This window comes from Streptomyces sp. TLI_185 (assembly GCF_003814765.1).
Lineage (GTDB): Bacteria > Actinomycetota > Actinomycetes > Streptomycetales > Streptomycetaceae > Streptomyces.
In genome coordinates this window covers 1-230,686 of sequence record NZ_RKRB01000001.1, presented here as the reverse complement: position 1 = coordinate 230,686, position 230,686 = coordinate 1, and the positions used below count along the sequence as shown (strand labels likewise).

Annotated in this window: 176 protein-coding genes and 18 pseudogenes (1 of these 194 cut by a window edge); 98 read left to right on the top strand and 96 right to left on the bottom strand. The window is 67.9% G+C overall.

The window, feature by feature from the left end; genetic code table 11:
* The 3 genes from ilvC to EDD92_RS00980 all read left to right on the top strand — a co-directional run.
* On the top strand, positions 1-410 hold the 3' end of the coding sequence (ilvC, locus tag EDD92_RS00990; RefSeq protein ID WP_123962418.1) for a ketol-acid reductoisomerase. Its footprint begins 595 nt before the window's first position; only the last 410 of its 1,005 coding nucleotides appear in the window; its start codon lies off the left edge, out of view; the stop codon is at positions 408-410.
* 83 nt (positions 411-493) lie between these two features.
* Positions 494-928: a VOC family protein gene (locus EDD92_RS00985; protein WP_123970211.1), complete on the top strand. Its 435-nt coding sequence runs from the start codon at positions 494-496 to the stop codon at positions 926-928.
* A gap of 329 nt (positions 929-1,257) precedes the next feature.
* The gene (locus EDD92_RS00980) at positions 1,258-2,430 is read left to right on the top strand and encodes an IS256 family transposase (protein WP_399185355.1); all 1,173 of its coding nucleotides are present in this window, start codon (positions 1,258-1,260) and stop codon (positions 2,428-2,430) included.
* Positions 2,431-2,953: 523 nt separating this feature from the next.
* Here EDD92_RS00980 and EDD92_RS49690 read toward each other — a convergent pair.
* From EDD92_RS49690 to EDD92_RS00970, 3 genes and pseudogenes are all read right to left on the bottom strand, one after another.
* Entirely contained in the window at positions 2,954-3,115 is a 162-nt protein-coding gene (locus EDD92_RS49690) for a hypothetical protein (protein ID WP_185123888.1), read from the bottom strand.
* A gap of 287 nt (positions 3,116-3,402) precedes the next feature.
* Positions 3,403-3,678 carry a hypothetical protein gene (locus EDD92_RS00975; RefSeq protein WP_123962416.1) on the bottom strand — a complete coding sequence of 92 codons (276 nt, stop codon included), beginning with the start codon at positions 3,676-3,678 and terminating at the stop codon, positions 3,403-3,405.
* Positions 3,679-3,946: 268 nt separating this feature from the next.
* Positions 3,947-4,252 (bottom strand): annotated as a pseudogene (locus EDD92_RS00970) (transposase); the annotation flags it as partial.
* Positions 4,253-4,792: 540 nt separating this feature from the next.
* On the opposite strand from EDD92_RS00970, the gene rox reads away from it, so the two are divergent.
* Positions 4,793-6,220: a rifampin monooxygenase gene (gene rox / locus EDD92_RS00965; protein ID WP_123962415.1), complete on the top strand. Its 1,428-nt coding sequence runs from the start codon at positions 4,793-4,795 to the stop codon at positions 6,218-6,220.
* 140 nt (positions 6,221-6,360) lie between these two features.
* On the opposite strand, the pseudogene EDD92_RS00960 reads toward rox, so the two are convergent.
* Positions 6,361-6,600: pseudogene (locus tag EDD92_RS00960) on the bottom strand (Tn3 family transposase); the annotation flags it as partial.
* A 105-nt stretch (positions 6,601-6,705) separates the two neighbouring features.
* Here EDD92_RS00960 and EDD92_RS00955 point away from each other — a divergent pair.
* From EDD92_RS00955 to EDD92_RS00940, 4 genes are all read left to right on the top strand, one after another.
* Positions 6,706-7,098: a transposase family protein gene (locus EDD92_RS00955; RefSeq protein WP_311736748.1), complete on the top strand. Its 393-nt coding sequence runs from the start codon at positions 6,706-6,708 to the stop codon at positions 7,096-7,098.
* Positions 7,095-8,369, top strand: a complete 1,275-nt coding sequence (locus tag EDD92_RS00950; RefSeq protein ID WP_123962414.1) for a transposase — start codon at positions 7,095-7,097, stop codon at positions 8,367-8,369. Before EDD92_RS00955 ends, EDD92_RS00950 begins: the two co-directional genes overlap by 4 nt.
* A 210-nt stretch (positions 8,370-8,579) precedes the next feature.
* A complete protein-coding gene (locus EDD92_RS00945) occupies positions 8,580-9,263 on the top strand; it encodes a hypothetical protein (RefSeq protein ID WP_260326260.1) in 684 nt (227 codons plus the stop codon).
* 344 nt (positions 9,264-9,607) lie between these two features.
* Complete coding sequence (locus EDD92_RS00940) at positions 9,608-10,036, top strand: WD40 repeat domain-containing protein (RefSeq protein WP_123962412.1); 429 nt, start codon at positions 9,608-9,610, stop codon at positions 10,034-10,036.
* 87 nt (positions 10,037-10,123) lie between these two features.
* Here the strand turns inward: EDD92_RS00940 and EDD92_RS00935 are convergent, their stop codons facing one another.
* From EDD92_RS00935 to EDD92_RS00915, 5 genes are all read right to left on the bottom strand, one after another.
* Positions 10,124-12,334 (bottom strand): glycoside hydrolase family 3 N-terminal domain-containing protein, encoded by a 2,211-nt coding sequence (locus tag EDD92_RS00935; RefSeq protein WP_260326259.1) that lies wholly within the window; start codon positions 12,332-12,334, stop codon positions 10,124-10,126.
* A gap of 356 nt (positions 12,335-12,690) precedes the next feature.
* Positions 12,691-15,003 carry a glycosyl hydrolase family 65 protein gene (locus EDD92_RS00930; protein ID WP_123962410.1) on the bottom strand — a complete coding sequence of 771 codons (2,313 nt, stop codon included), beginning with the start codon at positions 15,001-15,003 and terminating at the stop codon, positions 12,691-12,693.
* Between the two features lie 107 nt (positions 15,004-15,110).
* Positions 15,111-15,998: a carbohydrate ABC transporter permease gene (locus tag EDD92_RS00925; protein WP_123962409.1), complete on the bottom strand. Its 888-nt coding sequence runs from the start codon at positions 15,996-15,998 to the stop codon at positions 15,111-15,113.
* Positions 15,995-16,954, bottom strand: coding sequence for a carbohydrate ABC transporter permease (locus EDD92_RS00920; RefSeq protein WP_123962408.1), 960 nt, complete (start codon positions 16,952-16,954; stop codon positions 15,995-15,997). Before EDD92_RS00920 ends, EDD92_RS00925 begins: the two co-directional genes overlap by 4 nt.
* Positions 16,954-18,291, bottom strand: a complete 1,338-nt coding sequence (locus EDD92_RS00915; protein WP_221268056.1) for an extracellular solute-binding protein — start codon at positions 18,289-18,291, stop codon at positions 16,954-16,956. Before EDD92_RS00915 ends, EDD92_RS00920 begins: the two co-directional genes overlap by 1 nt.
* A gap of 403 nt (positions 18,292-18,694) precedes the next feature.
* Here EDD92_RS00915 and EDD92_RS00910 point away from each other — a divergent pair, with 403 nt between their 5' ends.
* Positions 18,695-19,819, top strand: coding sequence for a LacI family DNA-binding transcriptional regulator (locus tag EDD92_RS00910; RefSeq protein ID WP_123962407.1), 1,125 nt, complete (start codon positions 18,695-18,697; stop codon positions 19,817-19,819).
* A gap of 621 nt (positions 19,820-20,440) precedes the next feature.
* Here the strand turns inward: EDD92_RS00910 and EDD92_RS00900 are convergent.
* Positions 20,441-21,400: an asparaginase gene (locus EDD92_RS00900; protein WP_123962406.1), complete on the bottom strand. Its 960-nt coding sequence runs from the start codon at positions 21,398-21,400 to the stop codon at positions 20,441-20,443.
* A 213-nt stretch (positions 21,401-21,613) separates the two neighbouring features.
* Here EDD92_RS00900 and EDD92_RS00895 point away from each other — a divergent pair, with 213 nt between their 5' ends.
* The 8 genes from EDD92_RS00895 (at position 21,614) to EDD92_RS50715 (ending at position 30,113) form a co-directional block, all read left to right on the top strand.
* Positions 21,614-22,279 carry a GntR family transcriptional regulator gene (locus EDD92_RS00895; RefSeq protein ID WP_123962405.1) on the top strand — a complete coding sequence of 222 codons (666 nt, stop codon included), beginning with the start codon at positions 21,614-21,616 and terminating at the stop codon, positions 22,277-22,279.
* 124 nt (positions 22,280-22,403) lie between these two features.
* Positions 22,404-23,876: a Na+/H+ antiporter NhaC gene (gene nhaC, locus EDD92_RS00890; RefSeq protein WP_123962404.1), complete on the top strand. Its 1,473-nt coding sequence runs from the start codon at positions 22,404-22,406 to the stop codon at positions 23,874-23,876.
* 323 nt (positions 23,877-24,199) lie between these two features.
* Entirely contained in the window at positions 24,200-25,162 is a 963-nt protein-coding gene (locus tag EDD92_RS00885) for an ABC transporter substrate-binding protein (protein WP_260326258.1), read from the top strand.
* Positions 25,162-26,118 (top strand): amino acid ABC transporter permease, encoded by a 957-nt coding sequence (locus EDD92_RS00880; RefSeq protein WP_123962403.1) that lies wholly within the window; start codon positions 25,162-25,164, stop codon positions 26,116-26,118. The genes EDD92_RS00885 and EDD92_RS00880 overlap by 1 nt, the downstream gene beginning before the upstream one ends.
* The gene (locus tag EDD92_RS00875; protein WP_123962402.1) at positions 26,115-26,879 is read left to right on the top strand and encodes an amino acid ABC transporter ATP-binding protein; all 765 of its coding nucleotides are present in this window, start codon (positions 26,115-26,117) and stop codon (positions 26,877-26,879) included. Before EDD92_RS00880 ends, EDD92_RS00875 begins: the two co-directional genes overlap by 4 nt.
* Positions 26,876-28,090: a M20 family metallopeptidase gene (locus EDD92_RS00870; RefSeq protein WP_123962401.1), complete on the top strand. Its 1,215-nt coding sequence runs from the start codon at positions 26,876-26,878 to the stop codon at positions 28,088-28,090. Before EDD92_RS00875 ends, EDD92_RS00870 begins: the two co-directional genes overlap by 4 nt.
* 176 nt (positions 28,091-28,266) lie before the next feature.
* Positions 28,267-29,139: a MurR/RpiR family transcriptional regulator gene (locus EDD92_RS00865; protein ID WP_123962400.1), complete on the top strand. Its 873-nt coding sequence runs from the start codon at positions 28,267-28,269 to the stop codon at positions 29,137-29,139.
* A 326-nt stretch (positions 29,140-29,465) separates the two neighbouring features.
* Positions 29,466-30,113, top strand: coding sequence for a hypothetical protein (locus EDD92_RS50715; RefSeq protein ID WP_260326257.1), 648 nt, complete (start codon positions 29,466-29,468; stop codon positions 30,111-30,113).
* A gap of 156 nt (positions 30,114-30,269) precedes the next feature.
* Here the strand turns inward: EDD92_RS50715 and EDD92_RS50430 are convergent, their stop codons facing one another.
* From EDD92_RS50430 to EDD92_RS00835, 4 genes are all read right to left on the bottom strand, one after another.
* Positions 30,270-30,464, bottom strand: coding sequence for a ubiquitin-like domain-containing protein (locus EDD92_RS50430; protein WP_221268055.1), 195 nt, complete (start codon positions 30,462-30,464; stop codon positions 30,270-30,272).
* Positions 30,465-31,359: 895 nt separating this feature from the next.
* A complete protein-coding gene (locus EDD92_RS00845) occupies positions 31,360-32,475 on the bottom strand; it encodes an oxygenase MpaB family protein (RefSeq protein WP_399181463.1) in 1,116 nt (371 codons plus the stop codon).
* 858 nt (positions 32,476-33,333) lie between these two features.
* Positions 33,334-33,939 carry a hypothetical protein gene (locus EDD92_RS00840; RefSeq protein WP_123962397.1) on the bottom strand — a complete coding sequence of 202 codons (606 nt, stop codon included), beginning with the start codon at positions 33,937-33,939 and terminating at the stop codon, positions 33,334-33,336.
* Between the two features lie 1,322 nt (positions 33,940-35,261).
* Positions 35,262-36,068: a maleate cis-trans isomerase gene (locus EDD92_RS00835; protein WP_123962396.1), complete on the bottom strand. Its 807-nt coding sequence runs from the start codon at positions 36,066-36,068 to the stop codon at positions 35,262-35,264.
* A 488-nt stretch (positions 36,069-36,556) separates the two neighbouring features.
* Between EDD92_RS00835 and EDD92_RS52310 the strand changes: the two genes are divergently transcribed.
* Positions 36,557-36,898: a ribosomal protein L7/L12 gene (locus EDD92_RS52310; RefSeq protein WP_123962395.1), complete on the top strand. Its 342-nt coding sequence runs from the start codon at positions 36,557-36,559 to the stop codon at positions 36,896-36,898.
* A 74-nt stretch (positions 36,899-36,972) separates the two neighbouring features.
* Here the strand turns inward: EDD92_RS52310 and EDD92_RS50710 are convergent, their stop codons facing one another.
* The gene (locus EDD92_RS50710; RefSeq protein WP_123962394.1) at positions 36,973-38,889 is read right to left on the bottom strand and encodes a site-specific integrase; all 1,917 of its coding nucleotides are present in this window, start codon (positions 38,887-38,889) and stop codon (positions 36,973-36,975) included.
* A 198-nt stretch (positions 38,890-39,087) separates the two neighbouring features.
* On the opposite strand from EDD92_RS50710, the gene EDD92_RS52305 reads away from it, so the two are divergent.
* The 5 genes and pseudogenes from EDD92_RS52305 (at position 39,088) to EDD92_RS00800 (ending at position 42,794) form a co-directional block, all read left to right on the top strand.
* On the top strand, positions 39,088-39,393 hold the full coding sequence (locus EDD92_RS52305; RefSeq protein WP_399181458.1) for a transposase family protein: 306 nt from the start codon (positions 39,088-39,090) through the stop codon (positions 39,391-39,393).
* Positions 39,394-39,580: 187 nt separating this feature from the next.
* Positions 39,581-41,164, top strand: a pseudogene (gene istA / locus EDD92_RS00815) (IS21 family transposase).
* Positions 41,164-41,937, top strand: coding sequence for an IS21-like element helper ATPase IstB (istB, locus tag EDD92_RS00810; RefSeq protein ID WP_123962393.1), 774 nt, complete (start codon positions 41,164-41,166; stop codon positions 41,935-41,937). Before istA ends, istB begins: the two are co-directional and overlap by 1 nt.
* A 303-nt stretch (positions 41,938-42,240) precedes the next feature.
* Positions 42,241-42,537 carry a DUF6247 family protein gene (locus EDD92_RS00805; protein ID WP_123962392.1) on the top strand — a complete coding sequence of 99 codons (297 nt, stop codon included), beginning with the start codon at positions 42,241-42,243 and terminating at the stop codon, positions 42,535-42,537.
* Positions 42,534-42,794: a hypothetical protein gene (locus tag EDD92_RS00800; protein ID WP_123962391.1), complete on the top strand. Its 261-nt coding sequence runs from the start codon at positions 42,534-42,536 to the stop codon at positions 42,792-42,794. Before EDD92_RS00805 ends, EDD92_RS00800 begins: the two co-directional genes overlap by 4 nt.
* A gap of 354 nt (positions 42,795-43,148) precedes the next feature.
* On the opposite strand, the gene EDD92_RS00795 is transcribed toward EDD92_RS00800, so the two are convergent.
* Both EDD92_RS00795 and EDD92_RS00790 read right to left on the bottom strand, forming a co-directional pair.
* Positions 43,149-43,622, bottom strand: a complete 474-nt coding sequence (locus EDD92_RS00795) for a hypothetical protein (RefSeq protein WP_123962390.1) — start codon at positions 43,620-43,622, stop codon at positions 43,149-43,151.
* Positions 43,623-43,748: 126 nt separating this feature from the next.
* Positions 43,749-44,651, bottom strand: coding sequence for a replication-relaxation family protein (locus EDD92_RS00790; RefSeq protein ID WP_123962389.1), 903 nt, complete (start codon positions 44,649-44,651; stop codon positions 43,749-43,751).
* Between the two features lie 500 nt (positions 44,652-45,151).
* Between EDD92_RS00790 and EDD92_RS00785 the strand changes: the two genes are divergently transcribed.
* A complete protein-coding gene (locus EDD92_RS00785) occupies positions 45,152-45,829 on the top strand; it encodes a VOC family protein (protein WP_123962388.1) in 678 nt (225 codons plus the stop codon).
* A gap of 342 nt (positions 45,830-46,171) precedes the next feature.
* Here EDD92_RS00785 and EDD92_RS00780 read toward each other — a convergent pair whose 3' ends face one another.
* Together EDD92_RS00780 and EDD92_RS00775 are read right to left on the bottom strand one after the other, a co-directional pair.
* On the bottom strand, positions 46,172-47,155 hold the full coding sequence (locus EDD92_RS00780; RefSeq protein WP_123962387.1) for a serine hydrolase: 984 nt from the start codon (positions 47,153-47,155) through the stop codon (positions 46,172-46,174).
* 702 nt (positions 47,156-47,857) lie between these two features.
* Positions 47,858-48,343: pseudogene (locus EDD92_RS00775) on the bottom strand (TetR/AcrR family transcriptional regulator); the annotation flags it as partial.
* A 175-nt stretch (positions 48,344-48,518) separates the two neighbouring features.
* Between EDD92_RS00775 and EDD92_RS00770 the strand changes: the two are divergent.
* Together EDD92_RS00770 and EDD92_RS00765 are read left to right on the top strand one after the other, a co-directional pair.
* Positions 48,519-49,967, top strand: coding sequence for an aldehyde dehydrogenase (locus tag EDD92_RS00770; RefSeq protein ID WP_123962386.1), 1,449 nt, complete (start codon positions 48,519-48,521; stop codon positions 49,965-49,967).
* Between the two features lie 141 nt (positions 49,968-50,108).
* Positions 50,109-51,770: an MDR family MFS transporter gene (locus tag EDD92_RS00765; protein ID WP_123962385.1), complete on the top strand. Its 1,662-nt coding sequence runs from the start codon at positions 50,109-50,111 to the stop codon at positions 51,768-51,770.
* 157 nt (positions 51,771-51,927) lie between these two features.
* Here EDD92_RS00765 and EDD92_RS00760 read toward each other — a convergent pair whose 3' ends face one another.
* Positions 51,928-52,899, bottom strand: a complete 972-nt coding sequence (locus EDD92_RS00760; protein ID WP_123962384.1) for an SDR family NAD(P)-dependent oxidoreductase — start codon at positions 52,897-52,899, stop codon at positions 51,928-51,930.
* A 55-nt stretch (positions 52,900-52,954) separates the two neighbouring features.
* Between EDD92_RS00760 and EDD92_RS00755 the strand changes: the two genes are divergently transcribed.
* Positions 52,955-53,377, top strand: coding sequence for a MerR family transcriptional regulator (locus EDD92_RS00755; RefSeq protein ID WP_123962383.1), 423 nt, complete (start codon positions 52,955-52,957; stop codon positions 53,375-53,377).
* A gap of 102 nt (positions 53,378-53,479) precedes the next feature.
* A pseudogene (locus EDD92_RS52030) lies at positions 53,480-53,692 on the top strand (IS982 family transposase); the annotation flags it as partial.
* A gap of 234 nt (positions 53,693-53,926) precedes the next feature.
* Here EDD92_RS52030 and EDD92_RS00745 read toward each other — a convergent pair.
* From EDD92_RS00745 to EDD92_RS00730, 5 genes and pseudogenes are all read right to left on the bottom strand, one after another.
* Positions 53,927-54,340, bottom strand: coding sequence for a hypothetical protein (locus EDD92_RS00745; protein WP_123962382.1), 414 nt, complete (start codon positions 54,338-54,340; stop codon positions 53,927-53,929).
* Positions 54,341-54,450: 110 nt separating this feature from the next.
* Positions 54,451-54,702 (bottom strand): hypothetical protein, encoded by a 252-nt coding sequence (locus EDD92_RS00740; protein ID WP_123962381.1) that lies wholly within the window; start codon positions 54,700-54,702, stop codon positions 54,451-54,453.
* 226 nt (positions 54,703-54,928) lie between these two features.
* Positions 54,929-55,117, bottom strand: a complete 189-nt coding sequence (locus EDD92_RS50705) for a hypothetical protein (RefSeq protein WP_260326256.1) — start codon at positions 55,115-55,117, stop codon at positions 54,929-54,931.
* 200 nt (positions 55,118-55,317) lie between these two features.
* Positions 55,318-55,428: pseudogene (locus tag EDD92_RS50700) on the bottom strand (short-chain dehydrogenase/reductase); the annotation flags it as partial.
* A gap of 276 nt (positions 55,429-55,704) precedes the next feature.
* Complete coding sequence (locus EDD92_RS00730) at positions 55,705-57,711, bottom strand: NACHT domain-containing NTPase (protein WP_185123883.1); 2,007 nt, start codon at positions 57,709-57,711, stop codon at positions 55,705-55,707.
* Between the two features lie 627 nt (positions 57,712-58,338).
* Between EDD92_RS00730 and EDD92_RS00725 the strand changes: the two genes are divergently transcribed.
* The 4 genes from EDD92_RS00725 to EDD92_RS00710 all read left to right on the top strand — a co-directional run bounded on the left by EDD92_RS00725 (position 58,339) and on the right by EDD92_RS00710 (position 62,771).
* Positions 58,339-60,213: a DNA/RNA non-specific endonuclease gene (locus EDD92_RS00725; RefSeq protein ID WP_123962379.1), complete on the top strand. Its 1,875-nt coding sequence runs from the start codon at positions 58,339-58,341 to the stop codon at positions 60,211-60,213.
* A 235-nt stretch (positions 60,214-60,448) separates the two neighbouring features.
* Positions 60,449-61,078: a hypothetical protein gene (locus EDD92_RS00720; RefSeq protein WP_123962378.1), complete on the top strand. Its 630-nt coding sequence runs from the start codon at positions 60,449-60,451 to the stop codon at positions 61,076-61,078.
* Between the two features lie 24 nt (positions 61,079-61,102).
* Entirely contained in the window at positions 61,103-61,972 is an 870-nt protein-coding gene (locus EDD92_RS00715) for a hypothetical protein (protein WP_123962377.1), read from the top strand.
* Between the two features lie 307 nt (positions 61,973-62,279).
* Complete coding sequence (locus EDD92_RS00710) at positions 62,280-62,771, top strand: AbfB domain-containing protein (RefSeq protein WP_123962376.1); 492 nt, start codon at positions 62,280-62,282, stop codon at positions 62,769-62,771.
* Between the two features lie 162 nt (positions 62,772-62,933).
* Here the strand turns inward: EDD92_RS00710 and EDD92_RS00705 are convergent.
* Together EDD92_RS00705 and EDD92_RS00700 are read right to left on the bottom strand one after the other, a co-directional pair.
* Positions 62,934-63,347 (bottom strand): annotated as a pseudogene (locus EDD92_RS00705) (transposase); the annotation flags it as partial.
* 188 nt (positions 63,348-63,535) lie between these two features.
* A complete protein-coding gene (locus EDD92_RS00700) occupies positions 63,536-63,700 on the bottom strand; it encodes a hypothetical protein (protein WP_123962375.1) in 165 nt (54 codons plus the stop codon).
* Positions 63,701-63,864: 164 nt separating this feature from the next.
* On the opposite strand from EDD92_RS00700, the gene EDD92_RS00695 reads away from it, so the two are divergent.
* Entirely contained in the window at positions 63,865-66,378 is a 2,514-nt protein-coding gene (locus tag EDD92_RS00695; RefSeq protein WP_123962374.1) for a DUF6185 family protein, read from the top strand.
* A gap of 341 nt (positions 66,379-66,719) precedes the next feature.
* On the opposite strand, the gene EDD92_RS00685 is transcribed toward EDD92_RS00695, so the two are convergent.
* Positions 66,720-66,890 carry a helix-turn-helix domain-containing protein gene (locus EDD92_RS00685; protein ID WP_123962373.1) on the bottom strand — a complete coding sequence of 57 codons (171 nt, stop codon included), beginning with the start codon at positions 66,888-66,890 and terminating at the stop codon, positions 66,720-66,722.
* A 68-nt stretch (positions 66,891-66,958) separates the two neighbouring features.
* Between EDD92_RS00685 and EDD92_RS00680 the strand changes: the two genes are divergently transcribed.
* Complete coding sequence (locus tag EDD92_RS00680; protein ID WP_123962372.1) at positions 66,959-67,813, top strand: IS5 family transposase; 855 nt, start codon at positions 66,959-66,961, stop codon at positions 67,811-67,813.
* Between the two features lie 187 nt (positions 67,814-68,000).
* Here EDD92_RS00680 and EDD92_RS00675 read toward each other — a convergent pair whose 3' ends face one another.
* On the bottom strand, positions 68,001-70,028 hold the full coding sequence (locus EDD92_RS00675; RefSeq protein WP_123962371.1) for a S8 family serine peptidase: 2,028 nt from the start codon (positions 70,026-70,028) through the stop codon (positions 68,001-68,003).
* A gap of 426 nt (positions 70,029-70,454) precedes the next feature.
* On the opposite strand from EDD92_RS00675, the pseudogene EDD92_RS00670 reads away from it, so the two are divergent.
* Positions 70,455-70,933: pseudogene (locus EDD92_RS00670) on the top strand (transposase); the annotation flags it as partial.
* Positions 70,934-71,473: 540 nt separating this feature from the next.
* Positions 71,474-71,896, top strand: a complete 423-nt coding sequence (locus EDD92_RS00665) for a hypothetical protein (RefSeq protein WP_123962370.1) — start codon at positions 71,474-71,476, stop codon at positions 71,894-71,896.
* Positions 71,897-71,963: 67 nt separating this feature from the next.
* Here EDD92_RS00665 and EDD92_RS00660 read toward each other — a convergent pair whose 3' ends face one another.
* The 5 genes from EDD92_RS00660 to EDD92_RS00640 all read right to left on the bottom strand — a co-directional run bounded on the left by EDD92_RS00660 (position 71,964) and on the right by EDD92_RS00640 (position 76,415).
* The gene (locus EDD92_RS00660; protein ID WP_123962369.1) at positions 71,964-72,293 is read right to left on the bottom strand and encodes an Lsr2 family protein; all 330 of its coding nucleotides are present in this window, start codon (positions 72,291-72,293) and stop codon (positions 71,964-71,966) included.
* 1,085 nt (positions 72,294-73,378) lie between these two features.
* Entirely contained in the window at positions 73,379-74,248 is an 870-nt protein-coding gene (locus EDD92_RS00655; protein ID WP_123962368.1) for a GNAT family N-acetyltransferase, read from the bottom strand.
* An 82-nt stretch (positions 74,249-74,330) separates the two neighbouring features.
* Positions 74,331-74,498, bottom strand: coding sequence for a hypothetical protein (locus EDD92_RS49685; RefSeq protein WP_185123882.1), 168 nt, complete (start codon positions 74,496-74,498; stop codon positions 74,331-74,333).
* Positions 74,495-75,616, bottom strand: a complete 1,122-nt coding sequence (locus EDD92_RS00650) for a radical SAM protein (RefSeq protein WP_123962367.1) — start codon at positions 75,614-75,616, stop codon at positions 74,495-74,497. The genes EDD92_RS49685 and EDD92_RS00650 overlap by 4 nt, the downstream gene beginning before the upstream one ends.
* 439 nt (positions 75,617-76,055) lie before the next feature.
* Positions 76,056-76,415 (bottom strand): hypothetical protein, encoded by a 360-nt coding sequence (locus EDD92_RS00640; RefSeq protein ID WP_260326255.1) that lies wholly within the window; start codon positions 76,413-76,415, stop codon positions 76,056-76,058.
* 190 nt (positions 76,416-76,605) lie between these two features.
* On the opposite strand from EDD92_RS00640, the gene EDD92_RS00635 reads away from it, so the two are divergent.
* The 10 genes and pseudogenes from EDD92_RS00635 to EDD92_RS00590 all read left to right on the top strand — a co-directional run bounded on the left by EDD92_RS00635 (position 76,606) and on the right by EDD92_RS00590 (position 85,115).
* The gene (locus EDD92_RS00635) at positions 76,606-77,025 is read left to right on the top strand and encodes a hypothetical protein (RefSeq protein WP_123962364.1); all 420 of its coding nucleotides are present in this window, start codon (positions 76,606-76,608) and stop codon (positions 77,023-77,025) included.
* Complete coding sequence (locus EDD92_RS00630; RefSeq protein WP_123962363.1) at positions 76,985-77,509, top strand: DUF6879 family protein; 525 nt, start codon at positions 76,985-76,987, stop codon at positions 77,507-77,509. The genes EDD92_RS00635 and EDD92_RS00630 overlap by 41 nt, the downstream gene beginning before the upstream one ends.
* A gap of 7 nt (positions 77,510-77,516) precedes the next feature.
* Positions 77,517-78,371 carry a helix-turn-helix transcriptional regulator gene (locus EDD92_RS00625; protein ID WP_123962362.1) on the top strand — a complete coding sequence of 285 codons (855 nt, stop codon included), beginning with the start codon at positions 77,517-77,519 and terminating at the stop codon, positions 78,369-78,371.
* A 9-nt stretch (positions 78,372-78,380) separates the two neighbouring features.
* Positions 78,381-78,563, top strand: a complete 183-nt coding sequence (locus tag EDD92_RS00620; protein WP_123962361.1) for a DUF397 domain-containing protein — start codon at positions 78,381-78,383, stop codon at positions 78,561-78,563.
* Positions 78,564-78,659: 96 nt separating this feature from the next.
* A complete protein-coding gene (locus EDD92_RS49680) occupies positions 78,660-78,806 on the top strand; it encodes a hypothetical protein (protein WP_185124506.1) in 147 nt (48 codons plus the stop codon).
* A gap of 66 nt (positions 78,807-78,872) precedes the next feature.
* Positions 78,873-79,667, top strand: a complete 795-nt coding sequence (locus tag EDD92_RS00615; protein ID WP_260326254.1) for an aminoglycoside phosphotransferase — start codon at positions 78,873-78,875, stop codon at positions 79,665-79,667.
* Between the two features lie 402 nt (positions 79,668-80,069).
* A pseudogene (locus EDD92_RS00610) lies at positions 80,070-80,228 on the top strand (IS5/IS1182 family transposase); the annotation flags it as partial.
* A gap of 496 nt (positions 80,229-80,724) precedes the next feature.
* A complete protein-coding gene (locus tag EDD92_RS00600; RefSeq protein WP_123962360.1) occupies positions 80,725-81,303 on the top strand; it encodes a dihydrofolate reductase family protein in 579 nt (192 codons plus the stop codon).
* Positions 81,303-82,253, top strand: coding sequence for a GNAT family N-acetyltransferase (locus tag EDD92_RS00595; protein ID WP_123962359.1), 951 nt, complete (start codon positions 81,303-81,305; stop codon positions 82,251-82,253). Before EDD92_RS00600 ends, EDD92_RS00595 begins: the two co-directional genes overlap by 1 nt.
* A 108-nt stretch (positions 82,254-82,361) precedes the next feature.
* Positions 82,362-85,115, top strand: coding sequence for an AAA family ATPase (locus tag EDD92_RS00590; RefSeq protein WP_123962358.1), 2,754 nt, complete (start codon positions 82,362-82,364; stop codon positions 85,113-85,115).
* A gap of 277 nt (positions 85,116-85,392) precedes the next feature.
* Here EDD92_RS00590 and EDD92_RS00585 read toward each other — a convergent pair whose 3' ends face one another.
* A complete protein-coding gene (locus tag EDD92_RS00585; RefSeq protein WP_311736747.1) occupies positions 85,393-86,679 on the bottom strand; it encodes a bacterial transcriptional activator domain-containing protein in 1,287 nt (428 codons plus the stop codon).
* 249 nt (positions 86,680-86,928) lie between these two features.
* On the opposite strand from EDD92_RS00585, the gene EDD92_RS00580 reads away from it, so the two are divergent.
* The 4 genes from EDD92_RS00580 to EDD92_RS50690 all read left to right on the top strand — a co-directional run bounded on the left by EDD92_RS00580 (position 86,929) and on the right by EDD92_RS50690 (position 95,375).
* Entirely contained in the window at positions 86,929-90,216 is a 3,288-nt protein-coding gene (locus EDD92_RS00580) for a restriction endonuclease (protein ID WP_260326253.1), read from the top strand.
* Positions 90,217-91,411: 1,195 nt separating this feature from the next.
* Complete coding sequence (locus EDD92_RS00575; protein ID WP_260326252.1) at positions 91,412-93,436, top strand: CRISPR-associated endonuclease Cas3''; 2,025 nt, start codon at positions 91,412-91,414, stop codon at positions 93,434-93,436.
* Positions 93,433-94,260, top strand: a complete 828-nt coding sequence (locus tag EDD92_RS50695) for a hypothetical protein (RefSeq protein ID WP_260326251.1) — start codon at positions 93,433-93,435, stop codon at positions 94,258-94,260. Before EDD92_RS00575 ends, EDD92_RS50695 begins: the two co-directional genes overlap by 4 nt.
* Positions 94,261-94,826: 566 nt before the next feature.
* Entirely contained in the window at positions 94,827-95,375 is a 549-nt protein-coding gene (locus EDD92_RS50690; RefSeq protein ID WP_260326250.1) for a type I-E CRISPR-associated protein Cse1/CasA, read from the top strand.
* Positions 95,376-95,507: 132 nt separating this feature from the next.
* Here EDD92_RS50690 and EDD92_RS00565 read toward each other — a convergent pair whose 3' ends face one another.
* On the bottom strand, positions 95,508-96,269 hold the full coding sequence (locus tag EDD92_RS00565) for a Dyp-type peroxidase (protein ID WP_123962357.1): 762 nt from the start codon (positions 96,267-96,269) through the stop codon (positions 95,508-95,510).
* Positions 96,270-97,144: 875 nt separating this feature from the next.
* On the opposite strand from EDD92_RS00565, the gene EDD92_RS00555 reads away from it, so the two are divergent.
* Positions 97,145-97,363, top strand: a complete 219-nt coding sequence (locus EDD92_RS00555) for a DUF397 domain-containing protein (RefSeq protein WP_123962356.1) — start codon at positions 97,145-97,147, stop codon at positions 97,361-97,363.
* Between the two features lie 26 nt (positions 97,364-97,389).
* Here the strand turns inward: EDD92_RS00555 and EDD92_RS00550 are convergent, their stop codons facing one another.
* Entirely contained in the window at positions 97,390-97,617 is a 228-nt protein-coding gene (locus EDD92_RS00550) for a hypothetical protein (RefSeq protein WP_123962355.1), read from the bottom strand.
* 674 nt (positions 97,618-98,291) lie between these two features.
* On the bottom strand, positions 98,292-99,161 hold the full coding sequence (locus EDD92_RS00545; RefSeq protein ID WP_260326249.1) for a helix-turn-helix transcriptional regulator: 870 nt from the start codon (positions 99,159-99,161) through the stop codon (positions 98,292-98,294).
* Positions 99,162-99,692: 531 nt separating this feature from the next.
* Here EDD92_RS00545 and EDD92_RS52300 point away from each other — a divergent pair.
* Together EDD92_RS52300 and EDD92_RS52295 are read left to right on the top strand one after the other, a co-directional pair.
* Positions 99,693-100,343 carry a transposase gene (locus EDD92_RS52300; RefSeq protein ID WP_399181426.1) on the top strand — a complete coding sequence of 217 codons (651 nt, stop codon included), beginning with the start codon at positions 99,693-99,695 and terminating at the stop codon, positions 100,341-100,343.
* Positions 100,231-100,548: a transposase gene (locus EDD92_RS52295; protein ID WP_399181423.1), complete on the top strand. Its 318-nt coding sequence runs from the start codon at positions 100,231-100,233 to the stop codon at positions 100,546-100,548. The genes EDD92_RS52300 and EDD92_RS52295 overlap by 113 nt, the downstream gene beginning before the upstream one ends.
* A gap of 49 nt (positions 100,549-100,597) precedes the next feature.
* Here the strand turns inward: EDD92_RS52295 and EDD92_RS00535 are convergent, their stop codons facing one another.
* On the bottom strand, positions 100,598-101,224 hold the full coding sequence (locus tag EDD92_RS00535) for a hypothetical protein (protein ID WP_185123880.1): 627 nt from the start codon (positions 101,222-101,224) through the stop codon (positions 100,598-100,600).
* Between the two features lie 206 nt (positions 101,225-101,430).
* A complete protein-coding gene (locus EDD92_RS00530) occupies positions 101,431-102,462 on the bottom strand; it encodes a hypothetical protein (RefSeq protein ID WP_123962351.1) in 1,032 nt (343 codons plus the stop codon).
* Positions 102,463-102,640: 178 nt separating this feature from the next.
* Here EDD92_RS00530 and EDD92_RS00525 point away from each other — a divergent pair, with 178 nt between their 5' ends.
* The 12 genes and pseudogenes from EDD92_RS00525 to EDD92_RS00475 all read left to right on the top strand — a co-directional run bounded on the left by EDD92_RS00525 (position 102,641) and on the right by EDD92_RS00475 (position 115,701).
* Positions 102,641-102,904 carry a helix-turn-helix transcriptional regulator gene (locus EDD92_RS00525; protein ID WP_123962350.1) on the top strand — a complete coding sequence of 88 codons (264 nt, stop codon included), beginning with the start codon at positions 102,641-102,643 and terminating at the stop codon, positions 102,902-102,904.
* Between the two features lie 170 nt (positions 102,905-103,074).
* Positions 103,075-103,974: a DUF6083 domain-containing protein gene (locus EDD92_RS00520; protein WP_123962349.1), complete on the top strand. Its 900-nt coding sequence runs from the start codon at positions 103,075-103,077 to the stop codon at positions 103,972-103,974.
* Complete coding sequence (locus tag EDD92_RS00515; protein ID WP_123962348.1) at positions 103,944-104,420, top strand: hypothetical protein; 477 nt, start codon at positions 103,944-103,946, stop codon at positions 104,418-104,420. The genes EDD92_RS00520 and EDD92_RS00515 overlap by 31 nt, the downstream gene beginning before the upstream one ends.
* A complete protein-coding gene (locus EDD92_RS00510) occupies positions 104,417-105,886 on the top strand; it encodes a UvrD-helicase domain-containing protein (protein ID WP_123962347.1) in 1,470 nt (489 codons plus the stop codon). Before EDD92_RS00515 ends, EDD92_RS00510 begins: the two co-directional genes overlap by 4 nt.
* A 211-nt stretch (positions 105,887-106,097) precedes the next feature.
* Positions 106,098-106,778 (top strand): HNH endonuclease family protein, encoded by a 681-nt coding sequence (locus tag EDD92_RS00505; protein WP_260326248.1) that lies wholly within the window; start codon positions 106,098-106,100, stop codon positions 106,776-106,778.
* 311 nt (positions 106,779-107,089) lie between these two features.
* Positions 107,090-107,350, top strand: coding sequence for a DUF6207 family protein (locus EDD92_RS49675; RefSeq protein WP_399181416.1), 261 nt, complete (start codon positions 107,090-107,092; stop codon positions 107,348-107,350).
* A 278-nt stretch (positions 107,351-107,628) separates the two neighbouring features.
* Positions 107,629-108,597 (top strand): alpha/beta fold hydrolase, encoded by a 969-nt coding sequence (locus tag EDD92_RS00495; RefSeq protein WP_123962345.1) that lies wholly within the window; start codon positions 107,629-107,631, stop codon positions 108,595-108,597.
* A 23-nt stretch (positions 108,598-108,620) separates the two neighbouring features.
* Entirely contained in the window at positions 108,621-110,663 is a 2,043-nt protein-coding gene (locus EDD92_RS00490) for a hypothetical protein (protein ID WP_148096468.1), read from the top strand.
* Positions 110,663-111,592 (top strand): MoxR family ATPase, encoded by a 930-nt coding sequence (locus EDD92_RS00485; RefSeq protein ID WP_123962343.1) that lies wholly within the window; start codon positions 110,663-110,665, stop codon positions 111,590-111,592. Before EDD92_RS00490 ends, EDD92_RS00485 begins: the two co-directional genes overlap by 1 nt.
* 13 nt (positions 111,593-111,605) lie before the next feature.
* A pseudogene (locus EDD92_RS52290) lies at positions 111,606-112,910 on the top strand (SAV_2336 N-terminal domain-related protein); the annotation flags it as partial.
* 30 nt (positions 112,911-112,940) lie between these two features.
* Complete coding sequence (locus EDD92_RS52285; RefSeq protein ID WP_123970202.1) at positions 112,941-114,812, top strand: ATP-binding SpoIIE family protein phosphatase; 1,872 nt, start codon at positions 112,941-112,943, stop codon at positions 114,810-114,812.
* Positions 114,813-115,185: 373 nt separating this feature from the next.
* Complete coding sequence (locus EDD92_RS00475) at positions 115,186-115,701, top strand: hypothetical protein (RefSeq protein WP_123962342.1); 516 nt, start codon at positions 115,186-115,188, stop codon at positions 115,699-115,701.
* Positions 115,702-116,198: 497 nt separating this feature from the next.
* Here EDD92_RS00475 and EDD92_RS00470 read toward each other — a convergent pair whose 3' ends face one another.
* Entirely contained in the window at positions 116,199-118,226 is a 2,028-nt protein-coding gene (locus EDD92_RS00470; RefSeq protein ID WP_123962341.1) for a helix-turn-helix transcriptional regulator, read from the bottom strand.
* A gap of 155 nt (positions 118,227-118,381) precedes the next feature.
* Here EDD92_RS00470 and EDD92_RS52025 point away from each other — a divergent pair, with 155 nt between their 5' ends.
* The 4 genes from EDD92_RS52025 to EDD92_RS00450 all read left to right on the top strand — a co-directional run bounded on the left by EDD92_RS52025 (position 118,382) and on the right by EDD92_RS00450 (position 122,497).
* Positions 118,382-119,563: a hypothetical protein gene (locus EDD92_RS52025; RefSeq protein ID WP_123962340.1), complete on the top strand. Its 1,182-nt coding sequence runs from the start codon at positions 118,382-118,384 to the stop codon at positions 119,561-119,563.
* Between the two features lie 166 nt (positions 119,564-119,729).
* Positions 119,730-120,650: a hypothetical protein gene (locus EDD92_RS00460; RefSeq protein WP_123962339.1), complete on the top strand. Its 921-nt coding sequence runs from the start codon at positions 119,730-119,732 to the stop codon at positions 120,648-120,650.
* Positions 120,632-121,834 carry a hypothetical protein gene (locus EDD92_RS00455; protein WP_123962338.1) on the top strand — a complete coding sequence of 401 codons (1,203 nt, stop codon included), beginning with the start codon at positions 120,632-120,634 and terminating at the stop codon, positions 121,832-121,834. Before EDD92_RS00460 ends, EDD92_RS00455 begins: the two co-directional genes overlap by 19 nt.
* A 3-nt stretch (positions 121,835-121,837) precedes the next feature.
* A complete protein-coding gene (locus EDD92_RS00450; RefSeq protein WP_185123878.1) occupies positions 121,838-122,497 on the top strand; it encodes a restriction endonuclease in 660 nt (219 codons plus the stop codon).
* A 53-nt stretch (positions 122,498-122,550) separates the two neighbouring features.
* Here the strand turns inward: EDD92_RS00450 and EDD92_RS00445 are convergent, their stop codons facing one another.
* A complete protein-coding gene (locus EDD92_RS00445; protein ID WP_123962337.1) occupies positions 122,551-125,283 on the bottom strand; it encodes a patatin-like protein in 2,733 nt (910 codons plus the stop codon).
* Between the two features lie 247 nt (positions 125,284-125,530).
* Here EDD92_RS00445 and EDD92_RS00440 point away from each other — a divergent pair.
* Positions 125,531-126,302, top strand: a pseudogene (locus tag EDD92_RS00440) (transposase family protein).
* 286 nt (positions 126,303-126,588) lie between these two features.
* Here the strand turns inward: EDD92_RS00440 and EDD92_RS00435 are convergent.
* Positions 126,589-127,761: an IS4 family transposase gene (locus tag EDD92_RS00435; protein ID WP_260326245.1), complete on the bottom strand. Its 1,173-nt coding sequence runs from the start codon at positions 127,759-127,761 to the stop codon at positions 126,589-126,591.
* A gap of 166 nt (positions 127,762-127,927) precedes the next feature.
* Between EDD92_RS00435 and EDD92_RS00430 the strand changes: the two genes are divergently transcribed.
* Positions 127,928-128,263 (top strand): hypothetical protein, encoded by a 336-nt coding sequence (locus EDD92_RS00430; RefSeq protein ID WP_123962335.1) that lies wholly within the window; start codon positions 127,928-127,930, stop codon positions 128,261-128,263.
* Positions 128,264-128,302: 39 nt separating this feature from the next.
* The gene (locus EDD92_RS00425) at positions 128,303-129,070 is read left to right on the top strand and encodes a transposase (protein WP_123962334.1); all 768 of its coding nucleotides are present in this window, start codon (positions 128,303-128,305) and stop codon (positions 129,068-129,070) included.
* 125 nt (positions 129,071-129,195) lie between these two features.
* Here EDD92_RS00425 and EDD92_RS00420 read toward each other — a convergent pair.
* Positions 129,196-129,967: pseudogene (locus EDD92_RS00420) on the bottom strand (transposase family protein).
* A gap of 53 nt (positions 129,968-130,020) precedes the next feature.
* Between EDD92_RS00420 and EDD92_RS00415 the strand changes: the two are divergent.
* The 4 genes and pseudogenes from EDD92_RS00415 to EDD92_RS00400 form a co-directional block, all read left to right on the top strand.
* A pseudogene (locus tag EDD92_RS00415) lies at positions 130,021-131,366 on the top strand (IS630 family transposase).
* Positions 131,367-131,447: 81 nt separating this feature from the next.
* A complete protein-coding gene (locus EDD92_RS00410) occupies positions 131,448-136,427 on the top strand; it encodes an ATP-binding protein (protein ID WP_123962333.1) in 4,980 nt (1,659 codons plus the stop codon).
* 76 nt (positions 136,428-136,503) lie between these two features.
* Positions 136,504-137,172: an HAD family phosphatase gene (locus EDD92_RS00405; protein ID WP_123962332.1), complete on the top strand. Its 669-nt coding sequence runs from the start codon at positions 136,504-136,506 to the stop codon at positions 137,170-137,172.
* Positions 137,173-137,224: 52 nt separating this feature from the next.
* A pseudogene (locus EDD92_RS00400) lies at positions 137,225-137,629 on the top strand (transposase family protein); the annotation flags it as partial.
* Here the strand turns inward: EDD92_RS00400 and EDD92_RS00395 are convergent.
* On the bottom strand, positions 137,620-138,303 hold the full coding sequence (locus tag EDD92_RS00395; RefSeq protein WP_123962331.1) for a hypothetical protein: 684 nt from the start codon (positions 138,301-138,303) through the stop codon (positions 137,620-137,622). The pseudogene EDD92_RS00400 and the gene EDD92_RS00395 sit on opposite strands and share 10 nt — an antisense overlap.
* A gap of 221 nt (positions 138,304-138,524) precedes the next feature.
* On the opposite strand from EDD92_RS00395, the gene EDD92_RS00390 reads away from it, so the two are divergent.
* Together EDD92_RS00390 and EDD92_RS00385 are read left to right on the top strand one after the other, a co-directional pair.
* The gene (locus tag EDD92_RS00390) at positions 138,525-138,980 is read left to right on the top strand and encodes a PH domain-containing protein (RefSeq protein ID WP_260326244.1); all 456 of its coding nucleotides are present in this window, start codon (positions 138,525-138,527) and stop codon (positions 138,978-138,980) included.
* A 1,487-nt stretch (positions 138,981-140,467) separates the two neighbouring features.
* Positions 140,468-140,770 (top strand): hypothetical protein, encoded by a 303-nt coding sequence (locus EDD92_RS00385; RefSeq protein ID WP_123962330.1) that lies wholly within the window; start codon positions 140,468-140,470, stop codon positions 140,768-140,770.
* A 186-nt stretch (positions 140,771-140,956) separates the two neighbouring features.
* Here the strand turns inward: EDD92_RS00385 and EDD92_RS00380 are convergent, their stop codons facing one another.
* Both EDD92_RS00380 and EDD92_RS00375 read right to left on the bottom strand, forming a co-directional pair.
* A complete protein-coding gene (locus EDD92_RS00380) occupies positions 140,957-141,391 on the bottom strand; it encodes a hypothetical protein (RefSeq protein WP_123962329.1) in 435 nt (144 codons plus the stop codon).
* A gap of 98 nt (positions 141,392-141,489) precedes the next feature.
* Positions 141,490-142,696, bottom strand: a pseudogene (locus EDD92_RS00375) (IS110 family transposase).
* 1,526 nt (positions 142,697-144,222) lie between these two features.
* On the opposite strand from EDD92_RS00375, the gene EDD92_RS00365 reads away from it, so the two are divergent.
* The 3 genes and pseudogenes from EDD92_RS00365 to EDD92_RS00355 all read left to right on the top strand — a co-directional run bounded on the left by EDD92_RS00365 (position 144,223) and on the right by EDD92_RS00355 (position 150,476).
* Positions 144,223-148,434 carry an NACHT domain-containing NTPase gene (locus EDD92_RS00365; protein WP_185123877.1) on the top strand — a complete coding sequence of 1,404 codons (4,212 nt, stop codon included), beginning with the start codon at positions 144,223-144,225 and terminating at the stop codon, positions 148,432-148,434.
* 231 nt (positions 148,435-148,665) lie between these two features.
* On the top strand, positions 148,666-149,580 hold the full coding sequence (locus tag EDD92_RS00360; protein ID WP_123962326.1) for a Ku protein: 915 nt from the start codon (positions 148,666-148,668) through the stop codon (positions 149,578-149,580).
* Positions 149,581-149,647: 67 nt separating this feature from the next.
* A pseudogene (locus EDD92_RS00355) lies at positions 149,648-150,476 on the top strand (IS5 family transposase).
* 15 nt (positions 150,477-150,491) lie between these two features.
* Here the strand turns inward: EDD92_RS00355 and EDD92_RS00350 are convergent.
* Positions 150,492-150,830: a DUF6233 domain-containing protein gene (locus EDD92_RS00350; RefSeq protein WP_123962325.1), complete on the bottom strand. Its 339-nt coding sequence runs from the start codon at positions 150,828-150,830 to the stop codon at positions 150,492-150,494.
* A 59-nt stretch (positions 150,831-150,889) separates the two neighbouring features.
* Between EDD92_RS00350 and EDD92_RS00345 the strand changes: the two genes are divergently transcribed.
* Complete coding sequence (locus EDD92_RS00345; RefSeq protein WP_123962324.1) at positions 150,890-151,279, top strand: hypothetical protein; 390 nt, start codon at positions 150,890-150,892, stop codon at positions 151,277-151,279.
* Positions 151,280-151,919: 640 nt separating this feature from the next.
* On the opposite strand, the pseudogene EDD92_RS00335 reads toward EDD92_RS00345, so the two are convergent.
* Positions 151,920-152,039 (bottom strand): annotated as a pseudogene (locus tag EDD92_RS00335) (glycosyltransferase family 2 protein); the annotation flags it as partial.
* Between the two features lie 580 nt (positions 152,040-152,619).
* On the opposite strand from EDD92_RS00335, the gene EDD92_RS00325 reads away from it, so the two are divergent.
* Both EDD92_RS00325 and EDD92_RS00320 read left to right on the top strand, forming a co-directional pair.
* Complete coding sequence (locus EDD92_RS00325) at positions 152,620-153,435, top strand: TRADD-N-associated membrane domain-containing protein (RefSeq protein ID WP_123962323.1); 816 nt, start codon at positions 152,620-152,622, stop codon at positions 153,433-153,435.
* A 1,042-nt stretch (positions 153,436-154,477) separates the two neighbouring features.
* Positions 154,478-155,056 carry a hypothetical protein gene (locus EDD92_RS00320; RefSeq protein ID WP_123962322.1) on the top strand — a complete coding sequence of 193 codons (579 nt, stop codon included), beginning with the start codon at positions 154,478-154,480 and terminating at the stop codon, positions 155,054-155,056.
* A 902-nt stretch (positions 155,057-155,958) separates the two neighbouring features.
* Here EDD92_RS00320 and EDD92_RS00310 read toward each other — a convergent pair.
* A pseudogene (locus EDD92_RS00310) lies at positions 155,959-157,196 on the bottom strand (IS110 family transposase).
* 251 nt (positions 157,197-157,447) lie between these two features.
* Here EDD92_RS00310 and EDD92_RS00305 point away from each other — a divergent pair.
* Positions 157,448-158,395, top strand: coding sequence for an IS481 family transposase (locus EDD92_RS00305; RefSeq protein ID WP_123962321.1), 948 nt, complete (start codon positions 157,448-157,450; stop codon positions 158,393-158,395).
* Between the two features lie 91 nt (positions 158,396-158,486).
* Here EDD92_RS00305 and EDD92_RS00300 read toward each other — a convergent pair whose 3' ends face one another.
* Entirely contained in the window at positions 158,487-159,689 is a 1,203-nt protein-coding gene (locus EDD92_RS00300) for an IS110 family transposase (protein WP_123962320.1), read from the bottom strand.
* 209 nt (positions 159,690-159,898) lie between these two features.
* Between EDD92_RS00300 and EDD92_RS00290 the strand changes: the two genes are divergently transcribed.
* Positions 159,899-160,591 (top strand): transposase family protein, encoded by a 693-nt coding sequence (locus tag EDD92_RS00290; RefSeq protein ID WP_123962319.1) that lies wholly within the window; start codon positions 159,899-159,901, stop codon positions 160,589-160,591.
* Positions 160,592-160,837: 246 nt separating this feature from the next.
* On the opposite strand, the gene EDD92_RS00285 is transcribed toward EDD92_RS00290, so the two are convergent.
* From EDD92_RS00285 to EDD92_RS00270, 4 genes are all read right to left on the bottom strand, one after another.
* Positions 160,838-161,521: a transposase gene (locus EDD92_RS00285; RefSeq protein WP_123962318.1), complete on the bottom strand. Its 684-nt coding sequence runs from the start codon at positions 161,519-161,521 to the stop codon at positions 160,838-160,840.
* Positions 161,522-161,596: 75 nt separating this feature from the next.
* Positions 161,597-165,406, bottom strand: coding sequence for a WD40 repeat domain-containing protein (locus EDD92_RS00280; RefSeq protein WP_123962317.1), 3,810 nt, complete (start codon positions 165,404-165,406; stop codon positions 161,597-161,599).
* 146 nt (positions 165,407-165,552) lie between these two features.
* Positions 165,553-165,966: a hypothetical protein gene (locus EDD92_RS00275; RefSeq protein ID WP_123962316.1), complete on the bottom strand. Its 414-nt coding sequence runs from the start codon at positions 165,964-165,966 to the stop codon at positions 165,553-165,555.
* 411 nt (positions 165,967-166,377) lie between these two features.
* Positions 166,378-166,584 (bottom strand): transcriptional regulator, encoded by a 207-nt coding sequence (locus EDD92_RS00270; RefSeq protein ID WP_260326243.1) that lies wholly within the window; start codon positions 166,582-166,584, stop codon positions 166,378-166,380.
* Positions 166,585-166,660: 76 nt separating this feature from the next.
* Between EDD92_RS00270 and EDD92_RS50665 the strand changes: the two genes are divergently transcribed.
* Positions 166,661-167,788 (top strand): IS630 family transposase, encoded by a 1,128-nt coding sequence (locus EDD92_RS50665; protein ID WP_123962315.1) that lies wholly within the window; start codon positions 166,661-166,663, stop codon positions 167,786-167,788.
* Positions 167,789-167,886: 98 nt separating this feature from the next.
* On the opposite strand, the gene EDD92_RS00260 is transcribed toward EDD92_RS50665, so the two are convergent.
* Complete coding sequence (locus tag EDD92_RS00260) at positions 167,887-168,441, bottom strand: GNAT family N-acetyltransferase (RefSeq protein ID WP_123962314.1); 555 nt, start codon at positions 168,439-168,441, stop codon at positions 167,887-167,889.
* Between the two features lie 10 nt (positions 168,442-168,451).
* Positions 168,452-169,804 (bottom strand): hypothetical protein, encoded by a 1,353-nt coding sequence (locus EDD92_RS00255; RefSeq protein ID WP_260326242.1) that lies wholly within the window; start codon positions 169,802-169,804, stop codon positions 168,452-168,454.
* Between the two features lie 384 nt (positions 169,805-170,188).
* Here EDD92_RS00255 and EDD92_RS00250 point away from each other — a divergent pair, with 384 nt between their 5' ends.
* The 8 genes from EDD92_RS00250 (at position 170,189) to EDD92_RS00215 (ending at position 177,996) form a co-directional block, all read left to right on the top strand.
* A complete protein-coding gene (locus tag EDD92_RS00250) occupies positions 170,189-170,530 on the top strand; it encodes an ATP-binding protein (protein ID WP_185123876.1) in 342 nt (113 codons plus the stop codon).
* Positions 170,527-170,958, top strand: coding sequence for a DUF6415 family natural product biosynthesis protein (locus tag EDD92_RS00245; protein ID WP_123962312.1), 432 nt, complete (start codon positions 170,527-170,529; stop codon positions 170,956-170,958). The genes EDD92_RS00250 and EDD92_RS00245 overlap by 4 nt, the downstream gene beginning before the upstream one ends.
* Positions 170,955-171,665 carry a hypothetical protein gene (locus EDD92_RS00240; RefSeq protein ID WP_123962311.1) on the top strand — a complete coding sequence of 237 codons (711 nt, stop codon included), beginning with the start codon at positions 170,955-170,957 and terminating at the stop codon, positions 171,663-171,665. The genes EDD92_RS00245 and EDD92_RS00240 overlap by 4 nt, the downstream gene beginning before the upstream one ends.
* Positions 171,666-171,779: 114 nt before the next feature.
* Positions 171,780-172,787, top strand: coding sequence for a hypothetical protein (locus tag EDD92_RS00235; RefSeq protein ID WP_123962310.1), 1,008 nt, complete (start codon positions 171,780-171,782; stop codon positions 172,785-172,787).
* A 106-nt stretch (positions 172,788-172,893) separates the two neighbouring features.
* Positions 172,894-174,387, top strand: coding sequence for an amino acid permease (locus EDD92_RS00230; RefSeq protein WP_123962309.1), 1,494 nt, complete (start codon positions 172,894-172,896; stop codon positions 174,385-174,387).
* On the top strand, positions 174,387-175,745 hold the full coding sequence (locus EDD92_RS00225; RefSeq protein WP_123962308.1) for a glutamine synthetase family protein: 1,359 nt from the start codon (positions 174,387-174,389) through the stop codon (positions 175,743-175,745). The genes EDD92_RS00230 and EDD92_RS00225 overlap by 1 nt, the downstream gene beginning before the upstream one ends.
* A gap of 69 nt (positions 175,746-175,814) precedes the next feature.
* Entirely contained in the window at positions 175,815-176,987 is a 1,173-nt protein-coding gene (locus EDD92_RS00220) for a radical SAM protein (RefSeq protein WP_260326241.1), read from the top strand.
* 214 nt (positions 176,988-177,201) lie between these two features.
* Entirely contained in the window at positions 177,202-177,996 is a 795-nt protein-coding gene (locus tag EDD92_RS00215) for an aminoglycoside phosphotransferase (RefSeq protein ID WP_260326240.1), read from the top strand.
* Between the two features lie 79 nt (positions 177,997-178,075).
* On the opposite strand, the gene EDD92_RS00210 is transcribed toward EDD92_RS00215, so the two are convergent.
* The 23 genes from EDD92_RS00210 to EDD92_RS00100 all read right to left on the bottom strand — a co-directional run bounded on the left by EDD92_RS00210 (position 178,076) and on the right by EDD92_RS00100 (position 203,502).
* The gene (locus tag EDD92_RS00210; protein ID WP_123962307.1) at positions 178,076-181,534 is read right to left on the bottom strand and encodes a LysM peptidoglycan-binding domain-containing protein; all 3,459 of its coding nucleotides are present in this window, start codon (positions 181,532-181,534) and stop codon (positions 178,076-178,078) included.
* Positions 181,534-181,980: a TadE/TadG family type IV pilus assembly protein gene (locus EDD92_RS00205; RefSeq protein ID WP_123962306.1), complete on the bottom strand. Its 447-nt coding sequence runs from the start codon at positions 181,978-181,980 to the stop codon at positions 181,534-181,536. The genes EDD92_RS00210 and EDD92_RS00205 overlap by 1 nt, the downstream gene beginning before the upstream one ends.
* Positions 181,980-182,432, bottom strand: coding sequence for a TadE/TadG family type IV pilus assembly protein (locus EDD92_RS00200; protein ID WP_123962305.1), 453 nt, complete (start codon positions 182,430-182,432; stop codon positions 181,980-181,982). Before EDD92_RS00200 ends, EDD92_RS00205 begins: the two co-directional genes overlap by 1 nt.
* A 5-nt stretch (positions 182,433-182,437) precedes the next feature.
* On the bottom strand, positions 182,438-182,863 hold the full coding sequence (locus EDD92_RS00195) for a TadE/TadG family type IV pilus assembly protein (protein WP_185124383.1): 426 nt from the start codon (positions 182,861-182,863) through the stop codon (positions 182,438-182,440).
* Positions 182,863-183,183, bottom strand: a complete 321-nt coding sequence (locus tag EDD92_RS00190) for a hypothetical protein (RefSeq protein ID WP_123962304.1) — start codon at positions 183,181-183,183, stop codon at positions 182,863-182,865. Before EDD92_RS00190 ends, EDD92_RS00195 begins: the two co-directional genes overlap by 1 nt.
* A 41-nt stretch (positions 183,184-183,224) precedes the next feature.
* Entirely contained in the window at positions 183,225-184,109 is an 885-nt protein-coding gene (locus EDD92_RS00185) for a type II secretion system F family protein (RefSeq protein WP_123962303.1), read from the bottom strand.
* The gene (locus EDD92_RS00180) at positions 184,106-185,059 is read right to left on the bottom strand and encodes a type II secretion system F family protein (RefSeq protein ID WP_123962302.1); all 954 of its coding nucleotides are present in this window, start codon (positions 185,057-185,059) and stop codon (positions 184,106-184,108) included. Before EDD92_RS00180 ends, EDD92_RS00185 begins: the two co-directional genes overlap by 4 nt.
* Positions 185,056-186,543 carry a CpaF family protein gene (locus EDD92_RS00175; protein WP_123962301.1) on the bottom strand — a complete coding sequence of 496 codons (1,488 nt, stop codon included), beginning with the start codon at positions 186,541-186,543 and terminating at the stop codon, positions 185,056-185,058. Before EDD92_RS00175 ends, EDD92_RS00180 begins: the two co-directional genes overlap by 4 nt.
* A complete protein-coding gene (locus EDD92_RS00170; RefSeq protein ID WP_123962300.1) occupies positions 186,533-187,360 on the bottom strand; it encodes a hypothetical protein in 828 nt (275 codons plus the stop codon). The genes EDD92_RS00175 and EDD92_RS00170 overlap by 11 nt, the downstream gene beginning before the upstream one ends.
* Positions 187,360-188,064, bottom strand: a complete 705-nt coding sequence (locus EDD92_RS00165) for an SAF domain-containing protein (protein WP_260326239.1) — start codon at positions 188,062-188,064, stop codon at positions 187,360-187,362. Before EDD92_RS00165 ends, EDD92_RS00170 begins: the two co-directional genes overlap by 1 nt.
* A 22-nt stretch (positions 188,065-188,086) precedes the next feature.
* Positions 188,087-188,983: an ATP/GTP-binding protein gene (locus EDD92_RS00160; protein ID WP_260326238.1), complete on the bottom strand. Its 897-nt coding sequence runs from the start codon at positions 188,981-188,983 to the stop codon at positions 188,087-188,089.
* The gene (locus EDD92_RS00155; protein WP_123962299.1) at positions 188,929-189,444 is read right to left on the bottom strand and encodes a hypothetical protein; all 516 of its coding nucleotides are present in this window, start codon (positions 189,442-189,444) and stop codon (positions 188,929-188,931) included. The genes EDD92_RS00160 and EDD92_RS00155 overlap by 55 nt, the downstream gene beginning before the upstream one ends.
* A 691-nt stretch (positions 189,445-190,135) precedes the next feature.
* Entirely contained in the window at positions 190,136-190,360 is a 225-nt protein-coding gene (locus EDD92_RS00150) for a hypothetical protein (protein WP_123962298.1), read from the bottom strand.
* 153 nt (positions 190,361-190,513) lie between these two features.
* The gene (locus tag EDD92_RS00145; protein WP_123962297.1) at positions 190,514-191,428 is read right to left on the bottom strand and encodes a replication-relaxation family protein; all 915 of its coding nucleotides are present in this window, start codon (positions 191,426-191,428) and stop codon (positions 190,514-190,516) included.
* Positions 191,419-194,052: an ATP/GTP-binding protein gene (locus EDD92_RS00140; protein ID WP_123962296.1), complete on the bottom strand. Its 2,634-nt coding sequence runs from the start codon at positions 194,050-194,052 to the stop codon at positions 191,419-191,421. The genes EDD92_RS00145 and EDD92_RS00140 overlap by 10 nt, the downstream gene beginning before the upstream one ends.
* Positions 194,028-194,684, bottom strand: coding sequence for a hypothetical protein (locus EDD92_RS49670; RefSeq protein WP_260326237.1), 657 nt, complete (start codon positions 194,682-194,684; stop codon positions 194,028-194,030). Before EDD92_RS49670 ends, EDD92_RS00140 begins: the two co-directional genes overlap by 25 nt.
* On the bottom strand, positions 194,681-195,793 hold the full coding sequence (locus tag EDD92_RS00130; protein ID WP_260326236.1) for a C40 family peptidase: 1,113 nt from the start codon (positions 195,791-195,793) through the stop codon (positions 194,681-194,683). Before EDD92_RS00130 ends, EDD92_RS49670 begins: the two co-directional genes overlap by 4 nt.
* A 35-nt stretch (positions 195,794-195,828) precedes the next feature.
* Positions 195,829-198,615, bottom strand: a complete 2,787-nt coding sequence (locus tag EDD92_RS00125) for a hypothetical protein (protein ID WP_123962295.1) — start codon at positions 198,613-198,615, stop codon at positions 195,829-195,831.
* 1 nt (position 198,616) lies between these two features.
* Positions 198,617-198,967 (bottom strand): hypothetical protein, encoded by a 351-nt coding sequence (locus EDD92_RS00120; protein WP_123962294.1) that lies wholly within the window; start codon positions 198,965-198,967, stop codon positions 198,617-198,619.
* Positions 198,967-201,657, bottom strand: a complete 2,691-nt coding sequence (locus EDD92_RS00115) for an ATP-binding protein (protein WP_123962293.1) — start codon at positions 201,655-201,657, stop codon at positions 198,967-198,969. Before EDD92_RS00115 ends, EDD92_RS00120 begins: the two co-directional genes overlap by 1 nt.
* A complete protein-coding gene (locus EDD92_RS00110) occupies positions 201,654-202,235 on the bottom strand; it encodes a hypothetical protein (RefSeq protein WP_123962292.1) in 582 nt (193 codons plus the stop codon). Before EDD92_RS00110 ends, EDD92_RS00115 begins: the two co-directional genes overlap by 4 nt.
* Positions 202,232-202,573: a hypothetical protein gene (locus EDD92_RS00105; protein ID WP_123962291.1), complete on the bottom strand. Its 342-nt coding sequence runs from the start codon at positions 202,571-202,573 to the stop codon at positions 202,232-202,234. The genes EDD92_RS00110 and EDD92_RS00105 overlap by 4 nt, the downstream gene beginning before the upstream one ends.
* Positions 202,570-203,502, bottom strand: a complete 933-nt coding sequence (locus EDD92_RS00100; RefSeq protein WP_123962290.1) for a conjugal transfer protein — start codon at positions 203,500-203,502, stop codon at positions 202,570-202,572. Before EDD92_RS00100 ends, EDD92_RS00105 begins: the two co-directional genes overlap by 4 nt.
* Positions 203,503-204,244: 742 nt before the next feature.
* Here EDD92_RS00100 and EDD92_RS00095 point away from each other — a divergent pair.
* Together EDD92_RS00095 and EDD92_RS50660 are read left to right on the top strand one after the other, a co-directional pair.
* Positions 204,245-205,639: a hypothetical protein gene (locus EDD92_RS00095; protein ID WP_399181377.1), complete on the top strand. Its 1,395-nt coding sequence runs from the start codon at positions 204,245-204,247 to the stop codon at positions 205,637-205,639.
* Complete coding sequence (locus EDD92_RS50660; protein ID WP_260326235.1) at positions 205,636-207,087, top strand: hypothetical protein; 1,452 nt, start codon at positions 205,636-205,638, stop codon at positions 207,085-207,087. Before EDD92_RS00095 ends, EDD92_RS50660 begins: the two co-directional genes overlap by 4 nt.
* A gap of 712 nt (positions 207,088-207,799) precedes the next feature.
* On the opposite strand, the gene EDD92_RS00085 is transcribed toward EDD92_RS50660, so the two are convergent.
* The 3 genes from EDD92_RS00085 to EDD92_RS00075 form a co-directional block, all read right to left on the bottom strand.
* Positions 207,800-210,238, bottom strand: coding sequence for an NACHT domain-containing NTPase (locus tag EDD92_RS00085; RefSeq protein ID WP_123962288.1), 2,439 nt, complete (start codon positions 210,236-210,238; stop codon positions 207,800-207,802).
* A gap of 218 nt (positions 210,239-210,456) precedes the next feature.
* On the bottom strand, positions 210,457-210,711 hold the full coding sequence (locus EDD92_RS00080) for a hypothetical protein (RefSeq protein WP_123962287.1): 255 nt from the start codon (positions 210,709-210,711) through the stop codon (positions 210,457-210,459).
* Positions 210,712-210,755: 44 nt separating this feature from the next.
* A complete protein-coding gene (locus EDD92_RS00075) occupies positions 210,756-211,685 on the bottom strand; it encodes a hypothetical protein (RefSeq protein ID WP_123962286.1) in 930 nt (309 codons plus the stop codon).
* 657 nt (positions 211,686-212,342) lie between these two features.
* On the opposite strand from EDD92_RS00075, the gene EDD92_RS00070 reads away from it, so the two are divergent.
* Positions 212,343-214,529, top strand: coding sequence for a glycoside hydrolase domain-containing protein (locus EDD92_RS00070; protein ID WP_185123874.1), 2,187 nt, complete (start codon positions 212,343-212,345; stop codon positions 214,527-214,529).
* Between the two features lie 248 nt (positions 214,530-214,777).
* Here EDD92_RS00070 and EDD92_RS00065 read toward each other — a convergent pair whose 3' ends face one another.
* The 13 genes from EDD92_RS00065 to EDD92_RS00005 all read right to left on the bottom strand — a co-directional run bounded on the left by EDD92_RS00065 (position 214,778) and on the right by EDD92_RS00005 (position 230,021).
* Entirely contained in the window at positions 214,778-216,277 is a 1,500-nt protein-coding gene (locus EDD92_RS00065) for a hypothetical protein (protein WP_123962284.1), read from the bottom strand.
* Between the two features lie 37 nt (positions 216,278-216,314).
* Positions 216,315-216,938 carry a hypothetical protein gene (locus tag EDD92_RS00060; RefSeq protein ID WP_123962283.1) on the bottom strand — a complete coding sequence of 208 codons (624 nt, stop codon included), beginning with the start codon at positions 216,936-216,938 and terminating at the stop codon, positions 216,315-216,317.
* Positions 216,939-217,025: 87 nt separating this feature from the next.
* Entirely contained in the window at positions 217,026-218,573 is a 1,548-nt protein-coding gene (locus tag EDD92_RS00055; RefSeq protein WP_123962282.1) for a ParB/RepB/Spo0J family partition protein, read from the bottom strand.
* 124 nt (positions 218,574-218,697) lie between these two features.
* Positions 218,698-219,156 (bottom strand): hypothetical protein, encoded by a 459-nt coding sequence (locus EDD92_RS00050; RefSeq protein WP_123962281.1) that lies wholly within the window; start codon positions 219,154-219,156, stop codon positions 218,698-218,700.
* A gap of 165 nt (positions 219,157-219,321) precedes the next feature.
* Entirely contained in the window at positions 219,322-220,539 is a 1,218-nt protein-coding gene (locus tag EDD92_RS50405) for a DUF6573 family protein (protein ID WP_221268050.1), read from the bottom strand.
* A gap of 91 nt (positions 220,540-220,630) precedes the next feature.
* Entirely contained in the window at positions 220,631-221,242 is a 612-nt protein-coding gene (locus EDD92_RS00040) for a hypothetical protein (protein WP_123962280.1), read from the bottom strand.
* A gap of 106 nt (positions 221,243-221,348) precedes the next feature.
* Positions 221,349-222,245: a methyltransferase gene (locus EDD92_RS00035; protein WP_185123873.1), complete on the bottom strand. Its 897-nt coding sequence runs from the start codon at positions 222,243-222,245 to the stop codon at positions 221,349-221,351.
* An 81-nt stretch (positions 222,246-222,326) separates the two neighbouring features.
* A complete protein-coding gene (locus EDD92_RS00030) occupies positions 222,327-223,040 on the bottom strand; it encodes a protein phosphatase 2C domain-containing protein (protein ID WP_123962279.1) in 714 nt (237 codons plus the stop codon).
* A gap of 57 nt (positions 223,041-223,097) precedes the next feature.
* Positions 223,098-223,904: an LPD29 domain-containing protein gene (locus EDD92_RS00025; protein WP_123962278.1), complete on the bottom strand. Its 807-nt coding sequence runs from the start codon at positions 223,902-223,904 to the stop codon at positions 223,098-223,100.
* Positions 223,905-224,058: 154 nt separating this feature from the next.
* A complete protein-coding gene (locus tag EDD92_RS00020) occupies positions 224,059-228,213 on the bottom strand; it encodes a DUF3560 domain-containing protein (RefSeq protein WP_123962277.1) in 4,155 nt (1,384 codons plus the stop codon).
* A gap of 124 nt (positions 228,214-228,337) precedes the next feature.
* A complete protein-coding gene (locus tag EDD92_RS00015) occupies positions 228,338-228,982 on the bottom strand; it encodes a hypothetical protein (RefSeq protein ID WP_123962276.1) in 645 nt (214 codons plus the stop codon).
* Between the two features lie 121 nt (positions 228,983-229,103).
* Positions 229,104-229,388, bottom strand: a complete 285-nt coding sequence (locus EDD92_RS00010; RefSeq protein ID WP_123962275.1) for a hypothetical protein — start codon at positions 229,386-229,388, stop codon at positions 229,104-229,106.
* 69 nt (positions 229,389-229,457) lie between these two features.
* On the bottom strand, positions 229,458-230,021 hold the full coding sequence (locus tag EDD92_RS00005; RefSeq protein ID WP_123962274.1) for a hypothetical protein: 564 nt from the start codon (positions 230,019-230,021) through the stop codon (positions 229,458-229,460).
* Positions 230,022-230,686: the final 665 nt, after the last annotated feature.

Sequence of the window (230,686 nt, the reverse complement as noted above, 5' to 3'; positions counted from 1 at the left end):
TCGCCGGAGGTGTCACGGCGTTGGTGAAGGCGGGTTTCGAGACGCTGACCGAGGCGGGCTACCAGCCGGAGATCGCGTACTTCGAGTGCCTGCACGAGCTGAAGCTGATCGTGGACCTGATGTACGAGGGCGGCCTGGAGAAGATGCGCTGGTCGATCTCGAAGACCGCCGAGTGGGGTGACTACGTCACCGGTCCGCGCATCATCACCGACGCCACCAAGGCGGAGATGAAGAAGGTGCTGGCCGAGATCCAGGACGGCTCGTTCGCGCGTGAGTGGATGGCGGAGTACCACGGCGGTCTGCAGAAGTACAACGAGTACAAGAAGCAGGACTCCGAGCTCCTCCTGGAGACCACCGGCAAGGAGCTGCGCAAGCTGATGAGCTGGGTCAACGACGGTGAGTCAGCGTGACCACCGCGCACGGCACCCGGTCTGTGGGCTTGCGATCCTCGGCAGCCGCTGCAAAGGAGGACGACAACGTGAGTGCCGAAGCCATGGAGCTGAGACTGGGTGTGCTTGTTCTCCCCGTCTCGGACGTCGACCGTGCCAAGGCGTTTTATGAGGCGGCAGGGTTTCGACTGGACGCGGACCACGCCGTCGACGATTCCTATCGCGTGGTGCACATGACGCCCCCGGGGTCTGCGTGCTCGATCCTGTTCGGGACCGGAGTCACCACGGCTGTGCCGGGCTCGGTGCAGGGTCTCCACCTCGTCGTGTCCGACATCGAGAGGGCGTGCCGGGAACTTGACGCCAGGGGCGTAGAAACCGGCGGCATCTTTCACGACACGAGCGGCATGTTCCACCGTTGCACCGACGAGAAGCGGGTCAATGGACCCGACCCGCAGCGTCGTGATTACCACTCATACGCTGAGTTCAAAGACCCGGACGGCAATGGATGGGTACTACAGGAAGTGCCGGTACGCGTCTGAGGGCGCTCGTGTGTGGCGGCGCTGTGGCGCGCTGCAGAGGGCGGGCGGCGAGGTCTCCGGCCCAGCCTGTGACCAGATGGCACACTGAACCGCTCCCGGTCTGAGATGGTGCCCCGCCGAGTGGTGTAGTCGGTCTGAGTCCTGGAACGCGCGGGTGTCTGCCCGGGGCGTGCATCTGCTGGCGGTGACTGCCCCCTGAACAAGAGGTGGCCATCGCGCAAGTCTCCCTGGTGAACGGCCAGTTCAACCGGAGGAGGACGCGATGGCCTTGTCCCAGTCTGACCTGATGCGGCTGCTGGAGTCGATACGTACGGCCGACGGACGAGTCGATCAGGGTGCTGTGCGAGCGCATCCTGCAGGAGCTCATCGAGGCCGAAGCGACCGAGGCCATCGGTGCCGCCCCGCGCGAGCACTCGAGCGAGCGCACCACCTGGCGCAACGGACACCGCGACCGGCTCCTGACCTCGCAGGCCGGTGACCTCGACGTGAAGATCCCCAAGCTGCGGACCGGGTCCTTCTTCCCCTCGCTGCTGGAACGCCGGCGCCGCATCGACCGGGCCCTGTTCGCCGTGGTGATGGAGGCATACGTCCACGGAGTGTCCACCCGGTCGGTCGATGAGCTGGTCAAAGCACTGGGTGCCGACAGCGGGATCTCCAAGTCCGAGGTGTCGCGGATCTGCGGCGAACTCGACGAAGAACTGTCCGCGTTCAAGGAAAGGCCGTTGGACCACACCGTGTTCCCCTACGTCTTCCTGGACGCGACCTATTGCAAGGCGCGGGTGAACCACCGGATCGTCTCGCAAGCGGTGGTCATCGCGACCGGCATCGCGGCCAGCGGCCACCGAGAAATCCTCGGCCTGATGGTCGGCAACAGCGAGTCGAAGCCGTTCTGGACGAAGTTCCTGCGATCCTTACGAGCGCGCGGCCTGGAGAACGTCCAGCTGGTGATCTCCGACAGCCACAACGGTCTGGTGGCCGCGATCCGCACCGTCTTCCTCGGCTCCGCCTGGCAAAGGTGCCGCGTTCATTTCGTCCGAGACGTCTTCGGCGTGATCGAAAAGGGCTCGGCTGAGATGGTCGCAGCGACCATCCGCACCGTCTTCGCCCAGACCACCGCCGAGGCCGTCCGCACCCAGCTGGACGTAGTAGCCGACACGCTCGGACGGCAGTTCCCCCAGGTCAAAACCATGCTGCTCGAGGCAGTCGGCGACATCACGGCGTTCGCGAACTTCCCGTCAGCCCACTGGAAGAAGATCTGGAGCACCAACCCGCTGGAGCGGCTCAACCGGGAGATCAAACGCCGGGCCGACGTCGTCCAGGTCTTCCCCAACCCCGCCGCCCTGGACCGACTCGCCGCCGCGGTCCTGGCCGAACTCCACGACGAATGGCAGGTCTTCGACCGTCGCTACCTCTCCGAAGCCTCCATGGCCGAACTCCTCACCACCAAGCCCACACCCCAGCGGCAGATCCCTGCACAAGCGGAACCAAACGAGCTCGACTGACTACACCACTTCGCGGGACACCATCCCGCTGGCGGCGCAGGTGTCGCCGCTCCTCACGGTCGCGGGCCCGGGGCGGCATGCGCACACCGGTAGGGGCGAACGGTACGTCGCAGTTGAGGTGGACGCGGTGGTGGAAGTCCTGTCGGGTACGACCAGGCACGCGGTCGTGACTGTGACGCGAGCGAACTAGCCACGGGTTCTGGGAGCGTGTCTTGGCGTGGAAACGGCTGCATGCAGCCTTGAGCTCGAGGCCCCTCCCAGCCTCGTGGGTTCTGTCCCTTACTTGCTATCACTGCCAGTACCCTCGTCTGCCAGAACTGGCAGACGAGGGGGGCTTGTGGACTCTGTCGCGCTCACTGGTTTGGCGGGCACTCTGGGCGGTGGCCTACTCGGCGTTGCTGGCACTCTCATCACGACAGGAGGAACTCGTGAGGCTGCACGAACCGAGCATGAGAAGTGGCTTCGGGATCGTCGTGTCGATGTATTTAAAGAGGTGAGCCGCCATGGGCAACAGCTTGCGACCTCAGTAGAACTCGGTGAGCCCTTCGCTTCCCTTGCTAAGGACTTTGATCGTCTCGTGCATGAAGTACGTCTCGTAGGGCCGCGTTGGCTTGTAGATTTCGTTGACCTTGTGGCTTTTGAGGCGCATGTGGTGGGCGGGTTGACGCTCGACGTTCCTGAGCATGTTCGCGAGAGTGCGAAGGGCAGGCTTCCCTCGGTGGTGGAAGAGATGGTGGACGCTCTAGGGGACGCCCTTGAGGAGCCGGAGAGGGAGCGGTATCCGCGGAAACCTGTAGGAGGCGCTCGGCCAGAGCTCTCTTGCCGCAGCCGGGCCCAGCCGTGATCAGTAACAGGGGTGAAGAGCCGGTTGACAGCCAGGCTGCGATCTTGCGCATCGCCCAGCCGCGGCCGGTGAAGTCGGCGGAACGCGCGACAATGTCCGATGGCAACAGGCCGCCGTGTCCGACCGGCTCAAGCGTCGGCATCGTCCACGCCGATGATCTCCGCCTGACCGTCCGTGCTCCCGATGTTCTGGTCGACGCTCACATCAGCGTTTCCCGTGCGCCTGGCTCCGAGCACCCGACCCGCATTTAAACGCCGCACTGTCTGATTCACCGTGACACGGCGCGGCCGATCGGATCCCGGTGGCGCGGAGCGCACCCATTCCAGCGCAGCCCAAGCGGCGACCATCGCACCCAGTGCAACGACTAGCGCCAGGTTGACATGGCTGGTGAGGATGTTGGTCACTACACCGACGCCCACGGCGAGAACTACACACGCGGCGGCCTGCGCGCCCCGATGCATCGCGCCTCCTCCCCCCGGTCGCATGTGACCGCGACGCTTCGAAGTCAGCCAGGAGAACTGTCTTTCAGGTGTGGACTCTTCGGCAACTCTTCGGCCATGCCGAGGCTCGGAGGATCGGCAGGCTTTCCTAGAGTGGTTCACATAACCGCCCCAGGGCATGAATCGATCATTTGATCACTTGGCTGAGTACCTGCGCGGTTTGGAGGGTTGGCTGGGTCAGACGACGGGTCATCAGACCGATCGCCGCCCACGTGATGAGGGCCTCACTGTGCTGCGGGAGGCGTTCGTAGTCGCGGACCAGACGGCGGGCGTGCATGATCCAGCCGAGACTGCGCTCCACGACCCAATGTCGTGGGAGGACGACAAACCCGGTCGCGTCTTTCGGCCGGGACACGGTGCGGACGGTGAGGGCCAGGAAGTCCTTCGCCCAGTCGACCAGTCCGCCAGCGTAGGCGGAGTCCGCCCAGACCACGGTGAGTTCCGGGTGCATCAGGCGGAGGCGGAACAGGACCTCGCGGCCAGCGTCCGGAGAACCTCCGCCGCTACTTCAAGCCCTCGGCCGAGGCGATCGCCGAAGTCACCAGCCTGCTCGCACCCGGCGACGCCCGGCGTTGATCCACCCAGTGAGCCGGAACGCCGACCCTCATACACGGTGGGGTATGGGCGAGGATCGCCGCCTTCGGCGACCACACCTCGGCTGCCGACCGCGCGTCGCGGGCCCCGATTCGGGAGGGGCTTGTCCATCCGCAGCGGACGGCAAAAAGCAAAGGCAAGGAGGTTACCTACCCCTTGCCACTCTCAACTTATAGCGCACGGGGGGCCTTGCGGCAAGGCCCGGGTCGTGGCGCAGAATCGTCGGCCGAGGCCAGAACTTGGGGAAATCAGGGATTCGCGAAGTACGTGCGCCTTTATCGACTGTGGGTTCTGCGGGACGTGAAACCGCCGGTGGGACTCGCGGTGTGGTTGCGGACACGCGGCGCGGAGGTCCGGGTGTGCGCGCTGCCGGACTGCGCAGAGCAGCTGGCCGAAATGCAACCTTGTTGAATGGGGGGGGGTCATGATTGATGTGATCGTTGCTGGCGGCGGACCGACCGGTTTGATGCTGGCCAGCGAGTTGCGGCTGCACGGCGTGCACGCGCTCGTGCTGGAGAAGGAGGCGGAGCCGACCAGGATCGTCCGCTCGCTCGGCCTGCACGCGCGCAGCGTCGAGGTGATGGACCAGCGCGGTCTGCTGGAGCGGTTCCTCGCGCTCGGCAAGCAACATGCGGTCGGTGGTTTCTTCGCCGCCATTAACAAGCCAGCGCCGAACCAGCTGGACACCGCGCATCCGTACACCCTCGGCATTCCGCAGACCACCACCGATCGCCTGCTTGCCGAGCACGCCACGGAACTCGGCGTCGAGATCCGGCGCGGCTGCGAACTCGTCGGGCTGAGCCAGGACGAACACGGGGTGACTGCCGAACTTGCCGACGGCACGCGGCTGCGTTCGCGCTACCTCGTCGGTTGTGACGGCGGCCGCAGCACGGTGCGCAAGCTGCTCGGTGTCGGCTTCCCGGGCGAGCCCTCCAGGGTCGAGACGCTGCTGGGCGAGGTGGAGGTGACCGCGCCGCCGGACACGCTGAACGCCGTGATGGCTGAAGTGCGCAAGACCCACAAGCGGTTCGGCGCCATGCCCCTCGGGGACGGGGTGTACCGCCTCGTCGCGCCCGCCGAAGGGGTGGCCGAGGACCGCACGGTCCCGCCGACCCTGGACGAGCTGAAGCGGCAGGTGCGGAAGCTCGCCGGCACCGACTTCGGCGTGCACTCACCGCGCTGGCTCTCCCGCTTCGGCGACGCCACCCGGCTGGCCGAGCGCTACCGGACCGGCCGGGTGCTGCTGGCCGGCGACGCGGCGCACATCCACCCGCCGACCGGCGGGCAGGGGCTCAACCTCGGCATCCAGGACGCGTTCAACCTCGGCTGGAAGCTGGCCGCCGTAGTCAACGGCTGGGCACCGGAGGGACTCCTGGACAGCTACCACACCGAACGGCACCCGGTGGCCGCCGATGTGCTGGACAACACCCGTGCGCAGATGGAGCTGATGTCCATCGAGCCGGGTCCCCAAGCAGTGCGCCGACTGGTGTCGAAACTGATGGACTTCGAGGAGGTGAACCGGTACCTGATGGAGAAGATCACTGCGATCGGGGTCCGCTACGACTTCGGCGAGGGGCATGAACTGCTCGGCCGACGGCTGCGGGACGTGGGGCTGAAGCGGGGTCGCCTCTACGAGCTGATGCACGGCGGCCGCGGGCTGCTACTCGACCAGACCGGCCGCCTCTCGGTGGCAGGCTGGGCAGATCGAGTCGACCACGTCGCCGACATCAGCGAGGAACTGGACGCGCCCGCGGTGCTGCTGCGGCCGGACGGCCACGTGGCGTGGGTCGGTGACGATCAGCAGGATCTGCTCGACCGGCTTCCCCAGTGGTTCGGCGCTGCGGTCAACTGAGCGCGCAACTCGGCGCACGAAAGCCCACCGGGCCTGCCCGGACAGAGGGTACGCAAAGCTGTCACTCGTGAGGAGACGCTGTACCCGCTCCAGGCCACTGACCAGTACTGAGGCGGAGTGGGAGGCGGCTAACAGGCCGGTCACTCGTCCTCGGCGGCATCCGGGTCGCGCAGAGGCCGCATTCCGCCGGGTAGCTCCGGCAGTTGGAAGGAGTAGCGGCCGAGCATGTTGATGTGGTGCCTGACGAACGGTGAGAGGCGGGCGACGTCCTCGTCGCGGACGTCGAATCCGTCCGCGCGCAGCTGGTTGACCGCGGCGTCCATGTACCTGGTGTTGAAGAGGACGAGGGCGTTGAGGACCAGGCCCAGGGCGCCGATCTGTGTCGACGGTCAGACAATTCCCCATGATCTGCATGATCAGCGTCAGGCAATTCGGCTCTGTCGGAGATCTTGTGATGTCACCCTCCTGAGCTGGGCATCTACCGGGTGTGCGGTTCAGGGGGTTTGGGGCGGTCGCTGCCGCGTTTAGCTGATGTGGTGGTCGAGTCGATCGAGCGTGCGGCCGGAACGGTCACGTTCTGCGCTCACTCCGCAGTGCCGACGGCGAGGTGCGCAAGATGCGGGGTGGTGTCGTGGCGTGTGCACGGCCGATATACGCGCCGGCTCGCTGACGCGCCCGTCGGCGGAGCCCCGGCGGTGGTCGAGCTCATGGTGCGCCGGTTCAAGTGCCTCAATCCGCAGTGTCCGGTGGTGACGTTCGCCGAGCAGATCGAAGGGCTGACCAGCCCGCATGCCCGGTACACGCCGCTGCTGCGCACGCTGCTTACCTCGATCGCCGCTGTTCTGGCCGGCCGGGTGCAAGGCTCGCGGCCACGATGAGCATCAGCGTGGCCAAGGACAAGCTCCTTGCACTCCTCCGCGGGTTGCCCGAATTACCACCGTTCAGCGTGCGGGTCCTCGGGGCCGACGACTTCGCGTTACGCAAGGGCGGCTCGTACGCCACGATCCTGGTGGACCTGGAAGACCGGCGCCCGGTCGATGTACTGCCGGGCCGGGACGCCGAGCCGCTGGCCACCTGGCTGCGCGGTCACCCCGAGATCGAGGTGATCTGCCGTGACCGGGCTGGCGCCTACGCCGAAGGTGCCCGGAGCGGGGCTCCGCAGGCCCGGCAAGTGGCCGACGCCTGGCACCTGCTGCGCAACCTCGCCGAAGCTGTGGAGAAGACGGTCGGCGCCCATCACCAATGCATCCGCAAGGCGTTCACGACGCCCCCGGCCGTCCCGGAGTCCGCCACGGCACCCAGGGGGACGGCAGAGCCACCGCCGGAAGGGGTGTCGTTCGTTCCGTCGGACGGCACCCGGGACGTCCTCGGGCGTCCGAGGCGGCTGGTGGCCCGTACCACCGAGCGGTACATGGCGGTGCAGCAGCTGCTGTCCGAGGGTAAATCCCTGGCCGCGATCGGCCGCCAACTGCGGCTGGACCACTCGACCGTACGGCGCTTCACCCGCGCCCAGAGTCTCGACGAACTGCTGGTCAAAGCCACCAACCGGGCATCGACCCTGGACGAACACAAGCCTTACCTGCACAGGCGCTGGCGCGAGGGCTGCCACGACATCCCGCACCTGCACCGCGAACTGCGCGCACGCGGCTTCACCGGCAGCATCCAGTGCCTCCGCCGCTACTTCCGCCCCTTCAAAATGCCACACAGCCCCAACCTGAAGAACCCGCCTGAGCCCGCGCTCGAGCCACGGCCTGCCCCGAATCCTCGGTGCGTCGTCCGCTGGATCATGACCAACCCCGCACACCTCGCCGAGACCGACGCCGCCGAACTCAAAGAGATCCGGACTGCCTGCCCACACCTCGACGCCACCGCACGCCACGTCCGTGCCTTCGCCGACATGATGCGCGATCTGCGGGGTGAGGAACTGCCCGCATGGATGGATCGCGTCCTCGCTGATGACCTGCCCGCCCTGCATTCCCTGGTCAACGGCATGAAGAGGGACCTGGACGCTGTCACCGCCGGCCTGTCCACGCCCTGGAGCTCCGGCCAGGTCGAGGGACACGTGACCAGAGCCAAGCTCCTCAAGCGCATGGGCTTCGGCCGGGCCAACCTCGACCTCCTGCGCAGACGTATCCTTCACATCCCGTGACTCCATCCTCGGGTGATCGAGCGGCTGCAGTAATCGGGATGCTGTCATGTTGATGGCGGGCTGGGGCCCGCCCCGGTAAGTTAGCGATCTTCGGGCGGTGTTAACTCCCGGAGTCCTCGAAGGCGAACGTTCATGATGAACCTCGACCGATCCTGCGCCCGACTTCGCCTCGATGCCGCAGTGGATGGCCTGGCAGTCACCTTCCGTGGGATGACCGCCCATCCCGACGAGCACAACTGCGACTGCCACTGGGGCAGCGCGGAAGATCTTGCCCAGCTCAAGGTGGCGGACACGGAGCTGGACCCCGACCTCCTGCGGCGCACATGGGAGGCCATCGACTGGAGCGATCACGCATCCGTCCTCCGCAGAATTCTGCCCCAGTTCGCCACCTCCCTCGTCAACGGGCTCATCGAGCCCCTCTTCGGCATGGAAACGGTCGGGCGCTCGTTCGCACTCGGCCACTGGCAGCAGTGGCCTGCCGAGCAGGCCGCGGCAGTCGAGGAATTCCTGCACGCCTGGTGGGCGCACACGCTCACCGATCCGGATCCCGCCGTACCCGCGTACGAGGTCCTCGTACTGTGCGCCGAGGCATCGGGCGCGCTGAGCCCGTGGCTCCACACTTGGGAAGCACTGACCGGAGCTGCGGCCGACCAGCACCTGGCCGAAGCGGCGACACAGTGGGAGTACGACCTGCTCGGTGACCAACTGCCCTGGGACGCTTGGGAGAACGGGGAAGAGATGCGCGCCGAGCTGACTGTCTGGCTGGTCCGCCATGCTCCAACCCGGCTACGTGCCATCGGCGTATCCGAAGAACTGCTTCACCGGATACGGCTGCTCGGGGTCACCGGTCTTGACCGCTGGGAGGACCCGCACTGGCCCGGCCACCGCTACTGATCCACCGAACGCGCGATGCCCCCGACTGCGCAGAAGCAGGTGCGCCGAGGCAGGCCGCATCACCAGATCTCCGACAGAGCCTAATGCTGGATTCCTCTTTCGATGGGTATAGCTGCTGATAGCGGGGCGGTTTCGGGTACTCGGGGGCGGGTGCTGGGGCATGGTGCTGAAGGCACGACCGGGCCGTGACGAAGGCGAGCAAGCGGTGGTCCACCGCCTGGCGTCGGCCAGAAAGGCGCCGAAGGATGTGGTGGAGCGGTGCCGGATGGTGGAGCTGAGCTGGGACGGGTGGCTGGTCCCGCAGATCGCGGACGAGCTGAAGGCTCGACGGGCACTCCCTCTTCGTGAAGGGACGCGCGATCCGCCGCTGGGACATCAGCGACCCCCGCCAGCCGCGCAAAGCGGAGAAGCACTTCGCCAACAACCTCACCCCTGCCACTCCCGTGATGTGCGCGGACGGCGTGCTGATCACCGGCCACACCGGCGGGCTGGCCCAGCTCTGGAACGCGCACGAGCAGACAAGGATGGAGGCGCCCCTACGCGGTCATGCATCGGACGTCACCGCCCTGGCTCTTGCGCCCAGCGGGGATGTGCTGGCCACCGGCAGTGACGACGTTCAGCTCTGGAGCGTGAGGACACGGCAGATGATCCACGAGCCTCTCGAGTGCCGGGGCGCCATGGTCACCGAGATGGCCTTCTCTCCGGACGGGCGCATCCTCGTAACCATCAGCGGCGACTGGGTATCGCTCGATCCCGAGGACCCGAACTTCTGACATGGCGGCAGAAACGTGCGCGGCCCCCCATCACAGCGACGAGGCACCGCAGCTCGTTGAGCCGTGGCAGGGTGACGGATGTGATGGTCAGCTGAGGGTGAAGCGGGCGCGAAGCAGGTCGGAGGCGCGTGAGCTGGGGCCGACGAGCAGGTCGAACGCTCCGGGCTCGACGATCCGGCGCCCTTCGGCGTCGACCAGGGAGCATGCCGCGGCGGGGATCGCCAGCCGGACCCGCACGCTCTCACCGGGTGGAACCGTGACCTGCCGCCAGGCCTTGAGTTCCCGCTCCGCCCACGTGACGCTCGTGACCAAGTCCGTGGTGTAGGCCTGCACGGTCTCCAGTACCGGCCGAGTGCCGGTGTTGGAGACGGTGACCTCGGCCCGCACCACGCCGTCCCATGCCACGACTTCTTCGAGGATGGCCAGGTCGGTGTACTCGATGGTGCTGTAGGACAGACCCTCCCCGAAGACGAAGAGGGGTTCCTGAGTCAGGTCGGCGTAACGGTCACCGTGCTGGCCGCGCACCTGGTTGTAGTAGACCGGCTGCTGCCCGACATGGCGTGGCACGGACAGGGGGAGGCGTCCCGACGGCTCGATGAGACCGAGGACGAGCTCGGCCACCGCCTGGCCGCCTCGCATGCCGGGATTGAACGCCTCGATCAGCGCTGCCGCCGACAGCGCGGCGTCGGGGAGTACCGAGGGCTTGCCGTGGACCAGCACCACGACGACGGGTGTGCCGGTGGCGACGAGCGCCTCGAGGAGGGTGACCTGTCCGCCCTGCAGCTCAAGGGTCGCGGTCGAGCAGGTTTCACCGGTCAACGCGACGGTGTCTCCGACGACGGCGACGACGTAATGAGCCGCGCGCGCGAGGCTCACCGCCTCCGCGATCAGAGCCTCGTCGACGGGCGCGGGCGCGAACAGGGGCGGACGTGGCTGCCCGTCGGGGTAGACCGGTCCTTGCGGGTCCGGCACGAGGCGCCCGATGTCGGCGCCGCGGGCGTAGGTGACCGTCCACCCGTCGGGCACAGCTGCGCGGAACCCGTCGAGCACTGTCGTGACGGTCTCGCGCGGGTGCCCGTCCGGCATCCAGTCCACCTGGCCGGATGCGCCGGCCCAGTCGCCGAGCATGGCCTGCGGGTCGTCGCCGTTGGGGCCGATCAGGGCGATCGTGCGAGGGCCCCCGGCAGTGAGGGTGTGGCCCTGGCCGTCTACGGTCAGTCCGCCGTCGAGGGGCAAGGTGCCGTCGTTGCGCAGCAGCACCAGGGACCTTCGGGCGAGTTCGAGGTTGAGGGCGGCGTGCTCGGCGCACCCGATCACGTCGGTCTGGCGTGTCCGGTCCGGCGCGCGGGGGTCCTCGAACAACCCCAGTTCCATTTTCAGTTTCAGGATCCGCCGGACCGCCTCGTCGATCTCCTCTTCTCGCAGCCGCCCCTGCGCGACTGCTTCCTGGGCGCCCTCGAAGAAGTCCGGCGTGGTCATCACCAGGTCGTTTCCGGCCTGCACCGCGACCACTGCAGCTTCCACGGCGTCTGCGCAGACCTGCTGCTCCCACACCATCCGGCCCACGTTGTCCCAGTCGGTCACGAGCGTGCCGGTGAACTCCCATTCGCCCTTGAGGACGTCGTTGAGGAGCCACTTGTTCGCGGTGATCGGGACCCCGTCCATCGCCTGGTAGCCGAGCATGAACGTGCGGCAGCCCTCGCGAGCAGCCCTCTCGAACGGCGGCAGGAACCATGAGCGCAGCTTGCGCCGGCTCAGGTCCGCCTCGCTCGCGTCGCGTCCGCCCTGCGTCTCCGAGTAGCCCGCGAAGTGCTTGGCGCAGGCCAGAACCGCTGTCGGGTCGTCCAGTCCCGCTCCCTGATACCCGCGGACCATCGCCGCGCCCAGCTCCCCGATGAGCACTGGGTCTTCCCCGAAGGTCTCGTTCACACGGCCCCATCGCAGGTCGCGGGTGATGCACAGAACCGGCGAGAAGGTCCAGTGGATACCCGTCGCGGCGACTTCCACCGCGGTGGCCCGGGCCATGCGCTCAATGAGCTCGGTGTCCCAGGTGCAGGCCATCCCCAACTGAGTGGGGAAGATCGTGGCACCCGGCCAGAACGAGTGGCCGTGGATGCAGTCGTCAGCGACGAGCAGCGGGATGCCCAGCCTGGTGGCTGCCGCCAGCTTGACGGCAGCGTGCATGCGTTCGGGCGAGGCGTGCAGGATCGACCCGGCCAGCTTCGTGGCCACGGCGTCCTCCAAGTCGCCCCGGGCGTCCAACTGCAGCATCTGTCCGACCTTTTCCGGCAGCGTCATGCGGGCGAGCAGGTCCTCGAGGCGTTCCTCGAGCGGCCTCGAAGGGTCGCGATAGGCCGGCGAGGTCGTGGTGGCTGTGCCCGCGGGGTGGTCTGGGCGAGAGGAAGCCTCCGCTCCTGCCCCCTGGTACGCGGTTGCCGGGTTCCGGTGTGCTTGTGAACTCATGAGTTCGATCTCCTGGGAAGCTGTCGAGACGGCGCATCCGGGTGTCGTTGCCCTGGGCCTGATGCGCCGCCACTACGACGGCGGTGATGACCGGCTTGCGGCGGGCAGCATCCGCGACGTGGATGGTCAGGCGGTGGCCGGATTGCCTGTCGCGGCGCTGATGGACGCTGAGAAGGACCGCGAGCTTGCGGTCACGCTTTCCTCGACGCGTCGGCGAGGTCACTGGTGGGCAGCAGGTCAGGCCGGCGGGTTGGCAGGATCAGCGGTGCGCCCTGACGCAGTGGGTGTGTCGCGCCCGCGACCTCGACTTTCGTGGGGAGACCTCCGGTCAGCGTGATCGTGGTCTGCTCCGGGTCGATCGCGACATCGAACTCGCGTCCCTGCCAGAGCATCCGGCGCAGGGTGAGGCCGTCCAACTGAGGTGGCAGGGTCGGGTCGAGTCTGAGTCGGTCTGCACGCCAGCGCATCCCGGTGAAGCCGTAGAGGAACACCTGCAGGAAGCCGCCCTGTCCGGTGGTGAAGGTGAACGCGCCTCCGTGACGTTGCTCGGCGAACTGGTTGAACGGTCCGCGTATGAACGGGTCCACGCTGCGCCGCATGAAGTCGTAGGCGGCGGACCCGGGCGTACCCAGTGCGGCGTGGGCGATGGAGTGGATGGAGTCGGTCATGGACGGGCCGTCGGGGTCGGTGCGCGGCACGTAGTAGTCGAGATCGTTCTGCGCTGCCTCGGGGGGCATGGGGTGCTCCCAGGGGTACTGCAGCATCACCACGTCGGCCTGCTTGATGGTTTCGCCGTCGTAGCCGTCGTACTGCGGATGGATGCCCAGGTCCTCGTCGTACGGGACGCGCAGGCCGTCGGCGACCCGGTCCCACTCGGGGTCCGCGGCCACGCCCACGACCGTCGCCGCCCGGGTGGCGATCCGCAGGGTCTTAGCGGCCGCGACGTTGGTGTACACGCTGTTGTCGACCGGGAAGTGGTATTCGTCCGGGCCCATCACCTGCTTGATGTCGTAGCCGCCGTCGTCGTGGGGAACGGCGGAGCTCACCCAGAACTCGGCGGCACCCTTCAGCACCGGCCAGGCCTTCTTGGCGAGCCAGTCGCGATCGCCGGTGGCGAGGTAGTACTGCCAGTGGGCGAGGGCGACGTCAGCGGTGATGTGGTGTTCGAGGTCACCCATTTCCCAGCCGGGTGGGGTCTGTTCGTCCCCGTGCAGCGCGCTCTCCCAGGGGAACCTCGCGCCCGCGAACCCTGTTCGGGCCGCATACTCCTGGGCCGCGGCCAGACGCTGCTGTCGATAGGTGTTCATGCCCGCCGCGATGTCCGGGTGCTGGGCCAGCAGCGCTGGATACATCCAGGTCTCGGTGTCCCAGAAGACGTGTCCGTTGTAACCGTCGCCGGACAGGCCGCACGGGGACAGGCTCCAGTTCACCCCGGCGCGGGTGCTCTGAAGCAGGTAGAACATGCTCGCGCGGACCTGCAGTTGCAGCACCGGATCCCCCAGGACCTCGATGTCGGCCCGCCACAGGTCGGCCCACGCTGCCTCGTGCTCGGCCAGCAGGTCCCCGTACCCGGTGTCCGCCGCGGCCGCCGCGGCGGCGCGAGCAGCCGGCAGCGGGTCTTCGCAGTCCTGGGAACTGGCCACACCGATGTACTTGGTGACCGTGTACGTGCTGCCGGCCTCCGCATCGAAGGTCGCCTGCACACCAGCCGACTGGACCTGGTTGGTCTCGAACTCGGCGATGTGTGCCGCCACCCCTGTGGGCAGTTCCAGTCGCGACGCGAGCGCTGCGGTGATAGCCGTGCCGAGCGTCGTCACCGTCTCGTACGACTCGGCCGCCGTACCGTCGTAGCCCTTGCTCGACTGTTCGGTCAGCCTTGCGCTGGTCCCGTCGAAGACCCCGGACACGCGCGCGCTGCCACTCCAGTGTGGGGTGAAGGTGAGCTGGACCGCGGCCACTCGGTGCCGGGACTGGTGGACCAGTACCTGGTACGTGAGATCGGTGCGGCGGCCCGCCGGTGAGGTCCACGTCGCTTGTGTGGTCAGCAACCCGGCCCGCAGGTCCAGTGTCTGCCGGTAGTCGCTGACCTCTCCCTGCTCCGGGTCATCCTCTTCACCTGCTCGTGCCGCCTGCGGCAGCCGACCGTAGGTGCCCGACTCGTCGGAGAACGCGAGCGTGGACCAGGTCGGGATGTTCGCGTACTTCTCGATCGGGCCGTCCTGGGCGAAGAACCCGGCCAGGTGCGCTTGGGTTTCGATCGGCGTCGTCGCGTATCCCGTCCCCGCCGCGGGGATCCGGCCGCCGAAATAGCCGTTGCCGAGGAAGGTTGGCGCGTAGTCGTCGGCGGTTTCGGTGGTGCTGAGCGTCCACCCGGCGTCGCGCCGGGACGTTTCTGTGGCGGTGGTGGTGTGGTCGTCGTGACCGGGAGGAGCATGCTGGGACCGCGCGGGTGCCGGGTCGTGGGTGGGGTGGTCCTGGTCGGAGAGGTCTCCGTGGGGGGTCATGCGTGCCCTTCTCGAATGGGTGTTGGCGTCGGGTACATGGGCAGGGAGCGCCGGGTGGCCTGGGCATGGCCCGGAGTTCGGCCACCGGCCCTGTGCACGTGCGTGGCTCAGGACTTGGAGCCGGACAGGGCGATGCCTTCGACGATCTGGCGTTGCGCGAACGCGAACACGATCAGCATCGGTGCAGCCAGCAATGTCGTGGCGGCCATCAGCGCGGGCCAGTCAGAGACGTACTGGCCCTTGAACTGGTTGACCAGCAGCGGCAGCGTGAACTTGTCGGAGCTGTTGAGGAAGATCAGCGGGAAGAAGAAGTTGTTCCACTGGGCGAGGAAGGTGAAGATCCCCAACGCCGTGAGGGGGGTGCGCAGCAGCGGCAGGATGATCGTCACGAACGTGCGGACCCGGCCGGCGCCGTCGATCTGGGCGGCTTCCTCCAACTCGCGGGGGATGCCTTTGATGTACTGGCGTAGCAGGAAGACGCCGAAGGCGTTGAACAGTGCGGGCGGCACGATGATTGCGGCATGGGTGTCCACCCAGCCCAGCCAGCCCATGATGATGTACAGCGGGATGATCGTGAGCTGGCCGGGGACCATCATGGTCGCGAGGAAGACCATGAACAGCGGGCGGCGGCCCCAGAAGTCGATCCGCGCGAACGCGTAGGCGGCCATCGCCGAGGTGAGCAGGGAGACCGCGGTGACCGTCAGGGCGATGTAGGTGCTGTTCCAGAACCCGCGGACGAAGTCGGCCCCGCCCAGGGCGGTGCGGTAGCCCTGCTCGGTCCAGTCCTGGGGCAAGAGCTTGGGCGGCTGTATGAAGATCTCGCTCAAGGGTTTGAACGAGGAGAACAGCATCCAGGCGAACGGCAGCGCCATGCCGATGGCGCAGACGAGGAGGACCGCGTGCAGCAGCAGTTTGCGACGGGCGGGCCGGTGGGAGCCGGAAGCGCCCTTGGCGGTCGTGACCGTGCGGCTGATGGGGTTGGAGAAAGTACTCATTCTGTGTAGTGGACCCATCTCTTCTGGGCTGCGAGCTGGCAGCCGGTGACTAGGAGCAGGGCCAGGAACAGGAGGAAGGCGAGCGCGGATGCCTCCCCGAAGTTGAAGTCACCGAAGGCGATCCGGACCACCTCGTAGACGATGGTGCGGGCGGAGTCCGGAGCCCTGTCGTCGAAGAAGACGTAGATGTAGTCGAACACCTGGAAGGAGCCGATGATCGAGGTGATGGAGAGGAACAGGATGGTCGGGGACAGCAGCGGGATGGTGACGTGCCGCAGCTTCTGCCACTCCGAACAGCCGTCCAGTACGGCGGCCTCCAGGAACGAGCGGTCGATGCTCTGCAGCCCGGCCATGAACATGATCAGCTGGTAGCCCAGGCCCTGCCAGATCCCGACGATCGCGAAGGCCGGGATGACGAACCGGGCGTCCTGCAGCCAGTTCGGCGCGGGCAGCCCCATCCCGCGTAGCGCGTTGTTGACCGGGCTGATGTCGGGGTTGAAGAGCCACAGCCAGATGGCCGCGACCGCAACCGAAGAGGTGATCACCGGGGCGAAGAACGCCAGCCGGTACACCGGGGTCAGCTTGCCGGCCCGCTGCATCAGCAGGGCGAAGAACAATCCCGTGAGCATCAGTCCCGGCACCTGCAGCACCGTGAACCAGACGGTGTTGACCGCCGAGCGCTGGATGCGCGGGTCGGACACGACCTCCGTGAAGTTGGACAGTCCGGCGAAGGACCGGGTGCCGAACCCGTCCCAGTGGTAGAACGCCAGCACCAGGGCGAACAGCAGCGGGCCGACCATGAACACCACCAGCCCCAGCAACTGGGGCGCCAGGAACAGGTATCCCGCGGCCGTGTCCCCGCCTCGCCGACGCCGGCTCCGGCGGTCCGGGTGGACGTCCGGGTCCGCGGACGTCAGCCGAGCCCGGGCCTGGGAACCGGCGCTGCTGACGGCCATCAGGCACCCCCGTTGATCAGCTTGACCACCTTGCCGCTGAACGACTTCGGCGTCTCGTTGCCCGCCTTGAGCATCTTGTCCACCAGCACCGGGAGCTCTTGGGCGACCTTCGCGTTGCCGGCGATCGCGCTGGGGACGGCGTAGCCCTTGGCCGCGACGTCGTTGAACAGGCTGCCGTGCGCGGGCACGTGGCCCTCGGTGACGATGTCGTCCAGGCCCTTGATCGACGGCACCGCGTTGCCGCCGCCAGACAGGCGGAACCGCTGTCCCTCTGCGTTCAGGAAGTTGCCGAGGAACTCCAGCGCTTTGGCCTGGTTCTTGGTCTTGGCGTTGACCGACAGCGCCGCCGTGTTGACCGGTACCGGCATGACGTCCTTACCGGACAGGGAGGGCAAGGGGGCAATGTCGAAGCCGAACTTGACCTTCTTCATGTTCGGCAGGATGACGCGGGGGTAGGTGAGGCAGGCCAGCTGGCTGGCGTAGAACAGCACGTCAGCGCCCTGTCCCTGCGGGAGGGTGCCGGAGTAGGTGATGTTTCCCGACTTCAACTGCTCGAACAGCCACGCCAGCGCCTCCTGGGACTTGGGGTCGGCGTCGAACACCGCCTTACCGGACTCGTCGAAGAGCGTCCCGCCGAAGGTGGACATCCAGCCGAACCAGTCGAACCAGTTGCTGCCATTGAGCACCAGGCCCCTCTTCTTGGTGGAGCGGACCTTGTCGAGCAGGTCGGTCAGCGCGTCCTGGGTCCAGGTGCCCGCCTCGAACTGGGCAGCCGGGTCGGTGCCGACGCCCGCCTCGGCCAGGAGGTCCTTGTTGAACCAGAACACCAGCGGACTGCAGTCCACCGGCAGCCCGAACAGCCCAGGGCTGCCGTCCGCAGGCCTGCACCACCGGTACAGCCCCTCGTGGAAGTCATCGAGCTTGACCGCGGCGTGGCCACTGTCCAGGTAGTCGGTGAGGTCGAGCACCTGCTTGGTCTCGATCAGCTTGGCCATATAAATGTCACCGACGTAGAAGGCGTCGGGAGCAGCGCCGGCCGATAGTTGCGGCAGCAGCTTGGAGAGGTAGTCACCCACAACCTGTTGGTAGGTGACCTTCACGCCCAGTTCCTTGGTCATCTTCTCGGAGAACCGACGGAACACTTCCGACTGGGGCGGCCCGTCCCAACCCGCCCACCTCAGTGCGGGTCCACTCCCCGCGGAGTCGCCGCCGCATGCCGCAAGCGCGGGCGCGGCGGCCAGACCGAGACCGGCGAACATGCCCGCCTTGAGGAGGTTGCGGCGGTCCAAAGCCGTAGTGGCAGCCGCCTCCTTGATCACATTCGTGCGTCTGAACACAGTCGTCCCTTCCGCTGACGGTACGTCGCCGTAGAGCAGCTCTTGATCGTTTCGCCGCGTCACGGCGCCTGGTCGAGCTTGTGGGCGCAGGTTCGCGGGCCTTCGGTGTCGTCGATATAACTTCTGTGTTACCGATAAAACGGGGACCGTAGGGGCGTTTGCCGCAGCAAGTCAAGAGGTCTGCACGCACGAGACGGCGACCGTCGGAGCGCCGCCCGCGCTGGAACGTCATCGGGAGGGGCCCGGCATGCCCGCTGACCCATTACTGATATAGCACCAGGTCACGGGGACCTTTGCAGCGCGAGGCATACCCGCTACACGCCCGGAGGACGCTCGACGACAGCCCGCAGCGATCCTGCGGCCCTGATCGGCTCGGCGATACGGGCAGGCGGATAGAACATCCTTGACCGTCGCGCTTCCCGCCCACCAGAATGGGCGGATGGGTTTTACCGATCAACCGTCGGATCCGAGGCGCGGCCGGAAACCGGCCGCTGAGGGAACGTCCGCGTCGTCAAGGCCGACCATGGCCATGGTGGCGGCGCGGGTGGGAGTCTCCAAGCAGACCGTTCACTACGCCTTGAACTCTCCGGACCGTCTCAGCCCCACAACGTTGCGTCGGGTCCTCAAAGCGGTCGACGAGTTGGGTTACCGGCCCAACCAGGCTGCGCGTTCACTGCGAACGCAGTCTCCGCAGGCCGTGGGCTTTCGGCTGTTGCCGACCACCCAAGGTCAGTCGGGCGGGGTATGGGCGAGCTTTCTCTACGAACTCTCGGTAGCGGCACAACGAGCCGACCACGCGGTCTACTGCCACCCCGCCGCCACCGACGAGGAAGAAATCCAGGTCATCCAGGAGATCTTCAGCACGAATACCGTCGACTGCTTCGTGATCACTGCCACCCAGGACCACGACCCTCGTATCACCTTCCTGCGCGAACGCGGCATTCCCTTCGTCTCCTTCGGGCGCCCCTGGGGTCATCCCATGTCGGACACGTGGTGGGTCGACGTTGACGGCGCCGCCGGTACGGAGCAGGCCGTGGACCATCTCGCCGAACGCGGTCACCGGCGCATTGCCTACCTGGGCTGGGACGGGCCCAGCGGGTACGGGGACGACCGGGAGTCGGGCTGGCGCCGGGCCATGCGTTCACACGGCTTCTCGACCCGTGACCTCGCGGTCGGCGGGCCCGACGAAATCAGCACAGGCCGGGAGCTCGCCGGCCGACTCCTCGACAGGAAGACGCCACCAACAGGCTTCGTGTGCGTCAGCGACACCATCGCGATCGGTGCGCTCCAGGCGTGCCGGGAGCGGGGACTGGCCGCTGGCCGTGACGTCGGCGTCGTGGGATTCGACGACAGCGTCGGCGCACACCTCGTCGACCCGGGGTTGACCAGCCTCGCCCAGCCACTGGAACTGGTCGCACGACACACCATGCGCCTCCTCCTCGACCGGCTCAAGGCTCCAGACGCCAAGGCCGAACAGGTCCTGCTCCGGCCCACCCTCGTAGTCCGGGAAAGCACCGTGCCTCTGTGAGCAACTCACTGGATGCTCCCGTACCTCTCGCAGGACACCGTCCCAACGTCCAAGATCCGTGCCTCGTAGGCGAGGTCTGTCCGCTCCCTTACCGGGCTTGAAGGAACTCTCGCGCTCCACGCAGCCGTGTGCGCACGCGTTTCTGGGTGGCGCCGCTGTCGAGGCGGACGTCCAGGGCCCCGGGCATGGGGGGTGTCGGCTCGCCGCCCGGTTGGCAGCCGGCCGGCTTGCGTCGCGTCGGGCGATGAGAACGCCGAGTTCGTGTCGGCTGAGGGCGTCCGCTCGGGCAGGGTGGAACATCCCGGCCTGGTCGGTCACGGCGAGTTTCCGCGAAGCGGAGGTGGGGCCTTCGACGTTTACCGGGCAGCGGATGTCGTCGGTGAAACAGGACGCCATCGCGGGTGCCGGCAACCAGGGCGTGGACGCTGCGCTCGTGCACGGATCCACCCTGCCCGATGATCAACGAGGTGCGAGCGACCGCCGCGATCGGCGCGAGCAGCCGCACAGCGGTCTCGGCGGTGGCTTTTGCAGCACGAGGCCACTGCAAGGGCACTCTGCGCGCGGGTCGCCTGTTCGAGCATCGGATCGGCCCGCTTGGTCCCAGGCGACGACTGGCGATGACTACCCGTGCAGAATTCGCGCCGGGCGTACCGCGCCGACGGGTTCGCCGTGTCCGAGGACGGGGACGGTGGCGAGTTCGGTGAGGATTTCGTCGGCGTCGGTGTCGACGCCGAGCCGCCGTAGTGCGGCGATCATGACGACCGGGCGAGCCCGATGGGAGCCGTCGGCAATCTTCAAAGAGATCGACGAGCCGTCGGGAAGTGCCATCGCATAGACGCCTTCCGCGCCCTCCTTGGCGACCGATCCGGGCAGTGCGCCCATGAGCCGGGTCACGTCCCGGCCGGTTCCGCCGACGTATGCGGCGTGCGTGTTCATCGCCAGGGCGACCCGCCCTTCCAGCGATCCGGACCGGCTCGTAGCCAGCTTGGCGAACGCCTGGGCCAGGCCCCGGTAGCCGATGGCGAACAGCGGAGCTCCGCAGCCGTCGACGCCGGTCGCGGCCACCTTCTCGTCGGCCAGGTCCTCGATCGTCTCGCGCAACGCGCGCTGCAGCGGGTGGTGCGGGTCCCGGTACGTAGCCGTGTCCCAACCGTTAGCGACACAGGTGGCGAGCATCGCGGCGTGCTTGCCCGAGCAGTTCATCGTCAACGGGGTAGGGCCGCTTCCCTCGGCCAGGTGAGCGCGGAGAGCGGCCTCGCCGATGGGCAGGGCGGCCGTGCACTGCAGTGCCCCGGTGCCGAGCCCGGCGTCTTTGAGGATTCTGCGCACTCCGTCGAGGTGGAAGGCTTCGCCGGAGTGGCTTGCGCAGGCCAGCGCCAGCAGTTCGCCGTCCAGGTCGAGTCCGGCGCGCAGCATGCCGAGCGCCTGAAGGGGCTTGGCGGCCGACCTGGGGTACATGGGGTGGTCCGGCTCACCGACGCTCAGCACGCTCTGCCCGTCTGGCCCGGCGGCGTGGACCGTTCCGTGATGCACCGATTCGAGGAAGTCTCCTCGCCAGACCTCAGCCACCACAGCGTGCATGGCGCGCTCCTTCCTGTTCGGCCGTTACCTGCCGAACCTCTCAAGTGTTAACAGTTATCACCTTGCCACGACCCGCGTCGATGTCGTGTGGGGTATTGACAGACTTCGTTCGGCCGCTGTCCACTGTCAAATGTCAACACTTGGAAGCTGCAGTCGACGGCGCAGAACGCGGCGATTGACCAGCGGACAGCTCTGAACGGACGGACGGCACACATGCCCGACACCCTTGAGCGCGGCCTCGCCGTCCAGCTCGTGGAGACGCTTCGCGAACGCCTCCTCAGCGGTCAGATCACCTCGGGCGCCCGGATCAACGAGGTCGAGATCGCCCGCGAGTTCAGCATCAGCAGGGGACCCCTGCGCGAGGCGATCCGGCAGCTGGTCAGTGAGGGCCTCCTGGTGCACCGCCCCAACAAGGGCGCTGTCGTGTTCGAGGCCCAGCCCGACGAGGTCGAGGCGCTCTTCGAGTTGCGCTCGGCACTGGAGACCGCCGCTGCGCGCCTGGCCGCCGCACGGCGCGACCGCAAGGACATCGCCGCGCTTCGCCGCGCCTGCGAACGGTCGAGGAAAGTCCTCGCCGCGGGACGCGAGTTCGCGCACCGCATGGACCTCGACTTCCATCGCGCGCTGCTCGACGCGGCCCGCAGCCCCCGCATCACCGAGCAGGTGTGGCGGGTGCATCAGCAGATCATCGTGGTGCGCAGCCGGCAGGACGTGGCCGCGTCGCACACCGACGCCTCGCTGACCGACCACGACCAGATCGCGGAGGCCATCGCCGAGGGGCAGGCCGACCGCGCCGCCGAGCTGATGGAGCTGCACCTTGAGCGAGTACGGCTGCAGATGATCACGAGCATGACGGGCAACGACGCCCCCCGCGACTGAAGATCCCCGTCCCGGCGCCACTGCTCTCCCTCACCACTCCCCACCCTTCTTTCCACGCCTCGCTACTTTCCCCTGCCCTCGCACCCGGCTGCCGGCATGTCCGGCTTTGAGGAGCATCGTCCCCATGTCCGAAACCGCTGTCGTCGACGCCGCCAAGGTGTCGCCACGCCGCCGCCCGCGCCGCACACCGACACTGTTCGAGGCGGCCCTGCCCATCGTGCTGATGCTGGTGATCGTCGTTCCCGGCTCGATCTGGCTCAGGCTCAACCCGGTCGTCCTGCTCATCGTCGCCAGCTCGTGTGCGGGGATCATCGCCTGGCGATTGGGGGTGACGTGGGAGGAGATGCTCCACGGCATCCGCGAGAAGATCGACTCGGCGATGCCGGCGCTGCTCATCCTCGTCGCCATCGGCATGCTCATCGGCACCTGGACGCTCTGCGGCACCATCCCGATGATCGTGGACTTCGGACTGCGGGTCATCCAGCCGTCCTGGATCGTCCTGGTGGCGTTCCTGATCACCATGGTGGTCTCCACCATGACCGGTACCTCGTGGGGCTCGGTCGGCACGGTCGGCGTTGCACTCATGGGTGTCGCCGCCGGACTCGGGGCGTCCCTTCCGATGACCGCAGGCGCGATCGTCAGCGGCGCCTACTTCGGCGACAAGATGTCACCGCTGTCCGACACCACCAACCTCGCGCCGGCAGTGGCGGGTGCAACGCTCTTTGAGCACATCCGCCACCTCTTCTACACGACGCTCCCGGCGGCCGGGGTCTCGGCGATCCTCTACTTCGCCCTCGGCCTGACCCAGCACACCGGCGCCCACGCGGCTTCCCGCTCGGATGCCCTGCTGACGGTGCTCAACCACGCTTTCCACTTCAACGTCCTGCTCCTGCTGCCGCCCGTGGTAGTGCTGGTGGGCGCGATGATGAAGAAACCCCCGGTGCCGACGATCGTGCTGTCCTCGGTGGTCGCGGCCGTCCTGGGCATGGGAGTTCAGGGCTTCACGATCCACGACGTCAGCGACGCCGCGTCGAAGGGCTTCAACGTGACGATGCTGGCCGGACACGGCGTCGACCCCGCCCAACTGCCCGCCGCCGCCGAGACCTTGCTCAACCGGGGCGGCATGACCTCCATGGCGCAGACCATCCTCATCGGCCTGGTCGGCTTCGCCCTCGCCGGGATCCTCACCGAGGCGGGCTGCATGGACGTTCTGATGCGCCGCCTGCTGCAGCGGGTGCGGCGCACAGGAGGCATCATCCTGGCCACCGCGGTCTCTTCGCTCGGCACGGCGCTGGCCATGGGCGTGTCTTACCTGGCGATCCTGATCCCCGGCCAGGCGTTCAAGGACGTCTACCGAGAGCGTGGGCTCGCCGCCAAGAACCTCTCGCGGACGCTGGAGGACTCCGGCACGGTGTTCGTCCCGCTGGTGCCGTGGACCGAGGCGGGAATGTACATGTCGACGACGCTGGGCGTGGCTACGGTCGCCTACGCGCCCTATGCCTTCCTCAACTACCTGGGCGTGGTGTTCGCCCTCGTCTGCGGCTTCACCGGATTCGGCATCGCCCGGATCAAGACGCCCGACAACGCCGCGCAGTAGACGTCGAAGGCTCTCGTCCGCCCTGCTCATCGGGCCGATGGACACGCGAGACCGAGCCGTCCCGCCACTTCGCGGCGGACGGGGGCGCCGCCGCCCGCACCCCCTGCAGACCGACGCACCGAGGGTTTCCCGCCGCCGCACGGGTGCGGCCTTCTGCCTGCTGTCTCACGCCTCTCGCCAGCCGTGCGGAAGCGGCGGGCGCCGGGTTACCTCAACGTAACGCTTGATACATATGGGCATCTCATCGAGTCAGATGTAATGTCCGAGTCATTCGCGCGGCCGTCAGTGCCGTCGCCCGCCAGCCCGTCGAGAAGGACCTGACCGTGAAGCTGACGTCCTCGAACCGCCGCACCATCGTGGCGGCCATGTCCTGCGCGACCGCGCTGCTCACGCTGTCCGCCTGCTCCAGCAGCAACGACGACGGCGGCACGCAGGCGGCCGCCGGTGGAAAGTTCACCATCGCCGGCAAGGTCGTCCAGCAGGATGCCGCGCTCCACAAGCTCCTGCCGGACGCCGTCAAGAAGTCGGGCGTCGTCCGTGTGGCGACCGACATCCCCTACCCGCCCTTCGAGATGTACGCCGCTGTCGGCAGCACGAAGATGACGGGCCTGGACTACGACCTCGGGCAGGCGCTCGGCGCCAAGCTCGGCGTTCGCTTCACCTTCTCGGCGCAGAAGTTCGACGGCATCGTGCCGGCCGTGCAGGCGGGGAAATTCGACGTCGCCATGTCCGCGATGACGGACAACAAGGAACGGCAGCAGGTCGTCGACTTCGTCGACTACACCCAGTCCGGGTCCGGCATCCTGGTCGCCGACGGGAACCCGGAGAAGATCACCACGCTGGATGACCTGTGCGGGCGCAAGGTCGCCGTCCAGGCCGCGACCAACCAGCTCAAACTCCTCACCGCCCACCAGGCGGCGTGTGCCACGTCCGGCCAAGGCAAGGCCGACATCCAGACCTTCCCCAAGGACTCCGACGCCCAACTGGCTCTCAGGTCCGGCAAGGTCGTCGCCGACGTGCTGACCAAGCCGGCTGCGGGCTGGACCGCCAGGACCGCCGACGGCGGAAAGGCCTTCGACCTCGTCGAGGACCCCAAGGCCCCCGGCGGCTACAACGCATCGCCCAACGGCATCGCGGTCAGCAAGCGGTTGCCCGAGCTGGCCGATGCGATCCAGAAGGCCCTGCAGGCACTCATCGACGACGGCACGCTCACCAAGATCTGCGACAAGTACGGCGTCGGCTCGATCGCGGTCCACAAGGCCACCCGGAACGCGGCGGTGGACTGATGCAGACCAGCGCCCAGCCGCTGCCGCACGCGGCGGCCGAGCAGCCCGCGGCACGGGATCTCGAGGTCGTCCCCGTGCGCCACTACGGCCGCTGGGTGGCCGCCGTTGCCGCGACCGCGGCCCTGGCCGGACTGATCGGCTCTCTTGCCCAGAACGCCAACGTCCACTGGGACGTGGTGGGCCACTACCTCTTCGCCGGCCTGATCTTCGACGGCCTGGGAACCACCCTGTGGCTGACGGCCGCCGCCATGGTGCTCGGTCTCGGACTGGGCACCCTGATCGCCGTCATGCGTCTGTCGGCCAACCCGGTGCTCTACGGGCTGTCCTCCCTGTTCGTGTGGTTCTTCCGCGGCACCCCGCTGCTCGTGCAGATCATCTTCTGGGGTTACGCCGCAGCCCTCTACAAGTACGTGTTGATCGGCATCCCCTTCACCGACATCACCTTCTTCCGGGCCGAGACCAACTCCCTGCTCACACCCTCGGTCGCAGCCCTGCTCGCCCTGGGACTCAACGAGGCGGCCTACGCCAGTGAGATCGTCCGCGCCGGCATCCAGTCCGTCGACGCCGGACAGGCCGAGGCCGCGCACTCGCTGGGCATGCGGCCGGCCATGACCATGCGCCGCATCGTGCTCCCGCAGGCGATGCGCGTCATCGTCCCGCCGATGGGCAACGAGACCATCAACATGCTCAAGATGACCGCCCTCGTGTCGGTGATCGCCGCCCACGACCTGATGTCCAACATCCAGGACGTCTACGCACAGAACTACCAGGTCATTCCCCTGCTGGTGGTGGCGAGCATCTGGTACCTGGCCCTGGTGAGCGTACTGAGTGTCCCGCAGGCCTGGCTGGAGAGGCGCTACGGCCGCGGTAGCGCCGGTACCGGCCCCACCTCCCCCCTGCAGCGCATGTTCCTGGGGGCCGCCGCGGCCCTCCGCAGGAAGGAGAGGGGCCGATGAGCGCTCCCATGGTTCACGCCGAGGGCGTGCGCAAACACTTCGGCCGGCTGCAGGTGCTCCAGGGCATCGATCTGACCGTGGAGCGCGGACAGGTGTGCTGCCTGCTCGGCCCCTCGGGCTCCGGCAAGTCGACGTTTCTGCGCTGCATCAACCATCTGGAGAAAGTCGACGGCGGACGCCTGTCCGTCGACGGGCAGCTGGTCGGCTACCGCCAGGACGGCAACCGGCTGCATGAACTGCGCGAGCGCGAGGTCGCCGAGCGGCGACGCGACATCGGCATGGTCTTCCAGCGCTTCAACCTCTTCCCCCACATGACGGCACTGGAGAACGTCGTCGAAGCCCCGATCAGAGTGGCGGGCGTCAGCCGCGCCACCGCCCGAGAGGAAGCGGTCGGCCTGCTCGACCGGGTGGGCCTCGGGGACCGGGCCGACCACTATCCGGCCCAGCTGTCGGGCGGCCAGCAGCAACGTGTGGCCATCGCACGCGCCCTGGCGATGAAGCCGAAGCTCATGCTCTTCGACGAACCCACCTCCGCGCTCGACCCGGAACTGGTCGGCGACGTGCTGGGGGTGATGCGACAACTCGCGGACGACGGGATGACCATGGTGGTGGTGACCCACGAGATCGGCTTCGCCCGGGAAGTGGCCGACACGGCCGTCTTCATGGACGGCGGCACCGTGGTGGAGGCGGGCAGGCCCGCCAAGGTACTGGTCGACCCCGAACACGAGCGCACTCGCCTCTTCCTGTCGAAAGTCCTGTGACCGCCGAGGTACGCCGGCGCCCGCGCGCCACCGCCCTGCTGGCGCTGGCGGGAAAGCGGGAACCCGGCTTCGTGAACGACCTGGGCCAACTGGTGGGCATCGACTCCGGCTCCTGCAGTCCCGTCGGGGTCAACAGGGTCGCGGACTGGGTGGATGACCGGCTCACGACTCTGGGCTTCACCGTGGAACGGATCGCGCTGCCCGCGACCGCCGACGGGCAGCGCGTCGGTGACGTGCTTGTGGCCCGCAAGACGGGTGCCCTGACCGCCGCGCAGGGCGGGCGCCGAGTGCTGCTGGCGGCCCACATGGACACCGTCTTCGAGGACGGCATCGTCGCGCAGCGGCCGTTCACCACCCGCGCCGGACTCGCTTACGGTCCCGGGGTCTGCGACGACAAGGGCGGCCTGCTCGCCGGTCTCACCGCGCTCGACGTGCTCGCCGAGGCGGGCGTGGACGCCTACCGGGAGCTGGTGTTCCTGGCCACGCCGGACGAGGAGATCGGATCCCCGGCCAGTCGTCCGGTGACCGAACGGATCGCCCGGGAGAGCGATGTCGCCCTCGCCCTGGAGTGCGCGCGGGAGAACGGAGACCTGGTGAGCGCCCGCAAGGGCGTCGCGGACTTCCGCGTCACCGTCACCGGCCGGGCCGCTCACGCAGGCATCGAACCGGAACGCGGAGCCAACGCCGCCTTGGCCGCGGCCCACCTGGTCGTTGCGCTGCAGGGACTCAACGGCCGCTGGGACGGCGTCACGGTCAACGTGGGGGTGGTGCGTGCAGGCACCCGGCCCAACATCATCTGCCCGGAGGCAGAGCTGCGCGTGGAGGTCCGCTCGGCCACCGCGTCGGGCATCGATGCCGCACGTGACGCCATCGAGACCGCGGCATCACAGCCGGGTGTGGCCGGAACCAGCGCGCACGTCGAGCAGCTGGACCTCTGTCCCCCCATGGAGCACACGCCCGCCGCCCGCCGGCTGCTGGCCACGGCATGCGAGCTGGGAACCGAACTCGGCCTGCCCGTCCGTGCCACCACCACGGGCGGCGTCGGCGACGCGAACATCATCGCGGGCGCGGGCATACCCGTACTCGACGGGCTGGGCCCCCTCGGCGGCGCCGACCACTCCCCCGAGGAGTGGCTCGACCTGGGCTCTGTGCACCGGCGCGTAGCCCTCCTCGCCTCGCTCATCACGGCGGTGGGCGACGGCCGCACCTGACGGCCGGCGCCCGATGCTCCGCAATGCAGCGGCTCGTGTGAGCCGGCGGCGCCGGTGCCCGGGCAGAACGCCGGTGCGCCGACCTCCCTGATCGGCGCACCGGCCACGGGTTAGGCTCGTCCGACGCCGACCGCGCTCCACTCGGTCCGAACGCCGCGGGAAGGAAGACTGACAGGATGGCCACTGGCGTTCTGGCGGACGAGATCCGCAACAAGCTCGGCGAACTCAGTCCGGCCGAACGCAAGGTCGGGCGCGTGCTGCTGGCCGCGTACCCGTCCGCCGGCTTCGAGACGGTGGCCGCCATCGCCGAGCGCGCGCAGGTCAGCGCCCCCACCGTGCTGCGGTTCGTCTCCCGCTTCGGCTTCCGCGGCTTCCCCGACTTCCAGGCGGCGCTGCGGGCGGAACTGCAGGAGCGCAACGCCTCGCCGCTGTCCCTGTACGACGCTCCCGCCTACGGCCGTCCCGTGGAGGAGGGAACCGACCAGGGAAGCCTGCTCGACCGCGCGGGGAGGATCTTTCCGAGCGAGGTGGCCAAGACGCTGGCGGAGCTCCCGCCGCATGACCTCGACCATGCCGTCCGCCTGCTCGCCGACGCCAGACTCCGCGTCACGCTCGCCGGAGGCCGCTTCACACACCTGCTCGCGCAGTACCTCGGACTGCACCTGATGCAGCTGCGGGAGGACGTGCGGTTCCTGCCCGACCGCAGCGTGGAACGCACCGCTGCCCTGGCCTCGCTCGGCCGCCGTGACCTCCTCGTGCTTTTCGACTACCGGCGCTATGAGGCAGACAAAGTCGCGACGGCCGAATTCGCCAGGGAGCGGGGCGCAAAGGTCTTGCTCTTCACGGACACCTGGCTCTCGCCGGTGGCCGGCCGGGCCGACGTCACGCTGCCCTGCCGGGTGACGGCGCCCTCTCCCTACGACAGCCTGGTGCCGACCCTCGCGGTCATCGAGACGGTCGTGGCCGCAGTGGTGGAGGCTCTGGGCGAGGCCGCCCACGACCACTTGCGCCACGCCGAGGACATCGCCCAGAACATCGGCCTGGTATGACCTGAGCCGGTCCGGGCGGTGCGTGCGTCACCTTCTCACGTGCTACCGGGGAGGCATCCATGGAGGAACCCGCTGACGTTGGCGGGGATCGCAGGGGCTTTTTTACACCCGGCCCCGCACAGTGCCCGTCGCCGACGCGGTGGTGAACCTGACCGCGAGCGAGTCTCTGCACTGGGCGGCCTCCCTGCCCGGCGGCCAGCCGCATCTGCGGTTGGTCCGCGAACTGGTCGGCACGCCACCTGCCTCATCGGCCCCGGGGACATGTCCCCGGGGCCGCAGCTTCGGGAGTACCGGGCCTTGTCAGTGGGGCCGTTGAGAATGGCGTGATGACTCACGCCATACCCGTGCCGTTGCCGTCCGCGCTCGTCGATCACCACGCCGTCGACCTGGAACGCAGTTACACCGACGGCTGGGGGATGACGGTCGCGGACGTCGCCACCGCGCCCTCCGGCGAGATGTACGCCCTCTACCGCGTGCACCGCCGCACGTACGGCGTGTCGGACGACGAAGTCGACCCGGGGAAGGCCGACTTCGGCTACGCGCTGGTGACCAGGTACGCCCCCGACGGCAGGCTGGTCGCCACCGCGGTCTCGGGGCAGAGCGACTTGGTGCGCCAGGACAAGACGCTCGGCGGCCCCACGACCGGGCTGGGTGAGGAGCTGTGGTGGGCCAAGGGACTGTGCGTGCTGCCCGACGGGACACTCGCGGTCACCGACATGCCGGGCAAGGTGGCCGACTTCCTCCGGAACGCCGAGCTGGACGACATCGAGCGGGCCGCGCTCGACCAGGGCGTGACCGTACGGCGCGGCCAGGGCTACACCCTGCGCGTCACCGCCGCGCCCTCCGTGCACCGCCAGTTCCTCACCCGCTGCCAGCCGCTCGACGGCGGCCACGGCCTCCCCGCGATCCCGGCCCAGCGCAAGGCCCGCCGCGAGTACGAGAACCGCGTCAGCACCCTCACACCCGAACCATGATCGTTCTCAGCGCCAACCGCTGTACCGATACTCCCGAGGCCAGGACCATGATCACCGGCTTAGCGTTAACCGCTGTACCGATGTTCCCCGAGGCCGGTGTTGCCTTGGCCGTGCCGGACAGTTGCCCCCTTGGTCGGGTGCGGTGCGGTTCGCCGACTATTCGCCGGCCGCCATGATCGCGTTGATGAGGTCGCCGCCGCTCTCTTTCAAGGCCCTGACCGCCTTCGCTCTTGACGCACCAGTCTGCGCCATAACCAATTCGATGTCCTTGGGGTCAACCCCGGTCTCGTCGACGGTCTCGTCGACGGTGTCCTCGTACGGCTCAGGGACGTCTTCGAAATCTTCTGGCATGAAGTCCTCCAAGGAGCGAAGAAGTACCGCTCAGCCCTTCCACTGCTCAGGCACCGTGAAACAGGTGCCCCACGCCGTCACGGGCTGCGTTCGCTGCTGACCATGATCAATCTCAGCGCCAACCGCTGTACCGATGTTCCCCGAGGCCGGAGGGCGCCGGCATGGCCGCACGCAGAACTCGCTGACCTTCCGCCAGGGAGTGGGCGTCGTGCCCAGCGGCGGTGGTGAACCGGGCGGGCGTCCGGATGCCGTTTCGCAGCGGTGTCGCCGGGCCGGCGACACCCCCGGCTCGGCTCACGCCGTCCGGGAGAGGGGCTCGCTCGAGGGACGGACGGCGTAAGGGAGACTGGCCCGGTACCCCGGCGGCGCGGGCTACGTCCGGCCGATGCTGCCCGCCGCCGGGGCTTCATCTCGCATGGTTAGCCGCCTCGCCCAAGGGCGCCCTCGTTCAATAGGTCGCCGCAGAACAGCGAACGGCAGGGGAGCCCGCTTCCCGTGCCGTGAGCAGCTCGTTTTCGTAGGCTGGTTGTAGGGTCTCACCGCCCGTGGCCAACGGCGACGCTGTGGCCTGGTAGTTGTCGCGCTGTCTCACGGCTTGGCCAGCCGTCCAGTCTCACGGCCGTGTCCGAATCCTCGCGACGCTGTAGCCGTCGTTCGTGAGATTCGGTCACGGAATCTGAGATCTCGCATGATCGTGTAGAGCCTCGTCGCTTGTGGAACAGTCGGTGCTCGCTGACCAGCGGTTCTTTCCGCTGTCCCAGACTGATGGCACAACCTCTCAGTCACAGACGTGGCATTTCCTCGCCGTCTCAGCCGATGGTGAATGACACCGGTGCTCCGGCCTACGGGGGATGTGGCCTGCCGCTCGGTGCGTCGACGGCTGTTGCCGTCGGGCTTAGGCCGGGGTCAGACCGGTCGGGACCTGCCACTGATAGCGGCGGCCCTTGTTGGTCAGACGCAGGCCCTGCTTGAAGACGGCCAGCCCCAGTTCGTTGGACGCCCTCGCCAACAGTGGCACGGTGTCACCGGCCTTTGCGTATCCCATGCTCAGCGGGGACTGGGCGGCGAGGACGAGCCGGGTGTGGTCGGCCGGCGGGACTGAGACGAAGTCTGCGGTCCGGTCCCCGGCGAGGTGGCGCACCAGAGTGGGGCCCACGCCGGCGAACAGCGGGGTGGGCAGAATCTCGCGGATGAAGTCCAGGATGCCCTTCGTCAGGACGGTGCCGGCCTCGGAGGGCCGCTGCTGGTGCCGTAGAACGGCGTCCACCAGAGCAGCACCGTCGTCGAAGGAGGAGGGGTTGACCTTCTCCTCGACGCCAAGGACCTGGCCGATGATCCGCCAGATGTGGAAGAAGGCGTCCCTGTCCTTAGAGGGGAGCTCGATGCCGAGCCGGGCCAGCCCGCGGGGGATGATGACGGAGAAGCACATCAGGGTGGCGGCCAGGTCCTCCTGGTTGACGGGCACGCCCCAGGAAGTATCCCAGTCCTCCCTGCGCGACAGGTGGTAGCGCATCGTGGCGTGCAGGAGGCGGATCTTCTGGGCTGTACGCACCCCACGCGCGCCCGGCGCGAGGCTGCCGGTCTCCAGGACATCGACGACGAACTGCGCGGTCTCCATCAGCCGGCGGAAGACACCCTGGGTGAGGCGGGTGGAGTGGTAGAGGACCTGTGCGCCGTCGCCGCAGCTGTAGCACAGGGGCAGGGAGCCGCACAGCAGCGTGCTGGTGATGTGCCCCTGGTAGCGGCCGAGCAGGCCCTGACCGCGTGCCGTCAGCTCCGGGTCGGCCCACTGGGGCAGGACTGCACTGCGGGTGAAGTATTCCTGCAGTTTCGGCGGCAGCCCGTCCGGGACGGGCTCACTGTTGCCCTCCAGGGCGAGGAGGGCCTGGCGGACCTGTTCCTGTCGGCCGAGCGCGTAGACCTCCTCGATCGCGGCGTCGGCCAGGGGATCGCCGGTCTTCCGCAGCGGGGCCAGCAGGTCATCGGTCCACTTCATAGCGGGCACGCGCATCTCCGTTGCCATAGCGCTGTAGGCGGGTGGGGAAGGAAGCAGACAGCCCGCCAGGCCGTGACTTCGTAGCCGGGCGTGCAGACCGCTCGACCTCCGTTCTACTGGCCTTCGTTGAGCACCTGGAGCCCTCATCACCCGAACAGATCAGGCTGAATCGATCCGTCGTCGCTCTGGCGGGGCCTGTTTCACTCAGCGGCGGGACGCGCCGGGTGCGAGCGACTGTGCCCGGCGGGGCCGTGATGCCTGGCTCCCTCTTGGTCACGTCTGAACGACGCACGGGACTTCGCCGCCTGCCGGGCGCGGCGGACACCGGCTTCAGGAAGAGCGAAGTCAGCGACTCTGGCGACCACAAGGAGCAGGCATCTAAGTCGGCGCCGCCTTCTGCGCGGTCACAGGCCAAGGGGCTGCTGCACTCACCGGAATTGGCGAGATGTGCGGGCTCCGCACCGGCGATGCCTGCCCCGAGCATCAGCGGAGCCCTCTACGTCTGGACGAAGACGTGACCAGGAGCCAGTGGAAAGCCGGACGATCCGTGGTGGGGACCGGCCGGAATACGGCGGAAGTGTGCCCCTGAGGCAAGATTTCGCAGGTCAACGCATTGTGACGCCATGCCGGGCTGCTGCGGAAAACCGCATGCTTACCGCGTCAGCGGCTGGGGTAACCCGCGGAAACGGGGCTCCCAGGCAAGCTCAGGTGCGCTGTTGCTGCGGTTTCCTCTTCCGGCCGTATTCCAGTCTGGCCCCCCATGTGGAGCGTCCCGTTCACCGGCCCATATACGGGTCTCGGCAGGATCCCCACCCATAGCTCGGACAACGACGGACCTGTCCACCCGTCACGGCAAGGACCGTTGCAGTACTACTAGCCGCTGTAAGGCGTGTTGTCCGTGTTGACCCGGCAGACAATCATGTTCGTCTCGGGGTTCAGGCACGTGATTTTCAATGCAGAGTCGAGGAGAGCCGAGAGGGGCCCTGCGATGCCATTGAAGGTTTTGACGTCACTCGCCCCCGGCGTGGCGTCTTGTGTCGGGCCCGTGGACCCAACCGCGATCGTCTCACCGGTGGCCTTCTCGATCACCTCGACAGTGACAGGCGCGTGGAGGAGCATCTCCAGATCGTCGCCTGTGGCCTTCTGTAGGACACTGCTGGGCTTGAGGGTGGCGTTCGGCATCTTCAGGGCGATGATCGTGCCGCTATCGGGGGTGCTCGGGGACGTGTCCGCCTCCATCCAGACACCCCGGACCCCCAGGGCAAGTCCGTCCGGACCGGTCTGCGCGATGAGGTGGGTGTCGCCCTTGAATTCGAGCGTGAGGGCACCCATGATGTACAGCTTCAGCGGCACATAGTCGGCCCGCATGAGGGGGATGTCCACCCCCACAGGTGACACGGGGACCTGGGGCAGGGCAGGTGCCGCATGGGCGCTTCCGGACAGCATCGGCCCGGTGCAAATCGCCACGGCCGCGGCCACGGCAACCGCCCTCTTCCTCACGAACCCATGGCGGCCTCGCTCGCACCTGGACATGCCTTGCTGAACCATCCGGCTTCTCCGTTCTCTGCTGCGACAGGACATGCGGCGCCCGACGAAGCCAACGCCTATGCCTGGCGGGCCCGTTCATGACGGCACGGAGTAACAACTAGTGCACATAGGGTAATTGGGCAAAATCTTGCGGCTCGCCCTGTTTCTGCTGCTACATTCACGCGCGCCTGAGCGCCCTTGACGGGTCGGGCCGCACCCCGGTTGGCGACGATGAGGTACTGGCGGTCACCCTTCGACCGCCTGACGTACGACTGCGGTCCCCGTCACGAGGCACGTGACGGGGACCGCGGCGCGTCCGCTACTGGCCGACAGGAGTCCGGGATCAAGCCGATGCCGGCCGCCGCATGGCACGCGCGTCCGGCGTCCTATCGGAGTACCCGATCAACGGTCTTGCGATCATTCACCCTTCCAAGGCCGTGCCGATCTTCCGAGGTGTCGTTGGTTCAGAGTGCTCCAGCTGGTACCGCCGACAACCGACCCAGCGGAAGGAAGCCGACCACGGAGGAGCAAGGTGGCGCCCTTCAAGGAGCGGACGTGCGTGCTACCCGGCCTAGAGTCGCGTCACCCAAACGAGTGAACCCTCCGATCGGTGTCCTGTCGCAGTGCGGTTGGCAGGCGGAGGGCGACTGGCCTGCTGGTCTGCCAGGTCGGTTGAGAACGTTGACCCTCGCTGTTCTCAAGCGGCCTGGTGTTCGAGCAAACCGGAGTCGTGCTGATGGACCGAGTAGTTCCCCACGGTCGCTCGGGTTCCCCGCTCAGCGCGCGACGGGATGAGAATCCGTCGGTACGAAGGAGAACGAGTGGGAATCCGACTGTCTCGACTCATCAGATCTTGCAGAGACAGAGCCGTTGACCTGCGGTGGCAGGTTGAGTTGCGACTCAGGGAAAGCAGCGTGAGGCGGCCTGAAGGGGCTGAGTCCGGCGCCGGGGGCGCGTCTCATCGATCTTGTCGGGTGTCCTGTCGCAACGTAGTTGCCAAACACGAGGCTGCTCACCTGCCTGTTCGCCACGTTAGTTGAGAATGACGGAAACGGAATTCTCAAACGATCTGGCTTTCTAGGAATCCCCTCGCGGAGGAAGAGGGTGGAGCATCGGCGGTTGGCAGTGTCCCAGAAGCCGCGTCGGCAGCGCGTGCGAGGCTCACCGCCGAGCAAGTAGGGTCACAGACGCTGTGGCGGGTCGGTGCGGTAAGCGGAGTGGGCGGAAGTGGGCTTGGGACCACCACCGCTGATTGGCAGGCGCCGCCGCCGCCCTCACCGTGCCGATGCGGCTCGCTCGCGTGGCGGAGGCCCGGCTAGAGCGAACAGCTGACCGTAACCTGTGACATCGTCGGTGGTCGTACCGGCTGCACGCAGCATCGCCCACAGCAGCACTTGGTTCGGCGTCAACACCGGACGCTGCAGGCGTGCCTCCAGCCGCTCGATCACGCCGACCGCGCGAAAGCCGTTGCCGCCCAACACCACGGCATCGGCGCTGTCCGGAACATGTGCGATCACCCAGTCGTACAGCTCGGCAGGCTGGACCAGGGTCTGCCCGCTGGGCAGAGCGCAGGGAGCCGAGAACAGTACCTCGAAGCCCGTTCCCTCGTAGTAGCGTCGACCCAGCGCGTTCAACTCCGTGTCGAACCACGGCGGATCGAACAGCGCCAGCCGTGAGGAGCCGAGGGCGTGCAGAGCGTCCACCATCGCCGCGCAGGTGGCGACTACCGGAACGCCTCCGGCCCGGGTGCACAGGCGCTCCAGCATCGCCTCCTCGGCCGAGGCGCCGATGACGTATGCCGAGCTGGTGAAGGCGAAGCCAATCGCAGCCAACGGTGCGGCGGCCAGTCGCTCGGTGGCCTCGTCCACGTACGGCGGCTCGGCGAATGCCCGCACCGGCTCCAGAGGGATCGCCTCGTCCATCCCGCCGCCCGGCCGCATCGCGCCGAACGGCACCCGGGCGGCGTGGATGCCGACATCGGCGGGAGCCATCGCGCGGAGTTCGGACTCTGGTCCTACGTCCGCGTGCGGGGTGAGCACCCCGAGTCTGACCCGCACATTCCAGCCGTCGTTCTGCCACATCCTGCACGTTTCCTTGCGGGCCTGCCAGCAGTGAGTTCCACATACATGATGTGAGCCTGGCGGTGTGCGGACACGGAATGACACGCCAGCCGACTACATCGGCAAAGTGAGATCAAACCCCACGATCGAGGCAAGGCCTCCGGTCCGGTCACGAGGCTCTGAGAATTCCGACACATCGCGTGAGACCCCGTGAGAATCCGCCAGCTTCAATGCGACAGGACACGGGGCCAGTCTCAGGTTCGTGGCCAATTGGCCACTGGTAGGCCAATCGCCGTGAGATTCGGCCATGAAATTTGAGACCCTACACTGGTGGTGCTCGGGGCTACTGCGGAGGGTTTGCCATGCCCCGAACTATCTGAGCGGTGCCATCTCGTTCGGCCTGGTCACTTCTCTGAACTATTGACGTTGAAGCCTGAGAGCGGGTCCAGGCAGCATGGTCTGATGGGCCGTAGTGGCGGTTTGTCCACCAGACGGTACGGCTGCGTCCGATGGGGGAGATGGTGGAGGAGCCTGATTTCGACGTGCTGCGGTCCTCCAGCGGCGATCGGGGGATCGTCCTCGTCCAAGCGGTTCGCTCATTAACTGGCCTGAGCGCATGGCGAAGCAAGCAGCTACTTGAAGCCACCCCGACTACGGTTGTCGACCGGACATGGTTCGAGGCCGCAACGGAAGCGGTGAGGCGCCTCAACGCAGTGGGCGCCCGAGCTGACTTGCTGTGCAGGTGGTGTGAGCGAGTGATCTCTCTCGAGGACTGCCCGGTGGACGCCGGCCCGTGCTCGTCGCCCTTCATGTCCCCGGACGGGTGCCCCGCAAGCCGACCGAGAGCTTGATTTCTGCCCGTTCGGGACTGCATTCCAGGCCGGCACCCTCAACTTGCGAAGTTCCCGCGGGCTGTGCCGAGAGGCTATCGCTGTGCTGGCATGCCGAGGAGCATAGGCCCGCCTCCGGCTGCCGTGTCAATCTGACTGATTTTGGACTCAGCGCCGGTCAGGCTGATGCGGAGTCCTTCTATCTCGCCCAGCCAGCCCTCCTGCTCTGCCTCAGCAATGCGGTCAACGAGGTTGTCGCGGATCTCCACCAGACGGCCGCGCTGGGAGGGATCGGGGCGAAGAAGGGAGCAGCGGACGCAGGCGTGCTCGTGGACGCAGGCGGTGCCGTAGGCGCGGGCGCAGGTCCCGACGGAGAGCTTGCGGCGTTCGAAGTGGCCGAGAAAATCCTCCCACTCGGCATCGGTAGGGGTGCGGTATTCCTCGGCCGGCCGCAGGGAACGGCGCCGGGCGATGAAGGCGCGATGGGCTTCGATGGTCTCTTCCGGGTAGATCGCGTTGTAGCCCATCGTGGTGTTGATGTTGGCGTGGCCAGCGATGACCTGCGCGATGTGAGGCGGGAGGCCCGAGCGGATGGCATCGGTGATGAACAGGCGGCGGAAGTCGTGCGGCACGAAGACCAGAGGCTGGCCGGTGGAGTCGGTGAGGCCAATGAAGGCGAGGACCTCTCCCAGCGCGCTGCGGATGAACTCGCCCGACATCCGGGATCTCTCGCCGCCGCGGTCCCACTGGAACAGCAGCGGAGACGGAGGGTTCCAGACACGTTCCTCATAGTCGTAGGCGGACAGGAGCGGGATGGCACCGGTCCGCGGGTCGCGGACACGTCGGATGATGGTGGCCAGGACGTCGGCCAGTTCTGGGCTGACGAGCACAACTCGCTCCTGGTCGGTCTTGGACGGAGCGATCTGCAACAGTGGGACGATCTCGCCGGTGGCAGGCAGCCGGTACTGGATCATCGCGTGATGGCTGATCTCCAGCATCTCCTCGATGCGGGCGCCCGTGTGGCGGAGAAATTCCACCGCTGCCCAGGCCCAGAACGCGCGATGTTCGGCCTGACCGAAATGGCGAAGAGTGCCCTGCTCGTCCCTCGCGCCGGCGGTCGTCGCGTTCTTGGTGCGGACGAAGATCGCGTCGCCGATCGTGAAGGGGGCACCAGGTGGGACGGCGAGCAGGGCCTGCAGGCGGGCCGATTGCTGGGCGTGGTGATCGGCCGCAGCACGGACGAAGGTCTCCAGGACGGGCAGCCGCTCGCGCGTTCGCTGGTCCATGCGGGCCTTGCGTCGCTTGACGCGCTTGCGGTTGGAGACTTCGGCTTCCTTGATCGGGCAGGGCGCTGCCCAGGGTCCCCACCGGGTGGGTTCCTCGGCCGCCCAACGCGCGATGTCCAGGTAGAGAGCCCGCACCGCCACGAGCAACTGGTCGTATTCCGCGCGCTCGACGAGCGTCTCTTCCACAGTGCCGTCCGGCCGTTTCCGCCGCTGGATTCTGGTGCGGAACCGCGCCTTCCACGCGGCGGTGACTCCAGGCGGCAAGTCGAGGGAGGCGATGCCTGGATGATGTATCTCCAGGTCAGACCAGAAGTTCCTGGTCAGGTTGCGGGCAAGGTTGTCGAGAGTGCTGTAGTCAAGCCGTGGTCGGCGCTCCTCCAGGTAGTCGATCAGCAGCTCGCGGATCGGCGCGCAGGCCACGCCGTGCCGATCGACCAGTTGCGTGCAGGTGAGCTGACCCGTGACCTTGTTGAGGAAACGCAGGGTCACCGGGGCGTCGGACGGCATGTTCCCCAGGTCTCGCAGCCAGGAGTAGAAGAGGGTGCCGCCGGCCTGGCTACGGACCAACTTCCGTAACTCGGTGTAGTACTCGAAGGCGTCTCCGGCGGTGATGTCCGCCAGGCCTCCTCCCTTGGCGAGCATGATCCGAGCCAACGCCAGGCGGGCGCGGCCGCCTCCGACGGATGCCCACCGCTTCGGGCCGACGATCTCTTGCAGGCGGGTCACCCCTTCAGGGTCCCTGGTGCGCTCGACGAGGGGACGCAGATGCGTAGTGCGGTGGCCGAACTGCCAGGGAATCGAGAGGCGCAGCGCATCGATGCTGGCCAGCTGTGGGCGGTCACGGTTTTGGTTCAGGCCGCGATTCCGTGAATCCCCAGGTCATCGCCCGACTGCGGGAACGTTTCTTGTGGGGATTGCCCTGGGGTGGGGGTCGTGGCGGTCGAGGATGTGCTGTTTCCCGGGATCGATGTGCGAGTCACGGCGGTGCACGTCACCGTGGAGAGAGTCGCCGTCGAGGCCACGTCATGCGGGCGGCCGCCATCCTGTCCGGACTGCGGCTGTCCGGGACGTCGCGTGCACTCTCGATACGTGCGCCAGATAGCTGAACGCCCGGCTGCGGGACGGCCGTTGGTCATCTCGCTTAGGGTGCGCCGCTGGAAGAACTCACCGAGCCCTGACCTGCCAGCGGGCAATACCTCGAACCTGGGGATTCACGGAATCGCGGCCTGAACCACGGTTTTCCCCACCCTCGGGTGGTTTGAGTCTCATGTAATGGCCCATCCCGATTTCACCGAATTCCCCATGGGGATGACGAAGTTGGGCTTGAGGGCCCTGGCCATCACGAACACGCACATGTCCCTCGACCTGCAGCACGAGAGGTCGATGGACACACCTGATGGCAAGGAGATCATTCACCGTGGTCGACATCATCGAGATCTACGTCCACTGGTACGCGGGCCGCTCCAAGAGCGAGCTGGCCACGTCGCTCGGCGTGGACCGCAAGACGGTCAGGAAGTACCTGGCCCCGGCGGAACTGTCCGGGATCACCCCGGGCGGCCCGCCCGTGAGCGAGGACGACTGGGCCAAACTGATCAAGAGTTGGTTCCCGGAGCTCGCCGACCGGCGACTGCGGCAGATCACCTGGGACCAGTTCGACGAACACCGCGACTACATCAGCAGCCTGCTCGGAACCGTCACCGTCACCACGATCCACCAGCGGCTCCGCGACGACCGCGGAGTGCGGGCATCCCGGTCCTCGCTCCACCGCTGGATCGAAGCCACCCTGCCCGGAGAGACGAAGAGATCGCAGGTCACCGTCCTGCGGGATGAGGTCGAGCCCGGCACGGAGGCCCAGATCGACTACGGCTTCCTGGGCCAGTGAACCAACCCACGCACCGGCAAACGGCACCGGGTCTGGGCCTTCGTGATGGTGCTGCCCGCCTCCCGGCACATGTTCATCCGCCCGGTGCTCACCCTGGACCAGCACGCCTGGACCGAAGCCCACGTCGCCGCCTTCACGTTCTTCGGCGGTGTCCCGCGCCGGCTCGTGCCGGACAACCTGCGCACCGGCGTCGACAAGCCCGACCTCTACGACCCCAAAATCAACAAGGCGTATGCCGAACTCGCCTCCCACTACGGCGCGTTGGTCGACCCGGCCCGGGCCGGGAAGCCGAAGGACAAGCCCCGGGTCGAGCGGCCGATGCCCTACATCCGTGACTCGTTCTGGCGCGGACGGGAGTTCGTCTCCGTCGAGCACATGCAGACCGAGGCGATCGGCTGGTGCCGCAAGGTCGCCGGCCGCCGCCAGTGCCGCCCGCTGGGCGGAGCCTCGCCGCTGTCGGTGTTCGAGGCCATCGAGGCGGAGGTGCTGCTGCCGCTGCCGGAGACGCCGTTCGTGCTGGCTCGCTGGTCAACTGCCGTGGTCGGGCCGGACATTCACATCAAAGTCGGCCGCACCCTCTACTCGGTTCCCTGGAAGCTGATCGGCCGCCGGGTCGATGTCCGCTCCACCGCCACCATGGTGCAGGTCTTCCTCGACGGCGAACTGGTCAAGACACACGCGGCACTTGAGCAGGGCAAACGCACCGACAAGACCGACTACCCGCCGGAAAAGATCGCCTTCCAGATGAAGACGCCGATCTGGTGCCGCACGCAGGCCGGCCAGGTCGGTGACGCCTGCCGGGAAGTGGTCGAGTCGCTGCTGGAAGTCGGTGCCCTCTATCGGCTGCGGGCCGCCCAGGGCATCCTCGGCCTGCGCAAGAAGTATGGCGAGTCGCGCCTGGAGGCCGCCTGCGCGAAGGCGATCGCGGTCGGCGACCCCTCCTACCGCACCATCAAGGGCATCCTGATCGCCGGCACCGAGACCGACCCCGAGCCGGAGACCGGGGACGCCGGAGCCGCGGCCTTCCTGCACGGGCCCCAAGGGCTGTTCGCCACCGTCGAGACCCCCCACCCGGCGGACGGCGACCACGACGACCAGGGCCAGGACGGTGTTGCGTGATGAGCGTGATGGACACCGCCCTGCGGGAATCACTCAAGGCCCTGCGGCTGTCCGGGATGCTGGAGACCCTCGACGCCCGCCTCCTCCAAGCCCACGGCGGCGAACTCGGACACCTGGACTTCCTCCAGGTCCTCTGCCAGGACGAGATCACCCGCCGCGAGACCGTTGCTTTCGAACGACGCCTGAAACGCGCGAAGTTCGAGCAGCAGGTCACCCTCGAAGAGTTCGACTTCACCGCCTCCTCGAAACTGCCCGCAGCTCAGATCCGCGACCTGGGAGCCCTGCGCTGGCTCCACGCCGGCGAGTCCGTGATCCTCTTCGGCCCGGTCGGCGTCGGCAAGACCCACATCGCCCAGGCCCTCGGCCACCTCGCCGTCCGCCAGGGCGCAGGCGTCCGCTTCGCCAAGACCAGCCGGATCCTGGCCGAGCTGGCCGGCGGACACGCGGACCGCACCTGGGACCGCCGCATCCGCGAACTGATCCGACCCGACGTGCTCATCCTCGACGACTTCGCCATGCGCCAGCTCTCCGCGGCCCAGGCCGACGACCTCTACGAACTCGTCAGCGAGCGGCAAGGCCGGTCCCTGATCATCACCAGCAACCGGGCGCCCAGCGACTGGTATCCCCTCTTCCCCAACCCGGTCGTCGCCGAATCTCTCCTGGACCGGCTCATCAACACCAGCCACCAGGTCATCATGAACGGCCCCAGCTACCGCCCGAACAAACGCCCCAAGAACCCCACCGTCAAGACCGACAAACCCAAGATCACCTAGAGCTCGACCAAGCCAGGACCTGGCCGATTACGTGAACACGAGGCCGGGGAATATCGCGAACGTTCACACCCTCCCGTGAATCGCGGACGTCCTCTCTGCGCAACATTTGATCTTTGTCCGCGCGGTGCCTCCTCTGCTGCTCCCGTCCCGCGCATTCCGTCACGCCCGGGAGCCCTATTTCGTCGGTTCTCCTGAAAGGCGAGTGGTTGAGGCGGAGCCGTACGTCCTGGAACGCTCCTGATTCCCTGGCGGGCGCTGGATGCCGGCGCGTACTGTGGCAGTGAGAGCCGTCTGGAGGAGCCGATGAGCGCCCAGCCCGAGCACGCGCCCGTCCCGCCGACGCCGGCCGCGGCCGCGCAGCTGCTCGCTCAACTCCGGCTCAGCACCCGGGCCGCGACGTGGGTGCCGGCATTCGAGCAGGACTGGTCGCGGGCGCTGGAGGACTCCCGGCACTCCTACAGCCTCAGCCCGTTGCATGACGTCATCCGCACCTGGCAGGCCCGCCTGGAGGCGCTGCCAGCGGTGACCGAGTTCCTGGCCTCCGGGCGGGACGATGCCGACGGCGTCGACCTGGCCGACGCGCTCGACGGCCGCCGGTGAGCGATACGCCGTGGCCCGCCCGCCTGTCACCGAAGGCGCTGGCCGTCCTGGAGGACCTGCCGGAGCACGCCCGCGCCATGCTGCGCGACGTGATGGACATCGCCGGCCGCGACCCGTGGTCCTTCCCGCCCTTCGACAGCCGCGACATTGAGGGCGAGGACGTCCGCGCGGCCGCGGTCGGACAGCTCACCGCCGTCTACTGGATCAACCGCCCGGCCGGACGCCTGTACGTCATCGACATCGTCTGGCTCGGATAGCCACCGCGCGCCGGGTGCGCCCTGGCCTGCGCAACGGGCAGATGCCGGGTGCGCAGTCGCCTACGTGGCCATTGCGCAGACCCGTTTTGCAGGCCTGTCCGAACAGCACATCGGCAGGGGCAGTGCGCAGGTTGCGCAACCGGTCCGGCCTGCTGACATCGGCCGGTGCGCAATGGCCGGCCCATTGCGCAGGTTTCGGCCGGGCAGCCTGCGCAACGCTGTGACCTGCCGTGGTCGGGCCATGGTCGGGGTCGAGCCGTGGTCGGGGCATTGCGCAGGACCGTGAGCGGCTAGAGCGTGTCTCTTTGAAGAGCTGCTCGCCCGGCGGCATCTTGAAGCGGTCGAGAGATCCGTTCAGCCGATGGTGAAGCGCTGGTTCTGGGCGTTTCGGTCGCAGGGGGCAGTGCGGTAGTAGCCGTTGTCCTGCTGGTAGAGGCAGCGGCCCGTGCCGACGCTTTGGAGCATGATGGCGCTGCGGGCGGCGGGCTGGACGGTGCGCCACTTCTGGTATGAGCCGCCGTTACAGCGCAGGGGGTAGACGTCGCCCCGGTCATTGCTGTCGAGGCAGCGGCCCCAGGTGTAGTTCGTAAGAGTGGTGTTGGTGTTGAGGCGGCCGTTCCAGTGCCACAGGATGCTGCCGCGTCCGGAATTGCAGCGGTCGCCCTTGAGGCCGGTTTCGTCGTTCTCGCGCAGGCAGTCCCCGTAGCGGTAGTTCGCGAAGCGGCTGGTGGCGGTGGCAGCCGTGGCGGGTGTGGGGGTGAGGAGGGGGAGGGCGAGGGCGGCTGCGGCGATGAGGGCGGCGAAGGCTTTCCGGGGCGGGCGGCGCACTGGGGGTCTCCTTGCAGTGGTTTTCAGAGGTACCTCGACATGATCTCCGAACACCGCCGCCTACGCCTGAAAGATGGGAAATCCCCGGATCGATCCGAACTGACCAACCCATCAAAGAGACACGCTCTAGGGGTGGCGCGGGTGTGTCCAGCTGACTGTGTGGTCGGGGTTCTGGTCGGGGTGCCATACGGGTGCTGAGGGTCCGTTGTGGAGTAGGTCGGTCAGCGGGGGCGCGAGGATGGGCACCTGGTGTACGAAGCCGGGTGGGACCAGGTCTCGGGCGGTGGCCCGCAGGGCGCGGATGGGGTTGTCGATGCCGGTCGGGCCGGTGCTGTCCAGGATGAACAGCAGCCGTGGGAAGAGGGGGTAGCGCCGTCGCCAGTTCTCCCGTGCCGGCTCCTGGTGGAAGGTGTTCCGGGGGCGTCCGACGGTCACGGGCGTGTACGCGTACAGGCGGGCGTAGGTGGTGAGCTTCGCGGCGAGGCGTTCGGGGCCCATCGTGGCCCGGTCGACTTCCACGAACGCCCGCAGCATCGACCAGTCGTCATCGCCTTCGCGGCCGCTCCGGTAGAACAGCACGGCGTCCGGGATGACGGCCTCGCTGCTGCCGAGCGGGTGGTAGACCTTCGGGATCCAGTCCAGGGGCCGGCACACCTCGCCGCGGCGGCGTGCGTCCTGCAGGAACGCCAGCCCGGTCTCCGTCACCACCAGGGAATGGCCCTGCCCGCAGTCTGGCGGCCGTGCGGTCCGCCAGCAGCCTGGAGGGCCGCCAGTTGCGCAACTCCGGCCACTGCGCGGCGGCTTCTGCCCCGTACTGGGTGGCGAACCACGCCCGCGTCCGGCCGGCACGCGGCAGGGTGAGCGGTCGACCAGGCCCTCATCGCGCAGCTTGGCCAAGCGGCGCCAGGTCTGCTCGATCCGCACCCCCGGCGCGATGATCAGGTGCATCTGCTCCGTGGTGGCCATCCGGTACTGCGCCAGCACCGCCAGCGCCAGCCGGTCCCCACCACCCGCATCCACATTCCGCACCGCCAACCGCCCTTCCGGTCCATGCGGCGCCAATGCCCGGCGCCGCCCCTACCGGCCACAGCAGCAACTGGCTCCGACCACCCCGGCGACCGCGAAGGCCCGGCCACGGTCACGATGCGACAACACCGCCCCCGACCACGCCGGAACCCCCCGCTTAATGCCCCGCCGACATTCCTGCCGACAACCGTCTGCGTCCCTCGGGCGTCTGACGGTGTATCCGCAGGTCACCATGCCTTCCGGCGGTGGTCGGGGTGCCCGACATCCCCCTCTGCACACCCCCGCGCCACTCCCAGACAGGAAAAGAAGGAAAGGGAAGGGCGGGCGGGGCGGGCGGGCGCGCCTTGGGGGATCGGGGCGCCCTTTCCTTCTGGTTGCGCGTCGGTGGGGTCTTGGCGCTCGAGCGCCGGACGGGGCTGGCGCGGCGAAACGGAGCAGGGTACGGGGCGCTGCAGCGCTGCTTGCTTGACTCTCGGGCGACCCGAGACTCACAGAATGGTCGGGTGCTGAGCATTGGGAGCTTTTCGTTGGTCACCGGTCTGTCGATCACTGCGTTGCGGCATTACGACGACGTCGGACTGCTGGCCCCCGCCTACGTCGACCCCGACACCGGGTATCGACGGTACCGGCCTAACCAGGTTGACGAGGCGCGTCTGTACGCGGCGTTGCGTCGTCTGGAGGTGCCCGTCGATGCCATGCGCGCGGTGCGCGAACACGGCGTCGGCGCTGTGCTTGCCGAGCACCGTGAACGCCTGCAAGCCAGAGCCGACTCGCTGACGAGCCTCATCGAGACCGTCGATCGCTACATGGAGAAGGGGCTACCCGTGAAGACCCGCCGTATCAGCCAGGTCACGATCGTGGCCGAAGACCTGCCCGCCTCGGTCGCGTTCTACCGCGACGCTTTCGACGCCGACTACCACGAGGAGATCAGCTCGTTCCAGTTCGGCACTTACCCTGACGACGACTTCTTCCTCTTGACGGTGGCCAACCCGCAGTCGCACCCGTGGCAAGGGGGGCCGGCCAAATTCGGCCTGGGCGTCGCGGACATCGATGCCGCGCATGCGCGTGCGCTCGCCGCCGGCGCTGTGGAGATCGAAGCACCGGTCGACAGGCCGTGGAAGCCACGGTCGTCGACCGTGCAGGACCCCGGCGGCAACCACATCGACCTGTACGAGGGGTGAGCCCGAGCCCATCGCCGGGTGCCATGCGACAGGTCACCAGGACGACCAACTCGGGTGGATACTGACCCGATGCGCCAAGGATTCGTCCACGACGCAGTTGTGAGCATGAAGCCGGGCGGCGATGTTCGAGCCCCCGGAGCAGCCATCACGGTCGCGCTCTGCGGGCACTGGGAACCGCACGGGACTGATCGTCCTCAATGACAGCATCATCTGCTCGGCCTCACTCCGGCCGCGTTCCCCGGCCTTCCCACTCTCCCACGGCAGGCTTGGTCAACACACCGGCTCTCCGAGGGAATCAGCACGAGCGCTCCCACCGCCAGCCGCAGCGAGCATTGGGAGTGCTCAATCCGGTGCGAGTGCACGGGCGATGGGCCAGGCGCCGGGTGAGGTGTTGGAGAGCACGGTGCGGGTGGTGGCGGTGTGCGGGTCGTGGGTGGACTTGAACGACGCGCCGGCGTCGTAGCCGACCAGGATCGCCGTGTCGGTGCTCTCGTGCAGCCAGAAGCCGAGGCCGTAGCGCCTCGATTTCAGGGGCACGTCCCGGCGCGGCCGTACTACCTCGTCGACGCAATCCACGATGTCGCCGGCGAAGAACGCGCGCCAGAAGGTGGAGATGTCGGCGGCGGTGGTGTGGATGCCGCCATCACCGGTGGCCAGCACCGGCAAGTGGAAGATGTTGGAGCGATCCACCCCGTCCAAGGGCAGGTAGCCCACGGCCGCGTCAGCGGGCAACTCATCGGAGCGGAGGAAGTCGGTTTTGGTCATACCGGCCGGGCGGAGCACCCGTTGTCGGACCAGGTCGTGGTAGCCGACGCCGCTGGCCCTCTCCGCCAGCAGGGCGAGCACCACGAATCCACTGTTGCAGTAGCCGAACCGCTCACCGGCCCCGAACTTGGTGGGATGGCCGTCCAACAGGGGCAGGAAAGCCTCGGTGGTCGTCAGCTCGTGCGCCGCACCGGCGACGAAGTCGGTGATCTTGGTGTCGGCCTCTTCGTCCAGGTAGTCACCGATGCCAGAAGTATGGGTGAGGAGATGCTCCACGGTGACGTCGTCCGCGATCAGCGGTAGATCCTTGCCGAGCAGGGATCGAGCGGTGGTACCCAGCTCCAGCGCGCCGTCACCAATCAGCGAGAGCACGGCCAGGGCAGTGAACCCTTTGCTACCGCTGGCGATGCCGAATCTGGTGTCCAGGGTGTTGGGAACGCGGTACGTGCGGTTGGCCGGACCGTAGGCCTTCGCGAACTCGATCTGGCCCGCCCTGTCGATCCAGACCACACCGGAGAAACCCGTTTCCTCGGCAATCTTGTCAATGTCCCCTTGCGCCATTGCCCCCGCTCCGCCGCACAGACCGGACAGTACCGCTGACACGACAGGCCGCCGAACCCGGACACACCGTCAGACTAAACCCGCCCAAAGATCCAAATCAGGGGTTCAGACACAGGCTCTGACGGCCCGGCCACCCGGACGCCTCGATCGCGACCTGCCCGATGTTGGGGCGTCCGAAGGTCATGGTGAACGGATCGACGTCCCTCACCCGCTCGGCGACGTCGGGCTGCCGCCGCTGCCGTATTTGTGGGTCTTGCGCTGGCAGGTGGCGCAGGGGCCGACCTTGTCGCCGGAGCAGACGAAGGCGCGCAGGTTCCAGGAATCCTGAGCGCCTCGCGTAGGGAACCCGCACACGCGTTCCGGAATGCTAGGGCCTCACGTACGGGTTGGCGCCCGTCGATCATGAGCTGCCGGGTACTTCTGCAAGGACGAGCTCCAGCACCGGGCGTGGACCTCGAACCGCAACTCGACCGCGTCCTGACCGCCTTCCTCCTCGGAGTCGCCGGCTGCCCCTGCGGCATCGGCTGATCATTTCGGCCGTGCTCTGTTCCCCTTCAGGCGCGCGGCCGGTGGGGGGTGGGGACCGTGTCGATCCCTGGTTCAACCCGGGCGAGTGGGTGCGCGTTCCCTCGTCGGTTCCGCCGTCTGGGAGGCCGTCGTGTCCGCACTGTGGATTACGGCGGGGGAGCGTGTGGGGGCGGGGGTCGTGCCGATGCCGTGGAGGAGGGTGTCGACGACGATGTCGGCGGCCTGTCCGGGGGTGAGGTGGGGCAGTTCCCGGGATGCCTGGTGCATGAGCAGGGGGATGAGGGCGGCGGCCCATCCCGGTGGGAGTCCGGGCCGGAACAGGCCCTCGTCGGTGGCGCGCTGGAGGAAGGTGTCGACTTCGTGCACGAAGTGGTCGCGCCGCTCGCGGGAGGGGGGGTCGGTCAGCATGCGGGCGAGGTCGACGGGCCAGGTCCGGTTGACCTCGATGACGCCTTCGACATAGCGGTGCAGGGCGACCTGCACCGGGGCCTCCCGTAGGCGGGCCTCACGGATCACAGCCTCGATGGCGTCGAGCCGGGCCTCGTAGACCGCGGCCAGCAGAGCCTCCCGGGAGGCGAAGCGCCGGTAGACGGTGCGCCGGTCGACGCCCGCTTCCGCGGCGATATCGGCCATGCTCGCCCCCGCGTCGACGGCGAGCATGCGCGCTCCCGCTGTCAGAACGGCTTCCAGGTTGCGTGCTGCGTCAGCTCTCATCCCCCAAAAGTACCCTGTGCGTGTCTCGTAGAGCACATTTGGACACATCGATGAGTCCTATTAGAGCTCAAGTGCTACATTGATGTGGCAGATAGGAAGTGCATCGAAAGGATCGAACGTCATGACGACGACCTACGACCGGCTCTTCATCGGCGGCTCCTGGGTGGAGCCCAGCGATCCGGAGCTGCTCGACATCCGCTCTCCCCACGACCAGTCCGTCGTCGCCCGCGCCGCCCAGGCGCAGCCTGCCGATGTCGACCGCGCCGTGGCCGCCGCCCGTGCCTCGTTCGAGGCCGGCGTGTGGAGCAGCACCCCGCCGCAAGAACGCCTCGCCGTCCTGCGCCGCTACAACGAACTGCGCGAGCAGAACGCGGAGAAGATCGCCGCGCTGATCACTGCCGAGAACGGCTCGGCGGGCTGGTTCACCCTCGCCGGACAGGGCGGCCTGACCCGGCAGGCCAACGCCTACTTCAAGGCCGCCGAGGACTTCGACTGGGAGGCCGTCCTCACCCCGTCCGACCCGGCCAGCCCCTTCCGCAGCATCGTGCGCCGTGAAGCGATCGGCGTCGTCGCGGCCGTCATCCCGTGGAACTCACCGTTCTCCGCCGCCAACGCGAAGATCATCCCGGCGCTGCTCGCCGGCAACAGCGTGGTGCTGAAGGTCTCCCCGGAGAACTCCCTCAGCATGGGCTTCCTCGCCGAGCTGCTGGAGCGGACCGGGCTCCCGCAGGGCGTCATCAGCGTGCTGCCCGCCGACCGGACGACCAGCGAGTACCTGATCTCGCACCCCGGCGTCGACAAGATCGCCTTCACCGGCTCCACCCGCGCCGGACGGACCATCGCGTCCATCGCCGGGCAGCAGCTCAAGCGGGTCAGCCTCGAACTCGGCGGCAAGTCGGCCGCGCTGATCCTCCCCGACGCCGACATCCAGCAGGCCGTCCAAGGGCTGAAGTTCGGCTCGCTCCTCAACAACGGCGAGGCGTGCGTCGCCCAGGTCCGCATCCTCGCGCCCCGCTCCCGCTACGAGGAGGTCGTCACCGCGCTCAAGGAACTGGTGGAGTCGCTGAAGGTCGGCGACCCGCTGGCGCAGGACACCTTCATCGGCCCGATGATCCGCCGCGACCAGCAGCAGCGTGTCCGCGACTACATCCGGCTCGGCATCGAGGAAGGCGCCCGCCTCGTCACCGGCGGCCCCCAGATCCCCGCGGGTCTGGAAGCGGGCAACTACGTCACCCCGACCCTCTTCGCCGACGTCGACAACTCCATGCGCATCGCCCAGGAGGAGATCTTCGGCCCGGTCCTGGTCGTCATCGCCTACGACGACGAGGACGACGCCGTCCGCATCGCCAACGACTCCGAGTACGGCCTCTCCGGCGGTGTCTGGTCCGCCGACACCGAGCACGCCCTCGCCGTCGCCCGGCGCCTGCGCACCGGCACGGTCACCGTCAACGGCGCCCCCATCGGCTTCGACGGCCCCTTCGGCGGCTTCAAGACCAGCGGCATCGGCCGTGAGTACGGCGCCGTCGGCCTCGGCACCTACACCGAGTACAAGACCATCACCACCGTCTGAACCGGCCCGCCCATCGACACCGCCGGCCACCCGACCCCTGCCCCAACCCTGCGCCGCGTACGACCGGAAAGCGGTCGCCCGCGACCCCGACGGCCCGCCCCGGGCCGTGCGCGGCGCGCCCGTCCTCGAAGGACCATCCTCATGTCACACGCACCCGCGTCCGTGCCCGCCGCCCCGAAGACGGCGGCGGCCATGAGCGCCCTGGTCCTGGCCGTCCTGCTCGCCGCGCTCGACCAGACCATCGTCTCCACCGCGCTGCCCCGCATAGCCGAAGACCTCAACGGCTTCGACTCCATCGCCTGGGTCAGCGCCGCCTACCTCCTGGCCTCCACCGCCGCCACCCCGCTGTGGGGCAAGCTCGGCGACATGTTCGGGCGCAAGCGCCTCTACCTCGCCTCCACCAGCCTCTTCCTGCTCTCCTCCGTCGGCTGCGGCCTCGCCCAGAACCTGTCCGAACTCATCGCCGCCCGCGCGGTCCAGGGCATCGGCGGAGGCGGCATGATCGTACTCACCTTCGCCCTCGTCGGCGACGTCGTACCGCCCGCCCAGCGCGGCCGCTACCAGGGCATGTTCGGCTCCGTCTACGGCGTCGCCAGCATCGTCGGACCCCTGCTCGGCGGCATCTTCACCGACCAGCTCTCCTGGCGCTGGGCCTTCCTGGTCAACCTCCCCGTCGGAGCCGTCACCCTCGCCATCGCCGCCCGCGTGCTGCCCGCAGGCACCCGCCGCGCCACCGCCCGCATCGACTACGCGGGCGCCCTGCTGCTCGCCGCGATGGCCACCGGCATCGTCCTCATCACCTCCTTCGGCGAACGCTGGGGATGGACCTCGCCCGGCATCACCGGCCTGGCCGTCGCCACCCTCGCCCTCACCGCGCTGCTGCCCGCCGTCGAACGCCGCGCCGCCGCTCCCGTCCTGCCCGTCACGATGCTCGCCTCCCGCACCGTCGTGACCGGCTCCCTGATCGGCTTCGTCGCCAACGCCGCCATGTTCAGCGTCCTGGTCTACCTGCCCACCTACCTCCAGATCGTCCACGGCGTCTCCGCCACCCTCTCCGGCGTGCACCTGCTGCCCCTGGTCCTCGGGCTCGTCGCCAGCCAGTCCCTCGCCGGACGCTGGGCCGCACACGCCGACCGGCTCCGCGCCATCCTCGTCACCGGACTCCTGCTCAACACGGCCGGCCTGCTCCTGCTCGCCACCCTCAGCGGCACCACCGAGACCCTCGCCCTCAGCGGCTACTTCTTCGTCACCGGTGTCGGCATGGGCATGATTCCGATGGTCGTCCTGACCGCCGTGCAGAACACCGTGCCCGCCGAGGACATCGGCGCCGCCAGCGCCGTCGTCACCTTCGCCCGCTCCATCGGCGCCGCCTTCGGAGTCGCCGTCTACGGCGCCCTCCTCACCTCCGGCTTCACGGGCCGCCTGCACCACCTCACCCTGCCCGCCGCCTTCGCCCCCGACCGGCCCGAAACCGTCCAGGCACTGCCCGCCGCCCTGCGGCCGGCCGTCCTCGACGCCTTCGCCCACGCCACCGGCAGCGGCTTCCTCTGGATCACCCCGCTCGTGGTCATCGGCGCCCTCCTCGCCCTCCTCCTCCGCCCCGGACACGACAACACCCCCACCCCGAGCGCACAGGCCCACCACACCCCCGAAACCAGCACCACCCCCGCATGGCCCCACCCCACACCGTGTGCCCGAACCCCCACGTCCGGGCACACGGCGCGTCATACGCCCAAACGGAGCCACCCGCACGCCTGCCGCCAACCCGGCCACGGCTGGACGGTCGTGACCAAACCCTACTGAGCGCCGGAGCACGGGACGCGCGGCAAGACAGCGCCCGCACCGGCACCGCACCGGGTGCCATGATCCGCAGCGACCGGACGACCGTTGGACCTGCCGACTGTTAGCGACCGCCGACAAGTCCTCAGTACGAGCGGTGGTGCGTTGCGGTGCGGTGACGTCATCGGGTGATCGGGGCGGTGCCGGTCGCGGCGATGGACAGGTCCCACAGCCGTGCGGCCGCATCGGGGTCGATGGCGTAGGCGCGGACGCCGCCGTCGTCCATGGACGCTTTGGGGCCGGAGATGCCGGCGATGTCGCAGTCCTCCAGGTAGAGGCCGCCGCAGTCGGCGAGGAGAGGGGAGGTGGCGGCCCACAGGCCGGTGGCGGCGCCCTGGGAGGGGGTCTTGAAGTCGGTGGCGATCACGTTGCCGTGCTCGTCCACCCACCCGCGGTCGATCTGTTCTTGGAGTGCCATCTCCCGCTGCAGCCCGGTGATGATCTTGCCTGGATGAACTGAGAAGGCCCGGACGCCGTCGCTGCGCCCGAGCGTGTCGAGGTGTACGGCGAAGAGGGCGTTGGCGGTCTTGGCCTGGCCGTAGGCCAGCCACTTGTCGTAGCCGGTGCGGAAGTGCGGGTCGTGCCAGCGGATGTCGGTCAGGGTGTGGCCGGCGGAGCTGTTGACCACGACGCGTGCACCGTCGGCGGCGGCCAGGAGCGGGTAGAGCTCGCAGGCGAGGGCGAAGTGCCCGAAGTGGTTGGCGGCGAGCTGGCCCTCCCAGCCGGGTCCCACGCGCCGTTCGGGAGTGGCCATGACTCCGGCGACGGCCATGAGCAGGTCGAGCCTGGCCAGGGAGTCGCGGATGTGTGCGGCGGCGGCCCGCACGCTGGCGAGGTCGGTCAGGTCCATGGGGATGACCTCGCAGCCCTTCACATTCGCGAGTGCGGCCCGCGCGATGTCAGGCCGGCGCGCCGGAACGATGACGCGGGCTCCGGCGGCCGCGAGGGTACAGGTGGTTTCCAGGCCGAGCCCGGAGTAGCCCCCGGTCACCACGGCGTTCGTGCCGGACAGGTCGAGGCCCGCGGTGACGTCCTGGGCAGTGCTGGTGGGGGAGAAGGGCGAGCCGAGCGGCTGTTGATCAATGCTGGTCATGCCGTCGAAGCTACGATCTAGAGCGAGGTCTAGATCAAGTCCTAGACTGCGACGCATGGCCAGCACCGAGACTCCTGCAACGCCACTGAGCATCGGCGACGTGGCCGAGCAGACCGGACTCAGCGTCCACGCGCTGCGCTTCTACGAGCGCGAGGGACTGCTCGTCGGACCGGTCCAGCGAACCTCCGGAGGCCGGCGACGGTACAGCGCGCTCGACGTCGACTGGCTGCTGATCTGCGTCAAGCTACGGGAATCCGGGATGCCGCTGGCCGACCTCAAGCAGTTCGCCGAGCTGGTGCGGCACGGTCCGGGAAACGAGGCGGAACGCCTGCAGCTTCTCGAAGCCCACCGGCGGCGCGTCGACGCACAGATCCAGGCACTGGAGGAGTGCCAGTCCGTCATCACCTGGAAGGTCGGCGTCTACGCCGACCACCTCGCCCGCGGCAAGGCCGAAGGGCTCTGGGACCCCACGACCTGAAACCTCACCGGCAGCGTCAGCAACCTTCTGCCCCACAACACCTAGACGAGTAGTTCCGATTGTGGGGTTCACGAACGTAGGGAGGGTGTCCAACATCGGGTTGTGACGACCGATTTAGACACCCTCTTGACGGCACTGTACGTGCATGTCGATGACCGTTTGAAGACCCCGCGGTGGCGTGGACGTCCGCCCCGGCTGACCGACGCCGAGCTGATTACCCCGGCCGTCGCCCAGGCCGTGCTGGGGTTCCACTGCGAAGCCCGCTGGCTGCGCTTCGCCCACGCCCACCTGCACAGCCTGTTCCCCTACCTGCCAGCCGAATCAATGACCTCGGGGACCTGGTCGAGTAGTCCCTTCAACGCAAGGGCGGCACCGTGCATGCGATCTGGTCTGCGACGTCCCTTGGCCTGTTACCGGACCAGGCGAGGCCAAGGGACGTCTGCCATCGCCCCGGCCCAACATCGGGAAGCAGGCTGGGGACCTTCCGGACAACGGTGCGCGCGTCCTGCCCGACTCAACGCTCTCGGGGCGGATCAGGTCACCGAGGCGTCAACCGGCGGCGCCAGTGTCTTGGCCAACGCCAGCATCCGGCACCGCACGGCGCAGCGGGCCGAGATCCCCATACAGGGCGGCGTGGAAAGCCGCGGCGAGCTCGCGGGCGCGTTCCTCGCTCGGCACCCCGTGCAGCATGAGGTAGACCGGGCCCGCGAAGGCGTCCGTGCCGGCCTGCCGCTCGTGGACCAGGCGGGCGATGGCGGCCCGCAGGGCGAGGTTCACGGTGTCGTCGATGACGTGGCCCGGGCCGGCGGTCAGCGCATCCGCCTTGACCGTCCAACGCTCACCCTCGCGTTCGATGCCCACGTACACGGCATGCTGCGCCTTGGCGGCCCGGTAGGCGGCATCGAACCGGTCGGTGGCGTCCGGGATCAGATGGCCAGGGCAGGGGATGGGCAGCTGCTGCATGACGGGCATCATGACAGGAATCAGTCTGATTCGTCGCAAGTGTCCCGGAGTGCGGACCAAGGGGGCGCCTCTACCTGTCGGCATCCGGCAACGGTCGCTCTTCCAAGACCTCAAGGACCCTCGACCTTGTCCGAGGGGACGATGTGAGCTGCGGGGATGTAGTGGCTCGTGGTCCACCAGGCGTCCGTATCCACTTCCTCGCCCGCTCGCCCCCACTGCACCATCTCCACCTCCTCCTCGGTCCGGAAGATCCTCAGCGTCCGCTCCAGAGAGTGCGCGTGATGCTCGGCGCGGATGCGGGCCCGGGTCCGCACGAACCAGTCCCGCTCGGCGAAGTCCCCCGGTGAATCGTGCCCGCTCATTCCTCAAGATCTATCCGAGGCACCTACCTTGCACAGCTCGCCACGGCCTCGGCGACGGTGTCCCATACCCCTTTACACCAGATCACCCGAGGGGTCGCCATGTCCCCTTCAGGAAAGGGCACTGACAGAAGAGCGCACATGGGCACACGTTCGCGTCAATGATCAACTCGCGGCGCACGTCTGGGCTGGCGCCACGGCCCACCCCAATCGTCTTACCAGGTCCGGTTCACGCCGGGTTGCCCTGGGACAGGGTGGAGACGTCGGCCCAGTCCTGCCAGGTCTTGAGGCGCTCGGCGTAGACGTGGGGGATCAGGTCCAGTCCAGTGGTGCCGAAGAAGACGCGCAGGGGCGGGGTGCCGGCGTCGACGATCTTCAGAAGTGTCGGTCCGGCCGCGGTGGGGTCGTCGAGCTTCACGTCGCGCCAGCCCTGACCAGTCGGCGGCGAAGCCGCCGGGCTTGATCAGGGTGACCTTGATCCCGGATGCGGCGACTTCCTGGGCGAGGGACTCGGTCAGTCCTTCCAGGGCCCACTTGGAGGCGTGGTAGCCGCCGGAGGTTGGGGAAGGTGGTCACGCCGCCGATGGTGGAGATCTGCACGATGTAGCCGCTGCCCTGTTCGCGCAGCAGGGGCAGCGCGGCCTGGGTCACCCACAGGGCGCCGAAGAAGTTGGTCTCCATCTGGTCGCGGACGTGCTGTTCGGTCAGTTCCTCGACGGTGCCGAACAGGCCGTAGCCGGCGGCGTTGTTGACGACGACCTCCAGGCGGTCGAAGTGCGCGTGCCCGCTGGACGGCCGCGGTTGCGGCGACCTTGTCCGTCACGTCCAGGGTCAGCGGAAGGATCGCCTCGCCGTGGGCAGCGAGCAGATCCTTGAGGGAATCGGAAGGGCTGGTGCCTCCTGCAAGAAGCTCCGCTGCAAGCACCAACCGAATCACCCGATGTGGTGAAGGCCGTCCTCGTCCTTCACCACGCATCAGCGTGAGGTTGGAAGGTGCTCAGTGTCCTACGGGATCGGGTTCCGCGCCAAGTAGTCCTGCAGTCCTCGATGTCGGAATTGGTAGCCTCCGCCAGCCACTCTGATCAGGGCCGCCCCGTAGCACCAGTTCAAGAACCGCCCTAGCCGCCAGGGCAACCACTGGTCATTCCACCGCCGGGTGCACAGCAACAGGGCGACATACCGTGTTCCGGCCAGCCCGCCCGTGATGCCTAGTACGGGACCGCCCCCGATCCCGATCGCAAGTCCGCCCATCAACCAAGCTGTGAGCACACCTGTGAGCAGGCCAGCATGCTCGGTCGTGAGCACTCCCAGGAAAGTGACCGCGCTACCTCCTGTCAGGCCGAACATGACCCCAGAAAAGGCCTTGCCCAACCGTCTGCCCGCCACCCCGCCCAGGAACCCGCCGGCAAGAGCCATCACGATTCCGCCGGTAAGCCCAGCAAGCCCGGCCGTGAGCCCGGCAGCAAGCGCGGCAGCACAGCCGAAGCCAAGGCCGAAAGCGAGGTCGTCGCGCACCATGTCCCTCGGATCCCCCGCTTCGATCCTCCCCGGGGCCGCGAGCCCGGCCGCCAGCCCGGCGGCGAGCGCGGTCACGACCCCGACTGCGACTCCGGAGGAGACACCGGTCACCAACCCGACGCCGATCCCCGCGACGCCCCCTCCGGCGAGTCCGACGGGAAGCCCTGACGACAGGTGGCGCGCTCCGGAGCGCGTCCGTAATCGGTACAGGTCGGCTCGGGTCGGCTCGGGCCACATGTCCTGCCACGCCACGAACGCCGGCCAGAAGGCCGCCAGAGCCCAGATGGACACGGTGACGAGATATACGGAGGTGAAAGACGTAGGCGCATGAGCTGCCATGGCTGCGGCACCCACGCTCCACGCCCCGACAATCATTGCCGCGTGGACCAGGCGGGGGCGGCGTAATCCTGCCAGGGGCCACAGTTCGTGCAGGACCACATCGATGCTCGGCAGCGGTCGCCCCGCCGCACTTCGTCCACTCGCGACGTTGTTATCCAGGTAGCCGGCGAGGACAGCTAGCCAGGTATGGACCCGGTCCGGAGTGTAGGAGGCCCCCTTGGGACGAGGATGTAGGGCGGTGGCAGCCGGGATGAAGAGGCGCAGCAGGTGGTCTCGGATCGCCTCAGAGGCGTTCAGCTCTGGGGCGAGCAGATCGTCGAGGTCGTGCACGTAGGTGCCAGTGCGTGGGTCGCGCTGTTCGTAGACGGTCACCGCCAGCGTGAGCCGCCAGGGTGTGGACAGGCCTTCGGCCAGCAGTCCCGACGCATGGTGATCGAATTCATGGAGTACCTGCCGCCACCGAGTGAGGTCGCTGACCCTGCGGTTGAGGAAATCGCGTGCCTTAACGGCGCTGACCGGGCGGATCTCCACGCGCGCGGCATCCTGCACCCACACACGCATTGTCTCCAGCGCTTGATACTGATCGCTGCGGCAAGTCAGCACCAGTTCTGCCTTGCCTCGTCCGTGCTGATAGGCGTTCAATGCGCGCAGAGCCCGACCGGCACGGGAGGCGTAGACCAGAGCGGGATCGTCGTCCATCTCGTCCAGACCGTCCACCACCGGCAACACCCGGCGATTGGCGACCAATGCTGCGGCCGTGGCGGGCGGCATTCGGTATACCTCGGTCAAGTGCGTCGACAGCCACGCTTCCACCGGTTGATCGGTGTCCCAGGCGGCGGCCGACAGCCGTACAGGCACGGGATCTTCCGGCGCCCGGTCTTCAAGCAGCCCCAGCATCAGTTCCACAGCAAGCACCGTCTTACCCGCCCCTGGCGCTCCAGTGATAACCATTCGACGCGGGCGCAACTGCCGGTAATAAGCCACCACTTCCGCAAGGCGCCCGAATGACTCAGCGCCCAGGGCGTCATGGGCCGCGGCAGGGCGGAAGTCGAACTCCACGTCGATAGTCTTGTCATGGGAGCCGAGCAGCTGGCTCCGTGCGTCCCTCTCCGCGACCAGCACTGCTCTGGCCAACAGTGCCGCAGCAGTGGTCACGTCGGTCTCCTGCCACCGCGGTGCGCGTACCGACAGCCACCCCGCCCAGACGCTGACGACTAACGCCGCCATCCCGATGGTTGCACCAAGCGGGTCGACGTCCCCCACTTTCGCCCTGGGCAACGGCGGGACCGCAAACAGTGCCAGCACAACCGTCAGCGCCCCGATCGTCCCGCACGTGAATGCCGTCCGGCGCCCTCCACTCCTGTGCATGGCTACAGCATGGTGGACAGCACACGGTGGGCGTCGAGAAAGCGACCGGCGGAATCAACGTCTGGTTGCGAACCGGCTCATCGCGCGCCCCGACTGCCTGGGGCCATTCGTGCGGTCGGTGATGACGAGCAGGTTGAGGCGTTCGCCGGTCTGGATCCTCGTGACGGCAGGCCTGCATTGGTTGCCGTGACGGCAGCGGTTTCACCCGCCCTGTATGGAGCGAGCCGATCACCACTGTCCGACGATGCTCCGTGCCCCTGTCGGGTCATCATTACGGGGCATATGCCGCATATCTCTGCTTCGATGAGTGGTGGCCAGCGGACGCTCGCAGGGATACCGCACACCGCTCTGACTTGGTCTGCGGTGCAGTGCGCGAGCCGTTCTCCCTCTTCCGCGAAGGGACGTCTCCCTTTCATGCCCACCAACAACAAGAGCCGAGCTGCGTCGGCGCCCAGGAAGTCGGCATCCTCCCAGGACAAGCTGATCGGCTCTCTCAAGCAGTACATCCGCACGCGAGGTCCGGACCTGCTCGCAGATCCCAACGTTTCGTCTGTCGGGATCGGTCACAAGATCAAGAACGGCACGCGCGGAAAGCAGGTCGTGCTGCAGTTCACGGTCAAGAGCAAGGCAGAGCCGGAAGCACTCGAGGCGCTTGGCACGACGAGGATCCCGGACACCATCACGGTCGACGGAGTGGAGGTGCCGACCGACGTCATCGAACGCAGCTACCAGCCCCATTTCCGCATGGTCGCCGAGGTCGAGAAGCCGGAGCGAAAGACCCGCCTCAACCCCATCACCCCCGGAGCCAGCGTCGGCGGCGTGACCGTCTCAGCCGGCACCATCGGCTGTATCGTGTTCGACAAGACCGACGGCACGCCGTATGTGCTCAGCAACTGGCACGTACTACAGGGCCCGGAAGGTCAGCTGGGTGAGGAAGTCGTGCAGCCCGGTAGGTTTGACGACAACCGCATCTCCCGCAACCGCCTGGGCGTCCTGAGGAGATCCCACCTCGGCCCAGCTGGCGACTGTGCCGTGTCCACCATCGAAGAAGGCCGCTCCTTCGACGCAAAGATCATGGAACTCGCGGTCGCGCCCCAGGAGTTGGGCGAGCCAGACCTGAGCGACAAGGTCATTAAGAGCGGACGCACGACGGGTGTCACCCACGGGATCGTTCGCCGCATCCACACCATGGCCAAGATCGACTACGAGGGAGACGTCGGCGAGAAGACGATCGGCTGCTTCGAGATCGGGCCCGATGACGAGCACCCGGCGGCCGACAAGCAGATCAGCAGCGGCGGCGACTCGGGCGCAGTCTGGCTGTTCAAGCAGAACGGTCGGCCGAGCAAGGTCATCGCCGGACTCCACTTCGGCGGTGAAAGCGAGGGCGACCCCGACGACCATGCGTTGGCCTGCCTGTCGAGCTCCGTCTTCGAGAAGCTCGACATCACCTTGCAGCAGCCGTCTTCCGAAGACGTACAGCCCCTCCAGGGTTACAACCCGGACTTCCTGGGCGTGCAGATCGACGTTCCACAGCTCACCGCGGGGGTCAGCGGCGACGCTGTGAAGCTCGATGGCTCCGAGGTCATCCCATACACGCACTTCTCGCTGACGCTCAGCAAGAAGCGCCACTTCCCCTTCTGGGTGGGCTGGAACGTCGACGGCGGGAGCCTCAAGAAGCTCAGCCGGTCCGGTATCCCCTTCATCAAGGACCCGCGGCTGCCTGCGAACACCCAGGTCGGCAACGAGCTGTATGAGGCCAATCGGCTCGACCGCGGCCACATCGCGCGCCGCGCTGACCTGACGTGGGGCAGCATGCCCGAGGCACAGAAGGCAAACACCGACTCGTTCTTCTACACCAACATCACCCCGCAGATGGACGACTTCAACCAGAGCACCAAGAACGGCCTATGGGGCGAGTTGGAGGACGCCGTCTACGCCGATGTCGACGTGGACCACCTCAAAATCAGCGTCTTCGGCGGGCCGATCTTCCAGGACGACGACCGCGTCTACCGGGACGAGAAAATTGCCCGAGAGTTCTTTAAGGTCATCGCCTTCGTCGAGCGGGGTGAGCTCAAGGCCAAGGCGTTCCTACTGACGCAGAACCTGAACCAACTCGAAGCCCTCGAACTCGACGAGTTCCGGGTTTTCCAGGTCACCCTCGACGAGATCGAGGAGCGAGCACACATCCGCTTCCCCACCGCCCTTCACAAGGGCGACCACCTGCTCGTCCCTGAGGCGGTGGCTGACAGAAAGCCGTTGCAAGACCTGGCCGACATCCACTGGGACTGACCGGAAGGCCCGCTGGTGTGCCCCATCCAGCTTCAGGGGGCGGGGCACACCAGCCCCTCACGGTTTGATTCGGACCAACCATCAAGCGGTCGGGCCTGCGTCGCACCTTGAGCAGCGGGTTGGAACTGATGACGTTCTTGCTGCTCCTCGTGGCGCCAGGTCTCAGCCACTGGATCAGGAGACCCCAGTGCCCAGCAGGACGTACCGCCACCGGGGGCCGGGCAGAGTGCCCTTCGTGCTAGCTCTGCTCTGTGCCGGCGCCACAGTTCTCGTCGGTTGCTCTTCAGTTGACGACCAATCACCTGAGCCGCGCTTTTCGTCGAACGGTACATGGACCCCTACGAGCGATGAGCAGAGGCAAGAGCAAGAGAAACGAAAGCAAGAGGAGAAGGAACGCGAGAAGCACTCAGGGGACTTCAGCCACGCGGGACGCCTATCAGACGGTTTCAGCGGGGTATGGCCGTTCAACTACACCAAGGGCGTGACCAACCCATCGACGAAGCAGTACGTGGGGACGATCAGCGTGGTGGACTGCACTCCTGGAGAGGCAAGCAGGGCTGCCATCCCACCGAGCCAGACCGTCTACGTTCCGCCTCAGCAGACCGTCAAAGCGGAGTTCAGTTTCTCGGACGAAGGTGTGAACTCGACGAGACCGACGCGCCTACTCTGCGTGACCTTGAGTGACGACGGTGGCATCAGAGACAAGATCACCGAGACGATCGATGCCCAGGTCGCACCGCAGCCCGAGCCAGATACGACCGAACCGAACCCGACTCCCACGACAGAGCCGGTGACGCCATCACCTACGGAGGACTCGACACCCCCGCCAGAGCCTGAGCCCGACCCGTCCGACGACGGTAGCTGAGTCCCTCTTCAGGAAGAGGTGAGCATGGCAGACGGCGACCCGGAACCACGGACACCCGTTTGGGGCAACTGGGTCAGCACTCTGGCCACATTTGTTGCGCCAACCACGTTCATCGGGGCCCTACTGCTGTACTTCGGCTTCGCCTACACCGACGCATTTTATGAGTACTTCGGGGTCGATGCCGCGACCCTCGGCTTCTCGACCCAGGACTACGCGCTCCGCAGCGCGGGGGCGCTGTATGTGCCAGCTGGGGCCGCGCTCACCGTCGCGTTGGCAGGTGTCGTGGTGTACTACGTAGCTCGATCTGCTGGGAGCCAACCTGTGCCACCTCTCCGCGGACTTCGGTGGTTTGCCTACGGATTGTCAGCGTGCGGGGGATGCCTCTTCCTCCTCGGTGCGCTGGGCGGCTTCGCCGTATGGCCGGCAGGAGCGATGGGCACACCGCTTCTGCTGGGCGGAGGCCTTGTCCTGGTGGTGTACGGGAGAGCGCTGTTCTTCAAGCTTGAAGGCGCTAACTACCCAGCGGCACGTGAGCGATTGGCGCTCACCCTTGTCGCGGCATTGGTTGCACTATCGTCCTTCTGGGCAACCCATGCGTATGCCAAACAACACGGTTACGACGATGCCAGAGACCTGGCGCACCACCTGTGGCTACGCCCGGGCATGACGATCGACACCCCCGACCGCCTCCACTTTCCCGACCAACAAGTCCACGAAACAGTTTTTCCCGCAGACACGCACCAGCGATTTCGGTTCCGCTACAAGGGCCTACGCCTTCTTGCAGAATCCAACGGTCGGATGTTCATCATCCCGGAGAACTGGGAGCCGATCACCGGAAGCGTCCTCGTCCTCCCGACCAATTCGACCGTGCGGGTCACCTTCAGCCCAGGTTAATATCGGCACCCCATCGGTTAGATGGCCGTCCGGAATTTTGGGCCAATATTCGAACTCCAGTGGCTCCCCCTTCTCGTAGCGATAGTGGCAGGAGCCCGCGGCTGGCTGCTTGCGCACCGTGTAGTGCTTCTGAGGGCCCAGGGCGACCGCATACTACGCCCGCACCCGCAGAGAGGCACTCTCACCGCCACCATCCGCAGGAAAAGGACGATCCGGGTTGGTGGGACCGACCGGACGGAGAGACGCTTTCCTCAGGACGTTGCCCTGATAGGCGATTCCTTCCGACGGCCGCAAGGGAGTGCACACGATGGGTTCCTCGCTCAAGTCCTTCAACATCGACAATCACTTCGTCCGGCACGCGAACTTCCTGGGCGAGCTGTCGGCCGTCGCGAGCGACCTGGACCGCGCCGACGCCACCTTCGACATGGTGAACGGCCTGGCGGACCACAACCTCGTGTCCCTCCGGTCCGTCAACTTCCCACTCCACTTCCTGCGGCACCAGGACTTCCGCGTCAAACTCCACGAAGGCCCGAACCCCCCGCTCGTTCCCCCCGGGTCGACACCCCCGCCCGAGTCCCCGGACATGCAGCTGATGCGGAAGGACGCCACGTTCGCCATGGTCCCCGGACTCGCGAACCCGAACGCGGTGTCGTTCCGGTCCTTCAACTTCCCCAACCGGTTCCTGCGGCACAGGGACTTCCACCTCTTCGTCGAAGAGGTGGACAGCGACCTAGCCCGGAAGGACGCGACGTTCACGGTGGTCCCCGGCCTGTCTCCGGAGCCGCCGGGACCGCACTAGCCTCGATCTTTCATGAGGGTCCGCCGACGGAGTCGGTGGGCCCTTGTCGCTTTCCGGAGTTGATGGCGGGCAGGCCGGCGGCCCGGTTGTCGCGTCGGGTGGGCGCCGGGTTCCTCTGCCCGGGGTGGGTGATGTTGTCGTGAGGACGGTGGACGTCGCTAGTCAGCCGGGGTTTGGCAGGTGCGCGAGCCGTTCGAGTGCGGCGGTGATCTCGCCGGTCCAGGGCCAATGTTGGGCGAGCCGGAGAATCCTGCGGCGGCCGATGGTGACGAGTTGGGCGGCCGCGGAGAGCAGTCGGAAGCGCAGGCGGCGGGGTTCCCAGAGCCGTGCCTTGCCGGTCAGGGCGAGCATGGGCATCCAGGCCAGCAGGTCGAGAGCGATCTGGACGATCTCCAGCCAGATGCTGTTCTGTGCGGTGCCGTGCAAGGGAAGGTTGCGCAGGCCGGTCGAACGTGCGGCCCGGATGCGGTCTTCTGCGCGGGCCCGCAGCCGGTGGCGGAGCTCGAGCTCGGCGATCGGCCGGTCGGGGGTGTTGGTGGCGAAGCAGGTGATCCGCATGCCGTCGGCGTCCGTGATGACCATCGCCACCAGAGCCGTCATGCTGCCGCCGGGCCCCAACCACCGCCACATTGCGCCCCTCCGCCATCGCGAAGGTCCCAAATCGGGACGGCCCACGGGGCCAAGAACAAGACGCTTGATCTTCACCAACCAGCCCAGCACTGGGGGGAGTTGGAGATTCTGACAGTTTTCGCGGCGAGTCGTCTTTAACACGGCTGGCCGGTGTCGTGGACGATCGCCGTCTTCGCTTCGAGTTCGCCCAGCTGGTAGCGCACGGAAGCCCGGCTGCGCATCCCGAGGGCCGCGCCGATCTCCGCGACCGTCGGCGCTTCTCCTTGCTCGGGTGTATGAGTGGTATCGGCCGCACGCATCGACGCATCGCCAGCCGAAGCCCCTACAGCCGACACGGCAGGCCTTAACGATCTCGCGGGAGGGGCAAGAACTCACTCCGGCAGCGTGATCGGGGGGTGTGGTGGGCTTACATCTGCGTTGGCTGAGATGTTGTGCGATCGTCGTAGCACTGCTGGCCGTCCTCGTGGCCCGAGCCGACGCGGCCCATGCGGTCGACGACGCCACCGAATGCCAGGAATCCATGTTCGCCAAGTCCGCGGTGTCCACGAGCCTCCGGCTCAACGAGCATCGTTATGACGATGGAACCGTCACTGTCACCACCGTGATCGAGGTACCTGCGGACTGGCCCCTGCGCGAAGGCCTGCTGCTGTCACCGAAGTCGGCCTTGTACCGCAGGGCGATGCGCTGTCTCCTTGCGGACGGCGCCTCAACGGAAGTCCGGGACAAGGAGGAACGCGACAACTTGCCCGTCGTGGTGACAGCGCGCAAGGAGACGACCGTCACGGACACCGTGTGGGTCGCTCTGAGCGACCGCAGTAGCCACGACGTCGGGCCGTGGCGTCAACAATTGGACACTGAGGGTTACCGCTTGACCCTCAACGCTCCGCCCGCCCTGCGCCGCGCCTCCTGGGACGTGTCCCTGGAACGGGACGGCAACAACCTCCTCGACCCCGTCCCCAAACCGACCCAGCTGACGGACGACGCTGTGTACAAGTGGGAGGACCTGCACGGCGCAGAGGGGCCGGAGCTGAACATCACCATCGACGCACCCTGGCGCATTAGGACAGTCGCGAGGACAGGGCAGTACCCGACGAATGTCCTCATTTGCGCGGCGCAGGCGTTCGCCGTTCTGGCCGTGTTCGTGCCCTTCTTGATCTCGCGGGTCCGTGAGCGAGGGCGGCATCCTGCCGATCCGCGCCTGCGCGTCCTCACCGTAGTCGTCGGGATCCAGCTTTCCATCGCGCTGCTCAACGCGGCGGACTTCGGCCTGTACAACTACTTGACTGCGAAGACGTACATGGATCAGCTGCTTTACGCGGACACGGCCATATCGTCGGCCTATCAGCAGGTGATCGCTGCGGCGTGGATGCTTGTTGCCGCGATGATCTTCCATCTGGGCGTCACACGCCACCTGGCGCGTGCCCGATTCACTCTGGTGCCAGGCGCACTTGTGGCGGGTGCTGCCGGTTGGATGTTCTACCACAGCGACCCGCGGCACGAGGTCCTTCTGTGCCTCAATGGCGTATTGACGCTGATGCTGTACGCCGGGACCGCGGGGATCTGCCTGGACGGGTGGCGGGCCGCCCGGGGCCAGGCCACCCGATGGCGGCACCTGGCGGTGGCGCTGGGGGTCGGCGCCGTCATTACAGCCATGACCCTGGGCAGCTTCCTGAAGAACATCATCGACACCCAGCACAGTCAGCGATGGCTGCTGGAGGACCGGTCCATCGACCTGAGCGTCGATCTGCTCAACTACCCCTCATATCTAGGCGGGGCGCTGGTGTTCACCTGGTGGATCGCCGTGCTGGCGGCCTCTGTGCCCGTCCTGACGAACCTGCCGCGGGGACACATGCGCTCCTCCGTCCGTCTGCTCGTCGTCATACTGGGCGGGATAGCGCTCGAGGACTGGCCCGACTGGTACGCGGGAATACCGGTGTCTCTCGTCCCGGCCACCACCACGGTAGTCCTGCTGACCGGCATCAGGATCAACAAGTCGCATGCGCTGCTCAACAAACATCTGGATCCCGTGCCTCCAGGCGCCACATCGCCTGGCGACACGATCGGCGAACTGCTGTCGCAAAGCTCACAGATGACGCTGAACCGCCTGCGGGCCACAGCGCACGCCTACCACTCACTTGAGCAGGAAGGCCGAAAACTCGACGCCGCCTGGAAGAGCACCAGTGATATGGACGCGGAGAGTTATCGGCAGAAGGGCGAGCGCATCGAAGGAAACCTGGACCGGCTTTCCGACTGGCCCCCGCCGAGTGATGCCCCGGCCGTCGCCGGACCGCGTGGTCGGCGTCGACGACGCCGTGAAGCCACTGTCGTGGGCCGTCTGCCGGACGGCGTCACACCGGTCGATGTCGCTATGAGCCTCGGTCCGTCTGCATCACCGTGGCAGAACGGACTGCGTGCGTCCCTGTACATGACCGTTATGAGCCTGCCAGTGATGTGCTACCTGTACACGGCGGACTACGCGCCCTCCTGGTGGACCGACCAGTTCAGCGAGTGGTTCGGACCGCTGTGGTTGGTGTACTGGGTGTTGATGCCGCTGCTTGGCTGGGCCGCTTGTGGCTTCCTGCTGGGGTTCTTCTGGCAGGAACTGCCTGGCAGACGGGGCCCTGTGAAAATACTGCCGATCGTGCTCGCGTACGTGTCAGCGATGCTGCTAGACAGCTTCGTCCGCTACGCGCTGGACCAGAGCGCGGCGAATTACCAATGGGGGATCACCGGACTGCTGACGATCGCCCTGACCCTGACCAGCATCGCCATGGACGCCAGCACCCTCCGGGCACAACGTGCTTCCTGGGCAACGTCTTGGAGCCCGCTCGCCTCCGTGTACCGTCTTGGTGCGGCCCACACCGGCCTGGCGCTCATCGTCGCCCAAGCGGCAGCCATAGTCAGCCTCTGGCTGCAACTGCGCAGCGGCATGGATGCCAGCGGCGGGCAGGGAGGGCCTTCCTCCGAGGGTAAGTAGGTGGCCCTAGCCCCAACTCTTGGTGGTCGCGGAATGCATCTGTGGTACGGCGCACTTGACGGTCGACTGTTCCGGACGATGCGCGGTGGGCTAGTCCAGGACACCGGCTACGGCGCGGCCCAGCCGGCTTCCGCATCGGCAATTACGTCCGCTACGACCTGGCCGACGTATGAGCCTATGTCACCAGCCGCAAGAACACATGGCAGGGGGATGCGGTCTGCGGCAGGGCGAAGTGCTTGGCCTCGCCGTCGACGACGTGGACTTCGTCCGGCAGGGCCACATCGCGAGGCACCCGCCGACGGCCTCGACCTTGCTGTGGCGGTTACTCGACTGCTCGCCGGTCACCGCCGCCCTGCGACGCGTACGGGTACTTCGGCGAACACCCGCCGCTCCACCAGCCCGTCGCGCTCAAGGTCACGCAGCACACGGGAGAGCATTTCGCCGCTCACCCCAAGGTGCTTCTTGAGGTCGTTGAACCGGGCGGGACCGGCCTCGAGCGTGTAAGAGGGCATCTGATCTAGGTAGTTGGTGATTAGCGATGGTTTTGTGACTACTGACGATGGTGGTCGTTGCTCCGTGAGTGAGTGCTCGTCGTCGTCCGTATCGCAGCGATGTCTCTGATGCCCGCTGGGCCTTGATCGAGCCGGTCTTCACCGCCTGGCGGGCCAGGCGGACCGGCCCCGGAACGGCGGCTCGGGTGCACGATCTGAGAGAGATCGTCAACGCGATCCTCTACGTCAACCGCACCGGCATCCCCTGGGAGTATCTGCCCCACGACTTCCCGCCGTACAAGACCGTCTACGACTACTACGCCAAGTGGGAGGCGGACGGCACCACCGAGCAGATCCATGACCTGTTACGGGACAAGACCCGCCGCGCCCACGGCCGCAGCATCGAGCCAACCGCGGCCGTAGTGGACGCGCAAAGCGTGAAGACCTCGGCAAACGCTGCCGAGTCCACCCAGGGCATCGACGCCGGCAAGAAGATCAAAGGACGCAAGCGGCACCTGATCACGGACACCCTCGGGCTGGTCCTCGCCGTCATTGTCACGGCCGCCTCGGTCCACGACTCCGCCGGCGGCAAGCAGTTGCTGACCGAGCTGGCAACGGCCCATCCGAGCGTCACGAAAGTCTGGGCCGACGGCGGTTACCAGGGTCGAGTGTTCAACCACGGTGCCGCGTTGGGGATCTGGCTGGAGGTCGTCAAGCGGCCCTCGCCCAACGGCTTCCACCCTCTGCCCAAGCGGTGGGTGATCGAGAGGACTTTCGGCTGGCTGATGCAGCACCGGCGCCTGGTGCGGGACTACGAAGCACTGCCTCAACGATCACGGGCAATGATCCACTGGGCGATGGCTAACAAAATGAGCCGCGAACTCACCGGAGAATCCACGCCAACCTGGCGAATTGAAACGGGCAACCCACCCATAACATCCTGAACACTGATCAGATGCCCTCTTAGGCTCTCCGCCGACCTGACTGCCCTTCACCATGACTGAAAGAGGGGGCTGCAGAAGGTGAGGCGTCGATCATACTGTCCGCCACCACGGCGGCGGGTGCTGTCAGGCACGGCCCGTCCAGGCCACTGTCTCGGCGGGAGGGGCCGAAACAGTGGCCGTAGACGAGTCAGAGGATGCGCCAGGCGACGGCGTACGGCTGGGCGAACTCGGTGATCCGAAAGGCGCTGACGATGATTTCGGCCTCCCCGGCGGGGATCTCCGCCCAGTGCACTTGCTCGACGTTGTTGACGCGGTCGAACCCGGGAGCCGTGCCCATGTTGCCGTGGCGTTCCTGACCCCCTGCGCGGACGATCAGGTCGAGGTCGTTCTGCAGGGCCGGGCCAGGGGGGTCCGTCCAGACGAGTGTGACCTTCAGGGTGTGGGGCGCGCCCTCGGGGATCGCGATGGTGAACGCACGCTCTTCTCCCTGGTCGAGCTCCTTGGCGTCGGTGAAGCCCGCCTGGCCCGCATCGGTCGGGAGGACGACGGCACGCTGGAGGTTGACGATGCCGAAGCCCGAGCTGTTGTTGGGGGAGGGGCCCGCCTCGGAGGGGACGTACTGGCCCTTGAGCTCATCCGCACCGTTGATCAGCATGGCCTTGATGAGCGCGGCACTGGGTTTCGGCGTGCCGTTCTTCACCAGGGTCTCCCGCAATACCGCCACACAGCCGGCGACCAGCGGGGTGGCCATGCTGGTGCCGCTGTCAAACATGAACGCGGGATCCGTGGAGAGGCCGAAGTGACCGTGGTCCGGCGCGATCCGCGAGCGCGTCGAAAGGATCGCCGTGCCGGGTGCGACCACGTCGGGCTTGAGCCGCCCCTCCTGGGTCGGGCCGCGACTGCTGAACGCCGCCATCCCGGCGGGGTTGTCCGCCATCCTGTCGCCGCGGATCGGTGGCGCGGGATAGGAGAGCGGCCTCAGGTCGTCATAGGTGTGGGGGATCTGGGGGCGGTCGCCTTCGCTGGCGCCGACGGTGATGATGTTCTTGGCCCCGGTCTCCCCGCTGACGGCCCTCAGGTTGATACGACCATCACCGTCCCGGTCCGTACCGTCGTTGCCCGCGGCGAAGCAGATGACGAAGTCCTTGTTGTCCCAGACGAACTGATCGACCTCGCGTGCGCTCTTGTTGTACGCAAGCCCCGGGGTGATCGGGCCCCACGAATTGGTGTGGATCCGTGCCCCGTCCTCCAGGAAGGGTGGCTCGAACAAGTCACGCAGGTTCCGCGGGATGCCGGACAGCGTGCCGTCGTCGGCCATTGTGGACTGGAGGACCAGTCTCGCCTCGGGTGCCGTACCGGTGATGGCTCCGCCCATCGAAGTCGACGTCCCGTCGCCGAGGACGGAGCCCGCCACGTGCGTGCCGTGCCCATCGGGGTCGTCCGTCCGCGCGGGGCTCGTACGTCCCAGGGCGACCAGGCGCTTGACCCGGCCGGTGAAGGCAGGATGCACATTGGTGGTGGACCCCTTGTCGAACCCGGTGTCAGCGACACACACGATCTGGCCCTCGCCCCGGAACTTCGTGCCGTTGAGGGACACGTGGGCGTGCATCAGGTTCCCGGAGACGGTGTTGTACAGCACCCTCTCCGGGACTTCCTCGATCTCCCTCACCTCGTCGAGCTCGGCGAGCGCGGGCAGGTCCTCCTCACGGACCGTCACGCGTACCTTGTCGCGATCGGGCTCGACGTCGCCGGGGCTGACACCGGCCGCGGCCGCGAGCCGGTCCCGTAGCCTGTCCGAGCTCACCTCGACGTCCTGGTGCAGCACGATGTCGATGGTCCGGGTCCGAGGACCCACCGCCTCCATGGGGTCGGCCAGCACGGCGACCCCCGGGCGCAGCCGCTTCGATCGAAGCGACTGGGCGATCTTGAAGCCCTTGAAGTACACGTCTGCCCAGGTCACGAAGGGCAGGGCGCGCACGGCATCCAGATCTGCAGGTCGGAAGCCACACAGATAGGTGTCGTCCGGAACGTATTCGTGGATCACCACCCCGAGCGTCGTGAGTTCTTCCTTCTCCTCGGCTGTGGGTGGGTGTGTGGTCTGGACGAGTAGGTAGTTGGACGCGGAGGCGTCCTCGGACACCAATGATGCGGTGGCCAGGTCATCGGCCTGGGCTAGCGGGTCCACTGTCACGCCGTTGATGGTGATACTGGACATGCTGAACTCCCGGAGGGGGTGGGGAAGGCGCATGGGCAGCCATGGCGCACCGGCACTGCGCATGCCGTACCCACAGGAAGCTCCCTTCCAGCCCGGTGCGCGGCGAAGGGCGGTCCGGACAGGGGGTGAAGTAGGAAAGCTCGACGCAGAGGGCCCGGCGGTGGCGCCGACGCTCACCTGGCGGTCGCCCTTCTGGGCTGCAACTCCATGCAAACACTGGTAGAGCTGTGTTGCCACTCGGAAGGCCGACAGCCCATATCTGACGACTCGTCAAGCGCCAGAATTCTTACCAGGCCGGCGTATAGCCCCCTCTGCCGCTCTGCGTGGCCACGACAAACACGTCCCCGCGGGCCAGCTGCTTCACCGATCTACCCGCGCAACGATCCGGGCCAGGCCATCGTCCTGCACAACAACCTGATCGGTGGACTGGACGGCTGGTCCAAGAGCATGCGACAGATCGTCCGATAGGAACGACCCCATCCTGGCGTCCAGTTGAGGCTTGCGGACGCGGACGGCCTGCGGATCACGTGCTTCGCGACCAACACCCCTGACCGGCCGATCGCCGAGCTCGAGCTCCGTCGTCGGCTGCTGCCCGCGCGGAGGACCTGATCCAGGCCGCCCGGGTCACCGGCCTGCGCAGCTTGCGCCTCCACGCAACAGCCCAGAACAAGGTCTGGCTGCAGATCGTCGAGACCGCACTCGACCTGCTCGCCTGGATGCCCAGGCTCGCCCTCACCGACAATGCCCGATTCTGGGAGCCGCACGGCCTGCGATTCCGCCTGCTCTCGGCAGTCACCCAACTCGTCACCACCGACCGACGCAGGATTCTCCGCCTCGCCCAGCACCGGCCCTGGACCGGCGACATCACCGCCGCACGCGAACGGCTCGCGCTCCGCCCAACCCCGGCTGACCAGCAACCTTTCACCGTCCCGACGACAACATCACTCACGCCGGGCATTGGAGCCCGGCACCCACCCGACGTGACAGCCGGTCGCCGGCCTGCCCGCCACCAGCTCCGGAAAGCGAAAGGGTCCACCGACGGAGTCGGTGGACCCTTTCGAAAGATCGAGGTTAGGCCCGAAGTAATCAGGCTTGTGGATCCAGCGAAGCTCACCGTAACGCAAGACTCCGGCCTTGGCGTCTGCGGACTGCGGACTGCGGACTGCGGACCAGCCTCGACCGTTGGACGTGCTCATCTCAACTACCAGTTGTAATCTGGACACATGGGCAGGCCATGCTGGCCGGGTGCCGGCCGACTGAATCGCTTGGGAACTTCCTTTTCGCCCGGCTGACCACCCTTGAAGAAGGGAGCCGGGTGTCGTGGTGAATCCAGTCACTAAGGTGAAGAAGAGTGTTACCACGGTCAGGAAGAGCGTGGGCGATGCCCCAGTCTGGTGGACCACAATCACCTGCGCAGTAGTAGCAGCTCTCGGGCAAGGAGCTCTATGGGTTCCAAAGCTTGTGGCTGGGAGAAATGGATTCCGCCCCTTCAAGTCGTTGGCCTAGTGTTAGCAGTGGTGGCCGTTCTGTCTTATGGAGGGTTCTACATTGCCTCGCACCGAGCACGAGTCGCGATTGCATCGAGCTTTTTGCTGACATCCCTGATTATGTTGGCATTCCTGCTCACGGTGCCAGCGTTTGACGATGCCAGTCAGACGAAGGATCAGATGAGTGCCCAGACCTACGCTCACCAGCTGATGGGCGACTTCCGTAACATCGTCATGACGGTCATCATCGCGTACTTCGGGAGTGAGGCGGCGGTCGGCACGACCAAAGTCATCGCTTCACGTAATGCGAGACCAGAAGAGGTCAAGGCCGTTCAGCGCGCCGACCGTGATCTTGTGCCTCGCTCAGAGAAGAAGCAGTGACATCGAGTTGGCGTCTGCAGGTGAGCGCCGACGCCCTCTCGTCTGCCGTGCAAGAGGATGCAAGTGGTTAGTGGGCGGCTTGGTACTTCTCAATGACATCCCTCGGCACACGACCGCGAGCGTTTACCTCGATGCCCTGGCTCTGGGCCCACTCGCGCACCTTCACCGGGTCCGGTCCAGTGGTGGCTTTCTTCCCCGCGCCGCGGCGAGGGCCTCCACCCGCCTTACGGCCAACCTTCACGAAGGGCCCCAGAGCGTCCAGCAGCTGCTGGTAGCTGTCAGGATTTAGGTCGACTTCGTAACTGACGCCATCGAGACTGAAGGAGTGCGTGGCGATGTCATCTCCTTGGGAACCTGTGAGGTCATCGGTGTAGATGGTCACCGTACGTTGAGCCATGGCATTATCCCCACTTCTGTTTGGATGCGCCGAGTCTAATGGCTTACACGCATGCCGCACACCAAACCGGGTGGCTTCGGCTCTGCGATGGGTTAGGAGTGTTTCGGCAACCACCCTGCTCGTTCGTTACAAACGATTTGTCTTTTGGTGGCAGCGGCACCTCGGCAGGGCCGATCTGGTCGACTACGAGGACGGCACCTGGCGCCTGATGAAGCCTGACCACGAGCCGCTGGCTTCCGGCGGACCTCTAGCCTGCTGCCGCGACTGAGGTCACAATGCTCACATGGGGTTGGGGTTGCACGGTGTCCAGGGCATCGTGGTGGGCGCCACGGTATGTGTGGCCGGTGTCGCTAGTGGCGCCATCAGTAGCAAGATCATCAAAGACGTCGGTGGGTGGCGTACGTGGCGACATATGCGTAGCAAGGTAGCGGCAGTGATGTGTTGCTGGGTGCTGGCCGCTACATGCACACCGCTAGGCGGCAAGTTACTCGTCGACAACGTGTTAACGACAGATAATGCTCGAGCTAATGAGGGAGCGCTGTCCACCGCCTCTCCGACAGTGACGCATGGAGTTCCCAGTCAGACGCCCACAGAGAATGCTGATCTCCCTGAGCCTGGCAGTAAGCATTCCGGTGCATAGTGCTTCACGAGGGGCAGCGATGGGAGGCTGTAATATTACCGCGCCACTAAGGGAATGAGAAAGCTGGAGAGCGACTGGACGTGGATGACTACCGATTACACTCGCGATCGAAAATATTTGGCGTGGATGACGGATCCGTTTCGTTTTTGGGAGCGAGTGAATAAGTACGACAACTTCGTCTCGTCGGATGGCAAGCTTTATAAAAAAGATTCACTTATATTGAAGTGTGGCCTGGGGATGGATATGCACCAAAAGACAATCCGTGGGTTTTGGTCAGCGTTTTGTTCTCTGGAAGGAGAAATCCGCCAGGACTAACCTCTGATGTAGAGAAGGAGGAGCGTACTAAGTTCCTCGATCGTTACATCAGCGAGCTGGGGTCTCCGAAGTGTCGGTCATGAAGAGCGACTTTAGAATCCAACTTGAGAGCAACCCCGCCTTGGCGATTTCAAGTGGTCTCGCAGTAGGTGAAGCCGAGTGACCTAAGCCCTTCAGAGTGGCAGAGGCGATCCGAAGGCCCGCCAACCTCCGTCTGGAGGAGTTGGTAGGCCGCCCCGTTGACCTGCCCCCAGTACATCGCAGCGCGCCACAGCTGACGTCCCAGCCCCTGGCCGCGGTGTCCCGGGAGGACGCCGAAGTACTGCGGCATCAGCTGTGGGGTGCCGATCGCGTCGGGCCGGATCTCCATGGGACCGATGGCGCCCGCCACCTTGCCGTCCAGGACGGCGGTCAGGACCGGGCCGACGGTCCCGGCCTGCATCTGGTGATAGAGGAAGGCGAAGCCGTCCGCGGCCAAGTCGTCGGCGAAACTGGCGAAGGTTTCTCGTACGTCCGCCGGCCATTCGTGGAAGGGGCGGACGGGGCCGTCGGGAGCAGGGCAGACAGCCGTCCTGAAGTCTTGGAGCTGAATGCGCGTACCGCGGCCGTCCGGAGCTTCGGGACCAAGGAAACGGACGATCCGCGCCTTCGCTGCTCCATGCTCAGCTGCCAGCTTCTGTGCGAGTTCGGTGGCCGCGGCGACGCTCTCGGGCTCGATGCCATACAGATGGACCTTGACCAGGCCATTCCCGCGCTGGGACAGCGTGGGAATGAGCGTCTCCCCGGGCCGGTGGACGATGTCCTCGACGAGTACGACCTCGTCCTTGGTCTCGGACCAGCGGATGTCCTTGTCGTAGCGCAAGAACCATCGCTCAGTGGAGGCTGCGATCAGGGTGTCCGTGAACAGGTCTTCGGTGAGGACGGACGGGTGGACCGGTCCGATCGTTGGCACGTAAGGCGCCAGTACCACCGGACGTAGCCAGTCCCACCGGAATCGCATGTGCTCAAGGTACTCATTTCGTGTGCAGGGCTCAGGCCCGGACGCGGATGCGCCAGGACCTGAGCACAAGTGACCGGGTAGGTCAGTTCGGGTTGTCGTCGCCGGCCGCGCAGGAGCAGGCGCTGCCTTCCATCAGGGCGTCGGCGTCCGCCTCGATGACGAGCGCCGTGGTCGCGACGAGGCTGGAGGGCAGAGCCGGGCGGACGGCCGGCGGGCGGCTGGTCTGGATCTCGACGGGAACGGGACTCATGAGTGCACCATCTCCTTGGTGTCTCCGTGCTGGCAGTAGGTGTTCAGTGGTGCCTTCGCCTCCTGGTAGACCTTGGCGAGCGGTCGGCACACCCGGCAGGAGCCGGAGAGCGAACAGCCCGAGCAGCCACCGGTGCGAAGCATGAGCCGATCGGAGATGGCTCCGAGTCGGCGAAGGCCGTCCAGACCCTCGGCCATGAGGTTGATCTGGTCGTCTCGGCCGATCTTGCAGATCGAGACCATGGCGTGCGGGTCGGCGTGGAAGAAGGTCACTCCCGCGTTGCAGCCCTGGAAGAACGGCCGCTTTCGCAGGTGCTCCGTTGACTGGACGAGCAGGGGCTCGCCGGTGCCGGAGAAGGTCGGCTGCATGTTGGTGTAGACGTGGTGGTCCAGGCCCCAGCCGTTCACCACGTTCACCATGGCGTCGACCTCATGGGCGTTGTCTTCCGTGACCACGACGGACACTCGAAGCGGCAGGCCAGCATTGCGGGCAGCGGCCATGCCCTTTTGGAAGTTCTTCCAGGCACCCTTGCGCTGGGTGAGTTCGTCGAACGACTCCTCGGTGGCGCCGTACATGCTGACGACGACGTGGTACGGCGGGCAGTCCCGGAACAGCCGTAGCAGCTCGGGCTTCCATAGGCGCGAGGCGTTGGTCGAGACCGTGAGCATCATGCCCTGGCGGTAGGCGTACCGGTACGCGCCCTCGAAGTCGGGATCGACGGTCGGCTCACCACCCGTAATCTGGAGCCACAAGACTCCGGAGTCGCGGAAGATGTCGATGAGCTTAACCTTCTCGTCCCAGTTCAAGCCGGCCAGGGGGCGCTCGCCGAGGTAGCAGTGCTTGCAGCCGAAGTTGCAGTAGAGGTTGATCTCCCAACTCGCCCGCGCGAAAGCGAGTTCGGTCGGCTCGCGCACCAGGAGCGCCGGGCTGGCGGCCTGGCCGTCCAGGTCGAGGCCCCAGGCTTCGGCGGCGGCGGCCGTCAGCCAGCCGGGTATGCGGTCGTCGGTCCGGGCACGTACATCTTCGTAGTGCTCGGCTGGCAAGCGCACACAGGCAGTGCTCCCTGGCCGGACGGCCAAATAGCCATCCAGGAACGGGCTGACGATCAGCTGGTGCATCCGATACCTCCTGAGGCTGAGCCCCGCCCCGGCTCGTACAGGGGAACCGAGCCGGGGCGGGAGCTATACGGCAGAACGCGCGTCCCGCCGCTGGTTGTAGGAGTGGACGATGTAGCGACACCACGCGCAGCAGCCCTCGCAAGCGAAGGCCGGGGCCGACAGGCCGCCTGCTTCGACGGGGCCTATGAAGATCACGAGCTGATCGGAGCGACGGCAGAGTAGACATGTGCCTCTGACCCACTGGCGACGGGTCATGCCTCGGCCTCGATGCGCTCCTGCCGAGTCCGCGTCACCACGAGCTGGTCTGGATTGTCGGCCGGCCACTCGGAACGAGCAGCGGCCCGGAGGATGGGCACGCCATGGCTGACGTCCGTCACGATCGCTCGGCATCCCGGCTGGTACTCGACCTCGTCACCCACGCCAGGCAGCTGTCTGTCAGTCATCGCGGTACCCCGCCGTTCCTCTCGACGTAGACCCACAGAAGGCGCCGGGAGAGGCTGGCTACGTCGCGCATGAAGAAGTAGGCCGTGAAACTCGCCGTCTGTCTGCCGGGGCGGCTGGTCAGCTCCAGCAGCTTGTACGCCTGACGAAACAGGCCCATGACTTCGTCGTCGTTGTTCGCGCCCAGGTCTTCAGCCAGGAGCAAGCTCAAGAGACCGACGACCCTCGTGGTCTTGAAGTCGATGTCCTCACGGGTCGACGTGCTCAGATCCATTTTCAGCACGCCATCCGTGACGTCCGAGATCCCCTCGACATCGATGGGCAAGCCGTCGACGCCGGTCTCGGCTTCCTCGGTCACGCTCGCCACCACGCTTCTCCCCTCGATGCCGCCTGCGCGGACTGGGTCTGAGAACGAACGTAGAGCGGCCGACGGTCAACTCCCAAGGAGATTGCGCGAGTTTGCAGCAAGTCGATTGACGGGCTCGAACGAGCCCTCAAGCATCGGGTTGTCGCGCAAACAAGCGCAAGGCAGCAGACAGGAGAGCGCCATGAAGCTACGGTTCCTTGGTAAGAACTCCACCGTGGGCGACTGCCCGACCTTGTACGCCACGGACCGGGACACTTACCTCGTCCAGGGCTGGAAGATCTTCGCGAACGACCTGCTGATGCAGCTCGACGTCCGCGAAGGACAGACGGCTGTGGAGGTACCGACGGAGCTGTTTGAGTTCCTGAAGGAGGATGGACTGACGGCCGGCGAGTTCAAGCGTCTCGACGACCCGATCATGATCCTCACGCCCGGCGGCACCTACGTCGTCCAGGGCGCGGAGGTCACGGACCCCGAGGCGCTGTCCCAGGTGGAGATTCCGGACTACGAGAGTGTGGTCGAGGTCCCGAAGGCCGCGATCACCGCCCTACTGGAGGAACCGCGTGGAGCTGATCTCCAGCGCCAAGCGCAACCGGCTCTTTGAGACCTTCACGGCAGACGCGTTCCATCTGGAATTGAGGGATGACTACTCCGTCCCGGACGAGGACGGTCCGTACCAGAGTTGGCTGCGGGGTGAGCCCGTCGACTACGCGTACATGGAGCCGTGGACGCAGCTCATCCAGCAGGTCACCGGTGAGGGCAAGACCGTCCGACGCCTGCGGGTCGTCACCGAACCCCACACGCCCTACATCCAGTGGGAGCACGTGGCCACCACGCACAACGAGAAGGCCGGCGAGGACATCCGGTGGCTGCCCCGTCACTTTCTTCCCGACGAGTTGGTCTTCCCCGCCGGTGGCAACGACTGGTGGCTGTTCGACGACCGGCTCCTGGCCGTCGGCCACTTCGACGAGGACGGTCGTGTCCTGGGCTCAGAGCTGATCGAGACTCCCGAGGTCATCGCTGAGTGTGTCCGGGTTCGGGATCTGCTTTGGGACCTGGCCACCCCACACCGCGAGTACAAGCCCTGACGCATCCGTGAGCAACCAAGCACAAGAAACGCGCGAGGCGCTGGGCGCCCGGCTGCGCGGCTTCCGGAAGGATGCCGGATTCACAAGCGGCCGGGCCTTGGCGCGCGCACTCGGCTGGCAGGAGTCGAAGGTCTCCCGTCTCGAGCACGGCAAGCAGAACGCCAGCGAGCAGGACATCCGGGCCTGGTGCACGGCCACCCAGCAAGAGGGGCACATCGACGACCTCATTGCCACCGTGCGCCACATCGACGAGCTGTGGCTCGAGTGGCGTCGGCAGGTTCAGACGGGCGCCGAGACACGGCAGAAGAAGTCGCTACCCGTCTACGCCAAGACCAAGGTCTTTCGGATCTGGCATCCCAACCTGGTCTGGGGCACCTTTCAGACCGCCGACTACGCCGCGGAAATCTTCCAACAGGCGGTCCGCTTCCTGGAGTTCCCCAACGACACCGAGGCCGCCGTCGGTAAGCGGCTTGAACGACAACGCTACCTCTACGAGGGCAACCGGATCTACAACGTCCTCCTCGGCGAGCAGGCTCTGTACTCCAACGTCGGCGGACCGGAGGTGATGAAAGCCCAACTCGACCGCCTACTAGCCTTGATGGGACTGCCCCGTGTCAGCCTCGGCGTCGTCCCTCGAACTGCCGCCACACGAATATGGCTCGGTCACGGCTTCTCTATGTTCGACGACAAGCTTGTCCTGGTGGAGACCTTCTCAGCGGAGTTCTCTGTCACCCAGCCCCGAGAGATCGAGCTGTACGCCAAGGCCTTCGCCCTCTTGAAGCAGTCCGCGGTCTACGGCACCGCCGTCAGAGACCTCATTCTCACCGCCATCCAGCACTTCGATCAGATGCCGAGCGACTAGGAGAACAGCATGCAGCCCGTGAGCCCGAACTGGCGGACCAGCTCCTATACCGGGACGGAGAACTGCGTCGAAGTAGCCGACAATCAACCGGCCTTGGTGATGGCCCGGGACACGAAGGACCGCAGCCGCGGCTTGCTGGCCGTCCAGCCGACGACGTGGGTGGCCTTCGTCGAGTTCGTCAAGGAGACCTAGCAGCGAGCCTCGCGGGGTGCTGTCGCCGGTCCATAGGCGCTGGCTGGCAGCGCTTTCTGTGCGTGACCTCGATCACACAAGGGGCAGGTGGTTGACGTGGCGAATGGGGTGGCGCGAGCGGTGCTGACGCGCAAGCCGGAGACTGCTGTGCAGGATCCCGAGGAGGTCACCCTGGTCGAGGACGTGGACGCCCTGCTCGCCGGAGCGCTGCCCGGCTGCGGCGACGACAACCCGTACAACTAGCCACCCCACCTGCCCGGGGCTGCCTCTGAAGGCGGCCCCGGCACCTTCCCTTGGAGGCTCTCCGCAATGCCCACGCAGCGGCTCACCGACCTGCCGGACGCCGTGCGGCGGCTGATCGAGAAGGTCAGCGGCCCTATTGTCGACGTCGGGAACATCAACGCAGGCCTGAACAGCGCAATCGCCGCCCGCGTGCGCACCCCCGAGGACACCCTGTTCGTCAAGGGCCTGCCCATGGATCACCCGCGCGTATGGACCCAGAATCGGGAGGCGCAGATCAGCCCATACCTCCGGGGAATCGCCCCGGAATTGCTCTGGCACATCGAAGAGGACGGCTGGAGTCTGCTCGGATTCGAGTACGTCAACGGCGGCCACGCCGACTTTACGCCCAAGTCCCGCGACCTGCCGGCGGTCATGGCCACCATGAGGCGGTTGGCCAAGGTCCCGGCGCCGGCACTCGAGTTGAAGAGCATGCCGCATCGGCTCCGCACCTTCGTGGACGACCCCGCAGACCTGTCCTGGTTCGCTGGTGACAGCCTCCTCCACACGGAGTGGAACCCGCACAACGTCCTCGTATCCGGGGACAGAGCCCTCTTTGTGGACTGGGGCTGGGCCTCCACCGGCGCCGCCTGGATCGACCCCGCGCTCTGGCTGCTCTGGCTGATCGCTCACGGCCACACCTGCGATCAGGCGGAGCGTGCGTCCGCCACCCACCCGGCATGGGCGCTCGCCCCGGCGGAAGGCCTCAATGCCCTGGCCCGCGTCCAGCGCCGTCTCTGGGACTCCATCGCGGCCGAGAGCACCGACGACTGGGCGAACCCCATGCGGGAGGCGGCACGCTCCTGGGAGGAGCACCGAAGGTAACCGGACAGGCCCGATCCTCCCAACGTCTGTGCCCCGAGCCACCTCCCCAGCTTAGGGACACAGACGTTGGGTGTAACAGATCACGGCCGTTGACGTTCCGGCAGTGAAGGGGGGTGAGCTCTAGGGTCCGGGACTCGGTTAGCAACGGCGGGCCTTCGACCTGCTGTGGTGCCGACATGGGCAGGCTGGTGGCGCGGGGCTGTCGGCAGTTGATGCGCAATCGGCGGCTTGGTGACGTCTTTCGGCGTCACGCTTGGTGAGACGCGGGTGGGGTGCTCGATCTTTTGTAGTTCCACTGGTTCGGTCAGGTGCAGACGGGCATGGCCGCTCGGTGGGTGTCTCGGGCGGGGCTTCAGCGCGGGGTGTCCCGTAACTGCCAGCCACGAGTGAGATGATTTTGGTGTGGCCGGTGTGATCGTGGCGTCGGAGCCCTCCTGGATGGCCCGTTCACCGGTCTGAGCCTGCGCCGCTTCGGCAAGTTGGTGGCAGCGCTGCGCCGCGAGGGCGCCGACGAGGTGCGTCTGGGGCGGCCGTGGGGCCTGTCCTTGGAGGACCGGGTGATGGGCTGGGCCGGCCCGTGTATCGGCAGCCATGGCAGGACTGGCGTCCCAGTGAGGTGGGCCTGGCTCAGGTGGGGACAGGAGTTCGGGACAGGGCGGTCCGCAGTGTGAAGGCGCCGAGCAGGCCATCTGCCGTCTACCGCTGGGCGGTCATGGGGCGGGGCCGGGTGGCCAGAAACCCCGACACTCGCGCTGCGCCCAGCATGATCAGAGCGGTCGCGCCGCCGCGTCAGGCGAGGCGATCGGCCGGGGGACGCAAACCTCCTGGTGCGCAGGCGCGCTGCCGCGCTGTGAACCCAAGCGTCGCTACTGGTCCATTTTTGAGGCGTCGCTGACACTGGGACTGCACAGTCAGCATCGCATGGTCGGCAGGTCGGAGCCGACACATTGGGTCGCTGTGACCGATGCCCGGGTAGGCGACTGCGGCCTAGGTTCGGGGCGTCCTCGTCGGTCTCCCGGGGCCCGACGGTCACCCGGCAACGAACGAAAGGCCGCCCATGCGTCAGCTCACCTACTACATCGGCTGCAGCCTCGACGGCTTCATCGCCGGACCGGACGGGGAGACTGATTCGTCCGGATTCGACGGCGATCTCAAGGACGCGATCCTCAGCGAGTTCCCCGAGACGATCCCCACCCACGCCCGCGAGGGGCTGGGTCTCGCCGACGTGCCCAACAAGGTCTTCGACACGATCCTCATGGGCCGTGCCACCTACGAGCCCGCTTTGCGGATCGGGGTCACCAGCCCGTATGCACATCTGCGGCAGTACGTCTTCTCCTCCACCCTGACCCGGAACGACCCGGAGGTGGAGGTGGTGTCGGGGGACCCGGTGGAGTTCGTTCGTGGCCTCAAGAGGCAGCCGGGCGCCGGCATCTGGCTGTGCGGCGGGGCCGGCATCGCCGGGCAGTTGCTCGGGGAGATCGACCAACTGGTGGTGAAGCGCTACCCGGTGGTGTTCGGCAGCGGCATCCCACTCTTCCGCGCCCCGTTCGCCCCTGCCGACTGGCAGCTTTGCGAATCCCGGGTCTTCCTCACCGGCACCACCTTGGCCAGCTACGTCCAACGCCAGGAGCACTGATGCTGTTTCGACCCACGACCGGGGCCGAGGTCGACCGCGTCGCCGCGGTGACAGTGCCCGAGCCCGTCGGCTGGATCGACGCCGACCGCTACCGGGACGAGCTCGGGAAAGGGATGTACCGGCCGGAGTGGACCTGGCTCGCCGAGGACGACGACGGGCGGCTGCTGGCCCGCGCCCTGTGGTGGGGCCGCGCGGACAGCGCCCACCCGGTCGCCTTGGACTGTCTGCACGTCGACCCGGCGGCGGGCGACCGGGCCCAGGTGGCGACCGGGCTGCTCACCGCCGGGCTGCGGGCGTTCGCCGACGCGGGCGCGCCGAAGCCGCCGCTGTACAACCTGACGCTGCCAGTCGGTTGGCGCGACGACCCGGTGGCGGCGGACGCGGTGGCCTGGCGCCGGGCCGCCGCGCGGGCCGCCGGTCTCAGTCACGAGGTGGAGCGGCTGCGGCTGGAGTGGGCGGTGGGCGATGTGCTGCCGAAGCCCGGGAACCGGCTCACCTTCGCCTCGGCCTCCGACGAGGAGTTCCTCGCGGTGCTGCGGCGGATCGCGGTCGGCAGCCTGGACGACGAGACCCGCCGGAACGTTGCCGCGCTGGGCGTCGAGGCGGCCGCCCGAGAGGAGTTGGAGTTCTATCTCGGCTGTCCGGGCGAGCGGGAGTGGTGGCGGCTGGCGTACGGTCCCGACGGGCGGCTCGCCGGGGTGGCGATCCCCTCCGCGACGCCTTACGCCCGGAACGTCGGATTCCTCGGCGTGCTGCCCGAGCTCCGCGGCCGCGGCTATGTGGACGACCTGCTGGCCGAGGTCACCCGGAGCCATGCGCAGGCGGGCGCCAAACTGATCACCGCCACCACCGACACCGGGAACGCGCCGATGGCGGCCGCATTCGCACGGGCCGGCTACCGGACCACACAGATCCGGATGATCTGGTCCGCGCCGGTGGCCGAGCGGTAGCCGTAGCCGCAGCGCCGCCGTACCCGGATCCGTCCCGCCCGGTCCGCGTACAGTGATGATCAACGAGGCCCGTGGGCGGCCGGGCCGGCGGATCCGGGGGGCGCGCGGATGCAGGGACGCGACGAGGAGCTGCGGCGGATCGAGCTGCTGCTCGCCGACGCCCGGTGCGGTGAGAGCGGCGTCCTGCTGCTGCACGGCGAGGCGGGCATCGGCAAGACCGCGCTCCTCGAGCACGCCGCCGCCCGCGCGGAGGGCCTGCGGGTGCTGCGCGTGGAGGGTATCGAGTCCGAGATGGAGCTGGGCTTCAGCGGGCTGCACCAGCTCTTCCTGCCCGTCCTGCACATGCTCGACCGGCTGCCCGTCCCGCAGGCCCAGGCGCTTCGCTCCGTCTTCGGCCTCGTCGACGCGCCGGTGCAGGACCGGCTGACCGTCGCCCTCGCCGCGCTGTCCGTCCTCGCCGAGGCCGCCGCCGACACACCCCTGCTCTGCCTGGTCGACGACCTGCAGTGGCTCGACCAGCCATCCGCCGACGCGCTGACGTTCGCCGCCCGCAGGCTGCGCGCCGAGGGCGTCGCGATGCTCTTCGCCGCCCGCGGCGACTCGCCCGGAAGCACGACGCGGGCGCTGCCCCGGCTGCACCTCACCGGCATCGACCGGACGGCGGCCGCGGCGCTGCTGCCCGGGCTCGCGCCCCACGTCGCCGAGCGGATCACCGACCAGGCGCAAGGCAATCCGCTGGCGCTGCGGGAGCTGTCCGCAGCGCTCACCCCGGCACAGCGCTCCGGCCAGCTGGGGCCGCTGACCATGCCGGAGGACCCGTCGGCTCTGCCGAGCCGGCTGCAGGAAGCGCTCGCTGAGCGGATCCACCGGCTACCCGAGGCCACCCGCCGGATCCTTGTGGTGGCAGCCGCGGACGACACCGGAGACCTGGACACGGTGCTGGCGGCGGCCGCCCGGCTCGGGGCGTCGGTCGAGGATCTGGCGCCCGCCGAGCGGGCCGGACTGCTGGACGTCACCGGTGCGGGGCTTCGCTTCCGGCATCCTCTGGTCCGGTTCGCCGCTTACCGGCACGCGCCGCTCGGGGAGCGGATCGCGGCGCACCGGGCGTTGGCGCACACGCTGGACGGCGCCGGGCACGCGCACCGCCGGGCCTGGCACCTGGCCGCAGCGGCAACCGGACCCGACGAACTCGTGGCTGCGGAACTGGAAAGCGTCGCCGAGTGGGCCGGCAGCCGGCAGGCGATGGCGTCGGCATCCGCCGCCTACGAGCGGGCCGCACAGCTCACCTGGGACCCGGCGCTGCGGGCGAGGCGCATGATCGGCGCGGCGCAGCGGGCAAGTGAGGCCGGACAGGACGAGCGCTGCGACGCCCTCGCCGACCAGGTGCCGCAGCCGCTGCAGGACCCCGGCATGGAGGCGGACTTCGCCCGCGTGCGGGCCGTGGTCGAGCTCGGCTTCGGCAGCCCGGCGGGAGCCGCCCGGATCCTCGTCGAGAGCGCGGACGCGACCGCAGCGCAGTGCCCCGACAAGCTCCCCGTGCTGCTGACAGACGCGCTGCACGCTGCGTTCGCCGCAGGGGATGCGACGCTGATCGCCGAGATCGCGGCCCGCTCGCCCGGCCTGCCGATCCTCGCGGTGCCGGCGCACCTGTTCGCCGACGCCGCGGCCGGCCCGAGCGAGGACGGCCAGGCGGCCACGAAGGGCGCGCCCACTGTCCCCGGCATCCACACAGTACATGGCGCGCAGCAGCCGCTGCGCGAGTTGGTGGCCGCCTGCCGCCGCGCCCAAGTCGGCTTGATGGACCAGCTGATGACCGGGCACTACTGCCACCTGCTCGCCGATCACGCGACTGCCCACCAGGTCGCCTCCGACGCCGTAGCGCACTGCCGCGACCGCGACGTCGGCGGCTGGCTGCCCACCACGCTGCACCTGCTCGCCCAGGTCGAACTCGCGCTCGGCATGCGCCACGACGCCCTGGCGCATGCCGCCGAGGCGCTCCGGCTCGCCGACTACTATGACCTTCACCACCGCGTCGCCCACCTGCGCGCCCTGCTCGCCGTGCTGGCCGCCGCCCGCGGTGAGGAGGACCGCACCCGTCAACTCGTTGACCGGGCCCTGGAGTACACCCGTCCACGGGGCGTCGGCCGGGCCACTGCAGACGCGCTCTGGGCGCTGGGCCTGCTCGACCTCGGCTCCGGGCAGGCCCAGCGGGCACTGGAGCGGCTGGAGGCGGCACGGGACTCGGCCGGTCACCCGCTGATGGCCCGCCACCTGATGCCCGACCTGGTCGAGGCCGCCGTGCGGGCCGGCCACCCGGAGCGGGCGAAGGCCCCCGCGGAGGCTCTCGCGGCCTGCGCGGACGCCCTCCGACAGCCCGCGGTCAGCGCGCAGTCCCGCCGCTGCACGGCCCTGACCGCACCGACTCCCCGAGCCGAGGAACACTACCTCGCCGCCCTCGACCTGCATCCGGCCGACGACACCTTCGAGCGAGCCCGCACCGAACTGCTCTACGGCGAATGGCTGCGCCGACAGCGCCGCAAGCTCGACGCGCGCGACCGGCTGCGCGCCGCGCTGGAGCGCTTCGACCGGGTGGGCGCGCAGCCGTGGGCGCGGCGGGCCCGGACCGAGCTGCGGGCGGCGGGCGAGCACCACGACCCGGCCCTCGCCGCGGACTCGCCTATCGCGAGGCTGAGTCCGCAGGAGCGCGAGGTCGTGCGACTCGCCGCGACCGGCGCGACCAACCGGGAGATCGCCACCCAACTGCTACTGAGCCCTCGCACGGTGGGGCACCACCTCTACCGGGCCTTCCCCAAGCTCGGCATCGGCTCCCGCACCCAACTCGCCGACTTGCTCGGCGGGTAGTCGGTGCGGGCACAAGCGGCTCAGTGGAGCAGGTCGACCTGGGATGAAGCCGGTGCCCGTCACGTTAACCGCCCCGGCGAGGCCGCTCGCGAGGTCAGCCAACCGGAGCTGAACGAACGGAACTTCGCGTACAGAATCGTCCTCGTACCGGATCGAAACCGTGGGCACCCTGCGTACTTCACGGGCCTTGCCCGTGCTCCGTACCGCCCTACCTTGGACGGTACGGAGCAACCAGGGTCCCGAGCCCAGAAAGATCACAAGAGACCAACACCGACAGCTACAGGCCGCGACCATTGCGCACCGAATCCTGGATTTGCGCATCCTCAGCTGGCATTGCGCATCGAGTCGCGGACCCTACATTGCGCACCGTCGTGCCTGAGCCGTTGAGGAGCTCGTTGATGAGCTGCGTGGTCTCCATCTCAAGGGAACAGTCCAAGGCGCGGTTGACCTGTTGGACGCGGGAGATGGCCATGTGCAGTCCCTGCCGGTTCCCAGCCGCATACTCGATTCTGAGCCAGTCCCGATACAGGAGCTCCGCTGTGTCGTCGACGTCGAGCGCGGTCGCGACGGCGTGGCGGGCGGCGCTGAGGTCGTGGTGCGGGCCTGTGGGTGTGCGGTAGGTGGCCACGGTGTGGGCGACGTCGATGATCCGCGTGACCATTTCCTGGTGGTACGGCTCAGCCCAGGGCAGCGCCTTGCCCCCGAACGGCCGGCCGCGCACCAGGGCGAGCGCCTTCTCCAGATCGGTCAGACCTAAGGGACCCAACGGGAGAGCGAGTTCGACGTGTTGCAGGAAGTGGTTCCAGTCGCAGCGCACCCCGGGGGCGAGTTGGTAGGGGTCTTCACCGGATGTGCGGCGCGGCACATAGGGGTTGCCGGCGGGATCGTTGCCCAGTGAGCGACGCAGGCCCTGCAAGCGGGCGTTGAGGGTGCTGGTAGACCAGGGGCTGACGGGATCCATGTCGGAGCACAGCACGTCTGCACTGCGGCCGGGTCGGAAGAAGAGCAGCGCGGCGAGCTGCGCCATTCGCGGGCCGTGGCCGGTGCTGTCCACGCGGTCTACCTCGACCGGTCCCAGCACCCGGATCTCCGGCGCGTGCAGGTCATGCGCCTCGCACTCAGCCTCTGGCGCGTCGCGTTCCTCGAGCGAGGCCTCGTGGGCGTCGGTCTCCGGGGCTTCGGCGCCTTCCCTGATCTCAGCTGCAGCTGCAGCTGCGGGTGGGGGAGGGGGTGCTGTCTGGTTGCCCGGATCGGGATGGTCACCTGCCGGATGTGCGGGCGTGGCGGTGGGCAGGAGGCGCAGTTCGGACGGATCGGCGCTGGCGGTCAGCAGGGCCGGGAACACGCCGCTGCCCGTGTCGGAGGTCGCCGCCGGCGAGACGCTCGGGGCGGTGGTGGTCGCGGACGCGGTCGGCTTCTCCGCCGTGGTCTGCTCGGGCTGCTGTATGTGGTCGGGTTCGTCGGGAACGTCCTGCCAGGGGCCCTCGGCCGGGTGGGCCGGGTGCGCGGATGCCCGCAGCGCGGTGGTGATCTGAAGGTACGAAGCGTGCTCCAGGCGCTGCACGGTGATGTCGGTGCCTGCGACTTCTCATCTCGATGGCACCGGCAATTCTTATCTGAGTGTCATTGGTTGCTACTGGCCAGAGCTTGAAAGTGGTGACATCGACTGAGAAGTCCTGGTGACATCACATGAGAATCCCCAGCGCACTGCAATGAGAGAGCCAAAGGGATATTGCTCTGACCTGTAGTTTTGTGACTGGGTCTTGCTGGGCGGGCGTACGTGATTGTCGGTGCTGGGTGTGATGATGGCGGGGTGACGCAGACGAATCCCACCGACCCTGAGACGCCGCCGCCGTCCGAAGCAGATCACGGGGACAGCGGCCTGGCCGCCGACGCCTGGACGCCGTGTGACGCTGACGAGGATCTGCGCGCACCGGTGTCTTCCGGTTCGCCGGGACGCGTTCCGCACGGGGAAGATCTGGATCTCCACGTCGGGTGGGACCGCTTCGAGAAGCTCGTTCTGGCCCTCTCGCGCCGCATGCTGGGCCTGCGGGGCATGAAGTTCCGGCGCTACGGAGTCCAGGGCCAGAAACAGCACGGGATCGACCTGGCCGGCAGGGACGCGGACGGCAGCTACACCGTCGTCCAGTGCAAGGAGTATGCCTCGTTCACTACTCAGAACCTGCGTGACGCGGTCGAAGAGTTCACCGGCGGACGGCGTCCTTTCGGCGCGACCCGATTCATTGTGGCGACCTCTGCCTCCACCGAGCCGACACAGTTCAACGACGAGCTGCATGCGCTGCAGTGCGAGCACCCAGACCTGGAACTGGACCTGTGGGGGTCCGTACAGATCAACGAACATCTCCGCTACTACGCTGACATCGTCGCCCAGTTCTGGACGCGCGAGACGGCGGCCGACTTCTGCACCGCATCCCCTCCGCCTGGCGTGCCAGCGCCACCACCAGACCGGCAGGTTCTGGCGGAGCGCATCCTGGTCGGCCCTCTCAACACCGACGACGTGAAGCCGATCTTGCGGGACGCGGACAGCAAACGCGCCGATGCGCCAGCGGAATCGGCTGGCCTCTACGGAACGCTGGCCACCCGCCTGCACGATGCCGGATACCGAAGTCACGCCACTGTCCTGCGCCGGAAACAGCTTGAGGCCCTCGAAGCAGCCGAAATGTTCGACGACGGGGCGGACTTGGCGGCCGAACTCGCGGCAACAGCCCTTCACCAGGGAGACAGCCACCAAGCACAGATCCTGTCCCACGTGCTCGATGAACTCGCCCGCGAGGCAGCAACCGCCAACACTCCGCGTGCGGCGGCCACCGCACGGCACGCCGCTTTGATCACCGCCGCTATCCAGGACGCGGCCCACCCCTTGACCCTGGGCCGGCTGCAGGCTGCGCTGGCGAACGGCACGGCCGAACCCGCCCCCTACCAGCCCCTCCTGGTACTCATGCTCGCCGAGTACACCCTTGCGACGCAGCCACACACCCTCGAGGACCTCGACGGCCTCATCACAGCAGGCCTCGCGCAGGCCGAAGAGCAACCGTCACTGCACCAGGACCGGGACACGGCCATCCGCCTGCGCCTGCTCAGAGCCGAATACGACAGGACAGAACGGCAAAGCCTGCTGCGCGAGGCACGGCAACACCGGCTCCCGGGCCGGCACGTCGCACTCATCAGTGCACGCGAAGCGCGACGGTGCGCCCTCGAAGGCCGAGCGGAAGAAGCCCTGGAGGGCTGGAGAGACGCCGTCCACCACGGCATCCTGGCCGGGCTCGCAGAGGAGGCCGCCGACTGGCTCTACGCCATCCGCGTGGTCAACGTCCGCTACGGACCCTGGACGATCGAGATCGATGACGAACACCGCCTGGCGCAGTCCCTGCCCACCACAGGCACGGACCGTCTGCTGGACCGTGTACGCGACCCCAAGACCCGTACCCTGTCCGCTGTGGTGACCAACCGGCCCTCCGAGGCAGTTCAGGCGGCACGCCGCTGGCTGACGGACAGCGTGGTCACGGGCAGTTGGGCCGATGAAGACGAAGCCGTGACGCTTTTGGGCGACCTCTACCGCGACAACAACGAGCCCGACTCAGCCGCCGTCTGCTACCAGCGCGCGGGCAAGGACGAGAAGCTCAAACAGCTCGCCCGGAGCGCGGGCAGCCGCCTGCTCCCCGCCGCTGCCGCCGGAGAACAGCCCTGGTGGGTTCAAAGGGCCCGCGCCGTCCTGGCTGCAGAACAGGCCGACCTCGCCGACGACGTAGCGGCGCAAGCCCTGCTCGGCGAGATGCTGGACCTGGCAGCCCGGGGCAGGAACGGCGAGCTCGTCGAATCGCCCACTCGGCAGCTCACCATCCAGGCAGCGAAAACCGCGTGCGCGCTCGCACCGCGGAGCACGCACGAACAGGCCGTTGCGCTCCTGGACCTGCTTGCTCCCGACGTCCCCCGCGGACCGTCCCAATACAGCCACACCGACCAAGCCCACACAATGGCCTGCCTCGCCATCGCCGACACTCATCCCGCACTCGCCGTACCCGCCCTGACCAGACTCTTCGACCTTGCTGACGTCAACTGCGACGAAGCGCTGCGCGCCCTGACCGGCGACCAGGCGCAGCGCCTTCTGGGCGCCTCGCCCGCCAGTACGGGACAGGGACCGGACGACTCCCCTCGCCACAGCCCTTTGGGTGAGGCGGATTTGAGTGCCCTGAGGGCGCGGGCCGACAAACTGGCCGAGCGCGGCCACTATCTGTCCGACGTGATCCAGGCGACCGTCAACCCGGGCCATCCGGCCGTGCGCGAACGCGCCGAAGCAGCCCGGGACCGCGTCCTCCAGCGGCCTGAACCGCATCCTTCCAGCACGGATCTGGACAGCAGCATGGTTCCCGACTCGTTTATGGCCAGCCATCTGCCGACGGACGACCGGAAGGCCTGCCTGGACAAACTCCTCGCCGTGGCAGGCGATCAGAGGGAGACAGCGAACAACCGCGACGATGCTCTGCACGGAGCCTGCAACCTCGTCCTCGACCAGGAACCGGCCATCCGGCGCACCGCGTTCCGCGCCAGTCAGCCCTTCGTGTCGGGTGACCTGGACGGAAGCCGGCTCGACGAGTTCACCGGCACCCCGCACCCGCTGAGCACACTCAGGATCAACCTGGGAACCGCCTCGCTCCGTGGCCCCGGACTGCGCCTGGCCGCAGCCTCAGCCACGACACCCGCGGAGCAGAGCTGGGTCCGCGACCAAGCGCTGGACATGCTGCGCAGTGAGGAACCCGCAGACGTGGCACAGGCGGCCCTGGCACTCAACCGCCTCCCACCGCAGATCACGCAGAATGTGGACCCACGCCCCCTCGCAGACCACCCGCACCCCGTCGTACGACAGTTGAGCGCGGTCTTGAGCGTACGGCGCCCGAGCCAGCACGCCGACACGGCACAGCTCCTGGCCGCGGACACTGACGTCCGCGTACGACGGACCCTGGCCGAAGCAGCCGCAGGTGTAGACCCCGGCTCTTGCGAGGAGACCGACAGGCTTCTGGACCGCCTCGGCAAAGACCCTCACTTCGGCGTCCGCAGGGCAGCACGCCCGCCGGGCAGGTGAAGACCGCGGCCCCCGGCCCGCAGCACTGACCGACGCCGCGGGCTCAGTCTCGACCGGAGCCAACGCCGCGTTGCAGGCGGGCCAGGCCTGTGGGCGGAGCATCCGGCCTGAACCAGTCCAGGATGCCGAGTGTCGTGCTGGGCTGGGACACCCACTCCGTCCTGGCCGGAACTGGCTCCCAAACTAGGGCTGGATACGGTCGATCACTTCCGGGCTGTGGCGCGCTGCCGGTGGGAAGGCCTTGGACGTCAGCGGGGGTTCGGTGGTCAAGGGGACGAAGCAGTGAGCAACGGCACCTGCAGGAAGGGCTTCTTGCCCGTCACGGTTTCTCTCGGGACAGCCACCCCGGGGTGGCGAAGGCATCGGTGTGTCGGCAATCGGTGCGCTGGGAGCTTGGCGGACGGGTGGTAGAGACCCGCACATGTAGATCAAGGCTCAGGTGCGACACCGGGGGGTGGGCGACCCCACGCGTGTGGGGAAGACCTCCCCTTCCAACTGCCCCGACACTCCCCAGAGGACAGACCCCACGTGCGCGGGGAAGACGGATCTGATGGTCGCGGTGCAGGGCGTCCCAGGGACAAACCCCCGCGTGTGCGGGGAAGACCCCTGCTCGGGGTGGCTCACCCTGAGCTCGCCGGACAAACCCCCGCGCGTGCGGGGAAGGTGCTGAGGAGCAACTCCTCGGTCGCCTCGTCTTGGAACGACCCCCGCGTGCACGGGGAAGGTTGGGCAAGCGAAGTCGAGGTCGTCACCGTGGGGGAACGACCCCCGCGCGTGCGGGGAAGGTACTTCCTGGCCTGGAGGTATTGAAGATCGGCGGGCTATTTTTGCTTACTTTACATGGTTGGCTGTGAGGTGAGGTCCGTGTGTCGGAGGGGATCGTGGTGGTTGAGCTTGAACGTCCCGGTCGTTAGGCGGCATTGGGATCGTTCTGTAGTCGAGTGAGCAGCCTGGCCCCCTGGAAGGCCGAGCCTGTCAGACTGTCCAACCTGCGCCGCCACGACAGACCCTCAGGCCCGTGGGGAACATGAAAAGGCACTAAACCTGGTTCGGGGTAAGCCGAGCGGACTCCCACGGGCTTCTACATCCTTGCGCACTCGTTCGGCGTCCACGGCAAAAGGATGATCGGCATACGGCAGGATGAGCGCTAACAGCCCTGTTGACAGGGGGAGTTGGAGCGCGGCGGGAGCAGCTGGTGGGAGTGCGGGAGGATGTCCGGTTCGGCGGGATCGATCTGACGCCGTGGGGGAAGTTCGACCGCGGGCAGCTTGCGGTGTATCCGCTGCTGTTTCATCTGCTGGATGTCGCGGCGGTCGCCGGTGTGGTCTGGGACCGGTATCTAACCCGTGGCCAGCGCTGTTTGATTGCTGCCGGGCTGGGGGTGACGCCTGCGGAGGCGCGCTGTTTGGTGATGTTCATCGCCGGGCTGCACGATCTGGGCAAGTTGTCCGCGTTCCAGGAGCAGGAGGCGCATCCCTGGGCCCGGGTCAGCGACAGCCTCCAGGCGGACACCACCAGCTGGCGGCGTATGCCGCACGAGCGGGCGTCCATGCACAGTGTGCTGCAGCTGCTGGCGGAGGCCGGTTACCCGGTGGACGCCTCCGACAGTCCCGGGGTGCTGGTGGCGCAGATCCTGGGCGGGCATCACGGCCGGTTCCTCCAGGTCGACATCGACGGCGCGGCCAAGGCCTCCCGAGTCAACCTCACGCTGGGCGGGCCGGCTTGGCAGGACTTGCGCCGCCGCTACTTCGCGCTGGTGCGCCACCTGACCGGCGCCACCGTGGTGCCTACTGATGTGTCGGTGACGGCGGCCGTGCTGATCACCGGAGTCGGCATCATCGCGGACCGGCTGGCCAGTCAGCGCCATTACTGGCTGCCCAAGGCGCAGGCGCCGGCCTTCGGTGCCGGCGAGCACTACGCGCAGGCCGTCCGGGATGCCCCCGGCCTGCTCGAGCAGTCCGGTCTGATCCGCACCACCCTGCCGCACACACCCTTCACCCATGTTCACGGCGGCCTGGCCGCCCCGAACGACCTGCAGGCCTCGGTGATGGAGCAACTCGCCCCGGTGGTGGGGAAGAAGGGGCCCGGGATACTGGTGGTCACCGATGCCACCGGCGGCGGCAAGACCATCACCGCCCTCGAGGCTGCCCGGATCTTCAACGCGGGCGGTGACACGGCCGGCATTCTGTGGCTGCTGCCGACCATGGCCACCACCAACGCCGCCTACGACGTCCTCGAGGCCTACGTGGCCGCCCACCGGCCCGAGCACGCCCCGGTCTCCCTGGTCCACAGCCACAGCTACCTCAACACCGCCTACACCGACCACCACCTCGCCGCCCACGAGCCGTCGACCAGCGACGCCTTCTGGCCCGGCGAAGACGACGCCGACCCACCGACGGGGGAGCGGCCGGAGGAACGGGTAACGGTGCCAGACGGCTGGCTGCGCGGCTGGGACAGAGCGCTGCTGGCCCAGTTCACCGTCGCCACCCACGACCAGGCCCTCATGGCCGCGCTGCCGGTCCGCTTCAGCGCCCTGCGCATGCTGGCCATCTCCGGGCGGACCGTCATCGTCGACGAGGTCCACGCCCTGCCCCCGTTCATGCGGCAGATGCTCGGGCGACTGCTGCACTGGCTGGGCGCTCTGGGCTGCCCCGTAGTGCTGCTGTCCGCGACCCTGCCCGGGCAGGTGGGCAGCGACCTGGTCCGCAGCTACCTCGACGGGGCCGGCCACCCGCACCCCGAAACCGCCCACCTGGACTGCCATCCTCCCTATCCCGGCTGGCTGTACGCCGCAGCTTCGGACGCCTCCCTGACCCGCATCGCCCCTGCCGCGGCCGTCGCCCACGCCGCCCGCAACCGCCGCCGCGCGGACATCCGCCTTCACCCGGTGCGCCACTCCTCCTGCACCGATCCCGAGGACGCCCCCGCCCGGGAAACGCGCCTTCAGCGCATCACCCAGGAGATCGCACCCGTCGCCACATCCGGCGGCTGCGCGGCCGTCTACTGCGCCACCGTGGCCGACGCCCAGACCACCTACGCGCACCTGCACACGGCCCTGGACTGGCCGGACGGCGGCCCCGGCGGCCAACTGCTCCTGCTGCACGCCCGCCTGCCCGGCCACGAGGGGGAGGCCCTTACCCGCAGCGTCCGCACCGCCCTGTCCCGCACCGGCGAGCGCCCCAGCGCCTGGTGGTCGTCACGACCAGCTTGCTCGACATGAGTCTCGACATCGACGTCGACCTCATGGTCAGCGACCTGGCCGCCCTGCACACCCTCCTGCAACGCCTGGGCCGCCTGTGGCGCTTCGACCACATCAAGCGGCCCGACTGGATGCGCCAGCAGGACCACCCCCGCCTGAGCGTCCTTCAGCCCACCGACCACTGCGGCCGCCTCGTGCTGCCGCCCGCCTGGCGCGGTCTGGACTCCCCGTTCCTGCCGCGAGCCACCGCCGCCTATCTCGCCCACCGGCCCGATGGCCCGCTCACCCTGCCCGACGACGTGCAGCACATGGTGGAGAGCGTGCACGGCCACGCCGACGATCTCACCCAGGCCGATGCCGCCCTGCAGCGCAGCCACACCCTCCACCAGGCCCGGCAACGCGCCGAGGAACACCACAGCGCAATGCACACCATCCCGGGCTGCCACGACACCCTGTCGCTGTCCGACCTGCACCGCCAGAACCTGCCCGCCAGCCAGGCCGCCACCCGCCTGGGGGCCATGCCCCGCCGCCTCCTGCCCGTCTACCGCACCCCCGGCGGCCGCCTCACCTTGGACGCAGCCGGCACCCATCCGCTGCCCCAGCACTGCAAGCCGACCACTGCACAGACCCGCACGATCCTCCAGCACACCCTGCCGGTGCCCGCCGCCTGGGTTGCCGACCGCGGTGGCCGCAACCAGGTCCCCGACTCCTGGCGTACGCACGCCCTCCTCGCCGACCTCGTCCTGCTGCCGCAGGATGCCGAAGACCCGGCACAGCCGGTGCGTTTCGGACGTCACAGCCTTCGCCTCGACGCCACATTGGGGCTGGTCCACACCGAGGCCTGAGCCGTCGGCGCCCGCATGCCTGCGGCAGCCGCCCTTACCCTGAGCCTTTCAAGGCGCTGTGGCTGCTGATCGCAGACCGCGCCGGGCTTGTGTGACGACCCAGAGAGCACGGTCGCGCCGGCGTCCGCCTGGTGCGTCACCTCGCGAGTCCGGCCCCCTTCACCCACCCCGGCAGCCGCTCGGGCAGGTCCTACCCCCGGGAGACGGGGCGCGTCGTACCCCGTGTTCTCGAGGCGGTCCGGCTGCCTCCGTCCGGGCGGCAGCGGAAATAAGGGGGACGCCGGGGCAGAAACGCGAATAGGGCCGCTCCGTATCCGGGAAATGACGCTCGGTCAAAAAGGGAAACTGGCCGGTAATTGCAGGGTCAACGACATGGTTCGGGAAGCTGCCGGGCTGTGGCTAATATGGAATTGCGAAGCCGGACGAACGTTCGAGTCCGGTCTCTCGCGCCTGCCGCGCTGCGTGCACCGCACCCTTGGTGTTCCCGTGCGGCACCTGCCGCTCGCCAGCTGCGGCCTGACCCGGCCCGCAACCGCGCGGCCCGCCTCCTTCCCTTGGTCCGTTGCATGCACCCGCGCATCGCGACCCAGGCGGGTCCTGATTTCGGCAGGCAATTCTTTCCAGAAATCCCCTCTTTCTTCACACCCGGCAATGGAGCCCGTGTGCCTGCCCCGCACTATGCGACCGACCAAGAGCCCTGCATTCCCGTCCTGTTCCTGAACGGGCGCCAGGAATACCTGGGATGGCGGGATGTGCTGCTGCACGCCCACCTCATCAAGGACCTGGCGCTGCCCCTGCCGCCGGCGGCATCCGCCGCGCTGCGTCTGCTCGTTGCGATGGCGGCACGGGTGAGTGGCCTGGATGCGCAGGCGGACGGGCGGATGACCGCACGACAATGGGCACGACGCCGCCGTGACTTGCTGACGAACCCCCAGGGGTTCGATCCGGGCGCCGTCCACGACTACTTCGACCGCTACATCTGGGACCTGTTCCACCCCGAGCGGCCGTTCCTGCAGGACCCACGGGCGCGGCTGCAGCATGATCGGCCACCATGCGTCGTAGTACCGCCGGTAGAGTCGGTGTTTCGCCGCCGTGGCAGGCTCCAACGCCCATAACAGATCCACCCGTTCCCCCCTTGCCCCGAACGGTCATCCTTCAATCACGTGCCGTAACAGATGGTGAACCGCACGCCAGGGCCCGACAAGAGGGCGTCTCGCCAGAACCCCCATGCGATGCCTGAGTGGTCGTCAGACCAGCGCGTCGAGCCAGCCGTCGCCGGGTGGGGGAACGAAGAAGTAGCCGCCTCCGACGGTGAGGGTGTACTTGGCCATGGCCTCACCCTGCAGCCGGTGCTGGACGGCCTCGAAGCCTTGGGCCAGGTTGCGTTGGAAGCAGGAGAAGATCAGGCCCTGGTCGTCGGGGCCGTGGCGGTAGTTGTAGCCGCGCCTGACCAGGGGCGAGGGATGGCGCCGGTCGGGGGCTGCCCTGCGGACGTGGGCATCGAGGGGTGTGGTCTTGCCGTGTGGGTCGGTGGCGAACACCGGCTGCTCGGTGCTGGGGGTGCCGTCCAGCCAGCGACCGTCCCGGCGGCGCCCGACGATGCGCTCCTGCTCGTGGATGGTGTCGCGATCCCAGAACCCGGTGGCCAGCCGGATGATGCGTATCACCTGGTAGCTGCCCCCGACCGCCCAGGCCGGCTCTTCCTGATCGGTGGTGATCACCGCGCGTTCGGTGACGTCGGCGGGTGTGGCGGGGTTTCCGTATCCCTCGGTGAAGTGGAATGGGTTACGAGCCAGCCCCCTGCCGTCTTCCGTGTGGTTTTCCGGGCGCACGCCGTCGAGGCGCCAGCGGAGTCGCCATTGCGGCAGCGTGCGCATGGTCCGCTCGGCCGCCTCCCGCACCGCACCGCTCGAAGTGCTCGTCGGAGCCGAAGGGGTCCCGCTGCAGGACGTGGTCGGCGGCGGCGACCTGGACGGGGGAGGCGGCCCGGACCAACGAAGGCCGCTCATGACCAACGCGACATCAGCCCGGCGCCGCTCTGGGGCGTTCTGGGGGCGCTCCGCCACGATCCGGAGCGCAATTGCGTCCCCCGGGTCGCGGAAGAGGCGCGGGCCCTGGTGCAGACCGCGTGGCCGTCTGGGACCTGCAGGAAGTACGTGGACGCCGGGGAGCTGATCGTCTCGGAACTCGTCGTGAATGAGATTCGGCGGGCTCGGGCGTGCTGGGCTGAACACGTGAGCGAGCGCAAGCCCTGCAGACCGACCTGTCAGATGGGCGTGGGCGCTGATCGGGCCGGTGATCGCCGCGGGAAGGCCGCACACCTCTCGGTCTGCGGCTACCAGGGCCGGTAAGCGGTGCGTGCCGATGGCCGAGCCCTGTTCGCTGTGGTGAGGGCAGCACGCATGCACGGTGTTCCGCCCCGCTTGGTCGATGACCTGTTCAAAGCCCTGGGCGCGGACAGCGATATCCCGAAGTCAGCGGTGTCTGGGATCCGCCGCTGCAGGGGAACTGGTCGAGGGGCGTTTGTTGTCGCGACGCGGTCGATCAGGGGATGGGATCGCCTGGTTGTGCGCTGAGGGCGACGCATGCCGGGGGGTGCGGTTCGCTGCGGAGGGGCGGTTTTTTGATGAAGTCCGGGGCGTGGGGGGACAGAGGCCGTTACTGTCACGCCTGCGGTGCGTTGCGTCTTTGGAGTTCGTGCGTGTCGTGTGGTGCCTGCGTGTTCGGTGGCGACGGTCCCATGGTGGCTAAGGTGCCGATGGTCATGGGACTGGTGATCCAGATAGTAGACTCAAAATCACCCAAGGCCGACAAATCGGCCTTTCACTTTCAGTGCGGATTGCTGTCGCGCTGAGCCGTGCGGTGACTGAGAGAGTCGGGCGTGATGAATCACTCGTGGTCGTGGCGGAAGTCATCCTTTAGCGACATTGCGGGCAATCAGTGCGTGGAGGTCGCGTGGACCGGACGCGATGTCCTGGTGCGTGATTCGAAGGAAGCCGCATTCGGCACGCTGGTGTTCGGCGTGCATTCCTGGCGCGCCTTTGCCGCCGCGTCGGCCTGCCCTGCGGCCGGGGGCCTGCGCCCGAGCGATGGCGATGGGTAATCCGCCTCAGGCGCAGGCGCGGCTGGCTACCGGGACGGGGTCCCAAGTCGACCGGCCAGGGCCAGTCCTGCGGTGGCGATAGCCCCCGCTGCGGCCTTCCCGGAGTCGTCGGGGACCAGGATCAGGATGATCACAGCCGCGCCCAGTGAGGTGATCGCCACGATGGTGGCGGCCACGGCGTTGACGCGGGGCAGAGCGGGAACGTGTCGTGGTTCCTCCCGGCGAAGTTGCGAGGAGGGATCATGGTCGGACATAGCTGTACTCCAGACGGTGGCCCGGGACTTGGGTTTGCGAATTGCCGCCGCTTGCAGACGACGACTGCCTGCAAGGCAAATGCCCTTATCGCTACTTGATCATTCATTAGGAATGATGCTGCCCTCATTGCGGAATAGGGTATTCCGCAGCGGGGACCGAGAAACCGCTACATCATTTAGGGGCGCTGCCGATTGCGATCCCGCCACACGCTAGGTAGCAGATTGGTGGTTTATCGGGACGCCGGGGCGAGCACACCTACCTACACGTGGATTGCACCGCTGAGGTCGTCGCCCGTATCACCAGGAACGATTGCCAACCCGGCCGTGGTGCGCGACCGTGTCTCATACGCTGATCTCCGGTGGCCCGGGCGATCAGCAGGGGGCGTATCCCGTTGCAGCGGGAATGCCCCGCTGTGGCTTCGCCTGTGCGGAGCCACAGTCATGTGGACCGGTCATTCGTCGGTGCGACCTGCTCGTGCCTCCGTGCGCCCCCGCATGCCCCGGCAGGCGGCGGTCGAACGCTCCTCCCTTTCCGCCCCGGCCTGCAGTAGCCCTGCACACCTCACGCCGCGGGCTGCTGTCCTCTGCCTCGGAAATTCGATGCCGCGCTCCACCGACCTCGCGATGTGCCTCTTTCGGCGGCCGGGAGGCGGAAGCAGCAGACTGGGGGCATTTCAGGCGATATCGGCCACATCGTCCGCAGGTGGAATTCTCAAGTCGTGCGGCTCCGCTTCGATGTGGTCGGCAATCCTCAGCAGGATCTGGGGGATCCGATCGCCCTTGATGGCCTGCTCCTCCAGCTCCCAAAACAGTTCGAGAAACTTGACGAAGTCCTCGGTCGCCGTGCTGACGCTGGCGGTTCCGTGAAGGTTCTCCCGGTACACGAAGGGCTGCATGCCCTCGTCGAACTCGAACAGGGTGAAAGGCCCCTGGGAGGCAAGGATGCCGCAGCTGAACGGCAGGATCATGATCTGGCGCCGCGGGTGCGCCGCGAGCTCGGCCAGCCGGCGCAGCTGGGCTCGCATCACGCCCGGACCACCCACCTGTCTGCGCAGCACCGCCTCATCCAGGACGAAATAGAACTCCGCGTCATCACGCTCCAGGGAGTCCTGTCGCAACATGCGCCCCTCGAGCATGCGCTGTTGCTGCTGCTCCGAGAACCGCTCCGGGGTAAAGGCACGGATGACCTCCGAGGCGTACTCCTCGGTCTGCAGCAGGCCCGGAAGAGCCAGGGGTTGAAAACTCCGCGTCACGGACGCGGATGATTCCAATGCCAGAAAATCCAAGAACTCCTGGCCGTATATGTCACGGTACTCGACAAAAGGCATCTTCCTGCTGCCGCGCGCCAGACCCAGAAGCCGCTCGACCACCCCGCCGTCGGTAATGCCGTACAGCCTCATCAGGGAACGCAGATCATTGGCCGAAATGCCGACTTCGCCTGCCTCGATACGCAGCAGCTTGCTCGGTGACCACTCCATCTCCTGCGCCACCTCCCGCTGCGTCAGACCGGCCGCATTCCGGGCCTTTCGCAGCTCCGTGCGCAATTGCAGGCGCTGTATGGCAGGGCCCCCTCTGCTCGGCGTCGCCATGCGTCCCCCAATCTGCTACACCGCTGATTGTCGCATCACCAACTGGAAAACCACGGACCAGGAGAGCGCATAAAGCCAGCCGTCTTTATGCCGGTTCCCATCCCCAACGCACCACTTCCTGCGCCCCTGGCGCCCCAGAAGCAGTGACCAGATGCGGCCAGAATCGGAAGGCGGCGAGCACAGCAGGTCTGCATCCGGCTCGCACATGTCACCCAACGCGATCATTGGAGGAAAAAGTCGTCCGAAATCTCGTCTTCTGAGCGGCATCGACCTGTGGTATTTCCACACTCGTGAGATGAGCGGCGGCCCGTCCCCTGTCGCCCACGGTGATCCACGCCCGGCCGATACCAAACAGCGCATACGCATGGAGGTCTTGGGCATTGGCGCGTTTGCACGCGGCTTGGACACGGCAGCTTTAGTTCCGGCGTCGCTGCTGGTCAGGGGTGGGTGCGGGCACGGGTACGGCCACCGTGATCATGAACGTTTGTGACGACGTATCAAGAGACGGTGGCCGTGGAGGCCACGATAGCCGAGCAGGCATGGGGCCGGGTGTTCGGGGCAGCGATGGAGTCGGTCGCGGACTGCTTCGTACGACGTGAAGCCCGCCGCACGGCTGCCGAGTTGACGGCCGGGCTGCTGCTGGAGCTGGACACCCGCAACTGCTGGACGCTGGCCGAGGCACTCGGACATCCGGGCCCGCATCGGCTGCAACACCTGCTCTCCCGCGCCCGTTTCGATCACGAGCAGGCACGCGAGGAGATCGCCCGCCTGGTGATCGGTGAACTCGCCGGGCACGACGCGGTGCTGGTGGTGGACGAGACCGGGGACGCGAAGTCCTCCACTGACTGTGTGGGGGCCGGCCGCCAGTACTCCGGCGCGCTTGGCGGCGTGGGTCTGTGCCAGGTGGCCGTCCACCTCGCGGCGGCCACCGCCACCACCCGCGTGGTCATCGACCGGGCCCTGTATCTCCCGGCGGACTGGGCATCTCCCGGCGGACTGGGCGGCGGACGAGGAGCGCCGCACGGTGGCCGGGGTGCCCGAAGAGGTCGAGTTCGCAACCAAACCGCAGCAGGCGGCAGCGATGGTCACCGGGGCGCTCGCGGCTGGGATACGGGCCCGCCGGTTCGCCGCCGATGAGGTGTACTGCGGGCGTGAACTGCGCCGGGACATCCGTGCGTTGAACCTGGGCTACACGGTCGGTGTCCCGGCAACACACCAGGTCACGGACGGCGCCGGTCGTCGGTGGGAGGCGCGCAAAATGACAGGACATGCCTCCTCACCCGCAGACGAGTGCCGCGGGTGCTCGCGCGGGGCCCCGCCAGAGGGAGGTGTTCCCTGCTGAAGGATCGCAAGAGGTGGGGGTGAACGGGGTGTTGGCCCTCGGGGTGTTGTCAGGCGGACTGCTGCGGGGGCTGCTCGGAGGGTGCGGCCGTCTCGGCTGCATCGGGGGCGGTGTAGAACACGGAGTTGCCTTGCTTGGTGCGCTGGGCCTGATTCCTGGCCACAAGCCCTTCGATCGTCGTGCGCACCACGGTCGTCTTGATGGTGCGCTCGGGGTGCTGCTGTCCCAGTGCGGCGGTGATTTCGGCGGCGGAGCGGGGTTCGCTCAGGCCCGCCAGGTGTTCGCGGACGAGGTCGACGAGCGTGGGTGAGGCTGAAGCCGTGGCCGGTGTCTTGGCAGCGGTCTTCTGACTGGCCCGCTTCCGGTCCGCGGTGGCGGGCTTCTTGTCCTTCGTCTGCGTGGCCGCGCCCGATGCCTTCGCTGCCTTCTTGCGGGCAGCAGGCACCGTCGCGACGGGTTCGGCTGTCGGCGCTGCGGGTGCCGCCGGGATGCCGAGGGCCTGCTGGATGTTCACCAGGACGGTGTGGTCATGCTGAAGGGCAGCCAACTGTGCCTGAAGTGCTTCGATTTCGCCGCTGAGGCGTTCTTGCTCCTTGAGATTGCGTTCAAGGTCGCCTGACACCTGCGCGCTGTACTGCGAGGTCAACTCGGTGGTTTCGGCAGTGGTTTCGGCCATGCTGCTCACACCCCTTCCGGGCGCTGCGGGCCAGCGAACACGATGCTCGTGGCGTATGCGAAATACAACGCGTGTGCTCTTCCGCCTGGTGCCGTGTGACCAGTGGCAGTTACTGCCGCACAGTTATGTCACAGCGATCGTACGGAAGCCACCTGCATTCTTCTCCGCCGAATGGCTGAGAGGCAGCAGGCCGAACACGGCGGCGGTCAGTGCGCAGAGGTGTCTGCGGGGCCAAAGGCGGGCCGGTGAGGGGGAGCTGGCTTCCAGTGCACCTCGTCGGTGTCCCGCTGGTGGTGCCAGGCTGACAGGGTGCGGCCGGCCACCAGTCGGTCGAGCAACACTTCGGTCTGCTGGGGGGAGTGTCCGCACAGGCGGGCTACGACGGCCATGTCGGCTGCGGGGCCGGCCGCAGTGGTGTGGGCGGCCAGGACCAGGGCGATCAGGCGGTCTGCAGGTTTTGACGCCGCCGGAACGATGAGCGGGGCGGGCTTGAGGGCCCAGTGGGCGGCCCGCCGGCGGGCGCTGCGGCCAGGGGCCTGGTCCAACACCGCGCCATCGAGCAGCCGCACCTGCAGGAATGCGGCCCGGGGGTCGGGCAGTTCGAGCCAGCCGTCCTGCGCCAGCTCCTGCCACACCTCGGCGCGCCGGTACAGACGCATGCTGCGCAGCAGGCCGGCCGGCAGCCGGACGCAGCAGTGTGTGTCGGCGCGCAGGGCGCATTGCAGGGCCAACAGCCGGGCGGCGGGAGACGTGACGCAGCCGAGTGCGGAGGCGAGGTAGGTGAGCATCTCCCGTACCCGTTGCGGCTCATCGCCGTGCACCCGCGGCCGGACCGGGGCCGCGGCGGCCAGTCGGCGAGGGATGAGCAGGGTGTCCGGCACCACGGCGGTATGGCTGGTCGCCGCCGCGCAGGCCGCGCACGCGTCGGCCAGCCGCCAGGTGCGGCCGCTGCGGTCACGGGTCAGGGCCAGCAGCACCTGCCCGGCACAGCCGCGATGACGCGGATGCCAGGAACAGCCCTGCAACCGGCACTGACAGCTGCGCAGATACACCGGAAGCGCGTCCGCGCGGGCATGGCAGGCCAGATGCGCCAGGACAGCCGACCGTGCGGAGGACGCCTGGAGAGGAGAGGTGCGGGCGGTACACGAGGGGCAGACCAGTGTGGGGCCGCCCGCCTGCGGACGCAGCTCCACGGTCCAGATGCGCCGCACTGCGGCATGCGCGCCGGCAAGCCTCATCGGCTGGTTGTCCTCCCGTCTGTCCGTGCCGTGGCGGGGGTTCACCGTGACAGGCCCCCGAGACGGACGCACCGTAGTGCAGATTCCCGCACCGCGAATATCGCCCCCGCTCCCGCCTCGGGCGAAAGTGCAGAAACCCGCACTGACAGGGCAGGGGTCTGCACCGTCGGATGGTCGGGTGACGATCTTGCCGCCCGAACCCGACCTCACCGCGCTGCGCGTGACGCTGGCGCGCCTGCGAGGCGAACGCGGCTGGACCTTCGATGAACTCGCCGACCGCAGCGGTCTGGCCCGGCGCACCCTCATCGACCTCGAACACGGCCGCACCACCGGCAGCATCACCACCTGGCACACCCTCGCCCACACCTTCGACGTGCCCATCGAGCACTTCCTGGGCACCCTGTGCGACGACCACACCCCGCCCGGCACGGCCGCTTCCTGAACCCTCAATCCGTCCCGGTGCGCACCACGTCACGAATCACCCGATCAGGCAATCCGGCATAGAACAGTCATCCGCAATAACGCTCATGTGTGCGGACTCGTTGGGTCAGTCGTGGGACAAACCCTCGACACGTTGCTCACGCCTGCGTGTCGCCTGGCACGGTCCGGGCCATGTGCCCCACGCCCGCCCCCGACGGCCGCCACTGGGACGGCAGCCCCCGCGCCCCCCACCGCCCCCGCCCGCTCCGGGTGACCACCACCAGCCCCAGCCGCCTGCTGCGCGCCAGCCAAACCGGCCGCTGCCGCCACTGCGGCAGCCGCATCGACCTCTACCAGCGCCCCGACCAGCGGCCCATCGCCCTGCACCCCGCCGAACTGGCCGTCACCGACGTCCCCGAATCCTGCCGCTGGCACCTCAGCGGCGGCATCGCCTACCCACACGGTGACAACAGCGCCTGGTGCCGCATCCCGCATGCCGTGCTCTGCCCCCATCGCACCCCCACCTGCCAGCCCAGCCCCCGCATCGAGGCGATCCGCCGCCAACTCGCGGTCCGCGCCCGCCGCCTGATCGACACCGGGACCCTCACTCCCGCCCCGCCTGCCATCCCGCAGCCCGACGCTCCCCAGGCCGGGGGACCCGACCGTCCCGTCGTCCAGCTGCTGCTGTGCCGCTACCTCGCCCAGCAGCGGCTCGAGGACCTGCGCTGCGTCGCCCAGACCCGCCACCGCCACCGCTGCCCCCACCCCGTCCTCGCCCCCGCCGGCCCGGCCGGGATGTGGAAACTGCTGCCCGCCACCGCCCAGCACGGCCAACTCACCCTGCCCGATGCCCTGATGGCCGTCTACGACCTGGGCCACCTCTCCTACGGCGAACAGCTGCGCTGGCGCACCCAGCGCTGCCCGGCACACGCCACCGCACCCGGCGCAGCCGACCTCGCCCTGGCCTGCTGGGAACCCTTCGACCCCCTCCTGCACGCGGCACACATCCACACCCGCCTGCCCCACCCTCCCCGCCCCGCCCGCACCGAAGGGGATGACCAGTGCCGCACCACGCCCTGGAAATCACACTGACCCGCCCCCTGCCCCCGGCGGCCCTGCACCGCGCCACCCGCGTGATGCCGCTCGCCGCCAACCACGACGCCACCCGCCTGATGGCCCTCGTCGCCGCCAAGACACCGCAGCGCGCCGCCCACCGGCTGCGCCACCGCCTCGGCACCCGGCTGCTCATCGACGTGATCACCACCCACTACCCGGACGCCGACCACAGCGTGCTGCTCAACGTTGCCTTCCCGCCCGCCGTGCACGCTGTCCTGACGGCCGACGCCCGTCGCGCCCGCCAGACCCCCGAGCGCTTCCTGGAACTGGCCCTGCGCCGGGCCCTGGCCGAGCATGCCGAGCAGGAGACAGGCCGCCTTGACCGCGCGGTGCGCCACCTGCTGGCCCACACCACCCCTGCTTACCTGCTGGCTGCCGTCGGGCACGCGCTCACCCGTCTCCCCGAGAGGCCCACGCCATGAACCCGACCGACGAACAGACGGCAGCCGCCGACGCCTTCCACGCCGGCGATCACCTCGCCCTGCAGGCTGGGGCGGGCACCGGGAAGACCACCACCCTCGCCTTCCTCGCCCACGCCACCCAGCGTCGCGGCCGCTACCTTGCCTACAACCGGGCCATCGCCCAGGACGCACGCGCCCGCTTCCCCAGCACCGTCCAGTGCAAAACCGCCCACGCCCTGGCCTATGCGGCCGTCGGCCACCACTACACCCGCCGCCTGGGCGCACCCCGCCGCCCCGCCTGGCAGACCGGACAAGCCCTCGGCATCACCAAAGCCCTCCACATCGGAGAACGCGAGGTGACACAAAAGGCCCTCTCCAACGCCACCCTGCGCACCGTCACCCGCTTCTGCCACACCGCCGACGAGGCCATCACCCGCCACCACGTACCCCACCTACGCGGCCTGGAAGACACCGACCTCCACGCCCAACTCGCCACCCACATCGTGCCCTTCGCCCGCAGAGCCTGGGCCGACCTGCAACACCCCGACGACGGCTGCGTTCGCTTCGACCACGACCACTACCTGAAAATCTGGGCCCTCACCCAGCCACGCATCCAGGCCGACTTCCTGCTCCTGGACGAGGCCCAGGACACCAACCCCGTCGTCGAACAGATCTTCCTCAACCAGCGCGATCACGCCCAGCTCGTCATGGTCGGCGACTCCGCCCAGGCCATCTACCACTGGCGCGGCGCCAAAGACGTCATGACCGACTTCGACGGCACCCCACTGGCCCTGTCCCAGTCCTTCCGCTTCGGCCCCGACCTCGCCGCGGAAGCCAACCGCTGGCTCCACCTCGCCGACGCCCCCATCCGCCTCACCGGCACCCCCAGCGTGCCCACCGAACTCGGCCCCGTCACCCACCCGGACGCCGTCCTGTGCCGCACCAACGTCGGCGCCATGGCCCAGGTCATGACCCTCATGGCCGCCGGATACCGGGTCGCCCTGGCAGGGGGAGGAGACAGCCTGCAGGCCCTGGCCCTCGCAGCCCGCGACCTGAAAGAAGGCCGCCGCACCCACCACCCCGAACTCATCCTCTTCCCCAGCTGGGGCGACCTGCAGGACTACGCCGCCCACGACCCGGCCGGCCGCGACCTGCAACCCCTGGTCCACCTCGTCGACACCCACGGCACCGAAGCCATCCTCGTCGCCGTCTCCCACCTCGCCCCCGAGCCGCACGCCCAGGTCACCGTCTCCACCGCCCACAAGGCGAAAGGCCGCGAATGGCCCCGCGTGCTCATCGCCGACGACTTCGCCCGCCCCGAGGATGAGACTCCTGACGAGCAGACAGACACCGCGACGTCACCCGACCCGATTGACGACGCCGAAGCCCGCCTGGCCTACGTAGCTGTCACCCGCACCCGCCAACGCCTCGACCTGGGCGGCCTGTCCTGGATCCACGACCACCCCGACGGCACCCCGCCCGGCTAGAACAAACTCCGTCAACGCCGCACACCACACGGAATGCGTGCCCTCCCTACACAGGACCGCGGAGAGGAGACAGGTCCAGGACCAACGCCATCGGTGAACGCGGTGTGACTTACCGCCCCCGCGGGTGAAGCAGCCAACGAGCCCCGGGCGAGCCGCAGCCGGACCCACTACGAAGATCACAGACACTCGGTGATCCTCGAAGGGACACGTCTTGCGACACGCCCCCACCCTCGCCACGGCGGCCACCGTGCTCAGCGCACTGACCATGCTGCTCGCCCCCGCCGGCCCAGCCCACGCCGGTTCGGCCACGCCCGGCGAGACGGTGACCCTGCCCGTCCGAGACGCCCTGCAGGCGCTGCCAGTCGAGGAGGAGAACCGGGCCGGGTACGAGCGCAGCAAATTCCGGCACTGGATCGACGCCGACCGCGACGGCTGCAACACCCGCGCCGAGGTGCTGCTCGCCGAAGCGGTCACCGCTCCCGAGCAGGGCCCGAAGTGCGCCCTGACGGGCGGGCGCTGGTACTCCGCGTACGACGACCAGTATCTCGACAACGCCCGCCAGCTCGATGTCGACCACCTCGTGCCGCTCGCCGAGGCGTGGGACAGCGGAGCGTCGGCCTGGACGGCAAAGGAGCGTGAGGCATACGCCAACGACCTCGACGACCCACGTGCCCTGATCGCCGTCTCCGCTGCCTCCAACCGCTCCAAGGCAGACCAGGACCCCAGCACCTGGATGCCGCCCTCGGCCGACTACGCCTGCAAGTACGCCACCAACTGGGTGGCCGACAAGACCCGTTGGGGCTTGAGCGTCGATGCCGCAGAACAGGCCTCGCTCGCGGACGTGCTCAGCGGCTGCCTCAACGAGCCGGTCACTGTGACGCTCGCCCGATAACAGGCGCGAGTAACGCGTAGCAGAAGGCCCCGGCTGGACGGGGGAGACCAGCCGGGGCCGTGGGCGGTGGCGGGCGGAGGGCGGTCGCCTCTCGGCGGGATGTTCCATGGGGTTTCAGCCGGACGATCGTTCCCATGGGCGGAAGGTGAGGCCCGGGGATATTGTCCCCTCCGCAGCCACGTACAGAAGAACGGCGAACTGCCGTTCCCTGTTCCCCTGTCGATGACGCCGGGCATGTGAACTGCGGCACGCTGCTGTTGAGCTGCCCTGGCGCAGGGCCTGAAACGGGGGAGCGGTTACTCGGTCGAGTGATGGTGCTGGTGCAGCGGAACTCTGCCTCCTGCCCTGGCGTGGTGCCGTATATGAACCCGATCAATGAAGTGCATGTGCAGGAGCCTGGGTTGGCCGTCGTCGAAGTCGCGGCCGCGGACGCTGCAACGGCGCTCGCCCTCCAGACGGCTCTCGCCGCACAGTGGGCGACGGCGACAGCAGACCAAGTGACGCACGATCCCGGCCAGCCCGGCGTACGGCTGCGTTGCTACCTGGACCTGCGCCAGCCACTTGGCGCATAGCCGGGTAGTGGTGCCGCCGGCCGAAGAGCTGGAGGGCGCCCGCCCGCGTCCCGTCTGGTCACGAGTGCTGTCCGAAGGGGTTTCGTCGAGCATCGGCGGGCGGGGTGCTGTGCTGATCCGGCAGCCGACCTTGCACGGCATGGCCCGCGCAACGGGCTCCGCTTGCTATTCTCGACTTTTCTCCGAGCACGCGGATTGCGTTGACTGGCCTTGTATGCCGCGCCGTTGGTCTCGTGCACAGGAGTGGCGGGATGCAGGCGGGGGAGGGGGACCGGGGCGTGAGACCGGCCTTGGTATTTATTCATGGCATCGGCGGTGCGCGTGATTCCGAGACGGAGCGCGCCTCTTGGCTCGAAGCCTTGGCCGTCGGAGCCCGTAAAGCGGGCCATTCGTCCGAGGGCTCGGCGCTGGGGCAAAACAGCTTCACCGACACGGCTTTCGCCTACTACGGGGACCTGTTCATACGCCCGCACGCTCAAGGCGGCACTGCGCCACCCGATGCGGCAGGCGAGGACAAAGTGCTCCGGCAATTGCTGGAGGAAGTGATCGACACCCAGCTGCTGGCTTGCCCGGGCGAAGATGAGCGGCGCGTGCTGCAGCACGCGAGCGCGGAGCTGACAGCCACCCGGCAGGCTCAAGGCAGTGGAGAGCTTGTACGGCGCCTGGTGAACGTCTGCACCACCCTGCTGGCCCTGCCCGGAATCCGCCGCGGGGGCCAGTGGGCCAGCGGCCGGATCATGGCAGGCCATCTTGCCCAGGTGACCCGTTATCTGGCCAGAGGAGAACCCGACGACGACGGGCGCATGCTCGACGAGCGCGTTTGCGACCGGATCCTCGGCTTTCTGGACGAGGACCGGCCGACCGTCGTCATCGCGCACTCTCTGGGCAGCGTCGTCGCCCTGGAAGCTCTGCACCAGCATCGGGGCCCGGTACCGCTGCTGGTGACCGTGGGATCACCGATCGGCATGCGTACGGTGGTACGCCCCCGGCTGCGGCCTCAGCCGCCTGCCACCCCGAACTGCGTGGGGCGCTGGCTCAACTACTGGGACCGAGACGACATCATCGCTCCACGCCCGTGGCTGGAGCGGGATGTGCTGCCCAACACCGTCGGCTGCCTGCCTGTAAGCGACCGGGTGGACTCCGATGGCATCTGGGTCCACACGGCCACCAAATACCTGGCGCAGGCGAGCGTGGCCGGCCCAGTCATGGAAGCCATGCGCCTCGCCGCGGAGAGGCCATCTGCATGATCTCCCCGCGGTTACTTCTCATCGTGGCACCCCAGAACATTGCCATGGGCCATCTGGACGCGCTGGAGGACGCCGCGCACGCCTTGGGCGATGTACTCCAGCATGACGATCTGGGCCACTGTTCCCCGGCACTATCCGGCGGGGCCGCCCTGCTGTATGGCGCGGACGCCACGCAGGCACGGGTCGAGGCCGCGGTGCGTGACGCCGCCAGGCGGGCCGGTGAAGCCGGCGCCACATTGGTCCTGGCCTTCCTCGGCCACGGTATGGCGCCGCGCGGGAACTCGGACCTGTATCTGATGGGGGCCGATGCGGAGCCGGACGTGCTGAGCACCGCGGTGAACGTCGGCCATCTCCTCGTCCAGGCGGCGGAGCAGCCCGGCGTCAACGGCGTCATCGGTCTGGTCGACACCTGCCACGCAGCAGGAGCCGTGCCCGACACCAAGGCCCTCGTGGCGGGCGTGCGCAGCGGGCGCACCCGCGTGTCCCTACTCATGGCTTCCGGCGCTGAACAGCAAGCGTTCGACCTCGTGTTCACCCGGCAGCTTGCTCAACTGCTGCGACGGGGCATACCCGGCGCAGGAAAGCACACCGGAGTGTCCGCGTTCCGCGAGGAGCTGCGCCGCACGGTCATCGGCCAGGACATCGTCAGCCACGAACACGACGGTGATCATTTCGCGGTGCAAGGGCTGTGGCTGTCGCACAATCCCCGCAACGCAGGCGCCGATCGGCCCGGTCCGGGCGCACTCGGCGCCGAAGACCTCCGAATAGCGCTGGAAGCAGTCGGCCCCGCAGTGGCCTGGCCGGAGCCGTGGTCACTGCACGAACTGGACCGTCTCCGGCATGAGATACAAAAGATCAAAGAAACCGGTACGGGAATCGGCCCAGCCACCCTCGTCCACCAGGCTGCTTACATCGTGAAGGGCCTGCGTGTCTGCCTAGCCACCCAGACCTTCCTCATGTCCTGGATGGGCAGCAAGCTCACCACCCAACGGCTGCGCACGGCCCTGCCCGCCCTGCCCGCCGACGCATACGCACTAGTCCCCGACACCACGGGAACCGCCCTGCTCACCGACCTGCTCGAACTGCTTGTGTTGCGCGCACCGCGTCTCGGCGACAGCCAGACCGCCCTGCTCACTGGCTTCGTCGCGGCGCTCGGTGCCGACGCCGACCTGGACCTGTCCGCTCCCGAGCCCTCGGCGTGGGCCGATGCCTGCGGGGCCCGCATTGAGTTCAACGATGCCCAGGAGGAACTGGCCCGTGGCCGGGCCGCACAACGGCTGCGGCTTGTGGTCAGCCTGCACGCCACAGTGGCCGACGACTGGCCCGAGTCGCTGGACCTGTGGCTGCTGGACGGCGGCACAGTGTGCGAGCGAGCGGAATTTCACTGCGCCCCGACGCAGACGGCGGTCGAGGCGAAGGTGGGAGAAGCCGTCGCCTGGGGACGTAAGCACGCACGGCTGCGCCAGGCACCGCTGAGACACGTGGACATAGCCATTCCCACCGCGCTGCTGCTGCGCTGGAAGCCCGAAGAAACGGACTTCGGAGTGCGGCTGGGCGTGAACCACGACGTGGTGGTGCGCTGGAGCATGCGCCTGAACCCGCCCGCCCACCTGTGGTGGATCAACGATCACGCCCGGGCAGGCCTGGAACAGATGCTCACCTGCGCAGCCAAGGCTCCTGTTGACTGGCTGTCCGAGCAAGACGCGGGCCAGCCACAAGACCTCGGAGAGCGCCTGCGGGCCGGGAGGTACACCCGGGCGGTGGCGTTCGCTCACCGCCCGGTCCACCTCAAGCAGCTGATGGAGCTGCTGCTGGCGTACGTGCCAATCGTGTTGTGGCCTGACACGAACAACCCCTTCTCGCCGGCAGAACAGGAACTTCTGGACATGCTCTGGGATCGCCTGCCGACAGAACTGGCCGAGGCGTACCGCCGGCGCTGGCAGGGCAATAGTTCCATCGCCCCGTCCGCACGGCTCGCCGACCTGAGATCCGTCTGGCACGACCTCGAATGGCTCGACTTCTGCAGTTGGTTCGACAGCCACGACGCCGTACACGGGAGCGTTTGATGACCTGGAGTCCGTACTACACCGGGGACGGCGTCCCCCGCGACGTGGAACTCGCGCCCCCACCACCGTGGCGGACGTTCCCACGCAGCGCGATGGCGCAGGAGTTCAAGCCGCCGGCGGGACTGGTGGAGTCCGTGAACGCAGCGCTACATCTGCGGCGGCCGCTGCTGGTGACCGGCCCGGCCGGATCGGGCAAGTCCACCGTCATCGAGCAGGTGGCCAGCGAGCTGAAGCTCGGCACCGTGCTGCGCTGGCACATCACCTCCCGCAGCACCCTGAATGAAGCGCTGTACCGCTACGACGCCCTCGGCCGCATCCACGCGCAGCGCCTCGGACAGGCCGGAGGCGTCGACGACATCGCGCCGTTCATGCAGCTGGGACCACTGGGTACAGCTCTGCTGCCGTCCGATTATCCGCGCGCGCTGCTGATCGACGAGGTGGACAAGAGCGACCTCGATCTGCCCAGCGACCTCCTCGACGTCCTGGAACGCGGCGAATACGAGATCCCCGAACTCGCCCGCTACCAAGACGACATCGTCTCCATCCGGCAATGGGGCAGCGACGAGCACCACGAGGTCAAACGAGGCCGCGTACGCTGCACACAGTTCCCCTTCATCGTGATGACCAGCAACGGCGAGCGCGACTTCCCCGCCGCCTTCCTGCGCCGTTGCATCCGCTACACCATGGCGCCGCCGACTGTTCCCCTGCTGCGCCAAATGGTCATGGCTCATCTGCAGATCGACATCGATGACGGAGGACCGGTGAGAGACCTCGTCGAGGAATTCGTTGCCCGGTTGGAAGGCGGCGACAGCCTGGCCATCGACCAACTACTCAATGCCGTCTACGTGATGTCCGGAAACGCCGCTCCAGACGGTGCCAGTCGGCAGGAGGTCGTGGCACTGCTCATGCGGGAGCTCTCACGTGCCTGACCACTTGTCACGCATGCTGCACGGCCTTGAGGCAGCAGGGACAGACCTGGACGCTACGGCGCTGGCCGAAGCGGTATGGCTGGCTGCCACATTCCGTGGGGAAGCTGGCCTACGGCAGCCAGGCACCGGCGAGTCCGGGCCAGTACCACCGAGCGCTGATGGCACACAAAGCCACCGAGCGCAGACTGGCTGGCCGGCAATGGACTCACCCCAGCCCGGCATCGCGATGCACGAACAACTGTCCGACAGTCCTGGCAGCATTCCGGGGGAGACGGTTGCCGTCACCCGGGGCCGTGCCCTCCCCAACGCACTGGACCTCTCACGCGCACTGCGGGCCTACAAACGGCGATGGGCAGCAGGCCTGCACACCGAGCTCGACATAGAGCGGACGATCGACGGATACGCGCGCAGCGGTGAACTCATCCCCGCATTCCGAGCCGCACCGGAACGGTGGTTCGACCTTCTGCTGATCGTTGACCAGTCACTGTCCATGCAGGTGTGGAAGGAAACGATCGCCGAGCTGGAACGCGTACTGGACCACCTGGGAGCCTTCCGGCTGCTGCGCACCTGGGGATTGACCTTCGATGAAGCACAGCACCTCCTCCACGATCACCAGGGCGCGGTGGCCGGCCCCGACCACGCGCTTTCCCCACAGGGCAGACGTCTGGTCCTGGTCGTCTCGGACTGCTCGGCCCCCGGCTGGCATCGGCAGGAGATCTGGAAGCAACTACGCGCCTGGGCCCAGTCGACACCAGTGGCACTACTCGATCCGCTGCCCCCGAAGCTGTGGCGGCGCAGCGCACTTGACCTTCCTGGCGTCACCGCCACCCAGGCCGTGCCAGGCAACGGCAGCACCACACTGCGCTTCGACATGCCCCTACTCCTTGAGGAACCGGCGAACGGCTTGTCGCCGTGGCTGCCTGTGCCCGTCCTGTCGTTGAGCCCGCACTCATTCGGCCGTTGGGCACGCGCACAGATGCGAGGCGATCCCGGCGGCTGCGACGCGGTGCTCGTTCCGCCCGCAGGGCGAATCCAGCGCGGCACCGCCCACGCCCGCTCCGCACAGCGTGACCCGGTTCAGGCGTTTGTCCGGACGGCATCGCCGGATGCGCTCAAACTTGCTGTTCTGTGCGCCCTGGTCGGCCGTATAGGCCTCCCCGTGCTTCAGCTGATCCGGCAGGAACTCGTCCCCGAGGCCACAGTCGCCGACATGGCCGAGCTGATTACGAGTGACATCGTGTCGCTTCATCCGCAAGGGAACGGCACGTTCGTGGTGGCCTTCCGCAATGGCGCCGAAGAGGAGCTGAAGCGACTCCTTCCCCAACACGAGGCATGGCACCTGTGCGGGATGCTGGAGAAGTACGTGAGCGCCCGAGTCCACGGCACGGTGAATGTGCCCGCGGTGCTGCACGATCCCGGCGCGCTGCAGCATCTTCCCGCCGAAGTACGGCCGTTCGGCCAGGCCGCCCATGATGCGCTGCGGGCACTCGGTGTCGGCAATGGCGTGCAGGAACCGGACGGCATGGCATGGATCGTGGCTGAGGCGACTGCTCGGATCGCCGGCGAACTCGACGTCGATGAGATCCTCCACGCCTTGTTTGATTCGGCGGTTCCGGTCTTCGCCGACAGCCTCGTTCTCTACCTGCGTGACCCCTTGCCGGTCGGTGATGAGCGGCCTCTAGGACCCCTCGTGCTGCGGCGATGGATGAACCGTATCCGGGAAACCTCCGGCATCGAGGATCTTCTGGCGCCGTCGGTGCTTTCGCAGTCTGATCTCCAAGGGGTCGCTGAGGTGTGCGAGGTGCAGTCAGGCGGCGCGCTCGCGAAGGTGCTGCGCGGGGTACGCCCGGTCTTCGCGGACGCGCCCGCCGCCCGCGCCGCCCTGACCGAACTTCTCGACGACAGCAGCGTGTTCACCGTGCCCGGAGGGCAACACGCGATCTTCGCCCCGTTGCGCGGTCGGCGCCGAGTGATCGGGGCGGCGCTGTTCCTCAGGCGCCCGGAGCGCCTCGCCTTCGAGGCCGACGACCTCCTGGTCGCCGCCCAGCTCGCCACGCACAGCGCGCTCGGCATCGACAAGGCGGTGCTGTACGAGCATGAGGCACACATCCCTGGGCTACAGCGCAGCATGCTGCCGGAGACGCTCCCACGGTCCACGGGTGTGCAACTGGCGTCCCGCTATCTGCCCGCCACTGAGACCGCGCGCGTGGGTGGCGACTGGTACGACGCCATCCCGCTGCCGGGCAGCCGCGTGGCCCTCGTCGTCGGAGACGTCATGGGGCACTCCATGACCTCTGCCGCGATCATGGGCCAGCTGCGCACCACGGCGCAGACCCTGGCCGGACTTGACCTGCCTCCGCAGGAGGTCCTGCACCACCTCGACGAACAGGCGCAGCGCCTGGGCACCGACCGCATGGCGACGTGCCTCTATGCTGTCTACGACCCGGTCTCGCACCGCATCACCATCGCCAACGCCGGCCATCCGCCGCCGGTCCTGCTGCACCTGGGCGGCCGTGCCGAGGTACTGCGGGTGCCGCCGGGGGCGCCGATCGGTGTGGGCGCTGTCGACTTCGAGGCCGTGGAGCTGGACGCGCCCGCCGGGGCGACCCTGCTGCTCTATACCGACGGTCTCGTCGAGTCGCGTCTGCGGGACGTGTGGACCGGCATAGAGCAGCTGCGCGAGAAGCTCGCCGTGACCGCACAGCTGAGCTTGCCCGACCGTCTGCCGCCGCTCGAAGTCCTGTGTGACGAGGTGCTCGACATGCTCGGCCCCGGTGACCGGGACGACGACATCGCGCTGCTGGCCGCCCGCTTCGAGGGGATCGCGCCCAGCGACGTGGCGTTGTGGTACCTGGAGCCGGACGACGTCGCTCCCAGTAGGGCTCGGCGACTTGCCAGGCAGGCGCTAAGCAGATGGGGACTGGAAGACCTCATCGGCGTGGTCGAGCTACTGGTCAGCGAGATCGTGACCAACGCGGTGCGGTACGCGACTCGGCCGGTGACCCTGCGGTTGTTGCGGACGGGGGTACTGCGCTGTGAAGTCGGCGACGATGTACCGCAGTTGCCCCGTCTTCAGTCGGCCAGCGTCGCGGATGTGCGCGGGCGCGGGCTGCGCGTGGTGAACACGCTCGCCAAGAGGTGGGGCAGTATTCGGCTCAGCACCGGCAAGGTGGTGTGGTTTGAATGTTCCCTGCCGGACACTTCGGAGACCACTCCTTGACCTTGCCTCAGAGTGCCGGCTGCGGGCGCTACGCTCGAACACCCTGGTGAGGGTGGGACGCCGGGGCGGGCTCATGGCGCCGTGCGGGCCTGGCGTGGGGGAGGAGTACGTGTGATGGGGGTACGCGACGTTGCGCGGATACTGGGGGCGCGGCGCTGTCGGTTTTTGTGAGCGTGGCCTTCAATTCGATCCTCTCCGATGGGAAGTTCGCCACCGGGCCAGCAGACCGCTGTCAGGCGAACCGTCCCGACATCACTCAATCAAGTTCAGCAGCTCCGCAGGCGTGTTGGCTGCGGTGGCCACGCGTCATGGCTCTTGCGGCGTTTGCTCAATTGCAGCTATCTGATAGGCCATCGGTTCACGAGGAGGGGCCATGGGGTTCAACATTGCCGCGCTTGCTATATCTCTGACTGCGCTGGTCATCTCTGCGCTCCTGGCACTCGAGCAGCTACGCTCCACCCAGCGAGCCAACAGACTAGCGATGATCTTCGATGGGTTCCGTGAGACCCGCACACCCGCGTTCCGCACGTCGGTCGAGTACGTTCTCTACCACTTACGTGATGAGTTTCCGAACGTAGTCTCCTATCTGGACCTACCTGAGGAACCCAAGGAGCACGTACGACAGGTTGCCTTCTTCTACGACGAACTCGGAAAGCTCGTCGTCCACGGGGCCGTGGACAGAGACTTGATCATTGGTTCCTACGGGCTCAGCATTCATAGGGCTTGGATCGCTGTTGCACCCTACGTCTATCGGGAACGAGAGCTTCGCCAGAGGGCCGTCCTGCCGTATTTGGAACACATGGCAGCGGTGACGAGCGAGATCACGGCAGCTGATGTGCATCGGAAGATGAAACTGCGAACGCTTCCTCCACCGCCTGCGGCTGAGTGACTATATGCGTGCTGGGCAGCCCTCGGTAGGTCCTCTCGCCTTCGATGAGACGCGGGAAGCATGCGCTGGCTGCAAGAGGTCGTCACCGACGACGTTCTCGATTCCCATCCCAAGCGCGACACGGCCCTCCAGGCGCTGAGGGACGCCGGAGCTCTTTGCGCACCCTCGGGCCGGTTCGCGTCGCCTCGGGGTACGACGGTCGGGTCTGGCTCAGATACCTGGAGGTGGACGGTGAAGCTCTGGCCCATGGAAGAACGTCATGTCGTTGATCCGCATAGTCCCGGGCCGCTGAAGTCTGCCAGGGAGCTCTGACACGCCAGGCCACTCAGCCGAGACACTTGCGTGGCGCAGGCCAGGACGAGCGCCACACCATCATGATCTCTTCGAGGAAGATTGGCTGATCCACAGAACGTCATCGGCGAATCCCGGCAACCGACGGCGCCTCGACTGCCATGCCTCACGACCTAGCAGTTGGACGGCCGTCGGCCTGCTGCACGTCATGTAGAAGCTGTCGATTGTTGCCTGCTGTCGGCTTCTTGGGCGTTCGCGTCGCTCGCGGGCGAGTCGGAGGAGTCGTGTTGCTGGAGGGCGGCGGGGACGTCGCCGATGAGGTTGATGGTGGTGACACGGGGGCGTGATCCGAGGCCGTTGAGGGCGATGACGGAGGCGATTCCCCAGACGAGGGCGGTCAGACCAGCTGCTGTGGGGCGTGTGGTGGCGGGTGTGCCGGCCCAGGTCATCCAGACGGTTGCTGCTCCCCACAGCGCCCAGGTCAGGCGGGCGGCGAAGGCGCGGGTGGCGGCGGACAGCAGGGCGATGGCGATGCCGCCTGCCAGCCACAGTGCGTGGGCGGCCGACGCGGTGAGCGGCAACCCGCCGGTACGGGTGGCGAGAAAGCGGGTGACGGGCTGGTTGATCGTGGCCCACACGGCACCGGCATGCTCCGCCAGAGGACTGAAGAACTGTTCGAGGACTGCGCCGATCGGGGCGAGCGCGAGGAACACGAACGGCAGGAGGCAGATCAGCAGCCACCACGGAGTGCGGGGACTCCATGGCCGGCGCAGGAAGGCTTTGAGCTCATCGACGCGGGCGTCGATCCACCGGCCGTCCAGAATCTCGAGCCAGCGCTGCAGAGAGGGGAGCCGCCGCTGGCCGAGCGGTGGCCGCGCGACGGGGGCTTTGAGGTCGGCGTGCACATCGTCGAACGCCGCACGCAGGGTGCGGGCCAGCGCGCGGTCATAGCCACACACGGTGACCAGCGCCGTGACCGCGGTGCCGGGCAGCGTGAGGTACAGCCACCACAGATGGTCGTCGCGGGCGAGGGAAGTGGTGTAGCCGGCTCCGGCGGCCGCGAGCGCTGCGCTCAGGCCGCGCAGCAGCCGCGGAGCGAGGTCACCGAGCCGGACCGGGAGTTGCCGCGGCAGCGGTTCCCGACGGATCGTGGCACGCAGCCACGGCCAGGCCACCGCGACCCAGTGCCAGGGGTCGACGGCCAGCAGAACACCCAGCATCAGCACCGGAGCGGTCAAGAGATGCCAGGCCGGAGCGGTGGCGACCTGCACGGCCGCACCGCTCATGGCCAGTACGCAGCCCAGGGCACGCCCCAGCACGAGTGCGGAGGCCTGCCAGCGTTCGCTGCGCCGTACCACCTTGCTCGTGGCGGCAGTTGTAGCAGCTACCCCGAGGGAGTCGGCTGCCTCTTTGCGTAGGGCGCGCCCCTCATCCAGTAGGCGCCGGGCGGTACTCAGCGCTTCCGCCGGGTCGGCGAGCAGCGCCTGAGTATCCAGTTCCGGCGCTTCCTCCGGTTCCCGGGGCTCGGCGGGTACGTCCGCGTCGGGGTCAAGCAGCCGCAGCAGGGCGAGTTCTTCCTCAAGCACCAGACAACGACGGCGGGCGGTGGCGGCCAGTGCCTCTGCCTGATCGCGTCCCTGCCGGGCTTCTACCAGGTCTTTCTGCGTCTGCTCCAATTGATGCAGGACCTCGGCGAGCTGCTGCTGGACCTGCTCGCTGTTGTCTTCATCCGGGGTGGCGGCCAGCTGCTGGAGGCGAGCGTCGAGGCTGGTGTTGAGGGCGGTCAGCATCACCACCAGTTCCTGAGCGGCCGCCAACTCCCTGGCGAGTCGGCGGCTTTGCTGGTCGGCCTCGGATAACCGGGATCGCCCGTCGTGCATGTGGCGGGCCACCGCAGACGGGCTCCCGGCGGCTTCTGGGCGCACTGCCACCTGGGCGGAGGGCGGGTTGGTGGCCCGCTCCCACAGGCGTACCGCGTCCGCCTTCCTCTGCTCCACCTCATGGGGGAAGGCTGTTGCCACAACCAGCTGCACCACGACTTCCCGTGGCGGGACAGCGCCGCTGTAGTGGTTGCCGATACTGGAACGCGACCAGTTCAGCTCCGCCGCAAGATCGTTGTAGGTCTTGCCGGACCGCTCCCGCAACTCGCGCAGAAACTCCGTCAGCCGCCGCGCTTCCGACGTCTCCGCCCGGATCGGCGCCGGCTTGCGCCCCCGCTTCTTGCTGTCGGCCATCCCTGCCCCCACCTGCACAATGCCGTTGTCCTGGACATTGCCAACAATGTCCAGAGCCGACCTGCGCGAACCCTTCCCGGCCCGTGTGGACAATTCCCCAGCGCCGCATGCTCGAGACGAACCGCTCTTCCCCGACCTCGTCTTGGAGCCCACCCATGACCGCAAAGACCAACGCACCCGCCCCCGCACCGGCCCGCACCACCACGCCCGCGGCACGCCGACTGCGCCCCCGCAGCGGGGACATCGCCCTCGACACCCGCACCGGCCTCCTGCTCGACCTCACCACTCCCGCCGAGCCTGCCCCGCAGCTACCCCGCGGGCGCGCCCAGGGCCGCTACCGCTGCCTGGCCTGCGGCCTGCCCCTGGAGTACTGCGGCCCTCGCACCCGCCCCGACTACACCGCCCGCTTCCGCCACACCCGCCACGACCCGGACCGCTGCAACGCCAGCCCCGCACGCCAAGCCAGCATCCCCGCCGCCATCCGCAACGCCCGCACCCTGGCCCGCCACCTCCGTACCGCCCAGCCCGGCGCGGACATTGAGCTGGCCGTCACTGCCATCGCGGACGGCGACTGCCCACCCGTGCTGGCACTGCGCCTGCACGCTCCCCAAGGCCCCACCACCGTCCATCTCGCCTACGCCAACGAGCTGTCCCCCCACCAAGCCGATCAACTGACCGACACGGCCCGCGACACCACCACCCATAACTGGCTGCTGTACGACCGCAACACCCCCACCCACACCCACGACCTCGGACACATAACCGTGCGGCTCCACCGGCAAAACCAGCGACTGGAGCGCCTCACCCCCACCGCCACCCAACGCCGCCTGGCCACCACTCCCATCGCCATCGCCTGGCGCGCCCAAGGGCTCCTGCTGGTCCCCTTCGGCGGACACGCAGTTCTTCACGAGCCCCGCAGCGGAGAGAACTGGACAGGCCCGGCCGCCTCCTTCCAACGCGACTGGAAGATCAGCCATCCCCGGCCCGCCAAGGACGCGACCTGGTGGGGCCTGGTTCCCCTCCCTCTGCGGGCCCTCACCACCTCCACGCTGCTAGCTGCCGCGACACGAACCATGGCCGACCTGGAACGCGCCCAACACGGCCGCGAAAGCTACCGGCGCGCCCAGGCCCGCGCCCAGTTCGCCCCTGCACAAACCCAACTGCCCCCCACGCGCGCTGCGGCGCCGAGGCTGCCGGTGGCGGCGGCCGACGAAGACACGGTTGTCTCGCCGACACAGCCCACGCCGGCACCAGCACCTTTCGCCTCGAGCGCCGTTGCGAGGCCGCGGCTGGCCCGGCTACGCAAAGCCCTGCGAGGACTGTTCCGGCGACCCTGAACCTCGTCGACGACCACGGGGCCCTCTCCCTGGGCCCCGCATCATATTCAGGCGGTGTGAACGGCATTCCCGGAACAGGACGGCCCGCGGAGCGACAAGCAACGGTCCCTGCGGCGCAGCGGGAGCAGGATGGTAAACGCGGCGATGACGCGAGGAGGAGCGGCGTATGGAAGTGGGGGAGCGGTGGGCGCACCGAACGGCACCGCACCACGGCCCAGTCGAAGAGGTCGAGGTACTGAAGATCGGCGCACAGCGCCCGCTGCGGATCAAAGTGCGCTTCATCGCCGAGGAGGCCGAGGGCCGCGAGGAGTGGGTGCCTTCAGCCCGACTGCGCGTCCTCTGGCAGGACAAGGACGCGTGGCTGGCCAGCGAGCAGCAGTGGAGCGAACTGACGAAAGACAGCCCGGACGACGAGGACCCTGCCTTCCGGGCGGTCACCATCCTGTTCGACGAGCACCTATGGGACGGGCTGGTGACCTTCGGCGTCAACTACCGTGACCGAGGCCTGCTGTACGTCGAAGATGCGCCCGCGCTGGCCGCGCTCCTCGACGTGCCCGAAAGCTTCTTCTTCAGCGATTCGCGGGCTTTCACCGACACTGACGGCGCGCTGACCGCGCCCTGGCCCACCACTGTTCAGGTCGCACGGCTCCTGGCTCGTACCCGGGCCGACCACCTCATGGCCGTCGTGCACAAACACGAACACCAGGCACGCCAAGACGCGATCTACGGTCGCTACTACCCCGGCCGCGGCAAGAATCCCGGCACCCACATCAGCCCCGAGATCTGCGCAGAGGTCGACCGCAGCAGCCAACCCGCCTACAACCTATTGCGCCAGTGGTGCGGAGCGGACGTGGTCGAGAGCTTCGAAGAACTCAAGGCCCTGCGCGACGAAGTCCTCCGCATCGGCCAGCTCATGGAGCAGGCAATCGGCAGCCTCCGCCAAGCCGGACAGACCCGGGCAGCCGACCGCTTCGAGCGGGAACTCGGCATTCCCCTCGAGACGCTGCGCCAGGCCGAGCGCGACAACGGACACTCCCGACCGACCGGGCACCGACGACAGGAAGATCCGTGTCCCGCACCAAGCTGAATGAGCGGCAACTCGACGTCCTGCGCCGCATCTGCCACGGTCAGACGCCCATCACCTCCGACGACTCCGGCCTCGCCACAACCATCTACGCCCTGCGCAATCGTGGCCTGGTCACCACGACCCGGGCCGACGGCCGCTGGAGCGCAGCCCCCACCGAGGCCGGCCGCCAACACCTCGCCCACACCGACGCCACGACCGCCCCACGACCGAGCGCCCCGTCGACGGCATCCGAGGCGGCAGAACTGATCACCAGACTCCAGCAAGCCAGCGGCACCCTGCACATCGCCAATCCCACCCCGGACGAGCGGGCCCACTGGCGCCGCGTCCTGCACGCCGTACGCGCCGACCACCTGGTCCCCGACGGCCACCATCTTCAGCACACCGGACGCGACAAGGGCGACCTGATCATCACCCTGCGCCCTGGGCCACCGCCGGGACGCTCCACACCCCCAAGCGAGACCGTCCCCGTCCCCGACGACCTGCCCCCAGAAACCTTGCACCCCGCAGCCGCCGCAGCACACATCCCGGCCTGCCCCGACTGCCAGCCCCGCGCCCGCCGTATCCTCCACGCCCTCTGCCACAGAGCAGAAGCCAAGAACTACATCGTCGGCAATCCCGAGGCCAGTTCAGCAGCCAGCCTGGTGATCACCATCGGCGACAGTTCCTTCCCGCTCTCCTTCCACGAAGGTTCCTACGAGGTCCCCGACCCCAGCGGCGCGAAGTACGCCTGGCAACGCGTGACCGCGCGCACCACACGCCCATCCCACGAACTCGAGCTCAGCCTCGAGCACACCTACGCGCACCGAGGCCGACGCTCTCACTGGGGAGACCGGCAACGCTGGCGCCTGGAAGACAAACTCCCCGCCCTCTTCCGAGAAATCGCCCACCGCGCATACACCGACTACGAACGACAGCAGGCCCTGCAGCGCAAAGAGGAAGAGACACGCCAACGCTGGCTGACCGCGATGCAGCAGGCACGCACCGCCTTCTTGGAAGATCACCGGCTAAAAGCTCTGCACGCACAGGTGCAGGCCTGGCAGGAAGCGACCGCCATCCGCGCCTACTGCGACGCACTCGAAGGCCACCACGTCACCCCTGATGCGGCCGAAGCAACCACTGCCTGGATCACCTGGGCCCGGGCCTATGCCGATCGCATCGACCCCATACCCCAGAACCCAGGATGACCGGTGCCCGCCCGGATGACGCCGCTCGTGGACACCTACCAGGAGTTGCACCGGTGCGTGGCCGGCCAGGAGACGGCACGCGGGCGCCGGTTCAATGCGTTCCTGGCTGAGGTTCTGCGCTCGGGCGGTCTGCATGACGCGGTCAGTGATCAGCGCGGACTGCGCGGCCGGGACGAGACCGATGTGTCGTTCACGCTCGGGCACACCGGTTACATCATGGAAGCCAAGTGGGAGCGTGAACCGGTCAGCGAGACTCCTCTGCTCAAGATCGAGGGGCGGCTGAAGACCCGGCCGCCGGGGGTCCGCCCGGTCCTGGTGCCCATGTCCGGTTTCATCGCACTAGCCCGGGAGCACGCAGAGTTCCACGCCGGTGTGGTGCTGTTGGATCGCTCGCACGTCGAGGCCATGGTGTCCGGACTGATCAGCGCCGAGGCTCTCTTTCACCGGCATCTGGCTGTCACCAGTCGGCGTGGCGGCTCGTACGTGCCGCTGGCCGATCTCTTGCAGGGGGACGCGCAGGGACCGCCGCCGTCGCTGCTGAGGTCCTCGGCGCAGGGCATCGACGGCCAGGAGCTCGACGACGCGTGGGTCGACCAGGTCGTCGACCTCGGCTCGCAGTGGGGCCAGTACGAGTACGTTACCAACATCGGGTTCGCTGCTTGAGGAGAGAACGCCCATCATGCCCTGAAATGGCTTGTGGCGCTTGGGAATTATCCTCAAGAGCGACGGAGAAGCCTGGAAGACAACACGCGCCGTCTGATAGAGAGAATAGCAGCGGCCGGAAATAGATGGGCTGTAGTTTTGAAGGCATCGCGCTGGGCAGCTTCAACTACCTTCTGAGGAACCTCCAATGGATCCCCGTTGGCGAATTCTTCCCATGCTGTATCTCGCATCCCTTCCGTGCGTCTACGCAGCCATTGCATCTTCCATGTCCGCTCACACTGCCTTAGATTTGCCTCATTCCGAACGAGCATAGAGCGTGACACCCTTTTGAACCATTGCCAACGCACATCAATTGCCCGGTTGTTGAAATATGATTCGTTGAGCATGCCAACCGTTGACTGCACCATCCGGCGTAGCAGTTTGCGTCCCTGATCGGATTCAAGGAAGTCATTTACGAGGTCCGAGTCGTCGCGGTCTAGCTCTTCGAGGTGTCGTCGCATCCACTCAGTACCGTCGCCCCCCTTTCCATTTACTTGACTTTCCGCTCTGAGTATTCTGGCATGCAAATCCCTCTCATAGTCAGCCCGCTCCTGCGAGTCAGGTACTAGGAGGCGGAGTATGTGGTGAGCCGCATCCATTCGCCCCCAGGCGAAATCCGACTCTCGCCAGTCCGAGTCAAAAAAGGCGCCAAAGTGCCGCATCCGTATACCGTACAGTTTTCGATCACCTAGGCGGGAAAATGCATCAGTGTGGAACAAGGGACTGGGGGCGTCTGGGCCAAGGCGGAGAAATTCGAAGCGCGGAGAAAGGCGCTCTACAATTCTAGGAACAGGCGCGAAGGCTTCGGTCAGAACCTCGACGGCAAGGCAGGCACTTACAACATGCTCCGGGGTGCGCCATGCAATTTCACGTTTCACATGGTTTATATCTGTTGTGTACAGGTTCGCCGCACTGTTCACCAGTTCAGCCATCTTGCGGGTAACACCCATCTTGGTGAATATATCGGTGAGCATACTCGTCGCTGTCTCGTCAGAAAGCTCAACTCCATGAGGTCCAAGGCCTCGAACGGCTGCTCTGGCGGCGTCAGTTATCGCCAATGCATCTCGAAGATTATTGCTGATATAGGCTGCCGCCTCCATAAGGATTTTCGAATCACTTTCTTGCTGAAGGTCGGCCAGGTCGTGCAGGTGGGTGCGTAGCATTTGCAGGACACGTTCAGCAGTAATCAGACCCCATCTCCACTCCTCAAGGTCAGGAGAATACAATTCGCTACCCGACGGCATGGGGGCCCACGGTGGATTAGATCTAAGAATTGCTTCAGCGTCTATCTCGGGAGTCGTCACCAAGGACGTCACACTGTTGTTATTGGAGCGGATGGAATGAAAGTCCCATATTACCGACGTGGCCCGCCTCCGTCGATATTCAGGCATCAAACCAATTGCGGTGCGCAGCAAGGCGGCAGATTCTTGCAAGTCGGATTTTAGCCACTCGAACAGTATTGGCCTGTTTTCGAAGATCCAGTCGATCGGCTCCTCTTTTCTCCTGGCGTACTCCCAAGCCTCGGGATCCCTCCGCCGAATACGGTCGAGCATTTCTACATCTTGCTTAAGCCAATTCCTGACGCCAGCATCGGTACGTATTTCCTCTAGGCCATCGCCGTCCACGGTGATGAACTCAAATAGCCGTGGATGTCCCGCTAGCTGCGAGAAAAGTTCTTCTTGCGTGCCCCGGATACTGGAACGTAGTCGCGAAGCGAGTATATCAATATTCGAACGAATATCTGCCTCTTGTGGATAGTTTAGGGCGCTCCATACGGTGCTTGACCATTGTGTCTCTTCACAGCGTGATGGTGCGACGCCTTCTTGAATTGGGCCTGCAGACGGAACGATGTAAACGACTACTCGACGAACCGGCCCTTCCAGGCGACGTTCGGCAATGGCGTCTAGTACTGGTTCAAACGGAGCGTTGTTCAGGACACCTCCATCGATCACGCAGCTCGACGGATGGCCCAAAGAGGGAGGAGGCACTATACGATTGCCAATTAGCTCTTCCTCTCGCACAGGAGGAAAGGCCACTGGATAACTTGCAGTTGCTCGCGCAGCCTGAGATAGCGCCTGCACCTTTTTTTCTTCCTCTGTCCACAAGTCGTCATGTGGGTCAGGTACTATCTGCCACCCGACATCAGCAACATTCTTGTATTTCGTAGCGCTGGGGTCATGTTCGAATTTGTAGAGACGGCGATGATCTCGGACGTCAAATTTTCCTTCAAAAGCATCTTTGAAGTGGCGCGCGCTTCCACCCAGGGCGGTCGCGGTCAAGAAGAGGGTCACGGCTTTATCGGGTGCGCTAACTTGGGGGATATCGTCGATTGCCTTCTTGATCGTCTCTTCGAAAAAATTCCCATTTAGGACGCTATGGCTTGGGTGTTCGCTCAGGAGTTTCTGCAAATCGGCGGAGGTCTTCCATATCTGTCGAAGGTTCGACATGGGTGCGCCGCGCGCTATAGTGGACGCGAGAAGCATCCCATTGAGGCCCCCTGCGGAGGTCCCAGAAATGATGTCGATGAGAACGCCCGCGTGAGCCTTATTTGTAATTTCTTGCCACATTGAAAAGATCGGCTCGTCCTCGGGGAAGTGGCTGGGGTCCTTGCGAGATGCTCTGCGGATGAGATCTAGTTCATGAATCACGCCGCCCATCCAAACGGCTAGACTGACGCCTCCATTCAGAACCAACGCCAAGCGTATTTCATGGAAGCCTTTCTTGTGTCCCCAAATTCCATCGATCATGTCAGCAGCGTATTCAATCCTGCGGCCCTACGCCTCTCTTGTTGGGCCGAAGGAGGTAGGCCCGAATAGACTCCCTCGGGGCATCCTCAGCGAAGCAGCTGACCCGGCACGTTGCGCCCGCGTCACGATGGACGGTGACGGAGGCCGACGACCGGTCTGTGCAGTGACAGTCGGGTGCGCCAGAAATCTTGGGACGTAAGTGGCTAAAGGGTGTTGCACAAGGCCGTGAGCTGGGCATCTCCCTTGTATGGCCGGGGTCTTACGTGCTGAGCGAGTGTGGGTGGAGACGTTCACGGGGCTGCGGGTGACGCAGTTCTCGGGTCTGTTGAAGGTGGTGCGGGAGCGGGGCGGCAACGGCACCTTGCGGGGCCGGCCGTGGTCGTTGCCGTTGGCCGAGCGGGTGCTGATGGTGGCGGTGTACTACCGCACGAACCTGACGATGCGGCAGCTGGGCCCGCTGTTCGGGGTCTCTTCCTCCACGGTCTGCCGGGTCATCCAGCGGCTTGGCCCGCTGCTGGCGCTCGAGCCCGTCTCCCGCACGACCGATGCGGCGGACCGGTTGTGGGATCGTGGACGGCACCCTGGTCCCGGTCCGCGACCGGAACGTCGGCTCATCGTCACGCAACTACCGGTTCTCCGCGAACGTGCAGGTCATCGTCGATGCCGACACCCGACTTGTGATTGCGGCCGCTCGCCCGGTGCCGGGCACCACCGCGGACGCCCACGCCTGGCGGGCCTCCGGGCTGAGCGAACACTGCCAGGGCATGACCGTCCTCGGCGACGGCGCCTACCTCAACTGCGGGATGGTCGTGCCGCACCGCAAACGCCCACACCGGCCCCTGCTGCCGGGCGAGGAGGACGACAACGCTGCCCACCGCAAGGTGCGCGCGCGAGTGGAGCATGTGATCGGTCGGATGAAGAACTACAAGATCCTGCGCGACTGTCGACAGCGCGGCGACGGGCTCCACCACGCGGTCCAGGCCGTCGCTCACATGCACAACCTCGCCCTCGCATCATGACCAGAAGACCGCGATCACAGGCCCTGACCTGCCCGAACATGGCCTTGTGCAACACCCTTTAAGGGCAATGCTGTTGCTTTACGCGTCTGCGGGTGGGGGTCGTTGGATGCGAACTGCTCGGCTGCCGGTGCGGGTGGGCTGGGGCCAGGTGTGGTGTTCGGCCCGTTTGAGCCAGTAGTTGGACATCTTGCGTTTGACGACGCGGGGCTGGCTGCGCAGGCGTCTTGCGGGAAGGAGGCGTTCGAGTAGGTCGTGCTGGAGCAGGACGAGGGTTCTGACCAGCAGGTCAGGGGGAAAAGCTGCCCGGCGTGAGGGTCACGCTGCGCCGGGCGGAGCGCAGGGTTTCGGTGAAGGAGATCCGGTCGGCATCCAGGCCGCGGCTGGCGGCGGTTCTCACCATCAGCTCGCGCAGCGCGTGGTGGACCAGCAGATGTGCCCAGATTTGCTGCAGGACGCCCTCGGGGGTTTTGCTGCTGAGCACGATGCGGGCACCGCGTTGATGGGTCTTGAGCTCGGCGAAGACGGTTTCCGCTTCCCAGCGTTCTTGGTAGAGCGCGGCCAGCTGGCGGGCGGGATAGCGACGGGCGTCGAGCAGGCTGGTCACCAGCCGGTAGTCCTCACCCTCACGGCCAGTGCCATTGAGCTGGTAGGCCACCACCCGCACCGTGACCGGGTCGGTGTGAGCGCGATCGGTCTGAGCGTGGATGCGGGAGATCCAGGATCCGTCCCGCAACTGCCGGTCGATGGGCAGGATGCGGTTGGCGGGCACCCGCCACAGCAGATCAGCGCCGCTGGCGGTGAAAGCCCGCCACAACGGCACGCCGAGGAACTCCCGGTCGGCCAGGACAAGTTGACCCGGCCCGCAGGAACGGGGCAGGCGGCCGACCAAGGTGACTTCGGCGGTGCGGCAGCCGGCCAGCTCGGCGTCCAGGACGAGGTGGGTGCCCACCTCGATCAGACAGGCCATCCGCACCTGGGGAAAGGCGGACTTGTCGCGGCCGCGGCTGTTTCCGGGACGGCCGAAGACGGCCTCGTTGGCCGGGCTGTCGGCCACGTCCCAGCAGGTGGCGTCCACCGCCAGCAGCCGCAGCCCGCGCCAGAAGCAGCCCGGGGTGACCTCGGCGCCCATCGGCTTGGCGGTCGTCGTGAACAGCACCCGCAGCGGCTCCGGGCCCAGCCGCTGACGGGCCCGAAACAGCGACGACTTCGCCGGGATGTGCCACTCGCCCAGCAACCCCGCACCTCGCAGGCCCTCGACCAGATGCCGCATCACCTCCAGATACGGCGCCGGGGAGAACAGGGCCAGTGCGAGCACGAAGTACACCACCAGCCGGGCCGGCAGCAGGCGTCTGCGCTGCTCCGCACGACCGCACGCGGCCACCACACGATCCACCAACCCCGGCGGATACACCCAGGTCAGCAGCCCCAAGCCCGATAACTCACCGACGTCTGCAGACACCCGCACCACCCCCGGGAGCACTGCACAGCAGCGTACGCCCGAAGGCTAAAACAACGGCATTGCCTTTAAGGGCTGTCCCGCAAAGCACAGTAGGCGGCAGGCGGGGGTCGCTCCGGGAGTCGCTGGCGTGAGCTGCGATGATCCTGTCTCGGGGAGAGGAGCTGTCGTGACGGTGGATGTGCGGCCGGATCCGGTGCAGATCGTTGCCAAGGTGGGGTCAAGCTTCATGGCTGCGGATCCGGAGCGGGCATTCGAGGTCTGGGTGTATCTCGCGCGCAAGGCAGGGTGGCAGGTCAGCCCGGTCGAGGACATGCCCGTGGATCTCAGTGCCGGGGAGTGCGGGGTCGTGGAGATTGAGGGTCTGCGCTACCTGGTGCGCCAGAGCCGGAGAGTTCGGCGCACGCTTGTCGACGACGTCACCGGCGGACCTGCTGAGCGCCCCGTCTTTGGCTTCGCGGCGTGGGCAGAGCCGGTACTCTCCCCGGAGAGCGTGGATTCCTAATCAAGCTCAATCCGTAGAGGCACCTGGGATGATCTCGCCGTGGCTGGTGTGATCATGGCGTCGGAGCCTTCCTGGATAGCCCCGTTCACTGGGTTGAGCCCGCGGCAGTTCGGCAAGCTGGTGACGGTTCTGCGTCAGGAGGGTGCGGACGCGGTCCGCAGGGGCCGGCCATGGAGCCTTCCATTGGAGGACCGGGCACTGCTGGTTGCGGCGTACTGGCGCACGAACCTGACGATGCGGCAGCTTGCCCCGCTGTTCGGGGTCTCGAAGTCGGCGGCAGACCGCATCATCGACCACCTCGGGCCAATGCTCGCTCTCAAGCACCGCAAGCGGTTCGCCAAGGGCACCGTGCTCATCGTGGACGGCACCCTGGTGCCCACCCGCGACCACACCATCGCCGCACAGTCGAAGAACTACAGGTACTCCACCAACCATCAGGTCGTCATCGACGCCGACACGCGGCACGTCGTCGTGGTCGGCCGGCCGGTCGCCGGAAACCGCAACGACTGCAAGGCATGGGGGGAATCCGGCGCCAAAGCCGCCGTGGGCAAGACGCTCACGATCGCCGACGGCGGCTATCCCGGCACCGGGCTCGTCATGCCCCACCGCCGACGCAAGGGCGAAGACCTTCCGGACTGGAAACAGGAACACAACAAGTCCCACAAGCAGGTCCGCGCCCGTGTCGAGCACGTCTTCGCCCGCATGAAGACCTGGAAGATCCTCCGCGACTGCCGACTCAAAAGTGACGGAGTCCACCACGCCATGCTCGGCATCGCCCACCTGCACAACCTCGCACTCGCCGGATAGCCGTGTGGCCCGCACCACGGCCCACACGCCCCAGGCAGCTCGAAGATCATTACGGGACAGCCCTTAAAGGGTGTTGCACAAGGCCATGTTCGGGCAGGTCAGGGCCTGTGATCGCGGTCTTCTGGTCATGATGCGAGGGCGAGGTTGTGCATGTGAGCGACGGCCTGGACCGCGTGGTGGAGCCCGTCGCCGCGCTGTCGACAGTCGCGCAGGATCTTGTAGTTCTTCATCCGACCGATCACATGCTCCACTCGCGCGCGCACCTTGCGGTGGGCAGCGTTGTCGTCCTCCTCGCCCGGCAGCAGGGGCCGGTGTGGGCGTTTGCGGTGCGGCACGACCATCCCGCAGTTGAGGTAGGCGCCGTCGCCGAGGACGGTCATGCCCTGGCAGTGTTCGCTCAGCCCGGAGGCCCGCCAGGCGTGGGCGTCCGCGGTGGTGCCCGGCACCGGGCGAGCGGCCGCAATCACAAGTCGGGTGTCGGCATCGACGATGACCTGCACGTTCGCGGAGAACCGGTAGTTGCGTGACGATGAGCCGACGTTCCGGTCGCGGACCGGGACCAGGGTGCCGTCCACGATCCCACAACCGGTTCGCCGCATCGGTCGTGCGGGAGACGGGCTCGAGCGCCAGCAGCGGGCCAAGCCGCTGGATGACCCGGCAGACCGTGGAGGAAGAGACCCCGAACAGCGGGCCCAGCTGCCGCATCGTCAGGTTCGTGCGGTAGTACACCGCCACCATCAGCACCCGCTCGGCCAACGGCAACGACCACGGCCGGCCCCGCAAGGTGCCGTTGCCGCCCCGCTCCCGCACCACCTTCAACAGACCCGAGAACTGCGTCACCCGCAGCCCCGTGAACGTCTCCACCCACACTCGCTCAGCACGTAAGACCCCGGCCATACAAGGGAGATGCCCAGCTCACGGCCTTGTGCAACACCCTTTAGGGTGTTCTTATGTCGCCAGGGCCGCGTGCTGTTGGAGTCGTTTTGTCCGCTGAGGAGTTCGCGGAGCTGACACGTTGGGCCGACGGGGTGGCGGGCGCTCGGCTGGCTGAGCGGGCGCGGATCGTCCTGGCCTGCGCCGAGGGACTGCCGACCGTGTGGGTGGCGGCGAAGCTCGGGGTGACGGCGGATACGGCCCGCAAGTGGCGAAGGCGGTTCGCTGAGCAGCGGATGGATGGGCTGACGGACGCGCCGCGGCCGGGCCGCCGCAAGGCAGACCTGGTCCTCACCGGCTATGAGCGCGCCCAGCTGACGCGCTGGGCGCGGCGCGCCAAGGCGGCGCAGTACCTCGCGCTGCGCGCAAGGATCGTTCTGGCGTGTGCGGAGGGCGGGACAAACAAGAAGGTCGCCGCCGAACTCGGCGTCAGTCAGCGGTCGGTGAACAGCTGGCGCTCTCGCTTTGTCGCCCGCCGGCTGGATGGGTTGGCGGACGAGCCGAGGGTGGGCCGGCCGCCCTCCATCCTGCTGGACCAGGTCGAGGACGTGATTGTGGCGACGCTGGAGTCCACGCCGGGCCAGGACACGCACTGGTCGCGGGCCTCGATGGCGGCCCGGACGGGTCTGTCGAAGTCGACGATCGGGCGGATCTGGAAGCGGTTGGACCTCAAGCCGCACCTGCAGGACAGCTTCAAGCTCTCCACCGACCCGTAGTTCGTTGCCAAGGTGGTCGATGTCATCGGTCTGTACCACCACCCGCCCGAGAAGGCGGTGGTGTTGTGCGTCGATGAGAAGTCCCAGATCCAGGCGCTGGATCGGTCCCAGCCTGTGCTGCCGATGATGCCGGGCATGCCCGAGCGGCGCACCCACGACTACTACCGGCACGGCATCACCAGCTTGTTTGCGGCCTTCAACATAGCTGATGGCAGCGTCATATCGGAACTCCACCACCGCCACCGAGCGATCGAGCGATCGAGTTCAAGAAGTTCCTGATGCGGATCGACAAGGCCGTACCTGTCGGCCTCGACGTGCCCCTGGTGTGCGACAACTACGCCACCCACAACACCGCCGAGATCAAGACCTGGTTGGGCAAACACGCCCGGTTCCACGTCCACTTCACCCTGACCGGATCCTCCTGGATGAACCAGGTGGAGCGCTGGTTCGGCCTGCTCACCGACAAACTCATCCGCCGCGGCGTCCACACCTCGGTGAAGGCTCTGGAGGACGACATCAAGGCGTGGATCACCACGTGGAGCGAGAACCCACGACCCTTCACCTGGACGAAGAGCGCCGACGAGATCCTCCACTCGCTCGCGGACTACCTCACGAAGGTCACCCCGCCCGACATCGACACTACCTAGCCACGCCCCAGATTTCTGGCGCATCACACTAGGACGCCGCAGGCTCCGCATGGTTCCGTGAGGTGATCGTATGGTGGGGGTGTGACGGCTGATCCTGCTTCGCCCTATTCGACCGGTGGCGGTGGCTTCCGGCTGGAGCACCGCTACGCGGCGACGCTGCTAGCTGCTCTGGTGACGGATAGCCCGGTCAGTGAGCTCGGTGATGATGTCACGCCCTTGGCGGTGCGTCTGCAGGCCAGTGACGTGAGTCCGATTGATGATGTCGTGGTGGAGGGCCGTACGGCTGACGGCCGCACGCGGCGGGTGTCGATCGGCGTGCGCAGGGATCCGGTGCTCGTCACGAGCGATACGAGTTCGGTGCCCTTGGTGAAGGCGTTCCTGCATACCGTGGTGGGCAATTGGGATGAGGTGATGGCGGGCCGCTGGAGGGTCGCGCTCGCTGTGGGGGTCTCGAGTACCCAAGTGCAGCAGACGGCCGCTCTGGCGAAGATCGCGCAGTCTGTGCGTTCGAGTGTGGAGTTCCGTGAAGCCATCGGCCGTCCGAAGGCGACGAACGCAGCACAACGAAGCCGCCTGGGGCACTTGGACGCCCTCGTGGTGGCAGCCTCCAAGGATGACCCCGCGCTTTCCCATGTCGGCGCTGAGGAGCTGACGTGGCGTTGGCTGTCGGCCTTGCGGATCAGGCAGCTGCGACTCGAAGGCGCCGACGAATCAGACCGCACCGTGAGTGTCCACGCCCTGCAGCGGCTGATGGCTGGTGAAGCGGCAGACACCGCGAGTAAGGCGTACGGTGCGCTGGTCGAACAGGCTGGCGCCTGGGCATCATCCGCCGCCCGAGTCGACCAGGCCATGGTGCGCCGCGTGCTGAGCGGATATCCGCTGCAGAGGTCTGCGTCCTACCACGATGCCTGGTCCGTCCTGGACGGGCTGACCCGTCGATTGCGTGAAGGAATCCGCCCGGACCTGTCGGCCGGTGAGGTGCACCTGGAACTGGACCGGGCCGAGGAACGAGCCCGGCTCGTCGATGCCATGTCGCAGGCCGGCACGACGGGCGGCGCACTGGTGGTGACGGGAGAACCCGACGTCGGGAAGTCTGCGCTCACCCTCCGCGCCGCCGAGCAACTCGCGGACCAGGGCGCGGCGGTCGTCTCGCTCAGCCTTCGTGACCTTCCGTTTTCCGCTGCCGAAGCCGAACGTCTGCTGGGAGGCCGGCCGCTGGAGGATGTGTTCGCGGCGGGTGAGATCCGCTCGCTACGGCTGCTCGTCATCGACGGCGCGGAAGCTGTCCTTGAAGGACGCCGGGACCTCCTCCGGGAACTGGCCAGGGCTGCCATCGCTGCCGGCCTGGGGGTAGTTGCGGTCACTCGGACCGACGGAGCGACCCGGGTGCAGGAGGTGCTGCAGAGGGCCGTAGGACTGGCGGGCGCCAGCGCAGCGGTGGCTGAACACGTCGTGACCCGACTGTCTCCAGCAGAGCGCCGCCAACTCGTTGACACTTTCCAGAGTTTGATCCGTCTGAGTTCCGACGCCCGGGCTGAGTGGCTAGTAGGACGGCCGGGCCTGGTGGACGTTCTGCTGCGCGCGGGCAGCATCGCGCAGACGACCGAACTGCTTTCCGAGGCCGATGTGTTCGCGGCAGTGTGGAACGGTCTCATCCGTCACGACGAGCTGCAGGAGCCCGGACGTGCAGCGCCCGACGACCGGGAACAGGCTGTGCTCGCGGTCGCACGTCGCGCACTCAAAACACCTGCGGCAGCGGCTCCAGGCGGTGGCGTATGGGCCCAGTTGCGCTCCGACGCGGTCCTGCGCGCGCCAGCCAACCCCGCACTCGCCGCAGGCGACGAGTTCGCCACCGATTTGATCCGAGACTTTGCCCTGTGCCGGCTGTTCCTCACCGAAGGCTGGGAGCCCCTGCGGACGGCCGGCGCGCCTCGATGGACCATCCGCGCGGTCCGGCTCGCCTGCCAGGCCAAACTGCTCACCGCAGACAGGGCCGCCCATTGGCACATGCTGCGCCGCGAGTTCAACGAGGTCAGCGAGGCCGGGGGAGAGCGGTGGGCAGAAATCCCCATCGAAGCGCTGCTGACCCTCGACGAAGCTCAAGACGCGATCGAGGACGTCTGGGATGAACTCACCGCCGATGACCACCAGGGGGTGAAGACGCTGCTTCGCCTGGCGGAGCTGCGCTACGCCGCGGGACCTGCTGCGGACCCCTTCGCCCTCGCCCCCGTCATCGCCGTCACCTACTGCAGCGACCGTGACCTCGGACAGGACGACCGCTATACCTACCAGGGCGTCGGGGCGACCATTCGCAAACTCGTGCTGGCATGGCTGCGCAGCATGGCCCTCGACGCCCACGGTCCCACACCGCTGCGGCAGCAGGTCCGCGATCGCATCCACTCCACACACCCAGACCCCAACGACGAGTTCGTCGTCGAAGCACTGGCCACGCTCGGCCCGGACACCGACGACCGCACCGAACGGTGGCTGCGGGACCTGGCGGAGCAGAGCCCCTCACGGCTGCGACCGGTTGTCGAATCATTCGGCGCTGCCTTCAGCATGGCCCGAACACGCCCGCAGCTGCTCCTTGACCTCACAGAGGCCTACTACATCGAGCGCCCTCGCCCGGGCAGGGGCGACTGGGGGCTCGACAGGGGCATCCGCGACCTCCAGCACGGAAGGGGAGGCTTCGGCCCCCCATTCGCGGCGTGGCACTACGGCCCGTTCTTCCCACTGCTGCGCAAGCTGCCCGCCGAAACGTTCGACATGATCAACCGGATGCTCGACCATGCCGCGGCAACCCGGGTGAGGACCATGCAACGGCGCGGCGGAGGCGCCGGCGACGAACACGACGATCTGGAAGGCGTCGACCTCGACATTCCTGGCATCGGCCCTCGGCACTACGTCGGAGATGACCACGTGTGGGGCTGGTACCGAGGCTCCACCGTCGGTCCCTACCCCTGCATGAGCGCGCTGCTGGCCGTCGAACGGTTTGCTGACCAGCTCATCAGCAACCTGAACATCCCCCTAAAGACAGTGGTGGAGCTGCTGCTGCGCAACTGCCGCAACCTCGCCATGCAAGGGCTCGTCGTCGGCCTGCTGATCCGCCATCTCGAAGCCGCCCCGGACCTGCTCGATCCCTGGCTCACGTCACCGGATGTGTGGGGTCTGGAATTCGGGCGAGTCAGCGCAGAGGGCCGCTTCCACGTCCGCGGAGCGGCAGCCGATGACGCCGCCGGAAGCGACCGGCGCCGGCTCACGCTTCGCCAGGCGGCTGCGGAGATGACGCTGCGTGCCGTGATTGCAGGTGACCAGGCCCGACTTGACGCATTGGGCGAGATCGCCGACCGACTGCTGGACAACGCGCGCACAGAACTCGACGAGGCGCCCGACGAAGTACCCGATGAAGCGCTGGCAGTGGTCCAGCAGTGGGCGTCGGCGTTCCGGCCCGAGAACTACCGCATTCACCGGGAAACGGACGGCGCCATCACCTGGGAGTATCAAGCCCCCGCCCCTGTTGCGGAAGCACTCGCTTCCTCGGCCGCTGACCTTGTCGCCAGCAGCGAGGCCCTGCGTCTGGAACTGACCTACACCCATGACGAGGACCACCCGGACGGATGGCCTGCCGACGCCCTTCTGGTCGACCTCGCGCTGGCACAGCGGTTCGCTGCCGATCCACCCACCAGCGGCCCCCTCCACCCTGCCGACCCCGTGGCCGCTGTCGCGGCAGCTGCCGTCACCAGCCACGCTCGCGGACTCCTTGTGATCCCGGACGATGACCTGTACTGGGCGGCAGAGACTCTTTTCAGCGTCATCGCGGCGGACCCGGACACCAGCCGCACGGACTATGACGTGACGGTGTATCCGATGGCAGCCGACCGCTCGGCCGCCCGGGCCATCCCCTCCCTGCTACTCGCCCCGTTCGACCACTTGGGCATCGACCCAGTTCGCATCGAGGAGACAGCCATCGCGCTGGCGACCAGCCGGTCCGACGAAGTCCGCACCGCCTTCGTCACCGGCTGCGCTCCTGCATGGGACGCTCCTTGCGCCGCAGCCCACGACGACGCACTCTGCCAGCGGCACAAGCCTCTGTGGGTCGCTGTCCAGGCAGGGCTCGGTGACTGCCGCCTCGGCCCCTGGGACCTGCAGACCCAGCGCCGACGCCCGCAGCCGCTGCCCCCTCCCTACACGGAAACCCTGCCCGCCGTCCCCGCCGCCGAGCTGCTGGTGAACCGGCTCGCGATGCCCATCGCATGTACTGCCGCTGCCCGGAAGGCCACCTGCCTGACCTCGCAGGCGGCCGAACTGCTGACCGCACTGCTGGATGCGCAGCGGATCGGCACAGACCATTGGGGGGCCAAGGATTACAGCGGATACCAAGATCCTCAGCGTGAACTCGTGGCCCGTGTCCTGATCAGCCTTACCGCCCATGGTGAACCGGAACCGCTCACCGCACATCTGCGCACCTTCGCCGCCAATGCCAACGCGCTGCAGAGACTGCTCCACGACTTCACCATTCTGTTTACCTACGACCCCCAGCTGCGGAATTGTCTTCCGAACGTGTGGCCCCTGGTTCTCAAGACCACGCTTGACGCCATCGACGCGGGCGCCGACCTGAAGGGAAACGGCAGCTGGACTGACTACGCCATTGCCGCGCTTCTGCCGACTCCGCAGGTGCGCACAGCGGATACCAATCCAGATGCCACCCTCAACCAGGCACGCCGCGGCTGGCTTGCCCCCGACGCCCTGGACGGACTGGCGCAACGCTGGATCACATTGGCTCACGGCGAACCCAAAGCTGCTGACGCACTGGCCCAGTTCGCCCGCACCGCCCCCCAAGCATGGCAGTGCACCACAGGCCTAACGTGGCTGGAAAGCCTCATCGACGGCCATTACGACAGATTCGCCAACCGGTGCTGGTTCGTGACCCATTGGTTGACCGAACTCCGCGAGACGCGACCTCCTGACGCAACCACGGAGAGCCAGTGGCGCCGCATCGTCGACGCCCTCGCCGCAGCCGGCGACAGCAGCGCCGTCGACCTGCAGCGCATCGACGAATAACTCTGCGCGCGGGAATGAGTCGATTAAGGACTGTCCCGCAACGGCCAGCTTGATGGGCTGATGGCATGATCTCGGCGTGACCAGCGAACATGCCCAGCCCGGTTCCGCGAAGTATGTCCTCTTTGATGTCGACGGGACGTTGATCGACGCGGTGGCCAACCAGCGCCAAGTCTGGGAGACATGGGCGGCGCGCTACGGACTCGATCCTGTCGCGGTCTACCAAGTGGCGCTGCGAACGCGGCCTATGGAGACCTTCGCGGCGGTGGCCCCGGAGCAAGACCCGCGGGAGTGTCTGGCCGCGTTGCATGAACTTGAGGACGAGGATGTCCGGTCCGGTGTCTATGCCGCTTTCGACGGTGCATCCGGGTTGCTGCCCGGCCTGCCTTCGGGTTGCTGGGCGCTGGTGACTTCGAACTACGAGCACCGGGTGCGCGGGCGGTTTGCCCGGACCGGGCTATCGGTTCCGGACGTGCTCGTGGATGCAGCCGCAGTCGCGGAAGGCAAGCCATCACCAGTTCCCTACCTGTTGGCCGCCGAACGACTTGGTGCCAAGCCGGAGGAATGCCTGGTCATTGAGGACGCGCCATCCGGAGTCGAGTCCGGGCTGCGGGCCGGCATGACGGTGTGGGGAGTCAGCACCCCGGTCCCGGTGGACGGCGTGCACCGCCATTTCACGAGTCTGCACGAGGCGGTGCCCGACATCCTCGCCTTCACGACGGGCTCGCACCGGGACCCCACGGTCTGAGCGCGCCGTTGGTAGGTCCGGCGGGCACTCGTCACAGTGAAACGATCTTGACCTGGCTGGTGTGATCACGGCGTTGGAGCCGTCTTGGATAGTGCCGTTCGCCGGGCTGAGCCCGCGCTGCTTCGGCAAGTTGGTGACCTCTGTACGCCGCCAAGGTGCTGGTGAAGTACGACGGGGACGCCCGTGGAGCCTCTCACTGGAAGACCGCGTCTTGTTGGTGACGGTCTACTGGCGCACGAACTTGACGATGCGCCAGCTCGCGCCACTGTTCGGAGTCTCGAAATCCACTGCCGCTCGCATCATTGACCACCTCGGCCCGCTGCTCGCGCTCCAGCCCCGACAGCGGTTCCGCCAGGATGCTGTGCTGATCGTGGACGGCACTCTGGTGCCCACCCGCGACCATTCCATCGCCGAGCGGTCCAAAAACTACCGCTTCGGCTCGCGAGGTCAGGGGGTCGGTGTGGGTGCGGGGGCGCGGCCGTCGGCCAGGACGTCGAAGCGCATGGTGGTGCCGGGCGGGTTGAGGGAGGGGGTGCGGCGGCGGGAGCGCCAGAGCAGGGGGCGGCCGAGGACGTCGCGGGCGAAGTGGTAGCGGCGTTCCAGGACGACGCCGATGGACGGCAGCGTAGCCGGCGCGATCTCGTGGACGACCTCGGTCGCGCCCCCGCGCACCCGCAGTAGTTCCGCGGTCGGCGCGGGCAGCAACTCGGGTTGGGTACGGGAGAGATCAGCCATTCTGCGTTGGACGAAGCGGCGCCGCGGAACCCCGTCGGCCCCCGGCAGGTCGTCGATCTCGTACGGGTGCCAGTACGCGGACTGTCCGCGGCCGGGCACGTACGTGAACCACTGGCGGTCGCCGGGTTCGCCGCTCCGGTCGGGCAGCGCGAACGTCGGGTTGGCGGCCTCCTGTGCCGGAGTGCGTTCGGGGCTGGCGAGAGTGTGCCCGGCGACTTGCTGCTCGACGGCCCAGAGGACGTCGCTGTACTCGTCCAGGCCGAGCAGGACGTGCTCGATGACGTAGAGGGTGCGCAGGTCGTCCGGGGAGCGGCCGGCGGGGAACGGGATCTCGACGCCGAGGCCGGCGTTCTTGGCGGCGGTCCAGTCGGCCCACCAGCGGGGCAGCGCCGTCACCCTCGACCGTCTCGGCCTGGAACCCGCGGACACCCTGTCGCTCTCCACCGACCTGCTGTCGGACCTGGCCCGCGCCGCCCTCGGCGCGACCCCCGGCACAGCGCTGACCGGCACCGGCACCCAGCGCTCCATGACTTCGACACGTATTCGACAGACGTCATGCTTGCTGCTGCCGCGCACGATGGTTCCGCGTTGAGGTCCGAGCGGGGATCATTCACGCTGTGGACAAAGGGCGGGATGACGTCATCGGTGTCTGGCGGGTGAGCCGGTCTGGTCGGGTCGCGGGGTACCTGCTGGCTGCCGTTCCTGCGTGCGGGGCGTTGTCGGCCTGGCTGAGCGCTCTCTCCCATCCAGATGCGCAAAACTCAGCGGGGATCGCGACTGCGTTCGCGCTGGGACTCGGCCTCTTCTCCTGGTGGAGACTGCTGCGGGTACGTCTGGAACTCACCACGGACGTGATCGTCATGGTGAACCCGTGGGGCACCCAACGTCTGCCATGGTCGCATGTAAGCGCGGTGAGTCTCGGCAACTGGGGTGCGCAGTTCCACACCACGGACGGGTTCAAGTACACGGCTTTTACCCTGAGCGACATGGCCGCTGGGACTCGGCAGGATGAGCGGTTCGCGGACGTCCAGCGGATCGCCAACTCCCAACTCCGCAACGGACAGCCGCTTTAGGAGCGAGGTTGGGCGATGACGGGCGCGAGCTGCGGGTTCCCCGGCTTCGCGCGGCGCGGCAGTACTGACCGCTTCGTGCCCCGATTCCCCGCGAGTCCCCGCGCGTTCTGGCACGAGAGTGGCACGGTCGCAGGGCGCGCCGCTGACCTCTCGATCTGAGCACGGCTCGGCGGCGCTACCGCATTTGCCCACTGGGCACCCGCGTTCGACGCTTGTACCGTTCCGAAGTGGCCTGGATATCACTACTTGCAACACTTGCTGGTGGCGTGATTGCCCTGGGATCGGCCCTTCTCGTGGAGCACCGAAGGGCGCGGCGAGAGACGGTGTCTGAGTGGCATAGGACACGGCGGGAGCTCTACTCAAGGTTCCTCGCGGCTCATGCCCAAGCTGGCAGCGACCTGCGGAACATTGCCGCCATGCCTGGCCTTGATGCGGACGAGCGGTACCGGCTGACGCGGTCGGCCTACACCCACTGCTACGCGTCACGTCATGAGTTGGAGCTTGTCGCGCCGCACTCCGTCGTTCGTCCGGCTGAGGAATGTAGTCGAGCAGTGCGAATGATGCGCGATGCCGTGAGCGCGGGGGCGCGTCTTGACAGTGATGAGCTCGAGGAACTGACACGCAGGTACCTGGAGCTGCGGCTGGAGACCAGAGGTGCCATGCGCTCGGACATCTCGGTCGACAACAGTTGACCGGGCTTAGGCATGGCTGTACCAGTGTCGCAGATCGAATCGTGTGACCTGCGGCTGTCGACCGGGACACCTGTGGTCGTTGGTGGCCATTGGTCGTCGTCGATGGTCCTCGGACGGCCCAGAGACGGCCCAGAGAGATGCGGATCACCGTGGCTGTGTCGATGCTGACCAGTATGAACGTGAGACTAGAACTCCTTGTGAGTGGTGAGTGGCGTCCTGTACTGCGCATCGGGGCCGTGCCCATGTGGGGAAACGCACCTAGCTTCCGGCCCTTCCCCGAGGCGTCCAAGGACGAGCTATGGAAGAGCGCTGGTGACGCCCTGAAGGCGTTCGGCGCTGGGCCAGTCAGTGTTGCCACCGTGGGGCAGGAAGGGACGGAGACACTGCTCTTCGCGGCGGGGGCGGCAGGGCCTTTCCGGCTCGGTTGGATCGCAGAAGAGACCTGAACCCTCCCCCTCGGTCGACAGAGCACTAGTGGCCAAGTCACGTCATCGCCATGCCTGCGTGCCGCTCGATGCGAACTACAGGCAGAGAAGTCCTGAGGTTTCCCGACCTGATCAGGAGGGCCCTTGGAGGACCCGGAGGCGACCCGGCGGATGTGGCTGAAGGCACCGAAACAGGGAACGTGAGCAGCGCGGACCCGCTACTCCACGTCGACTCGCCCAACTGGTGCAAAGACCGCTCCCAAAGAAGGAAGTCTGAGATCGGAAGTACTGGCGGTCGGCACTCCGGGTCAAATCCGAGAACGCAACCGTACGCCCTCCCCAAAGTCTGCATCCCAGGAAAGAGGCTGTCATGTACATCGGCAGTGGCATCCAATTTGATCAAAGCAACGGGTTCGGTGTTGATCTCAAATGCTCACAAGACGCCTCGGGCAAGCTATCCGGCACAGCGACCACGAACGGCGGCATGCAGGGGACCATTGAAGACGGGAGCAGGGTAGTTGGCGATTCGGTCGTCTTCATCATCAACTGGGGTGGTTCGCGGGGACGCTACGAGGGCACTCTCAATCCGATCGATCACATTCTGAGCGGAACGACAATGGACATGAACAACCCCGGCAGCATCGCCCACTGGTGGTGCCCCACTCCGGTCTGACCGTCTGTCGGACACGACATGCTTCTGAACGGGCGGTTGCGCGCGCGGTCGGTGGAGTCTTAATGACCCAGTCAAGCGCCGTTGGCCGGGTGCTTCAGCACCAGTCTGGAGGTCGCGGACGCGGATGGCGTCTGGCCTGCGGCGTCGCTGATCTGCGCCGCACCTGGCCGGGATCTTGGTCAGAGCTCAGAGCTGCGGTGTCCTGGCAGCGATCTCGAACCCGGAGGACTCGTCCCACGGAACTGCCCCCCACAGGCTCACCACGGCGGCCCAAATGCTGTCCACCAGAGCCCAGTCGGGGTTGTCCCCGCTGAGGGTGACGGTGGCTAGCAGGTCGCATCCCCAGATGCCCCGCTCGTCATTGGGCGATGCAGCGATCACAGACTCTGCGATCTCTGCTACGCCCACGTGTACTTCCAGCGTCAACAAGTCCGCGACTGGCCTGTCGCTGTCGCTGCCACCAGTACCGAGCCGGAACGCGGCCACCGAATCCTCGAACGGCCCCAACCACTCGCCCACCAGACGGTCGCCGCTCTCCAGGAGGTAGTCCAGCAGGCGATCAAGCGCCTCGTCGCCTCTGTCTTCTCCGGAGCGGCAGAAGAAGCTGAGTTGGTAGGCCACGATTCCCCCGTCGTCCGAGCTTGACCGGAAGCTGTTTCCACTGCGTCATCATGCACGCCGCGCCTGCGATCGCGGTCGGCGGTGTCCTTACGACCGGGTCAAGCTGCTGTGGTGGTGCGCTTCCTTGCTGGTGGGCTCGTGGTGAAGGGGCGGTTGTCGCGGAGCAGGGCCCAGAGGACGTCGACGCGGCGGCGGGCGAGGGCGATGACTGCGGGGATGTGTTTGTGGCCCTGGGCTCGTTTCTTCAGGTAGTAGGTGCGGTTGGGGCCGTCGCGGATGATGCTGGTCTGCGCGGAGAGGTAGAACACGCGTCGCAGGCGGCGGCTGTAGCGCTGGGGCCGGTGGAGGTTGCCGGTGCGGCGTCCGGAGTCTTTGGCGACGGGGACCAGGCCGGCGGCGGAGGCGAGGTGCCCAGCGTCCGGGTAGGCGGCCAGGTCGCCTACGGCTGCAAGGAATTCGGCGCCCAGGATAGGGCCGATACCGGGCATCGACTCGATGACGGCGGCCTGCGGGTGGGTGTGGAAGGCGTCGCTGATCTGCCGGTCGAGCTGCTTGAGCCGTTCGTCCAGGGTCAGTATCTGCGTGGCGAGGTTTGCGGTGATGCCCGCGGCCGTGTCCTGTCCGGGCAGCTGGATGTGCTGGGCGTGCGCGGTGGTGAGGGCGGTGGTGGCGACCGTTTCGGGGTGGCGCACGCCTCGGGCGGCGAGCCAGCGGGTCAGGCGGGTCTGGCCGCAGCGGCGTAGGGCGGCAGGGGTCTGGTAGCCGGTGAGCAGGACCAGGGCGCCCCTGTGGTCGGCGTAGTCGAAGGCTGCTTCCAGGGCGGGGCTGATGCCGGTGAGCACATCGTGGAGGCGGTTGAGCAGCCGGTCGGCGATCAGGTCGCTGCGGTGGGTCGTGAGCAGGGCCAGGTCGGCGGCAAGTTTGGAGGGCACCTCGACGGTGGCGAAGTCCCGCCGCAGGCGGGCGGTGTCGGCGATGACGTAGGCGTCGCGGGCGTCGGTCTTGGCCTCACCGCGGTAGGCGCCGGACATGCGGTTGACCGTCCGGCCGGGCACGTAGGCGACCTGTTGGCCGTGGTCGGCGAGCAGGGCCAACAGCAGGGCGGGCGGTGCCGGTGAGATCAACTGCCCAGCGAACTTCGCTGGCCAGTGCGAGGACCTCGCTCAGGCCGACCAGGATGACGGCCTCGTCGTTGCTGACTTTCCGGCTCCAGACGGTGGTGCCGGTGTCATCGATGGCGACCCACCAGTGGTGGGCCTTGCTGGCGTCGATACCGACCCATAAACGGGGCGTCTGTGTGGTCATGTGGCGGTCTCCTCGGGCTTCGGACAGCGTGCTGTTGGTCCGAGGACACCCCGCCGTCAGCTCCGTAAACAGCGACCGATTCGCACATCTCAATCAGCGGCCTGGGCGTCCAGAAGAGCGGGGCGGCCACTCCACCGGAGCCACCGGGGGCAAGCGACTTTAGAGCCACACCCCACTCTTCCGGACCGCCAAACAACTTACGGAGCGACTTTGGCCGGGAGCTGCTTTGGCGCGAGGCGCGTCGGGCAGTCTGTGGACCTGCCCGTTAAAGCACGACGTTGGGGCCATGATCTTCGAGGCTCGCGCCAAAGTGGCTGGCTAAAGTCGCGGAGCCGACCGCCCCAGCCACAGCGGGTTTCCCCGTCCTCGTGGCCGCGTCCGCCGTCCGGCCGGTGGCCTGGTGCGGGATCGGCGGGCCGTTCCAACGCCCGCGTATCTGGCAGCGTCGGCCCGTATGCCGCCGCCACCACGACCCGGCCTCTTTCGGTAACACAAAGCGTCTTTGACCTGCACCGTTAGGGATCACCGTTCGCCCCCCGTGCCCGTGTTGGAATTGGCCGCTGCGTGCGGCGACGGGCGGGCGGCGGCGTGCGCCGGTGGCGGAGACATGGAGGCGGCGCGGCGGCGACCGACCGGCGCCGCCGCGCTTGGCGCGGCCCTCGGACTTGCTCCGACCCCTTGGGGGCTACCGGGTGGAAAGGGGTGCGCGTGTGGCCCCTAAAACGGGGGCGTTGGGGTCTAGCTGTTGTTGATCTTTTCCATCCCTGAGGTCGAATCGTGGTGGCGGTGGTGTGCGGGCCAGAGCGGCCGTTGATGCGCTTGAGCGGAGTGTGCGGCCCGAGGATCGACAAGCGCAGTCAGCCACCGGTCGAGCGAGCGCAGCGAGCCTTGACGAAGCAGGGAAATTCCTGCCGCACCCGGACCCGCAACGGCTTTCAAGACCGACGGACAATCACGGGGCATGCACTGCCTGACCTGCAAAGCAAGGGCACGCGAGATGCGCCTTGACGGTTCTGGCCCACACATGGCCCAGACGGCCTCAGAAGTCATTGCTTCCGCAGCTGAGCCTCAGCCACCGATTTACTGTGGGTGCGTCCTCTGGCCGCCGTCTGCGGTATCCGCTCGATCAGAGCGTTGATCTGTTCACCACTTCCTCGCCCTGTCCAGCCGAGATGATTTCAAGGCTGAACAGGGCGCCAGGCCCAGGCCCGGCATTGGTTTGAGGTCAGTGGAGCCGGAGAAACCACTCCAGGATCGCGACTGCGGCGGCTCCACTGGAGCCTGCAAGACTGATCAGAGCGTGGCGGCTGACCTCGTGCCACAGTGACTGCGGCGGCTCGGTCACCTGAGGCTCGCTGCCCTGAGCCGGTCCAGGGCCGGCGGGCGATGTACTCACTGGCTTGCGGCGGCGGATCGCCATAGTTTCCCTCGCTTACGAATCGACTGCGATGCGCCGGGCCCGGCGGTGATTCGAATGTCGCTCGCGACGGGTGCAGTTGTGCTAAGTGCCAGGTGCGTGGGGCAGGTTGCGCACTAACCTGCTGGTCCAGCCCGTGCCGTCCGGCTGCCTGATTCACCCGTTCCAGGCAGCCCAAGGCGAGCAGGGCGACGGCCGTGGCCGCGGAGGGGACGGGGAAGCAATGGGAGTTCACCGCGCAACGCTCTATCGTCGGCTGCGGAAGCTGCGTATCGATGCGGAAGCCGCGCGCCGGTCTGAGGGCAGCCCGGAAGGTCTGCAGGGAGCACTCGCAAAGCAGGTGCGTGCAACAGCCCTGCCAGGCACGTCCTCATTCGAAGGGAAGGTGGCCAGTCGGTGGGCACCGAAGCACCTGGAGGATTTCAGTGCACCCCGCACAGACAGTTTCGACCAAGTAGTGGCAGTAGTCGCCGTCTGGATGTCCTGGATGGGTGCCACGACGTTGGCGGCCGATGGCACGATCCGCCAGGCTTGGATGGCGAGCGCAGACTGCCGGGACTGGAAACAGTTGCTGGAGGCAGCGCACCAGGAAACCACGAACGCCCGTCGCCGCAGCCCAGCCGCACCCGGGATCGAAGCCGAGGTGGATGCGGCAGTGGCCCGCTACTGGGAACGTCTGGTGCAGAACTACGGACGGCTGAACCTAGATGTTCTCGGCCCGGAGGAGCGAGCCGGTGAGCAGCCTGCGATCAGGCTGCGTCAGGTTTTCGAGGCACCTCTTGTGGCGTGGGACCCACCGCGTCCGGATCTGCCAGCCCGAATGTGGCGAGAGTTGGTTGAACGGGGCGAACTGACCGAGGAGGATCTGCCTCCGGGACTACGTCGGGAGGACGTCGACAAGTGGCGTAAGACGCGCACCGAGCGACCGCCACAGCCTGTGTTGGAAGCCGTGGCTTCGCAGCACGGACGGCGCCTGGTCCTGCTCGGGGATCCGGGAGCAGGCAAGTCAACGTTCGCTCGATATCTGGCCCTGGCACTCGCCGGTGGCCTAGAAGCGGTACCCGACGAGCTAACGGAACTCGCCGGGGCTGTGCCGGTGATCCTGGAGCTGCGTCATCTAGCTGACGGAAGCCGCTGGCAGGGGCGGACGGTGGAAGATTTCTGGGAGGAGTTCAACGCCACCGAACGGTTGTGCCTGCCCCGAAACGTCCTCGAACACCTACTGAACCACACGCTTCGGCCCGTAGTCGTTGTCTTCGACGGCCTAGACGAGATCTTCGAACCCGGCAGGCGTGCCGAGGTGGCCAGGCAGCTCGTCGCGTTCGCTCAGGCTCACGACCACGTCCGAGTGGTGGTGACCTCGCGTGTCATCGGCTTCGCTCCGGGTGTGTTCACCGCTGCAGGTTTCAGCAAGGCCAAGCTCGAAGACCTCGCACAGAGCCAGATTGAGTCGTTCATCCAGCGTTGGTACCAGGCTGCGCATCCGGCCGATCCTGGCGAAGTCTCTCGCCTGACTGGACGCCTCATTGGCGCAGTACGGGGGTTCCCATCGGTGGCCGAGCTGGCCGGCAACCCTCTGCTGCTGACCATCCTGGCATCCATCGGTTTGGGTGCCAGCATCCCCCGCGACCGTCGCGAGGTCTACCGGCGCGCTGTCGAGGTACTAACCGGCCGATGGGACCGGGATGCGAAACACCTCCAGCTTCCCCGCCAAAGTCACCCCGAAGTCGCCGCTGCCATCGACGAGCTCGATGCCGGGCTCCTGCAAGAGCTCCTCGAACGCCTCGCACGCCAGCTCCAAGAGGGCGCCGGCATTGCACAGACCGGCACTCTCATCTCGCGCACCGCTCTGACGGCATTGATCTCCAGCTACGTGACTGACATGAACTACCCCCAGCACGTCGCACGCATCGTTGCCAACGCCATGGTCGAGCGACTGCACGAAAGGGCCTTCCTCATCCACCCGTACGGTGCTGGCATGTACGGCTTCGTACACAGAACCTTCCTCGAGTACCTGGCCGCTCGAGATCTCAGCCAGCGCTACACCGCACGCGAATGGACTCCCAACGAGTTGATCGACATGCTCGCCCACCGAGCTACTGACCCCACCTGGCATGAGGTCATCCTGCTCGTGGTCGGTCAAATCAGTCGCCAGGCGGAAGCCGAGCACGCCACATTTATCGCACGGCTGCTCAGCATGCACCGCGAACGCACAACTACTGCTTACGGCTTGTCATATGCAGACTCCCAGTTCCTGGAACTTGCCATCCGGGTGCTTGCGGAATCTCACCGTATTGGCCGCGTCCCGTCTCGACCACCGCTGCACCCAGAAGAATCACTTGCTGTCCAGAGTGACGCGGTTATTGATGCTCTAACCGCCCATCTGGACTATTACCCATGGCAGAGTCTGGACCGCGCCATGCCTGCGATGACGACTTTCCCTTGGTCCTGGACCGGTCGTGAGCGATTCCTACGTTGGTATTACGCAGAGACTGCGACGGAGCCTGATACAGAAGAATACGCATTGATCGCCGTATTCATGTGTCGCAATAGTCAGGAAGCGAAGCGAATAGCGCGCATCCCATGGGCGACTAACATTGTCGCTCTTGAAGCGATGAGAGAACGGTGGCACGACGACTCCATCCAGGATGTCGCCCTAAGCATCCTTCGTGACACCACGGCCTCTGAAGACCTCCGTATCGACATCCTTGACCTATTGCGGGAAACAGGTCTGGACGGCAGCTACACCGTCATTTTCAATATTTTGCGCGACACAAACACTCCCGAAAATATTCGCGCTAGTGCGCTAGAGACAGTTACGCAAATGTGGCCGGAAAATGAGGAAGTTTATCCTTTCGTCCTCGATGTCGCCCGCAACCCGACAGCTCCCGACGAGGTCCGCGCCGCCGCCCTCAGGGCTCTTGGGCGAAAGTGGCCGGAGAGGGAGGACAGCTACACCATCATCTTCGACGTCGCCCTCAACTCCGGCGCTCCCAACAGGGTCCGCGCTGCGGCCTTGGGAGCCGTACGGGCAGGGTCGTCAGACGAGGCCCACTCCCTCGTAATTGACGTCGCCCGCGATCCCGCCGCCCCAGACCAGGTCCGCGCTACCGCCCTGTCAACCTTACGGCCAGGATCATCAGATGAGGCCCACTCCCTTGTAGCCGACATCGCCCGCAACCCCGCCGCCCCGGACCAGGTCCGCGCTACCGCTCTCAGGGCTCTCGGGTCGTGGTGGGGGGATAGCGAGGACAGCCGCACCATTATCCGCGATGTCGCCCGCGACACCACCGCCTCGGAACGATGTCGCAGCGCTGCTCTCATCGCATTGCGCACTCAGTCGAAAGACAACCCGGACCATCAAACCTTCACGATTGAGGTTGCCCGCGATGCTACTAGCGCCGCAGCGACCCGCGTATACGCTCTATCCGTTCTTAGGCAGTGGTGGGAGGAAAACGAGGACAGCCGCACCGCTATTCTCGAAATTGCCTGCGACTCCGGTGCCCCCGAAAAGGTCCGCGCATCCGCGCTAAGCGCCCTTGGGCGAGGGTGGGAGGAGAGCGAGGATAGCCGCACCGCTATTCTCGGTATTGCCTGCGACCCCGATGCTCCTGAAGAGATCCGCTCATTCGCTCTAAGAATGCTGGCACTCCCGGGGGCGATCAACGAAGATGGCTGCACCGCCGTTCTCGGTGTTGTCCGTGACACCACTGCTCCCGACAAGGCCCGTGCTACCGCCCTCACAACCCTGGGGGATCAATGGTCGGACCGCGGCGAGGCACGGGCCCTCGCGATTAGCCTTGCCCGCGATGCTGCCGCTCCCGATCAGGTTCGCACTTCCGCACTGGTGATGCTGGGTGAGTGGTGGCCGGGCCGAGACGACAGCTATGACTTCATCCTCAACATTGCACGTGACACATCCACTGCCGAATCCACTCGCGCCGCGGCCATGCGCTTGTTGGCGTGGTGGTGGCCGGACAATAGAGAAAGCCACACTAGTATTCTCGAAATCGCCCATGATACCGCCGCACCCGACGAGGTCCGCGCCATTGCCCTACAAATGCTGGCGCAACGGTGGCCGAATGAGAGTGCGTGGATTTGCGCAGCGCAATGTGCAGAGAAGGCCGAGAAAGAGACTCAAAGACTAGCAATTCGCTTGCTGGCACTCGTATGGCCACGAAAGCCGGAGACGGCAGATTTTTTGATGAGGCTATCAAGAAATGACGGGCGGGAAGAAGTTCGCACCTACGCAACACAAGTTCTCACCTATCTTAATGAAACCACCGATCTTGAGGTGGAAAACGAATCGACACCCAACTGATTTGCCCCAATTTCCCTAGCCTACTAAACGCAGGGACAATCTTCCAGATGCTAGTCAAATGGCGATGCCGGCAAGGGAGTCTTGGTGAAGTAGGCCCACGGCGTCTGCCCACCCCGCACGAAAACGGGGCTTTTCCCGGTAGTCACATGGTGCAGCAGCCGTGTCCCAGATGCTGCACCACAGCGTGGCCAATAGGCTGATCGTGCTCGGGGCTCGTCGCGGAGGTTACCCATGCCCCGAACGATCTGGTCCGGCGCCATCAGTTTCGGCCTGGTCACCGTGCCGATCAACGTCCAGGGTGCCACCGAGGATCATTCGATCCGCTTTCACCAGTACCACCTGGAGGACATGGGGCGGGTGCGCGTGAAGAAGGTGTGCGAGCTGGAGGATCGCGAGGTCACCCAGTCGGAGATCGGCAAGGGCTACGAGTACGAAAAGGATCAGGTCGTCGCCATCAGCGATGCCGATCTGCGGGAGCTCCCTCTGCCGACGGCGAAGGCCATCGAGATCGAGGCTTTCGTGCCACTCGACAGCATCGACCCGATCCGGATCGGCGAGGGCTACTACCTGGCGCCGGACGGCCAGGTGGCGGCGAAACCGTACAAACTGCTGGTGCAGGCGTTGGGCCGGTCGTCGAAGGTGGCTGTGGCGAAGTACGCCTGGTCCGGGCGGGAACGGCTGGGCCTGCTCCGGGTGAGGGACGACGTGATCGTGCTGCATGCGATGCGCTGGCCGGACGAGATCCGCGATCCCGCCGAGCTGCTACCTCCTCCGACTGAGGTGTCGGATGCTGAGATTGAGGGCGCGCTCGCGCTGATGGAGACACTCAGCCGCGACGATCTGACGGGGCCGGAGTTCGAGGACGCCTACACCGACGCCATGGCGAAGATCATTGAAGCGAAGCGGGAACACCGCGAGCTGCCGCAGGTGCTGGAACCGCAGGAGCCGGGCAAGGTACTCGACCTCATGGCCGCCCTCAATGAGTCCGTCCAGCAGGCCAAGGCGTCCCGCGGCGAGGACGCCGACGTACACGAGCTGCCGAAGAAGAAGGCCGCCGCCAAGAAGACGGCCGCGAAGAAGGCGGCGGCGAAAACCACGAAGAAGGCCGCCGCGAAGAAGACAGCGCGCCGGCCGCGCAGCGCCTAGAGCGTGTCTCTTTGATGGGTTGGTCAATTGATCGGATGTGTCCGTCCGATTAGTGATCACCGATGCGATGTGGGACCGGATCGAGCCGCTGATGCCGGCCGATCCGGTCCGCGGGCGGCGATGGGCCGACCCCGCCGCACGCTTGAGGCCATCGCGTGGAAGTACCGCACCAACTCGCCCTGGCGAGACCTTCCCCACGAGCTCGGCTCGTTCCAGACCGCTCACAAGCGGCTGATCAGATGGGCCGTCGACGGCACCTGGGAGATGATCCTCGCCGCCGTCCTGGCGGCGGCGGACACCGATGACGACCTCGACTGGACGGTGTCGGTGGACTCCACGGTCGTCCGGGCCCACCAGCACGCCGCCGGAGCACGCAAAAAGGGGCGGCCCGCCCGGGAGAGCCAGCCGATCACGCGCTCGGACGCTCCCGCGGCGGGCTGAGCACCAAGGTCCACCTGGCCGCTGACGGCCGCGCACGGCCCCTGGCCTTCACTGTCACCGCAGGCCAGGCCGGTGACGCACCCGCCTTCGAGACGGTGATGTCCCGCATCCGCGTGCCCCGCACCGGCCCGGGGAGGCCCAGGACCCGGCCCCTGACCGTTCTGCCCGACCGCGGGTATTCCTCACGTGCCATCCGCAGCCACCTGCGGCGCCGGGGCATCCGTGCGGTCATCCCACAGCCGTCCGACCAGGTTGGCCACCGCCTGCGGCGAGGGCGACTCGGTGGCCGCCCGCCCGGCTTCGACAGCGAGGCGTACAAGCAGCGCAACACCGTCGAACGGTGCATCAACCGCCTCAAGCAGTGGCGCGGCCTGGCCACACGAACCGACAAGCTCGCGATCGCCTACCAGGCCGCACTCCACCTCGCGGGCATCCTCATCTGGACCCGACGCTGACCAAAGAGACTGAACCTAGTCCAGCATCCCCAGGGCCGTATCAGGCTGGCACTGCGGGCACGCCTTCACTCCGTCGGCGAGCGCCCGCCGGGCCTGGTCGCGGCTGATGGGCCGGCTGCGCTTGCCCGCGTTCCAGCAGTCGCCGGCGTGCACGTACACGGGCGCGGTGTGCCGGTTGAGTCCGAGTTCGATCAGCCACTCCGGCGCGGGCGGGCGGGCCTGGAGGCCGTGCTGCCGCTCGCCCTCGCGGCGTTCTTCGTCGGCGATCCAGCGGCGGGTTCGGGCGAGGTCCCGTTCCTGCACGCGCTCCAGGAAGCGGAGCAGCGAGAGTCGCGACGGGACTGGATCGTTCACGTGTTCGATTCTATGATCACGGTGGCAATCTGCAATCCCCGAGGTCACCAGGAGGCGGCGTGGCCCGCGAGCGCATGACCTTGGCGAAACTCTTCCGGCGGCACGGCGTCGACCCGGAGATGCTGCCCCACGCGCCACCATCGCCGCCGGACAGCCTGGTGCGCACGCGCATCACGCAGGCGCCGCTGCAGCCGTGTGCGGCCTGCGGCGAGGACAGCTCCCACATCCTCGTGCGGGACTTCGGTGACGGCCCCCGCTGGGTTGATCTGTGCTGGGAGCACGGGTGGGCGACCGTGGAGCCTGCGCCGAGGATGCCCACCACGCTGGAGGGCATCCTCGCCGACGTCCGCGAAGTCGCCGCCGAACTGGGCCTGGAGCTGCGCCCCATCAGCCCAGAGGAGTTCCAGGAGATGGCCCACCGGGCGAGGAAGCGCCGTGGACAGCCCTGAGCGCTTCCACCTCACCCACAGCGCCGGCGGCCGCCCGGTGGCCCACGGCTGGTGGTCGGACGAAGAGGTCGCGCGCGGCAAATTCGTCTTGTGGGTTGGCCAGCTCCATCCCTGGTACACGTATCACGCTGGTCGACGAGGCTGAAGCCCGCACGATGGCCGTCTGGCCCGACCCGGAGTAGCTCAGTCAGCCCTCCGACTGGGGGTGCCGCACAGCCCGCTTCACCGCCTGCTCCACCTCGTACCGAGACATGGCCACATCCTCGCGTGCCGCATACGCCGTGACCGCCGCCTGAAAGTCCTCGGCCGCTGTACGCCAGGCCTTCCACTGCCCGTCGTACGCCTCGCCGTCGAGGCCTTGGAGCTCGCGTGCGCCTCAAGGGCGGAACGTTCCACCTTGATCAATTCGTCGGGGATGTCTGCCACGACCTGGGATCCTAAGCGAGCCTGCCGAAGGCTTCCCCGGGACATGCTTTGAAGGTTTGCCCTGGGCCGATTGAGCCTCGGAGGAGACCGGCCAGCGCAGGGGCTCAGCATCAGCACTCATCGCCGATCGTCCATGCCCGACGACGACAGCGGTTCACAGCGAAGGGACCCGGACACTGTGTCTGGGTCCCTTCGCTGTGAACCGCCCACCCTTCCGCCAGCCGGCGTCGGCGGCGCGCCAGTCCAGGTCGGTCTCCTCATGGGCGAAGAAGAACCCGGCGGGCCAGTCGCCGATCTCGTCCAGCATGGCGGTCCGCAAGCCGTGGCCGCCGCCTCCGTGAAGGGTCTTCAGGGCCCTGAGCTGGGATTTGGTGGAGTCGCCTTCGGGATTCGAACCCGAGGCCTACGCATTACGAGTTGTCCGATCTTGATCCAGACACGTCCATAGACGTTTGCGAAGCGACCCCCGTCCCAGGTCAGAGCGGGTCACGCGCATGGGTGGACTGTCGCGGACGGCAGCGGATCGGGTGGCAATTGAGACCATGGATGAGACCAGCGCCAGGACCTACAGCATCTGGCACACGTGTGTCGGCACGAGAGGCAGTGTCAACGCTCCCCCTCCAGGCCTCCCGCAGGAGCGTTCCGTGCAGGCTCCGTTGCTGTTCGATTGCATCAAGAGCCACCAATGAGGAAACTTGTTGCATTTCAGGTTGAACTCCTGGAATCTGGCGGTCAGATCGCGTCGTCGTCCATAGTCAGGCTGGCGGGCGGGAGGCAGCCGTCGATCAGGTGGGGGCTGTACTGGATCTTCTTCAGCTTTTGATCACGCAGGTGACAGGACTTGAAACTGGCCTTCCCAGCTTCGAGTTGCCGGTCGCCACAATCCACATGCCGCCTATTAGGGGAGAGATTTCATGGATAATACAGAAAAAATGCATGGACAGGAGCGCGCAAGGTCGGCAGCGCCACGCGCCACCGCCATACCTCCCGTCTTTATGAAGGTGCTCGTTACCGCTGTTGCAGCCGCCGGGACCTTTCTGCTTACTTCAGTTGTAAATTCAAATGCAGAAGACATTTGGCAGTGGGTTGCATCGATCACCATAGGTTCGGCGGTGCTGATTGTTCAAGCTCTAATCGACCTTGGAGATAGACAGGAGGCGTTAGCGCGCGGCGAGTGGCGATCAGAGGAAAAGGAGGCTTATCAGAACCTACTGGAGCCTGACTCTTTGAAAATCCTCATGGACCTAAATCAGCGCCAGGTTGAGCGCTATCATGAGATCGTCACCAGGCAGGCAAGGCAGTCTTATCGGTCCGCACAGTTTGCGATGTGGGCAGGTGTTGCAATGCTGGCCGCCTGCCTGTACGTCGGCCTCAGGTACAACGCTGCAGAAATCAAAGCATTTGCGGCCGCCATGGGTGCGGTGAGTGGTGCAATGACCGGCTACCTGAGCAAGACGTACCTAGCTGTCTACAGAGAGACCCTGTCGCAGCTCAACCGATTCTTTGACCAGCCGGTAACAAATGGATATTTCCTTGCGGCGGAACGGCTGGCGGGCGACAGCATGCCGGAGATGCGGCAGCGGATCGTTGAGCAAATTCTACTTGTCAGCATGCGCTCTGGCGAACAACAGAGTGATTTGATTCCCCCCTCCACCGGGAAAAGGAATGGTCGCCGTAGCAAGCCTGCGGCAGGCTCGGAAAATTCGGCGAAGCTTGATGGGCGGGCTTGAACTGTTGATCGTTGTAACTGAAGCATGATGACCGTTGGGTCGCGTCACTGAGGGGTGAGTGGCCAGGCGAACAGGTGGCCGCCGTTCAGCCTGGCGGCTGACCGAGCCCCGCGTCCGGGCCCAGGGCGAGCACGTCCAGCAGGGCGAACAGCGAAGAGCTCCCGCCGCGGTCGGGTCTCCCCCTACGATCTCGCTATGCTTCGACTGCTCATCGACACGTCCGTTTGGTTGAATATTGCAAAGCGCCGGGACGGCCAGCAGATCATCGTTCCACTGCGATTGCTGATGTCTCAGAAGAAGATCGAACTCCTTGTCCCATCTCTGATCCGTCGCGCGATACGGGGCGCTGACCGAAACCCGCTGCTGAAGGCGTGTTCGCAGCGAGGTGGTTGCCCCGGCCGCTTCGACTGCCGCAGTCGGTCACCAGGGTGTGACCAGCCCGTCTCGCGACTACGGGGCCTCGAACACGAATGCACTCAAGCTGCGTTGGTGAACGACGAGCGCCTCCCCTTGCTTCGTGTTCTGTCGGTTCACCTCGACTGTTGCCGCCATCGTGCGGTCAGCGTCACCCCCCAGAGCAGCGAGATCGCCTCCCGCTCTTGGCAGCGATGACTCAGCTATGGGCCGATTGCGTGAGGGGGGTGTCCTCTAGGAAGGGGTTACTGGCTTATAGGAGTGAACCTCTCGGGCGTATATATAGCGTAGGTCCTGGCCTCTGGTTTGGCATTATGTGCTGGTTTAGAGGAAAGTGATCAGCGACCATGCAACGAAACTAGGCGCGCCCCAAGGCGAGGAACGAAGATGCCTTCTCCTGATGACGAGACGGAATATCCAGACATTGAAACGCATTCGGTTCTTAATGCAGATGATCCTGAAGCCAACGCAGCGGAACGGCATCACCCTAGCGGACCTCCGGTGGGTGATGATGACGAGGACTGGGCGTCGGGGACTGAGGTGGCATTCATTGAGGCTGACGTCGTGGTAAGTGATGGCATAACACTCCGCGAATCTGACTTCGGGATAGACGATGACACGGCTCCCGATGGCACGCCAGCCGAATAGGGTCAATTCCTCAAGATTGCGTGCCGGGCAGAAGGTGAAGAAGGTCTCCAGCAAGGTCGATTCCGGGGTGATAGCTGGGGAGGTCATAGGTGAATTTATCGACCGGCAGTTGATTGCTGCACGTGAAAAGCGGGACAAATTAGAGGCCCGAGGTGTTTCCGTGGTAACCACCTCAGGCGCTCTCGTGACTCTGCAGTTGGCATTTGCTGCACTGTTGCCGAAGGAAAAGAAAGTTCCCCCTGTTGCGGCCAGTGTATCTATTGGCCTGTCGATGGCATGTTTCCTGATTGCGGCAGTCTTTGCAATATGCGTCAATATTCCAAAAAGGTGGCTTGAGGCAGACCCTGCCACGCTCGCACCTCTTCTCGGTGACCCTCTCTGGGGGTTCCCGGCTCTCACTGCAAAGCGAAAAGTGGCTAAGGTTCGCCTGGAGGTTCTTCGGCAGGTTGAGGTAGGTCTCGCTTTCAAGGCAAAGTGCCTGTTTGCCGCCTTCGTTGCGCAACTCGCGGGAATTGCCAGTATTACAGCTGGTGCCGTTCTTGTTCTTGCGAGCTACTAGCTTACTAAGTCGCGACCCCGCGGCTTCGATTTTCCCTTGGCCGAATCGGAGGAGGTCAATCGATTGCGGTCAGAGATGAATGCGAGTGGGCTATCGCCGCGGACGCGCTGATCGTCATCGAATTGGCGCTGCGGCTGTTCGGCGCGGGTGCTCACCGTCTCCTTGTCCTCGCCAGACGCAATCCGCTGCTCGCGACGGCCCTCGTAGTCGTACTGGTGGGGTGCGACGAGACCCTCGTCCGGCACGCCACCAAGCCGATCACCGACGACGTCAACGAGATGCAATTGCCCGAGGTACCGGTCGCGCGATCTGCGTCGACAGCGCCCTGCACGAGACCATCGACCGCATCATGCTCGACACCCGCCTGGCCCATCTGCCCGCACTGGACCGCTGACCAGGACACCGTTGCGACAGGCGTACCGGTGCGATCGCGTGTCGACGAAGTCCATGGCCCGGAACCAGGCCGATGGGCTGTACGGGGCTGTTCCTGCTGCTCGACGGGCGCGTGGAAGGGGCGCCGACCTGCGCTGAAGGCCTCGCAGGAGGTCCCGGTGCCGCCCTTCGCTCTGCCCGCCCCGCTCGCTCTGGCCCGCGCAGTCGCTGTTGTGCCCGAGTCGCCGGGCTGGGCGCTCGAGCCGAAATGGGACGGCTGGAGATGCCAGATCTATACCGCGACCCGACGGGTGTGGAGCCGGCATGGCACTGAGGTCTTTCAGCGGGGCCACTGATCGGGTGACGGAATCGATGCCCGCAACGCACGAGGCTCCCGTGCCGTTGGGGGAGGTGTTCGAAGTCTCAACCCACAGGCATAGGAGCCGCGTTGGTTCCGTATTCTGCCGCACTCGACCTGCCCCACGCCCTGGTCGAGTGAGTCTGATTCGAAAATCCAACCTTCCTGCAGGTCACCCCGCTTCCGCTGATTGGAGGGACACTTGATAGCCGAGCATGTTGAGCTGGCTGACCAGACGTCGCGTCTGGCGGGCCCGGCCGGTTGGCTGGAGGAAGTAGTCCGCTCCGAGGTCGGCGTGCTCCGCGTCGTTGGTGAGCATGTGCCAGATCGAGGTCAGGATGGTGTGGCCGACGGCGACCAGGGCCCGCTTCTTGCCGCGGCGGATCGCGATGCGTTTGTAACGGGAAGCCAGGTAGGTGTTCTTGCTGCGGGCGGCGGACGTGGCGGCCAGGCCCAGTGCGTTCTTCAGCCACGGGTCCCCGGGTCGGGACTTGCCGGAGGTGTGCTTGCCGGCGGACTCGTGGTTGCCTGGACACATTCCGGCCCACGAGGCCAGGTGCGCCGCCGAGGGGAAGCGGGCCATGTCCGCGCCGATCTCGGCCAGGATCATCTCGGCCGAGCGGGTGCTCACCCCGGGGATGGTGTCCAGCAGCTCGATCTGGCGGCGAAACGGGGCGAGTTGGCGGGTAATCTCCTCACTCAGCCGGGCCTCGGTCGCGGTGATCGCGTCGATGCGGTCGAGCATGGTCCGTGCGAGGAACGCGTGGTGGTCGGTGAACTGGCCGGTCAGCGCCTGCGCGAGGATTCCCCGCTTCGCCCGCATGCTCGCCTTCGCCATCTCGGCGAGGACCTCGGGATCACTCTCCCCGGCGATCAGAGCCTCCAGCATCGCGCGGGCCGACTTGCCCAGCAGGTCCGAGACCACAGCGGACAGCTTGATCCCTGCGTCCTCGAGGAGCTTCTCCATCCGCTGGGCCTCGCGGGTGCGTTCGCGGATCACCTCGGTGCGGTACGGGTCAGGTCCCGCAGTTGCCGGATCTCCGGCGGCGGCACGAACGACGGTCTGACCAGGCCGTGTTCGACCATCTTGCAGATCCACTCGGAGTCCGCGACGTCGGTCTTGCGGCCGGGGACGTTCTTCATGTGCCGGGCGTTCAGCAGCCAGCACTCGATGTCGTTCTCCAACAGGTAGAAGACGGGCTTCCAGTACGAGCCCGTGGCTTCCATTCCCACCACCGTGACGCCTTCGGCGATCAGCCAGTCCCGCATCGCCAGCAGGTCCTTGGTCATGGTGAGGAACGTACGGATCTCCTTCCGGCGCCGCTTGCCCGGCCCCGGGACGCGGACGCAGACCTTCACGTCCGCCTTGCCGATGTCGATTCCGGCGCATCGCTCGTGGACCACGTCCATGCCCCGGCACCCCCTTCACGCGCTGTGCGGTTGTGCAGCAGCCGTCCGGCGGGGACCGACCAGGCAAAAGAATCTGATTCGCATGCTCGTGGCAACACTTCCGGGTGCCTGACGAAGGGTCCCCGGCGTCCTACTCAATGTCGGGTTCCGGAGGCACCAAGACTCCGCGACGTCAGCCGGACGGCCGTGGTGTCGGTCTAAAACTGCCGATCATCGTTGACACCTGGGGCTCTGATCACTAGGAGATCCACATGTCGAAGACACCCCCGCTCGATCGCGAGGCCAAGCGGCGCCTGGCCGTCATACGCCATGTCGAAGAGGTAACCGGCAACGTCGCCATGAGTTGCCGGTACTTCGGCATCAGTCGGCAGGCGTACTACATCTGGTATCGCCGCTACCAGGCCGAGGGCATCGAGGGGCTGCGCACTCGCTCGAAGGCGCCCAAGCACAGCCCGAACGCCACGCACGTTGAGGTCGTCGGGAAAATCATCTATCTCCGGCAGAACTACCACTTCGGGCCCGAGAAGATCGCGATGTACCTCAAGCGATACCACGACGTCACCATCAGCAAGTCGGGCGTGTGGCGGATCCTCAACCGGCTGGACATGGGCCGCCTGCCGGCCTCCCAGCGCTACAAGCGGCACGACCGCCGATGGAAGCGATACGAGAAGCAACTGCCCGGCCACCGCGTGCAGATCGACGTGAAGTTCATCGAGCCGCTCGCCTCCATGCCGCAAGGCCGGCGCGGCGGCCGCAACAAGTACTACCAGTTCACGGCGATCGACGACTGCACCCGGCTGAGGGTCCTGAAGATCTATCCGACACTCAACCAGGCCACTGCCATCCAGTTCGTCGACTACGTCCTGCAACGGCTGCCGTTCCAGGTGGGGGTGATCCAGACGGACAACGGAGCCGAGTTCCAGTCCGCCTTCCACTTCCACGTGCTCGACAAAGGCATCGGCCACGCCTACATCAAGCCCCGCACACCGCGGCTGAACGGGAAGGTCGAACGCTCCCACCGAATCGACGGCGAGGAGTTCTACCGGCTCCTGGAGGGCGTCATCATCGACGACGCCGAGGTCTTCAACGACAAGCTGCGCGAGTGGGAGGACTACTACAACTACCATCGCCCCCACGGCGGCCTCGGCGGCCAGACTCCTTACGAACGCCTCAAGCAGAAGACCGCGCCCCAGGCGTAAACGATCATCGTCGGTTGCACACCAACACGTGGCCCGATTTTCTCCCCTTTGGGGTATCGCCGTCCGGAGATCGGATTACTCAATGATGGTGTCAAGCCGATTGGGGAGCCGGTGGGGTAGGGGTGAAAAGCCTCTTGTCGCGGAGCATGGCCCATAAGACGTCGACTCGGCGGCGTGCGAGGGCGAGCAGTGCCTGGACGTGGATCAGTCCTTCGGCGCGTTTCTTGAGGTAGTAGTCCCGGGAGGGGCCGGGGCGCATCATGGCGGTTTGGGCGGCCATGTAGAGGACGTGTCGTAGGCGACGGTGGTATCGCTTGGGTCGGTGGTGGTTACCGGTCCGGCGGCCGGAGTCGCGCGAGACCGGGGCCAGTCCCGCGTGGGCGGCCAGGCGGCCGGCGTCTGAGTAGGTGGACAGGTCTCCGACGATGGCGAGGAACTCGGCCCCGAGGATGGGGCCCATACCCGGCAGGGATTCGATGACTTCGGCGCGTTCGTCGAGGTGGAAGGCGTCGCGGATCTCCCGGTCGGTGTCTTTGATCCAGTCGTCGAGCGCGAGGAGCTGATGAGCAAGGTCGCACACGAGTTTGGCGGCGCGCTTTTCACCCGGCAGTGCGGTCACCTGGGACTGGGCTGCCTCGACCGCGCGGGCGGCAACCTCGGATGCACTGCGTACCGAACGTCGTGCCAACCAGTCCGCGAGCCGCTTGGCGCCGGCCCGCCGCAGGGCGGCCGGGGTCTGGTACTCGGTCAGCAGGACGACCGGTCCCTTGGCTGCCGAGTAGTCGAAGGCCCGCTCCAGAGCAGGGCAGATGCCCACGAGGGCATCGCGCAGACGGTTGATCAGTCGTACCCGGTCGGCGATCAGGTCGGCTCGGTGGGCGGTGAGCAGCTGGAGATTGGCCACGGTCTCGTCCGGGAGGCTCAGGGGTGTGAAGTCCCGGCGCATACGCGCGGTGTCGGCGATGACTAGGGCGTCCTTCGCGTCGGTCTTCCCCTCGCCGCGGTAGGCCCCGGACATGCGGTTGACCGTGCGTCCCGGCACATACACCACGCTCTGGCCGTGGGCGATCAACAGTGCAAGCAGCAGCGTCGAGGCCCGGCCGCAGATGTCCACCGCCCACCGCACCTCGTCGGCCATCTCGCACGCGGTCACCATCAGGGCCAGGATCTCGTCCTCAGCGTTGATGACCTTCCTCGAGAACACCTTCTCTCCGCTGGCGTTGACTCCGACCGCCCAGTGATGGGCCTTGCCGGCGTCGATGCCGACCCAGATCTGCTCGTGATGCTCTGCCATCGTCGTCGCTCCACTCCCAAGACCCCAGCACTCTGTGGGTCCGGGGGACACTCCGCCGCCAAGCCCTTAACCAGCGATGACCGCAGTTCTCAATCAGCAGCCGGAGCGTCCCGAAGGACCGGGCGGCCACTCACTCGGAGCCATCAGCGGCAGGTCACCATCAGCCACACCCAGTCCTCCCGGACCACCAGCATTCTTAAGGGGTCACGATGCTCATCGTCACCCGCGAGGGTGACCGCCGCTGCAAGCTCCCCCCGCACCAGCGTGCGCTGGTCGGCCTGGTGTACTTGCGCCGGCACGACACCCTCGCCCAACTTGCTGCCGGATTCGGCATCTCCGTGGGCACCGCCCACACCTACACGACAGCCGTCGTCGACCTGCTCGCCGACCGCGCACCCGGTCTGCTGCGCGCACTGCGCGAGGCGGACCCGGACTACGTCCTGATCGACGGCACCCTGGCGGAGTGCGACCGGGTCGGCGACAGCCGGGCCGACTTCTCCCACAAGCACCGACGTCACGGAGTAAACGTGCAGGTGGTGACCGACCCGGCCGGCCAGCTGCTGTGGATCTCGCCGACGCTGCCCGGCCGAGCACACGACCTCACCGCGGCCCGCACCCACCGGATCATCCGGATCTGCGAACGCCAGGGCGTCCCCATCCTCGCCGACCGCGCCTACATGGGAGCCGGCCCGTGGGTGACAACACCGCTCAGACGCCCGCCGGGACGGGACCTCACGCCCACCCAGCAAACCGTCAACCGCGCGCTGTCCGCGGCACGGGCACCGGTCGAGCGCGGCGTCGCACGCCTGAAGTCCTGGCGGATCTTCCGCAGATCCCGGTGCAGCCCGAATCGAATGACGTCAATCTCTGCTGCCGTCCTCACTCTGGAGCGGCAGCGCTGAAAAACCTCAGTGACTCCAGGTGTCGGTGTCCGTGTCCACCGCCGTGTGCCCTCGCTGACGCAGGTGGTGGAGGGCGGTCGACTTGCCGGTGCCCGACATTCCGGTGATCAAGACCTTCACGGAACGAGCTTATGCGGGCGGTGGGATAGTGCGCCCGGCCGGGGGCTAAGGATTGCGGCATTCCTCAACCCCCGTGCTGCGGACGACGGCGGTATTGGTTCAGGCGAGATTGTGCGAATCCCCGGCTCATGCTCTGAGCAGGATTCTGGTGCGGAGGAGGCGGAACGAGGCTCGGCCGTACATGGCTCGCTTGATGGTCTTGATGTGGTTGACGTGGCCTTCAACAATGCCGGAGCTCCAGGGCAGGGTGAGGCCTGCGGTGACGGCGTCGAGGTCGAGGCACAGGCTCTGCGCGAAGGACAAGATGGGGGCGGGTGCGTCGTGCTCGGCCTGGCGGACCCACTCCAAAAGCCGGTGGCCACGCCGGTGTTGGAGCAGTTCGTGGAAGGTCCGGGCGAGGTCGCAGGCCCGGGCGATGTCCGGGCACGCCAGCCGGACTTTGAGAAGTTCGTCCTCCTCGCGGGGCTTCAGAGCACCGCGGGGCAGCATGATCCAGGTTGTGATCTTGCGCGGGCTCGGGATGGCTCCGCAGGCGGGTTCGACGGTCCCGGCCTTGAGTCCGGTCACGTAGCGGCGCACGGGCAGATCGCTGCCCTGGTAGCCGCGTTGGCGGATCGCGTGGAAGAGGTCGGTCGGGCTGGTCACGCCGTCGGTGAACCGTTCGGTGAGGTAGGCGGTGAACGGCTCGAGCACTCCCTTGGGACGGCCGCACCGGGCGGAGGCCAGCAGCTCGTCGAGGCCGGTGTCGCGGAAGCGGCGGACGGTCTTGCGGTCCAGGTGCAGACGCCGGGCGATCTCGGATTCCAACATGCCGATCAGCGCCTCGCAGACCGGATCGGGGCGCTCGACCAGAGCACTGGCGCGGGCTATCTAGGGTCTCGCCCGTCAGGAACAGGGACTGGCGTACGGGACGCCAGGCAAGTGGCTGCGCCATGCCGTTTCGGTGAGGGTGTTTGCGGCGTCGTGGCAGATCCGGCGGGTGGCGGCGTCGACGTCCATGTTCCATAGCCGTACGGTTCCATCCGCGAGAGCCGCGGCGAGGCTGTGGCCGTCGGGGCTGAACTCGGCGTCCTGGACGCTGCTGAACACGGCGCCTCCTGGACCGAGCAGCCGGCCAAGCGGGGCCGTATGGGCGGGGTCGGAGATGTCCCATAACCGGACGGTGCCGTCGTATCCTGCGCTCATAAGCGTGCGGCCGTCAGGGCTGAAGGAGATCGAGGTGATGAGGTTCGAGTGCCGGACGGACGACGGGCCTGTGCGGTGGGGGTGGTTGGGATCCGCCACGTCCCAGATCTCGATGGCGCCGGTGTCCATGGCTAGGGCCACGGTCCGGCCGTCGGGGGCGGCGGCCGCGTGGGCGATGCCCGAAGAGCGGGTACGCAAGGGGACGCCTACCAGTTTCGTCCGTGCCGGATCGGTGACGTCCCACAGCTGTGCAGTGCCATCGCCGTAGCCGCTAACGAATCGTCGGCCGTCGGCACTGAAGGCGACCGTCTCCACGTTCGCATCATGCCCGGTTCGCAGATCGATGAGGGGCCGGGGTTTCTGTGGGGCGCTCATGTCCCACAGACGAAGCGGGTAGTCGTAGTCGGCGACGTAGGCGCTGGTGACCAGGAGGTTTCGCTTCGGGCCCCATCTGACCGGGCCGAAGGCCTGGTCAAGTGGAGTACGGGTGAGGTGCCGGGGGCGGTCGGGCCGGGAGAGGTCCCATACGTAGACGCTGTTCGTTCCGGCGCCCGTGACGGCGATGCCAGGTCGGGCACCGAACCTCATGGCCCCGTCGCCATAGCCGAAGCCGGTGATCCGCACGACGGATTCGGGGCGGGTCGGGCGGGTGAGGTCCCACAGTCGGACCGTCCTGTCGGAGGACGTGGTGGCCAGGGTTTTCCCATCAGCGCTGAAGGAGACGCCGCTAATACCCTTGTCGTGCCCGGTCAGGATGTTGTCCGGCAGAGTCCAGTAACGGACGTCGTCCGCGCCCAGACTGAGCAGGCCATGGCCGTTCGGGGCAAAGGTGAGCGACTGGACTGCCTCCTCGTGGCCCGCGAGTGTCACGCCCAGGTTCACGCACTGCCCCGCATTGGAGGCTCTCCATAGCCGGACGAGACCGTCAAATCCCGCACTGGCGAACAGGCGTCCGTGCGGACTGAACGTGACGGCCCATGCGCCTCCCATGTGGGCGGTACACAAGCCGCCGTTCTTCGGACGACGGGGATCGGTCATGTCCCACAACCGGACCTGGCCGTTCCAGTATGAGGCCGCCAGCAGTCGCCCGTCAGCACTGAACGACACGGAGACGACGAGGGAGCCACTGCCAGCGCGGGCGTTGGTGCCGACGAGTTTCTTGCCGAGCAGCCGAGGCTCGGCCGGGTCACGCACATCCCACACACCGACGAGGTCATTCTGCTCCGCGACCGCGAGCACACGGCCGTCGGGGCTGAAGGAAAGCGCTGATGCCGCATGAAAGTCCGGGAGTTGGGCTACAAGGTTGGGCCGAGCTGGCTGGGAAACGTCCCACAAGCGAGCGGTGCCCTCCCCGTCTGCACTGACCAGTATCTTCGCTACCGGGCTGAACAGGAGTTCCTTCGCGCCTCGGTGATATCCAGTCAGGGGACCGCCGAGGGCCTTTGGCCGGTCGGGCCGGGTCACGTCCCACAGCCGTACGGTGTCATCGGCCGACCCGGAGGCCAGTAGGTTCCCATCAGCGCTGAAGGCGACAGTCAGAACGGTCTTCGCGTGCCCTCTTAATACCTCCCCGAGTTGGACGGCCCTCGTCGGACGCGACATGTCCCACAGCCGCACGGTGTGGTCGTCGTCGGCGGTAGCCGCGATCGGCCGGTGGGGGTTAAAAGCCGCCCGGTGGACGCGGCCGGTACCCTGCACCCGTGCCGACAGTGGTGCTCCCGCGTCCGCCAGCAGCCTGGTGGTGACCGTGTGGTCGTTGGGTCGCAGCTGATGAGCCACCAGGTCCAGCTGTGCTGCCAGGGAGGTGTCGGCTGACCGTGCCGAATCCGCCGCGGCCATTACCTGGTTGAAGACCGCAGTGTCGCGTTCACCCTGTGCCGCACCCGTCTGCCGGAAGGCAATCACCGCGGCACCTGAGGCGATCAGCGCAAGCGCGGTTAGCACGGCGACCGCGGCCCGGCGTAGACGCCTGCCCCGTTGCCGCGATCGGTGCGAGGCGGTGAGGAAATCGGCGGACGCAGAGGCGAGGCGGGCGTGGTCCGGGCTTCGGGACCAGGCGAGCGCCGCCTCCAGACGGTGGCCGCGGTAGAGCATGCCGGTGTCGTGGCCTGACCGGTCCCAGTCGGCGGCGGCCTGTTCGAGTTCCTGATACAGCAGGTTGTCGGCCCGTCCACTCTCGATCCAGCCGTGCAACCTGGGCCAGGTGGACAGCAGCGATTCGTGGGTGATCTCCACGTCTTCGCCGTCCCGGGTAAGCAGCCGGGCCTTGGTGAACTCCTCGACCACGCACGCGACGGTCACTTCGGGACTGCCGACGGAATCCACGAGCTCGGTGTACGGACGTCTGCGCCGGGTGTCCTCCGTGTGCTTGCCGTAACTGACAAGCCGCAGGAAGACGGCGCGCGCCACACGTCGTTCGGCGCCGTCGAGGTCGGAGTAGATCTCCTCTGCCGTCGTTTTGACGGCATTGTGGATGCCTCCGACTGCCTCGTAGCCGGCCACGGTCAGGACATGACCGGAGCGCGTCTGCCAGGTAGCGCGCAGAGCGTACGCCAGCAAGGGCAGCCGCCCGGCCTCGTATCCCTCACCGGGGCCGCCGGTGCCAACCCCGAGGTCTCGCAACAAGACCTCAACCAGGCCGGGTTCGACATCTAGCTGCCTATCCTGGGCAGGACAGAGGATGGCTTGCCGCAGTTCCGTCTCCGTCAGGGGACCGAGGAGCATCTGGTCGTGTTCGAGTGCTTCGCGCAGCCAGGGGTGGCTCGTGCAGGGGGTGTAGAAGTCGGAGCGCAGGCCCAGGACTACCAGCGCGTCCGGACCGCGGCCGCTCTCCGGGGCGGCATGGGCGAGGGCTGCCAGCATGTCCACGAAGCGGTTGCGTTCGTCCTCGTCGGGGCACAGCGTGAACAGCTCCTCCAACTGATCGACGACCACTACGAGGCGCCCGCCCCGGTGTCCCCGGACCCATCCGGCCGCCGCGAGCGCGGAGGACAGCTCACGGGTCGGCCGGGCTGTGGGGGTGATCCGGATGCGCGGCCAGGAGGCGGAGCCCGGGGCCGCGAGGGCGCCCTGGGCCAATTGGGGCAGCAGTCCGGCGTTCAGGAGCGATGATTTTCCGGCGCCCGAGGGCGCGACGACGACAACTGGGCCACCGGTGCGCAGCCGCGTGTCCAGCCGGAGCAGGAGGGCAGCGGTTGCCGTGTCCCGGCCGAAGAACCACGCAGCCTGCTCGGGGCTGAAGGGATCTATCCCGGGGTACGGGCACCCGTCCGGTGCCGCGCCGTCGGTGATGGCCCGGCGCGTGAATCGCATGTCGACCATGTAGTGGAAGTGCATGTCGCGCTCGGCGACGTTCAGATCCCGGATCGCCTGGTACACCCGCCCGCCGCCGGTGGCCTGTGCCCGGAGCGTCGTCTGCGCGTGCTCCGAGACATCCGATTCGTTCTCCCGCCCCTCGGTCGGGGTACCAGGGCCCGCAGGCCGGCCCCGTACCGTCGTAGTCGACGCCACCTCTGCGGGACGCTGGTCCTCCGCATCGGCGGGCCGCTCTCTGCCACCGTCACCCGCCGTTTCGGAGGCCGACGCTGATCCTCCCGGGCTCACGCGGTAGCGAAGGCGCGGATCCTCGGGTTCAGGCAGCCGGTCTTGCGGTGTGTTCACCGTTCGGTGATTTGCTGGTCGCGCCCGGCCTGGTACACCCGCCCGGAGCCAGACGCCGTGGCATTCATCACGGTGCCTACCCGCGCTTGATCTTCCCGCGGCAGTAGCGGAGCCAGCTCGGCCTCCAGGACCCGGCGCACCTCACCAGCGATCTCAGGGTGTTCGTGCAGCATGAGGTGGATCCGGAACTGCCAGTCCGTCCGCAACGCTGGAGCGATCCCGTCCGCCCCGGCCTCCACGGCGGACAGCAGCCGGTCCCTGGCGGTGGTGTAGTCCGCGTCGATCTGCTCCGCCTGTTCCGGCTGCACTCGGCGCCACAAGGTTGTCAGCGCGCTCCTGGCTTGCTGCCAGGCATCCGTGGCCATCGCCGAGACAAGTGCTGTGCCCATAGCCAACGCGAGCGGTTCCATATCGTCCCCCAGTACCCCCGCCACTCTCCCGGCGGCGGGAACCGGGTTCCACGATAATCCTGGCGTGCTCCTTTGAGCCCCCAATAGCGCCCCCTTTGGGACTACTTATACATAATCAGGAGACAATAACAACAAAGATAGCATTCCCCCTCAACTCCAACGGCTGAGACCGCACCTGCGCAGCCTGCTGTCCCCTATCGTCGCCTCCCACCCTGGGTGATCAAGGTGTGGGTAGACGCAGGCTGCCGCACTACCGCCATCGACTACGGTGCCCGCCTCGGCATCGATCTCCAGTCCGTGCAACGCCCGCCGGGAGCACGCGGATTCGGGATCAATTCCGAGACCATGGATGATCGAGCGTGACCGTGAGAACGCCTACCGTAGGGTGCTGGGGAGTGCACAGGACGTTGATCATGGCCGCAGCTCGGGGAACGCTTCCTCCCAGGCGTCCTTGATGGCGGTACTGATGAGCTTGTGGAGCACTGGCCACAGTTCAAGCAGGATGCCCTTGTTGAGGAAGCGGCGGAGGTCGTCGCGCATGCCTTCCGCCAGCACTGTTCTGTACAGGCTCATGCCCTGGCGTGGCAGGTCCAGATCTAGGGTGCGCAGTCCGGACACTGCTGGATTCCTCTTTCGGTGGGTATAGCTGCTGATAGCGGGGCGGTTTCGGGTACTCGGGGGCGGGTGCTGGGCCATGGTGCTGAAGGCACGGCCGGGCCGTGACGAAGGCGAGCAGGCGGTGGTCCACCGCCTGGCGTCGGCCAGAAAGGCGCCGAAGGATGTGGTGGAGCGGTGCCGGATGGTGGAGCTGAGCTGGGACGGGTGGCCGGTCCCGCAGATCGTCGACGAGCTGAAGTGCAGTCAGAAGACGGTGCGTCGCTGGCTGCACCGCTTCAACCGCTTGGGGCTGCAGGGCCCGGAGGATCTGGGCGGGCAAGGCCGCAAACGGCGGATCACCGAGGCCGAACACTCGAGGATCGTCGGCCTGGTCAAGCAGACCCCGCCCGGCCGACTCGAGGTGCAGCCGTCGAACGAGATGTGGGCCGCGGACGAGTCAGGGCCCTCGGAGTGGACTTTGGACACGCTGGTCGCCGCGGCCCGAGACCTGGGCATCGAGGTCAGCCGCTCCCAGGTGCGCCGGATTCTGCTGGCGGAAGGGGTCCGCTGGCGGTGCACACGATCCTGGACGCGCTCGAAGGATGCGGACTTCGAGGGAAAGGGGACGCGGATCGTCGAGCTCTACATCAGCCCGCCCGCCGGCGCGACGGTGGTCTGCACCGACGAACTCGGCCCGGTGACCTCCCGCGCTTTCCCACCGGCACCGGGCTGGTCGCCGCACCGGCACCGCATCAAGAACGAGATCGACTACTCCCGCGGACCGGAGAAAACCTGGGTCTACGGCGCCTTACGCGTCCGCGACGGTCAAGCGATCACGATGACCGCCACTTCCCGCAACAGCGCCTTCTACCATCGGTTTCTCCAGTTGGTCGAGGAAGCCAACCCCGCCGGGGACATCTACGTGATCACGGACAATCTGTCCTCGCACAACAGCGTGTCCACCCGCACCTGGCTCGAGGACCACCCACGCATCAAGCACGTCTTCATCCCGGTCGGGGCCTGCTGGCTCAACCTCCAAGAAGGCTGGTGGCGCATCTTCCGCAAGACCGCTCTGGCCGGACGCTCCTTCGGCGACCCAGGCCACATCACCCACGCCACCAACGTCGCCACCGACCAGCTCAACTCCCGTGCCCGACCCTGGATCTGGGGCAGACCCGCACCACCCACCAGGCGCTTACGCCGCCGCTATGCGTACTTCCTTTAAGGAATGTAATAGGGCTTCAAGGACGACATCGAACCTCAGCGTGCCGTAGACGAAGAGCTCGTTCGGCCCGTCGGGAAGCAGATGCCGTCAGCTGGAGGTCACCGACACAACGCTCTCCACTCGTCATCGAGCATCGCGTGCACGACCGAGTCACGCCATCGGCCAGCCTTCTTGATGTGAGCGCGGATATAGCCCTCCTCGACCATGCCCGCCGCCGTCATGGTCTTTGCCGAAGCCTCGTTGAGCGGGGAGCGTGCACCCCAGATGCGATGCAAATCAAGGTCGTCGAACCCGAGCCCGAGGAGAAGGCGGACGGTCTCGAGGCCGTATCCGACTCCCCACGCGTCGGGGCGCAGCGCGAAGCCGAACGTGGCCGCCCGCTGCTGGTGTGGATCCATGGCGAGTCGGCCGAATCCGATCAGTTGATTCGTGTCCCGCTCGATGACGGCGAGTGCGTACTCGCTGCGCGGCTCCGCGGTGGCCGAGGCGAGAGATCGAGCCACGATCTGGCCCACTTGCTCGCGCGTACGCGGCTCGAACGAGAGGTGCTCTGTGGCCTCCGGGCTGCCGTAGATGGCGAGCACAGCGTCGGCGTCCTCGATGGCGAGTTCCCGCAGCTCGAGGCGTGGGCTAGATCGCTTAATCGGGTACATGCCTCGGACTCTACCCGCGAGGCAGTGCCGGCCGACTTGCCGGGAAGGCCTCGATCTCCGTACGCAGGTCCCGGGCGACAACGGCCGTACGCGCCGGGCCGCTCATCAGCGCCTGACGTACGCGCTGCGCCGAGACAACGATGCCGTTGTTTCGATGCGAGTTCGGCAGGTCCAGCACGGGGCGAATAGCCGCTGCGGTGCCGTCCAAGTCACCGCTGAAGAGACGGATCAGGGCTAGGTCGCACTGCGATCCTGCGAGGTCTCCAAACGCCCAATTCGGGGAGCCGGGGTCGCTGAAGCCCTGCACGGCCCGTTCTGCCTCCGCAGCGAGTTGCGCGTCTCCGTGGCCGAGGAGCGCCTCGGACTCCACTGCGTAGTAGAGCTGCTTTTCCGGGGCGTAAGTGAACAGTCCGCCGAGTCGGTCCAAGTCGTCGAGGACTACCCGCTCTCGCCGGTCGGCAGCATCCTGGTTGACGACGCGCACCGTCTCCTCGTCGCCCAGAACCGCGGCGGCACGGGCCTGGAGGCCGAGCAGCCACAGCCCGACGGTTCCACGCAGGCCGGCGGCGGTCGCCGCGCCCTGGCTTGCGTAGTGATAGGCGTCCTCCGGCTTGTCCGCCCAGTAGGCGATCAGCGACTTGAGCCCGTCGGTGAGCGCGATGAGACCCGGGTGTTCGGCGGTCCGGGCGCAGGAGGCGGCGACGCGGGTCATGGTCATCGCCTGGTGCGGCGACTCCATGTCGTTGAAGCCCTTGGCGACGAGGAACGACAGCACAGCGGCTTTCACGTTCAGGTCGCGCAGGTGCGAGAGCTGGCGGACCCTGCCGCCCTCGAGGAGGCGGAACACCTGCTCCTGGGTCTCGAGCAGGTCGTCCCAGATCGTCGATAGGGGGTCACGCGGGTAGGCGGCAACCAGACGCCCCACCTCGTCGTCGAGCAGGCCGAGCGTATCGTCGCCCACCGTCTCGCGGTCCTTCCCCAGGAGGAACTCCTTCGCGCGTTGCACAGCCACAGCGCCCGTCCTTTTCATCTCGTTCAGGTCCACACCAGCGTCGGCATGGAGTGCAGTCGGTGACGCGCCAGTCAGCGGAGAGAAGGTCGGGGTGGTGCCCTCGGGCACCTCGGTCCACAAGTCGTCGATGCTGAAGCCCAGCATTTCGACAATGACCGGGCGGAAAGCCCGTTGGGGCCTACGACCGTCGTAGAACCATCCCTCGACAGTCTTTGACGCCGGTTCAGCGTTCTCTAAGGCGAGCCTCGCAGCCGCTTCCCTGTAGAGCGGAAGGATGTCCTCGGGTGTGCGTATGCCGCGTGCTTCGAGGGCTTTCCGAAAGAACAACACGGCGCTCGCCTCCCATTCCATCTGCCTGGCACCTCACGGCCACGACGGTAGAACGCTGTCCCCATCAAGATGCCCCGTACAGACGCTACTTAGCGGGTCCGGGGGAAGTCCGAGGAAGTTCCGAGGAAGACCGTCAACTTCGTGCCAAAACCCGAGGGACGTCTGGGGGTAGAGCCGTCTGCACGCTGTTGCAACTCTCGTAACAGCCCTCGCTGAGAGTGCCCGAACGTGCACATTCATGGATCAGGGAGTCCCCCCATGCCCTCCAGAGTTGCCGGAGCGACGACAGCCGTACGGACGCCTCGCGCCGTCCGGGGCGGCGACGTGATGAGTGAGCGTTTCAAGGTCGTTGCTCGTCGCCGTGACGCAGCGCCCCGGGCAGAGGACGCATGCCGGGTAGGAGTGATGCGCCGGATCGCTGCAGCGCGGCTCAGGCACTGCGGACTGGAGACGATGCAGGGCGACGTCATGGTGATCATCTCGGAGCTGCTCACCAATGCGCTTCTGCATAGCGGCACCACGGAGATCAGCCTGAGCATCACAGTCCGAGACGGCTTCCTGAATGTGACCGTCACCGACGACATGCCAGGCAGCGCCACACGGAAGTACGTCAATGAGAAGGCTGAGTCTGGGCGCGGCCTCGCCCTCGTCGAGGCCCTGGTTCAGGAGAGCGGCGGGGACTGGGGAACTCGCGATGCCGGCGCCGAGACCTGGTGCCGTCTCGCCCCGCCCGAGGAGGCGCGGTGACGACTGGTTTCGCCGTTGCCCCCTGCTGGGACCATCCCGTAGGGCCAGCCGTACTGCCCTTCACCGAGGCGGGCCTGCAGAGAGTCCTCGAGAAAATTCAGAGGTGGGCGCCGTACGTCGATGGCCTGTTACTCGACGACATCGCAGCCATCCCGGACGACTACATGCCAAGCAAGGACGAGGTCGACGAACACGCGCAGCAGCTCCGTGGCCACCTGATGCGCCTCGTGAATCTCGCCGTCACCTCCAAGGTGGACCAGCGGGATCAGAAGGTGGCCGGCCTAGTTGAGCGGGGTCGCATCATCCGATCCGAGGAAGGACACAGCGACCGCCGGCGGGCCGTCGGAGCCGTCCGGCAGATGGCGTGGACGCTCAACGAACTCCTCGAACTGCTGGTGGAGAACCAGTGCCTCACGGAGGAGCCATGACCTTCCCGTCCGTCAGACTTGCTTACAACCCCCGGGCCATAGACCCGCGGGAGCCACGCCTTTCGCTGGTGCCCTACATCACTCAGAGGGCCAGGGAAGATGCAGCGTCAGACAACCTCTTCATCGCCCGGCATTCGTCCGGCCCGCGGTTGTACTACCGCGATGAGGACCCCAGGGACCGAGACCCGCGAGGCGCCCTGTGGGCCCGGTGCAGTTGGAACCCCGTCGACGCGCAAGGCCGGATTACCGGCGAACCGCAGTGGAAGCTGATGCACCCTCACCGGCAGATGGTGTGCATGCAGACGATGGTCTGTCAGGTCTGCACGCGCCCCGCCCGGACGCCGCTCGGCTTCATCTTCCTGGCTGGCCCAAGGGACCACGGCCCGACCCAGGCGCGCATCCTCACGAACCAGCCGCCCGTGTGCCCGAAGCACGCCCGTGCAGCCGCGAAGCTCTGTCCGCACCTCGAGGACAACCCGATGGTGTTCCTGGCCAAGAGCGCGCCCCTGTTCGGCGTGCACGGCACTCTGTACGGCCTCGAGGGGCAGGGCGTGAAGGTCGTTGCCCAGCCGGACGCGCCGTTGCCATACGGCCACGCGAACATCGGGACGTTCCTCGCCTCGCAGTTGGTTCGCCGTCTCCAGTCGTTCCGCACCGTCGGCCTCGACGAGCTGCTCGAGGACCTGGCGAAGTCCGCGCCCGCATAGACCCCTGTCCGAAATCCCCCCGCCCTCTCAACGACGAGGCCCTCCATGCCCGATTCGTTAACGACCAGTGCCACCTCCGCCCGCCGCGGAGACCGAGTGGCGCCCCCCAATGACATGAACCTGATAGTGAGCCCCGTCGGCGCCGACACAGATCTGCGTGCGGCCCTCGAGGACCTAAAAATGGGGCGCTATCGGGCCGCTCGCGACCTGTTGGCCAGGACGGGCCCGAACTGGTCGTTGCGCACGAGGCGCAGCCAGCTCCTAGCCGCTCAGGCGGGGGCGGGCGGCGTCTTCAAAACGTGGCTGGACGAGGAACCTGACAGCGCGGACGCGTCGATGATGTGGGCGCGGGTGCTCACGCGGGCCGCGATCGAGGCGCATCGCAGCGGCAAGGGCAAGAGTCTGGTCTCACGGGCCGCCGGTCTGGCGCTGCAGGCCTGCATGAAGGCGGTAGCTCTCTGGCCCGATTGTCCGGTGCCGTGGATCTGCCTACTGCACCTGACTCAACTTCCCTTCGACCCCTACCACTTCGACCCTCATTGGCGATCTCGCCCAATGCCGTGGGATCAGCTTGGTGACCCCACGATGCACTACCGGGGACCGTGGCCGCTTCTGGAGGAGATCAACAAGCGCGATCCCGGCAGCCGGGAGGGGCACCACCGCATGCGGGAATTCCACCTCTACCACGGCGGACCGACCGCCGCCATGAATTACGCAGCTTGGGCAGTCGCAAGCGAACCGGACAACCTCGAGTTGGACATGCTCCCCCTGTACGCGCTCATGGACGTCTACCGGGAGCGGCACGGCAACGGCCGGGGGAGCGCCCTGCAGTTCTGGCAGACCGCCCAAGTCGCGCACTACGCACGCCAGGCGCGCGATCGCTGGTTCGCGTCCGTCCCGCCCGTCCACCACGGATGGCTGTCGCCGCTGGATCTCAACCACCTCGCGCACGCCCTGGTGGCCTGCGGCGAGGACGCGCGGGCCGTGTTCGAGGCGATGGGCCCGTACACGACCCCGGAGCCATGGAAGACGATCAACGTCAGCCTGGGCCGCAGCTACGACTGGACGACGGAGTTCCTGCGCATCCGCGCTACCGCCCTACGGGAGCGGCCGCTGTGGTGAACAGTCGTGCGCCTCCGCCCGGCGTGATCAACGCTCCCCGGATCTGCCCCCGCACCTTCCCTTCCCCTCTGAAAGTGGATCTCTGGTGTCTTCCAGAAGTGCCAGCATGGTTGAACCAACGAGCTCAGATGACGTGTTCCTTGCAGACCTCGGTATCAAGCCCGAGCTCTCCCGCCGGATGGGCGCCTTCGGGAACTTCGCGATCTCGTTCTCGGTCATCTGCATCCTGGCCGGCGGGATGTCCCTGTTCGGGTTCGGCCTGGGCCACGGCGGTCCCGTGGTCATGCTCGGCAGCTGGATCGTGATCGGCTTCATGACGCTGCTGGTCGGCCTGTCCCTGGCCGATGTCGTCTCCGCCTATCCCACCAGCGGCGGCCCGTACTTCATGGCCGACAAGCTCGGTGGGCCTCGCTGGGGCTGGGTGACCGGCTGGCTGAACCTGCTCGGCCTGCTCGGCGCGATCGCCGGCATCGACTACGGCGCAGCCGCCTTCGCCGGAGCGTTCGCGCAACTGCAGTGGGGCATCACCCCCACCGACGGCTCCACCATGACCATCTTCGGGTGCATCCTGCTCGTGCACGGTCTGCTGAACTCGGCCGGTGTGCGCTTGGTCAACGTGCTGAACTCGATCTCGGTGTACTGGCAGCTGATCGGCGTCGCCGTCATCGTTGGCGCCCTCACCCTCGCCCCGGCCAAGCACCAGTCGGTGAGCTTCGTGTTCACCCACTTCCACAACGACACCGGCTTCTCCAGCGCCTTCTACGTGGCGCTCATCGGCAGCCTGCTGGCCGGCTACACGTTCTGCGGCTACGACGCCTCCGTCCACGTCGCCGAGGAGACCACCGACGCGCAGATGTCGGCACCCCGCGGCATCGTGCGCTCCATATGGGTCTCCTGGGCGGCCGGCTTCGTACTCCTGGCCGGGTTGCTGTTCGCCATGCAGGGCTACGCGGCCACGCAGAACTCGGCGACCGGGGTGCCACCCGCGCAGATCTTCCTCGACGTCCTTGGCGCATCAGGCGCCAAGGCGTTGCTCCTGGTCGTCATGGTCGCCATGCTGTTCTGCGGCAACGCAGAGGTCGCCGCCGCCAGCCGCATGGTCTTCGCCTTCTCCCGCAGCCGTGCCCTGCCCGGCTGGCAGAGCTGGCGGATCGTGAACGACCGCACGAAAACGCCCACACGCGCGGTGTGGTTCGTCATCGTCGCGCCGTTCGTGCTCGCCCTGCCGGCCCTGTGGTCGCCCGCCGCCTACGGTGCCATCACCGCGATCAACGCCGTCGGCATGACGCCGGCCTACGGCATCCCCGTCTTCCTCGCCCTGCGCAAGGGCCGCGCCTACCAGTCCGGCCGGAGGAGCCTGGGGCGCTGGCGAAAGCCGATCGGTGCCATCGCGGTCGCCTACGTCGCGGTCATCACCATCGTGTTCTGCCTTCCGCAGTCGACGCCCATCACCACGGACTCCTTCAACTACGCCGGAGTGACCCTGCTGGCCGCGCTGCTGCTGGCCTGGGGGACCTGGCTGACACGCGGCAAGCGGGACTACCAGCTCACCGCCGCCCACACCGCCCAGCGCAGCGAAGCCATGCTGGAGGGTTTCTGATGAACGCGTCGGCCAACACCACCGATACACCCTGGCCCACAGGACCGGCGACCCAGGAGACGCTTCAACGCCTCCTCAACGACAGATCGGTCACCGACATCATGCTGGCCGTACCGGACATCCAGGGGCGACTCCAGGGCAAGATCTTCAACGCCCGGGTCTTCCTCGAGCGGATGACAGGCGGGGCTGAGATGTGCTCGTACATCCTGGCCACGGACGTCGACATGACGCCTCTGAACGGGTTCGAGTTGACCGGCTGGGCCGAGGGCTTCGGTGATTTCCTGGTCACGCCTGACCTCGACAACGTCCGCATGCTGCCGCACCGGCCCGGCACCGCCCTGGTATTCGGTACTCCTGTCCACGACGACACGCCCGTGGTCGTGGCCCCCAGGTACATGCTGTCAACGCAGATCGAACGCCTGCGTGAACTGGGCTATCTGGTGAAGGCGGGTGTAGAAGCCGAGTTCGTGCTGTACACGGACGGACCGTCCGGCCCGGCACCAGCATGGAGCGAAAACCTCGACTACGGCCTGCAACACCCGCCTGTGGTCGATGACTTCTTCCGCCATCTGGGCGACGCGCTGAACGACACCGGCATCATCTACGAGGCCATCAAGACCGAAGGAGCGGCGGGGCAGGCCGAGGTGACGTTCGCCTACGGCAACGCGCTCGCCGCATGCGATGACTACGCGGTCTTCCGGCAGATCGTTGCTGCCATCGCCAGGCGACACGGCATGACGCCGGTCTTTATGGCGGCTCCGGAAACGGGGGTCGGCAGCGGCCTGCACCTGCACCTGTCCCTGTGGAACGAGCACGACCAACCTGCGTTCGCCCATCACCGGGGCGAAGACCTGCCACCCGTCATGAAGCACGCCCTGGCGGGGTTGATCTCAGCGACGCCACACATGGCCCCGCTGTACGCACCCACCGGCAACTCCTACAAGCGCTTCCAACCGCACTCGTTCGCCCCCACCCGCTACAACTGGGGCTTCGATCACCGTGGCTGCGCAATCCGCGTCACCGGCCACGGCAATGGCGCCCACCTTGAGGTCCGCCTCGCCGGCGCCGACGCCAACGCCTATCTTGCACTCACCGCCTACGTCGCCGCGATGGCCCACGGCATCGAGGAAAGGCTGACGGTGTGGCCGGCCCGCGACGGCGACGCCTACGAGGACCGGGACTCCATCCCCCTCTACGCCGACCTCGCTGAGGCAGTCGCGTACTTCGAGCACAGCACCGTCGCCCAGTTCCTGCTCGACAAGGACGTCGTGCGGCACTACTCCCACGCAGCGCGAGCCGAGCTCACCTGGTCGCGCAGACACGTCACAGACATCGAGCGCCAGCGCGGGATCCGATGAAACTCCCTGCCGCCGGGTGCAACTCCCCCTCGGCGGCAGGGGCCAACACCTCGTTCGCCCCTCCGGACGGTGGTCTGGGGAACGAGGGCCGACGCCTCCAGAAGCCGGTCCCCGACAGATACGAGAAAGGAAGACGACGTGCATGAACTGGTAGCGACGCCACTCGGAGAGCGGCGCCTGGTCCTGCGGCAGGGCAGTGCCAAGGCTCTGCAGCTCCCCAAGGCCCGGTTCGAGGAACTGCGCACGTCAGTTCCCCACACCGTGCCACAGTGGCTCGCCGACGCGGTCCGGGCCCAATGGAAGTTGGACCTGACGGGCCGCCGTGTTGACGACGTGGTCCTGGTGCGCGAGGCGGGCCCCTACGAGTTCAGCCGCGCGACCTGGGAGATCAATCTCGGGTGCGATTACGACTGCGTGATGTGCTACCTCGGCGAGAAACGGTTCCAGGGCCTGGACATGGACGGCAAGCGCAAGCTGTTGACCATCATGCGCGACGCGGGCGTGATCTGGCTGCAAATGACCGGCGGGGAACCGCTGATCGACCCCGACTTCCCCGAGTCGTACCGGCTCGCGTACGAGCTGGGAATGCAGCTCGAGGTGCTCTCCAACGGCTCTCGCCTGCACAAAGACCACATCCTGAACCTGCTGCGGACCTACCCGCCGACCAAGCTGACGCTGAGCATGTACGGCGCAACGGCCGAGACGTACGACACGGTGACTCGCAACCGCGGCGCCTTCACTCGGTTTTCCCGCGGCCTGCGCATGGCGATCGACGCCGTGCTGAACCTGGACCTGTCCCTGATCATCGTGCAGGCCAACGCCCAGGAAATCGACCTGATGCGCGCCTGGGTGCGCAGCCTCGATCTGCCGTTCCGCGAGTACGCGAACAACTCGCCCACCATCCATGGTGGTGCCGAGACGCTGCCGTCGCTGTCGCCCGAGTACCTCACCAACCGGGCACCGTTCACTGCCTGCCCGGCCGGCGTGACGTCTTTCCACGCCGACCCGTTCGGACGGGCCTCGATCTGCAAGGTCGGCCGCGAACCGAACATCGACCTGATCGCCGAAGGTGTGGAAGGTCTGACCCAGCTCGGCGCAATCGCCGAGTCCCTCATGCTTCGCACCAGAGGATGCAACGGCTGCACGCTGTCCGGCATGTGCCGGGTGTGCAGGCCGATGGCGAAGGTCTTCCAGAAGGCGAAGGCACCGCTCGAAAACTACTGCCAACACAAAACGAGGTAGTGACATGACCCGCTGTGATCATCGAGCTGACGCGCAAGCCGGAGACTTGCTGTCCAGGACCCCGAGGAGGTCACCCTGGTCGAGGACGTGGACGCCCTGCTCGCCGAAGCGCTGCCCGGCTGCGGCGACTACAACCCGTACAACTAGCCACCCCACCTGCCCGGGGCTGCCTCTGAAGGCGGCCCCGGCACCTTCCCCTTGGAGGCTCTCCGCAATGTCCACGCAGCGGCTCACCGACCTGCCGGACGCCGTGCGGCGGATGATCGAGAAGGTCAGCGGCCCTATTGTCGACGTCGGGAACATCAACGCAGGCCTGAACAGCGCAATCGCCGCCCGCGTGCGCACCCCCGAGGACACCCTGTTCGTCAAGGGCCTGCCCATGGATCACCCGCGCGTATGGACCCAGAATCGGGAGGCGCAGATCAGCCCATACCTCCGGGGAATCGCCCCGGAATTGCTCTGGCACATCGAAGAGGACGGCTGGAGTCTGCTCGGATTCGAGTACGTCAACGGCGGCCACGCCGACTTTACGCCCAAGTCCCGCGACCTGCCGGCGGTCATGGCCACCATGAGGCGGTTGGCCAAGGTCCCGGCGCCGGCACTCGAGTTGAAGAGCATGCCGCATCGGCTCCGCACCTTCGTGGACGACCCCGCAGACCTGTCCTGGTTCGCTGGTGACAGCCTCCTCCACACGGAGTGGAACCCGCACAACGTCCTCGTATCCGGGGACAGAGCCCTCTTTGTGGACTGGGGCTGGGCCTCCACCGGCGCCGCCTGGATCGACCCCGCGCTCTGGCTGCTCTGGCTGATCGCTCACGGCCACACTCGCGATCAGGCGGAGCGTGCGTCCGCCACCCACCCGGCATGGGCGCTCGCCCCGGCGGAAGGCCTCAATGCCCTGGCCCGCGTCCAGCGCCGTCTCTGGGACTCCATCGCGGCCGAGAGCACCGACGACTGGGCGAACCCCATGCGGGAGGCGGCACGCTCCTGGGAGGAGCACCGAAGGTAACCGGACAGGCCCGATCCTCCCAACGTCTGTGCCCCGAGTCACCTCCCCAGCAGGGACACAGACGTTGGGGTGTAACAGATCACGGCCGTTGACGTTCCGGCAGTGAAGGGGGGTGAGCGTGGTCGTGGTGGGTCAAGCCCAGCAGCTCGTTGAGGAGCTGTGTGGTCTCCGTCTCGAGGGAGCAGTCCAGCGCCCGGTTGACTTGCTGGACGCGGGTGATGGCGGTGTGCAGCCCCTGCCGGTTGCCGGCCGCGCTCTCGATCCGGAGCCAGTCCCGATACAAAAGCTCCGCCGTGGGGTCAACATCGAGCGCGGTCGCGACGGCCTGGCGGGCCGCGCTGAGGTCATGGTGAGGGCCCGGGGGTGTGCGGTGGGTGGCCACGGTGTGGGCGACGTCGATGATCCGCGTGATCATTTCCTGCTGGTGGGGCTCGGCCCAGGGCAGCGGCTTGCCGCCGAACGGCCTTCCCCTCACCAGGGCGAGCGCCTTCTCCATATCGGTCAGGCCGGCCGGGCCCAGTGGCAGGGCGCGTTCGACGAGCTGAAGGAATCGGGTCCAGTCGCAGCGCACACCGGGGGCGAGCCGGTACGGGTCCTCTGCCGCCTTGCGGCGCGGCACGTAGAGGCTGCCGGACGCGTCGCTGCCCAGGGAACTGCGCAGGCCCTGCATCCGGGCGTTGAGGGTGCTCGTCGACCAGGGGCTGACGGGATCCATATGGGAGCACAGGACGTCCGCGCTCCGCCCGGGCCGGAAGAACAACAAGGCGGCGAGCTGTGCCATCCGCGGGCCGTGGCCGGTGCTGTCCACGCGGTCTACCTCGACCGGGCCCAGCACCCGGATCTCCGGGGCATGCAGGTCATGTGTCTCGCCCTCGTCCGCCTCCTGTACCGCTCCCGCCTCGGCGGCCTGTCGGGCGACAGGGTCAGGGTTATCCGGACCTCCGGCGGCAGGGGCCACGGGCGCGTCGGCCCCAGGCTCGGCTTCCTCCGCAACCTGAGGCGTTGGCGTGGTGGCGGCCAGAAGACGTAGTCCGGACGGATCCGTGGTGGCGGCGAGCAGGGCCGGGAAGACCTCGCCGTCCACTTCCGCGCCCGATGCCGACGGAGGGGTCGAGTCAGCGTCGGGGAGCGGCCCGGCGGACTCCTCCGGCGCAGGCTCCTGCCAGACGTCGGACTCGGCCGGGACGTCCTGCCAGGGGCCCTCGGCCGGGTGTGCCGGCTGCGCGGACACCCGCAGCGCGGTGGTGATCTGAAGGTACGAAGCGTGCTCCAGGCGCTGCACGGTGATGTCGGTGCCGGCGGCGTCGAGAGGCTGCGGGTCGCTGACCGAGGCGTTGAGGATCTCCGCCTCCGGGAAGTGCGCGGCCGCCGTGCTGGCCGGTGCGATCAAGGTGACGGGCAAACTGCCGGCCTTGTCGATAACGTCGGCGAACTTCCAGGCGGTGTCCGAGTCAAGTGCCGCCGCGCACAGCAGCAGGTAGGGATGATGGCTGGTCTCGGGCATCTGGTGCGCTTCCAGTAGCCGTTCACTCAGGTCGCGCAGAGCGTGTGAGGCGTGGCGCATGTGGGCGATCCGCGCGGTGGGCAGCAGTTGCGGCAGGTCCTCGCCGAAGCCGATGGTGACGATTTCGACTTCGCTGGCCCACGGGCTCATGCCGAGTTCGAGGGCGAGTGAGGTGCACACCTCGGTGATGTGGACCGGATTGCCGTCCAGCAGCAGGGCGGGCAGCCGGGCGAGGTTGAGCAGCAGGAGGTCATCTGTCTCGGCGTGGCCGATCGTGACCAGCCCCGGGTACGGTGCCGGCACGTCGCGGGCGGCGTCTTCGTCTAGGAGGTCGGCGTCGGCGGGCAGGACCCACCAACCGGCCTTCCCGGCGACGAAGGGCGCTGCAGCGTCCAGGGCGAGGTCCTCGGGCAGCACCTCCAGGGTGCGGGCACCGATACGTGCGGCCCGCACCGGAGGCAAGACCGCATCGTTCTTCTGCTGGGCCAGCTGGTGGGCCAGGGTCCGCAGGGCCACATCCAGCCGAGCGGCGCCTCCTGGTTCGGCAACCGCCGCCAACTGGGCCTCGGCCGGGGAGGTCTCCGACGCGATGGCGATCTTCTCGCCTGGCTTGCGGCGCCGGCGCTGCAGGGTCCGGCGCAGGGCGAGCGCTGCGGTGATGGCGGCGGCCAGCAGTGCACCGGCACCCAGGACCGTGCGCAAGTTCAGCGGACCGTCGGACGGGGCCGACGCCGGCGTCTCGGATGCCGTGGCGGCGGGGGAGGAGGCAGCGGAACCGGACGGCCCGGCCGACGCCGACGCGGCAGAGGGGGCGTTGCTGCTGGGCTGCGGCGTGGCAAAAGGAGCGGCGGAGGGCGAGCCCTGGGCCTGCCCGGGCTGCTCGGCCAGGCGGCTGCTCGCTGCGCTGGGAGCCGACGACGCTGGAGCGGGCGCCGTGCTGGGGCCCGTAGCTGGCGCATCCCCCGCGTCATCGCCCGGCGACTGTTCGGCGCCAGGCGTCTTCGCTTCCGGGGGAGTGGTGTCCTGGCTGCCCGCCGCATCGCCGTCGTTGCTGCCGTGCGGCGGAGTGGGCTGGTCGGGCTGGGTGCCGGGCACGGTGACCTGCTGCCCCGCGTAGATGACGTCCGGGTCGGTGATCTTGGGCAGGCCGTGTGGCTGTTCCTGGCCTTGGCTGGCCTTGAACAGTTCGGGCCATTCGTTGCCGTCGCCGAGCTCTTCCTCCGCGATCTTCGACAGGTAGTCGCCCGAGTGGACCGTGACGACGTGCTCGCTCTTCTCGCCGCCAGCCGGCGCGGCCTCATCCAACTGCGTACGGAGGTCTCCCGCTCCCGTTGGCGTGTCGGGCATCTGAAGCTGCCAGCCGGGCTGCAGAAAGCTGTTCGCGCGGAAAACCGTGCCGTCGACCATGGTGTGGCCCTCGTTCAGGGCAGCGATCTCCCGCCACCGCTCACCGTCGCCCAACTCCTTCTCGGCGATGCCCCACAGGCTCTCCGCCAGCCGCCTCTCGCGCACCGTGTACAGCGTGCGAGGCGCCGCGGTGCTTGACGAGGGCCTGGAGGCCTGCTCGGTGTCGACGGCCTGCGGGGCCTGGGGCTGGCCCGGGATGTGGGCCGCCGTGGTGGCCGGGGCGGCCTGGGCGTCGGAGGCCAGGGCCGAACTCGTGGGCAGCAGCACCAGGATGCTGCCGATCAGGAGGGCCGCGGCGCGCTGGGAGGCGCCCATCCCTCGCGGGGCGTGCCAGGTTCGGCCTCGCACCTGCGCGATCAACTCGCGGACGGCGCAGAACGCGAACTGGGCCCACCCGATCCAGCCCACCGCGACGAGGAGCAGCAGGAACGCGGCGCCCGTGTCCTGCCGGTCCAGCAGGTGCGTGAGGTCGTCGTGGGTGGAAGCCCAGATGACCGGAGTGGCCCAGGCCAGCAGCAGCGGCAGCCCGGCGACCGCGGCGGCCAGGACCAGCAGACTCAGGACTGCCTTGAGGAGTCGGCTCAGGGTGCGTGCGGCCGCTGCGGCGGGGGAGGGGGTGGTGCTCATCAGTTTCCTTCGGGAGCGGTGACGCCGTGCAGGAGGGTGGCCTTGCCATGGCCGGTCACCGACAGAGAGCCGATTCCCACCACCGACAGAAACTTCGTGTCGTAGGTGCTGGTGACCGTGACGGTGAGGGTTTTGCCGTCGCCGGACACGCTGACCGTGCCGGTGGCGCCAGCGGAGCGCAAGTACGTCTGGGCTGCGGCCTGTGCGTCCTGTGGATTCATGGTGATCGCGGTCCCGTTGATGGCCTCGGCGGGGTCGATGGCCTGTCCGCCTGCCCGGGCGGCTTCGCCGGCGATGTAGTCGGCGTGCTCGGTGGCGCGCATCTTGCTGCCGCCGTCCACGGCGAGACCGATGATGCCGATCAGCGCGAAGACGCACACCGCGACGAACACGGTGACGCCTCCCCGGTCGTCGCACCGTGTCCGTAGGAACCGACGCAAGATCATCAGTCGCCTCGCTGTCTGTACTGGTCCACGACCGACGTCGCCGTCGACGTGAGCGTCTTGGCCCCCGGCACCCCCGGCAGCAGCAAGTCGGACAGATTGACCGTGCAGGTCACGGTCACGGTGACCGTGCCGACCTGGCCCACCGGCACGCTCAGGCCACCGGTGTTGATGCTGACGGATGTCGACGCGCACTTGATGCCCTGGTCGTTAAGGGACTCGGCGGCCGCCGCCTGCGCGGCACCTTGGGCGGCCGCCGCCGTGCGGTGAATGGATGCCTCCCGGGCCGCGTCCTCAGCCGCAGAATCGATCTTCGAGCCGGAGGAGACGATCCGACCGCCGGCGATCGCCAGACACAGAAACATGATCAATGCCGGGAGGACGATCGCGGCCTCGATCGCGGCACTGCCCTCATCGCCGTGCAGGTGGCGGGCCCAACGGGCTGTGGATCGCACGTGCTTCACTCCCCGGGGACGGTCCAGCGCTCCACGGTTCCGGATGCCGACTGCTTGATCTGCAGGCCCGGCACGCCCGGGATCATCGACAGGGCCGTGCCCATCACCTGGACCTGCACCCGCTGTCCGTCGCCGGCGGCCAAGACGCTGTAGCCGCGCAGGCTGTCGCCTGCGGTGCGGCCCAGCACGTTGCGTGCTTGGGCGGCCCCGTCGGCCGGGCTCGATTGGTAGGAGCGGGCCGCCGTGAGGCCTTCGCGGGCAGCGGTCAGGGCGATCTGCCGCGCGTAGTACCACATGGAGGCCTGGATGACGGCGAGGGTGGCGAGCAGCACGAACGGGAAGATGATCGCCATCTGGATGCTGGTGTCGCCGCGGTCGTCGTGCCATCTTCGTCCCTGCCACCAGTCCGTCAGCCGCTCGGGAGGCTTCATCACGCGCCGAAGAGCTTGCCGTTGTACTTGGCGATCACGACGGCGATGGTCCCGGCGATCGTGGCAGCGCCTGCGATGGCGGCGAGCCAGATGATGACGGTGGTGATGCTGATGTCGCCGCGGTCCGGACGGCGGGCGGCCTCCTGAAGGCCTTCCTGTACGCGCGTGGTCAGCCGGAGGACCCCACCGTTGGCGCGCTCCCAGGCATGCGTGGCCCGACGACGACGGCCTGGTCCGCGGGATGTGGTGGACGGGCCGCAGTGCGGGTGGGTAGCCGCCGGGAGCACGGCACGGCGGGTGCGGGCTGTGGTGTGCGTCATCTTCCTTGCCTCTCTGGTGCGTTGAACGAGTCGGAGTGGTCTCAGACGGTCAGCAAGCGGATCACCGCCGGGAATGCCATCAAGAACATGACCAGGACGGCGAGCAGGGCTCCGGGAGCGGTCATCTTCTCGCTGGCCGCGTTCGCCTCGGTGGACTGATCCGCCAGCAGTTCGGCGTTGAGGGCGGCGGTGCGGGCCCGTAGTGCCTTGTAGACGGCGGCGCCGTCGGTAGCTGAGCCGCGCATGATGTCGGCGACGTCGTCCAGGACGGGCAAGTCATACTCGTGGGCGAGTTCCGTGAGCGCCTGATACGGCGGGATCTTCTCCAGCCGTGCCCGGCGCAGCGCGCCTTGGAGATAGAGGAAGGGCCAGCCCTCGCCGACCTCGGCGGCCTTTTCCAGGGCCTCGGCGGGGCCGGCGTCGGCGGCCCGCTTGAGGGCGACCAGGTCGAGGTAGGCGGACAGGGCGTGCGCGAACTCCTCCCGCGCACGCTTGGCCTGGTCCCGCACCGCGAGATCCGGGGTGATGAACAGCAAGCCGGCGATGAGGAGTCCGACACCGGCGGGCACGTAGAACGGCAGCCCCACGCCCGCGATGATCCACGGAATCGTCGCGATCACCGGGCAGAGCAGACCCAGACCAGCGAGCGCGGTCTTCTTCAGCATGAACTGGCCCGGCCCCTGCCCGAGCAGGGCCAGGTTCACGGTGGGCACCCGGACGCCCGGGAGCCGCTCGAGGCGGGCCAGCAGCCACCGGCCCCACACCTCCTCGCGGTCCAGCTCCGGCTCGGGCATGGTCAAAGTGGCGGGGGCGCTGCGCTTGAGGGCCGGCCCCAACGCGGGCTGGGGCTGCAGGAGTTCCCTAATCAGCAGGGCGACGCCGGCGCCGACCGTGCCACCGGTCACGACAACGGGGAGCAGGTTCACGAGGCGGCCCCTTCCGGCTCCCGAGCGGCGATCGGCGCATCCGGCTCCGGCGCGGGCGCGGGCAGACGCACGGTGCTGGCTGGGTCGGTGACCAGGAAGCGCGGGACGCGCCGGAAAGTGCCCAGCTGCCGCATCAGGGCGAGTACGCCGACGAACCCGGCCGTCAGGAAGGCCAGCACGAGCTGTCCCAGCAGCGTGGAGTACGGCTTCGTGTATGACGGCACGAAGAACCCGGCCACCACGACGCCCACGGTGATGATGGTCATCCACCGCACGGTGGTGCGGGGCTTGGCGCGGTCCGCCTCGATGGCGCGTTTCTTGGCGACCTCTTCGCGGACGGTGCCCGACAGATCCTCCAGTGCCTGCGCCAGGCCCGGGCCGCGGTCGCCCGCCGACAGGATGAGGGCGGCGACCACCTTGTCCGCGGTGACATCGTTGAGTTCCTCGGCGAACGCGCGGAGCGCTCCGTCCGGCCGCCACCCCAGGCGTAGCCGGTCGGACAGGTTGATGATCTGACCGGCGAGTTCGTCTGGCGCCCCCTGACGGCTGGTGATCATCGCCTGTTCCAGGCCCATGCCGAGGCGCAGCAGACCGGCCAGCCGCTGCGTCCACTCGCTCAAGGCCTCCAGCTGGCCGATGCGCTCCTGAGCCATCTGCGCCGGGCTGATCAGCCAGGGCACGCCGATGACGGCCGCGCCGAGCAGCGCAGCGCCGACGAAGTTCCCCGAGATGAGCCACACGGCCCCGAAGACCATGACGGCCGCCACGGTGAGGGTCCGTCGCCGCAGCCGTGCGTCCTCGCCCTGGTTCTTCCCACCGTGCAGGCCCGCCTGCCAGCGGACGTGCAGCGGGGCCCGGCGCGGCGCAGTCGTACCCACGACACCCGCCACGACACCGATCAGCCCACCGATCACGGCCATGCCGCACAGCAGCCCGAACACCAGCGTCATCGGCCCGCCCCCACCTTCAAAGGCAACGGCGCCGCCCACGCCCCGTACGACTCCTGCAGCAGGCTGGAGTCGAAGCCGACGCGGCGCAGGTCATCGATGCAGCCCGGATCCATCCGCGGAACCGCCCGCAGCTCCCCCCACTCAGCTCCTGGGGAGAAGACCTCATTGGTGGCGGGCCGGCCGTTCTCGCCGATCCCGGTCAGCTCCAGCACGTGGGAGACGTAGCGGTGGCGGCGGCCGCCGATCTGCGTCTCGTCCGTCATGTCGACGTACACGACGAAATCAAGACCGTTGGCCGTCTGCCGGTAGGCCAGCTGCTCGGACAGGTTCTCCTGGGCGAGCGCGTAGAGCTCGGCGATCCGGTCGAAGATGATGTCCGGGCGACGCGCGTGGATGGTGCACAGGTTGCCGCCGGAGCCGTTCGTCAACGCCTGCATCATGGCGACGACTTCGGGGCCGCGGACCTCGCCGACCACGATCCGCTCCAGCGACATCCGCAACGCGGGATGCATCAGGTCCAGCAGCGTGACCTCGCCGGCGCCGCGGCCGGTGACGTCCTTCTCCCCGTTGGACTCGCGCCCGATGAGGGAGACGACCTGCTGGTGGTAGCCGTTGTGGTGGGCGAATAGCTCGTCCTCGGTCTGGATGGTCGCAAACCGGCACTGCGGGTCGAACTCCTTGAGCATCGCCCGCAGCAGCGTGGTTTTCCCGGCCTTCTGCTTCCCCGCGATCATGATGTTCTTCTCGGCGCGTACGGCGGCGCCGAGGAACTCGCGCAGGATCGGGTCGATGGTGCCCAGCCGGACCAGGTCGTCGAGATTCGCGTGGGAGACCCGGTGTCGGCGGATGACCGCGTAGGTCATCGGCCCGAGCCCGGTGATGGCCTGCAGGCGGGAGCCGTCCTGCAGCGAGAGGGCGAGGGTGGGGTTCGCGGTGGAGATGGTCCGCTCGCTGTGCCCGGAGCCGCGGGCCAACTCCCGCAACAGTTCCAGCAGTTCGTCCTCGGTGTCCGCGATCGGCCCGACCCGGCGGCGTTCGCCGTCGCCGTAGTCGAGCCACACCTCGCCCGGGCCCTGGATGATGATGTCCTCGACCCGGTCATCGTCCAGGTACGGCTGCAGCCGGCCCGCCCGAAACAGCAGGTCGTACACCGCCCGGCGCAGCGCCTCGTCCTCCTGCGGCGTCATCGCCTGGGCGTCCGACCACAGCGCGACCGCCTCGGCGATCCAGTTCAGGCAGCGCTGCTCTTCGCTGGCCCGGTCCATGTCGGGCTTCGTCTTGATCAGTTCCTCGCGCTGCTTGGCGACCTGGGACGCGATGTCCCTCGCCACCCGGTAGTCGACGGTGATCTGCGGAACCGTCGTGCCGAGCACCTGCGTACTCGAGGCAGCACCGGCAACTGCCGGTGCACCGTTGGTCGGGTGCCCCCACTCCTGGGGCGGCGGGGCCACCGAGGGGTCGGGGTGCAGAGGCCTAGCGTGCACGGGTCACCTCCCCACCCGCCGCGCGCGCACCACGCGGATCGAGCCGGGCCCGGCGCATGCCAGCCCGCTGGAGAAGGAGAGCGCTGCTGATGCGGGCGGCCTTCATCAAGGGCGACCTGGGGAAGTGGCGCGGCTGTTCGGCGCCGTCGGACAGCACGCGGGCGTCCTTCGGCGTGTACGGCAGCGTGGCGATCACCGGCACCTGTAGCACCCGCTGCACCTCGCCCGCGGGATACGGGCCCTCATTGACCATCAGCACGCTGACGTCACCGACGCGCTCCTCCAGCGCGCGCACCCGGCCCTCTGCCGCCTGCAGGCATCGCAGGGTGTTGCGGACGACGACGAACGTGGCGTCGGCCTGCTCGGCCAGGATCCCGGAGGGCCCGTACGCGCCGCGCCGTCCGAGGTCGATGAGGACGTCGTGGCCGCTCTCGGCCTCGATGCCGCGGAACATCTGCGCGAGGACCTTCCAGACCTGGCCGAGGCTCGCCGCCTGGGCGGGGTCGGTGAGGCCGGGCAGCAGCAGCCGGTCGCGCGGCGACTCTTTCTTGCCGTCCTCACTGCTCAGGTCGATCAGCTGCCGCCAGAAGGCCTCGCTGAACTCGCCCTTGCGAGCGGCGACACTGAGGTTGCGCAGCCCGTACCGGTCGCCGAGCGTGCCCTGCAACAGACCATGCAGCACCGCCCCACCGTCCGGGTCGCACTCGGCCAGGATCATCCGCCGACCCGCCTCCAGCGGCCACGACAACAACAAGGCCAGCGCGCTCGTCGTCACACCCGGCGCACCGCTGCACCCAGCAAGCGCGATCACCGCCATCACTTACCGCCCGGAGCAGCAAGAACCAGACGCAGGGTGCCCGCCGCCTCCCACGCGGCGGCCAGGGCACCGTCGGCGGCAGAGGTAGCCACGTCGACCACCACGATCCCGGTACCGGGGGCGGCGCCGGAGGCCTTCACGACCCGGCCGTCGATGGTCTGCGGCGCAGCGTCGGACGTCTTGCCGGCGTCTGTCGTCCCCTGAGCCGGGACGTGCACCAACTCCACCTTCTGGCCCGGCACCAGCGCAGTGGCCGGGATCTGCTTGGGCTCCAGCCCGATCGGCACCAACTGCTCGCCGGCCTTCACCAGGTTGTCCTTCGTCACCTGCGAGGGCGCGAGTAGCGAGCCGGGCTTGAGCTCCACCGCGGCCCGCTTGCCCACCACCGACTTGAGGTTTTCGGCGCGCACCGCCTTGACGGGCGGGCCCAGGGCGACAGATGCCTTGCCCAGGTCGTCCTCTGCGAGGACCTGGCCGACCTGGACGTCGCGGACCACGGTCACCACGTCCGTGCGGTTGCCGACCTGCAGCAACAGCACGGCAACTCCGGCGCCGCCAGCGGCGATCAGTGCCAGCGACAGGGCGATGACCCCTGGTCGTCGCCTGCGAGCCGACACCCGGGGCGGCGCCACCGGGCCTGCCACACGCTCGTGCTGCGGGACGCTGTTGGGCGCTTTGTCTACACGTTCTTGGGTCTTGCTCACCGTTTTTGTCCTTCCGGCGGCGTTACCTGACGACCTGTACTTCGCCGACGGCCACCTGCACGTTGGTCTGCCGGACCTCGGTGAGCTGGCCGGCTTGTCCGCCGCCAGCCCAGTTGATCGTCCACGTCGAGGTCGCGGTCACGGGGAACTTGCCGCTCTGAGCGCTGGCCGAGGTCTTGGCGTACACGTGTCCGCAGGTCGGGGACTGGGCCATGCCCTCGGACGAGGTGTAGGGCGTACCGGGGCCGTTGCAGGTTACCGAGGCGCCGTCGCCCATCGTCCACACGATCTTCGAGACCTCCGCGGTCGCGGTGACAGTGACCCCGCCCGCCGTGGCCGTCGCGGTGTTCGGTCCGTAGGTCGTGGCGCTCTCGTTGACCCACATCCACATCGGGACACCCACCGTGTACTTGCCGGCCGCGCGCGGGCTGGCGATGTCCGGGCCGAGCAGCGTCATGGAATCCACCGCGCGCTGGGCCAACTCCGCGGGGTCGACCTGCGGGGCAGGATTCCGGCCTGTGGGCACGACGATGAAGCTGGCCGGGTTGTTCTGTGCGCCGTCCGAACACTCCATCAAGTACAGGTCGTTCTTCTTGGGGTCTTTGCCCTTCCAGGCCGGGTGGTTGGCAGGCGGCTTCGGATCGACTTTGGTGTAGGTGCACTTCATCTTGCTGTCGCTGCCGTCGTCGCCCTGCGAGCCACCCGCCTGTCCGTCGCTGCCGCCTGATTCGTCTCCGACGCCCACGTCGACACAGAACTTGATGACCTGGCACTTGCCGGCACCGACGTCGGGATCGTCGCCGGCGTGCGCGATGCCCGCCGAGGCCACGACGAGTGCGCCGGCGAGAACGGCGAGACGCCGGATCAGCAGGACTGCTCTTGAGCGGTCAACTTCGTGACCATCCACTTCGTCCCCCACATTTCAAGCGTTGCGGTGCTGACGTATTTGATGAGCCGCGTCGTGGGCAGCGGGACCGGCTTCTTCGAGGCCTTGTCGGTCAGGATCCAGTGCGTCGTGTCGACGCAGTCCGTGACCGTGGCCGTGGGGATCTTGGCGTCGGTCACCTTGACGACCTTTGGACTGATCGCTGGCTTTCCGGTCGTCACCTGTCCGGCCTTCCGCATGACCGCCAGATCCTTCTCGATGTCGGCCAGCGCCTTGAAGGTGGTGTTCTTCTTGAGGTCGGTGCCCGCGGAGGAGGCCTTGCTGTAGGCCGCGGTCTGTGCGTCCCAGGAGCTGGTGTAGGCCGCGAGGACGGCGGCGTTCTCGGCCTCGGCAGCGGAACGGGGGGACGACGACGGGCTGGCCGTTTGAGTAGAACTGGGCTTCGACGGTGACGCGTCAGCTCCGTTATCGTTGCAGCCGGCCAGCGCCGCCAAACTCCCGGCGAGAAGCAGGGCGGTTGCGTGCTTCCGGGTGCGAACAGCAGTGAGCTTGAGCCCGGATGAGCGTGGTTGTGTGGCTGTCACGTTGTCTCCCCGTACGGCGTGGTGCGAGATGATCGCTGCTCTTGGCCGCCGGCGCACGGCAGCCCAGGTCTGCGGCCTGGTGGAGCTGCGGTGATGCGTTGCGTGGTCGTTAGGCTACGCATATGCCAGTCAACTTCCCAGTGACCTAATCGAGTTGACTCAAACAACTCGGGTCGCGTCTGGTCGCTTTGGGAGTGGTGTGCTGTGTATTCGCTCGTTCCGCCCGCACACGGTGTGGGGCGTACTGCGTTTGGTGCTGCATGGGTCGGCTTGCTGTTGGCGTGAATGAGATCTCGACGCGGGTTCTTGTGGTGGCCGGTCGCTGTGGTGTGGGTGCGATCGGGTGCCGCTTGCTGCATCCGCGGGTTTCGAAGCTGACCGCGGTGGACTGGAGTTCGCAGGCTGGGGCGGCCGTTTGAGCAGCCGACCGCTCCCAGGGCCAGTTCGGCCGCGATCGTCAGCGTGGTGAGGCGTCTGTCGAGCGCTGTGGTGTCCCGACGGGTCATGGGGCTGGTTCCTTTCGGTAGGGGATCTGGAGGTGGTCATCGCAGCGCGGGGGTCGTGCCGGTGACGTGAACGGGGGCGGGGGAGGGGGCGCGCTTCACTGCTGCCGGACTGGCGGCCATACAGTGATCACGTCGCCGTCGAGGGTGACGTGCCGGCCGGGGAAGCGACCGCGCACCGCGATCAGGTCAGCGAGGTCGAAGTCGCCGCTCCCGTGGACCACGCACGCGTCCCCGACGTTGGAGACGTCCTGCGTCCGGTCAGGCCATTCGCCGTCGAAGGCCGGTTGTGGAGTGCGAATCTGACGAGGAGCGTGCGACATGCGGGTGTCCCCTAACATCGGTGCCCAGCAAGGCGGGTTCAAGGTGACACCCCGCTATGCAGAAGTAAATTACTGGTTCGCGTGAGCAAATCTCAAGTGGTTTGGGGCGTCGTTGCAAGGCTGCGACATTCGGCCACCGTGGCTGATGAGAGGTCACAGCGCGGTCCAGGGACGGGGCTTGCCGCCACCCAGCGGCACCCACACGTCATCACTGGCCCCGCGCTCTTCGACGTCTTCGAGAACGGCCGCTCCCAGCGGCACCTCGGCGGCCATCTCGGCCACGAGGGGATGGTGGGCGACCATGGCCTTGAGGTCGCTGATCCGGTTGTCCATCGCCTCGCGCCCTGCACCGGTCAGCACGAACAGAACGCGGGGGAATACCGGATACCAGCGCAGCCATCCGGGGCCGCCCGCCTGTCTGCGCCGGCCGACGGGCTGCGGCTCGTACGTCCACAGGCGGGCGTACTCGATCAGTTTCGCGGCGAGGCGCTCGGCGGCCATGGTGGCGCGGTCGACCTCGACGAACGCCCGTAGTTTCCGCCGCTGCTGGCCGTCGGTGAGGGTGTAGTGCATGACCGCGTCGGCGACGACCTTCTCTCCGTCGCCGATCGCGTGGAACACCTCGGGGGTCCAGTCCAGGTGTCCGTGTTCGTCGCCGCGGCGGCGGGCATCGGCGACGAACGTCAGGTGGGTGCGCAGGACGGTCAGGGTGTGGGGGGTCTTCAGTGAGGCGGCCGTCGCTGTGGTGATCGGATACGGTGGGCGGCCCCGCAGCGCGGGCCAGTCCCTCGTGAGGCGGGCGCCCTTCGGCGTGAGGTACCAGACCCGGCTGCGATGGGACTGGGGCAGCACGGCGAAGTCGACCAGGCGCTCGTCGAGCAGATCGGTCAGCCGCTGGGAGACCGCCTGGCGGGAGCGGTCCGGTCGCAGCAGGACGTGCAGCTGACGGGTGGAGGCCATGCGGTGCTGGGCGAGGGTGGCCAGGAGCTGATGCGCCAGGGGCTCGGTGGGGCTGGGCGTGAAGCCCGCCGCCGTACGGTCCTTCGGCTGGTCGGTGGTCAGTTCCATTCGTTTTCGTCCTTCGACAGGTGGACGGCGGCGGCGCCGGCAGGGGAGTGCGCGGCGAGGAAGGCGGAGACGCGGCCGAGCTGCTGCGCGGCGCGGTCGGTGAGTTTCTCCAGTGGAAGCGCTTGGGCGTTCGCCTGGGCGGCCCGCTGCAGTGCGGGAGCGTTCTTCGGGCGTGCCAAGTGGGCGAAGACGTCGTCGAGGTGGGGACCGCGCAGTTGGATGGGTCCGATGCGCTGGCCGTGCACGTTCATGGAGACGTAGTGCTCGAAGCGGTCCATGGTGGCGACCCGGTCGGGGCTGGGGTCATCGCCCCATTCCGCGGTGATCGGCGCCACCGCCGACTTCGACCCGGCGGTGGTGGCCAGCGTGGATGCGTTCTGGACCAGCGACAGCCGCACTGCGGCCGGCAGGCGGGCCAGCAGCTGGGTCATGCCGTGGATGTGGACCTTGTACTTGCGCAGGTCCTCGAACATCGCGGCGATGGTTTCCGGGGCCGCGCCGGTCAGCGTGATCAGCTCGTCGAAGTACGGGCGGAACGCCACCCGCCTCGCCTCCGGGGTGTCCCGCCGGGAGCGGGCGGCCCGTAACAGATCCCGCGCGAGGAGCGCGGTCAGGAGGCGGTCGGTGGGCCCGTTGCCGCCCGGGCACACCCACACGATCATCTTGGAGTCCATCGCCGCGCGGATGTTGTAGATGCCGGCCGGCTGGCCCAGGAACGCGCGGGTGACGGGGTTGGCGGCCAGCCGGGCGATCGGGTTGAGGACCACGGCGAACGCGTCGGTCGGCAGCGTCGGGAACACCACCTGCCACCAGGAGCGGGTCTCCTCATCCAGACGGCCCGCCACCGTCGCGAGGGCTGCCTTACGGAAAGCGGCGTCGGTGAGCAGCGCCCGTACGTGGAAGATCGTGGCCTGGTCCTCGGGCCGGCCGGCCTGGCAGGCCGCTTCGTTGACGGCGACCAGGACGGCGAGCGCGGCGGTGAGGATGGTCAGCGCGCGTGGCGCACTCGCGTCGTCCCAGGCAAGGGCGGAGGCGTAGGCGTCGGCGATCGCCTCGACGACCTCGTGCGCCGTCTGGCCGTGGTGCATGGCGAGCGGATTCCACGAACTCACCCGCGGGTTGGGACCCAGACCGTTGAGGTCGACCAGGGCGATCCGCGGCATCAGGTGGTCATGCGCCAGGAACGGCACGGCGCGTGGCCAGGAGTCGCGGTGCGGGTCGACGAAGATTAGGCCGCCGCCCGCGTGCGCCCAGCCGATCGCCTGCGCCAGGGCACGCTCGGTCTTGCCGCCGCCGGCCTTGCCGATCCCGATCTCGAACAGGGTCTCGGCGGCGTAGGTGGCGACCAGCCGTTCCCGGCCGTCCGGGCCCCGGTAGATGCCCTGCAGCAGCAACGTGGGATCGCCGAAGGCGAAGGTCGGCAGATCGCCCGCGAGTACCGGCAGGCGGCAGTTCGTGGTGGGGGGCTTGAGCAGCCCGGTCAGTTCGTCCAGCCGGACCCAGTTCGCGCGGGGCGGCTGGCAGTGCCCCAGATTCCAGCGGCGTTCGAAGCCGTGCCGGGTGGGCCAGTGGTCGGCGCCGAACCGCCACGGACCCAGCCGCCAGCCCCGCATGGCCCACCGGGAGCGGCCGCCGAACACGTCGAGGGCGGCCTGGAGTTGGGCGAGCCGCGCCTCGGCGCGGCCCTCGGTGTTCGAGGCGCACGTCACCAGCAGCTGCACCCTCACGAGGTGGTCGTCCTCGGCGAGTTTGCCCAGCGCCTCGGCCGGCTCCACCCGGCGCGGGACCGGCGGCATCACCAGCCGCCGGCTGTTGCCCGAGCCGGGCTTGTCACTGAGGAGCTGCTGCAGCTGGAAGCCCAGGGAGTCCTCGATGCCGGAGGCGTCCTGGCGCAGCCAGCGCGCGGCCCGCTGGGCTTCTCGGCGCTCGGACCGGCGGGCGGCGCTCATCAGCTGCAGGCGGCGTGCCCGCAGGGCCCACTTCGGGGCGCGCTGGAGGTCGAGCCGGATCTCGGCGAGGTCGCCGAGCTCGGCGTGCAGATCGGCCACCGCGTCGACCAAGGGCTGGAGCGGGTCGGGGGTGAGCGGCACCACCCGCAGCGGGGAGGTGAGCTTGCCGCGCAGGAGGAACTCGGCGCGCACGGTGTGCTTCCTGGGCTCGTCGACGATCTGCCGGGCCCGGTTGACGGTGATGTCTGGTCCGAACGGGGTGATGGACAGCAGCCGTTCACCGCCCGCCGGGCCCTCGACGCGGTAGCGCAGCGGCGCACTGCCGTCCGCGCGCAGCCGGATCTGCACGGTCTTCGACCGGCGGGGCGCCCACCAGGGCATGGCGGTGGACGCGCGGGCGAGTTGGACACCGCGCCGGAAGATCTCCTCCAGACTCGGGTCGAAGTGCCGGTTGGACACGAGTTCCAGGGCCATCCGCTCGGCCGAAGCCTTGGCCGCGAGGTGGCGGACCACCCACTCGCCCACGCCCCAGCACACGGCGAGGGACAGGGCGAACAGGTACCAGTGGGTGTAGAGCCAGTCGGCGGCACGGGCCAGGCTGGTGACCAGGCCGAGTACCTGACCAGCAGCCGTGTCGTCGGCCCGGATGGTCAGGTACGGGGCTGCCAAGTCCACGTTGCTGCTCCCTTCTTCGAAGTGGTGCGGGTGAAGTGCCAGTCGGAGATGCGCAGGTCGGTGAAGGTGCCGCCGCGGTCCATGCCGGCCCACACCAGGTGAACCACCGCCGCGCCCGGGCTGTGGTCGCGGCGGGCGATCGCGGCCTGGATACGGAAGCGGGCGGTCGCGAACGCCGGGGCCACCTCCTGATCCGAGTTGGGAAAGACGTCGGGCCACTTCGCGCGGCCGACGCCGGTGGCGTCCGCGCGTAGCAGCGCGCGACCGGCGGTGAGCAGCTCCCGCTCGTCGGCGGCGGGAAGGTCGGCGGGCCAGGCCGCCTGAAGCGACAGCTGGATGGCTCGGTCACCGGCCACGCCCTCGCCGTGCGGCGGCAGAGCCGGCTCGAGGACTGACGGCGTCGATGCGGCGGACGGCGTGGAGGAATCGGTGCTGACCGGCGCTCCCGCGGGATGCCTCCTGGCCGTGGGTGACGGATCAGCGCTGGCGCTCGCGGTCTGCGGCGGTGCTGTAGCTGGAGCTGGTGGCTTTTGACCGTGCGGCATGCCCAGCAGGGCGACGCCGGCGACGGCGAGCAGGGTGGTGCTCAGCAACAGCAGACGCGGTGAGCGCGGTGATGAGGACGTGGTCACAGCAGCCGCGCTCCCCCCGCGTAGCCGGACATGGCGTTGACCGAGTCCAGCCGGACGACGGTGCCCGGGCGGGCGGCGTTGATCATCTGGCCGCTGCCTGCGTAGATCCCGACGTGGTAGATCGTGGAATCGCGGCCGGGGGCGTAGGCGTAGAAGACGAGGTCGCCCGGTTTGAGGGCGCCGGTGCCGAGGCTGGCGGGGATGCGTTGGCCGACAACGGCTTGCGCGGCCGCGGTGCGCGGCAGCCGGATGCCGGCCTTGGCGTACGCGTAGGTGGTCAGGCCCGAGCAGTCGAAGCCCTTGATGTTCGCGCCGCTCTTGCCGCTGGGGGAGCAGCAGATCCCGTACGACGGTCCGCTCGCGTTGCCGCCGCCCCAGGAGTACGGCACGCCGCGCTGGGAGAGCGCCGCCTCGATGGCGGTGCGGACCTTGCCCGAAACGTTCTTCAGGTCCGGGTCCTTGGCGGCCGCCGTGTACTGATCGATCCAGCCCACCACGTTGGCGACGTATTCGTTCGAGTGGTTGTACTGCAGGATCGCGGCCTTGAGCTGGGCCCGCTTGGTCAGGTCACGTCCGTTGCCGCACAGGTAGATGGCGGCGCCGAGCGCGGCGTCGTCGGCGTTGTGCGGGTCGGCGGTCTTGTCGCCGTTGCCGTCCTTGCCGACCGACTCCCAGGTGGAGGGCATGAACTGAAACGGCCCGACGGCGCGCTCACCGCTGGCGGTGCCGTCCCACTTGCCGCCGTCGGTGTCGGGGAAGACGGTGGTGTTGCCGCCGGCGCCGGAGCCGTTGAGGAGCACCCCGTAGATCTTCGGGCGGATATCGCCGCCTGCGGCGATGGTGCGGCCCACCGCGTGGTTGGACTCGACCTTGGCGATTCCGGCGAGGATCGGCCAGCGCATGCCCTGGCACTTGGGGACGTACGTCCCGATGTGCTGGACGGCCTTCTTGTAGGCGGTCAGCATCCGCGGCGGGATGTCCGCGGCGCTGCCCCCCTCGGCGATCCCGCCGTCGTCCTGCTGCCCCGTCTTCAGCGCGACGTACGCGCTGATCGCGTTCCCGACCGGTGCGGCGCAGCACACGGCGGCGAACAGCAGCAGCGTCACCATGCACGCCCACCGCGCCATCCGGCGCCGGGACGGTTTCACTCGTCCTCACCGTCCTCGGTCCTCCACCGGGCCCGCATGTCGCGCAGCGCTTCGGCCTGCCGCATCGACTCCTGGATCCGGGCCTGGTTGCTGGAGCCTGTGGAACCGCCCGCGTCACTGTCGCCGGGACGAGCTGGACGCCCGGGCCTGCCTAGATCGGACCGAGGCACTGGCGCTGGGCCGTTTTGGCGGGGGAGCGGTGCCGGAGGCGGAGTTGCTGCACGGCCGCCCGCCGACGCGGCCGGCCGCGCGGGGGCAGGTACCGGACGGCCCGAAGGACCGGAGGGCGCAGGCCGCGGACGGGGCGTCGGGCGGGGGGTAGCGGCCGCAGTGGCTGCGGTCGGCAGGCGGCGGCTGACGAAGGGGCCCGTCCCGCCGCTGTCGTCCGTGTTCTCCCGAAGGACACGGGAGACATGACGGCGGGTGTCGCCCCAGGCCCGGCCGTCCTCGCGAACCGTGTTGCCCCACACCCGTACCTGCTGACGGGCGTCTTCGGAGTAGCGCGAGCCCCACGACCGCGCACGGCGCACATTGGCCGGCAGACCGACGGTCGCCCCGTACGCCACCCGACCACCGCGGTGCAGGATGCGGTACCCGCGGAAACGGACCAGCCGATTGTGGGCCCGGGTCGACAGCAGTGTCCGGTCGCTGTTCTGGTCGTGCAGCGTCTCACCGGAGTTTTCGTTGACGACCTTGCCCTCGGCGTTGCGGTACCGGTCGGGCGGCCCTCCGGGCCGACGCGGCCCCATGCCGCCCGAACCGCCGTCCCCTCCGTTCGACGGCCCGCCTGAGTCCGGATCGCCGTCGGCCGTGGGCTTGCGCCACTTGGCCAGCTGCTCTTTGTCCGGCCGCCGTCCGATCAGCAGCCAGCCGGCCCCCTTGACCCCGAGCCGCGCGCCCAGCCCGCCCACGGCCGCGGCCGCCGTCAGCGGGGCGAGCCCGCGCCCGGCTTCAGCCGTGGCATCGGCGAGGAGCCCGCCGGTGTCCACCGGCATGCCCGCACCGTCGAACAGGGAAGTGAGCGCGCCCATCAGCCGCTGCCGGGTGCCGAGCATCCCGAACCTGCCGCCACCACCGCCGGTGAACGCGCGCAGCCCGCTGCCGTATCCGCCCATTGCTGCGGGGGAGTTCATGGCGAGGGCGGCGCCGAGCTCGGAGGTGTCGCCGGGCATGTGGGTGCCGCCGACCTTGGCGTAGCGCATCCGCATGGCCATGCGCCGGCCGAAGGAGGCGATCCCGGTCAGCAGTCTGCGGTGCCCGGCGGCCCCGGCGATGGCCAGGACGTCGATCAGGAGGATCCGCTCGACCATCAGGTCGGGTCCGTTGGTGATGGTGGCGTCGACGGCGATCCCGAAGAAGGGGATGAACGCGCAGATCCCGACTACCGCCAGGACTGCGATCCCCCACAAGGACAGCCACTTCCACACCGACTGGCGCGCGGGCCCGGGCAGCATGCCCGCGACGAAGGTGACGCCGCCGACGGCTGCCGCGGCCGCGCACACCCCCTGGGTGCCGAGCAGCACGATCGCGCTGGACAGCAGCATGCCGCAGATGAACAGCGCGGCGATCAGCAGCAGGAAGGCGCCGCCGACCCGCCACCAGGTGGGCTTCTCGGCGTAGGCGGCGCAGGACTTTCCGACAGGGCCGGCCTTCTTCATGTCCGCGAGGAACGCGGCGAACGCCTGGTCCTCGTCGGTGACGATCGCATTGGAGGCGTCCAGCAGTTCGCCGCCCGGCGTCAGCGCAGGCAGCCCGTCGCTCTCGCAGACCTTCTTGGCCTGGCCGTCGAGGAGGCGGCAGTTGTCCCCCTTCTTCTTGTCGTCGACGTCACGCTCGCAGTACTGCTTGCCCGGCCCGTGGATCAGCCTGCAGGGGTCGTTCGCCTTGTCCGTGCTGTCGCTGGTCGAATGGGGCAGGTACCCGCCGGTGACCCACTTCAGGTGGACGGCGTACGCCTTGCGGTCGGCAGTCTTGGCGGGGTCGAGGATGCGCCCGTACTCCAGGAGCATGTACGGCTTGACGATCAAGGCGTTGGTGATCGAATCCTGGATGGGCCGGGCCACCTCGGTGGAGGAGACCGGTCCTTCGCCTTCCTGCTCCTCGCACTTGATCTCGGCGTTGCCGGCCATGCCCGCGCACGGGTCATAGCTGGCGATCTTGCCGCCCCAGTCGTAGGAGTTGACGCTCTGCTGCGCTACCTCGGCAGCCACCTGCTGGGACTGCCCCAAAGGGCCGTCCGGGCCGAGCAGGGTGTCGGGGCGGATGAGAGCCGAGGCGGCGATCGCCCCGATGAGCAGCGTGAGGAAGATTTCGCCCAGACCGCGGCCGACCCGGCCACGCACGATCATGAATCCCGCGAACACGAACGCCCAGGCCAGCAAGAGCCCCTTGATCCCGAGCGTGTCGACGACCACCGTGTCGTAGGTGACGGCGACCTTCTGTGCCGGGTGAGTGAGGAGCTTGAGCAGCGGGAACCGGAAGGCCACCTCGATCGCCCACCCGGCCAGCCCGACCAGCAGCCGGATCAGCGTGAACAACCCGGACAGAGCGAACGCCAGGGCCTGCGTCTTGAAGGCGACGATGGAGCCACCCGAGGCGTTCAGGTCGTACCCGTCGATCGGCACACCCTCGGACGAGTAGATGTTCAGCGGGGCGAGCAGGTCTCCGGTCTCGCTGTTGCTGCCAGCCGCGTACACGACCTGGGTGTTCACCAGGAAGAACACGCCGGTGAGCAGCACGACGAAGCCGGCCGAACGCAGCATCGCGCGGTCTGGACGGAACACGTCAGCGCCGCCTTTGCCCAGCAGCAGAGCGCAGCCGCCACACCACGAGAGCACCCACACCCGCACCGGCAGGCACCAGCTGCCACGCCCCGCCGGCCACGTCCGGCTGGCCGGCGGAGGCCTTGGCCGCGGCGCCGCGCTCGCAGTACGCCTTGGCCGGGCCCACGATCAGGGCGCAGGGATCCCGGTGCGCGGCGTCGGCGGCGAAGGCCTGTCCGGTGTGCGGCCACCACCCCCGCGGCACACCCACCCCGAGGGCGAGCACGACCGCGGCGATGACGACGGCCATCACGGTCAGGACGCTCACGGCGGCGGCGACGCGCCGCGAGCGGTCCCACAACAAAGTGCTCATCAGACGGCTTCCTTCGGACGGGTCTGCGCGGCCTCACCGGCGAGCGGCTCCGGCACGGCAGGGGAGACCGTGCTCGTGCGGCGTCCCGGCGTGGTGGTGATGGAGGCGGTGATGCGCTCGATGCGGGGGATGGAGACCTTGATGCGGCCGGTGTTCTGCCGCGGGCAGGTCAGCAGGAACTCGCCCTCCCGGCCCTTGTGGCCGACGGGGGACAGGCCGGTGGTCACCAGCCGCAGCAGCCCGTCGTCATGGGGGTCGAGGCCGACGAACTCCAGGCCCCGGCGGGCGCGTTCACGGCTCGAGGTGCGGGCCAGTGCCCGGTAGGCCATCAGGCCGCGGTCGGGGCCGAGTTCCTCGGCATCGTGCGATCCCGCCAACAGGCCGGCGCCGTGCTTGCGGCCATCGTGGAGGATCTCGTGGACCAGGGCCGTGCCCTCGGCGGACGAGGTGAGCCAGTACAGCTCGTCTGCCACCACTGCGGTGAAGCGTTCGGGGTCCTCGAACGCGGTCTGCCGGGCGATCGCGGCGATCAGGTAGAGCACCGCGCGACCGATCAGTGCCTCCAGCGGTTGCTGGTGCAGGATCTCGGGGTTGGCGAACGCGGCCTTCGGGGGCAGCTTCAGCCCGGTGGTGGTGATCACGATCATGTCGGAGGTGCTGGAGGCGTCCAGCTGCACCGGCGGCAGCGTCGGGTCGAAGACCATCCTCGCCAGGGAGTTGGTGGCGACGACCCGGATGAGGCCGGCGAGGGTGGCGGCCGCGTCCTGCCGTTTGCCCGCCTCGCGGGTGGCCATTTCCTCGAGGACCTCAAGGACGCGGTGCATGGACGGGGCGTAGCTGAGGGCGGCCTGTTCGACGGCGTGGTGGAGGACTTCGCCGCTGGTGCTCATCGGGCCGATGCCGAGCTGCAGGGTGAGGTAGGACAGGGCGTAGTGGCGTCCCTCGGGCCCGTCGAACATGCGCAGCGGGTCGATGGACACCTCGGCCTGCGCGGCGTCGATGATCTGGACGCGGCCCGTCGCGGCGGTGCGGGCGAAAGTCGCCCATTCGCGCACGGGGGTGCGGTCGATGCAGATCGCGCAGCCGCCGCGCGCCCACACCGCTTCCGCGATCAGCTTCTGCAGCACGCTCTTGCCGGCGCCGAGGTCTCCGACAATGCCCATGGAGGCGGAGGCGTCGACCTTGGGTGCATCCGCCACGTTGATCATGACGGGGCGGGTGGTGCCGCAGTCCAGGTCGATGCCGAGGAACATGCCGTTGGGGTCGCCGACCTCCGCAGCGGTGAAGGCCCCGGACAGCGCCCAGTCTTCGGAGACCTGGTGCTGGGTGAACTCCCGCACGACACCCGGCCGAACGGTGCCGGGCAGCCCCAGGGTGAACAGGGCCTCCTGCAATCCTGCCGGGCGCACGGCCCGGTAGTCGGCGCCGCCGAGCAGCGACGCGAGGGCGCGGGCCCTCGCGTCGCAGATGGCGGCGGTCGGGCCCCATACCGTCAGCGCGGTGACGGACTGCACCTCGACCTCGACCGACGTGCGGGACAGGCGGGCATCGAGCTCGCCCAGGTCGCGGGCGGCCTCGGTCAAGGACGCGGGCATGCCGGTGGGGCGGGCGTCGTACTGATCGGCCTGGTCGATCAGTTCGTTCTTCTTGCGCCTCACCTGGTCGCGGGCCTTCTCCGCGGGCACCAGCGTCAGGTCGACGGTGTAGTCGACGGGGAAGTCGAGCATCTCCAGCTGGGCGAACAGGTCGGCCACATCCTGACTGATGGCGGGCGGGCACTCGGCCAGCGCCAACTGCGCCTGGTAGCCGATCCCGTTGTCGGACTCGACCTGCAGCCAGCGCCGCCCGAGCGGCGAGCCGGTGTTCACCCGCCACCAGGTCTTCCGCCCGGATCGTGTGATCTGCCCCGCGCTCTTGAGCTCGTCGACGTCGTCGAGTTCGGGGTCGATGCCGCCTTCCTGCAGGCGCACTTGGCCGAGGTCGGCGTAGCTGGGGGAGCGCAGCACCCCGTCCCGGATCTGCCCGCCGTACATCTCGCTGGTCTCGGCCTCAGCCAGCAGCGGCTCGGCAAGTCCCCGGTGCAGGGCGTGCTGGATCATCCACACGATCTCCGCCGGGCTGGCCGGGCGGAAGGCGATGCCGCCGGCGAGCGCGGCCTCCACCCGGGAGGCCTGCTCCCGGTAGGCGCTCACCTCGCGCCGGGCCACGGGCACCGGCCGCATGCCCAGCATCGGCGCGATCTCGGCCCACGCCGCGCCCAGGGAGGCCGACACCTGCAGGCCGCCTGTTTCGCTCTGCAGGGGCACGGCCAGCCACAGGGTGCGGCGGTGCATCTCCTGGTCGTCCAGCAGATCGACGGCGGCCTCGACGTTCTCCACCCACGGGTGCCGGCCCGCACCGGGTGCCTGCTCGGCCGGCTCGATGCCCTCGATCATCTTCAGGGCGATCTCGCCCGGGTCGACCTGGGCGCACAGGCCGTACAGGCGCGGGGCCCCGGACAGCGAGCGCACCAGGTGGGTGATTTTGGCGAGTTGTTCGTCGCGGACTGCCGCGGGCACGTAGGTGCCCTGGACGGTTTCTTCACGGCGCCCCTGAGCGTCCGGGCCCGGGTGCAGGCGGTAGATCGCCCACACGCTGCCCTGCGTCGACCACACCAGATGCCCGGCGATGTGACGGATCGGAACCCTCATCGCGCACCCCCCTGCTGGGCGAGCGCGAGCAGCTGCTGCACGCCCGACACCGGCCCCGCGGTCACCACGGGAGCAGCCGGCCGTGTGCGGCGGGGTGCGGCCGGGCGGCCTGCAGCCGGGCTCGGGTGCGGCGCCCGGGCTGGACGCCGCTGCACCGCAGGGGAGGGTGCGGCCTGCGCGGCCGGGAGGGGAGCGGGTGCGCCTTCGATGGTGAAGCCGCCGAGCAGCGGGCGCGCAGCGCGGTCGCGGGCGGCCCGCCCGCCGATCCGCCCTCCGCGGGGCTGCCAGAGAAGCAGCACCCAGCCCAACGCGGCCTGCATCGGGGCACGGCCGCGGACCTTGGGTCGGCGCACCATCCAGATGACCAGGCCCCACCCGACGAGGGGGATGGGCCCCATCCACGACCACCAGCTGATCGTCTTGACCAGGAGGAAGCCGCCGCCGACGGCGAGGGCGATCTGCGCGGGCGTGTACGGGCCGAGGGGGATCTTCCAGTCAGCGACCTTGCCCAGCACCCACGGGTGGCGGCGGGCGGCAGTGTAGAAGCGGCCCACCCGTGCCGCGGCGGCCGCGCTCACAGCCAGCCTCCGACGCTGGGCGAGTGGTCACGCGAGGTGGGGAGTTCGGACCGGACGACGCCGGGGACGGCGGGTGCGCCCTTGGACGGGTTCTTCACCTCGTCGGTGAACATGTTCGCCAGGTCGTTGCGCGAGTTGTACAGACCCAGAGCGATCACCATCAGGAGCAGGGCGCCGATCCCCGCCTTCAGCGAGAATTTCTGGATCATGATGACGACGACCAGGCAGATCAGACCGGCCTGCAGACCCTTCGTCGCCCACTCCTTGAGCATGTTGATCCACGAGTTGCCGAGGTCGTCCAGCTGCCCGGCGAGCATCAGGCTGTGCACGGTGTTCATCGCCCGCCCCCGTCCTGGGCCGTGCCGGACTGAAGCGCGGCGACTTCCCACCGGCCCGAGCGGGTTTTGAGCGTGAGCTCGTACGCCAGCGGCCACCGGCCACTCGCGTCCCGGGCTTCCGCCGAGGCGAGGATGTGCACCGTCGTGCCGTCCGCCGGCACCTTCTCGGCGGCCGCGGCCTCCTCGATGGCGGACACCTGCTGGACGGCGACCGCGGTGTAGGGGGCGGGGGAGACGGCGGTGAGGTTCACGCCGGGCGCGAGGTAGCGGTCGACCTCTCCGGCACCCGTCAGATAGGCGGTGAGGAATTGCCCGACGGCGGACGACAGATCGCCCTCCGGGACGGTCACGGCGTACGACGAATTCGGCACCTCGGCCCGGGCCGGTCCGGCCACCACGCCGGGCGCACCGGTCACCGTGAACGAGGCGCCCGCGTGGTCGGAGGCCACCGGTACGGCGTAGTAGCGCACCGATCCGTCTGCGTATTGCGCAGCCACCGTCACCGACCACGCGCCGGTGCCGCGCTGCGCACTGCGCACCGCCGTCACCGACTGGGGCGCCGAGTGCGCATCGGCGGCCGGGTCGGGCAGTTCGACGTCCGGCGCCATCGACTGCGCAAGCCGTGCCTGCGCACTCGTCTCGTCGTTCGCGTCGCTGCGCAGCCACGCGGTGACGAACACCTGCGCATAGCCGCCCGGGTCGGTGGCGGCTGTCGCGGTGCGCACGGGGGTGGGCTTGGTCGCGGGGGCGGCTGCGACCGTGGTCGGGGTGGAGGCGACGGCGACGGCGAGGGCGATGGGGCCGGCCGCGATGACGGTCCAGACCGCTACGCGGGAGAGGCGGACGCGGCGGCGCATCGCCTCCAGCCGGGCGCCGGCCGCCATTGGAGCAGCGGCCTCGCTCGGTGCGGCCTGCTTGCCAGGGGACATGGTCAAACTCCCAGGTCAGAACGGATGTTGCTGACCTCGAGAAAAACCGTCGACCCCGACCCGACCACCGACCACGAACCCCCGACCATGGTCACGATGGGGACACGAAGTCCATGGTCGGGGTCATGGTCGGCCCGACCATGACCCCGACCATGGGGCAGCCGGGAGCCGGTAGCAGGCCATCGCGTCCGGCGGTGATCCCCGGACCTGTGACCGCTGTGCGATCACGTGCCGCTTTGCCACAGGGCCCGGACACTGATGCGCAGACGGAAGCAGGCCGGGCCGCGGGAGACCCCTGCGCAGTGCGCCAGACGGACCTGCGCAAGACAAGATCGGGAAACCCGCGGCGATTGCGCAGCTGCCCCAGCACAACTCGACTGCGCAGGATCCTCAGGGCGGTTGCGCAGCCCGATTGCGCAACGCCCGTTCGGGGCTGCGCAGTCGGCTGCGCAATCACTGAGCGCCCGGGTTGAAGGCGCCGTGGTCGGCCCGACCATGAGCCCGACTACGGCAGCTAGACGGCTGTGTTGCCGGATCGTGACGGATGGTCGGGGCTGGTGGCCGTCAGCCTGGTCGGGGTTGGCGGGTGAGCTGACGCCATGGAACACACGCACGCCTCCACGCCCAGGACTACCGGCCGCCCCACCTCGGTGGGCCCGGTGTGCCGCCGTGTGCGCAGCGCGCGGCAGGCGTCGGGGACGCGGCGGTGAGCCGCTTCGGGGCGGGGATCCGCCGGGGAGCCATGGCGGCCGATCAGTTCACCCAGATCGCCAACGCGCTGTTCCGTGACTCCGGGCTGTCGTTCAAAGCGAAGGGCATCTTCGGGTACGTCTCCACGCACCGGAACGGCTGGCAGGTGACGGTCACCGACCTCGTCCGCCTGGGCCCGGACGGACGCGAAGCGGTACGCACCGGCCTGCAGGAGCTCGAGGCGCACGGCTACCTGATCCGTGAACGCCTGCGCCGCCCGGACGGCACCCTCGGCGAGATCGTCTACTGCATCACCGACCGCCCGGCCACCTTGGACATCGCGCTGATCGAAGCCGACGTGATGGTCACGGCCACCGAGGCCGAGTACGCCGACGGCCTCCCGGCGGGGATCCGCCGGGGCGTGATGGCCGCTGATCAGTTCACCCAGATCGCCAACCAGCTCTTCCGCGACACCCGGTTGTCCTTCAAGGCCAAGGGCCTGTTCGGACTGCTCTCCACACACCGGGACGGCTGGCGGATGACCGTCACCGACATCGCCCGCCGTGGCCGCGACGGTGAGGCAGCCGTCAAGAGCGGGCTGAAAGAGCTGGAGAAGCACGGCTTCCTGGTCCGGGAACGCCAGCGGGGCCCAGACGGCACCCTCGGCGCGGCCGCGTATTTCATCACCGACCTGCCCGCTTGGCAAAACCCCAGGTCCGGGCCAGAGTCGGGTTTTCCACCAGTGGATGACCCTACGTTGGCTGATCCCGGCACTAAGAACACCAACAGAAAGAAGACCACCAAGCAGAACACCAGACCCCTCCGTCCGTGCTGCGGCGAATCGCCGCAAGCACCTGGACGGACGGGCCAGCCGGACATGCCGCCGACAGCGCCCGCGGCGGATGAGATGCACCCGGGGATCCGACTGCTGCTCGAACTCGGGGCGGCCCGCCCCGAGCTGCTGCTGACCGGGCAGGCGCTGACCGACCAAGGCCGCGTCGTGACCGTGATGCTGGAATCCGGCTGGAGCCGCGAGCAACTGCGGCACGTCATCGCCGCCCGGCCCCTGCCCCATCCGGTCCGGACCACGGTCGGCGCGATCATCGCCGCCCGCCTGCGCGCCGCCCAGGCCTACCCGCCGCCCACCCTCGCGGCCAGCCACCACGACGCACCCGCGTGGGACGACCAGCCGCCGCACCCGATGACCGGCTCCGCTGCCACGCGCACGGTGAGCGAGGCTCTGACCTACCGGGCCCTTACCGAATGCGCCGGCTGCGGCCATCCCGGAACCGCCCCCGGCGAGGACCTCTGCCCGGCCTGCCTCGGCTGGCCGCTCTGCCGCACCTGCCCCGGCCCCACACCCCGGCGCGCCCACCCCGACGGCGACGGCCAATGCACCACGTGCGCCTCCGCCTTCACCGCCCAACCGGAAGGAATCAGCCCGTGACAGGCACGCTCCACACACCACCCCCGGCAGCGGCCGGAAACCACGAGCGCCCCTTCACCCGCGACCCGGGACGGTGGGAAAGAGAACGCTCCCGCGCCCTGCGGACCGGCCACGTCCGCGACCACACCTGCTCGGCCGCCTGCGAGCCGGTGCTCGTCCACGAGCGCACCCCCTGGGGCTGGCTCGCCTGGACCGTCCCCGGCGACGGCAGCCCGCCCCAGATCCCCCACCGGATCGCGGTGCTCACCCCCGGCGCGACGCGTACACAGCGCCTTGCCCTGCGCTGGCTGGCCAGGCGCCCCGCCCAGCGCATCGCCTCGGACAGGGCCTGGTCCCTGCGGTTCTCCGCCGCGGCCGTCGCGCTCGTCAGTCTGGTCGTCGGCCTGGTCGCCATGAGCCACCAAGTCCCCGTCGACGTCGCTCTGCCAGCGATGCTCCTCGCCCCGCTGCTCGCCGAACACCTGCCCGAGCGGCTGGACAGCGGGGCCCGCGCACACGTCCACACCGTCGAAGGCGACGATGCCTGCCGCTACCTGCAGCGCCTCGCCGCCCTGCACACCTCGCTCGTCCACGCCGCCGCCGGCAGCGACCGCTACGAACTGCGCCGCTCGGCCGAGATCGGCCACAACCTGCTGTGGGACGCCGCCAGTCTGCTCCAGGCCCGGGACACCCGCGCGGTCGCAGACGGCCTCATCGCCCGCGAACGCCTGATGCTGCAACTCGCCCACCAGGTCGCCCAGATCATCCAGCGCACCGCCGACGAGGACGCCACCGCCGACGACGTCCAGGCCCGCGACCTCGCGCCCCTCGACCGGCATGCACCGAGCGTCCGGCCGGCGACACCTCGCCCCCTGACCGCCCCATCACCTCGGAAGGGAACCCTGCTCATGCCCCAGCCCGAATCCGGCCCGGCCGACCGCACCCCGGACGTCTATCTCCTCTTCGCGCACGAGCCGTACTACCCCGGCCCCGGAACGCAGGAGTTCAACACCACCGTGGTCGCTGCCGACTCGCTGCTCCACCCGCAGGTGCGCCAGCCCGACGGCGCCCGCATCCACGACCTCCTCACCCAGGGAAGGCAGCCGGGCGAGATCATCCCGCTGGCCACCCTCACCCACGAACTGGGCGGCGGCGCCGACTGGCCGACTGTCGGCGACTGGGAGAGCGTCACCACCGACCTGCTGCAGCTGGTCCGCGACGGGGACTGCGATGCCCTCAGCCTCGGCCTGCCCGAGATCGCGCGCGCCCTCGTCTGCACCAGCCCCCACAGCCACGTCCGCGCTTATGACGCCGCGGCCGACGACGTCGTTGTCTACGGTTCTTCGGAGCGCGCCGCGGTCCTGGACGAAGTCGGCGTGCACCTCACCGGCATTGCGACCGAGCAGCCCTTCTGGCCGGGGGACAGCCTGCTGCCCCCGCTGGTGGGTCGGCGCGCTGGAGGGCGATGAGCCCGGCCGCAGCGAGGGGAGCGGATCATGTTCGGATACGAATCGCGAGCCGTCTGGGCAGAACTGTGGCGCATGCTGTATCGACTCGTCCACCGGTGTGAGGGTGGCCCGCCTGACCCGTGAACGCCAACGCCCCAGGCCATCTGCCTGGGGCTGGCTTTGACACCGGTTCGTGGCCTCACCCGAAAGCGACGACGATCCGTGAGGCGCTTTCCCTTGCCTGGCCGACCCCACGCCGCAAACCGCCCCCCGCTCGTCGCCGCTGGAAGTCGACCATCGGCCAGATGCTGAAGACGGATTTGGACGCGCCGCACAGGCAGCCCCGCACACACGATGAAGTGGATCTATGACCGGCTGGTCGACGAGCTGGGGATGGAGGGGTGTCGGTCACGGCGGCGGAGGCCAGCGGGCGGTCCCGGTGAGGAGGCTGCTGGCCATGGCGAGCACGACGGCAGCCGCGGCCGCGGCGGTCGTGCGGATGAGGACAAGGGGCAGCAATCATGCCTGGCCCGGAGGCCAGCGGCCCACGCACAGGACCGAGGAGAATATAACGGGGCATTTATCCATCGGAGTCGGAAGCGGGACAGCTATGACGAAGCTGTCTATCGAGGAACGGCGCAGCTTGTACGCGCCCCCACGGCTCGTCTTGAGCGGGCTCGGGGAGGGGGTAACCGTCCGAAGCAGTAGTGAGGCCAGTAGGACTGTGGGGCAGTCAGGTGTCCTGGATGGTGGCGCGACGTGTTTGCCGCCATTTGAGGGTGAAGACGATCCCGGCGGCGAGACCGACCACGACTTGCGCGATGTCACGAACCAGCTGCCATGTCTGCAACGATTCGGCGCGGTCGATCAGCTCCCACGCTCGCCCTGCACCGAGGAACACCGCAGCACCGAGCACCCACAGGGCCAAGGTCTGACGCCAGCTCCTAGTGCGCCTTGGGGCGCTGGGGGTGGGTTCCAGGAGCGGTGCGTAAGTCTCCCGGTACCACGCGGCCAGATGGTCCTGGAACTCGGCGTGCCGGAACTGGTAGGCGGGTCCCACTGCGCGGAGCAGGTTGAGCCGGTGGGCGTCGTCCAGGAAGCGCATGAGCGTTAGAGGGAGGTGTCCGCGCCACCAGGCGTGGATGACGGCGACGGCGTAGACGAGACAGGCGCGCTCGCCGCTGAACAGGGAGACGCCCACCGCGATCAATCCCAAGAAGAGCACTCCGAGGGTGGCCTCGTTGTCCGAACGGCCGTCCCACGTCATCCACCCGATCAGGGATCCGGCAGCGGTGATGATCAACGCCAGCGTGAGCAGCAAGTTGTCCCGGTCCGCGCGGAGCGAGCCGAGGGGAGTCCCTGAGCGGTTCGCGCCCCAGGCGCCCCACACGGTTTCGCCCCAGGCGGCCAGGCCGGCAGCCGAACCGACGACGACACCGGCGTTGAGCCCGAAGAGAACGCTCTCCCCGGACATGAGCGAGCCCGGGGAGTCCGCCGTGGCGCTCTTCCAGATCCAGGCGGCTAGGGACACGGCCACGACTAACGCCGCACCGGCCGGAGCACCGACCAGTGCCCCGAAGCCCACCTTGCGCCAGAATCGAGGCTCCGACCGGGAGTAGCGCGGGAGGCTGAGGGCGTACCAGGCGTTTGAGAACCGGGGGATCGAGTCGATGGAGCGGTTCGCGAAGAACGCGCTGACGCCTCCCGATACGGCACCGAGGAACAGGCAACCCCAGGCACCCGTGGCCGCGTCAGGGACATCCTTGGTGGGCGAAACCGTTCCGATGAGCGCACCCGTCGCGGCGCCCAGGAGCGCCCAGGTGATCACCTGCGCCCAGGGCAGGGCACGGCGTGACAGCGTCAAGGACGCCAGGCGCCACCAGAGCAGGTCCCTGGTCCCGGGTCCCGCCGACCGGTCCAGCGCCGACGGTTCCGGTGCGCGGTCCATGCAATCGGCGAGGAATCCGAGCCAGCGGCGTACGTCGACGGGATGGTGATGGTGGCGTGGCCGGAGCCAGTCGGGCACAGCGTCCTCATGCAGCGGTGGCTCCAGGACCTTGGGGATGAGCTCGTCGAAAAGATGCCCGCGCAGGGCCTCCTGGTCGTCGAAGAGCCCGGGCCGCAACAGGTCCCGGGGTGACCTCTCCGCATACGTCGCTTTCAGCAGGCCCAGGTCGAGCGGGGTGGTGACCGCTTCGGCGAGAACGCCCAGCGGGCCGGTGTGGGGGCCGGGGGCCTCCAGTTCCGTGAGCAGCTCCTCCCACCCCGGTGCCGGTGTCCGGGGCATCGCTTTCCTGAGAAATGCGGCGGCGTCGGCTGTGGTCAGCGGGCGGGGCGAGATGAAGTGCGCGTCGCTCAGCATGCCACTGCGAGAGGCGGTGGACGCCTCGAACTCCTCGGTGCGACAGGTCAGCACGAGCGGATACCTGGTCGCGTCGAGTACCTCGAACGCCTTGGCGCGCATCTCGGCGGGGATCTCGTCGAGCCCGTCCAGCACTATGACGACATGATGCCGGTCGACAAGTCGCCGGGGCATGTCCGGGCTGATCCGGGACACCTCGGGACAGATGCGTGCGATCTCCTCCGCGACCCATCCTGCGAACGACCTCTCCGGTGACCATCCTGCGGCGGAGAGAAACACCGGCACCAAGCGGGGTGTCGTGGGCTCCTCGTCCCCAACACCCCGGGCAGGCGCCAGCAGGGCCAGGGTCAGTTGCATGGCGAAGGTCGTTTTGCCGCTACCGCGGTTACCGACGATAACCAGCCGCGGTGGAGTCCACCGACTGAACTCAGCGGCGAACCCCTCCATCTGGCGGCGGGTTGCTTCACGGTCCGTGGTCGCTCCCGGGAGCACGACGTGCTCTGCTTGTTCCGGCGCGGAGACGACCTGCCACACCACGGGCATCGGCTGCGGCCCGTCCTGGTCTCGCAGCTGAGCCTCCGCCTGCCAGGCGTCGAGCCCTGCTGAGGCGAGTTCGGCCTTGGCCTCTTTGAGGACCTGCTCCGTCGCCCTGGCGGCGATGCGTCCCGTGACCTTGCGGTGCCACATGTGCAGGCCCACACCAGTCGTGATGATGGGGAGACCCGCCGCCACCGCGTCGATCACCGATGCCCAGTCATCGGCCCACAGCGTGCCGAGAACCGCCGCGAAGGCACCGACCAGCAGCAGCACGCCAACCCAGTACAGGGTGTCTTGCCTTCTCTGTCCCCCGCGACCCATCCGCCAATGGTGGCAGGCCGCCCCTCTCACGCGGGAGAGGGGAACAGTCCGTTCATCCAAGGGATTTCACGGTTACGTGGAGGCTCCGCCGATGGCACCACCTGCGACACGTCCGCGCATGGTATCGGCGTGAGAATCACGCGTGATCGTCGTCTTCACCTGACGGGCGATCACAGCAGCGGGTCGGCCCCGTCGTCTACGCCGAGGAGCAGGACGTGGTGGCCGACGGCCTCGGTGACGCCGTCGATGACTCGTTCGACATCGAGACGCAGCCGGATGCGTCCGGCTCCTTCGCCGTTGCGCTGCAGGTCCTGCTCCAGCTCGTCGACGAGGCGGTCCAGGGCGGCTTCGGCCGCGGTGTAGTCGGCCAGGTCGCGGGCGAGGAGCTCGCGGGTGGTGGTGTCGCGGACCTGGTAGTGAGGCATGCGCGGTCCGTCCGTCTGATGGTGGGCAGTCAGGTGGTGGGCGGTCAGGTGGTGGGGTCGGCGATCCTGCGTGCGGCGTTGACGGCGCGTGACCAGACGTCGGGGCTGCCTCCGTGTTCGCGGGCGAGGGAGGCGGCGAGTCCACGGATGTCGCCGCGTTCGCGCAGGGCGGCCAGGGCGACGGCCGCCCGCCGGTCGGCTTCCGAGCGGGCCGGCGCGGCGGCGGGGCGGTGGGCGAGGGCGGTGCGTACGACGTACTCCCAGGACCTCTGCGGCCCGCCGTGCTGCTCGCTGAGCTGGGCGGCCAGCCCCGGGTGGTAGCCGTCGCGGTCGATTCGCTCGGTGGCGTACTGCGCGGCGAGCTGCGTGGCGGTGAGCGGCTCACCGCCGGCGCGGGCGCTCAGCTCGGCCGCCAGTGCCTCCTCGAGGGCGGAGGGCCGGCCGACGGCCGCGCCGGGCTGGGGCCCAGGGCGGCGGCCGGCCTTGCCGAGCTTGTCCCCGGTGCGCTTGCGGTCGAAGTCCTGCAGGTCGCCGACGCGGAAGCCGGGGGTCATGCGGCCGGTCGGGCCCTCGACCGGTTCCGCGAGGGGCTTCGGGAAGTAGTCGGGGTTGTCCTTGAGGTACTTGCGGATGGCCGAGGCTCCGCTGAAGCCCAGCCACTTGGCGGCCGTGTTGATGGAGACGACGTCCTCCGGGTCGGCCTGGTACAGCTCCGGGTCGGCCTTGAGGACCTTGTTCGCCTTCTCCTGCTGGAACCAGGTGTAGAAGTCGCGGAACTGCTGCTCGTCGTAGAAGTCGCTCCCGTCGATGCGCTCCTTCTCCGGGTGGCGGTGCTCCTCCGGCTGCTCGAGCCGGATCTTGTACCAGCGGGCCGCGGTACCGACGCTGGCGCCGGTGAACTCGCGGATCCAGTCGCGGTTGACCACGGTACGGTCGCCGACGACGCGACGCTGCGGGTTCAGGGCCTTGGACATTGCACTCTCCGGTTCGGATCGCGGCCCTATACTGAGGGCCTGCTCCTCTTGGTCCTTCGGCGCTCACGCGCCGGCGGGCGAGTCGAGTTGGTGATGGTGGTCGGCGGGACGTTCGGTCGGGGTTGCCGCCCTGGGCCGACACCCCCTGAAGGGGGTGCCTTCCGCCGCCCACCGCTTTTGCCGCTAGCTTCGCGTAATCAATATGGCGCTCTTGATGAGTGGCTGTCAACCTCGCCGACATCCAGAGCGCGTCACGACCGGCTACGGCGGTGCGCGGCCCACTCCCGTTCGAACTCGGCACGGGTGCGGTTGGTCGGTCACTCGCTTGCGGTGAGCTGGTGCAACGCCATGGTGGTTCAGGCTTGCGGCGATGAAGATGTGGCCCTGTGGGGGCTGAACTGTACGAGGTCGCTCAGACGCTGACTGTGGCATCGGCCCGCTCCACCACGATTAGCTAACTTGCCAACGCCGCCGAAACGTACGTAACGGGGCGTATTGATTGAGCAGTTGGGCGGGTGGATGCTGGGCGCCGAGGTGTTACGCAGATGGGGCGCCCCAATGACGAAAACATGCACGTGGACCGGCCAGGACTTCACGTTCCACTGGACGGCGCCTAAAAACTGGGACACCAGCGCCCCTCCTGGCACGGACGACGACATGGTCGTGCCCGGCGGCCAGACCTACGACTCACCTGTTCCACCGGCCGGAACTGTCGTGCATGCCCTGGAGGTTTCCGGCGGAGGACTGCAGGCCCGGATGTCCGTGAAGTCGAGCTTCACCTGGCAGGCCGGAAAGCTTGACGACGGCCTCGACCTCGGTCAAGCGCGGATCCACGTCCTCGGGCGCGGCGGACAGGCTACCGGCGGCAATATCGAGATCTTGACGATCGGCACGCTGACCGAGACGGACCTCGGGATGAGCGGCGGCGCGCGGCTGACCAATAGCGGCCTGCTCTCCACGACGGGCAACGTGCGGCTGTGGTGGGTGGCGGGCGGAAACCCGGTCCTGTCGAATGTCGGCACCCTGTCCGTCGACCTCGGTGCCCTTGTCCTGGACGATCTGATCGTCCTGCTTGAAGGAACGCTCACGATCGCCCCGGGCGCGATCGCGTCCTTACGGGGCTCGACCGTGCCAACGTTCATGGTCGGCAAGGCGTTGGTCCGAGGTGGCGGCACGCTGGAGGTCGCATCTGGCGGAAGGCTGTACGCGGCCGACACCGCGAGAGTTCTGTCGGGCACGACGCTGCTGCTCGGGCCAAACGGCACGATTGCCGACAAGCGGGCGCCCGTGCTCTACCCCGGGCTCGTCACTGATCCGGGGAAGCAACAACTCGTCGTTCAGGGGCCGTTCCAGTGGACCGGCGGCACAATTGAGGGCGATGTCCTCTTGAGCGGGACCGCTGTTCTCAACGTCATCGGACCGGACAACCACCTGCATGCGAACGGCACGGTGCTTCTGGCCGGATCGGGAGTCGTCAACGGATCGGCGACCCTTCAGGTGGACCAGGGCCAACTCAGCGTCTCAGGCGACTTGTTGCTGCAGAGTCCCCTGGTCATCGACCGCGGCCGGGGATGGTCTCTCGACATACGCGGGAAGCTTCGCATCGGTGGTCCGGCGACAGTGAAGTTGGGGGACTTCCCTCTGGATAACCGTGGAGTGATCACGGTGGAGGAGGGAACGCTGCACCTCGCCCAGCTCGCCAGCCCACTGACCCAGCACTCCACCGGATCGCTCAGCCTGGCTCCCGGCACCACCGTGCGCGTGGAGCAGCAGCTGCGCATCGACGGCTCCGTCACGGGCTCCGGGCGGATACAGGGAGACCTGGCCCCGCTCGGCACCCTACGACCAGGAAATGCGGCGCAGCGAGGAACCCTGGACATCGACGGTTCTCTCCAGCTAGACGCCAAGTCGACCACGCGCCTGGCCCTGCAGGGACCGGCGGACTACTCACGGGTGCACGTCACCGGGCAGGTCTTCGCAGCGGGCACGCTGCGGGTCGAAGCACCCGGGTATGTACCGGCCGCCGCCGACCGGTACGACATCGTGACAGGTGGTGCGGGGACCCTCACGGCCGGTCGATACGCTCGCGTCCAGCTCCCGGCCGCCGTCAACGACAGGTACCTGCGTCTCACTTACGACGGCGCGAACGTCGTCCTCAAGACCGCGGTCAGCGTGCCAGGGTTCGACCTCAAGGACCCCCCGCCGCTCGCGGACCTGGCCGCATGGGTCGCCGCTTCCCCATATCGCTGGGTGGGCTACTACCTGAAGGCGCCGTGCCACTCGGCGAGCTGGATGGGGAAACGGGCCTTCCTGACCGGTCTCGGCCTGGGCGTAGGCATCTTCTACGTGGGTCAGCAGACGGCTGGAGCGAGTCCCTGCATCCACCATGACACGACCGCGGGTCACGGCCGGATCGATGCCGCGGACGCCATCGCGTCTTGCGCTTCCGAGGGATTCGCTCCGGGCTCGTGGATCTACCTGGATGTCGAGGTCAACCCTGCTGGCGCCCCCGAGGCCGGGATGCTGGCCTATGTGCGCTCCTGGGTCGAAAGTCTCCTGCAAGATGGCACGTTCAACCCTGGTCTCTACGTCCACCACCGGGAGTTGGCGGCGTTAGACGCCGTGGTGACCAGCGCCTTCCAGGCCGCCGGCAGGCCCGACCGGGCGCGGTACTGGTGCGTCGGCGGTCCCCCGACGTCAGCGCTCACCGACCCGCCCGCCCGGTGCGGCGTGCCCGAGGCCACCGTCTGGCAGCAGCGGAACAATTTCGACGAGAGTTTCGGCGGACATACGCTGCACATCGACCGAAGTGTTTGCGTGTTGCCGGATCCCTCGACGCCTTGAGTTCGAACTAGGCGGTCTTGAGTAGTTGGGTCGTGGTTGGTGTCAGCGTGGTGGCTCTGCGTGATACACCGCCGTCGACGGCGGCGTGCAGTTCGGGTTGGTGAGTTTCCGAAGAGTCGGGGCGGTGAGGACGGCGTTCACGGGGAAGTCCTTCGAGTTGGTGAGTGGGGCCGGTACGGGGTTGCCGCCCCGGACCGGCGGTGGGGCAGAACGGCCAGCGCGTGTGGTTCACGCGGTCCGCGACCGCGTCAGGTGTCCGCGCTGGGTGGGGCGCCGCGGTTCCAGGGAGCGAGGACGGCCCGCGGCTCGCTGGCCCCGTGATCGCGTTCGTGCCGTGCGGCTGCCAGAAGGGCGAGGATCCGTTCGCCCTTGATGGCGGCCTGGTGGCGCAGCGGGCCCGCGGGGATCTGGTCGGGGAGCGTCACCCGCATCGTCCCCAGGTCGATCTGCAGCGTGACGGTGCGTACGAGGGCCCATCCCCCCTCCTGCCCGGCGTACAGCTGCAGCCGCGCTTCCACGTGGCGGTCGACGGGGGTGAGCACTACGTACTCGTTGCGCCAGGAGCGGTGTTCGACGTCGGGGGAGATCCGCACCCGTGCGGGATGCGTGCGGCCGGTGGGCACCATGCGGTCGTTGAGGGGGGCGGTGGGGTCCTTCTCCCGGCGGGTCACGTGCTCGTGGAACGGGTACCAGCCAGGCCCGTAGAACACGGCCTGGGCGTCCAGGACGTAGTGCCAGTCGCCGAGATCCAGCTTCACGCCGTAGATGTCGCGCTCGGGCTCGGCGGCGACGTAGAGGTCCAGGGGCGGCGTGAGCGGGCGCGGCATCAGGGCCGGGGCGAGGCAGGGGAACGCCGGCAGGTCGGTGGGCAGGAACGTCGTGCGGGTGTTCCCCAACTCCCCAGGTACGAAGCGGCCCGTGCCCACCACCGTGCGGACCAGGCGGGGGACGGTGCGGTCGTGCGCAGTGACGCGGAGGGCGACGGCCGAGCCCTCGACGGAGATCAGCTCCTGGAAGTCCCAGTCCGGCCGGTCCGCGCACAGCCCGTGCTGCAGCTCGCGCAGGGTCCGGGAGAAGCGGCGGCCGAGCGGGTCTTCCGGGTCCCGGCGCGGGGCCGAGGGGAGGACCAGGGCGGCGGCGGGGTGCCACCGGTCGGACAGGACCTGCCACGGCCCGGGCGGCAGCAGCGCGGCGACCTGGCCGGCGAGGTCCTCGGCGTCGGTCAGCTCTCGCAGGACGGCGGCGGTGAGACGCGCGGTGGACGGTGCGTCCCAGGGACCTCCCAGGGTGAGGCTCAGCCCGCTGCCGGGGGCACCCAGGGTGACGCTGAGCCGTCGGCGGTCCAGCCAGGCCTGCGCGTGCCCGAACTGGACGAACAGCCCAGGCTCGCCGGGTTGTCGGAAGGGGGCGCCGGTGGTGAGCAGGCGGGCTACGGCCTCGCGGGGCGGGTGGGCGTCGCGGGCGTCGGGCAGGGCCGGGGCGTAGCGGGTGACCGCGTCCAGGATGCGCGATACGGCGGGCAGCGGGGTGAAGGAGCTGAAGCGCGCGGTGCAGGTCCGGGCTGGTCCGGTGGGCGACGGCGCGGCGAGGGCCGCCTGGAGCGGCCCGTGCAGCTCGCGGGTGCGCAGGGTCAGCTCGTAGCCGCCCGGTAGGTCGGCGCACAGGCGCTCGCCGCCGACGCGCAGCCGGTGCGCGACCACGGCGTCGGACAGGCCGTAGGTCGGAGAGACGGGCTCGAACTCGGACATGGCGCAGGCCTCCAAGGGCGGCGGTGGGCGGTGCTGGTCAGTGGGCGATGCGGGCCCGGGCCTTGTCGGCCTGGACGTGGACCGCGTCGGCGTGCGCGGCGGCGCGGACCTTGTCGGCCCAGTCGGCGGCGCGCTGGGCCAGTTGGGCGAGGCGCACGAAGGCGGCGTCCTGGTGCTGACGGGCGCGATCCATCAGCGCCGCGTGCTCGTCGGTCAGCTCGTCGGCGGCGTACGCGGCGATCGCTTCGACGCCGTGGCGGCGGGTGACGCGCCCGAAGGGGCAGGCGCCCTCCTCCTGCTCGATGACGGCGAGGTCGGCGGCGGGCCAGCCGGTGTCCTCGTCGCGCGGGCCGAGCTGGATGTCGAGCACGCACACCGCGTCCGGATCGTGCAGGCCGTCACCGTGGTAGCGGATGTGCGGCCGGGGCACCGGGCCGGTATGGCGCTCGGTGTGCGCGCGCCACCGTTCGGGGGAGGGGTCCTCCTCGTCCTGGTGGAGGCGGTGAAGGTAGGAGACCAGGGCGGGCAGCTGCCAGGCGGGGGAGCCGAACGGCGCGGCCGGCATGGCGAGCCCGGCCCGGGCGATCAGGCCCGTGTGGTTGCTGACGGCGGCCTGGGCGACGAACAAAGAGGCGTTGAGGCGGAGTTCGGAGCGGAGCATGGCGAGGCCTTCCGAGCGGGCAGCGCGCAGAGAGGGAAGGGGGAGGGGGCCCGGGCCGGACCTGTCAGGTCCGGCCCGGGCAGCAGGTCAGGACGCGTCCTCGGCGCTCACGCCGTCCGGGTCGTCCGGGGTGTCCTCGTCGCCCTGGCCTTCGGTGTCTGCCGTGTCCGGCTCGCCCTCCTGGTAGGACTCGTCGTCGACGATGGCCTGTTCGACGCTGGAGAGCGGGTAGCCGATCTCGGCGAGGAACGACAGCCACGTGCGGGCGTCCCCGCGCATCTCCCGCAGCTCGTAGACGGCGGAACGGGCGGTGGGGTCGGTGCGCCAGATCCGCACCTCGCCCATCCGCTTCTCGAACGTCGCCGCCAGCACCGCGAAGTTCAGCAGGGTGAGCTTGGCCGGGGTGGCCGACTTCGCGCGCTCGGCCGGGTTGTCGTAGCCGGTCAGCTCCTTGACCAGGTCCCGGCGGCCCGTATCGCCCACCCACTGAGCCACCGGCTTGGGGCAGGAAAGCAGCTGCTCGGTGACGAACGCCGCGAGCGGCTTCGGCGCGGTCTTGCGGCCGATCAGGTCCTTCAACCACGCCTGCCGGGCCTTCTCGGCGGCGCGGTAGGCCTTGTTGCCCGCCTTGACGTACTCGCGTGACGGCTCCGACGGCTTGGCCGCACCCGTCGCCTGCGGCTGCTCCTTGGCCTGGTCGCCATCCGTCTCGGGGGCGTCCTCCTGGGGCGGGTAGTGGCCGAAGCGCTCCGGGTCGGTGCAGAAGTACTCGACGTCGCCGGGCTCGCGGGGGTTCTCGGCCCAGGTCGCCACGTGGCCGGGGCACTGGGCGTGCGCCTCGGCGCTCATGGGCTCGCCGTCCGGGCCGTCCAGCTCGCTGAGCGCTTCGGCACTGTGCGGAAGCGTGTCGGCGTCCTCGGCCAGCCGCACCCCGGCGGCCTGCAGCTGCGGGCGGACCTGCTCACGGGCGCGCTGCTCGGCGCGGTCGTCGCGCTCCCACTGCACCTGGAACTCGAAGCGGCCCTTGGCGTAGGCCTCCAGCAGCCGGTCTACGGCAGCGGAGTCGTCGTCGAACTCGCCCAGCACACCGAGGACTTCGAGGTCGAGGTCGTACGTACCGGCGTCGGCGAGTGCCGTACGGGTCCGCTCGCCGACCGACTTGGCGGTCCTCACCGCCTGGGACACGTCCCTGCGGGAGCGGCCGGTGAGCTCGGCGACCCTGGCCTGCTTCATGCCCGCGCCGACCGCACCGAACAGGGCGTCGGCCTGCTCCAGCTCGGTCAGGCCCCGGCGGTAGTCGTCGTCGTTCTCGATGAGCTGGTCGATGAAGTCCTCGCCCGCCTCGCGCAGGGAGGGGTCGAGCACGTACGCGGGGACCTCGATCGTGTCCTGCTCCGCCTCGGTCTCCTTGGTGGCCCGGGCGGCGAAGTAGCGCCGGTGGCCCATCTTCAGCTCGTAGGTGTCCTCGCCGAGCGGGAGGACCACGACGGGGACCTTGACGCCGTTGGCGGCGACGGACTTGAGGAACTTCTCGTCCAGGTTGAGGTCCTGGCGGACGTTGTTCTCGTTGACGCGGATCTGGCTGAGCTGCAGGGTGACCCGCTGCATCGGTGTGGTGGTTGCGGTGTCGCTCACGGATTGCTCCTCGTGCGATCAGTTGGTGTCGAGCAAGTTGCCGCTTACTCTGGAAATCAATTATACGCCCCTTTGGGATGGGGCAACACCTTTTTTCCTGGGGAGAGTCGGGCAATCATGCTGGTCAAGGGCGTCGCGCCCTCTGGACGCGCCGCAGGGAGGCGAAGAACGGCGCATGGCGCGTGAAGTGGTCCTCCCGGAGGCCGGAGGTGCCCTCCCGGGCCCCGGACGGAGCGTCGAGCACCTCGGTGAGCTTCACGAGCGGGACGCCGTAGGAGTCGCACACGCCCTCATAGCTGCCGATGCCGGGAAGGTGCGCCACATAGTGGCCGGGGTGCTCGAATACGGGGTCCTGCCACAGCTCGAACGCCGTGCCGGGGGCGTTCGTGAGCAGGTGCACAGCAAGGTCATGTGCCGAGCCGACCGGGACTTGCTCGGTCCGGTAGCGCATACCGGGCACGATGCCGCTGCTGGAGCCGTCGTACGGCTCAAGGCAGTTGTCGTCGATGCCGAGCTGAACGGCGGTGCGGTCCTTGGCAGGCATCGCGTAGACGTACAACTGGAGCGCGGAACGGTCGGACATGGGGGTCTCCTTCAGGTGGGCGCGGAATGCGCCGGGGCGGTCAGATCTCTGTCACGGTCACGGGGGGGGGGCCAGGCCCATGGTTGCCGCTCATCCGGGAACGGTGGCCGCGTGATCGGCCAGGGCCGAGGGGGCGGCGCGGTGGCCGCCCCCTGGGCGGTGAGGTCAGCCCTCGTCGGGCTCCATGACGGTGATCACAGGCTCGCCGTGGTCGCCTGGCCCGATCGCGCAGACGAGCTGGACCGGTTGGGCCTGTCGGGCGCGGCCGTCGCGTGGCACCCGCCGCAGGTCAACGGTGACCTGCCCGTCGCCCCCGCCGCTGCGCCGGATCGCCGCGCGGCACATGGTCAACACGTCCCACAGGCGGCCGCGCTCGTCCTGCGGCGTCTGCCGCTCGCTGTCGCCCTCGTTCCACGCCACGCAGCCCTCCCATGCGGCGCTGGTGAGGGCGACCGGGACACGGAAGCCGGCCTCCCGGGCCAACTCGGCGTCGGCGGCGACCAGGACGCCGTCTGCCAGGGCCTGGGCGCGGGTGTAGGCGTGGATGATGTCGCCCGGGTCGGTCAGGGGGACCGACCGCATGGCGTCGCTGCTGACGGTGTCGTCGTGGGTGACGGCGGCGTCGTGCAGCACCGAGTCGATGCGGGACAGCACGCTGTCGTGGCTGACCCGCCGTTCGCGCGGCGAGCCGGGGCGGTGCCGGGCTGGCTGCTGCTCCTCCGGGGAGCTGGGGCCGTGGGCGGCCGGTGCGGGGCCGGTGGGCGACGGGGCGGTGTCCTCCGCGGCCGCCATCGCCGCGTGCACCGCGAGTACCGTCCCCAGGGCCGTAACCCGCCGGGCGTCTCCGGCGGCCTGGGCCTCGGCCCGCTCCTGCTCGAACTGGTCTCGGATCTGCGCGTGGCTGTAGCCCTGGGCGAGCTTCACGCGGACGGTCTTGCCCACGAGCTCGACCGCCAGGGCAGACAGATGACCGGGCAGGCGGTCACCGTCCGGCACACCGGATGCCCGCGCGTGCCGGGCGAGCGTCCGCGCCGCGCTGCGGTCCTGCGCACTGGCCGGTCCGGCGGCCTGGTGCGCGCGGCGGGTGCCGGGCACGGCGGTGGGGGCCCCGGGAACCTCGGCGGCCGGCTCGTCCTCTGCCGTGGTGGCGGGCTCCTCGGCGGTCAGGACATAGAACCGGTTGGAGTGAACGTGAACCGTCCACTTCTGCCCAGCGGTGTCCTCGGTGAGCCGGGCGCGCTGCGTGCTCTCCCACGCCTCGAAGGCGCGCGCCGGGTCGATCGGCAGCATGTTGCCGCTGTCGGAGTCGTAGGCGTGGCAGGTGCGGGCGGCCGTGCGGATCTCCGCCACGCGCTTGGTCCAGTTCCGGCGGATCGTGGTCATGGTGCGTCCTCCTGCTATGAGTTGGTGCCGGATGAGTTGCCGCTCAATCCGGTTAGGGGGCGGGCGCCGTGGTCGGCGCCCGGCGGGATGGTCAGGCCCGGGCGGCCGAGTCGGCGGTGCGCAGGGCCTCGCGGGTGGCGTCCAGCAGCGGCACGGAGATACCGCCCGCCTCTAGGTCGGTGGCCGTCATGCGGCCTGCCGACAGGTCGCAGAGCAGGTTGCTCAGGCAGACCGACAGGGCGCCGAGTTCGTAGCGCAGGCCGTGCGGGGTGACGGTGCGCGCGCCCACCAGGAACCCGTGCCGGTCGTAGGGGGCGGCGTTCACCAGGTCGCGCACGGTCGGGTAGTCGTCGGAGGTGCACCCCCTAAAGCGGGTGGCACGCAGGAAGGCCACCATGGCGCGGTCCATGCGGAAGACGCCCGGCTTGGTGTGGTCGTCCTCGGCGGCGGCTTCGACCAGCCGTCCCAGGGGCTTGGTGGCGGTCCATCCGGAGTTCGCCCGGGTGGTGTCCTTGCCGTGCACCTGGGCGTTGCGGACGTGCGCGTACCTGCGGTAGACGGCGGTGCCGCCGGGGCGGCGCTCCTCGTGTCCGGCCACCTTCTCGACCAGCCAGACCGGCTCCGAGCCGGGCCGGTAGGCGGTGAAGTCCTCCCGGTCGAAGACCAGCATTCCGGCGGTGATGTCGTGTCCGTAGGCGCCCATGTGCGGTTCCCTGTCTGCTCGGTGTGGGTCGGTCGGCGGTCGGTGAGTTGCCGCTCACCAGCAAAATCAATAATACACCCTCAATCGGGCTGATCAATCCCCTTTTTCAGAACAGGGTGTCCCCGCCACCGTCGCCGAACCCGGCCGACTGCGCGGCTCCGGGTGTGACCCTGGTGGCCTCGGCCTTCGGCCTGGATGGGCGGCTGGCCAAGGCTTCCTGCTCCGCGCGCGCGGCCTGCTCGGCCTGGGCCTCCAACTCGTCCTCGTCGCGGTTGTGCACCACGATTTCGACGGCCGGTGAGGCGTCGCGCCACTGGTCGCGGAAAAGGTCCGTGGGGATGCCGGGGTTGGGGCGCAGCTTGATCCCGGTCTCGCGGTGGAAGCGCTCGTACGCGGGCGAGTCCTGATCCACGAAACCGGTCTCGATGCGGAACGGGGCGGATTCCCTCGGGATGATGAACGCCCCTCGGCGGGCCAGGGTTTCGGCGACCGCGATCACGTGGAACTCGAACAGCGGTCCTCGGTACCCGGGGGCGTTGGAGCTGCGCTTGATCCGCCCGAACGGCGGGTTGCTGATCGCGCAGTCGAACGGACCGAGGTTCATGCCCGGGACGTCGAGCACATCCGCGCAGATCCACGTGGCCTCCGGCAGGATGCGGCGCCCTACCTTCACGTACTCCGGGTTTCTCTCCACACACACGATCTCGCGCGGCGGCAGACGCTCCCAGCGCCGGTTCCAGTAGTCGCGGGCGTGCCAGGCCAGGCGGCCGATGCCCGCACACAGGTCGATGATGCGGTCACCCGGGATCACGTGGTGGAGTTCGCCGGCGAGCTCGACCGGGGTGAAGAACGCGCCGTCCAGGGTGCGGCCCATGTTCGCGGACTCGTGGAAGTGGTCGAGAACGAATTCCCGCTCCTCGTCCGTCAACTCGCGGCCGCTGTCGACCAGTTCGCACGCCCGGTTGTGCTGCTTGGTCTGCTCCTTGCTGAGCTTTCCGGTCATGGCATGCCGCCTTTCGGGATGGGGTGGTACGCCGGTCCGGGGCAGTGCCCGGACCGGACGGGGCTGGGGTGCGGGTGGGCGTTACCTGGTGCGCAGGTCGGCGACCAGGGCGGTGGAGTTGTCCGGGTAGGGCCCGGCGTGGCCGATCGCCATTGCGGCGACAGCCCGCGCGGCTGCCTTGGTGGATCCGGTGAGGTGGCTTTCGAGGCTGCGGTTGGAGTCCTCCAGGGGCTCGTACGCGCCGTCGCTGACGAGAAGGAGGCGGCAGTTCTCCATGCCACGGCTGACGGACTCGATCGCGGGATGCCCGTACTTGGCCTTCCGCTCCTCGTCGGTCTCCGGCGAACCGAGGCAGGAGGTGACGCGATTGCGGCTGCCTCCGAAGACGCGCCGAAGGTTGTGGTCGTCGGTGAGGCGGTGGAGGGTGCCGCGCGGGGTGAGGACGTAGGCGCGGGCGTCGCCGCACCAGGCGACGGTGAGCGGCTTGCCGGGGGCGGTGACGGCCACGACGGCGCAGGCGGAGGGCAGTTCGTAGCGGGTGAACTCGTCGTGCCGCTCCGGCTCGGCGGCGTAGTCCTCGTAGACGGCCCGCAGGCCGGCCTCGGCGTCGGAGCGGTGGGCGGCGGCGCGGGCGAGTCGGCGCGCGGCGGTGCGGGTCCAGTCGCGGACCTCGTCGCTGGAACCGATGCCGTCGCACAGGACGTAGGCGCGGGCGCCGTTGTGGGTGTAGGTGGCGGTGGCGTCGCACTGGTGGGAGCGGGCGCCGATGAGCTGGTACGTGGCGTGGGTGCGCATGAGGACTCCAAAAGGCGGGCCCGGGCGCCGTGCGACGCCCGGCCGGGGGGGGGCCGGTCAGTCGGTGGGGGCGAGCTCGGGAAGCGCGGTGGTGACAGTCAGGTCGGTGGCGCGCAGGTCGGCGGCGACCGCGTCCATGAACGCGGCGTCGGCCTGCTGGTGACGGCTGCCGGGGGCGTACCAGTACTGGTTCTTGCGGTGCCACTTGAAGCCGTGGCGCTTGAGGACGTCGGCGGCCCCGTCGCCCAGACGCGTACCGGTGACCGTCGTCCCGTCCTCGTCCGTGTGCTGGAGCGTGAGTTCCTGCGCGCCCTCGTCGCCCTCCTTGCGGGCGTTCACCGGGCGGGCGGCACGTGCGGCGGACTGTTCCTTGGCGGCGGCCCAGCGCTGGGGCAGGACAACGTCACTGGCGATCTGCCACATCTGCTGCGGGGCCCAGTTCTCCTGGATGACGTGGCCGTCGATGACGCAGGCGTCGAGCATGCCGCTGGTGGGGGGCTCGGTGGCGTCGTGGGCCTCGGACCACAGGACGGCGGCGGCTTTCAGAGCGTCATCCGAGACGTCCCGGTGTGTGTTGATTCCGTTGACCAGCGGCCTGCCGGTGACCTTCCGGCCCTTGACGGTGACGGTGACCGTGTTGTCGGTGGACTCGTAGCGGTCCTCCATGCCGTTGAACTGCGCGCCCTGCATGGGGCGGGTGAGCTCTTCGACTTCGGCCGGGCTGGGGCCGTCGGTCCAGCGGACGGAGATCCACGCGGAGGCGGTACCGGTGTCCTTGCGCACGCTGAACTTCACGCCGGGGAACGCATCCTTCAGGCGGTTCCTGAGTTCGGCGGCCACGTGCTTGGTGTCGATGTAGTCCATGCCCTGTCCTTCTGCTGCGAGTTGGGTTGGTGGCGGGCGAGTTGCCGCTCGCCCGCGAAATCAATAATACGCTATTACGGGGAGGGGTTCAACGCTTCGTCCGCGTCAGTCGGCGCTGAAGACACCCGGCCATGGGTAGGCGGCGTGGTGACTGTTAGGTCGGCGGCGACGGCGGCAATGAACCCGGTGTCGGGGAGGGCTCCGGGGCGATGTCGCGCGGGTCGGCGGGGATCGCCTCACCCGCCAGGGCGGCCCGCATCTGCTCGGCAGACATGCGCCCGCTCACCTCGTTGTAGGGGAGCGTGTACGTGCTGCCCTTGTGCCGGGTCTCCGCCGTTGCCGCGCGGGTGACCACGCGACAGCCGCCGACGGCGCCGACGGCGCCGCCATCAAACGCGGCGTGAATGTGCGGCACGGTCGCCGTCTTGGCGTTGACCCGGGTCACCTCGTACCAGGACCCCCGCCACCGCACGAAATCACCCTTGATGAAGTCGGCCCGACCCCACACCTTGAAGCCGCGCCGCTCCGCCTCCTTGATGGTCTCCGCCCAGTACGTCAGCTCTTCGTCGTACTCGGCCAGACGGCGCGTCAGCTCCTGGTGGCGCTCCTCGGACGGCTTGCGTCGCCACACATCAACCGTGCGGCCCTTGTCGTCGACGCCGTCACGCTCGCGCAGCACGCCGCGCCGCTCCGCCTCCAGCTTCTCGATACGGCGCAGCGTGCGCCCGGGGTTCTTCCGGTAGCACTCGTAGGCGTTCGCCGCCGCCGCACGGGATGCCCAGTAACCGGACCGCTCGCCCTCGGCGATGCTCTTGCGCATCGCGTTGTGCATGCGTTCCTGGTCCCTGCGGGCGCGCCCTTCCGAATGGTGGCCCACCAGGATCGGCTGACCCATCCAGAACCGGTCGCCGATCCGGTCCGAGGCATCCCGCGCCGACTGCGACGCCGCCGCCGCACGTCCGGACCGGTCCGCGAACCGCTCCGCCCGCTCCTCGGCCGCCTCCACGCGGGCGGCCTCCCGCTCCGCAAACGACATGGTTTCTTCGATCACCACAGCGCACGACAGGCCGAGTGCGCGCACCGCGTCCGCAGCCCGGTTGATCTTCCACCGGTCGGCGCCCTTGTAGCGGCTGCCGCGGATGAAGATCCCCGGGGTACGCCGGTAGGTCCAGCCCAGCGGGCGCAACGCGTCCCACACCCCGTCACCCCTGGAGGAACCCTCAACGGTGGTGCCGTCCTCGTGGGTGTGGCGGATGACGATGTCGGCCGCCCCTGCCTCCTCCTCCGTTTCCACGATGTCCCCGGGCAGGGTGAGCGCGCGCAGTGCCGCCGGAGTGTGCCCCATGACCCGTGCGGCGCACTCGGCGCAGCGCGGAGCACAGCCGGGCACGTCCCACAGCAGCACCCCGAACCCGCCACACGTGCTTGCCGCCGCGCAGTCCCCGCGCCCGGCAGGCTTCGCCCAGTCGATCGGCATAACCGCCACAGCCGCCGCGACGGGGGCCGGTGTGTCGACGCCCGGCATCGTGCCGCCCTCTGCCTCCCACGCGTCCGCCCCGGACGGGTCGGACACCACGTCAGCCGCCCGCGCGGACACCTCGTCACAGGTTGCCGGCGGGGGGAGCTCTCCGCCATGATCCCGCGCGAGCGCTCCGCCCTCGCCCTCCCACCCGTGCATGCTGCTGGGGTCGCTCACACCCTCGGGGGCAGGCGCCGAGCTGCTCAGCGCGACCCGTGCGAGCGTGCCCGGCTCCGCCGCATGCTGCACTGTCGCCAACATCGACGGATCTTGGTGCTTGCCCGACCGGCCCACCCGGACCGGCGCCGACCACAACGGGGTGCGCTTGCCCGTCACCCGCCGACCGGTAACCCACACCGCCGAACGGTCCTCACGGAACACCCCGCCGTCCCACACCGCGAGCAACTCATAGGCGAGCGGCTCACCGTCCTTGACCGCGACACCAGCGACGCGCACCGTCACCATGCCCCCGTCGGTGCTGCGCTGCATGGCCACCGTCCACCCGTTGGCCATGGCCGTTTCCGCAAACGACACGGCAGCCATGGGCAGCCACACCCCGGGGGCCGCCTCAGTCTCCGCCACGACGTCCCCCACCGTGGCCCACGTGGCGAGCGTCTTGCTATCCAGGGGCGAGCCCTCCGCCGGAACCTTCGGAGCCTTCCACGGCTTGACGTCCAGCCCCTTGACCGAGGCGGACGCCTGGCCCTTCTCGACACCGGCCGTACGTCCGTGCGTCTTCTTCGACGGGAGGTCACGGCCGATCAGCGCGCGGCCTTCATCCCGCGCGGCCACGGCATCGGCCAACAGGTCGACGAATGCCCGACGCTGCTCGTTCGCTTCCCCGTGCCTCACGTCCGGGTTCACGTCGACGTCTGCGGGAAGCTCGAACATCACCGCCGTACCGCCGTTGGCGGACACCCAAGCCCCACGGCCGGCCGGAACATCCCCGGACACGGCACGCGCCAGGAACGCACGCGCTGACTTCGACCGGCGCGCCGGTTCCGCCGCCTCTGCCTCCAGGCCGGACAGCTCACGCTCACACCGCCGGACCGCATCCCGCGCATTCATCCGCCGCTTATCCGCCGCCCACGACGCCTCACGGGCACGCTCCGACCACCGGCCGGATGTTTCGTAATGCACCACCACTCGCTCACCCAGCACACCAGCCGACCGGCGTACTTCCTGGTGAAGGTCGTACGCATCCCGCCGCCACGCGGCGCACGTCTCCGCGTGCTCCTCCGCCGCCGTCAGCCGCTCCCGCGCCACGGTCAACTCACGGCGCGCACGCTCCGTCAGCCACACCCGCGACACTCGCACCGTGCCCTCATACGGGCCACGGAACGCCACCGGGAACACCCCACCCCCGTTGCCGTGGCAGATCACCGGCAGCACCTCAACCGCGCCCCCGTCGGTCTCCCACCCGTCCACCCGGCCGGGGTCCGACACGACGTCGGGCAACACCGCCGGACGCTCCACGACGACCGGCACACCCTCGGCCGGACCGGCGTCCGCCGCCACCTCGGGCGCCTCCCCCGAGTTCTCTTTTGACGCTTCCGCCTCCGCGCGCTGGTCAGCCTCGGGGGCAGCGTCACCGGCTGGAACCTCGGCCTCCTCTGCCGGTCGCTCCCATCCCGGGCGGGTGATGCGCAGCAGGAACGCCGACGCCTGGGGCCGCACCCGCCCAGCAACCGCGCGCGGTTCCGGCGCACGCTCCGCGCACTCCTTGGCCGACGGCACGTCAAGCCCGAACCAACGCACGACGGCGAGAGAGTCACGCGCTGACCAACGGGCCGCATCGACGTCGCCCCGCCCGTACGCGGACTCTGCATCCTCTGCGCACTCTTCGACCTCACGGACCGCACCCCGGGCGCTGTCGTACTGCTCGTCCGCCAACCCGTCCCAATCGATGCGCTGAGCGAACGCACGGACCGTGTCCAGGGCAGCACGCGCCATGCCGACCGACACGGCCGTCTGCGCGTTCTCCTCCGCCCGCTCCGCCGCCCTCTCCGCATGGATGCCGTACACGCGCGCCGTCTCGGCCGTCGCGCGCAGCACCACCGCCGGACGCTCCGCGATCACGTACGCGATAGCGGCCCCCGTGACCTCACCCCACGTACCGCGCACGTCCCCCGTCGGAAGGGTCACGGTGTGTCCGCCGCCCGACTCGAAATGGAAGCGGAACGGGAACCGCTCACCGCACACGGACAGATCCGACAGCAGGTCGGACCGCCGAAACTCCCCCTCGTAACGGTCGTCCAGCGACCGCGCTTCCAGCGCTTCCGGCCACTCCTCCGCTGACCTACGCGCACGCTCGACGTCCGCCGCGGACGGCGCCTTACGGGCACGCTTCCGGGGAGCCGAAGCCTCCGCCGCGGTCTCGGCCGGAGCGTCCGCCGTCACGGGCTGCGCGGTCGGCTGTGTGCGGGCGGTGGGCGTCTCGGCGGTCACCAGGTCCGCGACGGCGCGCCATGCGATGCCCTCGGCGGCCTGCTGGCCGTCGCGGGTCAGGGTGGCGCCGTCCCACCGGTAGCCCCGGGCGGTGAGCCGCCACACGCACCGCAGGACGCTTTCCCCGGCCTCCTGGCGGGCGGTGAGCATCAGGGCGCAGTGTCCGGGCTGCGTCTCGACGGCGGCCGTCCATCCGGCCGTTTCCGCGCGGGCGGTGAGCTGGGCCAGGTTGCGGGGCAGAACGGCGGTCGGGGCGGTGGGTGCCAGCACTTCGGCAGGGGCCGGGGCCGGCTCCTGGGCTCGGGTGCGCGAACTGCTGGCGGGGCTCGTGGTCGCGGTCATGTCGGGTCACTCCTGGTCGGGTTGGTGCCGGGTGAGTTGCCGCTCACACCGGGAGGCAGGGCAGGGGGAGGCAGGGGCGTTCCCGCCGGGGCCGGTCGGGCGACCGGCCCCGGCGGGGTGGTGCTCAGTTGCGGCGGTTCGGGGGCCGGTTGTCCCTCGGCGTGGTGTGGCTGGCGCTCTCGCCGTGCGTCGGGGCCTGGTCCGGGCGGGGCACCCGCTCGGCCTGCCGGTACTCAAGGCCCGGTTCCGGGGCCACCGGCGCACCGGTCGCGGTGTCGACGGTGTACGCCTCCCGGATCTCCTGTGCGGTGAGCGGCCGAAGCCAGAAGTTCCGGACCCTCCAGCCGCGTACGAACTCCGACCCGTCCGGGCCGAAGGTACGCACGACCAGTCCACCGGTGGAGCATCCGACCATGCCTGCCGCGATCACGACGGCTACGCGAAGGGCGGCGGCCTCGTCGACGACCAGGAGGTCACCGATCACGGTGAGCTGCTGGCCTTCGGCGAGTTCACCGTGCGGCGTGCTGGAGCTGGCCACCATGTGGTGTGTCCCGTCGCCGAGAACGTCACCCACGAGGGACAGATACGCATCTGTCGCGCGGTCGATCATTGCGTGTGCCGTGTCGGCGGCGGTGCGCATCGCGTCGTCCGTCACGGCTTCGCTGGCGGGTGCGGGAGTCCACCGCATCTCGTCCATGCCGAGATCCTCGCCCGGGTCGACGTTCTGACCTTCAAGGGTCTGCCGTACGTGGTCTTGGTACTCGCTCATCGTTGCCCTGCCTTGGGTTGTCGAGTTGGCGGCGGGTGAGTTGCCGCTCATCCGCAGAATCAATAATACACTCCAGCGGGGGGTGATCGTCAACCCTCAATCACCCCCCGGACGTGGGCAGTTATGACGATTCGACCGGCGTCACGGTCGTACGGAAGAACGGGTTTCGAGTGAGGCTGAATCCGACCCGCTTGGTCTCGCCGGTGCTCTCGCGCTGGCCGTAGACCTCGACGGCGGTCAACTCGCCTTCGTCGTAGGTCACTTGCAACACCATGCCTTCCCAGACCTCTGGCCACGGGGCGGGCAGGTTCGCGGTCCTCGGGCGGGCGTGTGCGGCCAGACCTCGGGTGGGGTTGCGCTCGATGCGTACCCGCTGCCCCCGGCTGATAGGTCCTGTGGCGGTCATGCTGTCCCCTCTCTGGCTGCTGCGGCTCCGGGAGGGTGGGGCGACCGGCAGCGCCCCACCCTGGGCGACTCACTGTGTCCGGCCCGCCCGCTGTTCCTCGGCGGCCGTGGACAGTTCGTGGACCCCGTGGCGGGCGTGGTCGGCCCGTACGCGCTCGGCGACCTCGTCGGCGGACGGGAGGCCGAACCCCCCGTCAAGGGCCAGCACTTCGTACGCCTCACGCCACCCGCGCACCTGGCACTCGACGGCGGCGCGGGACGCGCACGCGATCGTCAGACCTCCGACCGTCACGGACAGTGCGCCGATCCCGTCCGGGCTGACTGCCGCACTCCGGGCCCGAATCCTGGCGCGGCGGGGCGCGTCGTCCAGGATCACAAACGAATTGATGGTGAGTTCGGGCTCACGCAATTCGCCTGCGTCTACCTGCTCGGGGAAAATCCGGTCAAGCATTGCGGCGGCCTCGCACCAGCCTTCCCACCAAACGCGCGCGCCGATAGGGTGCCGGAATTCGATGATGGCTGTAGGGACCTTGAGAAGGGGAATGAGTGTCAGACCAATATGCGCGTTGGTCTCGTGCTCTCCAGCAAGGTGGATCGTGAGTCGGCTTACCGCGTCAACGGTTTCCGTATCCAAGGGAGCTCCTCGTGTTGGTGATTGAGCCTGAGTCAGTTTGCCGCCTGACTTCAAAATCAATAATACACGCTACGCCCTAGGAAGCACCCGAAACACCAAACCTTGCGACATCTCTTGCGACTTCTCTTGCGGCTACTCCTGCACCTTCTCTTGCGACTTCTCTTGCGCGAGCCTTTCGGGGAGAGTCCACTTATTCGCAGGTCAACCAAGGATCTCGCGCATGGTCGGGGGTCTGACATCCCCTCTGCTGCCACTTGTCCCGCGCCGGTTGAAGGATGAGTGAGGAATGGGTGCGGGGGCGGGTGGGGGCGGCGGCTTCGGGGATCGGGGGCGGCCTGGTGTCTGCTGCGCGTCGGCTGCGCCGCCGCGCTGGCCCGGTGGTGGGGCACCGGACTTGGGGATGGGGTGGAGTTGGCCGCTACGGGGGCGACACGCGCCATTCGATTGGGGCAGCAAGAAGGGAAGGAACGGATGCCTCGGACCCACGTTCACTCAAAAGAATGGAAGCGTGGCCGGTGCCGGTGGTGGGTTTCGCCGTCCGGCCCTGGGGGCCGTTCGGCTCCGGTACCTCCGTTCGCTGTATTCCGGCGCTCTGAATTCCGATGTTCTGTGGTCGGGGTATCCGACTCCCCCTGCTGGTTGTTTTCTCCGGGGCAGGGTGGTGC

What these genes read in the sequence shown, in the direction of transcription:
- EDD92_RS00805 (WP_123962392.1), top strand. Translation starts at nt 42,241, where the DNA reads ATGAGCGCCCAGCCCGAGCACGCGCCCGTCCCGCCGACGCCGGCCGCG.
- EDD92_RS00600 (WP_123962360.1), top strand. Translation starts at nt 80,725, where the DNA reads ATGCGTCAGCTCACCTACTACATCGGCTGCAGCCTCGACGGCTTCATC.
- EDD92_RS00715 (WP_123962377.1), top strand. Translation starts at nt 61,103, where the DNA reads ATGGCAGACGGCGACCCGGAACCACGGACACCCGTTTGGGGCAACTGG.
- EDD92_RS00290 (WP_123962319.1), top strand. Translation starts at nt 159,899, where the DNA reads ATGCTCATCGTCACCCGCGAGGGTGACCGCCGCTGCAAGCTCCCCCCG.
- EDD92_RS50715 (WP_260326257.1), top strand. Translation starts at nt 29,466, where the DNA reads ATGACTCACGCCATACCCGTGCCGTTGCCGTCCGCGCTCGTCGATCAC.
- EDD92_RS00255 (WP_260326242.1), bottom strand. Translation starts at nt 169,804, where the DNA reads ATGGAATGGGAGGCGAGCGCCGTGTTGTTCTTTCGGAAAGCCCTCGAA.
- EDD92_RS00210 (WP_123962307.1), bottom strand. Translation starts at nt 181,534, where the DNA reads ATGAGCACCACCCCCTCCCCCGCCGCAGCGGCCGCACGCACCCTGAGC.
- EDD92_RS00120 (WP_123962294.1), bottom strand. Translation starts at nt 198,967, where the DNA reads ATGAGCACTTTGTTGTGGGACCGCTCGCGGCGCGTCGCCGCCGCCGTG.
- EDD92_RS00475 (WP_123962342.1), top strand. Translation starts at nt 115,186, where the DNA reads ATGGGGTTCAACATTGCCGCGCTTGCTATATCTCTGACTGCGCTGGTC.
- EDD92_RS00050 (WP_123962281.1), bottom strand. Translation starts at nt 219,156, where the DNA reads ATGTCCGACCGTTCCGCGCTCCAGTTGTACGTCTACGCGATGCCTGCC.
- EDD92_RS00685 (WP_123962373.1), bottom strand. Translation starts at nt 66,890, where the DNA reads ATGCCCTCTTACACGCTCGAGGCCGGTCCCGCCCGGTTCAACGACCTC.
- EDD92_RS00755 (WP_123962383.1), top strand. Translation starts at nt 52,955, where the DNA reads ATGGCCAGCACCGAGACTCCTGCAACGCCACTGAGCATCGGCGACGTG.
- EDD92_RS00235 (WP_123962310.1), top strand. Translation starts at nt 171,780, where the DNA reads ATGAACCTGATAGTGAGCCCCGTCGGCGCCGACACAGATCTGCGTGCG.
- EDD92_RS00285 (WP_123962318.1), bottom strand. Translation starts at nt 161,521, where the DNA reads ATGTTGGAATCCGAGATCGCCCGGCGTCTGCACCTGGACCGCAAGACC.
- EDD92_RS00470 (WP_123962341.1), bottom strand. Translation starts at nt 118,226, where the DNA reads ATGGCCGACAGCAAGAAGCGGGGGCGCAAGCCGGCGCCGATCCGGGCG.
- EDD92_RS50695 (WP_260326251.1), top strand. Translation starts at nt 93,433, where the DNA reads ATGAGTCTCGACATCGACGTCGACCTCATGGTCAGCGACCTGGCCGCC.
- EDD92_RS52025 (WP_123962340.1), top strand. Translation starts at nt 118,382, where the DNA reads ATGACCGCAAAGACCAACGCACCCGCCCCCGCACCGGCCCGCACCACC.
- EDD92_RS00535 (WP_185123880.1), bottom strand. Translation starts at nt 101,224, where the DNA reads ATGGCCGAAACCACTGCCGAAACCACCGAGTTGACCTCGCAGTACAGC.
- EDD92_RS00510 (WP_123962347.1), top strand. Translation starts at nt 104,417, where the DNA reads ATGAACCCGACCGACGAACAGACGGCAGCCGCCGACGCCTTCCACGCC.
- EDD92_RS00835 (WP_123962396.1), bottom strand. Translation starts at nt 36,068, where the DNA reads ATGTGGCAGAACGACGGCTGGAATGTGCGGGTCAGACTCGGGGTGCTC.
- EDD92_RS00865 (WP_123962400.1), top strand. Translation starts at nt 28,267, where the DNA reads ATGGCCACTGGCGTTCTGGCGGACGAGATCCGCAACAAGCTCGGCGAA.
- EDD92_RS00945 (WP_260326260.1), top strand. Translation starts at nt 8,580, where the DNA reads ATGACCGCCCATCCCGACGAGCACAACTGCGACTGCCACTGGGGCAGC.
- EDD92_RS00385 (WP_123962330.1), top strand. Translation starts at nt 140,468, where the DNA reads ATGTACATCGGCAGTGGCATCCAATTTGATCAAAGCAACGGGTTCGGT.
- EDD92_RS00035 (WP_185123873.1), bottom strand. Translation starts at nt 222,245, where the DNA reads ATGACCGGAAAGCTCAGCAAGGAGCAGACCAAGCAGCACAACCGGGCG.
- EDD92_RS00655 (WP_123962368.1), bottom strand. Translation starts at nt 74,248, where the DNA reads ATGCGATTCCGGTGGGACTGGCTACGTCCGGTGGTACTGGCGCCTTAC.
- EDD92_RS00025 (WP_123962278.1), bottom strand. Translation starts at nt 223,904, where the DNA reads ATGGACTACATCGACACCAAGCACGTGGCCGCCGAACTCAGGAACCGC.
- EDD92_RS00930 (WP_123962410.1), bottom strand. Translation starts at nt 15,003, where the DNA reads ATGACCCCCCACGGAGACCTCTCCGACCAGGACCACCCCACCCACGAC.
- EDD92_RS00080 (WP_123962287.1), bottom strand. Translation starts at nt 210,711, where the DNA reads ATGCCTCACTACCAGGTCCGCGACACCACCACCCGCGAGCTCCTCGCC.
- EDD92_RS00700 (WP_123962375.1), bottom strand. Translation starts at nt 63,700, where the DNA reads ATGCGTGCGGCCGATACCACTCATACACCCGAGCAAGGAGAAGCGCCG.
- EDD92_RS00300 (WP_123962320.1), bottom strand. Translation starts at nt 159,689, where the DNA reads ATGGCAGAGCATCACGAGCAGATCTGGGTCGGCATCGACGCCGGCAAG.
- EDD92_RS00460 (WP_123962339.1), top strand. Translation starts at nt 119,730, where the DNA reads ATGGAAGTGGGGGAGCGGTGGGCGCACCGAACGGCACCGCACCACGGC.
- EDD92_RS00635 (WP_123962364.1), top strand. Translation starts at nt 76,606, where the DNA reads ATGAAGCTACGGTTCCTTGGTAAGAACTCCACCGTGGGCGACTGCCCG.
- EDD92_RS00225 (WP_123962308.1), top strand. Translation starts at nt 174,387, where the DNA reads ATGAACGCGTCGGCCAACACCACCGATACACCCTGGCCCACAGGACCG.
- EDD92_RS00250 (WP_185123876.1), top strand. Translation starts at nt 170,189, where the DNA reads ATGCGCCGGATCGCTGCAGCGCGGCTCAGGCACTGCGGACTGGAGACG.
- EDD92_RS49690 (WP_185123888.1), bottom strand. Translation starts at nt 3,115, where the DNA reads ATGCTCAGGAACGTCGAGCGTCAACCCGCCCACCACATGCGCCTCAAA.
- EDD92_RS00935 (WP_260326259.1), bottom strand. Translation starts at nt 12,334, where the DNA reads ATGACGCTGCCGGAAAAGGTCGGACAGATGCTGCAGTTGGACGCCCGG.
- EDD92_RS00215 (WP_260326240.1), top strand. Translation starts at nt 177,202, where the DNA reads ATGTCCACGCAGCGGCTCACCGACCTGCCGGACGCCGTGCGGCGGATG.
- EDD92_RS00180 (WP_123962302.1), bottom strand. Translation starts at nt 185,059, where the DNA reads ATGACGCTGGTGTTCGGGCTGCTGTGCGGCATGGCCGTGATCGGTGGG.
- EDD92_RS00075 (WP_123962286.1), bottom strand. Translation starts at nt 211,685, where the DNA reads ATGTCCAAGGCCCTGAACCCGCAGCGTCGCGTCGTCGGCGACCGTACC.
- EDD92_RS00305 (WP_123962321.1), top strand. Translation starts at nt 157,448, where the DNA reads ATGTCGAAGACACCCCCGCTCGATCGCGAGGCCAAGCGGCGCCTGGCC.
- EDD92_RS00230 (WP_123962309.1), top strand. Translation starts at nt 172,894, where the DNA reads ATGGTTGAACCAACGAGCTCAGATGACGTGTTCCTTGCAGACCTCGGT.
- EDD92_RS00845 (WP_399181463.1), bottom strand. Translation starts at nt 32,475, where the DNA reads ATGCGCGTGCCCGCTATGAAGTGGACCGATGACCTGCTGGCCCCGCTG.
- EDD92_RS00030 (WP_123962279.1), bottom strand. Translation starts at nt 223,040, where the DNA reads ATGCGCACCCACGCCACGTACCAGCTCATCGGCGCCCGCTCCCACCAG.
- EDD92_RS00485 (WP_123962343.1), top strand. Translation starts at nt 110,663, where the DNA reads ATGACCTGGAGTCCGTACTACACCGGGGACGGCGTCCCCCGCGACGTG.
- EDD92_RS49685 (WP_185123882.1), bottom strand. Translation starts at nt 74,498, where the DNA reads ATGAGTCCCGTTCCCGTCGAGATCCAGACCAGCCGCCCGCCGGCCGTC.
- EDD92_RS00760 (WP_123962384.1), bottom strand. Translation starts at nt 52,899, where the DNA reads ATGACCAGCATTGATCAACAGCCGCTCGGCTCGCCCTTCTCCCCCACC.
- EDD92_RS00070 (WP_185123874.1), top strand. Translation starts at nt 212,343, where the DNA reads ATGGTCGTGCCCGGCGGCCAGACCTACGACTCACCTGTTCCACCGGCC.
- EDD92_RS00770 (WP_123962386.1), top strand. Translation starts at nt 48,519, where the DNA reads ATGACGACGACCTACGACCGGCTCTTCATCGGCGGCTCCTGGGTGGAG.
- EDD92_RS00095 (WP_399181377.1), top strand. Translation starts at nt 204,245, where the DNA reads ATGGCGGCCGATCAGTTCACCCAGATCGCCAACGCGCTGTTCCGTGAC.
- EDD92_RS52285 (WP_123970202.1), top strand. Translation starts at nt 112,941, where the DNA reads ATGCTGGAGAAGTACGTGAGCGCCCGAGTCCACGGCACGGTGAATGTG.
- EDD92_RS00985 (WP_123970211.1), top strand. Translation starts at nt 494, where the DNA reads ATGGAGCTGAGACTGGGTGTGCTTGTTCTCCCCGTCTCGGACGTCGAC.
- EDD92_RS00145 (WP_123962297.1), bottom strand. Translation starts at nt 191,428, where the DNA reads ATGGAACTGACCACCGACCAGCCGAAGGACCGTACGGCGGCGGGCTTC.
- EDD92_RS00105 (WP_123962291.1), bottom strand. Translation starts at nt 202,573, where the DNA reads ATGAACACCGTGCACAGCCTGATGCTCGCCGGGCAGCTGGACGACCTC.
- EDD92_RS00900 (WP_123962406.1), bottom strand. Translation starts at nt 21,400, where the DNA reads ATGCACGCTGTGGTGGCTGAGGTCTGGCGAGGAGACTTCCTCGAATCG.
- EDD92_RS00740 (WP_123962381.1), bottom strand. Translation starts at nt 54,702, where the DNA reads ATGAGCGGGCACGATTCACCGGGGGACTTCGCCGAGCGGGACTGGTTC.
- EDD92_RS00665 (WP_123962370.1), top strand. Translation starts at nt 71,474, where the DNA reads ATGGGTTCCAAAGCTTGTGGCTGGGAGAAATGGATTCCGCCCCTTCAA.
- EDD92_RS00010 (WP_123962275.1), bottom strand. Translation starts at nt 229,388, where the DNA reads ATGACCGCCACAGGACCTATCAGCCGGGGGCAGCGGGTACGCATCGAG.
- EDD92_RS50690 (WP_260326250.1), top strand. Translation starts at nt 94,827, where the DNA reads ATGCACCCGCGCATCGCGACCCAGGCGGGTCCTGATTTCGGCAGGCAA.
- EDD92_RS00950 (WP_123962414.1), top strand. Translation starts at nt 7,095, where the DNA reads ATGAGCATCAGCGTGGCCAAGGACAAGCTCCTTGCACTCCTCCGCGGG.
- EDD92_RS00275 (WP_123962316.1), bottom strand. Translation starts at nt 165,966, where the DNA reads ATGGAACCGCTCGCGTTGGCTATGGGCACAGCACTTGTCTCGGCGATG.
- EDD92_RS00325 (WP_123962323.1), top strand. Translation starts at nt 152,620, where the DNA reads ATGGATAATACAGAAAAAATGCATGGACAGGAGCGCGCAAGGTCGGCA.
- EDD92_RS00360 (WP_123962326.1), top strand. Translation starts at nt 148,666, where the DNA reads ATGCCCCGAACGATCTGGTCCGGCGCCATCAGTTTCGGCCTGGTCACC.
- EDD92_RS00590 (WP_123962358.1), top strand. Translation starts at nt 82,362, where the DNA reads ATGCAGGGACGCGACGAGGAGCTGCGGCGGATCGAGCTGCTGCTCGCC.
- EDD92_RS00920 (WP_123962408.1), bottom strand. Translation starts at nt 16,954, where the DNA reads ATGGCCGTCAGCAGCGCCGGTTCCCAGGCCCGGGCTCGGCTGACGTCC.
- EDD92_RS00205 (WP_123962306.1), bottom strand. Translation starts at nt 181,980, where the DNA reads ATGATCTTGCGTCGGTTCCTACGGACACGGTGCGACGACCGGGGAGGC.
- EDD92_RS00015 (WP_123962276.1), bottom strand. Translation starts at nt 228,982, where the DNA reads ATGAGCGAGTACCAAGACCACGTACGGCAGACCCTTGAAGGTCAGAAC.
- EDD92_RS00040 (WP_123962280.1), bottom strand. Translation starts at nt 221,242, where the DNA reads ATGGGCGCCTACGGACACGACATCACCGCCGGAATGCTGGTCTTCGAC.
- EDD92_RS00725 (WP_123962379.1), top strand. Translation starts at nt 58,339, where the DNA reads ATGCCCACCAACAACAAGAGCCGAGCTGCGTCGGCGCCCAGGAAGTCG.
- EDD92_RS50665 (WP_123962315.1), top strand. Translation starts at nt 166,661, where the DNA reads ATGGTGCTGAAGGCACGGCCGGGCCGTGACGAAGGCGAGCAGGCGGTG.
- nhaC (WP_123962404.1), top strand. Translation starts at nt 22,404, where the DNA reads ATGTCCGAAACCGCTGTCGTCGACGCCGCCAAGGTGTCGCCACGCCGC.
- EDD92_RS00170 (WP_123962300.1), bottom strand. Translation starts at nt 187,360, where the DNA reads ATGGCGGTGATCGCGCTTGCTGGGTGCAGCGGTGCGCCGGGTGTGACG.
- EDD92_RS00615 (WP_260326254.1), top strand. Translation starts at nt 78,873, where the DNA reads ATGCCCACGCAGCGGCTCACCGACCTGCCGGACGCCGTGCGGCGGCTG.
- EDD92_RS00530 (WP_123962351.1), bottom strand. Translation starts at nt 102,462, where the DNA reads ATGAGGCTTGCCGGCGCGCATGCCGCAGTGCGGCGCATCTGGACCGTG.
- EDD92_RS00595 (WP_123962359.1), top strand. Translation starts at nt 81,303, where the DNA reads ATGCTGTTTCGACCCACGACCGGGGCCGAGGTCGACCGCGTCGCCGCG.
- EDD92_RS00115 (WP_123962293.1), bottom strand. Translation starts at nt 201,657, where the DNA reads ATGAGGGTTCCGATCCGTCACATCGCCGGGCATCTGGTGTGGTCGACG.
- EDD92_RS00320 (WP_123962322.1), top strand. Translation starts at nt 154,478, where the DNA reads ATGGCACGCCAGCCGAATAGGGTCAATTCCTCAAGATTGCGTGCCGGG.
- rox (WP_123962415.1), top strand. Translation starts at nt 4,793, where the DNA reads ATGATTGATGTGATCGTTGCTGGCGGCGGACCGACCGGTTTGATGCTG.
- EDD92_RS00565 (WP_123962357.1), bottom strand. Translation starts at nt 96,269, where the DNA reads ATGAGCGGCCTTCGTTGGTCCGGGCCGCCTCCCCCGTCCAGGTCGCCG.
- EDD92_RS00765 (WP_123962385.1), top strand. Translation starts at nt 50,109, where the DNA reads ATGTCACACGCACCCGCGTCCGTGCCCGCCGCCCCGAAGACGGCGGCG.
- EDD92_RS00240 (WP_123962311.1), top strand. Translation starts at nt 170,955, where the DNA reads ATGACCTTCCCGTCCGTCAGACTTGCTTACAACCCCCGGGCCATAGAC.
- EDD92_RS50405 (WP_221268050.1), bottom strand. Translation starts at nt 220,539, where the DNA reads ATGACCACGATCCGCCGGAACTGGACCAAGCGCGTGGCGGAGATCCGC.
- EDD92_RS50430 (WP_221268055.1), bottom strand. Translation starts at nt 30,464, where the DNA reads ATGCCAGAAGATTTCGAAGACGTCCCTGAGCCGTACGAGGACACCGTC.
- EDD92_RS00065 (WP_123962284.1), bottom strand. Translation starts at nt 216,277, where the DNA reads ATGTCCGAGTTCGAGCCCGTCTCTCCGACCTACGGCCTGTCCGACGCC.
- EDD92_RS00650 (WP_123962367.1), bottom strand. Translation starts at nt 75,616, where the DNA reads ATGCACCAGCTGATCGTCAGCCCGTTCCTGGATGGCTATTTGGCCGTC.
- EDD92_RS00880 (WP_123962403.1), top strand. Translation starts at nt 25,162, where the DNA reads ATGCAGACCAGCGCCCAGCCGCTGCCGCACGCGGCGGCCGAGCAGCCC.
- EDD92_RS00100 (WP_123962290.1), bottom strand. Translation starts at nt 203,502, where the DNA reads ATGTCCCCTGGCAAGCAGGCCGCACCGAGCGAGGCCGCTGCTCCAATG.
- EDD92_RS00020 (WP_123962277.1), bottom strand. Translation starts at nt 228,213, where the DNA reads ATGACCGCGACCACGAGCCCCGCCAGCAGTTCGCGCACCCGAGCCCAG.
- EDD92_RS52310 (WP_123962395.1), top strand. Translation starts at nt 36,557, where the DNA reads ATGGGGGAGATGGTGGAGGAGCCTGATTTCGACGTGCTGCGGTCCTCC.
- EDD92_RS00780 (WP_123962387.1), bottom strand. Translation starts at nt 47,155, where the DNA reads ATGGCGCAAGGGGACATTGACAAGATTGCCGAGGAAACGGGTTTCTCC.
- EDD92_RS00260 (WP_123962314.1), bottom strand. Translation starts at nt 168,441, where the DNA reads ATGTACCCGATTAAGCGATCTAGCCCACGCCTCGAGCTGCGGGAACTC.
- EDD92_RS00060 (WP_123962283.1), bottom strand. Translation starts at nt 216,938, where the DNA reads ATGCTCCGCTCCGAACTCCGCCTCAACGCCTCTTTGTTCGTCGCCCAG.
- EDD92_RS00520 (WP_123962349.1), top strand. Translation starts at nt 103,075, where the DNA reads ATGTGCCCCACGCCCGCCCCCGACGGCCGCCACTGGGACGGCAGCCCC.
- EDD92_RS00190 (WP_123962304.1), bottom strand. Translation starts at nt 183,183, where the DNA reads ATGACGCACACCACAGCCCGCACCCGCCGTGCCGTGCTCCCGGCGGCT.
- EDD92_RS00150 (WP_123962298.1), bottom strand. Translation starts at nt 190,360, where the DNA reads ATGTCGCACGCTCCTCGTCAGATTCGCACTCCACAACCGGCCTTCGAC.
- EDD92_RS00550 (WP_123962355.1), bottom strand. Translation starts at nt 97,617, where the DNA reads ATGTCCGACCATGATCCCTCCTCGCAACTTCGCCGGGAGGAACCACGA.
- EDD92_RS00875 (WP_123962402.1), top strand. Translation starts at nt 26,115, where the DNA reads ATGAGCGCTCCCATGGTTCACGCCGAGGGCGTGCGCAAACACTTCGGC.
- EDD92_RS00445 (WP_123962337.1), bottom strand. Translation starts at nt 125,283, where the DNA reads ATGATCGATGGAATTTGGGGACACAAGAAAGGCTTCCATGAAATACGC.
- istB (WP_123962393.1), top strand. Translation starts at nt 41,164, where the DNA reads ATGAGCGTGATGGACACCGCCCTGCGGGAATCACTCAAGGCCCTGCGG.
- EDD92_RS00555 (WP_123962356.1), top strand. Translation starts at nt 97,145, where the DNA reads ATGAATCACTCGTGGTCGTGGCGGAAGTCATCCTTTAGCGACATTGCG.
- EDD92_RS00620 (WP_123962361.1), top strand. Translation starts at nt 78,381, where the DNA reads ATGCAGCCCGTGAGCCCGAACTGGCGGACCAGCTCCTATACCGGGACG.
- EDD92_RS00195 (WP_185124383.1), bottom strand. Translation starts at nt 182,863, where the DNA reads ATGAAGCCTCCCGAGCGGCTGACGGACTGGTGGCAGGGACGAAGATGG.
- EDD92_RS00925 (WP_123962409.1), bottom strand. Translation starts at nt 15,998, where the DNA reads ATGAGTACTTTCTCCAACCCCATCAGCCGCACGGTCACGACCGCCAAG.
- EDD92_RS00745 (WP_123962382.1), bottom strand. Translation starts at nt 54,340, where the DNA reads ATGCAGCAGCTGCCCATCCCCTGCCCTGGCCATCTGATCCCGGACGCC.
- EDD92_RS00130 (WP_260326236.1), bottom strand. Translation starts at nt 195,793, where the DNA reads ATGGTGACGCTGCTGCTGTTCGCCGCCGTGTGCTGCGCCGCACCGGTC.
- EDD92_RS00895 (WP_123962405.1), top strand. Translation starts at nt 21,614, where the DNA reads ATGCCCGACACCCTTGAGCGCGGCCTCGCCGTCCAGCTCGTGGAGACG.
- EDD92_RS00710 (WP_123962376.1), top strand. Translation starts at nt 62,280, where the DNA reads ATGGGTTCCTCGCTCAAGTCCTTCAACATCGACAATCACTTCGTCCGG.
- EDD92_RS00660 (WP_123962369.1), bottom strand. Translation starts at nt 72,293, where the DNA reads ATGGCTCAACGTACGGTGACCATCTACACCGATGACCTCACAGGTTCC.
- EDD92_RS49675 (WP_399181416.1), top strand. Translation starts at nt 107,090, where the DNA reads ATGGTGCTGGTGCAGCGGAACTCTGCCTCCTGCCCTGGCGTGGTGCCG.
- EDD92_RS00675 (WP_123962371.1), bottom strand. Translation starts at nt 70,028, where the DNA reads ATGTCCAGTATCACCATCAACGGCGTGACAGTGGACCCGCTAGCCCAG.